Origin of the sequence: Gilliamella mensalis (assembly GCF_900103085.1) — a bacterium.
GTDB lineage: Bacteria > Pseudomonadota > Gammaproteobacteria > Enterobacterales > Orbaceae > Gilliamella > Gilliamella mensalis.
In genome coordinates this window covers 1-207,307 of sequence record NZ_FMWR01000007.1, presented here as the reverse complement: position 1 = coordinate 207,307, position 207,307 = coordinate 1, and the positions used below count along the sequence as shown (strand labels likewise).

The following is a 207,307-nucleotide window of genomic DNA, read 5'->3' as shown; positions in this document are numbered from 1 at the left end:
GGATGCGCATTATAGGGACTTTAAAAATTCATGCAAGTGTTAATTTCAATTTTTTCTCCGTTTGTCTCTTATTTGTTCAAATCTCTTTACAGAAAACTTTTTGGTATAAATAAAATAAATATCATTGGCTATCGAAAAACAATTTATTAAGTATAAAAATCACTAGCGTTTTTCACTAATTAGAGAAAATAGTGTAATAAGTATCGATAAAAATGTAACGCCTTATCAAAAGTAAAAGATCAAGCGATCTGGTGAGTATATCCTCAAGAAAAAATAACCATCAACAATTTGCCTAAATTGTTTTACGGTCATCCATCCTCCATTTATAACCGACAACATTAGCCAATGTCCTTATTACTATTGAATGCATTTATTCAAATAACGGAGGTGAAGATCAATTGGTTGAAATGTATGCTCTCTATCACATAAAACAAAATTGACCCATTCGCTCTCAAACGAATGGGTAATTAGAAAGAGTGATAGGTAACTTAATAGAGATGTGTATAATAAGCAAATATTTGGTGATTAAAAAGATAAGAAATGAAAGCTTAGGTAATGCACTAATTATATTATAATAGTTAAATCACATCCGTGATTTCAGATAAACACCTTACCAATTTTCAGAGGATTATTTTAGCCATAGAGTGTAAATAACCCAGTATTATTCTATATATTAAATTATATTTCTATACATACAACCTTGTATTTTCACTACCAATTTTGAAAATATTATTTCATTAAACAGCCATTTACTTCTCTAAATATAAAAGTCATACAGTTTCTTTTAACAAAACACACCTTAAAAAGAACTAAATTACAGCGTGAATGAGATTATTTAACGAAACCCACCAATAAGATATTTTGCTTTATTTTTAAAAACTAATTTTATTATGTTAGCAATAATGATACTTATAACTAAAGTAGAAACCCAAAAAATAACTGCGCCCAATGATGCCAGCCAACCATTGTCGGTTTTGATTATATAGCTTAACGGAGACTTATACAGCAACCGTTCAAGCTCTAATACAATAATTTCATGAATAAAATAGATAGGAAAACTTACATTAGCCATATAAGAAAAAAATTTATATAGCTTTCCTTCATTTGTTGTTTTGTAATTGAGCCAATCTAAAAAATAAAGTGCTAATATAAATAAAATAATCTTTTGTAATGTATCATAATAAATACTTTCAATACCAAAATGGCTCATATAACGATAAGCAAAAGGAACAAAAAAACATAAACAAAAAAAGGATGTGACTAAGAACAAATTATCTTTCACTGTTTTCATAATAGTTTGATAATTTTGTTTTATCATCATACCCGTTAAGTACACAGGACCATAATGCAACAAATTTAAAATAGGTTGAGTAAAATCAGGTTTAGTAAATATTACAACCCAGAACATAGAAATCAAACCAGCTACAATTAAACTCTTTTTAGACCAAAAATATAACAGTGGCGCCATTAAATAAATAATAATAATCATCGGAATAAACCACAATGGTAGTAGTTGTGTTCCAGTCAACATCATCCTAATTATTGAACTAATGACACTAGATTCAGTCGATGAATACCACGGTAAGTTAGATAAATATTGATAATGAAAAAATATAAAACAAAAAATTGATACGGAAATATAAGGGCACACAACGGTTTTAAATTTTGATAAATAATAAGTTTTTGTATCAAACTTGTAAGTTAAATGTTGAAATAAAAAGCCAGCAATCAATACAAAAAAAGTAGTAAAATTAAACGCAAATAAATTTAAAAAAGAAAACAAATAGCTATTAGAGATTAAATGACTATTTTTAAACACACCTAAACAGTGACTAAAAACAATCATAATAATTGCAACGCCACGTAATACATGAATGGAATGAATTTTTTGCGACTTTTCTGTTATCATTTTGGGGGATTATAAATAATGAAGTAAATTGGCATACATTATCACATTTTCATGCAACTAGAACCACTATTTACAAAATAAAAATTAGGAAAAAATATAATAAATATATCAATTAATTACAATATTTTACTCAATCTAATTTTCGAGCCAATTTATTAATAGCAAATGAGCAAATAGGAATAATTTCACGTTTTTCTTGCTGTAATCGTTTTACCACAAGATCTAATAAATTATCAGCGATACCTTGTCCTCGGTAAGCAGGATCTGTGTAAGTATGATTAATAGTAGCCTTATCGTTTCCCACCCTTGTAAAAGTCATTTCAGCTATTTCTTTATTGTTAGCATCACACACATAAAAACGCTCATTGTCTTCTAAAAAATGTAATGCCATAAAAGATTACCTCTATATCGTTAATTAATTGTGGAACACATCCATATTTGATAAATTCCAATATCCTATTAAGGTAAATTTAATCCTATATCAACTAATTTTAGAAAGATTAATAGACAAATAGGTGATTGTTTTAAAATTTTATTTTCAACAATTCACCTATAATAAAACAATTAGAGCTTTATTAATGCAAATTATGCTTTAGTCGCACAACAAGTAATTAAAATAAACGTTTAGCTGTATTGTAAAGGTCTATATCAAATGGACGTTTCATATTATTGATAGCTTCAATAATATTATGATGTACTAATTTACCATTTTGTACACCTACGCTTCTACCAGCATGACCTTGTAGCAACAATTCAACAGCATAAGCCCCCATACGAGAACCTAAAATACGATCATAAGGAACAGGAGAGCCACCACGTTGCACATGACCTAATACTGTTGCACGCGTTTCGTGATGAACCGCCGCTTCAATGTCTGCTGCAAGTTGGTTTACATCACACATATGCTCTGTAACAGTTACAATTGCATGTTTTTTACCTTTTGCAAAGCCTAGTTTAATTTCTTCGATTAGATCTTCTTTAGTATAAGAAACTTCGGGAATAATCATAAACTCACAGCCACCAGCAACAGAAGCATTTAAGGTTAAATCACCACAGTCTCGCCCCATAATTTCAATAACTGAAATTCGGTTATGCGAAGAACAAGTATCACGTAATCTATCAATTGCTTCAACTGCAGTACTAAGGGCAGTAAAATAGCCAATAGTATAATCAGTACCACGGATATCATTATCGATAGTACCAGGTAAGCCAATACATGGAAAACCTTCTTCAGTTAATCGCATTGCACCCATATATGAACCATCGCCACCAATAACCACTAAAGCATCAATTTGATGTTTTTTTAAATTAGCAATGGCTTTTTGTCTTACGTTTTGATCTTTAAACTCTGGAAATCTAGCCGAACCAAGAAATGTACCACCACGAGTAATAATATCTGATACACTTGAACGCTCTAATTGAACAATACGATCTTCACAAAGTCCCATATAACCATCATAAATACCAAAGACATCCAATCCTTCTGCTAATGCAGTTCTTACAACACCACGAATAGCAGCATTCATTCCTGGAGCATCGCCACCACTGGTTAAAATACCTATTTTTTTTATCATATGAAACAACTCCAAATTATTAACTTTTCGTTATTATAGAGTCTTAACAGATATCTAACAATAGACAAAAAAAGCTATTTTTGATTAATTTTTCTGCTCTTTTATTTCGGTTGGCACAACGGAAATTGGATCTTGGTGAATAATTACTGTTGCTGGAGCAAACTCTTTAGAGATATGTTTTTCAATAGCATCAGCAATAGCATGTGCTGTAATTAAAGGCATATCATCATCTAGCTCAAGATGCAATTGAATAAATTTTAAAGGACCTGCTTGCCGGGTTTTTAAATCATGAAAACCTTGTACATCTGGGTATGAAGCAACAATTTCAGCAATACGTATTTTATCGCTATCAGGCAAAGCGCGATCAAGTAAATCCTGAATGGCGCCATAAGCAATGTGATAGGCGTTATAACAAATATATAAAGCAATAAAAGATGCAAAAACTGCATCAGCATAAGTAATGCCATACCAACTTAAACAAAGTGCTATGATAACGGCAATATTCATCCACATATCGGAAGAATAATGTAGCATATCAGCCTGAATAGCATTACTGCTAGTCATTTTGACAACGTGTCTTTGATATAAAACAAGAACAGCTGTAATTACAGCAGAAACTATCGAAACAGCAATTCCTAATAAAGGAAGTTGCAACTCACTTGGGTGAATAAAAGATCGAAGACTAGAAAGTAACAAAATTATCGCAGAACCAATAACAAATGCACTTTGCGAGAGTGCAGCTAATGATTCGGCCTTACCATGACCAAAAGTATGCTCATCATCTGCAGGTTTTAGCGCATAACGGACTAAAAAAAAATTGAATCCAGAAGCAAGTAAATCGATACTTGAATCTAATAATGATGCAAATAAACTTATTGAGCCTGTTACCCAACAAGTAATCAATTTAATGAAAATTAGAAAAATTGAGATTAGAACAGCAATTAATGTTGCTCTTTTAACTAATCTTTCGTACAAATGTAAATTTGACATTTGATCCCTATTCATCGATAGGATTCTATCCCCAATGGAAGAACTAACTGCTGAGCAACCTCGGCTGCTTTTGTCCTTCCTAACAATACATCGATAATTTTTAAAGCAAAATCAATGGATGTCGCTGGACCTTGGCTGGTAATAACTTTATTTGGTTCATCAAAATAAACTCTATCAGCTTTCCAGTTTTTAAATGCATTTTTAGTGGTTGGATAACCAGTCATACTAGCATGCGGAAATAAATTATGATGCTGTAAAACCATAGCTGGCGAAGCACAGATTGCAGCGACTATACCGCCATTTTGATGTGTTTGTTTTAATTTCTCGATCAACAATGGGCAATCTCGAAAATTTTCAGCTCCTTTTAAACCACCAGGCAGAATCACAACATCAAAATCAATATTTTGAATATCAAAAATCGTTTTTTCTGCCAAGATTGTTACCCCACGGGAACATGCTATTTCACGAGTACTTGAAATGCTCACAGTAGTAACATTAATATCTGCTCGAGTTAATAAATCAATTGTTGTTACTGCTTCGGTTTCTTCACAACCATTTGATAGAAATATTAATGCTTGTTTTGCCATTATTGCGCTCCTTTGAACAAACAACTTACTAATTTTTTAGTAAAAACAAAGACTACTTTACCCTTTCAATATTGGCGCCTAGTTTTCTTAATTTTGCCTCAATATTGTCATAGCCACGATCAATATGGTAAATGCGATCTACGGTCGTTAAGCCTTCAGCAATACAACCAGCTAAAACTAAACTTGCAGATGCCCGTAAATCTGTTGCCATCACTTGTGTGCCGCTCAGTTTTTCAACACCATGAGTAATTAAGGTATTACCCTCAATTTCTGCCCTAGCCCCCATACGGATTAACTCAGGTACATGCATAAATCGATTTTCAAAAATAGTTTCTTTAATGATACCTGTACCTTCAGCAACCATATTCAATAATGAAAATTGTGCTTGCATATCGGTAGGAAACCCTGGATGTGGAGCAGTATGAATATTTACCGCTTTCGCTCTGTTTCCCTGCATATCTAAACAAATCCAATCGTCACCAACTTCAATTTTAGCACCAGCCTCCTTCAATTTAAAAAGTACAGCATCAAGCAAAGTTGGATCGGTTTTACGACAAGTGATTTTACCTTGAGATATAGCTGCTGCAACTAAAAAAGTTCCAGTTTCAATGCGATCTGAAACGATCTCATGCATGCCGCCCCCTAAGTGCTCAACGCCTTCAATTTCAATACGCATTGTACCTGCACCGGTAATTTTAGCGCCTAGCATATTCAAGAATTTGGCTGTATCAACAATTTCAGGTTCACAAGCCGCATTTTCGATTACGGTTTTACCTTCAGCTAAAGTTGCCGCTGACATAATCGTAACAGTAGCGCCAACACTCACTTTATCCATCACAATATGAGCACCTTTCAGTCTTCCATTTACCGATGCTTTAACATAACCTTCATCAAGTGTGATTTTCGCACCTAATTGTTCAAGACCATTAATATGAAGATCGACAGGTCTTGCACCAATAGCACAGCCACCTGGTAATGAAACTTGTCCTTTCCCAAAACGAGCAACAAGCGGACCTAAAGCCCAAATTGAAGCACGCATAGTTTTCACCAGCTCATAAGGTGCACAATAGTTATTAAGATGACCTGCATCAAGATGAATACAATCATTTCGTTCACATTTTACGCCTAGCTGACTTAACAATTCCAAAGTTGTGTCGATATCTTTCAACTTGGGAACATTCCGAAGTTCTACTGGTTTTTCAGCTAAAATCGCAGAAAATAAAATTGGTAGCGCGGCATTTTTTGCGCCAGAAATAACCACTTCACCATTTAGCGAAGTTGAGCCTGTTACGTGAAACTTTTCCATTGTTAACTCTTATGCGTGACAAATTGGAGAATATTATAGAAGTTATTTACTAATAGTTAAATGAATTTGATGAAAAAATTGAAATATCACCTTTTTTTAAAACACTCACAAAATAAGTAAAATCAACAAGTTTAAAAAATTTTATCTGATTTTAGAATCTAGTAACAATTACGATCAATCAATGATTGACTCAAACAAATTAGCGCCTTATATTGGAATCTATGAATTTTTAAATATAATTTGATTTATGTGATATAACCTGCAAGGTTCTCATATCTCAATACGATAATATTAAATTAAGAGAAAAGATATGTTTGATTCACTCGCAAAAGCAGGAAAATATCTGGGTCAAGCCGCTAAACTAATGGTTGGTATTCCAGATTATGATAATTATGTTCAGCATATGAAGCTCACTCATCCAGAACAAACCCCGATGACTTATGAAGAGTTTTTCAAAGAGCGCCAAGAAGCAAAATATAGTGGCAAAGGTGGATTTAAGTGCTGCTAATAATTAAGAGATTATAAATGACAAGTCTTACGCCATTGCCACTGTTACCAGTTACCTTATTAACAGGATTTCTAGGTTCCGGTAAAACAACACTTATCAATTACTTGTTAAGACATAACCATGACGAAAAAGTAATTATTATTGAAAATGAATTTGGTCCGGTCAACATTGATAGCAATTTATTAAATGTTAATACTGAAATTCAAATTGTCGAAATGACTAATGGCTGTATTTGTTGTTCGGTACAAGGGGAACTTACTGAAGCATTACATAAATTACATATAAAACGTTTAGCTGGTGAATTACAATTTGATCGGCTGATTATAGAAACAACAGGTCTTGCCGATCCAGCACCGATTATCCAAACTTTTTTTATTGATGATTTAATTCGTGAGACAATTCAGCTTGATGGAGTTATTACGCTTGTCGATGCCAAGCATATTTTAAAACATCTTAATGAACATGGTGTTGCCCTTTCACAAATTGGTTTTGCAGATCGCATTATTTTAACTAAAACCGACTGTATTAATGATGAACAAAAAGCAAAAGTAATTAATCGAATTCATAAAATCAATCATAAAGCGATCATATTTGAAGCTATAAAAGGTCAAATACCAAAATCGCAATGGCTTGATATACATGCCTTTGATCTCAGTGATGAACTCACAATAAATAAAGGCTTTTTTATTATCAAACCGACCAAAAAACTTGAAACAAACTTTCAACCTCTACCACTTCAAAAACAAGCTGCATCATGGGAAGACAATATTTGTTCTTATCTTTTTGAGGCTGGCGAGCTCGACCTGAAAAAAATTGGTACTTTTATGGAGAGCTTAGTCGAACAATATGGCAACGACATGTTACGCTACAAAGGTGTTTTAGCTATTAAAGGTAACGATCAACGATTAATTGTTCAAGGTGTACATAAAGTCGTAGGATTTGATTATGGATCTTCTTGGCAAAATTTGTCAGAAAGGATATCACGATTAGTAATAATCAGTCGTAAACTCCCATTTGATGAATTAAATCAATTGTTTTTGAAAACAGTATCAGACCAATAACAAAGATTAACACATGAAAAAATTGAAATCACATCCTTTTTTATACTTAAACGCATACATTCCTGAAACTTTTTGACAAGTCAACAGGCATGGAGAAACGCATATCTCAAATAGCCACACTTGATTTAATTTGCTAACATACACGCTTTTTAAACCTGATAAAACAAGCAACACAATAAAATGGATTACGATATCGCAATCATAGGACTTGGACCCGCAGGCAGTACGCTAGCCCGTTTACTTAGACCTTCTTTCAAAGTCATTGCATTAGATGCAAAACATCAATCAGGAGATGAAGGTTTTCAGAAGCCTTGTGGGGGACTATTAGCAGAGGATGCACAAAAGATCTTTGTTCGCCAAAATTTGAACTTACCTACTGATATTTTAACAGATCCTCAAATTTTTAGTGTCAAAACTTATGACTTACAAGCCAAACTTGTTCGCAATTATCAACGAAGTTATGTGAGTTTCGATAGGCATAAATTTGATCTATGGCTAAAATCTTTAATACCATCAAACGTAACTGTTCTTCATAATACACTTTGTAAGGAAGTAAGGCGTATCATTGATGGTTATCAAATTACCTATCAAACTGAAAATAAGACTGAGCATAATATCACAGCTCAATATGTGGTCGGCGCTGACGGTGCCAATTCCCTTGTTAGACGGATGCGATATCCTCAGCATACAATAAGACAATATGTAGCAATACAACAATGGTTTACAGAGCAACGCTCAAATCCATTTAATTCGTGTATATTCGATAATGAATCAACAAATTGCTATGCTTGGAACATTTCAAAAGATGGTTATTTTATCTTTGGTGGTGCTTTTCCCAAAAAAGTAGCAAATAAAAATTTTGAGCAATTAAAAGAAAAATTAGCTACACAAGGATTTATTTTTGATAAACCGCTCAAAACAGAAAAATGTTTAGTGATTTACCCAAATCGATTACGAGATTTTTATACGGGCAATGAAAATATCTTTCTTATTGGAGAAGCGGCAGGTTTTATTAGTGCAAGTTCTTTAGAAGGTATTAGTTATGCTTTAGATAGTGCGGAAATTCTAAGTAAAGTCTTAAATAACGGTCACTCAAAACCCAATAAATGTTATTATCAACGTACAATTCCACTACGTTTCAAGCTTTATAGCAAAATTGTGAAAGCTAAACTATTAACAACCCCTTTATGGCGTAAGTTAATAATGAAAAGTAAGATTCAGCATATTGAACAAATTTAATAATATAAAATGGTAAAAAAATAATGATGAAATATATAGGAAAATATTAGTTATGTTTGATGTAAATGATTTGATTCGTTTTAACCACGAATGGTCAGAAAAAATAGAGCAAGAAGATCCAGAATTTTTTAAACAACTTGCTGTTGAACAAAATCCGAAATTTTTATGGATTGGCTGTTCAGATAGTCGTGTGTCAGCAGAAAAACTTATCAAGCTTAAACCTGGTGAGCTATTTGTTCATAGAAATGTAGGCAATCTTGTTATTCATACCGATCTAAACTGTTTATCAGTTGTTCAATATGCTGTAGATGTACTTAAAATAGAAGATATCATTGTTTGTGGTCATTTAGGTTGTGGTGGAATTCGTGATGCGGTTGAAAATCCAGATTTAGGGTTAATTAATAACTGGCTACTACATATTCGAGATCTATGGTTTCGAAACAGTTCACTACTAGGCGAATTCCCACACGATACCCGTTTAGATATTTTATGTGAACTTAATGTGATCGAGCAAGTATATAACCTAGGTCACTCTACAATTATTCAATCTGCGTGGCAACGAGGTCAAAAAGTTAATTTACATGGTTGGGTTTATGGGATTCATAACGGTAAAATTACTGATTTGCATATCACATCATCCAGCAGTGAAAATCTTGAAATTAACTACCGAGAAGCTATTTCTTATCTATTAAATTTACATAAATCACAATAATTAACTCCGGTTTTTTATTTAAAACGATAGATAGTTTGATTACTGCTTCCTCGCCACAATAGACGAGGATCAGCAAGTTCTTGTACAAACTTTCCATCGATTAATACATCAATATAAGGAATAACCGCTTGTTGTTGAGAAGTTAACTCATCAAGTTTATACCCAGTCCAAAGCCAGATATCTTTATTATTACACTCTGATTTAACACGTTTAACCAACTTTAATATAGTTGGAACATTTTGAGGATGTAAAGGATCACCGCCAGAAAGCGATAATCCTTGGCGTTTTATCTCAGTATCTTGTAAATCTTTAATGATTTGATCTTCAAGTGACTGTGTAAATGGCAAACCTGAATTTACGCCCCATGTACTTTTGTTATAGCAACCAAGGCACTGATGAACACAACCTGCCACAAAAAGTACACAGCGAGTTCCTTCGCCATTAACGACATCAACAGGATAATAACGATGATAATTCATAAATATTGCATTTATTATTAGCCAATTTGTCCATTATTCAAATGTTTAACTCGACGTTTTACCTCTTCTTGTTTACCTGCATTAAATGGACGGGCATCAGGACTACCCAAATATCCACAAACACGGCGAGTTACAGACACTCTTGAAGAGTCATGATTACCACAACTTGGACAAACAAATCCTTTACTAGTACACGAAAATTCACCTGTGTAACCACATTCGTAACATTCATCAATTGGTGTATTAGTTCCATAATAAGGCACTCGAGTATAACTGTAATCCCAAACGTCCTCTAATGCTTTGATGTTGTTAATCATATTTGGGTATTCGCCATAGCAGATGAATCCGCCATTTGCGATAGAAGGATAAGTTTTTTCAAATTCGATTTTTTCGTACGGATTAACTTTTTTCTCAACATCAAGATGGAAGCTGTTTGTATAATAACCTTTATCAGTAACACCAGCAATTACACCAAATTCGGCGGTATCAAGTCGACAGAATCGATCGCATAAATTTTCGCTTGGTGTACTATATAAACTAAAACCATAGCCAGTTTCATCCTTCCATTGATCTACCGCTTTACGTAAATGCTTAACAATTATACGCCCTTTTTCACGTAATTTATCACTATCAAATGGGTGAGTTTGATTTCCGTAGAGTGCATTTAAGGTTTCATGAAGACCAATATAACCTAAAGAAATTGAAGCACGACCATTTTTAAAAATTTCAGAAACACTATCGTCTTCGTTCAATCTCACACCGCACGCACCTTCCATATATAAAATAGGCGCAACACGTGCTTTTACACCTTCAAGTCGAGCAATACGCGTCATTAATGCTTTTTTACATAGCACTAAACGTTTATCTAAAATTTCCCAAAAACGTGCTTCATCGCCTTTAGCTTCAATTGCTATACGAGGTAGGTTTAAACTAATCACACCTAAATTATTACGTCCATCATGAATTAATTGACCATCTTCTTCATATACACCTAAAAAGCTTCGACAACCCATTGGCGTTTTAAATGATCCAGTAACTTCAACCACTTTATCGTAGTTCAGAATATCTGGGTACATACGTTTACTTGCACACTCCAACGCAAGTTGTTTAATATCATAATTAGTATCGCCTTGTTTATGATTAATACCATCTTTAATGGCAAAAACCAGTTTTGGAAAAACAGCTGTTTTATGATTTTTACCGAGTCCTTTAATCCGAACTTTTAAAATAGATTCTTGAATTAAACGTGATTCCCAGCTAGTTCCTAGACCAAAGCCAAAAGTAACAAACGGAGTTTGACCATTAGCGGTATGTAAAGTGTTGACCTCATATTCGAGAGATTGAAACGCATCATAACACTCTTTTAGCGTTCGACTTTTCGCATAAGCCTCCGGATTTGGAATCTTCCACTCTTCAGCAACTTGTTTATGTTTGTCATAACTGATGGTAACAAATTTTGCTAGTACTTCATCAATACGATTGATAGTCGTCCCGCCATAAATATGACTGGCGACTTGCGCAATAATTTGTGCCGTTACTGCTGTGGCTGTCGCAATTGATTTTGGTGGCTCAATTTCAGCATTACCCATTTTAAATCCATTAGTTAACATACCATCTAAATCAATTAACATACAGTTAAACATTGGGAAAAATGGCGCATAATCTAAATCATGATAGTGAATTTCACCACAATCATGAGCGCGTGATATGTCTTTTGGTAATAAATATTGTTTAGCATAATGCCTTGCTACAATACCTGCGAGTAAATCACGTTGAGTTGGGATCACCTTGCTATCTTTGTTAGCATTTTCATTTAAAATAGCAACGTTACTTTGCTCAATGAGCCCACGAATATCTTGATTTAGTCGGCTACGTTCTTCACGAGCGCGATCACGATCATGGCGATACTCAATATAAGTTCTTGCTAATTTTTTATAGGGGCCTGACATCAACTGATTTTCAACCGCATTTTGAATTTCGTTGATATCAACACTTTCTCGTTCGGTCATTTGATTAGTAACCACACGAGCAACCGTTGCACAATAATCTGGATCATGAACATTAGCCGCCACCGCAGCTTTGACAATGGCATCTCTAATTCGAGTCTCATTAAATGCAGTTTGACAACCATCTCGTTTAATTACTACAGGCATATACACTCCTCATAATTAGCCCCTTGTCATCAGTGTTATATCAATATTAATATTCTTTGTTATTATTCATTTTTATCAAATTATTCGTTTTTTATGATATAACCTTAGACTTTCATACCACTTACACAATACTATATATAGTCAACATTATGCGAATTATACACTATATATAGTGTTTTTCTAGTTTTTTAATAAATGAAATGACTTTAAAATTTTAAAATCAATAATGACAAGCATTTACGAGGTACTAAGATATTGAGATAGAAACATAACAAATAAGTTTACTAAAAAAGAATAAACAAAAGTGCAAAACTTATTTGCACTTTTGTATACTAAAATAAGATTTTAAAGTGAAAACATGATTATTCTATATTTAACCAATCGGTATGGAATACACCTTCTTTATCAATACGTTCATAAGTATGAGCGCCAAAGTAATCTCGTTGTGCTTGAATTAAATTAGCGGGTAATACCGCCGAACGATAGCTATCATAATAAGCAATAGCCGCAGAAAGTGTTGGAACTGCAATACCTTGTTGTACAGCTAAAGATACTACATCACGCAACGATTGTTGGTAAGCTTCGACCGTTTGACTAAAATAAGGTGCTAATAACAAATTATCGATCTCATTATTATGAACATAAGCATCGGTAATTTTTTGAAGAAATTGTGCACGAATAATACACCCTGCTCTAAAAATTTTAGCTATTTCACCATAATTCAAATTCCATTGATATTTATGGGATGCGGCTTTTAACTGCGCAAAACCTTGTGCATAAGAGATAATTTTACCCATATATAGGGCTTTACGAATTTTTTCTATAAGTTCCTTCTTATCGCCATTATAAGACTGTTTTTGAGGACCTTTTAATATTTTTGCAGCCACCACTCGCTGCTCTTTAATTGCTGATAAATAACGAGCAAATACAGACTCAGTAATTAATGACAAAGGCTCACCCAAATCTAAAGCACTCTGACTGGTCCATTTACCTGTACCTTTATTACCTGCAGCATCTAAAATCACATCAACTAAATAATGACCTTCTTCGTCTTTATGTTTAAAAATATCGGCAGTGATTTCGATCAAATAACTGTCTAATTCACCTTTATTCCAATCGGTAAACACCTCTGCAATTTCATCATTCGTTAACCCAGCGGCATGTTTTAATACCCAGTAGCTTTCTGCTATGAGTTGCATATCGCCATACTCAATGCCGTTATGTGCCATTTTTACATAATGACCAGCCCCATTTGGACCAATATAAGCTACACACGGTTCACCGTTTGCCTTAGCGGCAATTTGCTCTAATATTGGCGCAACTAATTCATAAGCCTCTTTTTGTCCACCTGGCATAATTGATGGACCTTTTAGTGCACCCTCTTCTCCACCAGAAACACCTGCACCAATAAAGTTAAATCCTTCAGCTGATAACGTTTTATTACGACGAATTGTGTCTTCAAAATAAGCATTACCACCGTCGATAATGATATCACCTTTATCTAAAAGTGGGCGTAGTTCATCAATTACAGCATCAGTACCTTTACCCGCTTGCACCATGATTAGGATGCGACGTGGTTTTTCTAAAGAATTGACAAAATCTTCAATTGTAAAATAAGGAACCAATTGTTTATCAGAATGTTCAGCCATAACTTGCTCTGTTTTATCTTTAGAGCGATTGTAAATAGCAACAGAAAATCCGCGGCTTTCAATATTGAGCGCAAGATTTCGCCCCATAACTGCCATTCCAATAACACCGATTTGTTGTTTTGACATGAGTTGGCTCCTTTATTAAACCTTTATAACCTTAACCATAAGGCTTTTGACAACATCTAAAACTTAATTAAGTTTTATAAATTATTTTATAATTTCCATAAAAAAGCCGTATCAAAATATAATACGACTCTTTTCATAACGTTAATGATATTTACCATCAACTACACACATCATGACCGCTTCATCATTTCGAAAAACTCATCGTTAGTTTTAGTCATAGCTAGTTTATCGATCAAAAATTCCATCGCATCAGTCTCACCCATTGGGTTAAGGATTTTGCGTAAAATCCACATTTTTTGTAATTCATCTGGCGAGGTCATTAAATCTTCTTTACGTGTACCTGAACGATTAAAGTCAATGGCTGGGAACACACGACGCTCAGCAATTTTACGTGATAAATGAACTTCCATATTACCCGTACCTTTGAACTCTTCGTAGATAACTTCGTCCATTTTAGAACCAGTATCAATCAGTGCGGTTGCAATAATTGTTAAACTGCCGCCTTCTTCTACATTACGGGCTGCACCAAAAAAGCGTTTTGGGCGATGTAACGCATTGGCATCCACACCACCGGTTAATACTTTACCTGATGAAGGAACAACAGTATTGTATGCACGAGCCAAACGGGTGATTGAATCTAATAAAATAATCACGTCTTTTTTATGTTCAACTAAACGTTTTGCCCGTTCAATAACCATTTCAGCAACTTGAACATGCCTTGCTGCAGGTTCATCGAATGTTGAAGCAACCACTTCGCCTTTAACTAAACGCTGCATTTCAGTCACTTCTTCTGGACGTTCATCAATCATCAAGACGACTAACTCACATTCAGGATGATTGACCGCTAAACTTTGAGCAATATTTTGCAAAAGCATTGTTTTACCTGCTTTTGGTGGCGCAACAATCAAGCCACGTTGACCTTTACCAATTGGCGATGCCAAATCAAGTACTCTTGCTGTGATATCTTCAGTTGAACCATTACCTCGCTCCATACGTAAACGAGAATTTGGATGAAGTGGAGTTAAGTTTTCAAAAAGAATTTTGTTGCGGGCGTCTTCTGGCTTATCGTGATTGACTTCATTTACTTTTAACAAAGCAAAATAACGTTCACCTTCTTTTGGTGGACGGATCTTACCTGCAATTGTATCGCCAGTCCTTAAATTAAATCGTCGAATTTGACTTGGTGATACATAAATATCATCAGGGCCAGCTAAATAAGAACTATCGGCTGAACGTAAAAAGCCAAATCCATCTTGCAAAATTTCAAGTACACCATCACCAAAAATATCTTCACCACTTTTGGCATGCTGCTTTAAAATTGCAAAAATAATGTCTTGTTTTCTAAGGCGGGCAAGATTTTCAAGCCCCATTTTTTTTTCACCAAGCGATACAAGCTCGGAAACAGAAGTGTTTTTTAATTCAGTTAAATTCATAATTTTAAAAATTCTTGAGGATAAAATTGATATGTTTGTAATTTAATATTATTTTTGTATATTTGCTTCATGTACTTATAAAAATCTCTCTCTCTTACAACACATAAATTCAATCGATTACTAAGCTTTTGATGATAATTAAAGATCTGAATATAGAGTTTCACCACTTTACCAATAAAAACAATGAATTTTAGAAAGGAATATTTGTAAGAGGTTAGCAATGTACACTAAAAATATTGATATGTCTATATTTAATTAAATTGATTGTTCTAGATTGCTAGATCGAGCAAAACGATATAACAAAAAGCAATATAAAAAATATTGCTTTTTGTTTATGGTTTAACCTAAAAGTAACGCATCATCCGCAACTTTTTCACCGCGTGTTTTTTCAAACATATCTAATAAATCAGTTACTGTTAATTTAGCGCGTTGTTCTCCAGATACATCCAGCACTACTTGCCCTTGATGAAGCATCACAGTTCTGGTCCCATACTCTAATGCTTGTTTCATGGAATGGGTAACCATCATCGTAGTCAATTGATTTTTTAAAACAATTTCATTAGTAAGCTCTAAAACAAACTTTGCAGTTTTTGGATCAAGTGCTGCAGTATGTTCATCAAGCAATAATAGTTTAGATGGCTGTAAAGTTGACATTAACAAACTAATTGCTTGTCTTTGACCACCAGAAAGTAATCCCATCATATCTGATAACCGATTTTCAAGACCTAAATTTAAAGTAGCCAGTTTTTCTTTAAATATTGTTCTGATTTCGTGATTAAGCGCTGAAGACAGAGTAAAACGATGTCCACGGTTATAGGCGATAGCTAGATTTTCTTCGATAGTTAAGTTTTCACACGTGCCAACCATAGGATCTTGGAATACACGAGCAACCATACCGGCTCGCTTCCATGCTGGCCAGCGAGTTACATTTTGACCATTAATAACAACATGACCAGAGTCAACAAGTAAATCACCACTAATCACATTGAGTAACGAGCTTTTCCCCGCTCCATTACTACCAATAATAGTAACAAATTCCCCTTCACTAATATTGAGATTTAATCCTCGTAAGACATGATTTTCGATCGGAGTTCCTCGATTAAAGGTTAATTGCAATTTTTCTACTTTAATCATGCTTACTTCCCTCTTATTTTGGCGTGTTTTTTTAATTGCTTAGGCACTACTAGAGCTAGCACAACAAGTATTGCTGTGATTAGATTTAGATCTTCTGTTCCAACACCGATTTCTTGTAAAAACTCATTACTAAGCGCAAAAGCAATGAATAAACGATATAAAATAGAACCGAAAATAACAGCTAGCATCACAGCCCAAATACGTTTAGTGGGAAATAGGCTTTCACCAATAATAATTGAGGCAAGACCAATTACAATTGTACCAACACCAATGGTAATGTCGGCACTACCTTGCGTTTGCACAAAAAGGGAACCACCTAGCGCAATTAAACCATTTGAGATGGCCATACCCAAAATGGTTATGCTATCTGTTGGTATCCCTTGAGATTTTGCCATTCTAGGATTAGTTCCTGTTGCTCGTAAGGCAAGTCCTTTTTGAGTATTTAAAAATAGATTTAGTAACATCCAAAATACAAGCACAAAGCCTAATATCATAAGAGGCTGCACAATATATTGATTACTGTAGTCGTCAGCAATAAATGGTGAAAATATTGTTTTGGCATCAAGTAAAGAAAGATTAGGTGAACCTGCTAGTCGAGTTGTTTCATCCATAACATAAGGTCCAATACCTAATATTCTTAAATTGATAGAATAGAGCCCTATCATGACAATAATACTTGATAATAATTGAAGAATATTGAGCTTCACATACAGTATTCCGGTCATCGCACCAGCAAGACAGCCAGCAAACATACCGAATAATGTTGCTATCCAAGGATCGATGCCTACATAAATACACAATCCACATACTGCTCCACCGAGAGGGAAGCTCGCATCAGCAGTTAGGTCTGGAAAATCAAGTAAACGAAAGGAGATAAATACACCTAAACTCACTAGTGCATAAATAAGTCCAATTCCAATCGAGCCTAATAAAAATTCAAAAGACATTAAAAAAATCCATTAAAGTTAATCGCCAAAGTTGGCGATTTAGTTAGAAAAAAGTAAAATTATTTTTCGACAATTTTGGTCGCTGATTTTAATACATTTTCAGATAATATAACACCTTGGCGTTCAGCGGCTTTTTTATTTATTATCAATTGAGTAACATTCCCCACTTGCGGTGGAATATCGCCCGGTTTTTCACCATTAAGTATACGGATAACAATTTTACCAGCTTGGCGACCAAGATCATAATAACTCATACCTAAAGCGGCAATTGCGCCACGTTCTGCCGATTCAGGGTTGGAAGCAACAAGGGGGATTTTACTTTCATTAGCCACTTTAGCTAAAGCTTCATACGCAGAAACTACGTTATTATCAGTAGTAGTATAAATCATATCTACCTTACCTTTTAAACTTCTCGCTGCTGTTGATATATCAGAAGTGCGCTGGGCTGGAGCGGCAATAATTTTCATACCTCGTTTTTCTAGTTCAATCTGCAATTGCTTTAGTATAATTGTTGAATTAGTTTCACTTGGACTATAAACATAACCAATATTTTTAGCATCGGGTTTAATTTTTAACATCAGTTCGATTTGAGCAGCAAGTGATAAGGCATCTGATACACCAGTTACGTTTGTTTTTGATGCATCCCAACTTGGGGTTAATTTTGCTACTACTGGATCGGTAACAGCGGTGAAAACAATCGGAATGCGTTTTGTTGTCGCAACTAATGCTTGTGAACTTGGCGTGGCAATTCCGACGATAACATCTGGTTTACTTGCTACAAATTGTTTCGCAATTTGGGCTGCATTGGCACTACTGCCTTGTGCGCTTGAAAATTGTAATTTTAAATTTTCGCCAGCAATGTAACCATTGTCCTTTAACTCATCTTCAACACCTTTACGCACATTATCTAATGCTGGGTGCTCAACGATTGCTGTAATGGCAACAAATTTTTGTTCAGTTTTAACTTCTGCTGAAGAGTAGAACGCAGCAAACGATAAACTAAGTAGCATAAAAAGTTTAATAATAGAATTACGCATAAGGCACTCCTGTAATATTTTTTTTACAACCAAGTTAAATATTGAGTTACTATAAAGCAAAAACAGATAATTTTCTAGAGTAAAAAAAGTTATAGGTGTAAATATTTTATTACACTTATAAATAATTTGATGTCATATCGGCATACTATGTTAAGTGATACTAATCTAGTTATTGGATGACAAGGATGATAGGTTATATTAATTGGTTAAAATGGGTTATTTATACCATTTTTTTCTTTGCCCACCTAATAAAATGAGCAACGTTCTTGATTCATTCTAGTGAGATTGGACTTAATTATTACCGATGACTTTGTAAGCTGATTGAATAACTTCAGAAGGCAAAATTAGCCCTTGTTTTTTAGCAGCATCAATATTGATGACAAGGCGTAGAGCGTGTCCTATTTCTGGAGCGATACTTCCTGGTTTTTCACCCTTTAGTATACGGACAACAAGTTTACCTGATTGACGCCCCACATCATAGTAACTCATGCCATATGCAGCAACAGCTCCACGTTCAATTGCATCAGGAAACGAGGCTAAAAGAGGTATTTTATTTTCATTAGCAAATTTTACCAATGACTCATAAGCCGAAACCACATTGTTATCGGTTGTTGTATAGATTAAATCGACTTTACCTTTTAATGTATTAACAGCTGTTGAAATATCAGCGGTTCGTTGGGCTGGTACGGCAAACAAAGCAATATTTTGTTGAGATAAAAGAAGTTGCAGATTTTTTAACACAACAGTTGAGTTAATTTCGCTTGGGCTATAAATGTATCCTATTGATTTAACATTAGGCACAATTTTCTTCATAAAATCGATTTGTGGCCCTATTTCTTGATAATCAGAAACACCGGTGATATTTGTACCTGTAGGTTGCCATTTTTTAACTAATTTAGCCGCGATAGGATCGGTAATTCCAGCAAATACAACAGGGATTTGTTTGGTTGCAGCAGCAGTTGCTTGAGCGCTTGGTGTTGCTATTGCCACAATGACATCTGGTTTAGCAGCAACAAATTGTCTAGCAATTTGGGCTGCGGTAGCACTGCTTCCTTGTGCACTTTTATATTGCACCGTTAAATTCTCGTTTAACTTATAGCCATTTTCTGCCAATTCATCTTTAACACCATCACGAATTTGATCTAATGAAGGATGTTCAACAATAGCAGTAATTGCGACATTTTTTATTATAGTTGCGAAACTAAAAAAAGGTGTAAACAAAAATATTATTAATAAAATAAAGCTCTTCATAAACCGAACTCACAAACTAGTACAATGGTTCTATTCTAGCTTTATTAAGCTAAAAAGTTAAGTTGTATTTGTTAATTAATTCTTATATAAATAAATATTAGCATTACAACATTAGTTAAATAATTAATTATTTAAAAAATAATTTCATAATCAATACCCATAAAACTCAATTTTTATAGGTACCAGTATATAAGTTTTTTTATTTAGCAAATATAAAAGGATTTACACCACTTTTTGCAAAACCTTCTTCTTCTGTTTTGATATCTAATATCAATGAGGCAATATCATCAGCGACGACTTCAATATGAGGGTCTTTGTCTTGATCGAGTATTTTTAGATAACTGTGGCAAGCGTTGCAACACTCAGTTTTTGTTGCCGCAAGATCCTTTTCTAGTGCAAGATATTGTATGTCTTTCATGTTATCACAACAGGTACATTTAACTCTAGGTACATACCATTCACTTTCACATAAACTACAGTGCAAATAGCGCAAACCATTGTGACTACCTAATTGAATCACACTAGCTATAGGCATACTATTACAAACTGGACACAACCAAAGTTTATCGGTATTTTCAGCGATAGCTTTACCTTTAATTTGGCTCGCAAGTTGGCAATAATAAACCGATAATGATGACCAAATAAATATTGTTTCATTGCCATCGACTTGATCAAATTCTCCTTTAAGTAAATGCAATGCTTTATCTTGTAATTCTACAGAGCTATTGTTTTTAAGCTGTTCTATGACTAAAGTAATTTGTTGACTCACATCAGAAAATGAGTCCAATAATGAAGTTAAGTAATCTTGCCAAGTATTTTTAAGTGGCAAGTTATCTAAACTAAGTGGTGGATGCTCGCTGGTTAATAAACACGATACATCAATATCTATAGGCTTATGTTTAATTAAATTCGCTTGTTTTTCGGCGATTATTGCACAAAATTTCAAATAATAACTAATTGGGCTATTGTTTGCAAGGATTTTTAAACGCTCTGCTCGATGAATATAAAGCGTTTTAGGCGATGGATAAAAAAGTAATGGAATTTGCCTAATAACTGAGTTTGTAGCTTGCTGTTCAAGTTGCTCTTGAGGGATAATTTTGATACTCATTATAATTGCTCATTGACTGTGATTTCACTCATCACTGATTTTTACTACTAAGATAACTCCGCTGATAGTGACTATCAGCGGAAAATACAATTAGCGATATAAAAGAATGACTATGCAGGCTTGTGCTCAACAGGTTCTACTTCAGATTTTGCCTTTGCATTTAATTCATTTTGATAAATTTTTTCCATTTCTTCTTCATACCAAGCAGAATGATTTTTTCGTGCCCAAGCACGTGATACATAACCTGTTATCATCCCTTTAATTGATCCTTTAACCCAAATTGCCATATAAGCATGACCAATGGCAAGTAAAATTAAAGCAATAGCGGCAAGCGAGTGAAAGAATATCGCAATACGTACAACCTGTACTGGAAAATAATCAGAGATATATCGGCGCCACATGATTAGTCCGGTGATACATAATACAAAAATTAAACTCATAATGCACCAGAATAAAAACTTTTGACCTACATTATACTTACCAATTGGAATACCTTCTTCTTTGCCCATAATGACGCTTTTAAAGTTTTTTAACCATACAATATCTTGTTTATTAGGTATATTATGATGAGCAAGCTTTAAAAACATAAACATTAGTAAAACAAAAACAACACAACCAATAATTGGATGTAATGCTCTCACTAATTGCGGTGTACCAAGGACTAAACCAAACAGTTTCATCGACGGGAAAAACAGAGATAAACCCGAAAGTGCAGTAAGAATAAACAGACACACCATACACCAGTGGCAGAAACGAACAATAAGTGGTGTTCTTAAAATCATCCCTTTTTTATTCATGATGATTCTCCTGTTGTGATGAATTAGCGCTATTTTGGCGCCCCCAAACTGGTAAGCCTAAACGTTTTCGAGTTTGCCTATCGACTTCTTTTTCTTCTTCAATGTCATCTTCATCCACTTCAATTGCACCAACGCCCATGTAATGGAAAAGCAAACCTCCAAATGTTGCAACAAATGCAGCTGCGGATAACGGTTTCCAAATACCCTTCCAAAATTTGACGATTTCACTAATTTGCGGGTCTTTTGGTAGGCCGTGATACAGTTCTGGTTGATCAGCATGGTGTAAAACATACATAACGTGAGTACCACCAACACCTTGTGGATCATAAAGACCGGCATGCTCAAAACCACGTTTTTTTAAGTCTACAATACGATTTTCAGCATGACGAATCATATCTTGTTTAGTACCAAAGTGAATAGCACCAGTTGGGCAGGTTTTAACGCAAGCAGGCTCTTGCCCAACCGCAACGCGATCCACACATAAAGTACATTTGTACGAATGATTATCTTCTTTGCTAATTCGAGGAATATTGAACGGGCAACCAGCGACACAATAACCACAACCAATGCAGTGTTCCGATTGAAAATCAACAATACCATTGGCGTATTGAATGATAGCCCCTTCTGATGGGCAGGCTTTCAAACAGCCAGGATCAGAACAGTGCATACAGCCATCTTTACGAATCAGCCATTCAAATTTGCCGTTAACCTCAACTTCTGAATAGCGCATTACTGTCCATGCTTTGGGTTCTAAATCAGCCGGATTATCATAAACACCGACGGTATTACCCACTTCTGCACGAAGATCATTCCATTCGCTACAAGCAACTTGACAAGCCTTACAGCCAATACATGTGGTTACATCAATTAATTTAGCCACTTCTTGTTGGTAATCGCGTGCTCGTGGCGCAGGCGTTAACGAATTGGTTCCCGAGCGGCGAATAATATCTTGTGTTTGTAATGACATAATTTACCTTCCTCCTTATGCCGCACTGGTCACTTTTTCAATATTGACTAAAAATGATTTGTACTCTGGTGTTTGTGAATTGGCATCACCTAAATGTGGCGTTAATTCATTCACCAAAAATCCTTTCTTTGTCTGACCGGTGAATCCCCAAACAATAGGAATTCCAATGGTCTCGATTTCTTTACCATCAACAGTTAATGTCGGAAGACGCTTTGTCACAACAGCTTTAGCTTTGATATAACCCCGATATGAAGTCACTTTTACAGTATCGCCTAGTTTTATGCCTTTTTTATTGGCAAGGTTTTCGCTTAGCTCAATAAATTGTTCTGGTTGAGTAATAGATGCCAATCTTGCATGTTGAGTCCAAAAGTGGAAGTGCTCGGTGATACTATAAGTAGTACCAACATAAGGAAATTCACTGGCATTTCCTAAGCGAGCCAAATCCTCTTTAAATGCGCGAGCCACAGGACTACTCACTTGATTTGGATGCAATGGATTATTGGTAATTGGTGTTTCAAACGGTTCATAATGTTCAGGGAATGGACCATCAACTAATCGGTTTAAACAAAATAAGCCCCCTAAACCATCGTTATTCATGATAAAGGCACCCGCTCCAGCGCTTGGCGATAACGTTGCGGTAAAATCAGGGACATCATTACCGTCCCAGCTTGAACCATTCCATTTTACCAGTACGCGTTTGGGATCCCATGGATTGCCATTTTCATCGGCTGAAGCTCGATTATAAAGTACACGCCGATTCATCGGCCATGCCCAAGCCCAACCGGCATGAATACCTTTACCTGACGGATCGCTTGGGTCACGCCTTGCCATTTGGTTGCCTTGCTCTGTCCATGAACCACAGAATATCCATATCCCTGAGGATGTTGTTCCATCTGCTTTTAGTTGGGCAAAACCACTTAGTAACTGTCCTTTTTTAAGAATAATATTACCATTTGCATCGGTGAGATCAGCAAGGGCTCGCCCATTATAATCTTGCGCTAGCTCTTCTGCAGCCGGACCTTCAGGATTTTGATAGTCCCAAACTAAGTTATTAATTGGCTCATGATACGCACCACCTTCTTGGGCATATAGCTCTTTAATTTTCAAAAAAATGCGAGCGATGATTTCTGGATCATATAATGACTCATAAGGTGGTCTTGCCGCAGCCCAGTGCCATTGCAATAAACGCGAAGAGTTAACGATAGTACCGTTTTCTTCAGCAAAACAGTTTGAAGGTAGCCTAAAAACTTCTGTCTGGATTTGGCTGGGATCAACGTCATTCGATTCACCATGATTTTTCCAAAACTCTGCTGTTTCAGTTGGCATAGGGTCAATACTAACTAAAAACTTCAAGTTCGATAATCCATTACGGATACTATTTTTATCTGGTAAAGCTGCAAGAGGATTGAAGCCTTGACAAATAAGACCATTGGCTTGACCATCACGCATCATTTTACTGAATCTTAAAACATCATAAGTTTCATCCCATTTTGGTAACCAGTCAAATCCCCAATTGTTATCTTGAGTTGATTTATCACCATACATTGATTTCATGAAACTAACAAAGAATTTTGGGTAATTTGCCCAAAAATTAACTTCTTGAGGACCAAGAGGTTTAGGTGTTTTTTCCGCTAAATACTGTTCGAGTGAAACCTGTGAATCTTTAGGTAAATCAAGATAAGCAGGTAAACGATTAGATAATAAACCGACATCAGTTAAACCTTGAATATTGGAATGCCCACGTAGTGCATTAATTCCACCGCCCATTACACCAATATTACCTAAAATAAGCTGAATCATTGCAGCTGTACGGATAATTTGTGAACCATAAGAATGCTGAGTCCATCCTAATGCATATAAAAAGGTGGCTGCTCTATCATTAGTTTTGGTGCTTGCAAGTGAGCGACAAACATGTAAAAATCCGTCAACTGGGCTTCCAGTCACTTTATTTACCATTTCAGGTGTATAACGGCTGACATGGTTTTTAAGTAGATTCCATACACAGCGAGGATGGCTGAGTGTTTTATCTCGAAGCGCATAACCATTGTCATCTTTCTGATAAGCCCAGCTTATTTGATCATATTGTTTAGTTTCTACTTTATAGCCACTAAAGAGCCCTGTCGCTTCATCGAAATTAAAATCATCACGAACAATTAAACTCGCATTACTATGTGTCACTAAATAATCAAAGTTAACTTCATTATTAGTAATAAGATAATTGATAATACCGAGTAAAAAAGCAATATCCGAACCTGAACGAATGGGGACATATAGATCAGCTACTGAAGCTGTTCGATGAAAACGTGGATCGATAGCAATCAGTTCTGCGCCATTATTAATTTTCGCTTCTATTGCCCATTTAAAGCCAACAGGATGTGCTTCGGCCGCATTACCGCCCATCACGATAACAACATTGGCATTTTTGATATCGTTCCAATTATTAGTCATGGCTCCACGGCCAAATGTTGCCGCTAAGCTTGACACTGAAGGACCATGACAAACCCTTGCTTGAGTTTCAAGGCTTAGCATGCCTAATGCTCGGGCAACTTTAAATGCTAGCCAACCTGTTTCATTACTCGCAGCCGAGGTCACAAGCCAGCCTGTTGTTGTCCAGCGATTAACTGTTGTTCCTTGTTGGTTTTTTTCAATAAAGTTTTTATCTCGGTCAGCTTTCATTAAGCGAGCAATGCGGTCAATGGCTTCATCCCAACTAATTTGTTGCCATTTATCAGAGCCTGGTGCGCGATATTCAGGGGATTTGACACGTTGTTCACTTTTTATATAGTCAAGTACACCAGCGCCTTTAGGACAAAGTGAACCGCGACTAACTGGATGGTCTGGATCTCCTTCAATATGGAATATGGACGATTCAGCATTTTTTGCACCATCTCCACGGCTATATAACAACATTCCACATCCTACCGAGCAATAGGTACAATTATTACGAGTTTCTTTTGATTTTAATAATTTAAATTGGCGAGTTTGTGCAAGCGCCACATTCGGAGAAAATCCAAGCGTAGCTACCGTTGTTCCAGCCATACCACCAGCACAGATCTTAAAGAACTGTCTACGGTTAAATCGCATATCTACCCCTTATTGAAAGCTAATATTATATTATTTATTATTTTGGAAGCGATTAACATCCTTATAAGTTGTAATGATAATCTTTAATGAAATGGAAATAAAGGGAAAAACGAGAAGGAGTGACTAAAAATCGACATACATCAAATTTTTAGTCGAAAGGGTTATTTTTATATCAATTTATTTTCACTGTTTATGTAAAAGACCTATTTATAATTATAAAATTACTCATTTAAATAAAAGAATAAGCTGAACCCAATAATATTGTTCTGTTATTGTTTTACTAAAGGATTTATTTCATCAATCGTTTGCATTATTCTTGTGGTAATGAGCGGTTTGAGTATTTCATTTAGTTTTTCTATTTTTGGTAAGTTAGTTCCACTTTGATCATCTAAATAACCTTGTGCTCGTAATGATGCAACAAGTATTGAAAATACACCTTTATCAAAAAATTCTGGTGCATTGATGCCATGTAAAACTGATAATCGTTCAGCAATTAATCGACTTTCTTTTTCTAATGTTGCTCTCTTAATCGTTGGATCTTTTTGCAATATAGAAAAAGCAATAGCATAGCGTTGCAACGTATCTTTAGATGATGAAGCAATTAATTGTAATACTGATATTTTTAAATAGTTTAAGCTTAATTTATCAGGTGAATAACTGATTAGACCTAGCTGAGCGTAAGTTTTAATAATTTTATCAACATACTCAGTGAGCTGATCATCATTATGATAAAGAAATAACTCCGATTTAATTAAAGGAAAAAGTAGTTTTACTTGTTCTAAAACTTCGTCAGATGAAATTCGGTTATGCTTGAGTAAAATTCTCGCCACGATAGCAGGAATAATCAGCAAATGCTGAATATTATTGCGATAATAAGTCATTAACACCGCTTGTTCGGCAGTAAACGCGATAATTTCGCCAGCTTCGTCTGTTGTAATAACAAATTTCCCCATTTCTTTGGCATGCTCAAACAGTTCTTCTGGTGTTTGTTCTGGAATAGTTATCAAATCAGAATAAGGATTGTTTTTTAATAATTTTAACAGATAATCAATTAGTTCAATGAGCCTAACTTTGGTTAATGCTCGTTGATCTGCTGCCAATAATATTGAACAACATAAGTTCATTGCATTGATTGCTGCTGATGAATTGATGTGTTCCATAATTTTCTTGGCAAGTAAGTTAGTTGTTGGTGTCAACCATTGAGGGCGCTGAGTGCCCGTTGGTTCTATAGCCTCGCGCCATTCAGGAATATGTTGGTTTAAAAATTGATTTAGTGGTATAGGTTGACCAAAATTGACATAACCAAATCCCAATTTTTTAAGTTTTAAAAATGCTTTTATAGTCCGCCATAAACTCTCTTTTTCTTTTTTTGCACCTCGTAATTCATTGGCATAGGTAGCAACTTCTAGAACATGCTCATAACCAATATAAACAGGCACAACAGTAATTGGTCTTGCTTCACCACGTAATAATGTTTGAATTGTCATCATTAACATACCTGTTTTAGGATCGAGTAACCGACCTGTACGTGATCGCCCGCCTTCAACAAAATACTCAACAGCATAACCGCGGATAAAAAGTTCAGCTAAATATTCACGAAAAACAGATGTATAGAGTTTATTTCCTCGGAATGATCGGCGAATAAAAAATGCACCTAATCGTCTAAAAATAGGCCCCGCTGGCCAAAAGTTTAAGTTAATGCCTGCTGCAATATGAGGTGGAACTAACCCTTGTCGATAAAGGACATAAGATAATAACAAGTAATCCATATGACTACGGTGGCAAGGAGCATAGACAATTTCATGTCCATTTTGTGCAAGTTCTCGCACCGGATCGGCGTTAGTAACGTCAAGACCTTGATAAAGCCTATTCCAAGCCCAGGTAAGAACAAAATCTGTAATTCTTAGCATACGGTACGCAAAATTAGCCGCTATTTCATTTAGCATCGTTAATGCATTTTTTTGTGCCTTATCAAGACTAATATTTTTGCTTTTTGCTTCTTCTTGTATTGCCTTTGATAGCTCTGGATTAGTTAATAATTTATTAAGCATTTCTTGGCGAACAGGTAGTTTTGGTCCGACAGATGCTATTCTTTGTTTTACAAAATGAATCCGAGCAACGCGCGATAATTTATGAGCTAAAACAGGAAGATCTTGCTGTTTATCAACATGAATATTCTTAAATGAAACAGGTCGAGAAAATCGGGTATAACAGTCTCGTCCGGATATGATTATTTTTAAAAATTTACTGGTTGCACCAAGCACTTGTAGTGATAATTTTTTTTTCCCTTCGGTATTTGGTCGACGGCCAAACATAACCGAAACAGGTAACATTTGGATATCAAGATCATGATTTTGTTGATGAGCCAAAATATAATCTCTTAAAATTTCAATCGCTTTATTTTTTTGTTGATTGGACGCAAAAATACCGGGACCTTTATCAATATAGATATAGGCGGGAATGGTTTTATCATTGATATCAATGCCAACTAAGGGATCGGGTAAATTATATTGTAAACAAAGCGATCGAATTACCATCAAATCGATTTGAGAATTGTAAGGTAGCACGTATAAAATTGGTTTGTGGGTATCAAGGTCTAATTCCGTTATAGGATAAGTCGGAATTGGTTTACTTTTAACAAAAAGTTTCACCAATATTTGGATAAGAAAAAAATAAACTTTAGTCCACCAAGAAAACATAAAAAAATAAACCTCATACATTTGTGTTATTGATATACTTAATCGATTCTAATTGTGTAACTGCCCCACTAAAACAACAATCAGTGTTTTGCTTGTCGAGCTAAATAGTGTTGTTTATGCATGAATTTATATGCATTAAAAAGAGCCATGAATTAAATATATACTTGTTACCGTTCAATCATTATAAATTTTGCATAATCTTTAGGTTATGTGATTATAGGTAAATTAAAACCAGATTATAACGGTTTATCACTATCAATGCCATGCATCTAATCTGCTTTCACTGTAGTAACAAAGCGTCTAACCTGCCAATTCAGGTAAATTTAAATAAATTTTAACCTATTAATTTTTTTAATGATGAACTATTTAGTGTACAGGCATATGCTCATTGAAAAGCTCCTATTTATTAAGAATATTTAATAATAAACAAAAAATAATTAATACTGATACGAGCTTTATTGTGTAAATTAATTATAAATATTGTACTTTCTTATTTCAAAATATTGATAGATGTATAAATAACATTCTAAAGAGAATATAACTTAATATGATACTTACAATAGATGTTTATTACTTTGATAACCGCACAAAATAGGTCGGTGTTTTATTTAATCGTTGGACTGATTCGACGTCTGAAATTAAACACGTAATTACAGATGATCAAGATAATGTTACGCCCTATCAAACTAGTCAGTCATATCAACGACAATTACCTTGCATAATATCACTATTTAACTACCAGCATCGTGATTGATGGTTATGTACATTTAGATAAAGGTAAGATTGGTTTAAGTGGCATTTGTATAATGCTTTGAATAAAACTATTCCTATTATTGGGGTTGCTAAAAAACCTTTTTCAGGCAATAGCGAATATTTGATTGAAGTGATACTTAGTAAGAGTAGACATCCTTTATATGTGACTTCAATCGGCATATCGTTAGAAAGTGCAGCAAAAAAGGTACAAACAATGGCGGGAAAATACCGAATACCTGATTTACTAAATTATTTAGAATAATAAACAAAATTATTTACACATGAGGAATAGATCACTGAAATGCCGTCTATTGGTTGACTTAAGTCGACCAATAGACGACGTGTTAAATTATGCTTCGTTCCAACTATCTCTTAAACCAACAGTTCGGTTAAACACGAGCTTATCTTCAGTTGCAAACTTACTATCTAAACAGAAGTAGCCTTCACGTTCAAATTGGTAAGCATATTCGGCTTGTGCGTGTTGTAAACTTGGTTCAACAAAACCCTGCTTAATAAGTAATGAATTAGGATTAATGGTTGATAAAAAGTCCTCAGCTGCACCAGGGTTTGGTGTATTAAATAAACGATCATACAGGCGAATTTCAGCCGGTTTGGCAAATTTAGCCGAAACCCAATGAATAACACCTTTCACTTTACGACCATCTTCCGGATTTTTATTTAACGTGGCGGGATCGTAACTACAATAGATTGTTTGGATGTTGCCTTCGGCGTCTTTTTCAACGCGCTCAGCACGAATCACATAGGCATTACGTAAACGTACTTCTTTACCAAGTACTAAACGCTTGTAGTTCTTGTTAGCTTCTTCCCTAAAATCAGCTCGGTCGATGTAAATTTCACGCGTGAATGTCACTTCGCGAGCACCTAATTCTGGGCGATTTGGGTGATTTGGCATACTAAGCACTTCATCAATCGTATCCGAGAAGTTCTCGATCACAACTTTAACTGGATCTAACACTGCCATTGCACGAGGTGCGTTTTCATTCAGATCTTCACGAATACAAAACTCAAGGGTACCCATTTCAACAGTATTTTCTTGTTTGGTCACCCCAATTCGACGGCAAAATTCACGAATCGAAGCAGGTGTATAACCACGACGACGTAATCCTGATACCGTTGGCATGCGTGGATCATCCCAGCCGTCAACAATGCTTTCTGATACTAATAGGTTTAGCTTACGTTTAGAAGTAATAGCGTACTCTAAATTCAATCTTGAAAATTCATACTGGTGAGGATGCGCTTCGATCGTAATATTGTCTAATACCCAGTCATATAAACGGCGATTGTCTTGGAATTCAAGCGTACAAAGTGAATGGGTAATATTTTCGATCGCATCTGAAATACAATGGGTAAAATCGTACATTGGGTAAATGCACCATTTATTACCTGTTTGGTGATGCTCGGCAAATTTAATGCGGTATATCACCGGATCACGCATTACAATAAACGGCGAAGCCATGTCAATTTTGGCTCTTAGGCAAGCTTTTCCTTCAGCAAATTTACCTTCTTTCATCTGTGTAAAAAGTGCTAAGTTTTCTTCAACACTACGATCGCGATAAGGGCTATTCTTTCCTGGTTGAGTAAGTGTTCCTCGATATTCACGAATTTCATCAGCTGAAAGTTCGTCAACATAAGCAAGTCCTTTATTAATTAATTCAATTGCATATTCATAAAGTCTGTCAAAATAGTCAGATGAGTAACAAATTTCTCCATCCCACTCAAATCCTAACCAACGGACATCTTGTTTGATCGACTCAACATACTCTATATCTTCTTTAGCAGGATTGGTATCATCAAAACGCAAGTTACACTTACCATGATAATCTTGCGCAATACCAAAATTTAAACAAATTGATTTAGCATGACCAATATGTAAATAACCATTTGGCTCTGGTGGAAAGCGGGTATGCGTTGTTTTATATTTTCCTGCTGCTAAATCAGCATCAATAATTTGACGAATAAAGTTAGATGGACGATTATCAGTCTCAGTCGGTAATGCACCGCTCATAAAAAACCTCTGGTGATATATTTATTAATAACAAAGCAAGAATGTTTACTTTGTCATTGCTGATTATGTTAGTTGACGAATATAACAAATTTTTTTTATTTCTGAAACGGAAAACAGGCAATTGGCATCGACAAAATGAGCTTTTAACTAAACCTTGCTGTTTTTTAATAAAAAAACTATTTTTTACCCAAAAAAACAAAACAAAAAATCAAATAAAATCGATGGTCTATTCAACTAATCTCCTAAAGACCCGATCAATGATTATTTTCTTCACCACCTGACTTTAACGAAACCACAAATCTTGCACCACCAAGAGGACTGGTTACCACAAAGGCTTTGCCATTATGAAATTCTGCCATTAATTTCACATAAGCTAAACCAAGCCCATAACCCCCAGTTGAACGTGTACGGCTAGTATCAAGTCTGGCAAAAGGCATAAAAATCTTTTCGCGCGCATCAAAAGGAATTCCTGCACCATCATCATCTATCTCAAAGATGACACGATTTTCATATTTGGCTATATTTAAAACCGCTTTATGTGCTGCATATTTAAACGCATTAAGTAGCAGATTTTTAACAATGGTTTCAACTAAATTGGTATCAATCATAGCGTATACATTTTGGCTATTACAAGTTAGCTCAAACCCTTTCGGTTTGAATAACGCCAGCGATTGGCACACTTTTTCGCTCCACTCTTTTAGTGATACACGCGTTAAGTTTAGCTCAATGTTGCTTTGTTGCATTTTAAAATAATTCAAGCTGGCATTAATTAATGTTTCAAGCTCGTTAATATCATCACTCATGCCTTTTTGTAAAAGGCGTTTTTCTTGTTCATCGTGAGATTCTTCAAGCATACTAAGTTCAAACCGCATACGGGCAAGAGGAGTGCGTAGTTCGTGTGCCATCGCATGGGAAATCGTTTGGTTGGTACTCACTAAGTGTTCAATATGTGCACCCATATTATTTAATACATTAGCTAGCGGCTTAAACAACCAACCTTTAACATTTTCGGTTCGTGCTTTTAAATTACCTTGCCCAAGCTGTTCGGCTGTTTGCCTGATATTAACCAAATCTTTCCAAACAGCGCTAAATGCCATATAAATTAAAATAAAAAAGATGATAGCGCTAAATAAAGCCCAAATAATAAGAAAAATGGTCAATGACATGGTATTAGATGCTAAAATATCTCGCATCGCAATGGGGCCTAATTGGAGTAAATTGCCATCTTTTAAATCAACGTAAACGACCTCTTTGTCAGCATCATAAGAAAAGTCCAGTTTCTGTAACTCCTCAAGTACCTCATAGGGTAACGGTGTGTTAATTGGCAATATTTCGATAGGGTAACCAAAATAAGGTTGTAATTCACTGACCACTTCTTGAAGGGGACGATTTTTATGCTCGTGAATTTGCATACGAATCAGGTTTACTGTGCCTCGCTGAGATTCTCGAAGCACAACATGATCATCTGGCATATCGGTTACTGATGATGGTAATGAATCAAAAACTAATAAAGCGCCATAAGAAATAATACTTTGCAATAGGAGCAAAATGACCAGATAAAATATAATCCGGCGATTAAAAAATAGCGGTTTAGCTAATAATTGACTCAATGGTTTTCTCCCTCTCGCATAAATAAATAACCTTTACCACGCACGGTTTTGATACGCAATGGATTATCTGGGTCATCGAGTAATTTACGACGAAGTCTTGAAACACGAGCATCAATAGAACGATCACTGCCATCAAAATCGATCCCTCTTACCTGAGAAAAAATATCATCTCGGGATAAAATTGTCCCTGCATTATGGGCAAGTAGCCATAATAGATCAAATTCAGCAGTCGTTAAATCAATTTCTTGCTTTTGCAAGAGCACTTTTCGGTTTTCACCATCAATAATTAAATTATCAAATATTAGCGTTTTATTATTTGCTTGAGGCAAAGTCAATTCTTTATGATTATCTTTATCAGTTTCTATCTGTTTCCGGCGTAATAAGGCTCGTATTCGAGCAAGCAGTAATCTTGGCTCAACGGGCTTAGCTAAATAATCATCGGCCCCCAATTCCAACCCAACAATTTCATCGATATTATCTTCACTAGCCGTCATAATAAGGATATAGTTAGTAAACCATGTGCGTATATCACGACAAATATCAAAACCTGTTTTTTCAGGTAACATCACATCTAATATAACCAGATCTGGATTAAGTTGTTGGATCTTTTCTTCAGCACCAGCTCCACTATTATGCCATTGAACAAGATACCCTTGCCGAATTAGATAAACTTGAATTAAATTGGCTAGCCGCTGATCATCTTCGATGATTAATATACGTTCACTCATAATCTGTTCTTAATTACCACAGCTGTACTTAACGAAGTCTTATTATACAAACAATTCCCCCCACGTTACAAAATATATACAAAGAGCCAACAAATTTTTTTGTCACTTTATGCGAAAATCTGCGTAATATCTTTAAATAGACTATTTTTACATCTAAAATGAACACTTTTTCATCAATAGCAAACTCTCTTTTTCAACCATCTTATACACAAAATCACATGCCAATTGTTTTATGTGATTTTGATGGCACAATTAGCGTGAAAGATGTTACCGACACGTTGCTTAGTCATTTCGGTCAAGATGGTTGTGATGAACTCGAAACGTTATGGCTTGATGGCAAAATTGGCTCTCAAGAATGTATGAGCAAGCAAATTGCGTTAATGGATGCAAGCTTAGATGAGCTCAATGACATCTTATCACAAATCGAAATTGATCCGGATTTTAAATCCTTTATTCATTATACCGAAAAAAATAAGATTCCCGTTCACGTAGTGAGCGATGGGCTTGATTATGCCATTGAGTTTATTTTAAAACATCATGGTATTAAACATTTGCCAATTTTTGCCAATAAATTGCTCCATAATCACATGCGTAGTTGGCGCCTTGAGTTTCCCTATGCAAGCAAAAACTGCATCAAAAAAAGTGGTAATTGCAAATGTAATCATGTTAAAAAACAACAACATTTTCCACAAATACTATATGTTGGTGATGGTTCGTCAGATTTCTGCGTATCACATAATGTTGATTTTGTGTTTGCCAAAGATAAACTGGTTCACTATTGTGAAAAAAATAGGATTGAACACTGTACCATCAATAGTTTTGCTAATGTAACACAAGCCTTAAGACAGGCTCAGGATTCGCTAATTCCTGTCATGATAGAAAAAGAGTAAGGAATATAAATGAGTACAATTGAAGATTTATCGTACTTTCTACCAGGTAACAAAGATGGCGTACTATTAATCCATGGATTAACAGGAACGCCTAATGAAATGCGGATTTTAGCTAATGGCTTACATAAAGCTGGTTTTACAGTTTATGCAATCCAGTTAGCAGGACATTGCGGTACGGAAGAAGATCTGTGTAAAACAACTTGGCAAGATTGGTATAAAAGTGTGCAAGATGGCGCCGATTATTTAGCGCAGCATGTGGATAATATCTTTGTTGCTGGACTATCGATGGGGGCACTGCTTTCGCTCAAACTGGCTGTGGACAGACCGCAACAAATCAAAGGTGTTGGCGTGTTAGCACCCACATTTTTTTACGATGGTTGGAGCATACCATTTTGGGGAAAAAAAGTCTTTCGCTTACTCGCTTTCTTTAAGAAAGTAGGTATTTTTCAAAAACAGGTGTTCATTGAAAGGCCACCTTATGGGCTTAAAGATGAACGCATTCGCGCAATAGTCTCTGAAAGTATGTTAAATGGTGATGCTGCCTCAGCTGGTCTTGCTGGTAACCCATTCCCTGCGCTTGCCGAAATGCAAATATTTGCAAAATTGGTGCGAACTGAATTGCCTAAAGTCGTTTCGCCATGTCTGATAATGCATTCAGGTAACGATGATATCGCCAATATAGAAACCAATGCTAAATTGGTCGAAAAACAGGTATCAGGTCCCTCTAAATTTGTGGTATTACATAATAGCTATCATTTAATTACGATTGATCGTCAGCGCCGCGAAGTGATAAAAACATGCGCCTCTTTCTTTAAGAATATAGCAAAAGGAATAAAAGCATAATGTCGCCATTAGTTATTCTACTTTGGATTAGTAATATCTGTTTGGATACATTAGGGCAGGTCGCTTTTAAATTTGCCGCCATCGCACCCAATAACCGGGATGGTTGGTACTATTGGTTAGATTTAGCAAAAAATAAGTGGATCTGGATTGGCGTTACCTCTTATATTGCTGAATTCTTATTATGGCTAGCCTTTTTAACATTAGTGCCTCTTTCTCAAGGGGTTTTACTTGCCTCGTTTAATATTATTACTATCATGTTAGTTGGTCGTATTATTTTCAAAGAATTACTAACTAGTTACCGCTTGATCGGAATGCTATTAATCACCGCCGGTGTTGTTTTTGTAGGGATGTCTTAATATGGCTAGATTTTACTTAATTGGCTTTTCTGTATTACTCTTTTTTGACACAATTGCACAATGCAGTTTTAAATTAACGGCTATTGAAGCGCAACCACTAGAAATGAGCCTTGCATGGTTAATTCGCGTATTTACTAACCCTTGGATCTATATCTCAATAGCAGGCTATATTCTGACATTTTTTACTTGGATGACGTTATTAAAAAAAGCCCCTGTAGGACCCGCTTTTGCCGCATCACACTTTGAAGTTGTGACCGTGATGGTTGTTTCAATTTGGTTATTTCACGAACCAATTACCTTATTCAAGTTAATTGGTACAATATTAATTGTTTCAGGCATTCTCTTTTTGGCATTAGCAGAAAGTAAATTATCGGAACAAGATTCACACCATCATCAACGTTAATTTCCAATTACAATAAGGAAAAGTAGGTAAGGTTTTATACTTAAACGCCTGCTTTCCTGAAAGTTTTTTACACAAATTTATACCGCTAATGCTTTTAATAATGTTAAATTAAGTTGATGTTGCTCTTGTTGCCAATTGATAAGGTTATTTGGTGATATGCTCGGTTGTTTATCAAGAGAACTAAGCAAACGTTTAAACCAATTAGATGGCTGCCATATTGATAGTTCACCGGTAATATCACTGCCGATAATTCTAGGTTTAATTGACGATATAGTATCAAGCAGATGATACGTTTGTAGTTTGCCTTGATCCCAGTTGGTGTGAATCACCTCTTCACTTAATACATCTTTATCAATCGATAAATAGATCGGTTGTGCACTATGATATTGTTCGGATAAGAAGTTGGCAATAAGGTCATCTGGTGTGGCAAAATGCCTAAAAGCATGTCCTAAGCCAATTTTTTTTGCCCATGCGACATTGACATCTAAGCTCCAGTAAGTCAATTGTTTATGAAATAGCGGTTTCCATCTATTTTCCCAAAAATGGGCTATACCAATATCATGGGAGGTAATGCCAAGCACATGTACATGACTGACAAAAGGCAAACTTGCCACATAACTAACCCATGATCCACAATGCACGCCAAATAGATAGCGCATATTGTCTGGATGATTATCAAAAATCACAACTTGAATAGGATTACTTGCCGAATATTGCTGCGCTAGACGTTCAATAAGTAGTAATGAAATATGATGAAAATCACCACTGCCCATTAATACCGTGCCATGGCTTTCGGGTAAAGATTGCTGTAATACCTGTTTAAATTGGCTAAATTGTTTCTTAGTGCAACCAAAACGAATTGTATCTTGCCACTGCATAACATCAATTGTTTGAGCATGGCAAATATCACCCACGCTTCTATCAAAATTGAGAATAATGGGACAGGTCATGCTACTTTCTCCTTATCGCTTTCAAAATGACCAATCAATCTACGTAATATAGTTCTTAATAATGGATTGCGAATATAAACAAGATGTTTAGTAAAAGTAAATTTTGCACCGAGTGATGCTTTTACCTCAGGATCGGTCCAACCTGCAATATAATGGCTAAGCCCTCGCTGCAAAGCATATTCAAGATTTACAAACCAACTTACAAAATAGAGATTGAGCTCTCTTGCCTGTGGATAAACCATACCGATATACTTATCAATTAGCATATTGTTCACAACAAAACAAATATTGTACCCAACCAACTTATTATCATAGTGATAAGTCACAATATGTGCATTTTGGGTTTTATTTTGTAATAGCTGAGTAAAAAAGGGCTTAGTCAATAAATCAAAATGGATTTCACTTTGCTGATAAACATTAAGGTACAGTTGATAATACTCATCTAAAACCGTTTGATTATAAAAACACTCATCCCCACTATGCAACATATTAATCACTAATTTTTCTCGTGATTTTAGCTTTCGTCTAAAATTTTTACGTCGACTATAAGAAAATCGCGAAAAAACCTCATTCATATTTGCAAAATCAATCGGTAGCCAAGCTAATGCTTGCCCTTCAACTTCAATAAAACCCTGTCTTTTTAGTGAAGAAATAAGATGCATTGAATAATCATTTTCTTTTTCACTCAGTAAAGGCGATGCGACAGGTATATCTTTAACAATTAATAAAGGATATTGCTTAGCATAAGCCATTTTAAGATGCTGTACTAATTGATTCGCATCCACTTTATCATTTAGTAATGCGTATTCTGAAACAGTTGCGCCAACAAAACAAGTATTGGGTTGTAAATAGCGCTGCCATTTATGGTAAAAAGGCAGTTTTTTAATTTTATGTCTGAAATCATCATCTGCAGTAGTGAGAAGATCAAACTTGGCAGAAAAAACAGGCACACCATCTTCACTTAGCCATGCTGAAAATTCTTTTGGAGGATGAACTAAAAAATTTTCTATTAATTCATTAGGTTCTAACTGATTAATGTATTTCATAACGTCAATCTATGGTAGGTAGTAATTTGCAGTCCCGTCAATAGATATTGACGGGAAGATAAGAATGAAACAATTAAAGCTCTTTTTTCGCTCGGGTAATTAATTGGTCAAGCAATTCAATACCCTGATCAATTTCTTGACGAGAGATGTGTAACGATGGGGCAAAGGTAATCACGTTTTTATAGTAACCACCAATATCAAGCACTAAGCCCATTTTGGTACCTTTCCAATCAAGATCACCTGACATACCAATATCAACCATTTTATCTACTAAGGCTTTATTAGCTGTAAAGCCATCTTCAGTACAAATCTCTGCACGAAGTGCCAAGCCTAAGCCATCAACTTCACCAATTTCTTTGTGTTTTTTCTCAAGTGTTTTTAAACCTTCAAGGAAATAAGCACCACTGTCCATGACCATTTTTTCATAATCAGTTTCAGAAGTCATTTTTAATACTTCAAGACCAACTGCTGTACCTAATGGATTTGAGGCAAAAGTTGAGTGAGTAGACCCAACAGGGAATACTTGTGGGTTAATTAATTCTTCACGCGCCCATAAACCACCTAAAGGGTTAAGACCATTAGTTAATGCTTTGGCAAAAACAACCACATCAGGTTTGACATCAAAATGTTCAATTGACCAAAGTTTACCGGTACGGTAAAAGCCCATTTGGATTTCATCAACCACTAATAAAATACCATACTGATCTAACACTTTTTTAAGACCTTTAAAATAATTACGTGGAGGTACAATATAACCACCTGTTGCTTGTAAAGGTTCGGCATAGAATGCTGCATATTCAGCTTGGCCAACTTTTGGATCCCAAACACCGTGATATTCGGTTTCAAATAAACGGGCAAATTCAGTCACTAAATGTTCACCATATTCTTCTGCTGTCATGCCTTTTGGACGACGGAAAGGATATGGGAATGGAACAAACATGGCACGATCGCCAAAATGACCATAGCGACGACGATAACGATAACTTGATGTGATTGATGAAGCCCCTAAAGTACGACCATGGTATCCACCTTGGAAAGCAAACATTAATGATTTACCGCCAGATGCATTACGTACCAATTTTAATGAGTCTTCAATACATTGTGAACCACCAACATTGAAATGTACTCGTCCTTCATAACCAAAGCGCTTTTCCATGCCTTGGGCAATGGTTTTGGCTAGTTCAATTTTGGTTGGATGCAAATATTGGCTTGCGCACTGTGGTAAGGTATCAATTTGCTTTTTAAGGACATTGTTTAAACGTTCATTGGCATAACCAAAATTACATGCAGAATACCACATTTGTAGATCAAGGAAAGCTTTGCCTTCTTTGTCATACATATAACTACCTTCACAACCATCAAAGATTTTTGGCGGTTCAACATAGTGCACAGTATCGCCAAAAGAACAATATTTAGCTTCATCCGCTAACAATGTCGCATCATCAGGGCGACTGTTAATCATTTCTAAAGTCGGTTTACTCATAATTATCTCACTAATCCATATTCAAATACAACAAAATGTGGCATTATTATTCAGAAATTTGGTTTGTTACAATGTACAATTAATGTATAGATTGTGTGACAATAAGCGAAACAGCAAAATAAAAGATAATGATAAAATTTGTGTGACTAGCGAAAAATGTTCACTTTTTATATATGGGTATAAAAAAATGAAAAAAACAGCTAGTGCACTTTCTATTTTGTCAACAATCGTTTTAGGTGTTTCCCCAAAAGCGTTAGCTGATCCCTTTTCCATTGGTGCAGGTGTTGGTTGGGAAAATTCACCTTATAAAAGTTACAATGCGCGTTATTTTCCTATTCCTCATATTGATTATGATAATGGGCGATTTTTTATTGATGATTTATCGGCTGGAGTTTATGTTTATCATACCGATGATCAAAGTATTTCAATTGGTGCGCGCTACTTAGCTAATGAATTTAAACCACACAATTCAGATAATCACCAATTAAAACAACTTGATATCCGTCACGCAACATTACTGACAGAAATAGAATATAACCTTGTAACCAACTGGGGTGGGTTTTCTAGTAGCGTTGGAGCTGATATGCTAAATAAAAGTAAGAGTATTTTAATCAATGCTGATTATACTGTCCCATATATACAAGGCAATTTAATTGTCGCACCTACCATCGGTATAAATTGGGTCAACAGCAAACATAATGATTACTATTATGGTGTTTCTCATAAAGAATCAGCTCGATCAGGATTACCATATTTTAGTGCTGAAAACTCATTGACACCTTATGCTGAAATAGCGGCACAATACTCATTAACTAAAAACATTGCAACTTTTGGCGGTGTTCATATCGATAAATTAACCAGCAATGTGACAGATAGCCCAATGGTTGACAATAATACTGTAACTTCGATTTATATGGGAGTATCTTATAACTTTTAATGAACATAAATGATAACGGTTTATTAAGCACTATAAGTTATTACTAGTTCAAACAAGATAAAATCTTCATCACAAAAAATTCAGGAAAAAGAAAAGTATGCTCTGGTTTAAAAATGCCATCATTTATCAACTTAATAATGACACATTACTTAATAAAGATGCGATTGCAAAAGCGTTAAAATCTCATCCATTCATCCCTTGTGGTAATCTAGACACTACTAAAATGGGTTGGGTATCGCCTTATCATGATAATAATGACGATGCTTTTATTATTGATATGCAGGGGCATTTATTATTAAGAATCAAAAAAGAAACCAAAATATTACCCGCTCCCGTAATTAAACAAGCATTATTAGATAAAATCGATAAGCAAGAACAAGCACTAAGCAGAAAACTAACTAAAAACGAAAAAGCCGCTTTAAAAGACGAAGTCATGGTTGATCTAATGCCAAGAGCATTTAGTAAATATAATCACTATTGGTTATGGATAGATACACATAATAAACGTATTATTGTTGACTGCAGTAGTTTTAAACAAGCAGAAGATATCTTAGCTATTTTACGTAAAGAGCTGGGTTCACTTGCTTTAACACCCTTATCAATTGATAAACCACTTGAACAGGTCATGACAACATGGGCTAAAGAGAACTTGAAATTTCCGCCATTTTTATTAGGCGATCAAGCAGAGCTAAAAGATCCCCTTGAAGGTAATGGCATTATCAGTTGCAAAAATCAAGAAATTACCTGTGATGAAATGCGTATCCATTTCGATTCAGGAAAATGGATCAGTAAAATTAAAATCATTGATGAAAGAGGCATTAGCTTTATCGTTAATAATGACTTAACATTTAAACGCATTAAATTTGATTCAATTATTTTAGAGGAAAATGAAGATATCGGTTCAGATGAATTGGATAAAAGACGAGAAGCTGACTTTTTTATTATGGCTAATTCATTAGCTAATACCATTAATGACTTTTGCATAACAATTTACAAAATAATTTGAAAAAATTATTTAAATATTTTCTATTGTGACAGCAATAACTATAGATTTGCCTATTATCTATGATATACTAAGTAACAGATTATGGGTAAAACATAATTGTATAAAAATAAGTCATAGTTCTTTTTATTTAAAGTAAATTTTAAACAATAAAGAAACTAAACATCGTCTATAACAACATATAAGTTGAGGCAATAAAATGAAAAAAACTACTCTAGCTCTAGCAATTGCAGTTACAACTTTAACCGCTACTGCAGCTAATGCGGCATATGAAGATAACACCTTTTACACAGGTGCTAAATTAGGTTGGTCAGAACTTTATAAACTAGATGCGAATAAAGTCCGCGGCTATGAAAAAGATGAAGCTGGTATTAAAACTTCAAACCGTAGCAATGTCGCTGGTGGTGCTTTCCTTGGCTTCCAAGCAAACCCTTATTTAGCCTTTGAGTTAGGTTATGATTGGTTAGGTTCAGCTAAATATAAAAGAACTTTGAATAATGCTGACAAAACTAAAGCGGGTGATAGCAAAATCTCTGCACAAGGTGTTTCTTTAACTGGTAAATTAAGCTATCCATTATCATTCATCTCTGACGATTTAGATATCTATGGTCGTGCTGGTGGAATGGTGACTATTGCTAAGTGGAAAAATAACGGAAATGTTAAAGCAGAATACGGCCACGGCGGTACAAAAACCGACCTATCTCCTGTTTATGCATTAGGTCTTGACTATCGTTTTGACGAAGACTTTTCTACTCGTTTAGAATACCAATATGTTCAACATATTCACACTAAAACTGACGCATCTCCAGATGCAGGCATGGTAACTTTAGGAATTACTTACCGTTTAGGCTCTCCTGCTGTGGCTGCACCAGTTGAAATAAAAACGCAAGAAAACCGTTATGTGTTAAATGAAGATGTATTGTTCTCTTATGCAAAAGCTGACTTAAAAGAAGAAGGTCGCCAAGCATTAGATAACTTACTTACAAATCTTGTTAAAATCAACCCAACTGAAAGTGCAATAGTTGTAATTGGTCATACTGACCGCATCGGTTCAGATAGCTATAACCAAAAACTATCAGAACAACGTGCTAACTCAGTAATGAAATACCTAGTATCTAAAGGTGTTCCTGCTGACCTAATCAGTGCACGTGGTATGGGTAAAGCTCAACCAGTTACTGGTACTAAATGTAATGCACTTCGTGGCGCTAACTTAAAAGCATGTTTAGCACCAGATCGTCGTGTTGAAATTGAAGTTAAAGCACGTAACGTTCAAGAAGTTCAAGTAACTGATACAACAAACTAATCTTTGTTTTTTAAGTTATTCATTAAGACCCGGTTAAATACCGGGTTTTTTTTACCTAGCTGTTTTTGTTAACAACTAAATTATATATTGTCTTAGATCTACAAATTATCCACAAAAAAGATTATAATGCTTAACTGTATTGTCAGTAAGCAAAGTTAAAGGAGTTGCCGTGCCTACCGCTATTTGGCAAGATTGCCTTTCTCAATTACAAGAAGAAATCCCCACAACAGAATTCAATTTATGGATTCGCCCGTTACAAGCGGAACTGGTCGAGAATAAACTCTATATTTATGCACCAAATAGATTTGTCCTAGATTGGGTAAAAAACAAATATTTAACAACTATCTCCCAATTATTAAATAAACTATTTAATAACGATTCTCTAAAACTATTTCTTGAAGTGGGTTCAACCGTATCTAAAGATAAAAAAGTACAAAATAACCAACGCAAAACAGAAGTGGTACCAGCATGGAAAACGACAAAAGAAACAAATAATAATCTTGTCTATCATTCTGGTATTAACCATAAGCACACATTCAATAGTTTTGTTGAAGGTAAATCGAACCAACTTGCAGTTGCTGCTGCAAAACAAGTAGCTGAAAATCCAGGTAAAGCTTATAACCCATTATTTTTATATGGTTCTACTGGTTTAGGTAAAACCCATTTATTACATGCGGTTGGCAATCAAATAATGGCAGAAAAAGCCAATGCCAAAGTTGTCTACATGCATTCAGAACGCTTTGTGCAAGATATGGTAAAAGCGCTACAAAATAATGCCATTGAAGAGTTTAAGAATTACTATCGTTCAGTTGATGCCTTGCTTATTGATGACATTCAATTTTTTGCAAATAAAGAGCGATCACAAGAAGAATTTTTTCATACGTTCAATTCATTATTAGAAGGTAATCAACAAATTATTTTAACCTCAGATCGCTACCCCAAGGAAATAAATGGCGTTGAAGATCGCTTAAAATCGCGTTTTGGTTGGGGATTGACCATTGCAATTGAGCCCCCCGAATTAGAAACGCGGGTTGCAATTTTAATGAAAAAAGCCGAAGAAAATCATATTAAGCTACCTGAAGAAGTCGCTTTTTTTATTGCTAAACGATTACGTTCCAATGTTCGTGAGTTAGAAGGCGCACTTAATCGCGTTATTGCTAATGCTAATTTTACTGGCAAAGCCATTACCATTGATTTTGTTAAAGATGCCTTAAAAGATTTACTGGCTTTACAAGAAAAACTGGTTACCATTGAAAATATACAAAAAACGGTGGCTGAATACTATAAAATTAAAGTATCAGATTTACTGTCTAAACGTCGTTCTCGTTCTGTTGCAAGACCACGACAAATGGCAATGGCACTTGCCAAAGAGCTCACTAACAAAAGCCTTCCTGAAATTGGTGACGGCTTTGGAGGAAGAGATCACACAACGGTATTACATGCTTGTAGAAAGATTGCAGAATTAAAAGAAGAAAGTAATAATATAAAAGAAGATTACTCCAATTTAATTCGAACGTTATCAACTTAAAAAAGAATCAATACTATGAAATTTATTATAGATCGTGAAAAACTGATTAAACCATTGCAACTTGTCAGTGCGCCATTGAGTAGTCGCCCTACACTACCAATTTTGGGTAATTTACTATTACAAGTGAGCGATAACACGCTATCGATGACGGGAACTGATCTTGAAATAGAGATGATATCTCATTTACCATTGGTTGAACCATGTGAACCCGGCGCAACCACAGTACCGGCTAGAAAATTTCTTGATATCTGCCGAAACCTACCTAATAATGCCCAAATTTCGATAAGTGTTGACGATAATCGATTGATGATTCAATCAGGTCGTAGTAAATTTTCATTATCCACGTTACCTGCTAGCGATTTTCCAAATTTAGAAAATTGGCAAAGTGATGTTGATCTTTCCGTTCCACAAAAAACCATTAAACGCCTTATTGATGCTGTGCAATTTTCAATGGCTAACCAAGATGTCAGATATTACTTAAATGGCATGTTATTTGAAATTGAAGATGGTCTATTAAAATCAGTTGCAACAGATGGACATCGATTAGCTTTATGTGCACAACCTATTGAGCAAGATACCAAAACTTCTTGTTCGGTCATTTTACCTAGAAAAGGGGTACTTGAGCTTGCTAAGCTGGTTAGTGATAACGACCAATTAATCAATATGCAAATTGGTAATAATAATTTACGTGTTAATCTTGGTGATTTCACTTTCACATCAAAACTCATTGATGGTAGATTTCCTGACTACAAACGCGTATTACCACGCAATCCAGATAAACCACTTGAAGTATCTTGTGAAGAGCTCAGAAACGCCCTATCACGCGTTGCCATCTTGTCTAACGAAAAATTCCGTGGTATTCGCCTTCATGTCCACAACAATCAGATAAAGATCACCGCAAATAACCCAGAACAAGAAGAAGCAGAAGAAGTTATTGACGTGAAATATCAATCAGCAGAGCTTGAGATTGGCTTCAATGTAACCTATTTACTTGATATATTAAATACGTTGAAATGTGATAGTGTACAACTGTTATTAACTGATGCAACATCAAGTGTGCAAATAGAAGATCTCAATAATCAGACAGCAACTTATGTTGTTATGCCAATGCGCTTATAATCAAATCTCATTTAATTGTCCGGCTTCGGCCGGCCTCATTCAAGGCATATGACTCTTTCAAAAATCAACATTCATCATTTCCGTAATATTGATTATGCACAACTATTATTGTCGCCACATTTCAACTTCATTGTTGGCGATAATGGCAGTGGAAAAACGAGCTTACTTGAAGCCATTTATATGCTTGGCCATGGTCGCGCATTTAGACATACTCAATCTAATCGAATTATTCAGCATCAACAACCTGAACTTATATTATTTAGTGAGATAAAAAATACTAATCAACAACTCCATTCCATTGGTCTTATAAAGTCACGCACTAGCGAGAATAAAATCAAAATAGATGGGGACGAGGGTTTTCGACTCGCCGATCTAGCCAAATTATTACCCATACAGTTAATTACACCTGAAGGGTTTGATTTATTAAGTGGTGGTCCTAAATATCGTCGTGCATTTATTGATTGGGGATGCTTCCATCATTATCCAGAATTTGTTCATTTATGGAATAATCTAAAACGCTTATTTAAACAACGCAATGCATTATTAAAGCAATCTCAAAGTTATAATCACTTATTACCTTGGGATAAAGAACTTGCCCCCATTGCTGAAAAAATTAGCCACATTAGAGCAGATTACTCGCAACATATTTTTCCTGAAATAATAAAAACTTGCCATGACTTTTTACCCGAATATCAGCTTAATTGCCAATATTATCAAGGTTGGGAACATGGCACTAATTATGCTGAAATATTATGCAAACAATATGATCGAGACAAACTCCTTAACTACACATCAGTCGGTCCACATAAAGCAGATATTCGATTACGTGTCGATAATATTCCGGTTGAAGATTTGTTATCGCGCGGGCAATTAAAGCTATTAATGTGTGCTTTACGTCTATCTCAAGGTGAGTATTACTCAAAGCAAAATACCCAAGCTTGTGTTTACTTGATTGACGATTTTGCATCTGAGCTCGATAACAATAAGCGAGAACTGCTGGCAAAACGTTTAAAATTAGCTAATTCACAAGTATTTATTACTGCTGTTAACCAAGCGCAAATTACCCATATGATCGATGAAAATGATAAGATTTTTTACATAAAATCTGGTATAATTTCTTAAATATACAGAATGATATAAACAATCAATTAAGTCGAGAAACCCATGTCTAATTCTTATGATTCTTCCAGCATTAAAGTACTCAAAGGGCTTGATGCTGTCCGTAAACGTCCAGGTATGTATATTGGTGATACTGATGATGGCACAGGACTTCACCATATGGTATTTGAAGTGGTCGATAATGCCATTGATGAAGCATTAGCAGGTTACTGTCACCATATCGAAGTGACTATTCACCCCGATAACTCTGTTTCTGTACGTGACGATGGGCGTGGTATTCCAACGGGTATTCATGAAGAAGAAGGTATCTCAGCGGCTGAAGTTATTATGACCGTATTACATGCGGGTGGTAAATTTGATGATAATTCTTACAAAGTATCCGGTGGCTTGCATGGGGTTGGTGTTTCGGTGGTAAATGCCCTATCGGATAAATTAGAATTAGTGATTTATCGCGATGGCAAAATTCACCAACAAATTTATCACTTAGGTGTACCACAAGCACCGCTCAAAGTGATTGGTGAAACAACCGAATCAGGAACCTATGTTCGCTTCTGGCCAAGCCCTGAAACTTTTACTAACATTGAGTTTGTCTACGAAATTCTGGCTAAAAGACTACGTGAACTCTCGTTCTTAAACTCAGGCGTATCTATCAGATTACTTGATGAACGCACCGGAAAAAGCGAACATTATCATTACGAAGGTGGTATTCAAGCCTTTGTTGAATATTTAAATAAAAATAAAAATCCTATTCATCCTAAAATATTTTATTTCAGCACAGAAAAAGACAATATTGGCGTTGAAGTGGCACTACAGTGGAATGATGGCTACCAAGAAAATATCTATTGTTTTACTAACAACATCCCACAGCGGGATGGCGGTACACACTTAGCGGGTTTCCGTGGCGCAATGACGCGCACATTAAACAACTATATGGAAGCAGAAGGATACAGCAAAAAAGCGAAAATTAGCGCCACAGGTGATGATGCGCGTGAAGGTCTAATTGCGGTTGTATCAGTTAAAGTCCCTGATCCTAAATTCTCATCACAAACCAAAGACAAATTAGTATCATCAGAAGTTAAATCTGCAGTTGAATCGGTTATGGGAGAAAAATTAGCAGAATACCTCCTTGAAAACCCAAGCGATGCAAAAATTGTCGTCGGCAAAATCATCGACGCAGCAAGAGCTCGTGAGGCGGCGCGCAAAGCGCGAGAAATGACACGCCGTAAAGGAGCTTTAGACTTGGGTGGTTTACCGGGTAAACTCGCTGACTGCCAAGAAAAAGACCCTGCTCTATCTGAACTGTACTTAGTGGAAGGGGACTCTGCAGGTGGCTCGGCAAAACAGGGGCGCAACCGCAAAAATCAGGCAATTTTACCGCTTAAAGGTAAGATTTTAAATGTCGAAAAAGCCCGTTTTGATAAAATGCTCTCATCGCAAGAAGTCGGTACATTAATTACCGCACTGGGTTGTGGTATAGGGCGTGACGAATATAATCCAGACAAAATGCGCTACCACAGCATCATCATCATGACCGATGCCGATGTCGATGGTTCACATATTCGTACTTTACTATTAACATTCTTTTATCGTCAAATGCCAGAAATCATAGAGCGTGGCTATGTTTATATCGCACAGCCGCCTTTATACAAAGTCAAAAAAGGCAAACAAGAACAATACATCAAAGACGATGATGCCATGACGCAATTCCAAATCGCCTTAGCGCTTGAAGATGCCTCGTTACACGTTAATGATCATGCCCCAGCACTTGCTGGCGAAGCATTAGAACGACTGATTGCAGAATATCAAAAGGTTGAAAAGCTCATCACCAAAATGGAACGACGCTATCCAAAAGCGCTACTTTCTGAATTGGTTTATCATGACGTATTAAACGAAAGTATTTTACAAAATCAACAGCAGGCTGAAAATTGGGCAAAAACCATTGTTGAAAAACTATCGAATAAAGAGCAACATGGTAGCAGCTATCTTTATTCGGCTGAATATAATGAAAAAGCACAACTGTATGTGCCAATTATAAAAATAAGAACCCATGGTGTTGATACAAATTATCCATTAGATCAGGTCTTTATTCATAGCAATGAATACCGTAATATCTGCCACCTTGGTGCACAATTAAAAGATTTACTGGAAGATAGTGCCTTTATTCAACGCGGTGAACGTAAACAACCAGTTAATTCTTTTGAAGAAGCTGTTGATTGGTTAATTAAAGAGTCTCGTCGTGGCTTAACTATTCAGCGTTATAAAGGTCTGGGCGAAATGAACCCAGAACAATTATGGGAAACGACCATGGATCCAACCAGTCGCCGTATGTTACAAGTCACCATCAAAGACGCCATTGAGGCTGATCAATTGTTTACAACCCTTATGGGCGATGAAGTTGAACCTCGACGATTATTTATTGAAGAAAATGCCCTTAAAGCAGCTAATTTAGATTTCTAAATATTACTGTTATTAAGAAACAAAAAGCCAGACATAATGTCTGGTTTTTTATTGAAAAATGGTAAAAATTTCTTATATATCAGGTCACTATAATCGAAATAGTTTTTTTAAGGCACCTGTTCAAAAAAGAACTAGGAAACAATCATTGAAAAATAAAAAACAACCAGGTAGATAATTGATTTTATTAAAGTTTTTTATTTTGTTGTTTTGAGTAAAATCAAGTATCTATAAGGTGATTTAAGGAATTTTAGACTTTTTAGTGAATAGATAACTATAGATAACTTTACTGTCAATATCCGAGTTGGGGGGATTTTTACGCGCAATCCCCCCACGTATTGATTGAAAAATATGCCCTACAGCTACCATCGCAATTACTCTTATCATCCATGATACTTACCTCTTCAATGCTATCTTCACTTTATTCAGATGTTCAAATATACCCCAAAATTGGTCACTTGATCTTTATGCACCAATTATGATTTATTTCTGACAAACACAGCCTCGTTAAACATTTCTTGTTTAACGTGAAAACCTTACTCAGTTGTTGACGCATTCGACGTTAGAAAAAGAACCCCAAAAATACAAAATAACTCGTTGATTTAATTAAAAAAATAAAAAATAAATAAAATCAACATCCTACCTGAACAATTTTATAAAAACACAACACTTTTCACCACAATGAAAAGTATGACAAAAAAATTCAATAAAATAAGTTAATATTATTTTCTGTTAGTTATTGACACACAGGTCTGTTGATTTTCAAATTTGAAACTGCTTTATTCATCTGTTTAATCATATCGTTCGGACTTTGGGCAATGTAAACTTTTCCACCTGTAGCGTTAGCAATGCAGTCTATTTTATGTTCACCAGCAATATCAACAATGTTAATTTTTAATCGTGGTTTTTGTGCAGCAATATAGTTAGCTAAAGTACAAATGTTATTTCTTGTACAACTATCTTCGCCATCACTAATAATAAGAATATAATCATCACGTTTTACACCATCTAGTATTTTACTGGCTTTTTCTAGACCATTATATAAAGGTGTTCCACCCCCACCTGCTGCTGTAGGTGTTAATTGTTTAATTTTATGCTTTAGTGACACGCGATTAGTGTACTTATAAAATGGCGAAACATCAGCTGCGGGGCAATTTGTCAACGTGACGAGTGAAATATCAATGTTTGGTTGTATTTTATCAATGCTTGAAATAGCCACACTTTTACTACTTGATAAACGAGTTGGTAAGCGCGTCATACGCTTTTCGTAATTGATTCTTTCTTGCTCTGACATATGACGTGCATAACCATACGCCAGATATTGAAAGTACTGCGCAACCGTTGATGGCGATTCATTTAATGTCACCATCATCGATAATGAATTATCAAACACGATTGCCATTTTAGATGGATTAGGATCTTTATTCATTTCTGCTTTGGTGATGCAGTTAGGTGGATTTTTTACCTTTAGTGCTGGTGCTGGCACCGGCACTGGTTTCACCTCAGATGTTGCAATTGGCGTAGGTTCCTCTGGCACGGGATCTTTTGGTTCAATAACAGGCTCAGGTGTCGGTTTGGGTTCAGGTTTCTTTTCTATAACAGCCGGTGCAATGACAGCCATAGGATCGGGAATAACTGTTTTTTGTTTACCAAATGGACAAAATAAATACCACAGAATACTAAGTAAACCAACAAGTAATAAGGCTAAGATAAAAAAATGCCACCAACGCCATTTTGGCGTTGGAGTAATAACGGGGGATGCTGTAGGTAAAACCGGTTCTTCAAAGGTATTGACAATAACCGGTTCATCATTAATCACATAAATTTGGTTACCTAAACTTTTAATTCTTGGAAGCCATGCTGAAACTAAACTTCGCTCTTCATCGCTTAATGGCATTAGCCTAACAGCATTTTCAATATCATTAATACGTGTTTGTAACGTTTTGGCTACCTTATTTTTATGGGATTGATTGGTAATGCTATCAAGTAAAAGTGGTTGCCCTTGGAGATTGGTATACCAGCCTAAGTATTGATTGTTATCAATTAGCTTTGGTGATGCTAAAATTGAAAAAGTGCGATCGGTTAAATGTGATTTTAATAATAATAGTAAGGAATGATATTGTTCTAATAGAGATATCTTCTCTGGGTTATTATAATCAAAGGCTATCCGCGTTATTCGTTGCATTATTGATTTAATTCCTTACAGTTGACGATTATTCTGATACTAAAATTGCAGTTAACTTCAAACGATTGTACCAATAGAAATAATAAAAACGAGATACTCGATTATCTAGTATTGTTTGAAAATAATTATTCACATATCGGTTTACTAATATTCATATTCGAAACGGCATTATTCATTTGTTCAACTATCTGTATCGGGCTTTGAGCGATATAAACCTTACCACCAGTTTTATTTGCAACACAGTCAATTTTATGTTGTCCGGCAATATCGACTATATTTATTTTGAGACGAGGTTGTTCAGCGGCGATTTTACTGGCTAAAGCACAAATATTTGCTTTGGTACAGTTATCTTCGCCATCACTAATTACTAAGATGTAATCATCATGATTGACGCCATCAAGCATTTTACTAGCTTGTTTTATACCACTATATAAAGGCGTTGCGCTGTTGTTATCTAATGGATTTAACTGACTAATTTTATCTTTCAGCTTTCCGCGGTTTTCATAATGATAAAACGAGGTAGTTTGTGCAATAGGGCAAGCAGAAAGGGTGACTAACGCAATATTGACAGTTGGTTGAATTTTATCAATGGACGACAATGCGACTTTTTTACTACTTGATAAACGATTAGGTAAACGTGTCATGCGTTTTTCGTATGCATCAGCTTCTTGTTGGCTCATTGAATACCAATCAGTATTTAAGTATTGATTAATGGACGCTTGAGATTCCAGCAAAGTCAATGTCATTGAGGCAGAATTATCAAATATCATAACCATTTGTGGTGTGTCACTATTATTGGCAATCTCTTCACGAGTAATACAATTTTTAGATGTTGGCGCTAGTATCGATTCAGGCTCCAATTTTACAACAAGGTCTGATTTTTTTTCTTTATCGGAATGATTTACGACTGGCTCAGCATCAGTAATGACTGGTTTTTCTTTTCCATATGGGAAAAATAAATACCAAAGAATGCCAAGTAATCCAAGCAACAATAAGGCTAACAATAAAAAATACCATCCACGCCAAAATGATTTTGTCGGAATAACGGAGGCTGGTACAGGTAAAATGGGATCTTCAAAAGTATTAACAATAACAGGTTCATCATTAATCACATAAATATGGTTACCTAAACTTTTAATTCTAGGTAACCACGATGAAATAAATGCCTGCTGCTCAGCAGTGATTGACATTAACTTAACAGCCGCTTCAATATCGTTAATACGATTTTGTAACGTTTTTTCTATTTTAGCTTTATGCGATTGATCACTGACTTCACTCAATAAGATAGCTTGCCCTTCTAAAGAGCTATACCATCCAATGTATTGATTATCGTCAATCAACCGTGGTATGGCTAAGATCGAAAAAGTACGTTCAGTTAAATGCGGTTTTAGCAATGCTAACAAAGAATTATATTGATTGAATAAAAACATCTGTTCAGAATGATTATCACAGATAATTCTTGTTATGCGCTGCATTGCTAACTTATTTCCTTTTATTTAGCTTCTGTTTTATTTAAACACTGATTTAATATAATATATTTATATATTCAATGCTTTTTGCAATTGTTGCAGCTTTTTATTTAATTTTTCAAACTCAACTTGTTTTTCAAGTTCAGAACTATTTGAATTGTTCACCTTATTTAATTGCTGTTCAATATCTTTTACTTGAGCCTGCAAGTCGTCACGTCCTTTGGCTTTTTGTTTTACTTCATCGGTTAGTTTAGTTAACTCAGTTTTCAACTTTTGCTGCTGTGCCTGTTTTTGTTTAATGCTTAACGAGGTGTCATTTTTTTGTTTCTCGATGATGGCATAAATCTCTTTAAACTGTTGATTGGCTCTTACCTCATTTTCTAGAATTTGTTTTTTCTGATCAATTCGAGCTTGGTAATTGCCTGAATAATTACAGCTGATTTTATCCATAATTCCAATATTGGTATTGGTCGGATCGCACTGTTCGGGGGTTGTTGAACAGCCAGCTACAAAAATAAGCGGGCTGAGTAATAGAAGATATTTTTTTTTCATAATTAGCTCACCTTAACTGCTGAACGTTGTTTGGTAACAAGATTAATTTGATTTTCAAGTACTGAAATTTGTTTATGTAATTGACTGATTTGGTGATCGAGTTTTGTTACTCTCATCCCTGATTGTTGTTCTTGAGATGATATAGAAACCCACTCATTTTCAACTTTCTTCATGCGTCGTAATTTATCCGTTAAATAAGCAATATTTGCATCAATTTGTGCCAAATCAGTTTGTGCTTGTTTTTTATTTAATGTGTCATTTTTTATTTGATTATTTAATACGTTAAGTGTAGCTAAATTCTTATCTAATACTGCTTTAGCTGTTTGGGTCACTGCTTGTACTTCGTAGGTGTTTTGTTGAATGTCTTGGATATAAGCATCTAAACGCATCTGGTCATCAGCATATTGAGCTCGCTTACTGTCAAGATAATAGTTAGCGCCCATCAATACACCGCAACCAACCGCCGCAGACGCAAGACATACTCCTGTTTTTCCGCCAGCTAACATACAGCCAATCCCCCCTAAACCAGCACCAACAGCACAAGATTGCCAGGCTGATTTACTAAAAAATTTAGCCGTATTACTTTTTGTTAAAGCAGGATCAACATTTCTAGAACTTGTTCGCCCAGCTCCAGCTCCTTGGCATCCTGCTAAAATAAGCGATACACATAGAGTTAGTATTACTATAATTTTATTCATCAATTTTTTCCTTTTATCTCATTACATGTTTGTAGCCAAGCTGTTCGCTCGATCTTCCCCGATTCAATATATTGATTAATATGTTTGAAATAGAGTTTTAAATAATCACTCATATTCGCTTTGCCACTATTTTCGAGAATAAATTGCGTTGATTTAGCTTGATCATTAATCGTCTTTTTTTCGTAATTTGACGCCGTATTAACAATCGTATCCGAATAATATTTCAATATAAAATCACGTGCACTTTTAGACTCATCAACGACTTGTTTTAAATTATCTAGCTTCACTTTTGAGCACATATTCTCATCGGTCACAGTATCTGCTTCTTTTGGATCACAAACTTCATTGATCATTGTTTTATATAAATGATCATTATACTCAAACTTGCCATTCAAATCTGAAACATTAGCACACAAAAATGCACCTAATTGTAATGCTGATTGAATGGAACGATCTCGTTGTTCATCGCGCGCTTGATTGGCACTGCGTAAAAGTGCATTGAGTTGATTTAACTCTTTTTTTGTCTTCTCATCTTCAACTTGTTTGGTAATTTTTTCAAGCTCACTGACAACATTGCCATTGTTTGTGCTGTCTGTTTCTCGACCTAATTGACTCCATTCTTCGTCTAGTTTTTTGATTTTATCGTTCGAATTTATCACTTCTGTGGTATAAACTAAACGAAATCCAACATCTTTACTTTTATAAGCACCTTTATCATCATAGAAAGGCTTTTCAATACGAAAAGCACTAGTAGTTGAAGATTCAGGTGTTAAATAGCTGCCCCCTCGCACAATCATTCCACCTTGTTGTCCATGGTAGCGATCAAGTTTATTCATTCTGAACGAATCAAACATCATTTCGCTTGCATTACCTAAAATATCATACAGATCTAAAGGATTAGGATCTAACCTGCCAATAAGTTGCAATTTACCATTAGCTGACTTAGCGCCGGAAAACCATGCATAGTTTTCAAGATTTTTAGCCATAGGAAACCGTGATTCACGAAATTCTGATTCTGTCACTTTTGAACCACCCCGTGCGGCATATTCCCATTCCGTATTATTAGGTAAACGAACATAACCATTTGGTAAGCTCATTGATTTGATTTTTGACTGATTTTTAATTAACCAACGATTATATTTATCTGTAAAAGCGATAGCATCAAACCAGCTAATATCGGTGATAGGAAAGGAAAGACTTATTTTAGGAGTTGGACAAGTATCATTCATGACGGATTGATATTGCAATGCGGTGATCTCATATTTACCTATCAAATAATAGCGCTCTTTACCTGCATCAGAAAAGCTACCAGCAATATAATTGGGCGTGGCATACTCGGCAAAACCGAGCTCTTTTTGATTACTTCCTAAAATGACTTTGACATCATCTAACGGTTTATTGGTAGGGGTAAATACCTTTTTCATTACTAAACTACCATCACATGGCATCGGTAAAATTACATCATCTTTTGCAGGCTTAGGATTATAAAATTTACTATCCCAAGGTTCAGCAAAACTTAATGCCGGCAGTAAGCTAATTGTAGCCACCCCCCAACAAGCTAATCGGATATAATTATGCTTCACGTAAGCTTTCTGCTGGTTGAATTTGAATAGCACCTCGCCCTCCTATAACCACAATGCCCGCTGAAATAAATAAAGTCAGTAAAAATGCAATAATAAGATGATAAAATTGTAATTGACTCACAACCGATTGTGAAAGCAAATTTTTACCTAACACTAAATTAAAAGCACAATTTCCTACCGCAAATAGCCCATAAGAGATTATAAAAGCAAAACAGCTCAAAATCATTGCTTGATTAATTAAATAAAGCATAATGCCTTTCGAGCGAAATCCAAGCAATCGCATAAAAGCAATATCTTTGCGTTTACGTTCAATATTCGATAAAAATGACCCAGTAAATGATAAAACACATCCCAATACAGCTGTAATTGCAATAACGCTAAAAATAAAATTAAGGACTCGATCGATTGCTTGCATGTTTTCAATTGCATTAGCCTCGGTACGCGTTTCTATATGTTTTTCTCGCAATTTAAATGCTAATGGAGCCACATTATCCAGTGACTTTGCATAAATACGGGCTCGTGCAAACGACGTATGATGAGGAGGATTTAATTGTCCAGTAGAAGTCACAAAAACATCACTTTGATAACCATCATAATAATTTTCCATCTCAATTAGTAAATCTAAAGAGACAAAAGCCGCTGCACGGCTATAACGATTTTCGGGAATAATACCTACCACTTCTAATTGTGTCATTCCTTTTTCAAGTTTTCCATCAAGCTGCCTTGTGATCACCATTTTTACATGACTTCCCATCGTGACTTGCATTTTTTCGGCCGATAATGAACTTAATAAAATTTGCTTTTTATTATTAGGTAATGGCAAATTTTTTGTTATTGGATCATCTTTAGCCGTGGGAATAATTTCGGCATTATTAACAAAATGGCTAGCATCTTTCATTAAATCAGCTTGCGTATTTAATGAACGTGTGAGTGGAATAACAAAAGCTGTTTCAGGTTGCTGTTTTATCCACTCAAACATTTCATCTTTAAGTTGCAAATTCCCCACAATTTTTATTTCTAAATTTTGCGGATCACTGAGTAATTGCTCTCGAAGCTGCGAAACAACACCGTATTTTAAACTAAATAACAATAATAATGGCGTAATTACTGATATTACTGAGGCAATAATACAAAATGATACTTTTTTGTCATACCATAAGTCCGCTAACGATAAACGAGTAACAAGTAACCATTTTGATATTGCTTTAGTCATTTTTTACGCCTTATCTTGTAACGGTGAAAATTCTGATGATTGTGCGGAAGTTAACTTAGCTGATAACGTCAATAACCCTTTGTTAGCTATACATTGCAAGTCATGTGTGACAATCATGGCAGTAATATTATCTTGCTGAGCTTGCTCAATAATTAAATCAAACAGTAAATTCGCATTATAGGGATCTAATGCCGAAGTCGGCTCATCGGCAAGTAATAACGCGGGTTTATGAATAATCGAACGAATAAAAGAAGCTCGTTGCCTTTCACCAATGGATAACTGTTTAGGGTGTTTATTGAGCAAATGTGCGATATTGAGTTTTTTTACTAGATAATCAAACCGGCTATTATCCACTTTTTTTTGTAATAACTTTAATGATAATAAAATGTTGTCACGAATCGTCAAAAATGGCAGTAATCCACCTGTTTGCAGCATAAAGCCTAAATATTGAGCGCGAATATCAGCAAGCTCTTCGATTTTATCTTGCTTGATTAGCGTTGCGATATCAATATCATAATTATCAACAACTAAGTTATAACCATCAATGTGGTCTGGTTTTAATATCATTCCCACCATTTCAAGTAGCGTGCTTTTACCTGCACCACTATCACCTTGAATAACAACAACTTCACCTGCTTTGACAGTAAGCTTTGGCAGGCAAACGCTAAAAAAGGATTTGCCTGTTGAGCGTGAAATCGATAATTGCTTAATATTTAACATATTATGGCAACATTTCTAATGGTATAGGATACACATTTTCACGCGGATCACTGCCGTCAGCTAATGAAATCCAACGATCGACATCCGCATTACATTTTTGATAATAGCGAATCTTACCGTTTAAATTACGGATAAATTTTTCTTGCTCAAGCCCACTCATACTTTTCCATGTATCTTGATCAAGTCCAGTGACATCGCTTTTATAAGGGATATTATCTAAATATTCACCCAGCAAACCTAAGTCAGCAATTTTTGTGACAGAATCGGATTTTAATTTACTCGGATCTTGCCCCATTGCCGCTGCAACAGAACGAAGCTGAGAGAACATATCATCGGCAGAAATCAATCCATCATTAGCCGCATTAGCGATTTTGCTAACCACGTCGCTCAAATCACTCAGTTGCGATTTTGTTAATAATATACGTGGCTCTGCTGTTGGAATAGTCGGTTTGACAAAATCTTTATCGGCAATCCATGCTTTAAAAACTGACGGTGCTTGAGTGCCCTTAACATCCCCTAAATAAGCCAGTTGCATTGCCTTGCTTAGTAGCAATGCATCTTTTAACATGTCTGAGTTATCATCTTTTGCATTGATGGCATTACCAACAGAAGCTTCACCTTTATAAGCAAGTTTAACTTGCTCAGACAATGCTTTTGCTAGCAAATCAACTTTTTGACCAAACTCATTCACATCACCTGCATTCACTGGGTAATAAAGTGATTTATGAATAAAATCGTTATACGTTAAGTCCGAATATTGTTCTGCCGCAATTTGATGATCTTTTGCACCACTTGGCGTTTTTAAATGTAATGCATAAATTGCAACACCTTTATGCTGAGCTTCAAGTCTTAATTGCGCTGCATCCATGCCAGTACTAGAGAGCTTATCATCACCAGGAATCGCACTTGCATCAGTTATCAAAATCATATAACGCGCACCAAAACTATTCCAATTAATATCATTTAATGCTTGAGCAACACCCGCATAAGAATCTTCAGCAAAATACGAGGTAGAAACAGAAGCTTGTTTAAGCGAAGAGCTCAGTTGTTTAAAGTCATCTTTATCTTTAACTTTATTGGGATCGGCAAAAATTTTAGTGACAAATTCAAGCTTATCTGAGGCCTTTAAACTTGACCGAAATGAAACCAATCCAAACTTAACCTGATTTTGCAAATGTTCGTTTTCAATATGTTGATAAACTCGAGTTACGGCCTCTTTAGTTCTTGAAATATAAGGATCCATAGAGATAGTCGAATCAATAACAAACACTATGGCAGCTTTAAAAGGGGCTACTTGGTTAGCACTATCATCAGTCGTTTGGGTAGTTGTTGGTTTTGTGTTATTTTTTATCAATGATGCTTGTTTACTGACTGAGGCAACTTCTAACACTCGCTCATAAAACCCTTGCCCATTCATCACTTCTTCACCTTGTAAAATAGGTAGTAAATAGAAGTTACTTTTAAAATCAACGAACTCTTTAGGTTCTTGAGCTACCACGTCTGAAGCGGGTTTATTGGCTTTTAATGCATCACGAATAGGTTTTAATAAAGCTTCAGGCTTGTCTGCATCCACAATTGCCGTTAATGCGGCCTTATCTTTAAAAAAGAGTAAAGGATCACGATCAACTGGATTTGTGAAAACCAATGTCATTTGCATATTCCAAGCGATCGCACATGAATTATTAATCCAACCAATGGTTTTTCCATAAGAATCTGGACCAACACTAAGCCACTCTTGATTATTGTCATTTTTGCGTTCATAAACATAATAACGGGAAAATGCCGGCAAGGATTTGCCTGTAGCATCGGTAATATTGTTTTTTAATTCACACGTTGGGGTGCTTAAGACTCGTTGGTATAGGGTTGTTTTTCCAGCCTGTTTAAGTGGCTCAGTTGCAAACCCTATCAAAGGTAGGCATGTGAGACCTAGTGTACAAATGAGTTTCGAGATAGCTAGCTTATTCATTCTTGCGCCTCACTATTTTTGTAATTCGGTTAAACGATCTTGAACGAACATATTATTTGCATCGTTGGTCAAAGACGTTTCATACCAATAAATAGCCGTTTCTTTATCCGCTTTAAAGCAACTATTTGCTTTATAATATTTTTCGTCATACTCTTTTGCATATAACATCGCAATTTTAGGGTTAGTTTGAGCCTGATTTGCATATAATCGCTGAGCGATATTACATTTTTTAGCTTTTTTAGCTTCAGTAATTACTTGAATAATTTCATCCGATTTAGGTTTAGTTTGTAAACATTGTTGAATAAAGGTTAAATCATCAGTAGAGGCGTTGTTCAAATTACATTGACCACTCATTTGCACTGCTGGAGTTGATTGTGATTGATTTTTGGAAAATAAAAAATACCAGGCAGCCATGCCAAGTCCAATTAGCACTATACAACCTATAATAGTAGTCATAATTAACCCTAGGCAACTTTTCGATTTAACTGGTTCCACTGGTTTTATTTCTAGTTCTGGTTCGATAGGTTCTGCTAACGTTTCACTTTCAGGGTCAAGACTAGATTCTTCAATTAATGGTGTTTGATTTTCAATAATAGAATCACTAACAGGATCTGGCTGCGCTATAGTTTGCTCGTCATTCGGTAATGTTGTTTGCAAGTTTAATGCTGTTGATGCAAGAACCGAATCAGCAATACTCACAACGCCCCTATCAACATAATGCTCATTTTGCTTATCACGAATTTGTATAAGAAATCGAACCCTGCTTTCTTGTGATAATAAAGAGTCAACCAACCATTCGCCAATTTGGCCAGTTAATTGTTGATTATCAACAGACATATTTTCAACGGCGTGCCAGTTTTTTTCAGGGTTCCATTGATTTAAACCTGATAAATAATAACCATCTTGATTTCGTTGTATAAGCATATCAATTTCAGAACTACCACTCCATTTTTGAGCTAAAAACTTCGCAATACCGGGTTTATAACCATCTAATTCTATTCTTAATGCCATGATATCCTCTACATTTATAGTCAAATATGTAAGTAGTGTTTATTCTAACTATTGATTGGGAAAGATCTTTTCGCTCAAAAAGACTTTCCTACTATACTTTGTTATTTTTTAATTAATCTGCGATTGCTTAAAAGAAGTAAGAATTTCGCCCAATTGGCTATTTTGTTCTTGGCTAATTTCGCGTCCTGCATGATGCCCTACATTTTCTTGCGCAAGCATAGCAAAGGCAATAAACCAATCAAATATCGCATGCTGAGAATAATTTTTAGTATTATCATCTAGCTTTGGTAATAAATGCGATGATTGCACATTAAATTCGCTTAATGGTGAAGAAAATATTGGCTTACCCTGATTAACTTTGCTCATTGGTATATCACTTGCTTGCCCTTGAATAAAACCAAGCCAAGCAATAAAGTCTGCAAGTAAGGTATGAATAGTGCTGACTTGTCTAGACTCTAGATCATCACGTTTACTACCTGTGTTTTCATTATGCAAAATGCGTTCACTTAAACTTGCTTCAAGTTTCATTCGATTTGCAGCAGTAATCAGTTCTTCTATCATAAAAGAGAGTGATTTTTGACTGATACCAAAAAAATCTAAGATATGCTTATCTAGCACAATATTTCTTAAATGATCTAACCATGCCGAAAAAACTATTTTTGCAAACTTTGATTCCGTAGGTAATTGAGTGCTTTGTTTGGTGGTTGATGATGAATTAACATCAGAAAATAGTTCAAAGTCAGCCGTTAAACCAAAATCATTAGATAAATTATCTAACAAATTATCACTGCCAGCTTGCTGCGTTTCATTTTCGACAGTATTGGAGTAATAAAGTGCTCTAATGGTTTGATCTGGCAGTTCAAACGCTTTAAGTAGTTCGCCTAATAATAGTGCTTTGCTCTGTAATTCTTTAACAACATCAGCAATGATTTGTTTTTTCTTAGCTAGCTCTTCAGCATTGTCTGCTTGATACCAAGTATCAAAACGCATATTAATGATATATGCAATTTTTTCATTGAGCTGTTCAACAATTCGCTGCTGTTTAACTTCAGTAATAGCCACTTGTTCTAAGTATTGACTAATTCGCTCTATACCACCATCATTGAGTTTTAACATGGCATCCCATGTTTCTTCTGGCTGGAACACGTACTGTTTAATATCACTATTTTGCACAAATGTACTTCTTAATACATTCATTTTATCTTGATAATTTTCATTATAAGATTGCTCTTGGCAGGTGTTCGGATCGACATTTAAAAACGGTACATCAAACCCCGGTTTGCGGACAAGAAAGACATTATTAAATTGATGCTCGTTAGACCAATTGCTTAACCAATCGTAACTACCAAAGCGTTCTAAAATAGTTTGCTGAAGTAACCCACCTTTACCCCAGCTATTTTTAAGATTGTCTTCTGATAGCGTTAATGAGGTACCAATGCGTTTATCAAACATGGTAATTGCCCATAATAACCCTGTTTTTTTCGTTGCTCTTTTTTCAGCTGTTTCACCTTGGGTTTTATCGATCCAACGCTCAAGTACTGGACCAACATCATTAACATCTGATTGTTTATCTGACGGAGTGCAAACAACTAGCACATTCATTTCTTGATTATCAGTATATTTTTCAAAAAGATAAGCAACTTTACCACGCAATAAAAGCTGAGCAATAGGGTTACCTTCTTTCACATCTGAAATCGATATCAAATTTAAACGCCCACGATATCCAGGAAAATCAAGTAAATCCACATTTTCAAAAGTGGGCACTTTGGTTTTATTGACTAATGGGAAAATTAATTCGGCGGTTAAAAAAGCCAATTGTGCTAAAGATATTGATGTTGGTGCGCTATTTAATGGCGTTATGGTAATCGATGAATCTTTGTCGGTATTTAATCGCTCAAGAATATCGACATTCATAATACTGTCAATTTGCGACTTAGTTCCATTATTATCTTTTACTAATACTGAAAGCGGTGCATACACAGTTTCAGCATGGTGTAAACTTGATAATGTGGTGGCTAATTGAGTATAAATTATCGTCAGTTCAGTAATTCCACCCCATAAGACAGAAAACAGCTCACCACGCTCTGCTATTGATAAATAAGGAATAAGGTGCGTTGCTTTTTCCCAATATCCCCCTTTCAATTCTTCAAGCGAGTTACCAAAGTTTTCAGATAAATAATCGTAAAGATCAACAATATCATCCTCGCTAACACCACCAACATAATTGATTTGTTTCTGATTTTCTAAGCGTTGAACGGTCTGATTTAACGGTGCAAACTCGATTTTATTAGATACTTTTTGCTGATCAAAATCTTTAAAATAAGCATTTATCAAGATTTTGACTATTTCGATCTCTTTAAATAATTTTAATTCTAACGGATAGTTAGGTATACCCCCTTTGGCAACACGGCTAAAGCGAGTGACAAGCCCCGTCGCCTCTTTGCCGCTACCAACGGGATTAACATGGTCAATAAAATCTAACACTTCATTATCGACAACCGTTTCAAGCTTACCATTTTCACCGGCTGCCAGTGCTGAAATAAGGTAGGATTTACCAGCCTGTGATAATCCAAAAAAACCAACTGCAACAGATTTAGTTGAGACATCTCCTAATCGTTTTGCGCTGTTACGTAACCGACGCAAATCCAAAATTAAGTTATCCGCTTCGCTATTTAAACGTTTAGATGAATGCCGTGTTTGATTCACCCACTCAATGGCCTTTGCAGATGCTTGATAGACCTGATCCCAAGATTTAGGCAGTTGTTCATTTAAGTTTTTCATCGTTTTATCATTCCACTATCAAGCCAATATTGCGTACTTATTAACCCCGAGTTAACCATGGTGTTTAAACTTAGTTTAATATCCTGTTTATTACAGGCTCGCCTATCTGAGGCTTTTACGTCTTTAATATAAAAATTTTCGATCGTTTTTTGTTTATTTTTTATGCCTAAAGTAACTTCTAGCACGACGCCTTCAGCGCTTAATCGCTTAGCCACTTCACTGCTTTCAATCGTTAAAATATAGATAGGCGATGCCGGCCAACGGTCAATGTCAAGTTGCCTAAAACCAAGTCTTGTAGTACCTCGAATTTCAAATGAGAGATTAGGAAAATCATAATCAGGATTATCCAAATCAATATCTTGGTAATAGACATTTTCTTTTTTAATCATATTAAGATTATCTAAAAGTCCAATGTACTTAACGGTTGAATATAAATCTATATTAGAGGATCTAAAATAGAAATTAGGTAATCGTAGATTCTTGCTTAAAAAGCACAACATCGCCCCCACAGCTGCCGTTGTTTTAGGATCATCAATTCGCTCTTGTTTATGGAAAGGATACCAACCACCTGTATAATAACCATGCAAAGGTAAAATTCGTCCAGCAGGCATAGATAAACGTGATCGGAAATAACTTTGGATACCAGGTAAACGCGAAGGACGACCAGTTAACAAAAGAACATCACACTGATAACAACTAATAATTTCGGATAATGCATCAAACGTTTTACAAATATTGTAATAATCACCCCGAATAAACAAATAATGAATACGTTTAAGGTTAATCTCAATACTTAAGTTAAGTACTGAAAAATCAGGATTATTTAATGCGCGCTTAATCGGTTCATTAATAAAATTGAGCACGTTATCGGTCATCATATTATGTTGTAATAATTCACCGAAAGTAGAACAATAGACATGTTGCTCTGTGTGTAATGGGTCATAAAGTTCGTACGCTTTTAATATTTGTAATCCAATTGGTGTAAATAGCTGTAAGGTAAGTTGCTGGCGTAATACCGCATCTTGAATGGATAGTTGCTGAGAGCCAATAATGGTGGACAAAATTGGGTTAGGGTCTGCAATTCCAGCTTGTTTTAAACCATTGGTTAAGGCCGTTATAACGGTATCTTGGATAATATCGAGTAAAATATCATCCCCAGCCACTTTGAATCCATCACGAAAAAGCTGAGTTGGCACAATATAAGCATTACTACTGTTGACTTGCCCGTTAACGCCGTAGTCTAATTGATAATCGTTAATCACTAAATCGGTTGTGCCACCACCAATATCAACCGTTGCAATCGTTAGCTTTTGCTTATCAGCTTTCCCCGGACGGATCATTGAGGCAATAAACTCTTCACATCGCCCATTATAATTATTTTGTGTTTCATTAAAAAGATACACAACTTGGCCACAAGTCGCTTCATCCCATTGAATATAAACTTCAGGAATATTTGACCAAACACTTTTTAATTGCTCAGGGTTATTGAAATCAATATTGTCATCTGAACTATCCCACCCAAGGCTTTTCCAAACCAAACCGATGGCTTGATATACGCAACTTTTAAATATTGCTTGTTCGGGTTTTGGCATAGCTGGCGGAATCGTTAAAATAATTGAACGTAAATTACGTGGTGTTTTCGCATGCTCTAGTTTATTACGCTGAGCGACACTATTCATTTGCATTAATGCATGCATTAATACTTCACATAACATAAACGTCATCAAAGAACTGCGAGAGTATTTTGGGTGGAAAACCGGCATTTTGCGATCATACTCTTCTTGAATATCATTGCTAAGAATATGTAATGCTTCACCATATTCATTAATTAAACTCGAAAAAGGCTCTGCCGTTGCAAATGGTTCATGATCACTTTTTACATAATGAGAGTTAAAACGCCACCCTTGTTCATATTTATCTTGATCCCACAAATAACGTTTTGGGCTTGAAAGTCCCGTTGCGCCTTCATTGCCTTCACGCCGACTGGCAAGTCGGCTTGCTTCTTGACCAACACGGACAATACTTGGCCAACGAAACGTGTCACGTCGCCCACTTTGCAAAGAAAAATGTTCCTTGCCAAAAAAAGTTTGGGCAAATTCAACTCGACTTTCAAACGGTTCATTATAAATATGTTCGGGCTGAGTTAAATCGCGGATTTCAAGCTCATAACGATGATTTAAACTATCTTTATCTTGGGCATGATCTTCAATTAGAATCCCACAAGTACGTGAATTACCCACATCTAAAATCATATCGACAGGAATTGATTTCACCACATCATCTTTATTATTTGATACAATTTTAATTGTCGGTAATTGCAATGAATCGGCAAGTAAATGGATAATATTTAGGTAGTGTCCATAATAAGATTTGCTTTTAATTTCTTGATTAAGATCATCTTTATGGATCTTTAACCGCTCAGATTGTGGCGCCAGCTCTTGAAAGAGATCAATTAACCAACTGGTTATCCATTTGAGCTCTAAATACCATGAAACCTGATCAGAACGATGGGCTAAACTAAAGACTGCACCAGTCATCACATCATTTTCGGTTGGAGCAAGATAAGCCACATCTTGTAAGTTAGCAAATACTTTTGTATCAAAAGCAAACGTAATTCGATGTGTATTACCATCAGGATCTTCACCTTCAGGAATGCTAACAATTCGAACTCGACTCCAATTATGCGGTCCTTGATCAAAGCGCTCTGGCGGTATTGAACGCAAAACAGGCACAGGTAACCAAATACCATCGTATAATTTTAACGACTGATCAACACTAATTTCTTGTGTTGGTTTGACAGCAAATGTTGGATTATCAGGTGTAAAAAATTGACCACTTTCCACATCTTCAATCAACCTGATGAGTGCACCACTTTCTGATGGATCAATAAAGGCTCCATTGACTTTACTGCGCCATTGATTATCTTTCCAATCGATTTTAAGTGCAAAATCAAGAAACTGAATACCACTATTCATAATCAGTGTCACTTCTTGACCATAATTGCGTAATTCTGGAAGCATATATAACCTTTATTGTTTTTTCATCGTTATTGGGAATGCAGTCCCATTATTATAAATTCCTTGGCAATTGGCTTTATTATCTTTGCCTGGTGTACATTGAATTTTGGGTAATTGATATTTGGTGTTATCACTACAAACAGCCTCAGTATTACCCGCTATACCTAAATTAGCATTTTTAATATCGGTGCCAACATTACCTGTACATTTTACACCGTCACTACGTGTTATAGTGACTTCGCCATTGCCATCTTTAAAGTTATAACTTAATTGCAACGGTTTACCTGTGGCTTTGTCTTGAATACCCCCATTGGCAGACCATTGACCATCTAAGAATTTTGTAGATCCTTGCTTGATTGCATCTGCTGGTAAGGCTAAATTATTGGTTTGATCAACCGCAGAGTTAGAATCTGCTTTATTGTCTTTATCTGATGGCGAAGAAGTTTGGTCAGCGCTATCTTTGTCTTGTCCATTTTGAACATCTGTATTATCTTTTTTATCGGGATCGGTAGGCGTTGATTTTTCATCTTTATCATCTGTTTTACCCACATCAGGCGCAGTCACTTGATCATTTTTATTATCTTGCGCATCTGGATTTGAAGTATTATTACCCTCATTTGCATTATCTGGTGCTACAGAATGATCAACCGAATCACTTGCTACATTGGGGTTAGTTGGAGTATTAGTTGCATTGTCTAAAATTGTGTCATTTGGTATAGCACTACCCGTGACACCGAACCGATTATCAACAACCACATCTCTTGGCTCAGTTTTTAATGCTGGATCTATCGCTTTTTTATCCTGTTTGTCATCTCTTTCTGCTTGATTAATATGACTATTATCTAAAGATACATTGGGATTAATCGATAGCTCGGGTTTTAACCAACAACCGCGTAGCAAAAATAACGCTAATAAAAGCAATAATAACGATAATAACCCTACCCACCAACGCTTCCACCATGGTTTATTATCAATTGGCGTTGCAGAAGTAACGGCTGCTGCTTGTGCAACTTTTGCTACCGATTCTAAACTATAGAATGGAGAATTTCCCTGAGAGATGTGCGGATACACAAATCCCCAGAAAGTAATCACCGGTTTACCGTTAACAATATAAACAAATTGATTACTGGGAAAACGTATTGCCATCAAATTAGGTTCGGCACTATCAACATTATTTTTTGGATCATAAATAAGACGGCTAAAAAGCAGTTGATCACCTTCTAAATTAGGATTACTGGCTAGTTGTTTGCCCAAATTAATCACTTTATGTTCAAATTCTTTCAGTAAAGCCAGCGCTGACTGTTGCTCAGATTCACTAGCTGAAGTCCAAGGAACAATATCATATTGCCCATCAGGCTGATTTGAATCAAAAGGAATATACCAATCGATAATATTGCCGTGATCATTGCGTTGAGGAATAGCTAAATAATCGGCATATTGTTTACCTAATTTAACCCTAAACATTTCACGGATTTGAGCTGCAACTAAATAAGCGGCTTTACCATCATGCCCAAGCATTTTAAAATCTTTAATATCACCACTTCGAAGTAATGTATTTGTCATATATTCCTTTCTATTATTTGACTTATAAGCATTTTTACGCAATAAAAATAAGTTTAACAGAAAACGCCATTATTGTAATTGGTATCATTTTGGATATTATGAATTTTTAGCCATATTTTGTTAATTGTTCTAATACATAGCACGCTTTATATACACCCTCAATAGGCACCTTTAACAATTTGGTTTATTAAAATTTTTAAGTTAATTATTACATAATATGATGCGCGCTAAATTTATAGTAAAACATCTACTTTACTGAAGTTTTTTTATAAAATTATTTTAAAAACTCTTCATCGGTTAACACGCGTAATGGCTGCATATCGCTTTCGCCTTTGATCACTAAAGTAGGATCAGAGCGTAAACAAGTACCGCCATAATGACCACCAACTGTAAAAGTACATAACTGTAAATACCTTTCATCAACTTTAGGTAAACACCATAACTCTTGATAAATATTTTCTTGTTTAGCAAATTTGCCAAGTGTTTTATCAAGTATTTGCTCTTTACTATTGACTAATTCAATATTACTGCCCCTTCGCCCTGCAATAGGTTTTATCGCATAACCTTTTTTTATTAGGTTTTCGTTAAGCTCAAAAGTTGATTCTAATAAATAGCGATGGTTAGGAAACAATGACCACAATACTGGCAAAATCGCCTTATTACTTGGAATAACAGTCCATAACGGTTCAAAAACAGACACCTCAGGCCGTAAAAGTACATCAATTAATCTTACGGTATTATCAGGATGCCAAGTACGAATTGGTAAACCGGCAACTTGAACTTCGCTTTCTTGTCGAAGCTGTTCTAAAACGGTTTCCCAAGCCCATGTTTTCCAGACACAAGTGACTTGGCGATCCTCATCGTCCACTAGCCGACCTCGTTTATCCCATCTCAGTCCACTTAGTCCGCGTAAAATTTTGCTATCAATTCCTGCCAAAGTAAGGGCTTTTTGCATGAATAAAGCGTGATAATTTTCTTCACTGTCATCATCACGCATAATATGTACAAATGCTTGCGCATCACTATGCCTCCAGCAATTCGCTAAAGCATTAAGTAAATCCTCACTCGGGTTTGTCCCTATATTGAGTCTTGCTTGTGTCGCCCAGTTTGCTAAAATTTTCCCAGCTTCAGTATGACAAGAGGCCGAATCAGCATTATATTCATAGACTTTAAAGCCACGTTCATCCATACAAAAATCTAATCGACCTGTAATCATTTGATAACGACGCTGTTGCCACGAAAGCCTTAATCTTGGCCATAATATTTCAGGAATATTAAAATTAAGTAATAAATTGTCATCCTTTAATACCTTGTCGGTGGCATGCAAATACATTAAATGTAATTCATTCGTTGCTCGAATTAGTTCCTGCTCAGCACTTTCTGAAATAGTGAAATAACGATAATGATCATCATGGCTAATAGCATGACCTGCCGCTAAAACATACGCATGTTCTAATGGATCTGATTCATCTAACCATTTTTTATCGAATTGACCTTCATTTTTAATATGGGCACTATGAATTTGAAGTAAAGGCTGAGGAATTTTAGATTGAGGTAAACTATACTCAGTGTTATCAGTTTGAATCATCCAACCTAAAATTTTCGTATCATCAAACGTATCATGTAAATGATAACCTTCACTAGACACCGTCATTTTAAGCTCACGCGTCCATTGCTGCCCGATGGGTAAACGTGTATGTATTACATTTTGTTCAGCAATCCGGACTTTATCTTCAAATACTTCAGTGATAATAGCAACATGACCTGTTTTATCAAATACGCCACCATCATCCCATACCAATAAAGATCCTGCTACTGGCGCTTTTTTGCTACCATTAGCAAATGCTTGCAAAGGTAAAATCGCCTCGTTAACAACTTGCCTTAAAAAGCGTAGTGAAAAAATTTCGTGCGCCATCCCTACATCCGTAAAAACGATACCGTAATTTAAGAATAAAAAACGCCTTGCAAATTCAACACATTGCCATTTATATCCCATATACTCATAGCCAGAATAGCTACGAAATGCTCCATCATTTGGATATTGATTTCGATCTAATGTTTCACAATCAGAAGAATAAATGGCAACCCCGCCCGGTGCATAACCTAATAATGTGCCAAAAGGTTCTTTATTTTTGGATTTAGATGACATATTGTTTTAGCCTTATAGGTAAATAGTAAAAAACGCTTATTTCACTATGTTAGAATTTTCTTATCATAGCTCAAAATATATACTTTAAAAAGCGATGTTTACTGTTCGTTACTTGAAGAGTGATAAACAGCCTATATATAGTAATCATCCTTGATACCATACATTGAACCTATTAACAGAGAAATATAAAATTATGCAACCAACAAAATTAAATGAATTATTAGAGTTCCCATGTTCTTTCACTTACAAAGTAATGGGCGAAGCTAAACCTGAACTTGTTGACAAAGTGGTATCTGTGATTCAACGTCATGCGCCGGGTGATTATACGCCATCAATTAAACCGAGTAGTAAAGGAAATTATCATTCAGTATCAATTACCATTAATGCTACGCATATTGATCAAATCGAAAATCTTTATAAAGAGTTGGGTGAAATCGATATTGTAAGAATGGTTTTATAGCGTTTTACTTTTTCGCCTAAAATAGCGTTTTATTGTTATGGATAAGGCGCTATTTTACCCAACACAAATAAAATAAAAAATTAAATAAAATCAACAACTTTCCTGACTAATTTTTGAATGGATATTTTCACTTTTATAAAGCAAAACACATCAAAAAATCAAATAAAATCAATTGCTTTTCTGAATGTTTTTTGACAATATTAGTTATAAATTCGCTTTTTGTTTTTACTATATAAGCAACACTATTAACCAAATTGAAAGGGAAAGAGCAAGATAGCACCACTGCCTTGCTCTTTTAATTGGTAAACAAATTATCCTAAAATTTTAGCTAATTCTTTTGTTACTTCAGCAACAGGCTGGGTCCCATCAACACGGAAATACTGTGTGCGCCCTTCTTTGGCTTCATGCTGATAATAATTGATCAGTGGTTTAGTTAAATCGTGATATTCGACAAGGCGTTTACGCACAATATCTTCATTATCATCTTTGCGAATAGTCAGCGGTTCACCAGTGACATCATCAATATTTTCAACTTTAGGTGGATTATGACGAATATGATAAACACGACCTGAAGCAGCATGAATACGTCGTCCACTCATACGATCAATAATTACAGCATCAGGCACATCAAATTCAAGTACATAGTCTACATCAATACCTGCCGCTTTCATGGCATCTGCTTGAGGAACGGTACGAGGAAAACCATCTAACAAAAAGCCATTTGCGCAATCGCTTTGTGCAATACGTTCTTTAACTAATGCAATAACAAGTTCATCAGTAACCAATTTACCCGCATCCATTAATTCCTTTGCTTGCAAGCCAAGCGCTGTACCCGCTTTTACTGCTGCACGCAACATATCACCAGTTGAAATTTGGGGAATACCGTATTTTTGCATAATAAATTGTGCTTGAGTTCCCTTTCCTGCTCCTGGTGCGCCTAATAAAATAATTCGCATAAAATAACCTCTTATGGCTTTAATATAGATAATATCTTCTATTCTGATAAATAATGAAATATCACCTTACTGCTGGAGATTAAACCATCAGTTGGGCAAATATAGTTCACCGATCCGCAGCCCTTAATCATCTGCGCTTTTTGCTGACATATCGGGCAAATATATTGTTCTAAATAATGTTTCTTGCAATGAAGACAATTAAAATATTGAGGAGAAACAACACTCATTTTATGATGACACTTTGGGCAAATGCCTTCTTGCCCCTGCTTAACTGTCATTGGTTTTGACATAAACTATTTTCGCCCTCTAACATGTTTCATCAATCGGCGTCGTTTACGTTGCTGTGATGCGGTTAAACTATTTTTCCGTCCTTCAAATGGGTTAGCCCCTTCTTTAAACTGAATTCGAATTGGTGAGCCCATAATTTTTAGCGAGCGTCTAAAATAGTTCATCAAATAACGCTTATAGGAATCAGGCAAGTCTTCAACTTGATTACCATGAATAACGACAATGGGTGGATTATACCCCCCAGCATGCGCATATTTTAATTTAACACGACGCCCTCGCACCAAAGGAGGCTGATGGTCATCTTGTGCCATTTGCATAATTTTGGTTAATAATGCCGTATTAACACGACGGGTTGCACAATCATACGCTTCTTGAATTGAATCAAATAAATTTCCAACGCCACTACCATGCAACGCAGAAATAAAGTGTACTCTGGCAAAATCAATAAAGTCTAGCCTATCATCTAGTGTCGTTTTAACTTGTTCTTTGATATCTTGTGACAAGCCATCCCATTTATTAACAGCTATCACAAGTGAGCGCCCACTATTAATAATAAACCCTAGTAATGATAGGTCTTGATCGGATATACCTTCACGGGCATCTATAACTAAAATGACAACATTAGCATCTTCAATGGCTTGTAACGTTTTAATGACAGAAAACTTTTCAACAGTTTCGGTGACTTTTCCACGCTTACGAACGCCAGCGGTATCAATCAAGATATACTCACGTTCATCGCGTGTCATGGGGATATAGATACTGTCACGCGTTGTGCCTGGCATATCATATACAACTACGCGCTCTTCCCCTAAAATTCGATTAGTTAGTGTGGACTTACCCACATTTGGACGTCCCACTATAGCAACTTTTATAGGTTGGTTAATTAATGATTCTGTATCATCAAGATCGGAATCATCATAACATTGAGATAAGTCGCTAGATTGTTCCTCGTCGTCAAAATCGCTATTTTGTTCATCATCAAACTGAAAAATAGGATCTAATACGGTTTCAATTAACGAGCTTACACCTCGACCATGGCTAGCTGCAATAGGATGAATTTCACCCAATCCTAAGCCATAAAAATCAGAAATCGCAGTATCGGCATCAATACCATCAATTTTATTAGCCACTAAAAAAGTGGCTTTTTGACGAGAACGTAAGTGTTTAGCAATAGCATGATCGGCAGGCATCGCACCCGCTCTAGCATCAACCAAGAAAAGAACAATATCGGCTTCTTCTATTGCTTGCAGGGATTGTTCAGCCATAAAGCTTTCAACCCCATCTTCAGAGCCATCAATACCACCAGTATCAATCAAGATATATTCATGGCCCTTAATTTCTGCTCTGCCATACTTACGATCACGAGTTAATCCAGGAAAGTCAGCCACTAAGGCATCTCGGGTTCGCGTTAACCGATTAAATAAAGTCGACTTTCCAACATTTGGACGACCAACAAGTGCTACAACAGGTACCATGTTTATTCTCTAAATTACTTTAATTTTGTGTATTAATTTTTTGTAAAAGCATAAATATCACCATTTTTAGCTTGAACAATGACTTTATTGTCTACTATTAATGGTTTAGATATTAATCCGCTACTACTTACTTGTGTTTTTGCGACAAGTTCACCATTTTCAGCATTTAGCCAATATAGGTAACCTTCAAAATCACCAAACACAACATAATTTTGGTAGATCACTGGATCAGTTAACTGACGATGAGCAAAGTTTGATTGAGTCCAAAGTTCACCACCACCATTCTTAGCAATAGCTTGAATATTATCGTTTTGGTCTATAACAAATAATCGATTCGTATCAATAGCAAAACTGTGAGTAGATCCAAGTTTTTTACGCCACACAATTTGACCATTACTTAAATCCAGTGCAACTAAACTACCATTATAACCAACGGAATAAACTAAATTACCCTCAACTACGGGCGTTGAATCAACATCGTTTAATTTTGCAATTTCAGTAGAGCCTGATGGTTGTGAAATACGTTGTTGCCAAATTAATTGCCCATCATTAATAAAGTAAGCATTTACTCGACCAGTATCATCACCCACAATCGCTGCACCATGAGCAATCGTTGGTGTGGAGTTACCTCTTAGCGATAATGTAGGAACCTCGAAAGAAACATCCCACACATAATCACCTGTATCTCGATTAAGGCCTTGAAGAATGCCATTTGCAGTATGGATGATTAATTTGTCTTCAGCAGGCACTGGGCGGGCAAGCACCTCGCCTTTTACTGTTTTTTCCCACACCTTTTTACCACTGTTGCGATCTAACGCATACACAACTGCGCGCTCACTACCTAGGTATACATATTTATCATCAGCACTTACGCCACCTGAAAACAGTGCTGTTTTGCTGCTAAAAAGCGTGCTTTGCGATAAGTTAACATCCCATATGGTTTTGCCACTTGCTACATCAAGTGCTTTAACTTGACCACTACGACTTGCTGCATAAATAGCATTATCATAATTAATCGGACCTAATAATGAATAGATATGAGTATTGCCAGCCGTACTACTTTTCCACACTTGTTTGATAGGGAATTGATTATTTACGGTTGGTGAGGGTGAAATTTGAACAATCTCTTCTTCCCCACCGAATAAAGAGCATCCAGCAAGTGAAAAGACAAAAACCCCAGTAAAAAGATATTTTGATAACTTCATTGTATAGACCCTTATAGCAGGATAAATTAATTGTTACTTCCTTCTGTTTCAGCTTGTTTTGCTTTCGCCTCTTGCTCGGCTTTTTGTTTCGCTGCCTGAGCTTCTTGTTCTGCCTCTTCTTTGGCTGCTTGTTGGGCTTCTTGTTCAGCTTGTTGCTTTGCTTTTAGATATTCAGCTTGATTTAACTTCATTTTAATATTTTCTTCTAAATCTTTGTTTGGAGAAGAAGTTAAAGCAATATTGTAGGCATTGACTGCATCAGCATAACGCGTCATTTTAACTAATACATCACCACGAAGATCGTTAATTACCGCCCCCCAACTTTCGCCAGTTACATTATCTAGCGATGTTAAACTTTCTTGATATTGACCTTGTTGATACTGTAAACGAGCTATACGAATGTTGGTTATCGCTTTAACCGGCTCTGAATCAGTTTTCTTTAAGGCGTCAATTAATAATGCTTCAGCCCCAGAATAATCTTTTAATACTTCAACAAAAAATTTTGCCGCACGCAAATTAGCAAACACACTATAAATAGTGTCGTTGTCTTTAGCAAAAGAGACTAACCCATTAACAGAGTCTGGTTTATTATCATCTAATTGAGCAAGTAATTGTTCATACTTATCCGATGATTCAATCGCTTTTTCAGCTTTATATGATTGCCAATAACGCCAGCCAAAAAAGGCTAGTAATCCGATTACCAAAACCGCAACAATCATTTTCCACTTTTTAGCAAAAAAGCCCTTTATCTCTTCCAGTTGTTCTTCACTCGATAACTGATGACTCACATTTTTCTCCTATATCTTTTACTTAATCGACAAACAAGTTTGGACAACTTCTTTTTGTGCAACTTCAACTTGTTCGCCTGTTTGTAAATTTTTAATCATGACTGATTGATTAGCCAATTCATTTTCGCCAATAATAATAGCTATTTTAGCACCTAATTTGTCAGCTTTGGTAAATTGTTTCTTAAAATTACTACTACCATAGTTTGTCATGATTCGCCAATCAGGTAGACTATCGTGCAATTGCTCTGCAACACCTTGTGCTGCTGCAATTGTCTTTTCATCACCAGATGAAATCATATAAACATCAATCAAATTAACTTGGTTTAATGATGGATTAACGGCTTGAACTAATAATACTAATCGCTCAACACCCATTGCAAAACCGACAGCGGGTGTTGGTTGTCCACCCAGTTGACTAACTAGCCCATCATAACGACCACCACCACACACGGTACCTTGCGCACCTAAACTACTGGTTACCCATTCAAAAACAGTTCGATTATAGTAATCTAATCCACGTACTAATCTTTGATTAATATTGTAGTTTATTCCAGCGTTATCCAATAAACGACATAGCCCTTCAAAGTGCTGTTTAGATTCTTCATCTAAATAATCAAACAATTTTGGAGCGTGATTGAGTAGCTCTTGGACAACTGGATTTTTTGAATCAAGTACACGCAATGGATTAGTATACATTCTACGTAAACAGTCTTCATCCAATTTTTCTTTATGTTGTTCAAGAAAAGCAACTAAAGCATTTCGATAATTAGCTCTTGCTTCTAGTGAACCAATAGAGTTGAGTTCTAAAGAGGTGTGCTTTTCAATACCTAAAGCTTTCCAAAAACGTGCCGTTAATAAAATAAGCTCTGCATCAATATTTGGTCCTTCAAGCCCAAAGACTTCAACACCAAATTGATGAAATTGACGATAGCGCCCTTTTTGTGGTTTTTCGTAACGAAAAGCAGGCCCTAAATACCAAAGACGCTGTTCTTGATTGTAAAAAAGACCATGTTCAATGCCAGCACGAACACAACCGGCAGTAATTTCAGGGCGCAGGGTAATGCTTTCATCATTACGATCGTTGAAAGTATACATCTCTTTTTCAACAATATCGGTAACTTCACCTACTGCTCTTTTAAATAGAGCAGTATCTTCAACAATGGGCGTTCTAATTTCGTTATAGCCATAACTGTTTAATACGCCTTTAACGATTTTTTCAATCTGTTGCCAACTTGCACTATCTGTTGGAAGTAAATCGTTCATTCCTCGTATAGATTGAATCTTTTTTTCTGTCATTTATTTATTCGCTATCTAATAAGATTATAATTCAGTTGCTGTAATTCTGTTTTTTAATATTAATGCTTTAGCACGAATTTTAGCTTCTAACTCATCAATCATTTGTTCATTATCAATACGGCCAATACGTACACCATCTTCATAAAAACCACTTTTGTTATGACCGCCAGCAACCCCCATTGTTGAAGCTAACGCCTCGCCCGGACCGTTAACCACACAACCAATAATAGATACATCCATTGGCGTAATAATATCTTCTAATCGCTGCTCTAATATATTGACGGTATTAATCACATCAAACTCTTGGCGCGAACAGGTTGGACAGGCAATAAAATTAATACCACGAGCCCGTATACGCAACGATTTTAAAATATCAAATCCAACTTTCACTTCTTCAGTAGGATCAGCCGCTAAAGATACCCGGAGTGTATCGCCAATTCCTTCTGATAGCAATAATCCCAATCCAATAGCTGATTTAATTGCACCACTCCGCACGCCACCGGCCTCAGTTATACCTAAATGTAATGGCTGCTTAATTTGCTTAGCTAACAAACGATAAGCATCAACTGCAGTAAACACATCAGATGCTTTTACACTGACCTTGAATTGATCAAAATTAAGTCTATTAAGTATATCGACATGACGCATTGCTGACTCGACAATCGCTTTGGGAGTAGGCTCGCCATATTTCTCTTGGATATCTTTTTCAAGTGAACCTGAATTAACCCCAATACGTATTGGAATATTTTTATCTTTTGCACAATCGACAACCGCACGGATCCTTGATTCATTGCCTATATTACCGGGATTAATTCTTAAACAATCAACGCCATATTCTGCCACTTTTAAAGCAATACGATAATCAAAATGAATATCAGCAATCAGCGGCACTTTAGCTTGTTGTTTAATCAATTTAAACGCTTCAGCCGCATCCATTGTTGGAATAGAAACGCGCACAATATCCACCCCAACACGTTCAAGCGCTTGAATTTGAGCTACCGTTTTTTCGACATCCGTAGTACGCGTATTTGTCATCGATTGAACAGCTATTGGTGCTCCGCCACCAATAGGAACATTGCCGACATAAATTCGGGTAGATTCTCGTCTAATAATTGGTGAATCCTGATGACTCATACACACTTAACCATATTACAAAATAACTAGCCAGCAATCTTAACAAGATTTAAGGCAAATGTCTGTATGAGAATAAGAAAATTTGCTAACTATTAACACGGGTAATAGGGGATGGAGAAATATAATGACTTACTTCAATAAGATTATTTTTATCGTCCTTATTAATATAATATAAAGTTATACCAAGCGCACAAAGAACAACAAATACACCGATCAAAATAAAGGAGGGCTTTCCCTGTTTTTTTGTTATAAACCCTTGTGGTTGAATTTTCTTTTGTCGGGACTTAGATTGTTTGGCTAATTCATCGATATGAGGTTGATACTGATCAGCTGATAAGCCGACAATTTCTGCATAAGAACGAATATAACCTTTGACAAAAACAAGAGGGGCATGAGGCAATTGGTCTTTTTCGATATCGTCAATCACCGTTTTTCGCACATGAATTTTATTGGCAATATCATCCTGAGTTAATCCCATTTGTTCTCGTAAATCAGCGAGCATCACTCCTAATGAAATATCGTCCATTATCCCCTCATAAATTTAATACTAACCGTTAGCTAGTTCCATTTTTACATATTTTTATAATTAATCAATTTTTTTTGCATTAAACCATTGTGTTGGTTTGTCAATTTCATTTTGTGCTGCAACTAATTGTAATTCATATTCATCTTGTTTTAAGGTTTCAAGCATAACTGCATACACCGCTGAAGTAGTATGTTCTAGAGCTTCCACCAATGATTTTCCAAGTAAAATATTAGCTAAAAATAATCCGCTTGTCATATCACCAACACCAACCGGCTGCCTTACACCAAAATCAACGAGTGGGCGATCAATATGCCATGCTTCATCTTGAGTCACAAGCAACATTTCAAACCGATCAATTTTATATCCAGCTCGGCTTAAATGTTTAACTAAAATCGCTTTAGGTCCTTTTTTACATAACTCTCGACATGCTAAAATTGCCTGTTCAACATTATTGATACGTTGTTTACCATTTAGCTCTTCAAGCTCCAAAATATTTGGAGCCATCATATCTGCCATAGGCAGTGCAGTATTGCATAAAAACTCTGATACACCTGGAGCAACAAAACATCCTTTTTCTGGATGACCCATTACTGGATCGCAAAAATAAATAGCATTTGGATTAACCGCTTTTACTTTTTTAACAATCTCAATAATAGCATTACCTTGTTCCGGCGAGCCCATATAACCACTTAATACCGCATCACAACGTTTTAGTTCATCAATTTCATTAATTCCATCAGCAATCTCAGTTAAATGAGATGCAGCCATTACCGTTCCAGTCCATTGACGATATTGAGTATGATTAGAAAATTGTACGGTATTTAAAGGCCAAACATTTACACCTATTCGACGCATAGGGAACTCAGCTGCACTATTTCCAGCATGACCAAATACAACATGAGACTGAATCGATAAAATATTTTTCATAAAATTAGCTCCAAATCAACAAGCAGTAATATTTTTTACCACGTCGAAGCAATGTATAACGATTAAAAAGTTTATCATTATCAGAAAATTGATAATCCACTGTAGAATTACGCTCACCATTAATTGAAATAGCATTCGATTCAATCATTTTTCTCGCTTGTCCTCTTGATGGCGCAAACTGTGCATTAACGATTGCTTGCTGTAAATCTGCATCATTATCAATTGTCACCGTTGGCATGCCATCTTGGGCCAATTGTTCAAAATCAGCTTTTGATAATTCACTTAATTTGCCTGAAAATAAACTTTCCGTGATACGTTTTGCTGCCATAAGGCCTTCTTCGCCATGTACCAAACGAGTTACTTCTTCAGCTAATACATATTGCGCCCTAGGAGCAACACCACTATTCTTATCCTCTAGCTCTAATGCGTCAATATCACTTAATGGCATAAATGTGAAAAATTTAAGAAAACGATAAACATCCGCATCTGCCGTATTAATCCAGAATTGATAAAATTTATACGGACTGGTCTTTTTAGGATCAAGCCATACTGCACCACTTTCAGTTTTACCAAATTTAGTTCCATCTGATTTAGTAATTAACGGCACAGTCAAACCATAAACCTGTTTTTGATGTAAGCGACGAGTTAAATCAATACCGGCAGTAATGTTACCCCACTGATCAGAACCACCAATTTGTAAAACAACATCATGCGATTGATTCAAACAAGCAAAATCATAAGATTGTAATAAGCTATAAGAAAATTCAGTAAATGAGATACCCACTTCATCACGATCAATACGTTGCTTAACTGATTCTTTATTGATCATCGCATTAACCGAAAAATATTTACCAATATCACGTAAAAATGTCAGCACATTCATGCCACTAAACCAATCGTAGTTATTAGCCACAATTGCCGAATTTTCACCACAATTAAAATCTAAAAATGGGGAAACTTGTTGTTTGATTTTTTCGCTCCACTCAACAACTGTCTCTTCAGTATTAAGTTTTCGCTCAACAGCTTTAAAACTTGGATCACCAATTAAACCTGTTGCTCCACCTACAAGCGCAACAGGTTTATGACCAGCTAACTGAAAACGTTTTAAACAAAGTAATGGAACTAAATGACCGAGATGCAAACTATCTGCTGTTGGATCAAAACCACAATAAAGCGCAATAGGATTTTGTTCTATTTGTTCTATTAATGCTTTTTCATCGGTAAGCTGAGCAATCAGTCCACGCTCTTGTAGTTGTTTGATCACATTTTTTGTCATGATATTTTACCTATTAAATTTATTACGTTTATATTCTAGTTTAAATAAGATTTATTTTAGTTTGTATTGTTATGATAGCGTTTGTACGCTTGTTTAAAATGATCTACCACTATTTCGTTTGGCTTTTTATCAAAAAGACTAAAAATAACAATTGCGATAGACGCTAATAAAAATCCAGGAATAAGCGAATAAAGATTAAACCAATTGAAATTAATCCATAGCAACACCGTTATTGTACCTGTTACCATTCCAGCGAGTGCACCGTTACGAGTCATTCGTGACCAAAATACTGAAAAAACAATAATTGGTCCAAACGCTGCGCCAAATCCAGCCCAAGCATGGCTGACTAAATCAAGTACACTATTATTTGGATTAATGGCTAATAAAATTGCAATAACTGAAACTAATAGCACCATTATACGCCCAACCCAAACAAGTTCTTTTTGTTTTGCTTTTGGTCTAAAAAAGGCTCGGTAAAAATCTTCCGTTATAGCACTAGAACAAACTAATAGCTGGCAACTTAATGTGCTCATTACCGCAGCTAAAATAGCTGCAAGCAATACACCTGCAATCCAAGGATTAAATAATAACTTTGAAAGCTCAATAAAAATGCGTTCATGTTTGCCGTTATTAATCAAATAGACAAATTCAGGATGATTGGAGAAAAAAGCAATACCAAAAAAGCCAACCGTAATAGCTCCAGCTAAACATAACACCATCCAAGTCATACTAATTCGGCGTGCATTTTTCATGACTTGATGTGAATCAGCCGCCATAAATCTGGCTAAAATATGAGGTTGCCCAAAATAGCCAAGACCCCAGCCTAATAATGAAATAATAGCGATAAAATCCATGTGAGCAAATAAATTGGTGTAATCAGGATTAAGCGATTGAATATATGTCAATGCATCAGTAAGCCCACCTGCATTTACCATAACCATAATCGGCGTTAGAATAAGTGCAAACATCATTAAACTCGCTTGAATAGTATCAGTCCAACTGACAGCTAAAAAACCACCAATAAACGTATAGGCAATGGTTGCACCAGCACCTGCAAGCATTGCCCAACCATAGCTCATACCAAATGTACTTTCGAATAATTTTGCACCCGCAACTACACCAGAAGCACAATAAACAGTAAAAAAGATTAAAATAATAACGGCTGAAATAATACGCAGCAATGAGCTTTTATCATCAAATCGACGAGCAAAATAATCGGGTAAAGTTAATGAATTATGGTTGATTTCCGTAAAGACACGTAATCTCCCAGCAATGAGTAACCAATTCAAATAAGCACCAATAATCAACCCAATTGCAATCCAACTTTGAGAAATACCAAACAAAAAAACTGCACCAGGTAATCCCATTAATAACCAACCGCTCATATCTGATGCGCCAGCTGAAAGTGCTGTGACAACACTACCGATACGACGCCCACCTAAAATATAATCACCAAAATTCTGCGTCGATCGAAATGCAAAAAAACCTATTGCAATCATGCCTAAAATGTATACAGCAAAGGTGACAATCATTGGTAAGGACATATCTTTAAAAAACCTTATTTGATAAATTAAAAAAATAGTTGGTTAGCTTATCATAAAATCACCATGCTAAAAAGTCAGTGATTATGAATGTGAATGCTCAAATAACTAAAATGTACACAACGTGTGTAATAAATATATTTTGTAATTGGTAATAGTACTTGATGCTTTTTATTAATCTGATCTATATAAAAACTAAATGCAACCTACAGATAAACTGTAAATAAAAGTATATAATATATGCCTCACTATTTTTAATATAATTATTTTGTGAAACAATCAACCCGAATCCAAATTTTAGAAAGATTAAAGGATCATATTAAAGATCCAACAACAGAACTTATTTATCAGACACCTTTTGAACTGCTAATTGCAGTAGTACTTTCAGCACAAGCAACTGATGTGAGTGTAAATAAAGCCACCCAACCCTTGTTTGCTGTTGCAAATACTGCTGATCAAATTTTGGCTCTTGGCGTTGATAAACTAAAAAGCTATATCCGCACCATTGGGCTTTATAATAGTAAAGCACAGAACATTATTAAAACCTGTCAAATATTGGTAGATAAATATCAAGGTGAAGTGCCTGAAAATTTTGATGCGCTAATTGAATTACCTGGCGTTGGTCGTAAAACAGCCAATGTTGTGCTAAACACCGCTTTTGGTTGGCCAACCATTGCCGTCGATACACATATATTTAGGGTAAGTAACCGTACAGGTTTTGCACCCGGTAAAACTGTTGAAGCAGTTGAAGAAAAATTGCTGAAGGTCGTACCCAAAGAATATAAAATAAATTGCCACCACTGGCTAATTTTACATGGGCGTTATACCTGTATTGCCAGAAAACCTAGATGTGGTGCCTGTGTTATAGAAGATTTGTGCGAATTTAAACAAAAAGTTTACCCAGAGTGAAAATTAATGCCAAATAAATTTAACTTAGACCAAGATGACATAAACTTGTTTAAAAATAGTATTGGTAATACCAAAAAGCTAAAACAAGATACCGTTGTTCATAAACCGATAAAACGCTCCCAAAAAATAATGGAAACACAAAAACTACAACATGAAAAAATTCATGCTGAGTTTTATTTTTCTGATAATTATCAACCGCTATTACAACAAGATCCTATCCGCTATAGTCGAGAAAATGCCGACCCCTATGAAGTAAAAAAATTACGCCGTGGATTTTATGAGCCAGAATTTTTTTTGGACTTACATGGACTCACTCAGCAAGAAGCTAAAAAAGAGATTGCTGCCCTTATCGCTGCATGTTTAAAAGAGAGAGCGCATTGCGCATGCATCATGTATGGGCATGGAAAAAATATATTAAAAACACAAACACCCATGTGGCTAGCTCAGCATCCTCATGTTATCTGCTTCCATCAAGCACCCAAAGAATTTGGAGGCAACGCTGCCCTACTTATTTTATTTGACATCGACAATGAATTACCAAATAGCTAGTACTTGAAGATTAAAATAGTTGTAAGTGACACAAAAATAAAAAAGCCAGCTTAGCTGGCAAATATTGGAAGCAATGTGAGCAATGTCATACTTTGTTAGAAGCTGTTTAGGCTCTAACAAAGCACTCAATAATGATAATGATTCTCATTACTAAAAGCAAGCATTTTTTAGACTTTCCTAAATTAAATGAAAATAAATACCTGACTCACTTATCTGATAAAACTGGTTTTATATTCAACTCGATAAAAAATAAGCAGAAATTTTCTTTCTGCTTTTATTGCTTTTATAAAACGATTTTACACAATAGCTAAATCCAGATAAAAGACCGTAATACTGATTATTTTTGATAAATAAACTCTACGCCCTCTTCATCACTTTCATCCCAATCATCGAAATCATCGTCATCATCAAAAGCTTCATCCATTGCTTGTTGATGATAATCATCCCACATAAATTCAACTTTTTCGGGTGCTGATTGTTCTGATTCAGCTTCTCGTGGATGAGCATTGATATATTCCATTAAATCCCAGCATAATGCTTTTACACCTTCTTCATTAATGGAGGAAATAACATAATATTTATCCTGCCAGTCAAGCGCCTTAGCAATTTCAGCCGCACGTTTAGCACTCTCCTCGGGTCCTAATACATCCATTTTATTAAATACTAACCAACGTGGTTTATTCGCTAATTTTTCACTATATTGCTGAACTTCTTGAATTATAACTTTAGCGTTTTCTATCGGATCTGATTCATCTACTGGTGCCATATCGATTAAATGAACTAAAACACGACAGCGTTCAAGGTGTTTTAAAAACCGAATACCAAGCCCTGCGCCATCTGATGCACCTTCAATCAAACCTGGAATATCAGCAACAACAAAACTTTGCTCATTATCCATCCGAACAACACCCAAACTAGGTACTAAAGTGGTAAATGGATAATCGGCAACTTTCGGTTTAGCCGCTGAAACAGCGCGAATGAAGGTTGATTTACCAGCATTAGGCAAGCCTAACATCCCTACATCAGCAAGCAATAATAATTCTAATAGCACATCACGCTTTTCACCCGGAGTACCATCAGTTTTTTGTCTTGGCGCACGATTAACCGATGATTTAAAACGTGCATTACCCAAACCGTGAAAGCCACCTTTGGCAACTAACACTTTTTGTTGATGATGCGTTAAATCACCGATAATTTCGCCAGTATATTTGTCCGTAATACGTGTTCCTACAGGTACTTTAACAGTAATATCTCGACCACGTTTACCCGTACAATCAGAACCTTGTCCATTTTGACCTCGTTCTGCGCGATAATTTTTTTCAAACTGGAAATCAACAAGTGTATTTAAATTTTCATCAGCAATAAAAAAGACATCACCACCATCACCACCGTCGCCACCATCAGGACCACCTTTGGGTATATACTTTTCTCTGCGAAAACCGACACAACCGTTTCCACCATCTCCTGCTTCAACTCGAATTGATGCTTCATCAACAAATTTCATTATTCTTCCCCTTTATTGAGGTTAATTAGCCAGCCTTTTCTTGGATGCCAAAGATAATGCCCAATGGTGGCAAACATTGCGCCCGCAACAACAGACACTGCGCCAATATAACCTAAAATATTTAAATATTGCATAGCAAACTTTTCAGGCCAAATTAATGCAAACAAGTCTGAAAAGATAAGTGCAAATAATGGTGTTAAGGTTGTTATAGCACTCACTTGTGCGGCTTGCCACCTTTCCATTGCCATCACTAACGCCCCGTAAGCAATAATAGTATTCAAACCACAAAATATGATAGCAAACAGTTGCGTTGCATCAGCATTGGCCATTTTACTTGGTGAAGTAAAAGGCAATAAAAATACGGTGCAAATAAGGTAAATTAACCAAAGTAATTGTTCTGCACGTAATTTTCGTAATAGTACTTTTTGAGCAAGCGCATAGCAGGCCCACGATACAGATGCAAGTAAACCAAGCCAAATACCGATGCTATACGCAGACATATTAGAAAAAAGATCGACAATATTTTTATTAAAAAATAGTACAAGCCCTGTGAGTAAGACTAAAATACCAATAATCTGCGTCGGTCTTAGTCGCTCTTTAAAAATAAAAGCACTTGAAATCATAAATATCATAATGCCGGTTTGCGCAACTACCTGAGAGGCTGTGGCAGAAAGGTACTGAACTGCACTTGCAAATAATGCAAAATTCCCCAACAATCCAAACCCAGCAATCATCAATAAAATAAAGCGACGACGTTTTTTAAACATCATTAAATTAGGGAATTGCTTTTTGTAAGCCAGCCAGATGGTAATTCCAAGTGCTGAAATAGCCAATCGCGACCAAGCTAACGTCAATGGATCAACAACCACTAGCGCATATTTAATTGCAATTGGCACAATGCCCCACATCACTGCAGTTAACATGGCAAGTGCAAAACCTAATTTAACATTTTGCTGTTTTATCATATCGCCATCAATTTTATATAAATTTCAAGAAATGAAAAAAGCCCCACAATAAGTGTGGGGCTTTCATAACTTTTGAACCGTTTTTAAATTAGCTATTAGCAACTACACTAACATAACGACGGTTTTTCGGTCCTTTAACTTCAAACTTTACTTGTCCATCGATTAAGGCAAATAGAGTATGATCACGACCACAACCTACATTAGTACCTGGGTGGAATTGAGTTCCACGTTGACGAACTAAAATGTTACCAGCAAGAACTTCTTGACTACCATAACGTTTAACACCTAAACGTTTACTTTGGGAATCACGACCATTACGTGATGAACCACCAGCCTTCTTATGTGCCATTGTTCGATACTCCTATTAAGCGATTGCAGTGATCTTCACATCAGTGAACCACTGACGGTGACCTTGTTGTTTACGATAGTGTTTACGACGACGAAATTTAACAATTTTCACTTTATCGCCACGACCGTGCTCAACAATTTCTGCTTTAATTGTTGCACCTTCAACAAACGGAGCACCAACTTTGATGTCTTCACCATTTGCTACCATTAAAACTTTATCGAAAACAACTTCTGCACCTGTTTCGACTTCAATTTTTTCCAAGCGAACGACTTGTCCTTCGCTAACTCGGTGTTGTTTACCACCACTTTGGAAAACTGCGTACATACTTAACTCCGCAATAAAAAGCAGACGATGACTTGATTAAACATATATGTCTGCGTGATTAATCTTATAGGGCGTGAATTTTACGCAAAATTTATTCTTGTTGCAAGCGCTGTTTACCAAAAGATCGCAAAAAGTGATAAAAAAGATCAGCGATATACTTTTTTTCAAGCTACAATCACAATCATAAATTACAATTTATCTTCAAAATAAAATTATAAAATAATGTTGAGTGTTCATATGCCGAAAAAAAAATTTCGCTACACTACCTCAATTATTAATCGTTTAACGCTATTAATGTTTTTTTTAGGTGCTATTGCTTTAGTCGCGTTATCGTTTTCAATTCAAGTAGCCAATGATACAAAAGGTGGGGCATATATGGTCAATCAATTGGGGTTACTGAGAATGAAAAACTACCAACTACTGACCATGATTCCACTCAATGAAAGAGAGTATGGTCGTTTAAATATTTTTATGGATATTTCTTCATCACAACAACATTTAATGATTTTAAAACGCTACAACTTAATTAATGAATTTAATCAATTAGAAATTGACTGGAAAACACAACTTACTACTAAAATAAAGCAAGCACAAAAAATTGATGATATAAAAACTGATATCGAAAACTATGTTAATCGCATTAATCATTTGGTACATAAAATTGATCAAAAGACTGAAAACAAAATTTATTATATTTCACAAATACAACAATTATTTATCATTATCATCATCTGTTTTTTAATTATTCAAATTTATTACTTACGTCACCACCTTTTAGCTCCATGGAAAACACTGATTAAGATGGCTGACGCCATTTCTAATCACGATTTTAGTCAACGTTTTAGTATTGGAACGAAAAAAGATGAATTTAATCTATTAGGATTAGTTTTCAATAAAATGTCAGCGCAGATCGAATCACAATATTTATTGCTAGAAAAACAAGTTATCGAAAAAACAGCCAAATTACAACAAACCAATAAAATCGTTTCGTTTCAATATCAAGCAACCAAACAATTACATACTTCAGAACCATTGTGTGAACGTTTTTTAAAAGTGTTACGTGAATTGGAAGAATTAGTCCCATTAACTCAATTTCAAATTCGTTTTTATGAATCAGATGATCCAAAGCACTATCAACAAATCAGTTACGATAATCAACACAAACTACCTTACTGCCAGAACTCCAAATGTAGTGCTTGTTTAACCGCAACAACGTCTTATCAACAAAATAGTTTTCAGCGTTATTGGTATCTTCAAGAAAATGGGGAAAAATATGGGATATTATTTGCGTTACAACCAACAGAAGTAATATTAACTAATGAACAAGAAAGCTTAATTATGGGACTAATTGAACAAATGACCACCGCAATGAAGCTAGAAAGAAAAGTAGAACAACAAAAACAATATTTATTAATGAAAGAGCGCTCAGCCATGGCTAGAGAGCTACATGATTCGATAGCGCAATCACTATCTTGTTTAAAAATACATCTTAGCTGCTTACAAATGCAGTCAGATTTAACATCTCAAAACAGTATTGATTTATTAGCAACCATGCGCAAAGAGATCAATATTACCTACTCTCAATTACGAGAACTAATTACCTCTTTCCACTTACGCCTTAATCAAACTGGCTTTTATGCAAGCTTAGTAGAATTAATTGAAGAATTTAATCAAAAATTACAATTCAATATTCAGTTTGAATACCACTTGCCACTTAATATTATCAATAGTAAATATGCCTTTCATTTATTACAAGTAATTCGGGAAGGGCTTAATAATATATACAAACATGCTAAAGCTTCACATGTCAAAGTGAGTTTAAAAATAGATGATAATCAAATCATCTCTATTTGCATAAAAGATGACGGTATTGGTTTACAAAATGACTTAAAAAAAGATAATCATTATGGTCTAATTATTATGCGTGATAGAGTCGAAATACTAAATGGTAATTTAGCAATAGATAGTAACCCCAATCAAGGAACACAAATTGTGGTAACATTCAAAGCGAACAAAACCATTCCATTACAGATGAGTAAAAAATGGAACAAATAAATAGTTCAATACTGCTTATTGATGATCACCCAATGTTAAGAAATGGTGTGAAACAGTTAATTAACACAGTAAACCATTTTGAAGTTGTAGGCGAAACAGGCTCTGGTATAGAAGGCATTAAACTAGCAGAAAAACTCGACCCCGATATTATTTTGCTTGATATCAATATGCAAGATGTTAATGGGTTAGAAATATTACGCTACTTGAGAGAGAAAAATATCTCTAGCCGTATTATTATATTTACAGTATCAGATGCGAAAGAAGATATTATCACAGCACTAAAAAACGGTGCAGATGGTTATTTGTTAAAGGATATGGAACCTGAAGATTTTCTAAAATCGCTACAGGATATTTCGATAGGCAAGCTCATTATGGATAATGCTATTTCGCATATTATCCTCAATTATATGCGTTATAACAAAGAACCAATCACAAAGCAAATACATGATGTCAGCTTGTTAACACCAAGAGAAAATGAAATTTTTAATTTACTAGTCCAAGGATTATCAAATAAACTGATTGCGAAAGAACTTGGTATCGTAGAAAGTACCGTGAAAGTACACATCAAAAGTATATTCAAAAAACTTAATTTTAAATCCCGAATGGAAATGACCGTATGGTATTTACAAAGTAAGGAATAAAATTATCCATTGAAAAATAAAAATAGATAAATCTTCATGCTTTATCCTTAATAAGATAATTATAAAACACACAAAATCTAAAATAGGAATGTTTGAAATGCCAATATTGATCAATGCTTATTCTACAGTAACGCATCCACCAGCCATTGATTTCCCTTGTGAACGTTTATATCATCGAGGATTAGATGATTCTGAATTGATGAAACACCTTGATGGTTTTATCGGTTATGTCATGCAAGCAGGAGATGGGGAGATGAATTCACATCGTTATGCTTTGTATCGCCATATCCAACGAGTTAAACATCAATTTGCCTTTGAGATTGAAGAAGATAATTTCAGTGAGTTTACCACTTGGGGCTGGCAGGCAAATGCCATTATATTGATGCCGGATGGAACTATTCGTAATCCTGATGGAGAAGTATTGCAATATACTGATGGTGATATTGATTTAGATGCAGTTATCCCTTACCCACCAGAAGCATTAAAGCGCAAAACGAAAACGGAGCAGTATTTAGCCAAATTGGGATTGTATACGCCTGCACATTTACCACCGGTTATTGCCGAATCCGAAGTAATTCTTAGAACGCCTGATGAGGTAGCTAAACGTGCTTTAGCGATAATGTTAACAGGTATTCAAGCCGAAAGTTTTCGCGAGAATGATTCGATTAATCCAATGGAATTTAAAGAACGTTGCCCAATAGGATTTGCGGCTTTATCAAATAATGAACGTGACTTTATTTATAGCGGACAGCCAACAGAGCAAGATGTGATCGATATGTCTTGGAAATACGAAGCATTATTACCTTTACAATGGGCAATCAATTGGCAATCTGAGCTCCCTTTTGCTGATACTATTTGTAATGTTTCATCGCTAGTTGACGAAGGAATGCAACATAGTGAGCAAGATATTTCTACGGTAACCTTAAGACCCGTTAGTGAATTGTTAGATGCTTTAGATTTGCACTACCGCTTACATTGGATAACCAGAGATTTTCGAATGAAAGATAAGCAACCACCGGCATCGATTATAAGTGATGTTATTCAAGAACGCCATTATGCACTAAATTGGTTAACTTGCTTTGAAAATGCGGATTGGGATGATGTTGATACCCCAACCTGATATTTTTATCTCATCATTTGGCTAGCATCATGCCCATATTAAATTGATAGATACTTTACCCATTGGCTAATGATTCATTTCATTAGCCATTTTTTAAAGTAAATAACTGAACCTTTTATAAGTGGCGAAAAAATACAATCGTAGAATTGTGCACAACTAAAACTAACATATCTATTCCGCTTAATGTTCAGAAAACCAACTGAGCTTTTCACGTAATGCCACAACAGGTCCAATAATAATTAAACTTGGGCTACAAGCTTGCAAAGATAATTGTGTTAAATCACATAATAATCCCGATACTACTTTTTGTTTTGTCGTAGTGCCTTCTTCAACAATGGCTACCGGCGTATTTGCATTCATACCATGCTTAATTAATTGTTTTTCAATACTTTCAGCTTGCGACAATCCCATGTAAAACACTAACGTCTGTTTTTCAGCCGCTAGGCTTTGCCAATCAAGGTGACTACCGTCTTTTAAATGACCAGTGATTAAACGCACACTATGGGCATAATCTCGATGCGTTAATGGGATGCCGCTATAGGCAGAGCAACCTGAAGCGGCTGTAATTCCAGGTACGACAGAAAAAGGAATATCAGCGTTAAATAATGTTTCAAGCTCTTCACCGCCACGACCAAAAATAAAGGGATCGCCGCCTTTTAGGCGTACAACACGTTTACCTTTTTGCGCTTGCTGTAAAAGAATCTGGTTTATTTGATCTTGAGGAACACAATGAAATCCTGCTCGTTTACCAACAAATACACGCTTAGCATCTCGACGAGCAAGATTCATAATGTCATCTGAGACCAATCGATCATAGACAATAATATCCGCTTGTTGGATCTGTTGTAATCCCTTTAACGTCAATAATCCCGCATCACCAGGCCCTGCGCCAACTAAAACCACTTCGCCACGGGCATCAAGCGATGTATTAAATAACTCATTCGTGAGTTTTTCAACATCATCAGAATCACTATTAGCAAGTGCTTGCGCTAATCTATCATGCGAAAAGAGTCTTTCCCAAAAATGTCGTCGTTCCGTCATTGTTTGGTAGGTTAGTTTAACTTTATCGCGTAAATAACCAGCATATTTTGCTAATTTACCTAAATGTTGGGGTAATATAGACTCTAGTTTTTCGCGCAATAATCTGGCCAAAACAGGGGCATGTCCTTCTGAAGAGACAGCAACCATAATAGGAGAACGATCAATAATTGAAGGCATAATAAAACTTGCCGCTTTAGGAGCATCAACAACATTACAAAAAATACATCGTTTTTCAGCCTCAATACTCACTTTTTGATTAGTCTGTTGGCAATCTGTCGCAGCAATGACTAGCCACTTATTATCAAGTAATTCAGCATCAAATTCCCCTTGAGCTAGGGTAAGTTGCTTTTGCTCATGCCAACACATAAATTGTTCATTAAATGTTTGCGCATTCACTGTGATACGAGCACCCGCTTCAAGCAATAATCGCGCCTTACGTTCAGCGACTTCACCACCACCGACTAATAAACAATCACGGTTTTCTAACTTACAAAATAGGGGGAAATAATCCATAACACCTCAAAATAGAACATTCTCTGTTTAAAACTCACCAACACCTAGCCTCTAATAATAGAACTTTATTAATTAGCCTACTTTTAATCACCCCGCTATTTTGTATCATTAATAGCAATTAACACAAAATAGAAGACTAAACAATTTAGTACTTTTTGAAAGAAGGGGAATTATTCACTATACATTCCCCTCCTAGGTTGATTATGGTAATAACATCTCGTTAATTAAGTGGTTATGCTGGGCGCTCTGCTTTCGGCGTTGAATACCAGTATCCTAGCCCCATAAATAATGCGCCAGAGACAAGATTTCCTAATGAGACCCATAACAAATTATAACCAACTCCAGCTAATGTGTAAGCATCACTATGATGACCAAACCACGAAAGTGCAAATAAGGTCATATTTGCAACCGAGTGTTCATAACCACAAGCAATAAATGCTAATAAACACCACCAGATAGCAATAAATTTTGCCGAGCCTTCAACTCGATTAGCCATCCAAATCGCTAAACAAACTAGCCAGTTACATAACACGCCTCTAAAAAATAATGCAGACGCCGTAGCCGATGTTTTGGCTAATGCTGCGGTATGAACCAAGCTGGTATCTGTGGATAATAAAGGCGTTGCCGCATAACAATACAATGCAGCTACAAAAATTGATCCTAATAAATTACCTAACCATGTTTGCGGTAATACCAACCACATTTGACCATGGGTAATTTTTTTGCATTTAACACCAAGCGTTAAAAACATGGTATGCCCAGTAAATAATTCCGATCCCGCTATAACAACCAACGTTAATGCAATACCAAACGTTGCTCCCATAACTAACGGTCTGATTGCCGGATCAACGAGATTTCCTAAAGTAAAAATTAAAATAATACCAAGCCCTACATAAGCCCCAGCCATAGCAGAACTTATCCAAAAACCAAATGGATTTGTTTTTGCCAAACGAACAATGCGCGCAGCATTGGCTGCACATTTATTAATTGTTTCTGTATACATAACAACTTTGTCCTTTTAAAAATAGGTTTAGTGCGACTTTACTTGTACTATCCCATCGTCATTAACGGTTACGTCATAATGAGCGATCGAGTATTGTTCATCTTCAAAACAATAGCCATCTTTTAAACGAAACCGTTGTTTTTTTAGTGGGCTTGCCACCCATAACTGATTTTCATGTTCAGCAATAATACCTCGAGATAAAACACTGGCCTTAGCAAAAGGATCAATATTACTAATCGCATAAAGCTCAGCATTATCATAAGGACGGAAGATAGCAACATGATCATTACCGACAAGAGCACAAACACCCGTGCCTGGTAAAATATCCTCAAGTTTACAAATAGTTATCCATTGACTCATATTATTCCCCTAACATTACTTTACGTTCTTCTGCTGTAGCTGGTCGATGCTGATCGCGTTCAGGTACAATTTGCACATTCTCATCCCGTTTGCTGCTGTTAATAAAATGCGCAAATCGAATTTGGTTTGCATTATTTTCAACCGTTTCTTTCCATTCGCATACCATTAATTTACGTAAGTGTGTCATCTCACTTTCTAGCTCTGCATTAACACCTAACTTATCGTCCATAATAACGCTCCGTAAATAATCAATACCGCCTTCTAGATTTTCAAGCCAAACTGACGTTCGCTGTAATTTATCTGCAGTGCGAATATAAAACATCAAAAAACGATCGATATATTGAATTAGTGTATTTTTATCGAGATCCGCAGCAAGTAAATCGGCGTGACGAGGCTTCATTCCCCCATTACCACACACATACAGATTCCACCCCTTTTCAGTGGCAATCACCCCAATATCTTTACCTTGCGCTTCGGCACATTCACGCGTACAACCAGATACACCCAATTTAAATTTATGCGGTGCACGAATACCTTTATAGCGGTTTTCAAGTTCTACCCCTAATCCCACACTATCACCTACACCAAATCGACACCAAGTACTACCCACACAGGTTTTCGCCATTCTTAACGCTTTGGCATAAGCATAACCACTTTCAAACCCTGCTTCTATTAGATCTTTCCAAATAGCAGGCAGATCATCTTTTTGTGCACCAAATAGACCAATACGCTGTGAGCCGGTAATTTTAGAATAGAGTTGATATTTTTTAGCGATTTGACCAATGGCAATTAATCCTTCTGGTGTAATTTCGCCACCTGCACTGCGGGGAATAACAGAATAAGTACCATTTTTTTGAATATTACCTAAGAAAATATCATTACTATCTTGCAAAGGAATTAAATTATCTTTAAGAATATAATCATTCCAACATGAGGCTAATAACGATCCAACTGTAGGTTTACAAACTTCACAACCGTAGCCATTACCATGTTTTTTAATCACTTCATCAAATGACTTTAAGCCCTCAACACGAATTAAATGATATAACTGTTGGCGCGAGTATTTAAAATGTTCACATAAAGCATCGCTAACCTCGATCCCTTGTTTAGCTAATTCCAAATTAAGAATTTGCGTAACTAATGGAATACAGCCACCACATCCAGTGCCCGCTTTAGTTGCTGCCTTAATGGCTGCAACTGTATGACAACCTGCATTAATCGCATGGATAATTTTTTCTTTAGTCACATCAAAACACGAACAAATTTGTGCTGAATCGGGAAGCGCATCAACCCCCATAGCCGGCTTTGCACCTGCATGTGCTGGTAGTATCAACGTATCAGGGTGTTCGGGCAGATCCATATCATTAAGCATTAATTGTAATAAATTACTATAATCCGACGTATCGCCGACCAATACCGCACCCAAGAGTTTTTTATTATCACCCGAAACAACTAATTTTTTATAAACGGGCGTTGTCTCATCTAAGTAAACATAACTACGACTGCCCACAGTTTTCGCTTTAGCATCACCAATACTACCAACATCGACCCCCATTAGTTTTAGCTTGGCACTCATATCGGCGCCTTCAAATTTATCAGCTTGCCCCATTAAATGGGCTAAGGCAATCTGAGCCATTTTATAGCCGGGTGCAACCAAACCAAAAACCTTGCTTTGCCAACAAGCACATTCGCCAATAGCATAAATATCAGAATCCGATGTTTGACAATAATCATTAATCACAATCCCACCGCGTGGACCGATTTCTAACTCACACTCTTGAGCTAATTTATCGTTTGCTCTAATACCAGTTGAAAAAACAACAAAATCGACTTCAAGTACAGAACCATCTGCAAATTGCATGATTTTACCTTCAGGTGTGTGAATAATTTCTTGGGTATTTTTACTGGTGTGAACCCCGACTCCCATCTCCTCAATTTTACGACGTAATTGTTCTCCGCCTTGCACATCAAGCTGTTCAGCCATTAGCACTGGGGCAAACTCAACCACATGCGTTTGCATACCTAAGTTTTTCAAAGCACCCGCAGCTTCAAGCCCTAACAAGCCACCGCCCACAACAGCGCCTTTTTTACAACGCTTTGCACATTCCCGAATGGCATCAAGATCTTCTATCGTACGGTAAACAAAACAATCCGAACCATCAGCACCTTTAATCGGCGGCACCCAAGGATAAGATCCGGTCGCAATAATCAATTTATCATAAGCAACAATTCGCCCTTGTTGAGAATGCACCTCCTTACGCTGACGATTGATTAAAATAACCCGTTCATTAAGTAAAACCTTAATATTATTCTCTTCGTATAATCCTTCGCGAACCAAAGAAAGCGCTTCGGCAGTATGACCAGAAAAATAAGAAGAAAGATGCACCCGATCATAGGCAAGACGTGGCTCTTCACAGAAAATAGTAATATTGAATTGATTGGACTGCATTTTATCGATTAATTCTTCAACAAAACGATGCCCAACCATCCCATTACCAATAATAACGAGATTGGTTTTACTCATACAAAACTCCAATTTTATTTTAATTTAATGATTTAATTTTATTTTGATAACATTGTATGAAACTTTGTACAGATTATAACTACCCTCAAGGATTACCACTTTAGTAGTAAAAGTGATTGTTGAAGTCATAATTTGAAGTTAAGGCTTGTTTAAAAATAGATAAAAATCAAAAATACCTATCAAAATACCCGACTTAATTACCCAGCAAATCAATAAAAACAGCTAAAAAAGTTGCCAACCATAATTAAATGTTTATAATTAGCCGACTAAATAAATTGAGTAATGATAATTGAATTACAATTCTAGAAAGCTTCCTTCACGTGAAACCTTAGCGCGTGCACAAAGATTTAATAATGACATTGTTGAAGTTTCTGGTGTTGATCTGGTTTTAAGTTTAATCACAACCGCCGATCTCATTCGCGCAAATATCTATGCACAATTAGATAAAGATTACGGCGTTTCTGAGGGTAAATTTGCCCTACTGATGTCACTGTATTCAGAAGGTGAAACCTGTGCCAGCGATCTTGCTTTGCGCATTGGCGTAACACCGGCGACGGTATCTGTCATGGTTAAACGCATGCTGGCATCTCCAGCGCCTTTAATCTCGATGACAAAAAGTGGTGAGGATGGTCGTTCTCGCCTAATCACCTTAACAGATGCAGGTGAAAGGCTGATTCAAGAGGCATTGCCTAACCACCTTAAATCAATTCGCGCTTTTGCGCAGGTGCTAAACTCGCAAGAACAAGAGTCTTTAATCGCGATGTTGCGCAAATTATTACGAAAATAACGGACTTTAATCATTAAAGTCATTCTTTTTACTTAAATAGTTAGCTGACTAAATAAATGGAAAATAAGCTATATATGAAAAAAAATGTCAAAATTCCTGTTATCTTTTTACTTCTACTCATTTTTGGCTCATTTTTAATCTTTGTAGGTTCAAGAAATGATGCGGTATCTGTTGCCAAAAGCATTAAATCTGGCGTATTAACAGCTGACGAAATTAATATTGCCTTTCAAAATGTCGGCGGAAAAGTCACCCAGCGATTTGTGCAAGAGTCACAAATGGTAAAAAAAGGTGATCGGTTAATGCAATTAGAAGACATAGATACCAAGCTGGCTATCGATCGCTTACAAGCTTTAGTTGATAGCCAAAAAGCAGCAGTCAATCAAGAACAAGCCGCTATTGAAATTACGCAAAATGAAACTAACCTTTCAGAATTAACAAATTGGCGCAAAATTGAAGAAGTACAAGCCAATTTAGAAGCAGCAAAATCTGCTCGCAATTTAGCGACGACTGAATTTGATCGCCAAACCCAATTACGAAAAACAGGTGGCAACTCACAGTCACAACTTGATAATGCACGTAATGCATTTATTAATGCCAAAATGCAAGTTGTGCAAATTGAAAGCCAATTATCGACTTTAATGATTGGTGCAACACCAGAACAAATTAGCCAATTTGAACAAACACAAAATGCAACCGGTATGACATTAAAGTCCATCTTAATTGCACGGCAAAAGCTCCAAAATCGCCAAAATCAATTAGCACAGCTTAAGGCACAACTTGCGCAAGGTGAAGCTGAATTAAAACAGTTACAACTCAATTATGAACGACTAACGTTAACAGCACCTGAAGATGGAAAAATATTAAAACTAATGTTTGAAGATGGCGAAATGGTACCCAACGGTGCGCCAGCAGTATTGTTAGAGACTAACCGCAAATATATCGACATTTATGTGAATGAAAAAATGGTGAATGATTATCAACCTGACACAACTATCACCGCTAATGTGATTGCGCTAAATAAAGAAGTAAAAGGTAAAGTCCGCTTTGCCACCGCTGCGCCATCATTTGCCGATTTACGTATGACACGAGAACGTGGTCAAGCCGATCTAACCTCTTATCAAGTTAGAATTTACATAGAATCGATTCCAAAACTATTAACCGGAATGACACTTGAGGTGGATCAATGATGCAAAACATCATTAAATCTATGCTTGAAGAACTTGACGCCATGTTGTCAGGTCACTTTATCCCTTATTATAAAGTTTCGCTTGGCTTAGCGGCCATTGTTTCGCTGGTGTTTTCTATTGTATTAAGTCACGGAGCCGTATTTGAAGGTAAAATTGCAGTGATTGACCTTGACGGCTCAAATTATTCGACGGAATTAATTAGTAAAGTCAATACATCACCTTACATTGAAGTAACCGAGGTCATAAGATCGCCAGTAAACCCCATAACCTTAGTTTCACACGATCGTAATTTAGGTGTTTTATATATTCCTAAAGGCTTAGAAAAAAGCTTAAAAAAAGGCGAGCAAACCGTTCGCCTAGGTTATTTTGCTGATGACACCAATGATGCACAAAATGCCAAAGTACTACAAAGTCTTAATGAATATATTCCTGAATTAGGCGCCGAACTGAGTGTTGGTAAAATCGCCGCATTAGGGCTTGGTAAAGAAGGCATTGAAGCGACCTTATCACCCATGCAACTTAAAACACGCTACCTGTTTAATCCAGCGAGTTCATCGACAATTTCAACAATTATTTATTTTGTTTACTTTTTTTCATCATTAACTTACGGGTTAACCTCATTAATGATTATTGGTCGATTAAAAGTAACCGGCATGTGGCAAATGGCCATAGAAAGAGGCTTCTTATCTTTATTAGCAAGAACAATTCCTTATGCACTATTTTACACAACCGCATTAACCCTTATTACCGCTATACTGGTAATATTTGGACAACTGCGTTTTGAAGGTAACTATTTTGCTTTTGTACCAAGTGTATTTATGACAGGGCTTGCTTTTGGTTGGTTAGCCTTTTTACTTTCTTGGACAACAAATAATCCGGGCGAAGGTGCAAGCCGAATGATCTTCTTGGTTCCGCCGGGGTTTATTATGGGGGGATCAACAATGGCAGTGGGTATTATGCCAATTTGGACATACTACATTAGCCACGCATTTCCATTAGTTTGGTTATTTCGATTTTTCCGCGATTTTGCCATGCGAGGGCGTTCACTGATTGATATGTTAGCAACTTATGGGGCTTACATCATCTATTTAACGGTTATTGCTTTTGTGGTAATGATGTTTGTTGAGCGAGTCAAAAAGACAGCTAATGCATCATAATTATTGGTGGTTTTAGTTTCGAGCGTTTTAAGCATTATTAAAAATAACAATGCCTCGCTCGAAACAAAATAATCGATAAAATTATCTATATTAAAAAAAGCCTAATTTACTCATCATACTTAATTAAGCACAAAACCTATTATGTTTCTATTCTAAACGACTGTAAATTTCAACTATCTTGCTCATAAAGGGGAAAATTTGTGAGCACCATCACTTATAGCATAAAATTTCATTTCTTTTATTCTTATCAAGGATTATCTTTTTACAAAAAATAAAGAAAGCCGTTATTGGATAATCCAATTAAAACTCAAATACCGAGAATCAGTTTTTATTCTTATAAAAACATTGTGCAGACAACAATTACCATAAAAAAATTAAGCATTGCATCAATGAAATCATCATCTATATAATTCAGAGGAAAACATATGAAAAAAATAGTATTCAAAGGGATGTTAGGTTTGGCATGTATTGTATCATTTTCAACATATGCAGCAGATAACCATGATGATTACACTTTAGAGCAAGTTGTGGTTTTTAGTCGCCATGGTTTACGGGCCCCGTTAGCTAGTCCAACAAGCACTCTAGGTAAAATCACACCCTATCAATGGCCACAGTCGGATACGCCAGCCAGTTATTTAACAACGCGAGGAGGAGCGTTAGAAAGCTATTTTGGCCACTATTTTAGTCAGTGGTTAGCCGATAATAAATTATTAACTGCCGATAATTGTCCAAACGAAAAAGATGTCTATATTTATACTAATAGTCTTCAACGAACGATTGCAACAGGGCAATTTTTTATTGTTGGTGCCTACCCCGGATGTATTTTACCGATCGTTCATAAAGAAAAACTTGGTCAGATGGATCCCTTATTTTTCCCTGTAATTAGAGATGATAGTGTTGAATTTAAGCAGGCTGCTATTGCTTCAATTAACAAAAATGCGGATGTAAATGGTATTACAGGTTTAAATAAAAAACTTAACAACGCATATCAAAATATGGCTAAGATAATTGATTATCAAAAATCAACTAATTGCATCACTGACAAACAGTGCGACTTTATTGATTTACCAACAGAGTTAATAATAGAAAAAGGAAAAGAACCCGGCATTACTGGACCACTGCGTACCGGCACATCAATTGCTGACGCCTTCATTTTACAATATTATGAAGGAACACCTTTAAAAAAGATTGCTTGGGGTAAAATAAAAGATGCGCAACAGTTAAAACAACTTGTTGCTATTAAAGAGCATTATAATACCGTACTATTTGGCTCACCTACCGTGGCAAAACATGTTTCTGCAAATTTAGTGAATTATATTAATCACGCTTTTACTGACAATGGAGAGACAGCTAAATTCACTCTTTTAGTGGGGCACGATTCCAATGTTGCTTCATTATTTTCCGCTATGCAAATTCAATCCTATAACTTGCCTAATCAATTTGAAACCACACCGATCGGAGGTAAAGTCGTATTTCAAAAATGGCGCGACAATCGTAGTGGTGAGAATTTAATGAAAATAGAATACTTTTACCAATCCACTGAACAAATTCGCAATTTATCACCATTAAATCGTCATAATCCACCACAAAAAGTTACGTTAACCATGACAAACTGCCCAACTAATGTGAAGGGGTTCTGTTCTTTTTCAACGTTTAAACAGGTGATGGGAGATATCATTAAATAAACAATAAAATCATTCATGCCAAATCGCGGCAATGGTATCTTGAAAAACAATACGTTGATGAGTTAATAATCCAAGTCATGTAACGTATTGTAAGTAGCTATTTGATGTAGAATTTATTCGAAAATATCCAATACGCCATGTAAGACTAAAGGAATATCACATTTATCACCGATTTTTGCTAAACAGTTAAAATCTAGCTTTAGTTCGCCTTTATATAAACTATGAGTAAACCGATTGCCACCGCTAAAAAATCAATCTGAGTTCGTTAAATATAAATCATAATTGATAAGTAAACGCCGAGTTGTTTACACTTCATGATGAAAGAAATCCTCAAAAATGATACGGCGTTTTGTCAAAACTCGCTTAAACTTTTAGTTTTTTATCTTTTGAATCGCTCATTATTTGCCGATTGTGCGACCTCTCCATTAACGAACGTATTACGCTTTCGATGTATCCATTCGTTTAAGGGCTGACAGGTTTTGTCAATGCTTGCTTGATTGATACGATAGCTATCACTCATTTTAATAAATCAGATCCAAAGAATCCTCAATTTATCACGAAACGGTATAGGATCCTGAATATTTTTTACAAAAATAGCGCCTAAAAGTGAACATCAAAATCGCTATTAAAGTCGCTATCTCTTGCGACTTTAATAGCCGTTTGTTGGCAAGCAGATTTTGTGAATGTTTGATTGATACGATGACTATCACATATTTTAATAAATGGGAGACAGAGAAGTCTAAATTCATCACGAAACGGTATAGAATCCTGAATATTTTTTACAAAAAATAGAGTCTAAAAAGCAAACAGACAGGTAAATGCCCGATAGTGTGCACACAACTCATCTAGAAAATGACGCTATCTGTTTCCATGTTTTATATTCAATAAGGGCAGGTTATTTAATGTTTAATGAGGACTTTTGGTGCAATAAATGGCAGGGAAACTAATCATAAAGCGGTTAGCCAAATCGGTGACGGTGGTTTTTCTTTATGATATAGGCGTCGTATCACCTGTTTGGGATACTGGGTTATGTCTATCATTACAATCTTTTTTTAAATTACGGTAAACAACGCGAGTCATTCCTACAAATAATTAACTTGCTGTCACTTAACGCATTTTAACCAGCAGTGATCAACTGCTGGTAATGAATTGATTAACGTTCCAGCTAACTCAAAACAACGCCTTAATCTTTCATATTATAATTTACCTGCACTACCGCAAATGCGAATTTTATCTTCAACAATTTTTTTCATGGCGGCTTTTGCTGGCTGCATATAGTGCCTAGGATCGTTGGCGTCAGGATGGAGTTTAAAATCTTGTTTTAAAGCATCTGAAAAAGCAATTTTTAATTCGGTTGCCACATTCACTTTACAAATGCCCAAACGAATTGATTGCTTAACCATTTGTTCGGGAATACCCGATGCGCCATGTAAGACTAACGGAATATCAACTTTATTGCGGATTTTTGCTAAACGATCAAAATCCAGTTTTGGCTCACCTTTATATAGGCCATGTGCTGAACCGATTGCCACCGCTAAAGAGTCAATCCGAGTTCGTTCAACATATTCTTTAGCTGCATCGGGATCGGTAAAAGCGCTGTCTTTATCATCGACAATAAGATCATCTTCTTGCCCACCTAAGCGACCTAGTTCTGCTTCAACACTAGCATTATATTTATGACTAAAAGCAACCATTTTGCTAACTATATCGATGTTTTCTTCAAAGGGATAATGCGAAGCATCAATCATAATCGAGCGAATTCCTGCCTCTATTTTTGTTTGAATATCACTGATATTTTCATGATGATCCAAATGTAACGCAAAAGGAAAATGGTGAATGCTTGCTGCTGTTTTACAAATACTGATTAAATACTGTATTCCTGCGTAACTATAAGTTGCTGGTGTTGCTGCAAGTATCACGGGGGATTGCATCTGTTTAGCAGTATCAATAACAACTTGGATAGTTTCAAGGTTGTGTATATTAAATGCAGGCACGGCATAACATTCACGTTGAGCTTTTTTTAACATCTCTTGGCTAGAAATAAGATACATAATTTAATCCTCATTAATCTGTTATTTTGCAATGATTTTTGTCACTTTAACGTGTTGATAATACTTGTCATAATTATCCATATTGACAAAACCGGTTTGCGATTCCATTGCATTTAGCATTCCCATGGTCATCGCACGTTTAAGCATTACCTCTATAGCTTCATTTTCATGAATGCTAACAGCAAGCCCAGCTAACGTAACATCACCCGATCCAACAGGATTAACCACGTTAATTTTAGGAATTGATACTTGGTAATAGTTGTGATGACAACGAGCAAAAGCGCCATTTTTACCTAATGAGATGATGATAAAAGCAATATCATTCAGTAAAGGATGATTGACGGCTTTAACTAATGAAGCTACATCATTTGGATCGATATCCATTTGAATAATCTGCTGTAGTTCATCTTTATTGGGTTTGATTAAAAAAGGTTTATTTTTAGACACGAGTGTTTCTAATAACATTTTACCCGATGAGTCTAGCAATACTGGGATCTGATACTTATTTGCCTTTTCAATTAATTGAGTATAAAAATCAACTGGAAATCCTTGTGGCAATGACCCTGAAATAGCAATAACCTGCGCTTGGCTAAGCAAATTCTGGTAGTGTTCCAGAAAAACATTAACATCATGATTATCTAATACAGGCCCTGACTCGAGGATTTCAGTTTGGTTTCCCTCATGTAAAATGGCAATACAGTTTCTTGATTCATGTTGGGTGATATAAAAGTTGTAATTAATATTATCGTTATCTAATTGTTTTTGAATATACTCGCCCGTTGTTCCACCAATAATGCCTGATGCAAGAACGGGAATACCTGAATATTTAATGCCTCGAGTTACATTAAGCCCTTTACCTCCGGCAGTTTTTTTTACCTTTGAGACTCGATTAATATCATTAATAACCAATTTATTTAATGGATACGATATATCCACCGAAGGGTTCATCGTAATTGTTAATATCATATTCTCACCTACGCATTAATATCGTTGGGAGAAATAACAGGTTTAAATGATCAATATCATTAAATAGACTTTAATTAGGAACAAGCGCTTTTATCATTCACGGTATCCAACCTAAACAAGCAATGGTTCTTAATATTTATCACTGGTTAAAGATATTTTAAAAAAGGCACACCATTGTAAGCGCAAATATTAAACGGCTATTAGACTAATACCTTTCGCCACAAATTCTTGTTTACAGCTACTGTCAACATCAGTATCGGTAATAATGGTATCTAGTTGGCTAAGTGGTAACACAACATTAATCCCATTACGCCCAAATTTTGATGAATCGAGCACGGCAATCACATTTTTGGCGACATTAGCCATAACACTGCTGATAGTGTAACCTTCGTTAAACGTTGTTATTCCTCTCTTTGCATCAATTCCATCTGCACCAACAAACAAAATATCAGCAGAGATGCCAGTTAACGATTGCTCAGCAATTTTTCCATGAAAAGAACGGGTTTTATGTCTAAGTGTACCACCACACATAAATAGCATAATGTCACTATTGTCTGATAATATAAATGCAGAAGTAAGACTATTGGTAATTACGGTAATATGCTTCAATTTTACAAGCTCTTCAGCTATCAACATGGTGGTACTACCACTATCTAAAATAATAGTGTCATCTTCTTTAACATGTTTAACCGCTTCAATTGCAATACGTTTTTTAGCTTCTATAAATCGCTGATAACGTTCTTCTAATTGCAGCTCTTTAAATGATTTTAAGTCACCGTTATTCATGATTTTGGTTGCTCCGCCATGAAATCGTGTTAGCACTCCTTGTTTTTCTAGCAATCTCAGATCGGTTCTGGTTGTGACCTCCGAAACATTAAACTGTTCCGACAAATCAGAAACTAATACCGTCCCTTTCATATTAAGAAGTTCTACTATCTGTTGGCGTCTTTCACTTGCATTCATACTATTTCCTTTTTCGAAAATTTTTTAGCAGTGTATAACAAACAGAATCAAAAGATAAGGTTTCATTTTCAATGGCTGACTTAAATCAAAATAATTACATGCAATTTAATAAAATTTTGCCATTCATAGGGCGACCATTTAAGGCTGTAACTTGTTTAATAAATGAATCAAAGTCACCCATGCCAGCAATCAGTTCATCAAGTTTTATTTTTCCATCCATAAAATACTGACTTACTAGTTGCCACTCTTTACCTGGCCATGGCGCTGAATAGTTCATCCAACTGCCTAAAATTTGTAACTCTTTTCGTAAAATCAGTCCGAATGTTTTTTCTGGAAGTGTAATATCATGATGAAGTGTCCCAACCAAAGCTATCTTCGCTCTAGGGCCTGCAATTTCAATGGCTAAGTTGACTGTAACAGGTGAACCCGCGGTTTCTAATACAATTTGATCAAAGCGAGATGAAGATAAAGCGTGGTAGATCGCTTCGGTGCTAAGGTCTTGAGAATGATATACCGCATCAGCGCCTAATTGTTTGGCTAGATCGAGGCGCTGCCGGTTAATATCAAGCACCGCAACTGATTTGGCTCCCATTGCCTTGGCGCATTGCATTGCAAGTAATCCAATTGTACCCCCACCAACGATGACAACATTTTTACCCTCACATCCATCCGCCAATAGCAATGCATGCATCCCAACGGTCATTGGTTCAAAAAAGGCGCCCTCAAGTGGACTGATACCTTTAGGTAATTTAAATGCATTTTTCTTATCTAATACGATATACTCCGCAAAGCCACCGACTATTCTTGAACCAACAAAAGTGTAATTTTTACAGAGTGAATAGTAATGCTTTTGACATTCATCACATTTGAAGCATGGCAATAATGGTACGCAAGAGATTAAATCACCATGCTCAAACTCTGTCACGCTATATCCTCTATCCACAACAGTACCACTAAATTCATGGCCAAGTGTAATGGGGTAAAAATGAGCACCATGGTGAAATATACGCGGAATATCAGAACCACATAATCCACAATAAGCGACTTTTACTAAAATTTGGTCTGGAGATGTTATTTTGGGCATTTCTATATTCTGTATAGATAAAGCTCCCCCTTCATTGACAACAACCGCTTTCATGTTATTTTCCTTTATTGGTAAACAAATTACGTTGATGTATTGCTTTCACTAGTGACTGAGTGAAAGCACTCTGATTGATTTTGGTGGTGATTGATTATTTTGGGATTATTTTTTTACTCCATCATCTTGAGTTAACTGCAGATCTTTCGTAAATAATTGGTATTTCTGAGCACGTTTCCAGGTCAAAAATAAGCAGAAAAGATAAAACAATCCAATAAAGGCAAAGCCAATAGGTTGTTCTAAGTTGACCAACTGAACCATAAGATAAGTAATGGGTGACCCACCTTGATCCATTGCCCCAACTGAAACACCATTACTTGCAGTCATCGTGCCTGCATTAATGGCTAGTTTTGTTGTCAATGGAATCATTTGGGTGGCAATCCAAAGTGTAATGGCGATAATGATAGAGCCTGAAACAATGATTCTAAACAGATTCCCTTGATGCACCGCAACTCCCATTGCGATAAAAAAGCCAATAGTTGCCAGATCACCAAAAGGTAAAACTTCATTACCAGGTAGGATGATGGCGATAAAAATACTTAATGGAATAAAAATTAAACTCGCCGATACCACCGTTGAATGCCCTAACAACAATGCGGGATCTAAACCAATAAGAAAATCTTGCCCACCAAATTTGGATTGCAAGTGTTTACGCGCTTGCTTAGATATCGGTGTTAATCCATCCATAATAGGCTTAATCACGCGTGGCATTAATAACATTACCGCTGCAGTTTGAATCGCTAGTTGTAGCGTTTCTTTCACACCATATCCAGCTAATAAACCTAATATGATGCCCATGAATAAGCCAACAGTCACAGGCTCACCAAACGCACCAAACCGTTTTTGCATATCAACAGCATTAAAATTAATCTTATTAATGCCCGGCGTTTTTTCAATAACAGCATCAACAAAAACAGCAATTGGACCACAATATGCAGACGTACCATGAGGAACCGCAATACCGTCAAGCTCAAAAAAATCTTTGGTATCTTTGGCAAACCAATCACCGAGTTTATAAGCAATAATGGCATGAACAATAACCCCTGCAATACCAAGCCAGTAAGAGCCGGTTGCAATATAAACAAGCGCACCGGTAAAGGTCATGTGCCATATATTCCAAATGTCCACATTAACCACTCGAGTTAACCTTAAAACTAACATAACAATATTCACACCAATTGCGATAGGAATAGCAACTAAAGCAATTTGTGATGCCCAAGTCATTGGTGCAGCCCCTGGCCAACCAACATCAATAACATTTAGGCTAATATCAAATCGTTCTGCCATCGCTTGAGCTGCCGGCCCAACCGAACTGGTTAGCAAACCAACAACCAGACCGATACCAACAAACCCTATTCCTATATGAATCCCCGCTTTTAGTGCATCACCCACTTTCATTCTTAGCACTAACGAAAATAGGATAATCACAATGGGTAACATCACCGATGGACCAAGATCCAAAATGTACTGCATAATTTCAGTAAACATAGATTTATCCTTTTAAAATAGATAAAATTTTTTCTTTCAACTGGTCGATACCCACACCAGATACAAAAGGCATGCCATGAACAATTGGAATATCGCCAAAACTTTGATCCATTCTGGCTGTAGTACAAATCAAATCAACATCATCAATAAAAGTATTGATTTCATTGATACGACATTGAACCAGGTCAAGTTGAATATTATTTTCGCTACACAACTCTTTTATCTCTTCTGCAGCTAAAGTTGATGTTGCAACCGCACCGCCACAAGCAACAATAATCTTTTTTTTCATAGTGCCTCCTGAAACTTATTGGTTAAATATCTCGTTATTAAAATGCACCGCTATTTCATCCTGCGGGGCATTTAATAAAAACTGATAGAATTCTTCATTTTGTAGATTTGAAAAAAGTGCTTTTAATAGTTCAATTTGATCTTCTGGGGCAGTCACAACAAGTGAAATAATCAATGAAACATCAACGGTGCTGTCATCATCGGCTCGATGAAAAGCAACCGGTGTTTGAGTGCGAACAATAAAAATTGCTGGTGTATTAGCATGCGTTGCTTCACAATGAGGAATGGCCACCGCATATCCATCAAAAGCAATACCTGTTGGAAATAATGCCTCTCTGTCAATTAAAGCCTGCAAATGGCTTTCTTTAACAATCCCTTTTTGTTGTAATTGTTCACTAACATAAGTTAATGCCTCTAACTCATTGTCAAATTTAAGATTGTCTTCGAAAAGAAGTTGACATTTGTTCATCGCTGTTCTCCACTATTATTCTTATGTAAGTTTTTAAATTATAAATTTCGAAAACAAAAACAATATCGAAAGATTATTTTCTTTCGAATTAAAAAGCAAATAGGATTTTATTTTTTTGTGATCGAAATCTATTTTTCACTGTAAAGAGCCAAAAACAGATAACAAATTATCTATTTAAGGATTAAAAATAAAATCTGATCCAGATCACAAAAAAAATTTTTTTAGATTGCAAATAGAGATTAACATGTCAAAATGTTACCCGTAACAAACGGGATGTGCTAAGGATCAACAGTGACTAAAAAAAATAAACAAGTTTTTGTATTAATGGGTGTATCAGGTTGTGGTAAATCAGCAGTTGCTAAACAAGTGGCTTATGATCTCGATGCTGCTTTCTTAGATGGTGATTTTTTACATCCAAAGGCCAATATTTTAAAAATGCGCAGCGGTATCCCCTTAAACGATGAAGATCGAATGCCTTGGCTTAGCTTAATCAGTAATGCTGCTTTTGCTATGAGTAATGTTAACGATGTTTCAATTATTATCTGCTCGGCATTAAAGCGAAAATATCGAGATATTATTCGTGGTGAAAATGAAAACGTACATTTTATTTATTTAAAAGGAAATTACGATATCATTGCCGAACGTTTAGCAAAACGTAAAGGACACTACCAAAAAACCGGTATGCTTCAATCACAATTTGATACCCTTGAAGAACCCAATGCCGATGAGAAAGATGTTTACAACATCAATATCGAACAACCATTAAAAGCGGTTGTACACGATACAGAACAAGTAATACGCACAATATGTCATTGTTAAAAAATATAAAAAATAGAAGCGAAATAACAAGAGGTTAATGTGAATCCGACTATTCAAGCTGTAACTCAACGTATTATTGAGCGTTCTAAGGTTTCTCGTACTGCTTATTTACAAAAAATAGAACACGCTATGAGTAAACAAGTAACGCGATCTAGTTTACCATGTAGTAATTTAGCGCATGGTTTTGCTGCTTGTTGTATTGATGACAAAAAAGATCTAAAAAATATATTAAAAAGCAACATTGGTATTATTAGTTCTTACAATGACATGCTTTCAGCACACAAACCTTACGAGTTTTACCCAGAGCAAATTCGCAAAGTATTGCACAAAGTTGGCGCCGTTGGGCAAATGGCGGGAGGGGTACCTGCCATGTGCGATGGTGTGACACAAGGCGAGCCTGGGATGGAACTGTCACTAATGAGCCGCGATGTAATTGCGATGTCAGTTGCCGTTGGACTTTCACATAATATGTTTGATGGTGCACTCTATCTTGGTATATGCGATAAAATCGTACCCGGATTATTTATTGGTGCATTAACATTTGGTCACTTACCTGCTATTTTTGTGCCAGCAGGCCCGATGCCATCGGGGTTATCCAATAAAGAAAAAGTACGTATCCGCCAACTTTACTCTGAAGGTAAAGCTTCGCGAGAAGATTTACTAGAGTCAGAATCAGCCTCTTACCACACCAGCGGGACGTGTACTTTTTATGGTACAGCCAATAGTAACCAGATGGTGATTGAATTAATGGGGTTACATTTGCCTGGTGCGGCTTTTGTTCATCCTGAAACCGCATTACGTTTTGAATTAACTAATGCTGCTGCTAAACAGATTACTCGCCTGACCAACCAATCAGGAAATTATATGCCTGTTGGTAAAATGGTCGACGAAAAAGTCATTGTCAACGGTTTAGTTGCACTGCTTGCAACAGGTGGTTCAACAAATTTAACCATGCATATTGTTGCTATGGCGAAAGCTGCCGGCATTATTATCAATTGGGATGATATTTCAGACTTATCAACCGTTGTGCCTTTACTTTGTCGAATATATCCAAATGGGCCTGCTGATATTAACTACTTCCAAGCCGCTGGTGGTACATCTTTATTGGTTCGAGAATTATTAGCCGGCGGTTTATTACATGAAGATGTTGAAACTGTGGTTGGACGTGGGCTTAGCCGTTATACTCAAGAGCCTATTTTAGAAAATGGCAAACTCTCTTTCCGCGAAGGTCCAACAAAATCATTAGATGAGAGCGTCATTGCCTCAATCAAAAAACCGTTTAATTCACATGGTGGATTAAAAGTGATGTCAGGCAACCTTGGCCGTGCTATTATGAAAACCTCTGCGGTAGCACCTGAACATCAAATTATTGAGGCGCCAGCAGTGATCTTTAATAGCCAATATGATTTAGAAGCCGAATATAAAGCAGGTAAATTAGACAAAGACTGTGTGGTTGTTGTGCGTTATCAAGGACCAAAAGCAATTGGTATGCCAGAGTTACATAAACTAATAACGCCGCTGGGTGTACTACAAGATAAAGGCTATAAAGTTGCCTTGTTAACTGACGGTCGATTATCGGGAGCATCAGGTAAAGTCCCAGCAGCGATTCATATTACCCCTGAAGCTTATGATGGTGGTTTATTAAGTAAAGTCCAAAAAGGTGATATGATTCGAGTTAATGGTCAAACTGGCGAAATAACATTATTAGTTGAGGAAACAGAGCTGGCTCAACGTCAACCTTATCCTTTCGACTTGTCCGATTCGCATCTTGGCTATGGGCGTGAACTGTTCACCGTTATTCGTAAAAATTTAACTTCCGCAGAAGAAGGGGCTGTTAGCTTCTAATTCTGTTCTTCTGCCGCCTATGCGGCAGAAGCTTTTTAAAAAATACATTCTTGTTATAAAAATATTTACCAATTCTTCTATGTTATCAATGCGAACATGTGACTCGATTATTTTTTAATAAAATTATCGACCAATAAATTTACTACATCGCCTACCTTTCCATTTAATGACGCTTTGACTCCATAAAGTGCCATCCCCATGACTTGTGAAGCATGAATCTCAGGTGGCATCACTAGCTCATTCGCACTTGTTTTAACATCTAATAACGCAGCGCCAGGGTGAGCTAAAAATGATTGCATCGCCGATTCAAGCATCTGTGAATCATCAACACTTATAGAAAACAGGCCCATTGCTTGTGCAACTTTTGCAAAATTAGGATTTTGTAAATTGGTATAGTGATCCACTAATCCCTCGACTTTTTGCTCTAATTCAACAAAGTTAAGCGAACTATTATTCAGTACAATGATTTTTATTGGTAAATTTTCTTGGATTGTGGTTAATAAATCCCCCATTAACATACTTAGACCACCATCACCGGATAAAGTAATAACTTGACGATTAGGGAAGGCCTTTTGCACCCCTAACGCTTGAGGCATTGCATTTGCCATAGTGCCATGTTTTAAACTAATTATTGTTCGCCTTTTTCCATTGGTATTAAAGTGTCTACATGCCCAAACCATAGCTGAACCAACATCGGCACAGAGCACGGCATCTTCTGTTGCATATTGGTCAACAAGTTCAGTTAAATATTGGGGATGAATAGTCGAGTGAGAAGAGACCGTTTTTTTATTCAATTTACGCATTGCTTTAGCATATAAATTTTGGCACATCTCTAAAAAAGTAGCATCTTGCTTATCATCGACTAACGCCAAGAGTGCCGCTATAGTCGGCTTACTACTGCCAACCACGCCTATTTCTACTGGGTGTCGTCGACCAAGATGTGTTGCATCAATATCAACTTGGATAATTTTAGCGTTATTAGGATAAAATTGTGACCATGCAAAATCAGCCCCTAACACTAAAAGCACATCACACTCTTTTATTGCTGTTGTTCCTGACTCCATGCCAAACATCCCCGTCATACCAACATTATAAGGATTATCATATTCAACAAAATCCTTTGCTCTAGAAGTATGTACAATCGGTGATTTTAATTTATTTGCTAAGGCAATAAGTTCATCATGAGCCTCCATGACACCTTGTCCGGCAAAAATAGTCACTTTATTACTCTCGTTTAGAAGGCTGGCAATTTCGGCAAGTTCTTTATCTGATGGGCGAATAACAGGATGAGGATGATAAATTTTATGACCACTATTATCTTCAACTTTCTCTAAACTTATATTATAGGGTATCACTAAAACAGCAACACCTCGTTGATTAATTGCAGCTTGAATAGCAGCAGTAGTAATCTCTCTTACCTGAGTTGGATCATTGATTTGCCGACAAAATACAGAACAATTTTTATATAGCGTCTCAAAATCAACGTCTTGTGGAAAGTCAGTACCTTGTTGTGAAGTACTGAGCTGACTTGCTAACAAAATAACAGGAACACGATTACGTTGTGCTTCATAAATACCATTAATAAAATGTAAACTTCCTGGTCCACAAGATCCAGCACAAGCCGTAATTTGGTCTGTTAAATAAGCTTCTGCCGCTGCTGCAAAAGCCCCCACTTCTTCATGACGAACATGAACCCACTCAATATCACTTTTTTTAATAGCTGATGAAATCTGATTTAACGTATCTCCCACAATACCATAGCAATGCTTAACCCCAACCTCAGCTAAAATATCAACGATAATTTGTGCAACTGTTTTTTTTGATGACATATAATCTCCTAAAAGGTCTTTGAATGTATTCACCTATTTGCATAAATTACACCCACATTTTAATAACGCGAATAGGATTTAACATAAATAGCAATAAATGCTAAAAACACAACCGTTGTTATAATATTGCACAACAAAGTTTAAGAAAATATATTCCCTATTGTAATAAATCAAGGTATTATGTCGAAAATATTATCGAAATAATAGAGTCATATCCCGTGGAACAATCGTCATCTGGGCATAGTTTAATGTCGTCGATTACTGCTTTTTTGCCTGATTATTTAAACCAATATTTTCCTTTTATTATCGTCTGTTTATTGTTATTTACCGCCATTTTACTCTTCTCATTTAGTAAATTGAGAATGGACATTATTGCATTACTCACAATTACAGCTATCACCATTAGTGGTGTATTAACACCAGCGGAGGCATTAGCGGGCTTTAGTGATCCCAATATAATCTTAATTGCGCTATTATTTATTATTGGGGAAAGCTTAGTGAGAACGGGCGTCTCATACAAAATGAGCGAATATATTCTTAAAATAGCAGGCAAAAATGATATTCGCATTATTACCTGTATTATGTTAGGTGTTGCCTTGCTTGGCTCAGTCATGAGTTCAACAGGGGTTGTAGCCATTTTCATCCCTGTTGCCATTAGTATTGCCAATCACACGGGTATTCATGTTAAAAAATTAATGATGCCGCTTTGTATTGCGGCATTAATAAGTGGCATGATGACTTTAGTTGCAACAGCACCAAACCTTGTTGTTAACAGTGAATTAAACCGCGCAGCTTTGACTGAATTCAGTTTTTTCTCGATTACGCCAATCGGGATCGGTGTTTTAATTGTCGGAGTTATTTATTGCATATTAACACGCAATTGGTTGCTCACTGCTGAACAAATCACCCCAACTAATATTCAACCACAAAGACGAAAAATTACCGATTTAATCCGTGACTATAAATTAATTGGCCGTGCCCACCGTGCACAAATATTAGCTGGCTCGCCTTTTGTTGGGCGCACAATTGATGGCTTGCATTTGCGTAGTGAACATGGTGTAAATGTTATTGGTATTGAACGTTGGCGCAAATTCCACAAAGTATTAATTCCAGTTAATGGTTCAACTGAGTTTCGTGAAAATGATATTTTGCTACTGGATATGTCACACTCGGAAGCGGATTATCGCACCTTTTTAACCACCAATAGCCTTGAACCAAAAATTTTACGCGGTGAGTACTTTTCAGAGCAAGTTAAACAAGTCGGTATGGCAGAAGTTGCCCTACTACCAGAATCTACACTATGTGGTAAGACACTCAATGAAATCGGTTTTAGAGGAAAATATTTTCTGACTGTAATTGGTATTTGGCGCAATCATGCACCCGTTGAAACAAACAACTTATTCCAAGAACGTTTAGAAATGAGCGATACTTTATTAGTTTGTGGCGATTGGGGATCGATCCAAAAATTACAAACGCGAACCAGTGATTTTGTGGTCTTAGACTTTCCGGCTGATATCGACGATATTGCACCAGCAAGTTCACAAGCACCCGCAGCTTTAATTAATCTCGCCATCATGATTACGTTAATGGTAACTGGCATTGTACCTAATGTGGTTGCCGCCTTAATCGCTTGTTTATTAATGGGCGCGACGCGCTGTATTGATATGACTAATGCCTACAAATCCATACACTGGCCAACTTTAATTTTAATTATTGGTATGATGCCTTTTGCACTTGCTCTCAATAAAACAGGCGGTATTTCGCTTATATCTGCTTGGCTTGAAGTTCACCTACGTTCTTTCGGGCCTTACATGGTGCTGACATTTATTTTTTTATTATGTTCAACCATTGGGTTATTTATATCCAATACTGCAACCGCCATTTTAATTGCACCAATCGCCATTGATTTAGCACTAAAATTTGATTATTCGCCCTATCCATTTGCCATGACGGTTGCCATTGCCACATCGGCATCATTTATTACCCCCGTATCATCACCAATTAAAACCATGGTGGTTGCACCGGGTGGATATAGCTTTGGGGATTTTGTTAAAATTGGCGTACCGTTAACTTTTTTGGTAATGGCGGTGGATATTGCTTTAGTGCCAATATTTTTTCCGTTTTAAAAACTAACTTTTTAATTGTTTTCTTTAAAAAACAATTAAAAAGTTAAATAGATTTACTGATTTTTTATAGCTTTTGCCGGTTTTATGGACATGATTTGGTAATAGTTTGCTTCGGGCGCGTTGTCTATTGAGTGCAATAAATAGCAATAGTGATAATGTCTAAAACCTAGCTAACCCAAAATAATCTTTAAAAAATACTATTATTAATCTTTATGAAAGAGAGGTAGTTCATCATCTTCTACTTTTATAAATATTACCTTCAAATTTGATACAAATAAAAGGTATTTATAATAATTGTGATATCTTTTTGATTAAAGATTCTCTCTAAAATTTCAGGTATAATCCATATAATTTATCGATTATGGACATAATACTTATGCCTCATGCAACTAAACCATTAAATATTATTTTTGCTGGAACCCCTGATTTTGCAGCTACCCATTTAAAAGCGCTCATTGATACTAACCATAATGTAATAGCGGTTTTTACGCAGCCCGATCGCCCTGCGGGTCGTGGTAATAAATTAACCGCAAGTCCTGTTAAACAATTAGCGATTGAAAATAGTCTGCCTGTTTATCAACCCGCAACGCTTAGATCCGAAGAAAACCAAAAAATCATCGCTGAACTTAATGCTGACATTATGATTGTTGTTGCTTATGGGCTTATTTTACCGCAAGCGGTGCTTGATATGCCCAAACTGGGTTGTTTAAATGTGCATGGTTCATTATTACCACGCTGGCGTGGCGCAGCACCGATTCAGCGTGCTTGCTGGGCAGGAGATCAAGAAACGGGCATTACCATTATGCAGATGGATGCAGGACTTGATACAGGTGATATGCTTTATAAGCTTACCTGCCCAATTGAGCCAGCCGATACCAGCGCATCGCTGTATGAAAAACTAGCAAAGCTTGGTCCCCAAGGTCTGCTTGATACATTAGCGTTAATCAGTGAAGGGAAAATCCAACCAGAAAAGCAAGATGAAGCGAAAGTTACCTATGCCGAAAAGCTTTCCAAACAAGAAGCCAAACTTGATTGGAATTTATCTGCCGAGCAACTCGAGCGTTGTGTCCGCGCTTTTAACCCATGGCCGATTAGCTATTTTATCGTTAATGGCGAACCGGTTAAGGTATGGCAAGCTCAAATCGTTGAAATTGATTCAAAACAGCCTGCTGGCACGATTTTGCAAGCAGACAAAAACGGCATTTGCATCGCAACTAGCGAAGGTGCATTAAATATGACAAAGCTCCAACCAGCAGGTAAAAAACCAATGTCAGCACAAGATTTATTAAATTCTCGTCAGTCTTGGTTTGTTGTTGGCGAAAAGCTCAGTATGGATTAAGCATCCAAACTGCAATATTACAGGATATTTAATCCTGTAATATTTATCGTTTTCTCGCTAACAGTGTTGCAAATCTCAATTTTATACGATTACCATGAATATCAGTTTTATGTAATTGACCTATATCTTCATTGTATTTTAAAATTTCCCAACCTTGATAGTAGTTGAGTAATTCTTGTTCTTTAAATGTGAATGAAAATCCCACTGAACAAGGATAATCAGCCGTCGACATTGCACAGACGATAAGATTATAACCGCCACGTTTGGTGATAGCCTGCATATTATGAAGAATATCTGGGATTTTATCTGGTTGTAAAAACATCATCACAACTGTTGAGATAATAAAATCATATTCACCTTTTAAGTTGGCTTGGTTAATATCATAGTTAGATGCTGTAATATGGTTTAGATTCTCATCATTGATAATCTGTTGTAAATTATTAATACTCTGTTCCGATTTATCAACAGCGTTGACATCAAAACCTAATAATTGCAAATAAAGCGAATTACGACCAGATCCACAACCAAGATCTAATGCTCTACCCTTAGGTATAAATTGGCAAGCAGACACCACTTCAGAATGTGTTTTAGTCATTTGGTACTTTTTATGAGTATAATCCTCTGGTTGACAATAAAATGCTAACTGACATTTTAGATCATCCGATACATTGACAATACGATACCAATGCAACGGTAATATAAGTGGTGGTTGATGCAATATATCATAATGGTGTCGACTTTTGATCTCCTCTTGCGTTGTTAATATCTCGAGATCTAAGCAACCAGCAATAATGTGTAACTGTGCCCATGTACCTTCTTGGGTATGGTATTTTTCGCAAAACACTTGTGGTAAATTTTTAACATCCCAGACAGGTAACATTTTATAATTAAATAAATTTTCCAAAATAATATCATCCTTAAAACAAATCAATAGTTGACTATTATAGTCAATTATTGAGCGTCTAAACAACTCGCAGTAACACCAGTTAAAATAACAACAAGTAGCGAAACATAAATTTATTGTAGCGAAGTTGGCTTGATCAACATATAATCTTCACCATCCTAGACTATATAGTGAAAACATTAGAGGAACAATTTATGGGATTTTTAACAGGCAAACGTATACTTGTTACGGGTGTTGCAAGTAACCGTTCTATTGCTTACGGTATTGCACAATCTATGCATCGTGAGGGTGCTGAACTTGCTTTTACTTACCAAAACGATAAATTAAAAGGTCGTGTTGAGGAGTTTGCCGCTGATTTTGGTTCAAAAATCGTTCTACCTTGCGATGTTGCACATGATGAAAGCATCACAGAACTATTTACTGAACTTGCAAAAACATGGGATAAATTCGACGGTTTTGTCCACGCTATCGCTTTTGCACCGGGTGATCAATTAGATGGTGATTATGTTAATGCTGTAACTCGTGAAGGGTTTTCAATCGCTCACGATATCAGCTCTTACAGCTTTGTTGCCATGGCTAAAGCATGCCGGTCAATGTTAAATCCAGGCTCAGCACTGGTTACGCTTTCTTACCTTGGCGCTGAACGTGCAATCCCTAACTATAATGTGATGGGGCTTGCTAAAGCATCACTCGAAGCCAATGTACGTTATATGGCAAATGCGATGGGACCAGAAGGTGTACGTGTTAATGCAATTTCAGCAGGTCCAATTCGTACACTTGCCGCATCAGGCATTAAAGATTTCAAAAAGATGTTATCTCACTGCGAATCAGTAACCCCAATTCGTCGCACAGTGACTACTGAAGATGTCGGCAATTCAGCAGCATTTTTATGTTCTAATTTAGCATCAGGCATTACTGGTGAAGTAATTCACGTCGATGGTGGATTTAGCATCGCTGCAATGAATGAGTTAGAACTTAAATAAGCAATCTCATCATATATGAAAAAGGCGCTAAACCATTCATGGTTGCGCCTTTTTAATGATATTTAATATCAAATTACTATCTTACTTACTTATATTATTCTTTTTGTAAGTTTTGAACAAAAACATAAAATTTAGAATACATATACTGTTTTTTCCGTTAAAATTTATGCCAATTTGCACGGTAACAGTTTGTTGGAGAAAAAATGAAAATAGCAAAAAATACAGTAGTGAGTATGGCATATCAAGTGCGTACTACAGATGGCGTTTTAGTTGACGAAGCAACCGCTACTGCCCCCCTTGAATATCTACAAGGTGCTGGTAATCTATTACAAGATCTTGAAAACGCGCTAGAAGGTCATCAAGTTGGTGATAAATTTGAAGTTGAAATAATTAATGCCTATGGTGATTTTAATGATGCACTTGTGCAAAATGTTCCTCGTGATGTATTTGTCGGCGTTGATGAACTCGAAGTAGGCATGCGCTTTTTTGCAGATACTGATCAGGGTTCTTTACCTGTTGAAATTACCGCTATCGATGGTGATAGCGTTACTATTGACGGCAACCACATGCTAGCAGGGCAAGACCTAAAATTTAATGTTGAAGTATTAGCTATCCGTGAAGCAACTGAAGAAGAAATTGCTCATGGTCATATTCATGGTGAACATGGACATGATCACGGACATGGTGGTTGTGGCTGTGGTGGTCACTCTCATGAAGATGAAGATGATGAAAACACGGGTTGCTGTGGCGGTGGTCATGGAGGATGTGGTTGTCACTAATCCATCCCCCCCATTAAAATGAAATTATAAAAGCGCTGCATAGCGCTTTTTATTTAACATATATTTAATATTACCTAATTATTTGTGAAATAACTCCCAATATTTTACATTATCATTTTACCTGATTAATTTTTCCTTTAATAATTTGGGTTTTACAATTATTGGAATCTAACAATTATGCCTTCACAATCAGTTGCATTAATGCCACGTGAGAAGCTTTTGAAATTTGGCGTTGAAACTCTCAGTGATGCAGAATTACTGGCTCTTTTTTTACGTACAGGCACCCATAATTTACCCGTTTTAGAGTTATCTCAAAAATTATTAAATGAGTTTGGTTCTGTCTATCATCTAATAAATGCAAGCCATAATGATTTTTGCCAAAAAAAAGGATTAGGTACAGCTAAATATACACAATTAAAAGCGGTTGTCGAACTTTCACATCGATATCTAAAGGTTAAAATGAACAATGAAAACTCGCTTACTTCACCAACTATAACACATCACTATTTAGCCAGTCGATTAGTGAATAAAGATCGTGAGGTCTTTATGGTGATTTTTTTAGATAACCAAAATCATGTTATTTATTCAGAAGAGATGTTTATTGGTACTTATAATTGTGTAGAAGTACATCCTCGAGAAGTAGCAAGGCGAGCACTACAACTTAATGCAGCAGCATTAATTTTAGCTCACAATCACCCCTCTGGCATGTCAGAACCAAGCCAAGCAGATCGCATTCTCACAAAGAAAATAGAACAAGTATGTGACTTAATTGATATTCGAATCGTTGATCATATCGTGATCGGTAAAGGTGAGTATGTTTCTTTTGCTGAACGCGGATGGATTTAATCGTTATTTTTACTTACAATGTAAGCTTATTACCTACTAACTCATACATGAACCTATTTTATGAATAAACAACTAGAATTGCTAGAAACTAAAGTTGCCTTTCAAGAAGTTACCATTGAAGAATTAAACCAAATGGTGACACACCTTCAAGCAGATATAAGTAAATTAAAAGAACAATTAACGTTATTATCCCAAAAACTACAAGCTACTCAACCATCAAATATTGCTAATTTATCTGAAGAAACGCCACCACCACATTATTAATTATGCTTATCAAGTTAAATAACTGTCGTTTGGAAATTTATCTACCCAACCAATAATATCTTGATATCACTTAGTAGATAGTTATCCATAATAAGTTCAATAAGCTGTAAATTAAAGTAATTACGATCAATCTAAATTACAAAATAAAAAACCGGCATATAGCCGGTTTTAATACACAATGATTTAATAATTATTCAGCTGCTGCTTCTGCTTCTTCTACTGCAGGGCGATCAACTAATTCAATATAAGCCATTGGAGCATTATCTCCATCACGGAAACCACATTTTAAAATACGTACATAACCACCAGGGCGAGTAGCAAAACGTGGACCTAAATCTGAAAATAATTTCTTAACTGTATCTTTATCACGGATACGAGCAAAAGCCAGACGGCGATTAGCTACGCTATCGCTTTTGGCTAGCGTAATTAACGGTTCAACAACACGACGCAACTCTTTTGCTTTAGGCAATGTAGTTTTGATGATTTCATGTTCAACAAGTGAACTAGTCATGTTACGAAACATTGCTTGACGATGGCTGCTATTTCGGTTCAGTTGACGACCACTTTTACGATGGCGCATAACTTTATCCTTCTTATATAAATTTTATTTTAGTCTTCAACAATACTTGCTGGTGGCCAGTTCTCAAGACGCATGCCTAAAGATAAACCACGAGATGCGAGTACATCCTTAATTTCAGTAAGTGATTTCTTACCAAGATTAGGGGTTTTAAGTAACTCAACTTCGGTACGTTGTACTAAATCACCAATATAATGAACTGCTTCTGCTTTTAAGCAATTAGCAGACCGAACAGTTAATTCCAAATCATCTACTGGACGTAAGAGAATTGGATCAAATTCCGGTTTATCTTCTTTCACTTCTGGTTGACGTACATCGCGTAAATCAACAAAAGCTTCAAGTTGTTCAGCCAAAATAGTTGATGCACGACGAATAGATTCCTCAGGATCGATAGTCCCATTGGTTTCCATATCGATAACAAGTTTATCTAAATCCGTACGTTGTTCCACACGAGCAGCATCAACAGAATAAGCGATACGCTCTACAGGACTATAACATGCGTCAACTAACAGACGACCGATTGGTCGTTCTTCATCTTCTGACTTAACGCGAGCAGAAGCAGGGACATAACCACGTCCTCGTTGTACACGAATACGCATACTAATTGAAGCATTGGCATCAGTAAGATGACAAATTACTAAATCAGGATTAACAATTTCAACATCACCATCATGAGTGATATCAGATGCAGTTACTGCACCAATGCCTGATTTATTTAAAGTCAGCATAACATCATCTTTTGTATGTACACGTACTGCTAATTTTTTTAAATTAAGCAAAATATCAAGTACATCTTCTTGAACGCCTTCTTTAGTACTGTACTCATGCAGAACACCGTCAATTTCAACTTCGGTTACAGCATATCCCGGCATAGATGATAATAAAATGCGGCGTAGTGCATTACCTAAAGTATGACCAAAACCACGCTCAAGTGGCTCTAAAGTCACTTTGGCATGTGTTTGGCTGTATTGAACAACATCAACTAGGTGAGGTTTTAAAAACTCTGTTACAGAACCCTGCATTATGTCCTCTCTTAAGTGCTAAACTTTACTTAGAGTAAAGTTCGACGATCAAATGTTCGTTGATATCAGCAGATAAATCTGAACGTTCTGGTAAGCGTTTAAACACACCTTCCATTTTGCTAGCATCAACTTCTAACCATGTTGGTTTTTCACGTTGCTCAGCTAGCTCTAAAGCGGCTTTAATACGTGCTTGTTTTTTTGATTTTTCGCGAACACTAATCACATCTTCTGGTGAAACTTGATAAGATGCAATATTCACAACACGACCATTAACAAGAACAGCTTTATGACTAACTAATTGACGAGCTTCAGCGCGAGTTGCACCAAATCCCATGCGATAAACAACGTTGTCTAAGCGACGTTCTAAAAGACCAAGTAGGTTTTCACCAGTATTGCCTTTAATACGCGCAGCGCTTTTATAATAATTACGGAATTGACGTTCTAAAATTCCATAAATACGTCTAACTTTTTGTTTTTCACGTAACTGAACACCATAATCGGATAAACGCGGTTTACGCGCACCATGTTGTCCAGGAGCTTGTTCTAATTTACATTTACTATCAACCGCTCGGACACCAGATTTAAGGAATAAATCTGTACCTTCACGACGACTTAATTTGAGTTTTGGTCCCAAATATCTTGCCATTTTATTTCTCCAATAATCCTAAACATTCAATGTTTAAAAAATTAAACACGACGTTTCTTTGGTGGACGACAACCGTTATGAGGAATCGGAGTAACATCAGTAATGTTAGTGATGCGATAACCCGCTGCATTTAATGCACGAATTGTTGACTCACGACCAGGACCAGGTCCTTTAACCATAACTTCTAGATTCTTAATTCCGTAATCTTTCACGGCTTCAGCACAACGTTCTGCGGCCACTTGAGCTGCAAACGGAGTTGACTTACGAGAGCCACGGAAACCAGAACCACCAGCGGTTGCCCAACCCAACGCATTACCTTGACGATCGGTAATAGTTACGATTGTATTGTTGAATGATGCATGAATATGAGCTATACCATCAGAAACTTGCTTTTTTACACGTTTACGTGTACGAACAGGTGTCTTTGCCATTTAATTATACCTCAATTATTTCTTGATTGGCTTACGCGGTCCCTTGCGGGTACGAGCGTTAGTCTTTGTGCGTTGACCACGGACTGGTAGTCCACGACGATGACGCATGCCACGATAACAACCAAGGTCTAATAAACGCTTGATACTCATAGTTACTTCACGACGTAAATCACCTTCAACTGTGAATTTAGCGACTTGTTCACGTAACGTTTCAATCTGATCTTCAGATAGTTCTCTGATCTTCACATGTTCAGCAATACCCGCTTCAGCACAAATTGTCTTAGCGCGAGTACTTCCAATTCCATAAATTGCTTGTAACGCAATTACAGCATGTTGTTGATCAGGAATGTTAATGCCTGCTATACGGGCCACTATGCACTCCTTTATTATTAATAATCTAATGAATTCACCATACTGAAAAGCCCGTTTTCAGGATACTCAAACAGTGAATTCACAACTAAATGTAGGCTGGCTATTCTAGCCAGCTTTACTATACTTTGGCAAGTAAAATATGCAGAAGCTCAACTTTTGGGTTAAATAAATTAACCTTGACGTTGTTTGTGCTTACCTTCAACGCAAATAACACGAACAATGCCATTACGTTTAATGATTTTACAATTTCTGCATAATTTCTTGACTGAAGCACGAACTTTCATTTTTCTCTCCGTAACTTCTGGCTAACTTATCGGCCGTAGCCTTTAAGGTTCGCTTTCTTTAACACTGACTCATAACGATTTGGCATCATTAAAGTCTGTACTTGTGCCATAAAATCCATGATTACAACAACGACAATTAATAAAGATGTCCCGCCAAACTGAACAGGAACTTTCATCGCACTTGTCATAAACATTGGAACCAAACATACAAAAGTAATGTAGATTGCGCCAATTAGCGTTAAACGAGTCATTACTTTGTCAATATACTTAGATGTTTGTTCACCTGGACGAATACCTGGAATAAATGCACCAGATTTTTTAAGCTGATCTGCTGTTTCTCTAGGATTGAAAACCAATGCTGTATAGAAGAAACAAAAGAAAATAATCGCTGCCGCAAAAAAGATTATGTATAAAGGTTGATCATGAGAAAAATATTGACCGATAAGCACAATAAAATATCTCCATCCTTCACCATCTCCTTGGAACCAAGAAGCCATCATTGACGGTAACATAGCAATTGTCGAGGCAAATATTGCCGGAATAACGCCTGCCATATTAATCTTTAATGGTAAATGTGTACTTTGCGCAGCATAAACACGGCGACCTTGCTGGCGTTGCGCATAATTAACAACAATTCTTCGTTGACCACGCTCAACAAACACAACAAAATAAGTAACACCAATAACTAATGCAGCAACAACTAATAATAAAATCGGATGCAATGAACCAGAACGAGCTTGTTCAATTGTTTCATAAATAGCATGTGGAAGACTCGCCACGATACCCGCAAAGATAATGATAGAAATACCATTACCTACACCTCGCTCAGTGATCTGCTCCCCCAACCACATAAGAAACATAGTGCCAGTAACTAAGCTAACCGATGCGATAAAATAGAAAGAAAATCCTGGATTAATCACAACATGACCATAACCAGGAATGTTAGGTAAACCGGTTGCTATACCTATAGCCTGTACTATTGCTAAAGCTAATGTGCCATAACGAGTGTACTGACTAATTTTTTTACGACCGGATTCACCTTCTTTCTTCAATTCTGCAAGTTTAGGGCTAATTGCCGTTAATAACTGCACAATAATTGATGCAGAAATATACGGCATTATCCCTAAAGCAAAAATTGAAGCACGGCTTAAAGCACCACCAGAGAACATATTGAACATACCCACAATACCATTTGAAGATGCTTGTGTTAGTAAGTCCGATAACGCTTTAGTATCAATACCAGGAACAGGAATGTAAGAACCAAGACGAAAAACAATAAGCGCTAAAAGCACAAACATCAAACGCCTTTTGAGTTCACCACTACCACCTCGTGCACTTTGAAAATCTAATCCTGGTTGCTTTGCCATCTTTCTAATTATTCCTCAATTTTTCCGCCAGCAGCTTCAATTGCAACTTTGGCACCTTTCGTTACTCGAATACCACGAACCGTTACTGGTTTAGTTACTTCACCAGATAACATGATTTTTGCATATTCGATATGTGAATTAATCACATTTGCAACTTTCAAGCTATTCAAGTCAACAATATCACCTTCCACTTTCATTAAATCTGAAAGGCGAACCTGAGCTGTAACTTGAGCTTTACGTGAGGTAAAACCAAATTTTGGTAAACGACGATATAAAGGCATTTGACCACCTTCAAAGCCGCGACGAACGCCACCACCTGAACGAGATTTTTGACCTTTAACACCACGAGTACCGGTTTTACCTAGCCCAGAACCGATTCCTCGGCCTAGACGTTTTGGTGCATGCTTTGAACCTTCAGCAGGAGATAAAGTATTTAAACGCATTACTATTACTCCTCAACTTTAACCATGTAATAAACTTGGTTTACCATACCGCGAATAGCAGGTGTATCTTCACGTTCAACAGTATGACCAATACGACGTAATCCTAGACCAACTAACGTCGCTTTGTGCTTCGGTAGACGACCAATAGAACTACGGGTTTGTGTAATTTTAATTGTTTTTGCCATGGCTAATTACCCCAAAATTTCTTCGACGGTTTTACCACGCTTAGCAGCAACCATTTCAGGTGATTTCATATTACCTAAGCCATCAATTGTTGCACGAACCACGTTAATTGGGTTAGTAGAACCATATGCTTTAGCTAGAACGTTACGAACACCTGCAACTTCTAAAACAGCACGCATTGCACCACCGGCGATAATACCAGTACCTTCTGATGCTGGTTGCATATAAACACGAGATCCTGTATGAGCACCTTTAACTGGATGCTGTAAAGTATCGTTATTTAAAGCAACATTGATCATATTGCGACGTGCTTTTTCCATTGCTTTTTGAATTGCTGCTGGCACTTCACGTGCTTTACCATATCCAAAACCTACGCGGCCATTACCGTCACCAACAACTGTTAGTGCAGAAAAACTAAAAATACGACCACCTTTTACGGTTTTAGAAACTCGGTTAACTGCGATTAGTTTTTCCTGCAGTTCACCAGCTTGTTTTTCGATGTTTGACATCTTTAACTCCTACCTTAGAACTGTAGGCCAGCTTCGCGAGCAGCATCTGCTAGCGCCTGAACTCGACCATGATATTGGAAACCTGAACGATCAAATGAAACTTCTTTGATATCTTTCGCTAACGCACGTTCAGCAATTGCTTTACCAACCGCTGCAGCTGCATCTTTGTTTCCAGTGTATTTTAAACTTTCACTGATAGCTTTTTCTAATGTAGAAGCAGCTGCCAGCACTTCTGATCCGTTTGGTGCGATAATCTGCGCATAAATATGTCGCGGAGTGCGATGAACCACCAAGCGAGTTGCAAGTAGTTCATGCATCTTGCGACGCGCTTTTGTTGCACGACGGATACGAGCTGATTTCTTATCCATAGTGTTACCTTACTTTTTCTTAGCTTCTTTAGTACGCACAACTTCATCTGCGTAACGAACACCTTTACCTTTATAAGGCTCAGGACGACGATAAGCACGGATATCAGCAGCTACTTGTCCAATTAACTGTTTATCAGCACTTTTTAGTACGATTTCAGTTTGAGAAGGACATTCAGCTGTTACACCTGCAGGTAATTGATGTTCAATTGGATGTGAATATCCAAGAGATAAACCAATTGCATTACCTTTAACTTGTGCACGATAACCGACACCGACTAGCTGAAGTTTTTTAACAAAACCTTCAGTAACACCAATGACCATTGCATTAATCAATGCACGAGCAGTACCAGCTTGAGCCCAAGCATCTGAAAAACCATCACGAGGAGCAAATTTAATTTGACCCTCTTCTTGATTAATCACAACAGCATTATTTATAGTGCGAGTTAACTCGCCATTTTTACCTTTAATCGTAATTACCTGACCATCGAGTTTTACCTCTACGCCAGCAGGAACAACGACAGGTGCTTTTGCAACACGAGACATTTTTTTCTCCCTTACGCTACGTAGCAGATAATTTCACCACCAAGACCTGCTTGGCGTGCTGCACGATCAGTCATAACACCTTTAGAAGTAGAAACAACTGCGATACCTAGTCCAGCCATAACTTTTGGCAATTCATCTTTACGTTTATAAATACGTAAACCTGGACGGCTAACACGTTTGATACTTTCTACAACAGCTTTGCCTTGGAAATATTTCAAAGTAATTTCCAATTCTGGCTTAGTGTCACCAACCACTTTATAGTCCCCGATGTAACCTTCTTCTTTTAGCACATTGGCAATTGCCACTTTTAGCTTAGAGGAAGGCATGGTGACTGCAACTTTATTCGCAGATTGACCGTTACGAATACGGGTCAACATATCTGCTATAGGATCTTGCATGCTCATCTATAACACTCCCCTGATTACCAACTTGCCTTTTTAAGACCAGGAATCTCACCACGCATGGCTGACTCACGAACCTTAATACGGCTTAAACCAAACTTACGAAGGACGCCATGAGGACGACCAGTTTGACGACAACGACGACGTTGACGTGATGGACTAGAATCACGAGGAAGCGTTTGCAATTTAAGCACTGCATTCCAACGATCTTCATCTGATGCATTAAGATCAGAGATAATCGCTTTTAATTCTTGACGCTTTGCAAAATATTTTTCTGCTAGCTTTACGCGCTTTTTATCGCGTTCAATCATTGATTGTTTAGCCATTATGCCCTACCTTACTTACGAAATGGGAAGTTAAAGGCAGATAATAAAGCTCGGCCTTCTTCATCTGATTGTGCAGTAGTAGTAATAGTAATATCTAAACCACGAACACGATCAACTTTGTCATAATCGATTTCAGGGAAAACGATTTGCTCACGAACACCCATGCTATAGTTACCACGACCATCGAACGATTTTGCGCTTAAACCACGAAAATCTCGAGTACGAGGAAGAGCAATATAAACTAGACGTTCAAAAAATTCCCACATACGTTCGCCACGTAAAGTGACTTTACAACCAATAGGATACCCTTGACGGATTTTAAAACCAGCAACTGATTTGCGTGCTTTTGTGACAAGTGGTTTTTGACCACTGATTGCAGCTAAATCTGCAACCGCATTATCTAATAATTTCTTATCAGTAATTGCTTCACCCACACCCATATTCAAGGTGATCTTTTCGATCCGAGGGACTTGCATGACAGATTTGTAGCCAAACTGTTCTTGCAGTTTATTTACTACCTGTGCTTTGTAGTAATCATGCAGTTTCGCCATCGTACACTCCAAATTACTTAATTGATTAATTCATTAGTAGACTTATAAAAACGGACTTTTTTACCGTCTTCAATACGAAAGCCTACACGATCTGCTTTGCCTGTAGCTGGGTTGAAAATTGCCACATTAGAAACATTGATAGCTGCTTCTTTTTCAACAATTCCACCTTCTTGATTTAATGCTGGTACTGGTTTTTGATGTTTTTTCACCAAATTAATACCTTCAATAATCACTTTGCCTGTAGACAAAACGCTTTTTACTTTACCGCGTTTACCTTTATCTTTACCGGTTAACACGATAACTTCATCTTCTCGACGGATTTTCGCTGCCATTACCCGCTCCTTACAGTACTTCTGGTGCTAATGAAATGATCTTCATAAACTTCTCAGAACGAAGTTCACGAGTGACCGGTCCAAAAATACGCGTACCAATCGGTTGCTCACTATTATTATTTAAAATAACACAAGCATTGCGATCGAAACGAATGACAGATCCATCAGGGCGACGAACACCTTTTCTGGTGCGCACAACAACAGCTTTAAGCACATCACCTTTCTTAACTTTACCACGTGGAATCGCTTCTTTAATGGTAACTTTGATGATATCCCCTACCGCTGCATAACGACGGTGCGATCCACCGAGAACCTTGATACACATTACGCTACGTGCGCCAGAGTTATCGGCAACATCTAGCCTAGTCTGTTCTTGGATCATTTTAATGCTCCGTATAAATAAATTATTGTCTAATCTACCTTCATCCACCTCAACTACCATGGATAAGAATAGACAACCAAAAACCCACTTACGTGAGGGCGCATAGTATAACACCACTCAAATAAAATGGATAGCATAAAATAAACGGCCGCTGAGCCGTTTATTATATTATGTACAGTTTTTAATCAAAAAAGATTAGATAACTGCTTTTTCAACGATTCGAACAAGAGTCCAAGATTTGGTTTTTGATAATGGACGACACTCTTTAATTTCTACAGTATCACCAATACCACACTCGTTGTTTTCATCATGTACATGCAATTTAGTCGTACGTTTAATGAACTTACCATATAACGGATGCTTCACTTTACGTTCAATAGCTACAGTAATAGATTTATCCATTTTGTCGCTAATAACACGACCTTGCTGAGTACGAATTTTTACTTCAGTAGTCATATTACGCACCCGCCTTCTCAGTTAATAATGTTTTAACACGTGCAATATTACGACGCACTTGTTTTAACATATGAGTCTGTGTTAACTGACCTCCAGCTAATTGCATACGTAAGTTAAATTGCTCACGTAATAAATTAAGAAGTTCAGTATTTAACTCTTCAACGCTTTTTTCGCGTAGCTCTTTTGCTTTCATTTACATCACCGTCTTAATCACAAAGGTGGTTTTAATTGGCAGTTTTGCAGCTGCCAACGCAAATGCTTCACGAGCAACTTCTTCCGGTATACCGTCCATTTCATAAAGGACTTTACCTGGTTGAATCTGTGCAACCCAGTATTCAACGTTACCCTTACCTTTACCCATACGCACTGCAAGTGGTTTTTCGGTAATTGGTTTATCAGGGAAAACTCGAATCCAGATTTTACCTTGACGCTTAACTGCACGAGTCATTGCACGACGTGCCGCTTCGATCTGGCGCGCGGTCAAACGACCACGACCTACAGCCTTAAGACCGAATGTACCGAAACTAACATCAGTACTTACAGCAAGACCACGATTGCGGCCCTTGTGCACTTTACGGAATTTTGTACGCTTTGGTTGTAACATCAGCGACGCTCCTTATTGTTTTCGGCCTTTTCGCTGCTTTTTCGGTTGAGCAGCAGGTTGTTTTTCTGCTTGTTCAACGGCAGCCATACCACCAAGGATCTCACCTTTGAAGATCCACACTTTAACACCAATAATACCATAGGTAGTTAGTGCTTCAGACAAACCATAGTCGATGTCCGCTCGTAATGTATGTAAAGGTACACGACCTTCACGATACCATTCACTACGAGCAATTTCAGCGCCGCCTAAACGACCACTTACTTCAACTTTGATACCTTTAGCACCCGCCTTCATTGCATTTTGAACCGCACGTTTCATAGCACGACGGAACATAACACGGCGTTCTAACTGAGAAGTAATGCTATCAGCCACTAATTTAGCATCAAGTTCTGGTTTACGAACTTCAGCAATATTAATTTGTACTGCAACATCACGTTTTTCTCTTTTGTCTTTATATTTATTGACAATAGAAGCTACGGCATTACGTAATTTTTCAACGTCCTCGCCTTTTTTACCAATCACAATACCTGGACGAGCAGTGTGAATAGTAATACGAACGTTAGTTTCTGCTGAACGGTCGATCACAATCTTAGAGATTGACGCTTGCGCTAATTCTTTGTTCAAGAATTGACGTACTCTAAAATCACTTTCTAAATTATCAGCGAATGTCTTTGTACCCGAATACCATGTAGATGTCCAAGGCTTGACAATGCCTAAACGGATACCATTTGGATTTACTTTTTGACCCATTGCTATTCTCCAGCCTAGCGATCTGAAACGATCACGGTGATGTGACACGTACGCTTCAAAATTCGATCTGCACGACCTTTCGCACGAGGCATAATACGCTTCATGGTTGGGCCTTCATCTACGAAAATTTTCGCAACTTTTAGATCATCAATATCAGCACCATCGTTATGCTCTGCATTAGCAATAGCAGACTCTAATACTTTTTTAACAAGTACAGCCGCTTTTTTGTTGGTGTACGTTAAAATATCTAGTGCCTGAGACACATTCTTACCGCGAACAAGATCTGCAACTAAGCGAACTTTTTGTGCAGAAGAACGAGCGTGGCGGTACTTTGCAATTGTTTCCATCTCTTTCTCCTACTTATTTCTTCTTAGCTTTCTTATCAGCCGCGTGGCCGCGATAAGTACGAGTCGGCGCGAATTCACCCAATTTATGACCAACCATTTCGTCGGAAACATAAACTGGAACGTGCTGACGACCATTATGGACAGCGATGGTCAAACCGATCATGTTAGGAAAGATCGTTGAACGACGGGACCAAGTACGAATAGGCTTCTTGTCCCCGCTTTCCACCGCTTTCTCTACCTTCTTCAGCAAGTGTAGGTCAATAAAAGGACCCTTCTTGAGAGAACGTGGCATAGCTAATCCTCTATATTAATTATTTCTTATTGCGACGGCGAACAATATACTTATCAGTACGTTTGTTGCTACGCGTTTTCAATCCTTTGGCTTTTTGACCCCATGGAGACACAGGATGTTTACCAAAGTTACGACCTTCACCACCACCATGTGGATGGTCTACCGGGTTCATTGCTGTACCACGAACAGTAGGACGAATACCACGCCAACGCGCTGCACCCGCTTTACCTAATACGCGAAGCATATGCTCTGAATTACCCACTTCACCAACAGTGGCACGGCAATCAGATAATACTTTACGCATTTCACCTGAACGTAGACGTAATGTTACATAAGCACCATCACGCGCAACGATTTGAACATAACTACCAGCAGAGCGAGCAAGTTGTCCGCCTTTACCTGGTTTCATTTCAATATTATGCACGGTAGAACCGACTGGAATATTGCGCATTGGTAAACAGTTACCTGTTTTAATTGATGCATCAACACCAGATTGGATCTGATCACCTGCTTTTAAGCCTTTAGGCGCTAAAATATAACGACGTTCACCGTCTTTATATAAAACCAATGCAATATTTGCACTACGGTTTGGATCATATTCCAAACGTTCAACAACTGCTGGAATACCATCTTTATTACGCTTAAAGTCGACAATACGATAATGTTGTTTATGACCACCACCAATATGACGGGTAGTGATTCGACCATTATTATTGCGACCACCAGTTTTGCTTTTTGAATCAAGCAACGGTGCATAAGGCTTACCTTTATGCAACTCTGGGTTAACCACTTTAACAACGTGGCGACGACCCGGAGATGTAGGTTTACACTTAACAACTGCCATTGTTCTTACTCCTCCGAATTACTCAGCGACGCCAGCAAGGTCTAAATTTTGACCTTCTGCTAAAGTAACGTAAGCTTTTTTCCAGTCGCTACGGCGACCGATTTGTTGACCACGACGTTTAACTTTGCCTTTAACAACAAGAGTATTAACGTCATCTACTTTAACTTCAAATAGTTGTTCAACTGCGGCTTTAATCTCTCTCTTAGTAGCATCTTTAGCAACTTTCAATACTAATGTATTTGTTTTTTCCATTGAAATAGATGCTTTTTCAGAAACATGTGGTGCTCGCAGGACTTTAAGCAGACGCTCTTCACGAATCATGCTAACATCTCCTCTACTTGTTTAACGGCATCAACAGTGATAACCACTTTGTCAAATGCAATCAAACTAACTGGATCAATACCTGCCACATCACGCACATCAACTTTATGCAAGTTACGTGCTGCTAAGAAAAGATTTTCATCAACTTCAGATGCGATAATAAGAACATCATTCAGGTTCATATCATTTAATTTCTGAGTTAATAATTTAGTCTTAGGTGCTTCAACAGTAAATGTTTCAACCACAACTAAACGTTCTTGACGCACTAATTCAGAGAAAATACTCTTTAATGCACCACGATACATTTTACGGTTAACTTTTTGGCTATGATCTTGTGGTTTTGCTGCAAATGTTACACCACCACTACGCCAAATTGGGCTCTTAACAGAACCTGCACGAGCACGACCTGTGCCTTTTTGACGCCATGGTTTTTTGCCTGAACCAGCGATTTCTGCACGAGTTTTTTGTGCGCGAGAACCTTGACGAGCAGCAGATGCATAAGCAACAACTACTTGATGAACTAACGCTTCATTAAACTCACGTCCGAAGGTAGTTTCGGAAACAGAAAGCGCTTGCGCGTCTTTTACTACTAATTCCATCTCTATCTCCTCGACGTTAAGCCTTGATTGCCGGTTTAACAATTACGTCACTATTGATTGCGCCAGGAACTGCACCTTTAATTAATAAAAGATTACGTTCTGCATCAACACGTACAATATCTAAGTTCTGAACAGTTACACGTTCATTACCTAAGTGACCTGCCATTTTACGACCTTTAAACACTTTACCCGGAGTTTGGTTTTGACCGATAGAGCCATGACCACGGTGTGCCAAAGAGTTACCATGAGTTGCATCTTGAGTACGGAAATTCCAACGCTTAGTTACGCCAGCAAAACCTTTACCTTTAGATGTTCCAGTAACATCAACTTTTTTAACGTCAGTGAAAATATCAACGTTAATACTTTGACCTACAGTAAATTCGCCTTCTTCAAAACGGAATTCCCATAGACCACGACCAGCTTCAACGCCAGCCTTAGCGAAATGACCTGCTTCAGGTTTGTTTACGCGGCTTGCTTTTTTACTGCCTGTAGTAACCTGAATAGCTTGATAACCATCATTCTCAAGTGTTTTAACTTGAGTAACACGGTTGCTTTGAACTTCTACTACGGTGACAGGAATAGAAACACCTTCTTCGGTGAAGATACGTGTCATTCCTACTTTACGACCGATTAAACCAATCATTGTTTCGACCTCTCAATCATTCAGCTTAGGATTAACCTAAACTGATCTGCACATCAACACCGGCAGCAAGATCTAGACGCATTAAAGCATCAACTGTTTTTTCAGTTGGCTCAACGATATCAACTAGACGTTTATGAGTGCGAATTTCGTATTGATCACGTGCATCTTTATTAACGTGCGGAGAAATCAATACAGTAAAACGCTCTTTGCGTGTCGGTAATGGAATAGGACCACGAACTTGCGCACCAGTGCGCTTCGCGGTTTCTACAATTTCAGCAGTTGATTGATCAATCAAACGATGATCAAACGCTTTTAACCGGATACGGATTCTTTGGTTCGACATGAGACCAGAGCTCCATTATTTAAAAGTTATAACAAAAGACTACTCCTCTTGCCCTGTTTCGATTGACAGGAGAGTGTAATCCGTTCTTTTTCGTAACCCCCAAATCGGGAGTATTGTTGATATAATTAGTTATTTTTTATATAACGATTATATCTTTTTCTCATTTGCTTATATAAAGGCAATAAACAAAGTGGGCTGATTATACTCTGTTAGTTAACTAACAGCAAGAAATAAATACAGATATTTGGGTTTAAAGATAAGGATATTTTTCTGGTTACTGATTTATAATTATCAAATTTCAATCAAATAACCAGATTGAATATTATTTTTAGCTCAAACTATAATGGATAATCATTTGCCATTGTGATGGCTAGTTAATGATCTTCTTTGGCGTGATTAAGACTATATCTTGGAATCTCGACAACTAGATCTTGATTTGTGACGCGAGCTTGACAACTTAAACGGCTATGAGGTTCAACCCCCCACGCTTTGTCTAACATGTCATCTTCTTGCTCATCACTTTCGTCTAGAGAATCGAACCCTTTGCGAACAATGCAGTGACATGTAGAACAAGCACATGACATTTCGCATGCATGCTCAATTTCAATATCATTGCGCAATGCCACATCTAAGATAGATTCGCCTTCTTGTGCCTCAACAGTTTTTCCATCTGGGCAAAGATCGGCATTCGGTAAAAAAGTAATTTTTGGCATAATAATCTCGTTAGTTAAATCTCATCAACTCTATGACCAGTTAAAGCATGACGTATTGACCTATCCATTCGCTTGCCTGCAAAATCTTGTGTCACGTTATCAACAATTTTAATTTGTTTTTCAATTGCGTAACTATCATCTGATTCACTTGCTACTTGTAATTGATGCTTAGCTGTTAAAATTTGGCTAAGCTCATTTTCATTTAATAAGTCAGCATCTTTATCTAAGGCGCTTTGTAAGCTTTCAAGCACTCTAGCTGCCTCAACTTTTTGTTCAGCAAGCATTCGAATCTGTTTATCTTGCTCTGCATAACTGATTGAATCTTGAATCATATTAGCAATTTCATTATCAGTTAATCCATATGAAGGTTTTACTTGGATAGTCGCTTCAATACCTGTTGATTTTTCCATTGCTGTAACATTTAATAAACCATCGGCATCAACTTGAAAAGTCACCCTAATGTGCGCTCCACCCGCCGGCATCGGAGGGATACCTTGCAGTATAAAACGAGCCAAAGATCGACAGTCAGCGACACTATCACGTTCTCCTTGTAAAACATGAATCATCATTGCTGTTTGACCATCTTTAAAAGTGGTAAATTCTTGAGCCCTTGCACACGGGATCGTGCTATTACGTGGAATGATTTTTTCAACCAATTCCCCCATGATTTCAATGCCTAACGACAATGGGATCACATCAAGTAATAGCATCTCTGAGTCAGGCTTATTTCCAACCAAAATATCAGCTTGAATAGCTGCACCAATGGCAACTACTTTATCCGGATCAATAGAGGTTAACGGATTCGTTTTGAAATAATGTCCCACTGATTCTCTTACTAATGGCACTCGAGTAGAGCCACCAACCATAACAACTTCAACCACTTCATCTACACTAATCTCGGCATCTTTTAACGCTCGGCGACAAACAGCTAAAGTACGTTTAACCAATGGCTCAATTAATTGTTGAAATTGCTGGCGGGTAATAGTTAGTGACTGATTATCAATCGACAATACAGCCGAATCTTGACGACTCAGTAAAATTTTTATTTCGGTCGCTTGGTTACTGATTTTTTGATTAATATAAGGGTCAATATTATTAACTAATCCTAATTCCTTCTTTATATAGTCAGCCAGTAACCGATCAAAATCATCACCACCAAGTGCAGAATCACCACTGGTTGCTAGGACTTCAAAAACACCTTTATTTAACCGCAAAATAGAAATATCAAAAGTACCACCACCTAAATCATAAACAGCGATAACCCCTTCCTTTCCAGAATCTAAACCATAGGCAATCGCAGCTGCTGTAGGCTCATTGAGTAAACGCAGTACATGCAAGCCAGCTAATTTTGCAGCATCTTTTGTTGCTTGCCGTTGTGCATCATCAAAATAGGCCGGCACGGTAATAACTACCCCATCAATTTCACCTTGCAAACTCTCTTTTGCCCGCTCAGCTAAAGCGGTGAGAATTTCTGATGAAACTTGTATCGGATTGACTTGAACATTAGACAAGTTTAATAAAGGAACACCATTTTCAGTTTGTGAAAAAGTATAAGGAAAATGCGATAAATCTATATCAGATAAACTTCGCCCCATTAATCGCTTAATAGAGCTGACTGTATTTTGCGGATCATTAACGGCGTTGTCTTTGGCATTTTTACCGATCGTGATAATAGGGTTATCATCATGATCAACACCATAATGTACAACAGATGGTAACAGTGAATTACCTTTTAAATCAGGCAATACCTCTGCTTGTCCGCTTCGAACTGTTGCTACTAATGAATTTGTTGTACCAAGATCAATCCCTACCGCAAGACGACGCTGATGTGGTAGTGGAGTTTGCCCTGGTTCACTGATCTGTAATAATACCATTTAATCTATCTCTATCGATACGTTACTTATTTTAAATTATAAATCAAATTGCTTTTCTTGTAACTTTTCGATTTGTTCAATCAACCTGGCAAGATAGCGGATTTTATAGATCTGGTTAAGTGCAGTTGACCAATCTTGATTAGCAATAAATTGTAATAATTCATTATAAACGGTATTTTGACGCGCAATAATTTCAGCATGAAAATCATCTAATAATTCAAAATTACCTTTGCTTTCGATATCATCAAGTCTTTCACGTAAAACGAATTGCTCCATTAAAAAATCGGCATCATGAATAATATTTTGTTCAGTTGCTACATCAAAACCTTGTAGAGATAAAAAATACTCGGCAGCTTTGATTGGATTTTTTAACGTATGATAACCATCATTAATGGTTGCTGATTTTTGAACAATTGCCACTTTATCACTATCGGTTGCAACGGCAAAATTATCTGGGTGATATTGCCTTTGCAATTGCTGATAATGAGTGGTTAGCTCAGTAGTATTTACCGGTAATTGCACCGGCAAATTAAATAGCTTAAAGTAATTAACCATAATTATTGTGTCCAATTACACATTAAAGCTTTCACCACAACCACATTCATGTTGCACATTGGGATTATTAAACTTGAAACCTTCGTTTAATCCATCTTTAACAAAATCAAGTTCCGTACCATCAATATACACTAAGCTCTTTTTATCGACGATAACTTTGACTTGTTTGTCTTCAAAGACGTTATCATCATCATTAATCACATCGGCAAATTCTAAAACATACGCCATACCAGAACAACCGGATGTTTTAACCCCTAATCGTAATCCAATACCTTTTCCACGATTGGCAAGGAAAGCTTGGACACGATCAGCTGCGCTATGAGTCAATGTGATCGCCATTAGCGTTGTCCTTTTTTGGTTTTATAGTCTTCAATAGCTGCTTTAATTGCATCTTCCGCTAGAATCGAACAGTGAATTTTAACTGGAGGTAAAGCAAGTTCTTTAGCAATATCCGTATTTTTGATTGCTTCTGCTTCATCTAATGATTTACCTTTTATCCATTCTGTAACCAAAGAACTTGATGCAATTGCACTACCACAACCATAAGTTTTAAACTTAGCATCTTCAATAATGCCGTTATCATTCACTTTTATTTGTAGACGCATCACGTCCCCACACGCTGGCGCGCCAACCATACCGCTACCAACATTAGGATCATTTTGATCAAATGAACCAACATTACGTGGATTTTCATAATGATCAACGACTTTTTCACTATATGCCATAATTTACTCCTAATTTTAATGTGCTGACCATTTAATTTTTGTCAAATCAATGCCATCTTTAAACATTTCCCAAAGCGGCGATAAATCTCTTAACTTACCAATAGATTCTTTAATTAATTTAATAACATAATCTATTTCTTCTTCTTTGGTGAAACGACCAATAGAAAAACGAATTGAACTGTGCGCAAGCTCATCATTCAGACCTAATGCTCTAAGTACATAAGAGGGTTCCAAACTTGCAGATGTACAAGCTGAGCCAGATGAAACAGCTAAATCTTTTAAAGCCATCATCAATGATTCACCTTCAATATAAGCAAAGCTCACATTTAAAATGTTTGGCACACTGTGCTCTAAAGATCCATTAAGATAGACTTCTTCGATATCTTTTAAACCATTCCATAAACGATTTTTTAAGGTTAATAAGCGTGGCATTTCGGTTGCCATCTCTTCTTTAGCGATACGGTATGCTTCTCCCATACCCACAATTTGGTGTACAGGTAAAGTGCCTGAGCGCATCCCACGTTCATGACCACCACCATGCATTTGTGCTTCAATGCGCACACGCGGTTTGCGTCTTACATAAAGCCCACCAATACCTTTTGGACCATAAATCTTATGACCCGAAAATGACATTAAATCAACTTTTAAGTTAGTCACATCAATGGGTAATTTACCAACCGATTGTGTTGCATCAACATGAAAAACAATGCCTCGCTCACGACACATCTCACCAATTTTTTCGATGTCTTGTATTACACCTGTTTCATTATTGACGTGCATAATTGATACAACGGTTGTATCACTACGCATTGCCTCTGCAAGTTTATCTAGATTGATTATGCCATTAGATTCTGGTGCTAAATAAGTCACTTCATAACCTTCTCGCTCAAGTTGGCGACAAGTATCAAGTACAGCCTTATGTTCGGTTTTACAAGTAATAATGTGCTTACCTTTTGTTTGATTAAAATGAGCAGCACCTTTGATTGCTAAATTATCCGCTTCAGTTGCACCTGACGTAAAAACGATTTCGCGCGAATCGGCTCCGATAAGATCAGCTATTTGATTACGTGCAATATCAACAGCTTCTTCAGCTTGCCAACCAAATTTGTGGGAACGAGATGCCGGATTACCAAATATACCGTCTGGCGTTAAATATTGCATCATTTTTTCAGCAACTCTAGGATCTACAGGCGCTGTTGCTGCATAATCCATATAAATAGGTAGTTTCATTAATTACTCCCAATGACAAATTCTGTATTATATATTGTATTTTATTAATTAATTTGAACGTGTTGTATATTACTTTGTCGGCTAGCTACGGCTTTAACTTCTTTATTATTGACCAGTTCACTCAATGTAATGCTTGTTAAAAAGTCCTCAATTCGTTCACTTAAATCATTCCATAGTGTATGAGTTAAACATCTAACACCGCCTTGGCATCCATCTTGTCCATGACATTTTGTCGCATGCACTGTCTCATCGACAGCTTTAACAATTGAGCTAATCGCAATTTGATCCATAGAACGGCTCAGTATATAACCGCCACCTGGACCTCTAACACTTTGAACTAAACCATTTTTTCGTAATCTAGCAAACAATTGTTCCAGATAAGAAAGTGAAATTTCTTGACGTTCTGAAATATCAGCAAGTGATACCGGTCCTGAATCAGCGTGTAGAGCAACATCAAGCATTGCCGTCACCGCATATCGTCCTTTTGATGTCAGTTTCATTGATTATTCCCCTATATTTATTGATACTTATTGTATATATCCGCTTGATTTAGTCAAGTATTTAGTTGAGTGTTTTAGTAGGAATTAATCAATAGTTCATCATCGACGAATCATAGCTTAATATGCTAATCTAATAAACTTAATTTTCATGGGGGGTTAAACGATGAAATTAGTTTTACGTTATTTTTTGATAATAGGATTACTGTTCACCGGTAACTCTGACGCCGCTAATGCTCAAAAGGTGCTGCGAGAACATTATCAAAAATGGCTTAATTCTTATCAATCACTGAATTTTGAACAACAGCAAACATTGCTCGCTGCCATAAAAGATTATCCATTGTACCCTTATGCTGCCATACAGTTTTTTCAGAATAATATTAAAGTAGTGTCACCGCAAATGGTAAGTGATTTTGTCAAAAAATACAGTGACTTTCCGCTAACAGCTTTATTAATACAATCTTATCTAACAGAATTAAGCAATCGTCAAGATTGGAATGCAATCGTTTCATTCCCCAAAGATAATTCCACTCTCTCTAATTGTCGCTATCAATATGCATTACTGCAGCAAGGGAATTATAAGGCGGTGTTTAACGCTATTGAATCAATTTGGATGACTGGCAAACAACTTCCTTCAGCATGCGATCCTTTACTCGATGCATGGGCTCAGGCAGGTAAACGCACAGCTAATTTAATACTATTACGTATTGAACTGGCTATTGAAGCAAATAATTTAAAATTAGCCAAACATCTAGCTAACTTACTTGATGACAACTACAAAACACTTAAAAGTAATTTACTTGCTGTACTTGAGAATCCTAAAAAATTAGAAGATTTTTCAAATAATATTAAAGCTAGCTCTTTGACTAAAAAAATTGTCTTCGCATCATTTCCTCGCTTAGTAAAAGCAGATAGCAACTTAGCTGCATCGTTATTGCCAAAACTGGTTAAACAGCAGGCTTTAAGTGAAGCTGAGCAAGTTGCATTACAAAAGAGTTTGGCTTACAGCTACTTTAAAGATTCCGCAACTGATGCACAAATTAAATGGCGTGATAACTATATTGCTAAATATCATGATACAACATTAGTCGAAAAACGTATCCGCCTTGCTATCGATGACTATAACTTCACTGATATTGCCTATTGGATAGCGCAATTACCACCAGACGATCAATTAAAAGAAGAGTGGCAATATTGGCAAGCTCGAGTATTAATCAATAATAAGCAAAAGAATAAAGCTAACCATATTTTACAAACGCTGACAGCCAAACGTGGATTTTATGGCATGATAAGTGCTCAGACACTTAATCAACCTTATTTACTTAATAACCAATCCCAAAAGATTACGCCATCTGAAATATCAACGTTAAAGTCTAAATATGATAATCAGCCCTATGTAAAAAGGATTAACGAATTATATTATTTGGGCATGGTATCAGAATCAAGCAACGAATGGCGATATATGTTAAATAAGCAAACAGATAAAAATGAATATTTAGCATTAGCTCAATATGCCTTACAAAAAGGGTGGGGTGATCTTAGTATTCAAGCCACCATTATTGGCAAGCTTTGGAATAACTGGACAGAACGTTTACCAATTATGTACAAAGACTTATATAACAACGCATTAAAAGATAAAGCAATTAGGTTATCCTATGCTTTAGCTATTTCTCGTCAAGAAAGTGCGCTGGATACCACTGCCAAGTCCCCTGCCGGTGCTCGCGGACTTATGCAATTAATGCCAGCGACAGCCAAAGAAACCGCTAAAAAAATCAATTCAATATCTTATGCTTCATCGGCACAATTGTTTGATCCTAAAACCAATATACAGCTAGGCACTTTTTATCTAAACACTGCTTATCTACAAAATGATAATAATCGTATATTATCTTCAGCCGCTTATAATGCTGGTCCAAATAATGTTAAGCGATGGCTAAAAAAGAGTAACGGAAAACTTGATGCTGTCGCGTTTATTGATAGCATACCGTTTACTGAAACGCGTAATTATGTCAAAAATGTATTGGTATATGATTATATTTATCAAAAAATCTTAGGACAAAAAAATGTCAATATTCTTAATTCAAATGAATTTAATAAACAATATTAATGGTGATTATAATGAAAACTAACGAATGGCAACACACAGTTGAAATATTACACCAAGCATTTAACGATGGTTATTCACTTGATATATTAAAATTATTAATGACTGCTGATGAGCGCGACGCTTTAATTACTCGCGTCAAAATTGTACATTCATTACTTGACGGTTCAATCAATCAACGCCAACTAAAAGACCAGCTTGGAATAGGCATTGCTACTGTAACACGTGGGTCGAACAGTCTAAAAGAAGTAACTCCAGAATTCAAAAAATGGTTAGAAAATATTTTATTAAATTCAAACAATTAAACACATTTGTCAATATCTATTAACCGATTTTTATATTACATAATAACTATAAACTGGATTGGATATTGACATCACTTTCAGTAACAACCGGCACACAATAATCACACTCCATACGTGTGATATCCTTAACCGATTCTACCGAGCCATCATGGTGATTATGATGAATTTCAATTACACAACTAGAGCTACGCAAACGTATCTTTAATGCTGGCATGGCGGCTAAATGCACTTGTGAAATAAAATCACTAAACTCATCAGGAGAGCCAATATATTTAAAACAAAGATACAAGCCCCCTTCACTCACAACCTGTTCAATACTATCAAGATTATTATTATGATCTAAAGCGATAGTATAAAGAAGCTCTTGTTCATTGGTATTATCTTTGCTTTTTAATATCCGGCTAAAAGCATAAATTTTGTCTGGTAGGGTTTCACATGTATGACCACAACGAGATATATAATTATAAAAAAATTGCGATCTTAGTTTATTTTCTTCATCCAATAATTGACTCAAATTGCAGTTATTCTTAAAGGTAATACCCCAAAAAGTTTTTTGAGGCATATTCACAAACTTTGGCTCGGGCAATGAAAGCCGGTTTTTATTAAGTTCAATAGCCGGTGTTAATCCTGTAGGATCCCAAAACTCTCCGCGACGGTAACTGGCAGGGGTTTCATTAAATTGTTTTTTAAAAGATCGAGTAAATGTTTGCTGGGAATCAAAACGATATTGCATCGCAATATCTAAAATAGGTTTACTTGTCATACGTAAAGCAAGTGCGGCATAAGTTAAACGACGATGGCGAATATAAGTCCCAAGAACTTGACCGGTTACATCTTTAAACATACGTTGTAAATGCCACTTTGAATAACCAGATTTTTGTGCAACATGATCAATAGATAATGGTTGTTCCAAATTTTTTTCAATCCAAACGATAAGATCTGAAATAATACTCACTTGATTCATAAAACCCCATCAGAATGTCGAATGGCAAACATTATCCGATTATGACTTAATCCCAGCAATAAGCAAGATTAAAATAAAAATTATTTTATTCATTTTTAGCAAAAAGAGTGAGCACCTGCTTGATGTTCAGTAATGTCTTTTACACCAGCGAGTTCAGGAAACTCTGCCATTAATTGTTTCTCAATACCTTCTTTCAAAGTATAATCGACCATTGAACAACCATTACATCCACCGCCAAATTGCAGTATAACGTAATTATCTTCAGTCAACTCGACCAAACTCACATGCCCGCCATGACTGGCTAATTGAGGATTAATCTGCACTTGAATTGCATAATTAATACGTTCAATAAGTGGTGCATCATCAGCCACTTTCTTCATTTTTGAATTTGGCGCTTTTAATGTTAACTGCGAACCTAATTCATCAGTCACATAATCAATAACCGTTTCTTCTAAAAATGGCGCACTCATTTCATCGATATAAACTGAAAAACCAGTATACTTTTCTTCTATGTCGCTATCTTCTACGGTATCAGCAGGACAATACGAAACACCGCATTCTGCGCTTGGTGTACCTGGCTTAATAACAAATACCCGAATTTGTGTACCATTGGGTTGATTAGCAAGCAATTTTTTAAAGTGCTTTTGCGCTGATTCAGAAATAGTGATAATAGACATAACTCCTCACGTTAATGTAATTAGGTAATAAACAGACCTAATATCATTGATAATAATAGTTGACTAACTTTGTTGGTTATTATAGGGATTGTTTAGTATTTTACAATACTGTACGACACAAACAAACAATATGGACACTAGTTGCACCACACTTTTTTAGTTGCTGGCTAATAGCATTAATCGTATTACCGGTTGTGACGATATCATCAATAAGCATCACCGATTTATGAGAAAGATCTTGGCGACACATAAAAAGCGTTTCAACATTAGCGATTCGTTCGGTAAGCGATAGATTTTTTTGATCTTGCACAGTTGGCTTTCGAGATAATAGATAAGGATAAAAATCACGCTTTAACCATCTCGCAATTGGTTTTGCTAATAACTCTGCTTGATTAAAGCCTCGAGACCAATAACGAATATGATGCAATGGCACACAAGTGACCAAATCGGGTTTACATAAAGCATCGACTTCTCGCCGTTGATACCAAGCCAAAAACATCAATCTTGCCAATGCAGTATTTAGTTCAATTTTACGATAGAACTTTAACTGATGAATCAACTTTTTTAGCGGATTAATGTACTCTGAAACAGCAATGAGCTCATCCCAATACGGTTGTTTTGCACGACACCGATAACAGATATCAGTCGATAAAGAGTGTGGTAAACAGCATTGATGACAGACCTTATTAAATTTAGGTAGATTTTTAACACATTGGCTACAAATACCATGATGAGATAAAAATAAAGGCATATCACATAAAATACATCGCATAAAATTTAATAGACTTACTTGTAAAAAAGTTTCAGGTAACATCACGTTTCAATATAAAAGCCGAAGTCATAAAAACCACAATCACAAAAAACCATTTTTTATAAATCTTTGGCTTTTACCTTTCTTACTTACCAAGAAAGAACTGTACGATAAACCAACTAACCTGCTCGCTGCATACAATTAAACATTTCTACGATCGACAACACAAAAAATTATCCTATTTTTCAGAATTACTATTTAAATTAACTTAATATTCGGTATAATCAGCCAATCTAAATGGAGAAAGGATTTATTATATGAAAAAAATCAAACTATTAATTTTAACATTATTGTTAACAATTTTTTCAACTGTCGCTTTAGCTGCCCCTAAAGTATTATTACAAACCAGCATGGGTGATATTGAAATTGAACTAGATAGCGAACATGCTCCAATTACTACTAAAAATTTTCTTGATTATGTAAACAGTGGATTCTATGAAAATTTGACCTTTCATCGCGTCATTCCAGGCTTTATGATTCAAGGTGGTGGTGCTGATGATCAACTAGAATTTAAAGATAATAATCCGCCTATTAAAAATGAAGCAGATAACGGCTTAAAAAATGATCGCGGTACCATTGCAATGGCAAGAACCAGCGATGTTAATAGTGCAACCAGTCAATTTTTTATCAATGTAGCTAATAATAGTTTTCTTAATTACCAATCTCCAGCAAAGTACGGCTATGCGGTGTTTGGTAAAGTGATTAAAGGCATGGAGGTCGTTGACAAGATTGTTAATGTACCAACTAAACGTGTAGGTCCTCATCAAAATGTACCCGTTGAGCCGATTTACATTAAAAAAGCGACTGTTATTGAAAATAATTAAATAATTGATACTATCAAAGAAATAAAAAAACCACTTTTTCAAGTGGTTTTTTTTCGGTTTTATTTTAGTTGACTAAGTAAATTAGCAATTGACCTAACCCCAATACCTGTTGCGCCTGTTGCCCATAAAGCGGTCGCACTTTTACGGAATGTTGCAGAGCAATCAATATGTAACCATTTTTGTTGATAGTTTTTTATAAAATGTGATAAGAAAGCCGCAGCGGTACTGGCACCAGCGGTATTAGGTAAACCTGAATTTGCCATATCAGCAAATGATGATGGAAACTGAGCGCGATGAAATTCAGCCAATGGTAATCGCCAAAAAGCTTCATGTTCCAAATCGCTACTCGCTAATAGTTGATTAGCAAAGTTATCATCGAACGAGAGCAAGGATTGGTAATCGTTCCCCACTGCAATTTTAGCCGCACCAGTGAGCGTTGCGCAGTCAATAATATAATGGGGGTTGTCATTATCGGCACAAATTAAACCATCAGCTAAAACAAGGCGCCCTTCGGCATCGGTGTTATCAACTTCAACTGTTTTACCATTACGATAATGAATAATATCACCAAGCTTAAAGGCATTGCCACTGACTAAATTATCTGCGCAACATAAATAGAGTTTAATACGATGAGTTATCCCCCGTGCAATAGCTAATGCTAAAGCACCTGTAACTAGTGCAGCCCCACCCATATCTGAACGCATAGATTCCATAAAGCTACTTGGTTTTAAACTGTAACCGCCCGAATCAAACGTAATCCCCTTGCCAACTAAACAAGCAGTAATCGGTGCGTTAGCATCTTTAGTGGGATTATAATCTAGCTCAAGTAACGTAGCTGGTCTATCTGACCCCTTACCTACTGTATAAATTCCCATATAATTGTGCTCTTTTAAAGCTTCGCCTGAAATAATTTTATAACTCACATCAGATGAATAAGTGCTAATTAACTTAGCGGCTTGTGTTGCTAACTCGGTAGGACTTAATGTTTCGGCTTGCTCGTTAACGATATCTCGACACCAATCAATAATTGCCAAACGATGTTCTAATTCTTGTTTATCTTTGGTATTGAGTTTTGGCCAATTGACTTTCGTACTTTTTTTGGCATTACGATAACCTAACCAAAAATGCCAACACGCTTCAAGATCCCAATTTTCACCACTTAGTTTCAGCAAATTTATTCCTTGGCTATCAAGTTTTCTTCCCGCTCGTTGGATCGCACCAAGACGGTGATCCGATTTATAGTGAATAGTAATTGTATTGTCCGAAAAGCTTAGTAGTGCATCTTTGCCCCATTGAATTGGTGCGGCTTTATCAGAAAGTAAAACAGATAACATCGACATAAAATAAGTACCCTAAATCATTCATAATAGTAGAAACAGTGGCTTAATTCTAATCAGAAACATGTTAATATAGCAAGTAAAGTTATAAATAAAGGGGGGTAGTCATGACGTGTGTTGTACCAATAAAAAATGGAGTTAATTTTCGTGATTTAGGTGGAATCAAAACAACCGATGGACGTCAAATTCGATCTGGTCTGCTATATCGCTCAGGTGCATTCTCACTGATCACGCCAGAAGAGCAATCTTTTTTATCTGATGAGTTAAATCTACACTATATTTTAGACTATCGTGATCACGATGAAATTACCCGACACCCAGATAGATTATGGCAAAACACTCATTATATTAACGTACCTGCTAACCCTTTAAGCGATACGGTCACCGCAAGTTTAACAAGTGACTTAAGCAATCATACTCAAACACTGAAAAAAAATGCACCATTTGATTTTATGGTTAAGCTATACCAGCTTCTACCATTTAAAAACCCAGCATACCAAAAACTTTCGTCAATCTTACTGAACTCTCAAGGTAAACCATTAGTGCAACATTGTGCGGTTGGTAAAGATCGTACGGGTGTTGGTGTCGCATTAACACTGTTTGCTTTAGGTGTGAGTGAAGAAGCTATCATGCAAGATTATTTACTCACTGAACAGCTATTGGCAGATTATCGTGAAAATCTATTACGCCAATACCAACATAAAGTGACTGCTGATGAGTTTGAAAACCGCAAATTAATTTTTGCCGCCAAAAAAGAGTATTTAACAGCCGCATTTGACGCAATTAAAATGCGTTATGATTCTATTGACGATTGGTTATCACAGGAATATCAATTAAATGAAAACAATAGAAAAAAAATCCAAGATATCTATTTAGTTTAATAAATAGCAATGATTTATTTTACCCTAATAGATAATAGCAAAACGCTATATTAAGATAACAAAATCAATTTAGAAATTGGTTGATTACTATTTACAGACAGATGAACATCGCCTACTTGACGATATTGATAATAAAAGTCTTGCCCAAAAGGGGCTATAATCATCTGCTGGTTTAAGTCAACTTTAACCGATTTTATTTGCCAAACCCCTTTGGCATACAGTTTTAATGCCGACTCTTTCAATGTCCATAATTGCCAAAAAGCCCTTAATGTATCATCTTGCATAAGCATCCATTGAAACTCATCATCCGCAAAAAAGTTTTTAGCCACATTTAGATAATTTTTACGTGGGCGCGCCACTTCAATATCTAAACCAACCTTATCTGTTAACGAAATTGCGACTGCCACCCAATTTTGGCTATGGCTAATATTAAAATCGGGTAGCGATTGCTGTAAAAAACAAGGACGTCCATTATCACCAACTTTAATAGCGGGTAACACTGAAATATCACAATGCTGTTGAAGTAAGCTCGCCAATATTGAACGACAAACTAAAAACTGTTTTTTGCGTTGACCATGTAATTTATTGGCTTCATCAAGAAGCTGGGGTGACAACAATGAAACATCAATGTTGGCATCATTAAGATTAGCAAGTTTAACTATAAGCATAATTGCAAAGAAAATATTAATAAAATTTATTTTTTACTATTTTAACAGCATGCTATGCTAACTGTTATCAAAATTAATCAAAATACCAATATTCATAAATAACAGCAAAGGTGTCTTATCATGTCATTACCAACAAAATTAGTTCATGCAGGACGTAAAAAGCGTTATACACAAGGTGCGGTTAATTCAGTTATTCAACGTGCATCATCACTGGTTTTTGATTCTATTGAAGCCAAAAAAGAGGCCACAAAAAATCGTGCTAGTGGTGCATTATTCTATGGACGACGTGGTACATTAACCCATTTTGCACTACAAGAAGCGCTGGTTGAAATTGAAGGAGGAGCGGGTTGTTACCTTTATCCATGTGGTGCAGCGGCTATTACTAATGCCATTTTAGCTTTTGTGAAAACCGGCGATCATATTTTAGTGTCAGAAGCCGTTTACGAACCCACTCAAGATTTTTGCCAGCACATTTTAAAAGATTTTGGTGTTCAAACTGATTACTTCTCGCCATTAATTGGTCGCTATATCACAAATCATATTAAGCCAAATACTAAAGTCGTGTTTCTTGAATCGCCAAGTTCAATAACCATGGAAGTTCAAGACATACCTGCCATTGTTAAAGCCATTCGCAGTGTTAATCCTGAAATCATCATTATGATAGATAATACATGGGGCGCGGGTATTTTATTTAAAGCGTTAGAGCATGATATTGATATTTCAATACAAGCCGGTACCAAATACCTGATCGGTCATTCGGATGCCATGATAGGCACCGCGGTGGCTAACGAGCGCTGTTGGGAAACATTGCGCGAACGTTCTTACTTAATGGGACAAATGTGTGATGCGGACACCGCCTATATGGCTGCGCGTGGTTTACGCACATTAGCAATAAGATTAAAACAACATCACGAAAGCGGTTTAAAAGTAGCAAAATGGCTAGCAAGTCATCCAAAAGTGGCAACCGTCAATCACCCAGCATTAGAAAGTTGTAAAGGACACGAATTTTTTAAACGTGACTTTTCAGGCGCAAGTGGCTTATTTTCATTTATACTCAAAGATCGATTAACCGACGTGCAATTGTCTGATTTTCTTGATAACTTAACTTATTTCTCAATGGCTTATTCATGGGGTGGATTTGAGTCATTAATTTTAGCCAATCAACCTGAAGAACTAGCAAATATTAGACCTGTATCTGGCATAGACTTTGAAGGAACACTTATTCGACTACATATTGGTCTTGAAGATCCTGATGATTTAATTGCTGATCTTGCTGCTGGTTTAGATAGAATCAAACAACATAAAAATAAAGCCAATGCATTACAAAGCTTGGTGTAATTAAATAGAAGATGAATAACCCACACCAAACAATGTTTGATGAAAGCATCAAACAAACAATTATGCATAAAATAACACACCACAAAGCACTACTGGTTGCTTATAGTGGTGGTGTTGATTCAACCGTATTAATGGATGCACTAGTTGCACTCAAACAGCAATTATTACCTGATTTAAAGCTAAGAGCGATCTATATTCACCATGGTTTAAGCAACAATGCTGACAACTGGGCAATGCATTGTCAAAAACAATGCCAAGCATGGCAAGTGCCGCTGATTATTGAAAAAGTCAAACTCGACCCTAATGCAGGAAATATCGAAGAACAAGCCAGAAATGCACGTTACCAAGCTATCTATCGTCACTTAACAGATGATGAAACGTTATGCACTGCACAACACCTTGATGATCAATGCGAAACATTCCTTTTAGCATTAAAACGCGGGAGTGGTCCTGCGGGATTGGCCGCCATGCCACAGGAACATAAACAGCATCTTCGCCCTTTATTAACCATTTCACGCGCACAAATTGAAACTTATGCTAATCAGCATCAACTCAACTGGATAGAAGATGAAAGCAACCAAGATGATCGTTACGACCGCAACTTTTTACGCTTAAAGGTCTTACCGACGCTTAATCAACGCTGGCCACATTTTTCGCAAATGGTGGCACGCAGTGCTGAGTTATGTCAGCAGCAAGAAGCGTTAATTAATGAATTATTATTAGCTGATTTTCAACAAATGGTTAGCCAACAAGGACAGCTAAATCTAGCCCCTTTAATGGCGTGTTCAGAATATAAACGCAATGCCATAATGCGCATGTGGCTACGATCCCAACAAATGACTATGCCAAACCAAAAGCAATTATCGCTCATTTGGCAAACGGTTGTGCTAGCAAAAGAAGATGCCAATCCTAAATTTATACTACATGACAGGCAAATGCGTCGCTATCAAAATCAACTCTATTTATTACCGTTATATCAAGATATTGAACAACAAATTTTTAATTGGGATTTGGCTTTGTCCTTAATTCTTCCTGATAGTATTGGTAAATTACAGGCTAATTATCAAACTGATTTATCTTGCCGTTTACCCAATGCAGATGAACAAGTCACTGTGCGATTTCATGCTCAAGGACAATTTCAAATTATCAATCGCCATGGCTCGCGATCAATAAAAAAGCTATGGCAAGAACATAACATTCCACCGTGGATGCGTACCCGAATCCCGTTGATTTACTATAATGAACAACTGATCTGCGCGGTTGGCGTGTTTGTTACCGAACAAGGGAAAGGCACACAAATCGATTTTAGCCTAAATTAATTATCTATACAGTCAAACGCACAAATAACTAAGGCGGTAATTAGCCGCCTTAGTGTAAAAATTAAAATCCTAACGATTACCCTACAAGATTAGGCTCTTGCTTTCCAACGTTTAAGTAACAACGCATTAGTAACCACACTCACGCTACTTAATGCCATGGCAGCACCAGCTATCATTGGATTTAAAAACCCGAATGCCGCTAGCGGAATACCAATCAAATTATAGAAAAATGCCCAAAATAGATTTTGTTTGATTTTATTATAGGTTCGGCGCGAAATATCGATTGCATCAGCAATTAAAAACAGATTACCACGCATAAGGGTAATACTTGCTGCATGCATAGCCACATCGGTGCCCGTGCCCATGGCTATACCAATATCCGCAGCCGCCAATGCTGGCGCATCATTAATCCCATCCCCCACCATTGCCACTCGATGATGGGTATCAACATGACTTTCTTTTTGTAACTGATAAATATAATTGGCTTTATCTTGCGGTAACACTTCAGCAATGACTTTATCCAAGCCTAACTGCTGTCCAACGTAATTCGCCGCTTTCTGGTTATCCCCAGTTAACATAACGTTTTTTACGTTTAACTGATGCAACGCTTCAATGGCGGTTTTCGCTTCTGGCTTGATTACATCAGCAAAACCAAATAGCGCTAATATCACCACATTACCTTCTAATTGCTGCTTAGCTAAAAATGAAATGGTGTAACCTTTGCTGGCTAACTCATTAATCTTATCGTCCATACCAACAAAATAGGCATTTAATGATTTCATCCATCGCAAGCTACCTAAATAATACTGCGTATTATCAACAGTTGCCATCACCCCCGATCCTGCTACCGAGGTAATATTTTGAGCATAACCATACTCTTTAGCCTTACTTAAAATGGCTTTGGCAAGTGGATGCTCACTACCGGCTTGTAATGATGCTGCGAGCGATAAAATTTGATCGGGCGTCTCACTGCCTATAATATCCATTTCAACCAATTCAGGCTTACCAATGGTGAGTGTACCGGTTTTATCAAATGCGACAATATTAACATTGTGCAACGTTTCTAACGCTTCGGCGTCTTTAATTAAAATACCATGGTGAGCAGCCACCCCAGTCCCCACCATAATCGCGGTTGGTGTTGCCAAGCCTAACGCACATGGGCAAGCAATCACTAACACCGCAACGGCATAAAGTAATGCTTGCTGCCAATCATGCAATATCATTCCCCAAGCCAATAGCGTAACTAATGCAATCAATAAAATCACCGGCACAAAAATCGCACTAATGCGATCAACAATTCGTTGAATCGGCGCTTTTTTGGCCTGAGCTGATTCAACCATTGCAATGATTTTGGATAACGTAGAATCGGCCTGAATAGCTGTGGTTTTAACAAGCAGTAAGCCTTCACCATTAATCGTGCCACCAGTCACCACATCGTTAATGGATTTATTTACAGGAAAGCTCTCACCGGTTAACATCGACTCATCGCTACTTGATGCGCCTTCAATCACAACACCATCAACAGCAATGCGCTCGCCGGGCTTAACAATAACAATATCACCCACATTAACTTGGCTAATGGGTACACTTACTTCTTGATCACCTTGCTTGACTAATGCAACATCAGGCCGTAGCGAAGAAAGCGCTGCAATTGCTTGGGTGGTTTGATGTTTAGCGCTTGATTCTAGCCATTTACCGATCAAGATTAAGGTAATAATAATAACTGACGATTCAAAATAAAGATGTTCACCATTGCCAGTCATTAGCTGATAAACCGATAATCCATACGCAGCACTTGTGCCGATGGCAACCAATAAATCCATATTACCAGCCCCTGCTTTAACCGCACTAAAGCCACTTCGATAAAATTTAGCCCCCAAGCCAAATTGTACAACCGATGCAATCCCCCATTGCAACCAAGCAGGCATCATCCAATTTATCCCAAACGGCGCTAATAACATAGGCAACACAAAAGGCATAGCCAATATTACAGCAGTGACAACAGTCCAGTTAGGTAATTGTTTGTTCGATTTTTGTTGATCACCTGCTGACTCAGTGATTTTAACCGCATGATAACCCGCTTTATCAACCGCAGACATCAATGTTGCGAGCTTTACATGTGCATCAGCATCAACGGTTGCTTTTTCAGTCGCCAGATTAACGCTAACATCAATCACACCATCGACTTTTTTGAGTGCTTTTTCAACGCGCCCAACACAAGATGCGCAGCTCATATCTTCAACAATAAAATGATATTGGACCGTTTTCATGATATATACCTTATATGGTTTATCGAGTTTAAAGTTAGTATATACTGAATATTAAAGGTTATGCACAAAAATAAAGCGGTGATCACAGGGCTTATATAACCCTGTGAAAAAAGAAAGGAAATTAGTTACGTAATTTTTCTGGCCAATCGTTTTGGGTAGAAACCAATAAATCTTTTACAATTCTAGGATTACCAGCCACAACATTGCCCGAAACCAGATAATTATTACCACCAGCAAAATCGGTAATAACGCCGCCAGCCTCCCGCAAAATCAGCTCACCAGCAGCGATATCCCATGGTTTTAAGCCAATTTCAAAAAAGCCATCTAAACGACCTGCGGCAACATAAGCCAAATCTAAAGCGGCCGAGCCTGCGCGACGAAAATCACCACACTTAACAAACAACTTTTGCAAAACGGCAAAATAACTGTCGCTGTACTGTTTAGCTTTAAATGGAAAAGCTGTTGCAAGTACGCTGCCGTCTAAATCTTTAGCATTACTCACACGAATACGGTAACCATTAAGTTGAGCACCTTTACCACGAGCAGCTGTAAACAGCTCATTACTCATTGGATTATAAACCACAGCAATTTCGGTTTTACCTTTAACTCGCGCCGCGATTGACACAGCAAAATGAGGGATATTTTTGATAAAATTGGTCGTACCATCAATTGGGTCGATTATCCATTGTGTATCCGCATCATTACCTTTAACAAGGCCACTTTCTTCGGCAATAATAGTGTGGTCAGGATGAGCTTTTTTGATTGTTTCCACAATTAAAGCCTCGGCCGCACGGTCCACATTAGTGGCAAAATCATTAGCGCCTTTGGCTTCGATCTCGATTGAACTAGGGTTTTCATAAGCCTTAATGGCCACATTGCCTGCTTTACGAGCAGCGCGAATAGCAATATTCAGCATCGGATGCATAATTTTCTTCCAATTGATGATGTTAAAGAACGGATTGATTTAGTAAAACGAACACAGTCATACTAAAAATTAAGGCATAGTATATAAGTTTTGTAACTTTATTGCCAGACTATGCGGGGGTTGATTCGTAAAATATCTTATAAATAACATATCAATAAAATTAAACATCACATTAATTAAGGTTTGAGAAAAAATTTTGTCAAAAAAACATCAAATATAAATTAATTTTATTTAGGTGATTTTACAAAAGCTATATGAGCTATATGGTAATTTATGTCTTTTAGTGCAGTGAGAGGGGAAATGTTCTGTTATAAACAACCACCAGCAAAATTAAAATATAAAAAATTGAGAACGTGATCTCCATCTTTTTACAATGATTCTCTTTCTAAATAAGGTGATGCTACCTGTATTATCTCTTTTTGTTTTTTGCTATTAATAATATGTAATGCTGCTTGTTCACCAATCTCATAATGGGGCAACTGGACGGTTGTTAATGGAGGATAAAATAGTTCACCAGTACCCACCATATTATCATAACCTAACACAGCAATATCATTTGGGATATTAAATCCTTGACCGAGTAAAAATTGATAAGCAACAAAAGCGATTCGATCATTCCCACAAATCAGTACATCAAAATCTGGTGTTTTATGACAATGTTGTTTCAATATATCAACCGTCATCATATATTCTTGTGCAAGGTCATCTGATAATATTGAAGTGTGATAACTGGTAATAGCATTTAAATGATAACCCGCATCGAGCCAAGCTTGCTCAACGGCTTTACGTCTGGTTTTGCCTGCTAATGTGTTTTCTGATAAATAGATACATAGCGGCTTTTTATAGCCTTTATTTATGACCTGTTGCATGGCTTGATATTGACCTAAATAGTCATCTGGAATGTAGCAAGCGAGTTGCTTTGAATCACTTATGCAGTTAGCTAATACAACATTTTTATCTAATAACTTTTCAGGTAGTTCAACTTTTCTTAATCCCATTGTGGTATAGATAATACCGTTAGGGCGATATGACAACAGAGTATTAATGGCATGATCGGCATCTTTATCATCAAATAAATTAACAATAAAGGTATTCCAACCATAATTTTGGGCTGTTTTTTCTATGGCTTGAAGTAATTCTACTGAAAACGGTGTCATGGCGGTTTCTAATGCTAAAACACCAATAGCACAAGGTCCCGAGTTATCACCACGAATCTTTCTTGCCGATAAATCAGGCACATAATTAAGTTGCTCAATAGCTTGTTTAACACGTTTATAAGTCTCTTTATTTAATTTTTCAGGATTATTTATTGCACGTGAAACCGTCATCAATGAAACAGATGCTAATTTTGCAACATCCTTAAGTGAAGCCATAGTTAATCCTTTTGCTTAACAAGATAAAAATTATTATCAGTCATTACTTATGGGTGATGATACCACAAATATAAATGATAAAAAGTGTGAGGAAATTAACATTTATGATAATCGGTTCTATCTATTTAGTGTTAAATATGACCATAATGTTAACATTAACATGTTAACGTTAAAATTCATCAAACTTCAACAATATAAGAGTAATAAACATGAATATGATAAAAAATAGAAACTATTGGTTCTCATCTGGTTATCTTATTACGTTTTATGCTGCATGGTCGCTTTGGTGGTCTTTTTACGCTATTTGGTTAAAAAGTAAAATTGGCTTATCAGGCGAGCAGTTAGGTATTGTTTATGCCGCGAATTCTGCTGCAGCCATGTTTTTTATGATCTTCTATGGCATTATCCAAGATAAATTACAAATAGGAAAAGCCGTAGTAACCTTTCAAAGTATCATTATGGTGCTTATTGGTCCGTTCTTAATTTATGTGTATGAGCCTTTATTGCAACATGATTTTATTGTGGGTGTATGTATCGGTGCACCCGTTCTAAGTGCTAGTTTTATTTCAGGTAGTGCTTTGATTGACTCATTTATTGAACGTATTAGTCGTTTATTTGGTTTTGAATTTGGTCCTGCTCGCTTTTGGGGATCATTTGGTTATGCGATTGCCACCTTTGTTGCCGGTATTTTATTTGGTATTGATCCGCATATTAACTTTTGGATGGCATCGGTAGTTGCTGCTATCTTTTTTACGATTAATATAATATTTAAGCCAACCAACTATCAAGTATCACAATTCGAAAATAACAATACAGCTTTAACAGAAAAAACATCGACCATACCAACGATGGGTGAAATTTTATCTCTGTTTAGATTGCAAAAATTTTGGTTGTTTGTCTTGTTTGTTATTGGTACTTATAGCTTTTATACCATCTATGATCAGCAATTATTTCCTAATTTTTATACTAGCTTTTTCGAAAAGCCAGAAGATGGTTATCAAGTTTATGGTTATTTAAACTCTTTCCAAGTTTTTTTAGAAGCAACTTGTATGATTATTGCACCTTATTTTATTAACAAAATGGGGGCTAAAAAGTCATTGTTAGTTGCAGCGCTAGTTATGATTTGCCGAATTGCATTATCAGCAACATTGGATAATGTTTATTTTATTTCATTAGTAAAACTATTTCATGCAATAGAAATTCCACTATTTATTTTGGCGATGTTTAAGTATATCGTTGGTAATTTTGATGCAAGACTATCGGCTACGCTTTATTTAGTTGGTTTTAATATTTCCTCTAATCTTGGTGTTATTGTGTTGTCATGGCTAGTTGGTAAATTATTTGATAATACCGGATATGCAACAACATTTTATATACTTGCCGGTGTTGTTTTACTCACTTCGGTGATAGCAATATTTACTTTAAGCGATGAGAAAAAAGCAAAGCAATAATAATCTTAAATTCGTGCTAACAGTGATAAAAAAATGGAAACATATTGTTTCCATTTGCTTTTTAACGTGATAATAAATGAATACAAAACTTGCTTCTAGGTTAAGTTTGCGAAACAATATTAACAATTTTGGTTATTGTATACAGGAACGTGTCGTGAACGATGCAAAAGTAGTTGTTAAACCCGATATGTTATGGCAAGCCATTCGCCAAGAAGCCGCTGCGCTAGTTGAAAGCGAACCGATGTTAGCTAGCTATTTCCATGCAACTTTACTCAATCATAAAGATCTGGGGAGTGCTTTAAGCTATATTTTAGCTAATAAGCTTGTCTCTCAGGTTATGCCGGCTATTGAAATTCGCGAAATTGCTCGGCAAGCGTATAAAGCTGATGAAAATATTATTCAGTCCGCCATAAACGATATTTTAGCTGTTTATATTCGCGATCCAGCAACTCACTATTACTCAACACCACTGCTTTATTATAAAGGGTTTTTATCACTACAAGCTTATCGAATTGCACATTGGCTTTGGCAGCAAAACCGTAAATCATTGGCGATTTTTTTACAAAGTCAGATTGCAATAGTGTTTGGGGTAGATATTCACCCTGCGGCAAAAATTGGCTGCGGGGTGATGTTTGATCATGCAACCGGCATTGTAATTGGTGAAACGGTGGTAATTGAAAACGATGTTTCTATTTTGCAATCCGTCACCTTAGGTGGTACCGGTAAACAAAATGGTGATCGTCATCCAAAAATTCGTGAGGGAGTAATGATTGGTGCGCATTCCACGATTTTAGGTAATATTGAAATAGGCCAAGGTGCTAAAATTGGTGCGGGTTCTGTTGTGTTAGATCCTGTGCCACCACATACAACCGTTGCCGGAGTCCCAGCAAAAGTGGTGGGTTGCCCTGATTGCGACAAGCCAGCTTTAAATATGGATCAAGATCTTTAATCACTAGCAAATGATAAATAAAACTCCATTGAAAGGGAACAATGGAGTTTTTATAAATGGCTACTTAGTATTAAGATTTACATCCATAGTTGGATATGGAATATTGATATTATTTTCAGTTAACCTATTTTTGATATTTTCAAGCAGCTCGCCTTTCACTACGCCATAATTTTCATTTAATGTCCAAACTAATACATTAAAATTCATTGAGGAAGCATCTAACACATCTAATCGAATAGTAGATTCTTTGGATGTTAATATATTATTCGTTTTATCTACCGCTTGTTTTAACACTTGATAAACTTTTTGAATATCTGAATTATATCCCACATTAATCACTAAATCTAAACGTCTTTCAGGTAAACGTGTATAGTTAATAATGTTGGCACTCACTACCTGACTATTAGGGATCACAACAAGTTCATTAGTTGGGGTAACAATAGAGGTTGAAAAAATTTGTATTGAATCAATAACCCCTTGCTGGCTATTGATGACAACAGTTTCACCAACTTTAAATGGGCGAAAAATAATTAAAATAACCCCAGCGGCAAAATTAGACAGTGAACCTTGCAATGCCAAACCGATAGCTAAGCCAGCGGCACCAATAACAGCAACAATCGAGGCTGTTTGTACGCCTAATTGCCCTAAAACTGCCACCAATGTCATGACAATGATGGCATAGTACGACAAAGCACTGACAAATTTAACAACGGTCGGATCAACGTGCCGGTTAAATAGTATACGTTTTAATTGATTACTAATAAATCTAGCAATCGTTCTACCAATAACAAAAATAATAATAGCAAAGCAGAAATGAGCGATATAGCTAAATACAACCCCATCGTATCTTTTAATAATTGAAAAGGTATAATTTAAAAAATCTTCAATATTCATATTATTATCCTCAGTAATAGGTAATAGAAATTTTTGTCAACGTGTTTTAGAGCAAAAATTGGCTAAACCAGCTGTTTGGCTAATAAAGACCAACGTGTATCAAAATTAGTAGTTGGTAGATATTTAAAACCTGAACGAGAATAACGTGCCATCATGCCTTCACAAAAAGCTAATAGCTGGCTAGATAAAATGCGTTCGTCTGTTATGAAAGCAACTCCCTCACGAATTTTTCGTTCACGTAAAACTTGTTTGATTTGAGTTTCAATTCGTTCAAATAGTTGGCTAATACGTTCTTGTAACTGTTCTTGCTCAAACATTAATGCATGCCCTGTCATGATTCTGGTTAATCCTGGGTTTTTTTCAGAAAAACCTAATATCAACGCAAGAATAAGTTGTAAACGCGTAAATGTATTGGGTTCATCTTGAATAATCACATTAATGCGAGACAACAAGATATCTTCAATATAGACAATTAAACTTTCAAACATTTTTGTTTTGCTTGGAAAATGTCGATATAACGCCGCTTCAGAAACGCCTACTGTTGCGGCCAATTTAGCTGTCGTAATTCGTTGAGTACCTTCATTAGATTCAAGCATTTTTGCTAATGCTTGTAAGATATCTTCTTTGCGATTTCTATTTTTGTTACTCACAATCATTTCTTACCCGAATGCCCAAATCCACCTTCCCCACGCGCTGATTCAACAAATTCATCAACAATGTTAAACTCTGCTTGTACAACCGGAACAATAATTAATTGGGCAATTCGATCGCCAGCTTCAATAACAAAAGGGGTTTGGCTACGATTCCAAACAGGAACAAATAATTGGCCTTGATAATCAGAATCGATTAAACCAACCAAATTACCAAGCACAATCCCATTTTTTGAACCCAGCCCTGAACGAGGTAAGACTAAAGCAGCTAAACTAGGATCGGCAATGTGCATTGATAAACCAGTCGGCGTTAAGATGGTTTCGCCGGGTTTGATTTCAGTGGCTTCATCAAACATCGCGCGTAAATCAATGCCGGCAGATCCTTCGGTTGCATAGGTAGGGAGTGGAAATTCATTACCCAAACGTTGGTCTAATACTTTTATATCAATTTTTCTTTTCATCATGACTCACTTTATATCGTGTTATAACAGCTTGAAGTAACTGCGTTGCTAATTGTTGTTTATTGCTTAATGGTAACGTTTGCTCACCATTTTGCCAATATAGCGTTAATGTATTTTGATCTGAATTAAAGCCAATGGTTTTGTCTGAAACATCATTAGCACAAATTAAATCTAAGTTTTTTGTCGTTAATTTTTTTAGTGCATAAGCTTTAACATCATTGGTTTCAGCTGCAAATCCTACTACAAATGGGCGATGCGTTTTTAGTGCTGCGACACTTGCGACAATGTCGGGATTTTTTACTAATTCAATAGTAAGTTCATCGTTATCATTGGTTTTTTTGATCTTCTGTGACGCAATTGTTTTGGCATGATAATCAGCAACCGCCGCGCACGAAATAAAAATAGTTGATTTTTGCGCACAATTTAATGCTTCATCATACATCTGTTTAGCGCTTTTAACGTCAATTCGGTTGACACCATTTGGCGTATCTAAATGGACTGGTCCACTAATTAATGTAACGGTAGCCCCCATTTGCGCTGCCGCGCTTGCAATTGCAAAGCCCATTTTTCCTGAACTGTAATTACTAATATAACGAACCGGATCGATTTCTTCGATCGTTGGACCTGCTGTAATTGTAATGGAAATACCTGAAAGTACGGAAGTTGCTTTAAAGTAGCGTGCAATTTGATCAACAATAGTATGAGGTTCGAGCATTCGCCCAGGTCCAATATCACCACAGGCTTGAAACCCGTTATCTGGTCCTAAAATTAAAGTATTTCTTGAGGCTAATACTGATAAATTATGTTGAGTTGCCACTGCTTTATACATTTGTTGATTCATTGCTGGAGCAATGGCTATTGGTGCTGGCGTGGCTAAGCAAATGGTTGATAACAGATCATCGGCAATACCATTGGCCATTTTGGCAATAATATTGGCGGTTGCGGGTGCAATTAAGACTAAATCAGCCCATTTAGCAAGTTCAATATGACTCATAGAAAGCTCGGCTGATGGATCAAAAAGATCACTTGATACCTGATTACCAGAAACAGCTTGCAGAGTCATCTTAGTCACAAAATGGCTAGCTGAATCAGTCAGAACAACATGCACTTGCGCACCGGCTTTTTTTAAATGGCGAACAAGATCAGGGCATTTATAAGCTGCAATACCACCTGTAATGCCTAACAAAATACGTTTTCCAGATAGACTCATGATCAAGCCTCCTTCTCACCTAAAATGAAAGCGCTATATTATCACAATTCAGTTAGATAATAAGTAGCTCTTTCGCATTGGCTAATGTTGCATCTGTAATTTTATCACCCCCTAACAATCTGGCTAACTCATTTAACCGACCATTTTTATCCAATTTTTGCATATCGGTTGAGGTTTGTTTGCTATCTGTTTGTTTACTCACAAAGTAGTGTTGGTTTGCTTGCCCTGCAACTTGTGGTAAGTGAGTGACGGTAATTACTTGGGTTGATTGTCCAAGCTGTCTTAATAGCTGCCCCACTTTAGCGGCAGTTGGACCACTAATACCGACATCAATTTCATCAAAAATTAAAGCAGGAGTATCCATTTTTTGCGCTGTTAAAACTTGAATGGCTAAGGCAATACGTGATAATTCACCACCAGATGCCACTTTAGCAAGCGGTTGTGGATTTTGACCAGCATTCGTGCTGACTAAAAAGATGACTTGATCGGCGCCATCTTCATTCAATCGATTTTCGTCAAAAGCGATATCGATACTAAATTGCCCATTTGGCATAGATAGTTCATGCATAATGGTGGTCACTTTTTTGGCTAAGGTTTTACTTATTGAGACCCTTTTTTGATGCAATTTAGCCGCAATGTCGATCGCAATTTGATGGTATTTACTAATATCAGTTTTAAGTTGTTCGCTTTGTTCATCTTGCTGATTGATCTGTTTAAATTCAGCTAACAAGGTCTGATGCAAATCGGGTAATGCTTCGGGAGCGACATGGTGCTTTCGCGCTAAAGCAATTTGTTTAGATAAACGCTGTTCAAGCTGCATAACGCGCGCCGGATCAATCTCTAAACGTTCGCTATAGTGACTTAGTTCATAGCTTGCTTCTTTAATCTGGATGGAAGCCTCTTCAAGCATGTTACACACATTATGTAAAGTGGGATCAAGTTCAACCAATTCTTGAACACTATTTTTAACGCTACTGAGCAAATTACTGACGTTATATTCATCCGCTTCATCTAACAACATCACCGATTGTTGGCTCAAATTGATTAATTGTTCACTGTTGGATAATCGTTTGTATTCTTCGTCAATTTGTTGATATTCACCCAAAATTGGCGAAAATTCGTTTAACTCTTTTAGCTGATATTGTAAAAGCTGCATATGCGCATCACGTTCTTGCCGTGTGGTTTGGTATTGCTGATAAGCAATGCGAGCTGCTTTCCACTGTTTATAGGCTTGTTGCATTTGGGCAAGCAATACTGGCTCATTCATATAATGATTTAGTAACAGCTGTTGATAGTCACTGCGTAACAGGCGCTGATGTTCATGTTGCCCATGAATTTGAATCAACATTTGCCCCAAATCTTTTAATTGCGAAATAGGTACCGCACGACCATTAATAAATGCTTTAGAACGCCCGTCTTGATTAATCACTCGACGTAAAATGCATTCATTTCCTTCATCAAGTTGGTTTTCACTTAGCCACGCAAATGCAGCCGGCGTATCATCCAGCACAAAGCTTGCAGAAATATCAACACGATCAGCCCCATGCCGAATAGAAGAGGCATCAGAACGATTACCCAGACATAATCCCAATGCATCAATAGCAATTGATTTCCCTGCTCCTGTTTCACCCGTAATTGCGGTCATCCCCGTAGTAAAATCGACAAGAAGCTGATCCACAATAGCAAAATTATTAATGGTTAATTGCGTTATCATAATAAATTAATACATAAGGCTAGTTATAATATTGGCAGTATAGCAGCAAAAATACTGTAAATAAATACAGGTGATTGTTTTTTATTTTTTTGATATATTTTGGGGAAAGTATACGGGCGATAAAGTGATTCTATCGTATCAATATTGGCAATAATGATTAGATGCAATCTACAGCAAAATTTACGTACAGTCTTAGTCAATATAACCCACTTTGTGTGTATAAAGAAAACCAAACTTGAGGTATTTCGGTTTTTATCAATATGCAGCTACCCATTGCATTAAGTCATCGCTATTTATCTGCAATAGAACTCCATCTATGATGGTATGAAATATTTTGTGTGATTAACGGTTAGTTTATCAAAATAATTTTTATTTATTGAAATTTGATTTAACCAGTTAAGTTTAGAGATGAATTAAAAAAAGATATTAAAAATTTGTAATAAGAGTTTTATTATTAGTTGCTAGATATTATTTGAGTATAATATCTTATTTTATTTGAGGGATTATTCGAATGAGAACCAATTTAATAAAGGCAATTTTGTACTTGGTAAAATCGCCAACATCTCACATACTGCAAATGAATGATGGAAGGAATAGAGTTAATAATCAGGGTAAAGGGCTTGAAGAATTTATTATTGATCTTTTTTGTGGAACTGTTGGCGATACAGATGAACAATTACGTCTTGAAAGACGAAATGAATTATTTAGTTATCTAGGAAACCAAAATAATCCCCCTGACGCCATGATACATGCAGGTGATGCGATCGAAATAAAAAAAATCGAAACTATAAATGCAGCTATTGCCTTAAATTCGTCTTACCCAAAATCAAAATTATTTTCCAACAGCCCTATGCTAGTGAAATCTTGTGTATCTTGTGAAGATTGGATTGAGAAAGACATGATTTATGCAATAGGTCAAATTAATAAACAAAATTTGCTTAATTCTTTATGTTTTGTTTATGGTATTGATTATGCTGCCAGTTTGGATATTTACGAAAAAATTAAATTAAAAATTAAACAAGGAATTTTAACCATAGATGAAGTTGAATTTTCTGAGACAAAAGAATTAGGTAGAGTAAATAAAGTTGATCCTTTAGGAATTACAAATTTAAGAATCCGTGGAATGTGGCACATAGAGAATCCTATCAAAGTATTTAATTATATTTATCAACCTCAAAAAAGTGCTTCATTCAACATGATGGCTTTAATTAATATTGATAAATATTTAACATTTAGTAATGAAGATCGCAATGAATTAGAAAAAGCTGAAAAAGAGTTAGCAAATTTAGTGATAAAAGACGTAAAAATTAAATGTCCAGATAATCCGGCTAAACTAAAAGATGCTAAACTGATCACCTTTTTCTTGTAGCAAAAAGAGTTGGATATATGAATATTATTTCATTATTTTCGGGAGCTGGTGGTCTTGACTTAGGATTTAAAAATGCAGGATTTGAAATAGTTGCTGCAAATGAATACGATAAATCCATTTGGGAAACTTATGAGAAAAACCATTCTACTCCTTTGATTAAGGGTGACATTCGAAATATAAAATCAGACATATTTTTAAAATATTCTAAAAAAATTGATGGAATTATTGGGGGACCTCCATGTCAAAGTTGGTCAGAGGCAGGTGCATTAAGGGGGATTAGTGATGATAGAGGCAAATTATTTTTTGAATTTATTCGTCTGTTGGAAGATGTACAGCCTAACTTTTTTGTTGCAGAAAATGTATCGGGAATGATGTCAAAGCGACATTTAGAAGCAGTTCAAAATATAATTCATTTATTTGGTAATGCAGGATTAGGATATGATGTTTTTATTCAAACTTTGAATTCCTCTGATTATGGTGTACCTCAAGATCGAAAACGTGTGTTTTATGTCGGTTTTAGAAAAGATCTTCAAGTTAAATTTGAATTTCCAGTACCATTAAAAACAAAGGTGTCATTGAAAGACTCCATTTTTGATTTGCGAAATACCGCAATGCCAGCGTTGGAAAAAAATAAATCACATGGAGATAAATTAGCTGTACTAAATCATGAATATTTTACTGGTGATTTTTCGACAATTTTTATGTCCCGCAACAGAGTCAGATCATGGGAGCAGCAGAGTTTCACTATTCAAGCTGGTGCTAGACATGCTCCTATTCACCCGCAAGCTCCAACCATGATTAATGTTGGTAAAGATAAGTTTCAATTTGTTAATGGTAAGGAAAAATTGTATCGAAGATTGTCGGTAAGAGAATGTGCAAGGATTCAAACTTTTCCTGATGATTTTAAATTTTATTACAACTCTTTAGCTGATGCTTACAAAATGATTGGAAATGCTGTACCTGTGAAGTTAGCAGAAGCTGTTGCTAATCAAATTAAGCTTTTTTTAAGTTAAATAGTAATATTCGAAATATTCTGAGTTATTTGATTAGCAATGTCAAATAACTCAGAAAATATAAAACATTTGTTTTTTTACAAGAAAAAATTAATTTTTTCACAAACTCTTACCCGTCTTCGTCTTATTCCTCTTAACCGCCAACTTTCCTTTAGCAATTTACCGATGCTTTCAATAGTTTAACAAGTCGGCACAACATTCAAGGCTTTTTTCAAATTTGCCCGTCAGTTTGATACTACGGAAGCTGATATCGTTTTTTAGTGTAATAACACACTCGCATAAGACTCTACATACTGTCCGCGCTTTTGATATAACGTTTATAATGCTTGCTCAGCCTAGCATTTAACCTATCACATTGTAAAAAACATTCAGGATTCTATACCGTTTTAATAATAAATAATTATACTAAATGATTTATTTTAAGTTAGATTTACATGACAACTGTTCAACTATATATCCACAACGCTAACAAATAGCCCTTAAAATTACCTTTTACTCAAAAGGAGTGTAAAACACGTTATAAAGAATGAAAGAATTAGTTTAAGAAAAATATAGATAACCAGACTGTTTTGTAATAAATAATGACTATCAATTTATTACAATAACTTTTACAATCAACCAATCTTATTTTTTCTACTTTTATATCAAATGGCTGTGCAGTATAATTCGAATACCAATTTATTTTAACATGGAAAACCAATTATGTTTGGAAATAAAACAAATCGCCAAGTAATTATTTGGACAACTATCATTGGTGGTTTTATTAGTGCTTTAGTCAAATGGGGGTCCGAAGTTAATATGCCTCCTCGTGTTCCGGGGGAAATTTCGCCACCGGCAGCCCACATTGATGCTTGGCTTGGTTGGTTAGGGATTGATTCTCATTCTCTTGATTATATTTATCAAACAGCAACTGTTTCTGGTGCTGTGACATTTTATCACTGGTTATTTAGTTTTGCCTTTGCTTTTGTATATGTTTACATTTCCTATTTTTGTAATAATATCCGATTATGGTATGGAGCATTTTATGGGATTATTGTTACTATCGTTATGCATGGTTTTTTAATTCCATTACTTGGTTTTCGTTACCCTATTTATGATCTTGACGGCAAAGCGGGTTGGTTATGGAATTTAAATAGCTATGAACTTTGGAGTGAAATTTTAGGTCATATCTATTGGGGCGTATCGATTGAAATTTGTATGATTGCCGTACTTGCCCATTTTTCAAGACCTATCCGTGGAAAATGGCGTCAATAATTGATTTAAATTTATATTTAATATAAATCCTACTATATTAACCATAGTGGGATTTTTTATTTTAGCTGTTATAGTTAAAAACTATAGCAATCCATAAAAAACTAGAATTATTCAATATCATTTTTTTTTGTTATCTTTTTTGTCACTAAAGAAAATGGATAAAAAGGAAATAAAAATGAATACTGCTGTTATTGGATATCCTCGTGTTGGTAAGCTTCGTGAACTTAAATTTGCAACAGAAGCTTATTTTAAAGGTAATAAAACCCAAGCTGAACTATTAAACGAAGCCAAAGCGTTACGAGCTGAGCATTTAAAACAGCAAGCCGCGCAAAAAATTGCTTTTATTTCATCGAATGATTTTTCATTCTATGATGCGGTGTTAGATACAGCGTGTTTACTTAATGTTATTCCAAAACGTTACCAAGATTTAGGTTTACCTGAACTTGACCGTTATTTTGCCATGGCACGTGGTTATCAGGGCGAAAAAGGTGATGTGCGTGCACTGGCTATGAAAAAATGGTTCAATACCAATTACCACTATTTAGTACCTGAAATAGAAGATTCAGTGCAAATTAAGTTAACAGGTACCAAACCTTTTGACGAATATCAAGAAGCTAAAGCGCTAGGCGTGCAAACCAAGCCAGTTGTGATTGGTGCATTAACCTTTTTTAAATTAGCGCAGTATTTAGGTAAAAAACAGCTTGGTGATTTTAAAGCGGATATCATTAAAGCTTATCAAGCGATCATCCAAAAATTCACAACGCTTGGCGCTGAATGGATCCAAATTGATGAGCCAATTTTAGTGACCGATCTAAATAAAGATGATATCGCTTTATTTACCGAACTTTATCAAGCGATTTTATCGGTTAAAGGTAACACCAAAATTGTTCTGCAAACCTATTTTGGTGATGTGCGTGATTGTTATAAAGAATTAGTGGCACTGCCTTTTGATGGTATTGGGCTTGATTTTGTCGAAGGTAAGCAATCATTAGCTTTACTTGAAAATAATGGCTTCCCTGCTGATAAAGTATTATTTGCCGGTGTTGTTAATGGCAAAAATATCTGGAAAAACAATTACCAAAAAACTTTAGCTTTACTTGGTAAAATCAAACAAAAAGCCACAAATATTGTCATTAATACGTCTTGTTCATTACTGCATGTTCCTTATACATTGCAAAATGAAACAAAATTAACCATTCAACAACGTGCTTATTTTGCTTTTGCTCAAGAAAAGTTACAAGAGCTTGCTGAACTTGGTCTGTTATTTAAAGAAGCAAATCCTGAAAATAATGCGGCTTATAAAGCCAATCAAACACTATTTACCCGTGAACGTGAAGGTGCAAACCACGCAGTTCGCCAAAAAGTGGCGGCATTAAATGCGTCTGATTTTACCCGTTTACCAGAGTTTTCAGTGCGTGAAGCGGCGCAGAAAAAGGCCTTTAATTTACCACTATTACCAACTACAACCATTGGATCATTCCCGCAAACACCTGATGTGCGTTTAAATCGTGCTAAATTCAAAAAAGGCGAAATTTGTTTGAATCAATACACTGAATTTAATCAACAAAAAATAGCTGAGTGTATTAAATTGCAAGAAGAAATTGGCATTGACGTGTTAGTTCATGGTGAATTTGAACGTAATGACATGGTCGAATATTTTGGTGAAAGCTTAAATGGCTTTGTGTTTACCGAAAAAGCTTGGGTACAATCTTACGGTACACGTTGCGTTAAGCCACCGATTGTTTGGGGTGATATTTCACGATCTAAACCGATTACGGTTGAATATTCAAAATATGCACAAAGTCTGACAGATAAACCTGTTAAAGGAATGTTAACAGGACCGGTAACGATTCTTAACTGGTCATTCCCACGTGAAGATATTTCGCAAAAAGAATCAGTATTCCAAATTGGATTGGCCATTGGTGATGAAGTATTAGATCTTGAAGCTGCTGGCATTAAGATTATCCAAATTGACGAAGCTGCGTTAAAGGAAAAATTACCACTGCGTAAAGCGGATTGGAACAGCGAATATCTTGATTGGGCGATTCCGGCATTTAGATTAGTACACAGCAAAGTCCAAGCCGATACTCAAATTCATACACATATGTGTTATAGCGAATTTGCTGACATCATTAAAGATATTGATGCAATGGATGCCGATGTGATTTCATTTGAAGCCTCTCGCTCTAATCTACAATTAATTGATGTGCTCAATGCCAATAATTTTAAAACCGAAGTTGGACCAGGTGTTTACGATATCCATTCGCCACGTGTTCCGCCTGTTGCTGAAATTAAAGCAACGATCGAAAAGTTACTGGCGAAGATTGATAAACAAAAATTATGGATTAATCCAGACTGTGGTTTAAAAACGCGCGGTGAAAAAGAAGTGGTTGAAAGCTTACAGCATCTTGTTGAGGCTACATTAGCAGTAAGGAAAACACTAAATTAAGCACTATTTTTACAAAGAACTGAGTTTATTTACTAAGACATCGTACTTTACGAGCATGACAATTCCGCTGCCTATTTTGGCGGCGGAAATGTCAATAAGGAAAATAAGTGATATAACGAATGGATGATAAAAATGAAAACAAATCTATTATTTAATAAAAAAACGGTGTTCTCTTTTGAAGTTTTTCCCCCTAAAAAAACATCACCTTTAGAAACAATTTATAGCACACTACGAGAGCTTGGTTATTTTAAACCTGATTTTATTAGTGTCACTTATGGTGCTGGTGGTAGCTTAAATGGGCAAACTACCATTGATATTGCCCATTCAGTCAAACATACTTATGGCATCGAAAGTGTTGCTCACTTACCGGGCATTAATTTTGACAAAGCTGAGATGCAAAAAATCCTTCACGATCTTAAATGTGCAGGGATTGATAATGTGCTTGCTTTGCGTGGTGACATCAGCCCGAATATACCGCCCAAAGATGATTTTCGATACGCCAGCGAACTGGTAACATTTATTAAAGAAAACGGTGATTTTAACGTGATTGGTGCATGTTATCCAGAATGTCATCTTGAAGCATCAACCCTAAAACAAGATCTGATCCACTTAAAAGAAAAGGTCAATGCGGGTACTGATCAACTTATTTCACAGTTATTTTTTGATAATGACTATTTTTATGCATTTTTAGATAAAGCACACGATATGGGCATTAATGTGCCGATCGAAGCTGGCATTATGCCAGTGACTAATAAAAACCAAATTGAGCGCATGGTATCGATGTGTGGAGTGAATCTACCGAAAAAATTCAAACAAATGATGGAAAAATATGAACATCATCCTGATGCATTTCGTGATGCGGGCATTGCTTATGCCATCGATCAGATTGTTGATTTAGTTTCACAAAATGTGGATGGCATTCATTTGTACACCATGAACAATAGCTACATAGCTAGACGCATTAGCGAAGCTGTTGCAACATTATTAGCTGTACCAAAAACAAAATAGTGATTTAGAAAAAAGGACATATCAAGGATTGATAGGAATTGGTTGCGGGGGCTGGATTTGAACCAACGACCTTCGGGTTATGAGCCCGACGAGCTACCAAGCTGCTCCACCCCGCGTCAGAGAGGAGACCATATTATAGTAATTAAATAATAAAGCAATACCTATTTAACACAATCGCGCCATTTTTAAACACTATTGAGTAAATATATACTATTTTTTTACATAAACACAAAGTGACATAAAAATTTTTAACAATAACTTTAGTCTTTCATTAAAGCTAAAAGGTATATAAAACCTAGCGGTTTAAAAATAGAAACTTTCCAATAGCTATTATGATCTTACATAAAAACATTAATTTTTATTATATAAATCTAAATATTTCTTGTACAAATTAATAAAAATATTATCTATAAGAGATAGTATGGCAAACCATATAAAATAATTTTCATATTTATAATCATTATCAACAAGTGTTTTTAATGAGGGCAAGTGTTGTTGAACACACAATATATTATGAGCACATCTATTTCTATGACGATATAAATGTTTTTCATATATTTTTTCTTTTAAAAAGTTATTTTTATTTTCAGCTAAAAATAAAGTACCTTTAGCAAAATGATCTATTGTAATAGTCTTCCAAAAATCTTCAAATTCATAATATTTTTTTGTGCTCCAGTAAAACAAATTAGTATTTTTGAAAATATTATGTATTTCGAGTGTTGTATCTTTTAATATTTTTTCTCTTTCCTCGTCAGAAAAATGCTCAAAGCTTGGATCATATTTTTTAATTTGTTCAACAAGTTCTGTATATATATTATTTTTGTCTTTATATTGAGAACATTCTCCTAAACCATTTCTAAATTTCTGATATCGATAATCGTAATCCTCTGTTGCTAAATCCCAACAAATACACTTCATTTTTTGTTCTTGAAATCCAGTCATTTTGAGGAAAATTGATTGCATTATGTAGTCACATAGGGGAAAAGTTTCAATACCATTACCGATACCTGAGCAGGAAGTCACTGCAATTTCTAAATTGCTTGTAATAGGAGTTAAAATAAAATTTTTATGCTTTTTCATTATCTATAATTTTTTCATATAATTTTATTGATTGTTCCATACGTTTTCTTAAATGTTGTAGGTTGCTAGGTGATTTTTTATGAGCACCTCTTTTAAAAGTATTAATCTTCTCATCTAGTTTTGTTTTAAATTCATCAATTTCAATATATTTTATTGAATCGCCATCTTTAAATTTTATTTTAGTATTATCTATGATAGGTATTTCATTTTTATTAAAGATGATTTGATATATTAGACCAAAAAAATATACATCTAGATCAATAATCGAACTATATTCATTAGGGATTTTGAGATTATTTATTGTTTGTTTTAATAGTTCAAAACGTGAACTATATTCTTTATTAGGAAAAATTTCTGAAAATTTGCCGAATAATTTTGATTCTTCATCATTAACTACACAATAGATATATTGTTCATAATATTGCTCCATTTTAGATTTATAGCTACGTGCAACTATGTTTCTATTTTGACTTTTAAAATAATGCGAAAGAAGAGATAAATATCTAACAAAATCGAATTTAGCCTTATTACCAAAGTTTTTTACCGTTATTTTTTGACAAAAATCTGGTGTAAAAAAATTTGTTAATTCTTTATCCAAAAAATATAATGAGGCTCGGCTTTCTTGAGGTAACAGAGTTTGACCTTGAATATTGATATTTCTAAAAACGGAAGAATAGTATTTTTGTTGGATTTTAGCATCATACGATATATCAGGAACTAAATAAGAAAAACCCAAAAAATTTTTTTCAAAAAATTCATCGTCCAGATTGAAATCTAGCGATTTATATTCTGCATTTTCTGCATTATTTATATTTATCTTCTTAATTAAATCATCTCTATTGCTGCCTTTTTTTGTAAGCTCTCTAAAAGTCCATTCACATATACATGGATCTTCATCATCATCTTCATCATCATTTTCACTAACATATGATTCTAACGGCTTAGAATATTTGTCTTTATTTGGATATAGACCTAAATAAGCTAATAAAATACTTGTTAAGCGTTGTTGTCCATCAAGAATTAAATTATCATTTTTACCATCGATTTTAAAAGCGCCAATTGTTACAGGAGGTATAAATTGTTTATCTGAAAAAGTTTGTATTAATGTTTTTACTTTTTCATCACTCCAAACAAAATGTCGTTGATAATCAGGTAAGACAATATTTTTATTCAAGATTAATTCAATCCAATGTTTTAAAGTATACTCTCCATAATAAACCCTATTTTCCATAAAATTACCTGCCATAAATTTTTCATGATTAACAATACGAAAACAACTATCGCGGTTTTAATTAACAAATCTGCTATATTTTGATTAGATTAATTATATATAAAGTATCATTGGTTTATTTTTTATTTAACCGATTGCCAGCAAAATTTGCTCGGTATTTTAGCGGTAATTAGTTGCAAATCCTAGCTAAATAAAAAGATTAAGTATTGATGACGAAATGAGATTTAATATGACTAAATGGCGCGGCAAAAATCTACTTGGTGAAGTTTTGATGCAAGTGAGAGAGGCTCTAAAAACGTAATCTAAATTTATTCATTAAAAAAGATGATAAATATTTGTTTTTTTAGGTCTATTTTTTGCCTAAAAAATAGTTTTTATACTTAAACGTATAGTTACCTGAAACTTTTTGACAAAATTTTTGACTTTGGCTATTCACCACTCTTGGTTAATACGTTGCCGTTAAATACATTTTTTCACTAAAATTCAAAAATATCCCAAGTCAGATCCAACTCGTTCCTAAAATAATAAGCCTTGAAGCGTGTTGAAAAATGTGTCGGGATATTGTGTTCGTTATTATGGAAAATCGGTGCTTATTCTGTCCAAACAAGTTTGGTTACAAAACTTTAGCAACCTTATTCAGTTGCAACGGTAAAACGTTGCTTAATATGCTTGGCTTTTTCTGCTTCATCAATCATGGCAATGGCATAATCGGCATAACTGATTTGGCTTTTTCCTTGGCTGTTAAATAACACCTCTTCACCGCCCAAGATATAATGCCCAGTTCTTTCCCCGTCAGCGTTAAACTCAATGGCTGGGCTTAAATAAGTCCATTGCACATCATCGCATGTTCTAAGCGCATCAAGTGCTTTGGCCATATTGGTGGCTAATGGTTTAAATGCCTCAGGAAAATCAGGTGAATCAACCAAACGTAGTGAATGCTGTGGATTAACATATAAACTGCCTGCTCCCCCCACCACTAATAGGCGATTTGTTTTACCGCTTAATATATCCGTTAAATGTTTTAAACTGGTTTGATGCAATGGCAGTGATTCCAGTGCCCAAGTACCAAATGCATCGATAATCACATCAAAGGGTTTTAAATCAGTATAGGTTAATTCGAATAGATCTTTAATCATCACGGTTGCTTTGGGATCGAGCTGTTGACTTGCTTTACGCACTATTGCGGTAACGTCATGTCCTCGTGAAATCGCCTCTTTTACTAAAAGTTGCCCTGTTTTACCACTCGCACCAATGACTGCAATTTTCATACTTTGCTCCTTTTAATTGTTTAAGGATTAACATGATATAAAGATGGTTTTAGATTAGTCTTTAACGTTTCTACTGTAAAGTAGGTACCAAATAGTGCTATAGTAACTTTTTTGAAACTATTGTTGAATTTTAAGCATTAATGATTAAATTAAATAATGATTTGCCTATTTGCCCTGTTGAAATAACATTAATGTTAATAGGTGATAAGTGGAAAGTCTTAATTGTGCGAGACCTGCTTACAGGAACCAAGCGCTTTGGTGAACTAAAAAAATCGCTGACTGGCATATCACAAAAAGTCTTAACTCAGCACCTGCGTGCTATGGAAAAAAATGGGTTATTAACTCGCAAAGTGTATGCCGAGGTTCCGCCAAGAGTTGAATATACGTTAACCGAGGTTGGACAAAGTCTAAAACAGGTGCATGATGCCATGTTAGCGTGGGGAAAGGCTTACAAATTAAAAGCGGATGAGTCACCTTTTCCTCATCCGTCAATCAATCATAATTAGCCATCAAATGCTTCGCAGCCAAAATAAAACTCATCTGAGTTGGCATTTTTGTCACGACCGATAAGCATGATACTCGGAATCAATATTACCGTTTAAATTATTTACTATTGTTATGAAAAATGGCTGAAAACAGCTTTATATCCATATAACGATAATCAGCAAATAATTAACAATATTCTATTTTTGGTTAACAATAAATTAGTTTAAAATATACATAAAAATAAATAACATGATTAGAAAGGAAAGCAATTGGACGGAATAAAAACATATTGGTTTTTAGGTGCAAAATTTAAAGGTAGTAAAGACCAAACAGAGCATTTTATTAGTTCAGGTATCTGGCAAAATGGTTATGATAATAAGCTTTTGGATATCGTAAAATCTATTTCTGTTGGCGATAAAGTTGCCATCAAATCAACCTATAATCAGAAAAATAATTTACCCTTTGATAATAAAGGTCTACCTGTTTCGGTAATGGAAATAAAGGCTATCGGCACCGTAACTAAAAATCATGGTGATGGAAAATTGTTAGAAGTCGATTGGTACCAAACTAATTTGAATAAGAAATGGTACTTTTATACCTATATAGCCGCTATCTGGGGTGTTAAAGAGGATTTTTGGTTATCGAAACAATTAATTAATTTTGCATTTTATGATCAGCCACAAGATATTGATGCCTTTCGCAATGCTCCATATTGGAAATCTCGTTATGGGGATAATAATTTAAGTAACAATAGTAGTACTAATGCCAACGAGATTAACGAACCGATTAATGATTCTTGGCTAGATATTGTATTAAAACGCATTAAACAATTATGTTATCAGAAAAATAGTAATATATTTACTCGGTCAGAATTTCTTGAGCATTATAAAGAGAATCTTCAACTATTATTTCCTAACAATAATACTATTGAATCAACTATTGATAATAGATTTCAAGAGTTAAGAAATAATAATATTTTATTATTTTTGGGTGGTGGAAAATATAAATTACTGGATATTGACACCCTAAATGAAGAAGAAAATTATGATAACCAAGATATGACTGAACCCGTAATCATAAAACAATCTTATACCCAAGATGACCTAATCAATGAAGGTTGTTTTATTGATAAACAACAGTTGCAAGCCATATTAAAGAGCTTAAGGTTGAAAAAAAATATTATTTTACAAGGTCCGCCAGGGACAGGTAAAACTTGGTTAGCTAAACGTTTAGCTAATATTATTGTTGGTTATAAAGATTCAAAAAATATCAAAGCCATTCAGTTTCATCCTAATATGTCTTACGAGGATTTTATCCGCGGCTATCGACCAACCAGTGATGGTAAATTAGCGCTGATTGATGGACCTTTTTTAGAGATAATTAATCAAGCACGGAATGATGCTCAATCAAATTATGTAATTGTGATTGAAGAAATTAATCGTGGCAATCCAGCACAAATTTTTGGTGAAATGTTAACGCTACTTGAAGCTGATAAACGAAATCCAAATGAAGCCTTAGAATTAACATACCAACATCAAAATGAAAAAGGCGTATTTATTCCTGCCAATCTTTATGTTATCGGTACTATGAATATTGCCGATCGTTCGTTAGCGATGCTCGATTTTGCTTTACGTCGTCGTTTTGCCTTTTATCATTTAAGTCCTCATTTTGGCGAAAATTGGCTCAACTATATGCAAGAAAAAAACGACTTTTCACCGCAACAATTACAAGATATAAAGCACCGTATAGAGGCATTAAATCAATATATCAGTAATGATAGTACACTCGGCAATGCATTTACCATTGGGCATAGCTATTTTACTTGTCTTAACCAAGAAATGGCTGCGCAAGATTGGTTTGAGCATATTGTTCGTTCAGAAATCGAGCCTCTATTAGAAGAGTATTGGTTTGGCGAGCCTGAAAAATTGAGTAATGCGATGAATATATTATTAGATGATGCACAATAATGACCACGATAAATTATCATCCGCTATTAACCAATACTACCGTTGCCAAAATACCAATTAGAAACATATGGCTACTTTTGCTCTATGCTTCTGATTATTATAAAACTGTAGGGAAAAAACAGAGAATAGAACTAGAAAATAACCCTGAGGAATTAATAACGCTCGCTGCCAAACTATATTGTCAGGCAGCAAATAAATGGTTAATACATCACCTTGCTGCAGATTATCAGCTCACAACAAAAGCACTTAATCGTGTCAGAGGAAAAATAGATATTTTAACTACTCAGCGTAAGCAATTATTGGCAAAGGGTAAAATTCAATGTCGATATGATGATTTAACGATTGATACCCCTAAAAATCGCTATATTCATGCTGCGGCTCATCTATTAATAAAACAATTGAAAGATGCGAGCTTAATTGAACAATGTAGAAAAATCATTCATCAATTTACTGCGTTGAAAATTGGTCAAACAACACATTATTGCTATGAAAAGGAGCGTTTTAACCATGCAAATCTTAAAGATAATACTTTAATTTCATTAGCAAAACTGATTTTTAGTTTGTCAATGCCCACTCAATTTCAAGGATTACATACTATTGAACAACTAAAAAAAACCGATCATTGGTTACGAGAGTTATTTGAAAAGGCAATAGTTGGCTTTTACCGTGTAAATTTAGATCCTGAGCAATGGACTATTTATGCGGGTAAAAAATTAAATTGGCAATATAGCAATGCGACCGATAATATCACCGCCTATTTACCCACCATGAAAACCGATTTAATCCTTGAAAATCGCAGTCATACACAACGTTTAATCATTGATACTAAATGTACCTCAATTTTAAAAAAATCACGGTTTAGACTTAACTCGTTTAGTAGTCATCACCTTTATCAATTGTATGCTTATTTAAGAAGTCAGGAAAAAAATAGCGATCCTTTATCCGTTTGCGCCTCTGGCATGTTACTATACCCGACTGTCGGTGTGACGGTTAATGAAAATATGACTATCCAAGGACATAAATTATCATTTTGCACTATTGATTTAACGCAAGATAATAACGCTATTAAAAACAGTTTATTGGCGTTAATAAATAGTTTTGACTCGTGCTAATTCAAATTTTATCATTTTCTACCTGATTTTAATTCTAACTACTGTTTAGTGTTTAGCAAAAAAAATTTACCAAACCAACATAAACAATCTGAAATCGCTATTTTTTCTAAAATAGCTTAGTATGATTTTATTGATTTTTGTTGGCTAATTTATGATGAGCAGATCTTCAAATCACTTAACTATTAAAGATATTGCCAAGCTTTGTGGGGTGAGTAAATCGACAGTTTCACGGGTGATTAATCATGATCCGATGGTAAAAGCAAGTACCCGTGCCAATGTAATGGCAATTATTGAACAGTATCAATTTACCCCGTCGAAATCAGCTAGAGCCATGCGTGGCTATGGGAATAAAGTCATTGGTATTATTATCACTCGGCTTGATTCCCTGTCTGAAAACCAAGCGGTGCAAAGCATGTTGCCTATTTTTTACCAGCATGGTTATGATCCGATCATTATGGAGAGTCAATTTAGTACCACCAAAGTTAACGAACATCTATCCATGCTCAAAGACAAGCAAGCTGATGGCGTTATTATCTTTGCCTTTACTGGGCTTGAGCAGTCGTTATTATCCGTCTGGCGGGATAAAAGCGTGGTGATCGCAAGAAAACTCCCCTCACACAGTTGTATTTGTTATGATGATGTGGGCGCGGTAAACATGTTACTTGCCCATTTATATCAATCGCAGCAACATCAAAAAATTGGCTATATCGGTGTTGAGCAACAAGACCAAACCACTGGCGCACTGCGTTATCAAGCCTATGTGGATTTTTGCAAACAATATCAACTTACCCCGAATGCAGCTTTAGGGCAATTAAGTTATCGTTCCGGCTATGAGCTTGCCGAGTTGGTGTTAGTGAAAAATCCATCAGCGATTGTTTGCGCAACCGATAGCATCGCCTTAGGATTAAATAAATATTTACACGAAAAACAGCTTGATGATATTACAGTAGCCAGTATTGGCAATAGTGAGCTGCTGAGTTTTCTTTTCCCAAAGACATGTGCGGTTGAGCTCGGTTTTGATCAAGCAGGTCGCTATGCAGCGCAAACGTTACTGAATCTGTTACAAAATCCTTTTGAGCTTAACTGCATCACTGTTCCTTGCCGCTTAATAAGCTAGTTTCAGCCATAACTATTTAATTTGTGCTTATTTCACCCCAATATGTGATATTAATCACAAAAAAGGGAACGTTCCCATTTATTAATTTAGCAATTCAATCTATGCTTAATTTCAATTAAAAAATAGCCAGATTATTGATAAAAATAAAATGATGTCGGCTGAGTTTTTACCGGAAAAAGGGGATGTTATTATGGCTACAGATTTAAACATAACCACAGAATCAATCGAGCAACTAATCGATTTTGTTGGTGGCAGTAAAAATATTGCCAGTGTCACCCACTGTTTGACAAGGTTAAGGTTTGCGCTGGTTGATCCCAAGGTAGCCAAGATTGACGCTATTGAAGCATTACCCTTTGTCAAAGGGTGTTTTATAAATGCTGGGCAGTTTCAGGTGATTATTGGTACCAATGTTGATCGTTATTATAAAGTACTCATCCAACAATTAAATCTTAATGAGGCAAGCAAAGAGCAGACCAAAGCCGCAGCCAAACAGAATATGTCGATTTTTGAAAGGTTGATTTCTAATTTAGCCGAAATCTTCATCCCCCTATTACCCGCTTTGATTGCCGGTGGATTATTGCTGGGATTACGTAATGTGATTGGCGATATGCCATTTATTGATAACAAACCACTTACCGAAAGCTACTCTTGGTTAGTGCCGATCTACAGCCTGCTTTGGCTACCTTGCGAGGCGATTTTTCACTTTTTACCCGTTGCCATTTGTTGGTCAACCACGAAAAAAATGGGTGGTTCGCCGGTGCTTGGTATTGTGCTTGGCATTACGTTAGTTTCTCCCCAGTTAATGAACGCCTATGATCTTGGTAGCAAAATACCCGAAGTGTGGGATTTTGGCTGGTTTACGATTGCTAAAGTGGGCTATCAAGCACAAGTGATTCCGTCGATTTTTGCAGGACTGGCTCTTGGCTGGATCGAAACCCATTTACGAAAAATCGTCCCTGATTATTTAAATTTGGTAATTGTGCCTATTGTTGCGTTACTCACTTCGGTCTTTTTAGCCCATTTTATTTTAGGTCCAGCGGGGCGAATGTTAGGCAATGGCATGGCTGATATTGTTAAATATTTAATGACGGGAAATTATGCTTTTATCGGTGCAGCCATTTTTGGTTTTATCTATTCACCACTGGTGATTACCGGTATTCATCATACGACGCTCGCAATTGATTTACAGATGACCAATAGCATGGGTGGAACACCAATCTGGCCTATTATCGCCCTATCCAATATTGCGCAAGCCTCAGCGGTAGTTGGTATTATTTGGGTTAGTCGAAAACAAAATGAACGTGAAGTGTCAGTACCCGCGGCAATATCGGCCTATTTAGGGGTGACCGAGCCGGCCATGTATGGCATTAATTTACGTTATAAGTTCCCGATGTTATGCGCAATGATTGGCTCGGCATTAGCTGGATTAATTTGTGGTTTAGCAGGCGTGTTGTCTAATGGTATTGGCGTTGGGGGATTACCGGGCATATTAACGATTAAGCCGATATATTGGTCGATTTATGCCGTTGCTATGTTGGTGGCAATTGTGGTGCCAATCGCTTTAACCTCAGTGGTTTATAAGATAAAACTGAAAAAAGGCACATTAAATATTCGCTAAGCAATATTCAATAAATGGTGACAATTCGCTGTTGTATTAAAAAACAGCAGGCGATTAACAGATTAACAAAAGAGTACACAATGAACAAAATCAATATCCCTTGGTGGCAAAATGGCACTATCTATCAAATTTATGTCAAAAGCTTTCAAGCCAGTGGCACCAATTCAACCGGTGATTTGCAAGGTATTATTCAGCGCTTAGATTATTTACAGACTCTGGGGATCAGTGCAATTTGGTTAACGCCAATCTATCCATCCCCACAAATCGATAACGGTTACGATGTGTCGGATTATTATGCTATCGATCCAAGCTATGGCTCAATGGCTGACTTTGAATTACTGGTAAAACAAGCACACAAGCGAGGGATGCGAGTAATGATGGATATGGTGTTTAATCACACGTCAACCGAACATCCTTGGTTCAAAGCTGCTTTAGATAAAAATAGCCCTTATCGCTCTTTTTATATTTGGAAAGATGCCAATGCAGACGGGCACGAGCCTAATAATTGGGTATCGAAATTTGGTGGTAAAGCTTGGCAATGGCATCAACCATCAGGGCAGTACTATTTGCATTTATTTGCTAAAGAGCAAGCTGATCTCAACTGGGAAAACCCAACCGTTCGCAACGAAATAAAAAAAGTATGTCAATTTTGGGCCGATAAAGGGGTAGATGCACTCAGACTGGATGTGATTAATTTAGTCTCAAAACAGCAAGATTTTCCTGATGATGATAAGGGCGATGGTCGTCGATTTTATACCGATGGACCCCGCATCCATGAGTTTTTACAAGAGATCAGCCGTGAGGTATTTCAACCCAATCAACTCAAAACAGTCGGTGAAATGTCATCCACCACATTAGAAAACTGCCAAAAATATGCCAATTTAGACAGCAAAGAGTTGACCATGACCTTTAATTTTCATCATCTCAAAGTTGATTATCCTAATGGGAATAAGTGGTGTTTAGCCAAACCAGATTTAATCGAACTTAAAAAAATTATCGGTTACTGGCAAACGGGTATGCAGGGTAAGGCGTGGAATGCAATTTTTTGGTGTAATCATGATCAACCGCGCATCGTCTCGCGCCTTGGCAATGAAAGCCAATATCACACACAATCCGCTAAAATGCTTGCCATGCTACTGTATGGTTTACAAGGCACACCTTATCTTTATCAAGGTGAAGAAATCGGGATGACCAACCCCCATTTTACCGATATCACCCAATATCGCGATGTAGAAAGCCTTAATATCTATCACGAAAAACTTGCGCAAGGCATGGAAAAACAGGAAATCTTAGCCATTTTAGCCAGCAAATCCAGAGACAATAGCCGAACGCCCATGCACTGGGATACATCAGCCAATGCCGGCTTTACTCAAGGAAAACCATGGATTGAGGTTGCTAACAATTATCCGCAAATCAATGTCACAGCGGCACAAAATGATCCTGATTCGGTATTTTATTGCTATCAAACCTTAATTAAATTACGCAAACAGTATGCCATTTTTATTTTTGGTGATTATCAGGATCTAACGCCGGATATTGCCGATTATTGGTGCTATCATCGCCATTGGAATAACCAACAATTACTGGTGATAACCAATTTAACCGATAAAACACAAACTTGGTCATTACCAAAATCGTTACAACATCAAAATTGGCAGCAGTTATTAAGTAATTACCAAGATAACTCACCGTTAGGTACTGAAATAAGGTTAAGACCTTATGAAGCTATATATTGGTTACAACAAGCGGATTAAGCAAGTGACACGGGCAATCAATACCTGATTGCCTATTTTTTATAAAATTATAAAGAGCGTGTTATAAAAACTTGCACATATTAACCAAATGTTCAGCTCAATAAATATAAGATTTCAGGATCGACCTTCATTGATAGGCATTAACTCAACCATAATTGCGTTTAACGTAATAAAAAATAGGGATATTGAGTTATTCTACTTGTTATTTTTTGTTTTATGCGGTTTTGCATTGCAACTATTCCTTTAGGTTATTTATTTTACTTTATATCTAAATTTTTAACGCTTTTAAAGCCTTTTGTCTATTACCTTTAACAAATCATTGAGTATGATGATTTATAATTTAAACGGTATAGAATCCTGAATATTTTTTACAAGCTCATTAATTATTACTATCACTTAGATCTAAAATGTGACTTACCAGTCGGTAAAAATGTGGTACCTGCTTGAACGTCTAACCATATTTGACGGCAACGTTGACGTCGCTTTATTTGGCAATAGTTGGCCAATACCAAAAATCCTTGTAGTTCCATTATTCCCAAAAAATAACGCTGCCACTTAGCGGCGGTATCGGTATTAATCCCCAATTGCCGATTAATGGTTTTAAATGTCTCACCTTGTAGCAATAAATCAACAAAAGGCAACCACAGTTCACAATGAGATAACTTATCAAGATAATACTTTTTCAGTGGATTGAACGTCCGTCGACAGGTTCGGCAACGAAAATTAAGACGGTACCCAATGCGAACTGTGCTCAGCGATCCACAATAATGGCAAGGCATAACTGACGTACCAAGTAGCTCGGTCAGCCATAACTTAAATGCCTGAGCTTGCCGAGACACTTCTGCTGGCGTTGTTTGTGCAAGGTTAAGTACCACTTGATAAAGATCAGGCTCATACTGCGCTAGCCACTGACGAATAACGTTATCTCGCCTTTGAGCAGCTCGCGGTGAAAGCTGAAATTTATTGGCAATCAAGCTATGTGGCAGAGCAATTAACGTCATGGGCGCAATATCAATCAGTAATGCGACAGGTTTAAGGCGTCGACATAATGAACTTGCTGCGATTAACGCTGGCACTTGTTGCAAAAATCGCTCAGCAGCAGAATGCTGCTCGTTGGGTAAAATAGAGTGATACATTGTTGATCCCCTTTGAAACGGTATAGACTCCTGAATATTTTTTACAAAAAATATAACCTAAAAACTGAACGGATGGAATTATTTGATTAACAACTGCCCAGCATAAACAGAATATGCTATATTATTTTTCGTGTGATTTTACAAGGCGATAAGATGGATATTAAACTAACCAAACATGACAAACGTTATATCGAAGGCACTGATGACGTGTACGGAATTATGCAGCGTGTGTTATTGCGTGAAAACAAAATCGACCAAGAAAAGGAACATCTTTGGATCATTGGTATGAATCAAGCCGGTTATATCCTGTATATTGAACTAATTGCGCTTGGATCGTATAAATCGGTCAACATTGAACCAATGAACGTGTTTCGTGTGGCGGTGATGAAAAACGCCTCTCGCGTGATTTTGGTGCATAATCACCCGTCCGGATCGCTGATCCCCTCAGCGGCCGATAAAGACATCACCGATCGCTTAATTCAAGTTGCCCATATTTTAAATATCGAGCTTACCGACCACTTAATTATCACCCCAAAAACCTATATCAGCTTTCGCAGCATCAAACTTATGGAAGAACTCGAACAAAGCCTGAAATATGTTCCGACTTACCAAGTGGTTGAACGCATCCGTAAACAAGAAAAGCAAATTGCGAAAGAAAAGTTAGCGGTTGAGAGAGACAGCTCAGCAGAAAGCAAAAGCAGAGAAAGCTCGTCGAGAAAAAGCCGAAACTGAAAAGAAAATACTGATTAATGCGTTACTGGAAAAGGGCGTATCGATTGAAAATATTGCGAAGATTTTGGGCATTACGGTGAGGGCGGTTAAGGGGATTATTAATTTAAAATAATAGTACATTTTATAAACAAACTGATTGCTTTTAAAAATAAAAAATCATAATAAGGAATATAGAATGGCAAATAACCAAAGTGGAGCACAATCATCTAGTCAAGAATCCCAAAAGAAACTTACCTTTGAAAAACTGACACCGACACACCTTTCTGATGATGAAATGCACGGTTATACCCAAGCCCTTGATTTTGTATTCCAAGAAGATGATTTGCTTAACATTGCTATTACTGGACCATATGCCGCAGGAAAAAGCAGTGTGATTAAAACATATGAAGAAAATCACAAAAAGCTTAATGGCATCCACATTTCACTTTCCTACTTTTCGCCCACATTAGAATCAAAAATTAAAGGTAAAAAGAAAGATCATGAATTAGCCTTTGAAGATGAATTAATGTTAGAAAGGAAAATTATCAACCAACTTATTCATCAAATCGAGCCAGACAAAATTCCTGCAACCGAATTTAAAGTAAAAAGTGAATCAACAATTTTAACTAAAGCAATTTGGGCGGGAGCTATTACGTTTATTCTCTCTTTTTTAATTTTTATCGATAAAACTTGGCTAACTAATTGGCAAAGTGAACACAATAATATTGTTTTACTATTGATAATATTTTCTTTTTTTTTAATTGTATATTTCATTTTTTATAAAATACTTGACCTGCAAAGCCGTAACAACCTAATTAGAAAACTGAAAATTTTTGAGAATGAAATTGATATTTCATCATCGGAATGTGATGTTTCTTATTTTGATAAGTATTTAAATGAAATTATTTATATTTTAGATAAATCAAAATTAGATTATATCGTTTTTGAAGATATTGACCGTTATGATGATAATTTGATTCTTAATAAATTAAGGGAACTCAATTACACTTATAATAAAAAACAGAGTAAAAACAAACCAAAACCGATTAAATTCTTCTATTTAATCAAAGATGAGATATTTGAATCAAAAGAGCGAACAAAATTTTTTGATTATATCTTACCGATTGTGCCGGTTATGGATAACTCAAATTCATTAGGCAAAATGGATGAACTGTTTAAAAGCCAGAATATTTATAGTGATTTTACTAATACTTTCTTGGATATCCTTTCTGACTACTTAGATGATATACGACTGATAAAAAATATTTGTAACGAGTATATCATTTATAAAACTAAATTAGCCCACAGTGCTGGTTGGTTTAAAAATGAAAACTTATTAGCCATTATCATTTATAAAAATATTTTTCCAGCAGATTACGCTTTAACGCGATTGGGGTTAGGGCAAGGTGTGGTTCATCGAATTATTGAATCATTAAAGCAGAAAAAAAATGAAGTTTATCAAGAACAAATAAAAAAGATTAATAATGAAATTCAGTTGAGAAAAGAAAAGATTAATACAATAGAAACCTATCATCTAAAAAACCTTGATGAGCTAGACGCTTTATTTATCAATATCCCACAGGATATTAAAAATGAATATCATTATATAAATCGTGACGATATTTTCACATTAAACTCAAAAGAGTTTATTTATGCCTTAAAGAAAAATAATTTGCTAATCAATAATCGTTATTCAAAAGATCATTATTATTATCATGAACATGACTGCAAACAATATTTTAATAAGCTTGAGCAAAATTCGGAATACCAAGAAAGGAAGAAACAAATTAAAATTATTACCACAAATAACAAATTAACACTTAAAGCTGAAATTAAAAAATTAGAACAAGAAAAATCACAATTAAAATTACTTAAAAAAATCGCTGAAATTATTAAGATTAAGCAAAATAATGGTGTTGCGGTAGATACATTATTTAAAGAACATATTGGCAAGGAAACAGAAGATATAACAGAAAATAAAAAATATGAACAGTATAAAGCTGAGTATGAAAAACTATCATCTTCATGTTATTTTCCTCTTTTACGTGTACTGATTATTCAAGGTTATATTGATGAATATTATAGTGACTATACCAGCTTGTTTGACGAGCAAGGATTGTCCAAAAATGACACGTTATTTTTGCGTAATATTAATGAGTATATCAATACTGAATGGGAGCTTGAATTAAAAAAACCGGAGATAGTTCTACAAAGATTGAATGCAGATAATGCAAATAGGTTTACTGGGATTTCTGTTTTAAATTACTCTTTATTAGATTATATCTTAGAAAAAAGTAAGACAGACGATTTATCTCGATTTATTACTATATTAAAGTCATATTTTAAAACTGATTTTGTGAATGAATATTTAGCTAGATACTATGCTTTCTTATTAAATCAAGATACTAGTTATGCACCAAATTCTCTATATTTATTTATAGAAAAATTCAACGAACAATTTCCCCAACTATGGAAATATATTAATCTTTTCGACCAAAAACTTTATGTTTATCTTTCGTTTATCCATAATCAACCAAAAGAGATAAATAAAATAAATGAAGACGGTGATTTAAAAAAACACATTGAAAATTCAACTGATTTTTTATTTATTGATGATGAGTGGAGTACGATTTTTGGACTACTTAATCAGAAGAATTTGAGAATAATAGATATTGTTTTTTCGGAATTAGACATTAAATTCAAACAAATTGATATGTCAACACCAAAACTATTAGAATTAGTTGAAGAAAACAATCACTATCAACTAAATTATATTAACGCCAAATATATATTAGAAAATCAATATAATCTGGCTCATTTTGATGGTCACATTATTCAAACTATACTGGCATTAAATGATGATGCCCCAATTAAATTATATTTTCAGAATCAGCCTGAAGCGTTAGTTTTATCTATCGCTCAATCCGATATCCCAACGATCGATGATAGTGAACAGACTGCATTATTTATATTGAATCATAATGATATCTCTTTGGCGGTTAAAACCGCCTATATCGATAAACTTGCCACCATTATGACTAATTTAAATGAAATAACCGATAAGGACGTTTGGGATAAGCTACTTGAAAAGCAAAAAATAGCCTATTCAGCAAAAAATATTGTCCACTATTTCTTCAATTATAAACTAGAAGATGAGGAAGAAGATGAAGCTGATGGTAAAAGCGAAACAAGAGTAATCAATGAGCAGCTCGTCCATTTTATCAATCAAAATACTAAAAATATCTCATCAAGCGAGGCGGATCTAACAAGTCTAATTCCTAAAGACGATGAACGAAGTCTATTTTTTAGAAGAATAACTATAAATTTAAGTTTAGATGATACTAAGTACCGCATGTTAATATCATGGTTTAATGGTAGATATTATATAGATTTTAATTATCAACATATTGAAAAAACAAAAATATCAATTCTAATTAAGCATAAAGCGATTAGGCTGGGAGTAGAACAAGATCTGAACTTTATAAGAGAAAACTATCCAGACAATATTTTAGAACTTATTACCCATAATTTTGAGGAATATATAAATAAACTCAGGGAGGATGATTCTTTAATTAATCATGATGAGATAATAAATCTATTATCAACAGATTTAAGTGTAGCGCAAAAAACGTTATTGTTAGGTTTAACAAATGATCCTATTTCCATTAATTATGCAAAGGATTCAGTAGAGCTTCAAAAGCACATTTTAGAAAATAATTTTAATACTGATGATTTAGCCATTATCACGAATAATCAATACTATAATTCCACAACTAATGTCATAAAAAATAAAGTAAAACAATTATGCATAGAATATACAAAACAAACTAAACAAATTAAGTCTATTTGTTACAACTTATTAATTGAGTTATTCACATGTGAAGCGTTTTCATTAGATGATAAGTACACCCTATTATGTAACCATATACCGCATCTAGATGCCAAAAAAACATATAAGGCACTGAAAACAATAGAGCAAGATGCTACAAATCAAAGTTTTTTTTCAAACCTATTTATCGCTAAAAGACCAACTTTTGAAAATACAGCTTTGAACCAAAAAATAATCGAAGAACTGAATAAGAAATGGCAATTTAAATACAAAGTAGAAAATAACAAAATTAATGCTTATGGGCAAAAATTAGTTAGAAACTAAATTGATTTATTGGCGTTTTTATTTTTTTAAGCTGTAACAGGGTTACAGCTGTTACGTTATTTTGCCCCCACTTTGCAAAAATCGCTATTTATTGAGCGTGATTCGATCATTACATCGATAATCGCATGTTAAAACCTGATACGCGTTTACTCTGTATAACGTAGGGCTTTACGCATATATTTAAGGCGTGCTTTGCCGTCAGATATAAAATAAGTTCCATATTTAACAAGTCCGCCCTCTTTGAAATGACAAACTAGTTCATAAGCTAATACCATTGTGTCAGTATTTTTTTCATCAATATTAACCTTAATTGATGCAAGTCTGGGTTCGTATTTTAATAACGTTTGCTCAATGGCTCTCATTAAAATATAGGCAGATGAGGGTAAAGCTTGAAAGATAGTAGACATATCAGGTAAACCATAGTCTGGCAGGTGTTTTATCGCACCTGCTCGGCTATTTAAAATACGTTCAATGTTATCCATCACGCTAATAATTGTCTGTTCATTTTCAGGCACATCATCAACTGCGATGCCTGACTCAAAATAACCGTAAAGTTGGTCGTATAGTGACGCGCTCATTTACTTTCATCCATCAGTGTGATTTTATACTGAATTGCGTTTATTTGGCGGGATTTATTGATATTTAAATCGTCTCGTTTTAAAACAATCCGCCAGTTATTCTCTTTTATATTCGGCTCTTTATAAAGTGCAGCGATACCTACTACCTTAGCCTTTTTATCAAATGGTGCATCGATAGAAATAGCGCTATTGGGTTTTAGTACTATTTCTTTACTTGCCAGCAATGACTCTTTTAGTACATCACTATCTTGATCAACTAGCTCTTGATAAGAAATAGAGTTAAATGTGTCAGCCTCTTTTAATTGATATATACGGATAACCACAGGCGAGGATTTGCCATCATCATCCATATTTAATTCAGATCTTGCTGTAATATCTAAATGCAATGTTCTTACATCCCATGTAAAAATAGAGTTACTTAAATCGACCGCTTTTTCCGAGGCACTTTGTGCAATGCCACATCCCGTTAGCCATAGAGTTAATAAGATCGGATTAAGTACAGTAATTATTCTCATATTTATTTTCCTTTTTTAGATTATGCTGCATAACTAATCCCACAGTAGCATCCTAAATTTACAGCAATTTCATCTTGAATTGACTCACCATTTACAGTTTTAGTAAATGATGCTGTTTGTCCTAGTCGACTATTTTTAGGTATAAGTTGGCTACGAGGTAAAAATTGGCGTTGGATATAAAGTGTCATTTTGGCATCAACTTGATAACCTAAGTAAGCTCGCAATAACGCCAATAAATCACCATATAATTGTCCACCTGGTAGTAAATCTGCAATCTGGCTTTCATGTTGTGGTGTAATTGCAATATGGACTGTTTGATTGCACTCTCTAAAACGAGATCCCAATATGGCGCCTCCATCTAAAGTAGCTCGTTGCTGTCCTTTTCCGCCCAACTGCACAGGATTATCAATCGATTGCCAAACTGGATAAAATTCACTTACCACAACTTTGGCATCGTTGACTAATACTCTAATTAATCCGATTATCCCTTCCGATGTCCGTGTTTTTTGTGTAATTAAACCTAATAATGCTAAAAAACGAGACAGTGGTGAGCCAATTTGTTTGCTCGTTCCTTCTATACCAAATCCAGTTAATCCAAGTAAACATAGCGATATCGGATCTTTTCCACCGTTTAAAAAGCTTGATGGATAATGATATTTTAGCCAAATCCGATAAAACTGGGTGATGACTCGATGATTAAAGATATCTAAAAAGTCTGTCATCACTTGATAGTTTTCTTCTCGACGAATAATATTATCAAGCAAGCCTAATGGTAATACAGAATCAACACCATACAATCCTAAAAATCGAGTTCTAACTGTAGTTGGACGATTAATATAAGGCGCCCTCTCTATGCATTTTAGCTCACTGGCAGGAAATGACATATCGATAGATGGCGCAAAGCGCAGAGGATCAGCTGTAGGTGTTTCGTACTTACCTAATACCGGTTCATCTGCATACATTTGCTCTAGTAACTGGCAAAAACGATAAAAATTTATTTTTGGTAGTTTTTTTTCAAGAGCCAGCATTAAAGGGCTGTTTTCGATGCTTTGCTGTGGTTCCATACAATTTTATTTCCTGTTGGTAAAACTATAACCGCTAATTGTGTAAATAAGTTAACATCGGCATATAATGCAAAAAATTGATGTAACAACTCCCCAAAAAGCATCACATCACCTTCACCAGTAAATTGGTAACTATTAATTGTTACCTCAATTTCTATACCGCGCTGTAACATTCCTTTTTCGGTACGTTTAATCATTCGATGAGATACATCAACTATGCCTTCTAATCGCCGACGATTTAATTCGTTATCTGTCCAATCATATAAAGCAAGTGTTCCACGTAAGACTTCTGCATTCATTAATGACAGATAATTAGGCGCTAAATGAGATAGTACTCGCCAATAAAAGCGATCTTCTGTAGGTGGATAGCAAGGTAACGTTGGAGAACATAAATTTTTCACTTTAGCAATACTATTTTGAGCGCTACACAGCTCATTAATTCGGGCATTACGTAATGCTTTTCGTGGTAACATACCATTAGTACCGGTTATTCGTAATGATAAAGTTTCGGTCTCAACCACCTCATGCTTATCCCAAATCTTTCCGCCCAAAATTAACCAAGTATCATGTAAACCTGAAGCGCCTTTGCGGACTCGGGTATGATAGTACCTTTCTGGGGCATCATGTCTTAGCATACCGCCACGATGTTTAAAGCTGGTAAAAGGCACATAGCGATAACGTCCATTACGCGTGATGGCTTCCACATGCTCAACCGAATAAACCTCTACATGACCATCTTGACGAAGTAATGGACGAAGCAAGTATTCGCTCTCTAACTGATTGACAACAATAGGATCAGCTTCCATATCAAATAAATTAATGACAGGCACACAATGCAAGCGAATATTATTATGATCAAAAGGCATATCACTTGGCCAAGTTTGGTTCAGCAATAGTTCAATATCAATATACTGGCATAGTGCCGGCACATCACGCATATTTAATCCATGTAAATCAACAAACATAAATTTTTCACGAAATGCAAAATACTCTAATAAAAGTTGATATCCTGCAAAAGCATTATCTGGCTTTAACCATAAACGTTCATCTTCAGTAAAACCAACTGGGGTTATTTTACCTTGTAAATTTATACGTTCTTCAGGTTGCGTTGCATAACGCACATACATTGATGCAACCTGCTGCGTTAACATATAATGTAATGTCGAGGCAATCGGCCCATCTGCATTCAAGTATAATCGTAGTTTAGACAAGTCAAGTTGTTCAAAATCAGCTAATTCACCAAAACTTAGACGAAGCGTAATCATACTTCGACCATCATGATTAAGACCTAGTTTCGCCTGACTAATTTTAATCGGCTGCAGCGTTACCGTTTGTGTCGTGCGATATGGACATCTTGTGCCTACCTGTCCCAATGGCTCAGTCTGTACTTGTAATCCCTTGGGAATGACTTCTGGACGAGATAATACACCATAATTTGGCGTTAACTCGATAATAGATAATGACGGAATTAATCGCAAATAGTGAGGCCAAAGTAAACTCACTAGGCTTTCGGTAAGTTCAGGTAAATCATCATCAATTTTTTGGCGTAAGCGCCCAGTTAAGAAGGCAAACCCTTCAAATAACCGCTCCACATAAGGATCACGATCCCCTACACGATCTAAATTAAGTTGACTTGCTCTATCAGGATGAATTTTCGCAAATTCTTTGCCAGCTTCTCGCAAATAGCGCATTTCTGATTCGTAATAACGTAAAATTAAATCATCCATTTTTTATCTCTTTATTTTTCATATTAGTTTGATTATTTTTATCATTGATAAAATTACATCACACTTAATGCCCTAGCAGGATCTAACTGGATTAACTCTTGCTGTAATAACTCAACTAACTCTAGTAGATGTGGCGTTAACATCTCTTTAGATTTACTTTTCTGCTTTATTAATCGTAATAAACATCGCTTAACATCAAATAGCAACTCTTGTTCCCACTGTATTAAAGTCAAGGATTGCTGTTGATTATTTAGACCAATTAATAAGTTTAATGCGATATCTTGCTTACCAAATTGTTCAGCAACTCTTGCTTGTGTATATTGCAACAAATAGCGCTGCTTAGGCGACCGCAATAGTGGCAAATTTTGTAACCATTGAAACGCTGTTTCTAAATTTTCAGCATGAGCAAGCTCTAAAGCTTGTTTTTCAATTTCATTCCAATCATCATCAGCAGATACGGCAATAGGTTGCATACTGTCGCCATCATCTAAATGATGAATACGTGCATTATTTGCAATCCAATTTAATGTGTCATCATCAGCAAATGGCATACCATTTTCAAAACAGAGACGTTCAACACCATTTAACCGTTCTAACATTAACCCAATATCAGCCAAATAAATATCCGCCCATGATTGATAAGGCTGTCCCATTTTTTGTAGCGACATCACCGTTGCTCGTTGCAAATCTAACCAAAAATGATTAGCATTTTCCATAAAAGCAGTTTCAACACGTTCAAAAAGTTCTGACCATTGCTGTTGAATAACTAAACGGCTAATATGCTGTTTAAGTTCATTTCTTGGCGCTGGTAGCCGTGTTCTTCCTCGATGATCGGCTGGGGGTAAATCAATAATTGTATCCCACCTAAGCACTCGCAAAAATCGACCAGCAGCAAGATAACCTTCTGGTTTTTCACGTAAAAAAGTGGCCATTTTACGAGCATGATCGAGCAAATCACGTTGAGAACCAATTTTTATTTCTGTTATATTTCTATTAGATTGTAATTGCGGAGAGCTCGACGCTGTGATTGAAGGAGTCTGCTCTACATTAGTTGCCTCAACAGAAAGATTTCTATCACTCTTTTTTATACCATTATTAAAAAAATGGACTAACGCTGATAAATCAGGAGGGGAAATAGGTTGATTTGGATCACTACTTACAAACAACTTTTGGCTACAGCTGTCAATCTGGTTCAATGCAATAATAATGCGTGTCAAGCAAGATTCAGGTAGAGGTTGCAATTGAGTGAGTGGCTCAACAAATCTTGCATTGGCAAGCCACTCCACAGCATTTTTACGAATATTATGCCGTGAAGGGTAAATTGATGAACCAAATTTATCTAATAATCCAGCTAATAGCTCAACACCATCAGCAAATCCTTCTGCTCCATCTATATGTAATCGTGCCAAACAATAATAGGTTGCAACCCGAATATCTTTACTATGTTGTTTTAATATGATTTCACTTTCAGTAACAATCAGCGAATAATCAATTCCAGATAATTTTGTAATCTCTTCTTTAATTTCCTGAAATGTATCGTGATAGGTTAAATCATCACCCGCTGGTTTGTCAGCTGTAACTGGTTGCAACCAATCATCCCAACGTTGATTTAACTCAGCTGTGACTGATTCACTAGAGGTTTGCTGCCCCAAAAAACGATTCAATAATTGGCTAAACATGATAATAATCCATTATTTTAATTAATTGTTATTCAAATACCTTTTTAGGTAAAGTAAAATTACGTAACTTCAATAATGTCAATGGTCCCCTCCCTAGCTGAGTACGTAAAATAAATCTCAACTTACGTTCATCAGGTGCTTTCCAAATGAGCTCATAACGGCTCGAATCTAACGGTTTGACCGATGCTGATTCAAGTAAGCGGATCCACGCCCAATCGCCACTATAATATTGGTAGAGACGTAATCCCGAGGTATCACTACTCCAACTTAATTGAGAATAAGGTGAATATCCATCTCCCGGCCAATTGAAACGTTGCCATGTCGGAGATTGGTTAAAATATTCCATCTTTTGTTTATTAATCAATAATTCAGTCCGTACAATTTTACCACCACTACGAGGCATCAGATCAAACGACACAGAAACATCACCCGTTGCAAGTAACTCTGCCGATAATTCATTAAATAAATTTAATGCATTAAGAAATTGTGGTGCGAAATTAAGACCTTGAGCATTAACCGAATTAACAACCCAACGTCCCCCTTTTTTTTCTAATACACCATTTAGCTCACTGGTGATAAAATTATCAACAATTCCAGTATCAGCACGTAAAAAGCGTGCAAGTTCAGCCAACGATGCCTCGTTATCACTATTTTTAAAAGGGTAACGGCCTGCAAAAGATTTTTCCCATTGATTGACAATATAATTTTGCCAAACATCATTAAAACTATTGGCCGCTGGTGCTAACACTACTTGCCATGATTGTTCTAGCGGTTGTTTAAATAAGCTATAACCAAACCCTGACCACTCCTCACCTAAATTAGCGGCAATTAGGTTTCCATAATCCCGTGTTTCGGTTAAATCAACAGATGTTCCTTTAAACACACTTTTTGCCAGCTCTTGCATCATCGCTTGGGGATCTGCACTATTGGCTATATTTTGCAATTTTAAGCGAACTTGTGTAATGCGCGATAAATAGGTTTGTAAAGAAAGCCCATTTGTATTGTCATTATCAAGCAAGCTAGTGATAGGTAAAAAGGTTGCGGTTAAAGGTCCTGTTGCTTCGTTGTTTGTTGGCAAAGCAATTTTTGATTTATTATCAACCATTTTTTTTGCGGAACGAATTAAATTATCTGAAAAACCATTCCCCGTGAAAGCAACATTCGATTGGTATTTCACCACATTTATTAATGCAATCAAAGGCGACTGGCGGGTATCAGCCAGTAGTGTAAGTTGTTCAATAACATCTGAAACATTATTATATGAATGCCACTGAATCGTATTTAAAAAGTATAACCACGCCGCGCTATACTCACTAAAATATCGGTCGGTAAGTTGTTTTTTTAATGCATCAGGAGAAATGGATGCAGTCAAATCACTTTCTCCATCACTTAAAACCCAGTCAATTTGTTCTTTGCGATATTTTGCCGCATCAGCAATTTCATCTTCAATAGTATCATCCCAAGCTTTTCGCGTATACACGCCGGGGATCTCAGCATCAGTAAAAAACAGCATTTTGCTGTCTAAACCTTCAAGCAATTGATTCAAGTTTTGATTTGCATAATGTTGGCTTGCTCGTTGAATCATCTCTTGATAAAGCGTATTAACAGCATTTTGTACACCAATTTTATTAATTAACATTTGTCTAATGTTTTTTATTAAACGTGCATCATTATGTTGTGCCCAATCAGGGTGTAGATTAAGCATTTGCCCCCAAAAACGAACTAAATCGGGCATTAACCTTTGCCAATCACCATCGCTCATGCCTTCTGGCGTTCGCCATTGTTTTGAAGCAAATTGACTTAAATAAATCCCATCACTTTTATCTGGCTGTCCCAGCATTAAATAGACTTTTAACACATCATATGCCGAATCAACTAATTTTATCCGTTTTGGATCATCCGGTGGTAATTCGGTTAACAAAGTCAAATAATCAGTCATAATATTGTAAAATGGTGTAGCAATATTACGCGAATTGGTTGCTCGATAAGTAAGCCACATTCTTTTGAGCACTTCGTCATTATGATTTAAGCCAAAGCGATAAAGTAAAGGTGCGCCTTGTTGTTGACGATAGAGTAACTGTTCTAAATGCTGTTGTAACTGATGTTGTATTTGTAATCGTGAAAAATAATCTTGTTTAACAGAATCATCGGCCTGTTTGACAAGTTCAACACTCTCATCAATAAGTGATGCATTGCGAAAATATGAAGTACATAATGCCACACACATTACCCCCATAAATGCAAGTAGTGCATAACAAGACCAAATTCCCCATTGAATCCCCATGCGTCGCCCGAATTGTGAATTAGCATCATCACTAATTGATTGCCATGTAGGGGTCATAGCCAAAGAGTGATCAAAGATCGGCATATTTTCACTATTTGGTTTTGATTGATCTGGTACAAAAAATAACCCTCTAACATAAGGAGAATAAGGGAAAGCAACCAGCGATGTTAAATAACGTTTAATATGGGTGATGTCACGCTTAACTAAATTTTGACTTAATTTAAGTAAGAACGAATAATGAGGATTATCTTTAATTTGCCTTACACCACGTTGGCTACACTCTTTTGCTAATTGATTAAGAGATATAACAACAGCATCCATTGCATCTTGTTTTAATCCATTAAAAAGTACGCCAATACTCTGTTCTATGCGTTCTGTTTGTGACCACTCACACCGCTGCCCTGCAACTAAATAAAGGGGAGCTGACCATTTTAAAATTTTATTACGTGCTTGTAACTTTAATACTGCTTTTTCAATCAATAACTGTTGGTGGCGGTTATCATCAAGATAATGCTTAGGTGCAACCCAAATAACAGCATTAAGCGGTTTACTAAAAAACGGCAAAATACGTGAAAAGTTTCTTTTTAAGGCTTGTAACCACAATGCATTTGGCTCATCTTGAATATCACCGCCATATACCATTAATGTATTATCAGACAATTGCCATTGATCTTTTGGCAAATTAGGCAACAAAAGCTCAATGTCAGAGTGATGCCCCAAAACTAAGCATTTACAAACTTTATAACGCCAAAAAAAACCTAAACGATATCGACACTGTTTTTTAATATCCAGAAATTCAGCAAATGGCGGTGGCTCTTTTGGCTTTTCATTTTGAATTGGATTGAGTGATTCACGTTTAGTTTTATCTTTTGCCCACAATCGATAACTGTTAGTAACAAGAATAGGGGTTAATAATAAACAAAATAATAGTAACATTCCTTGTAACCATATTTGAACTTTTTCCCCTTTTGAAGTATAGTTGAGCCAATCACCCCAAAAAAATAATCCTAACGCTAATAATATTGCGCCTAATAATATAATAAAAATTAATCCGGCCCATTTCCATTTATTCATTTACGACTCCCTACTCAACTTTGCCACAACTGAAAATAACCATTGATTTTGGTTCATTGCTGCAATTAAATTATTTTTTTGTGTTTTAGCTACCATTTCGCACGCTAAAGCTAATGAAAGCCAGTACGACAATTCAGTTTGATTACCTACAATACTTTCTAATTGATGTATCTGTTCAGCGGAAATACTCCATTGCGCCAACTGTTTAGTAATATCTACTTGTTGTTTATTGTCTAAATTTGCAAACCAAAGTGGCTTTATCTGGTGAATTGCCAATTGCATTTCGGCCATCTGTTGAATACCCGTTGGCATATTGTGGGTTATCATTGGTCGTAAAATTTGGTTTTGTCCAATATCAATAGCTAAATGTTGATAGTATGTTTTATCCGTCAATAAAAAAGCACATAAAAAAGCAGATCCTGACGAGATAGTGTTATTAATAATAACTAACTTTAAAGCTGATTGAGGACTATCAATCCATTCCATTAATTTAACAGTATCAACATGATTTATAATATGATTGGTCACCGTATAAGGTTGTGCAATGCCTGCATTTTTATAAGCATCATTAATATTATTTTCAACAAGACCATATGAGTCAGGTGACGAGTAAACCATAATATTGATCGGTTCTTTAACGGGTAATTGAGATAACACATCTCGCATTGACACAAATAAATCTTCAATATTTTCATTTAAATCAAATTTTTCATCAAATGCTAATGATTTATTCATTTTAGAAGACACATTTGGATTGTTTTTCAACAGGTCGTCTAAATTGAGTTTATTTGGTAAAAAATAGAAGCTATCAAGAACAACTAATGATTGCATTGCCCAATCTTGCCAATTTTGGTCAATATTTTTTTGTTCATGTTGCCATATTTCATATTCTTCTTGCGCAAGACCATAAAGATAAAGCCGAACACTAATAGCAATACTCCCTATCACTATTGAAATAAATACACCACTTAACCAAAATTGCCATTGCATAAAATAGTTATTATCAGGCCACATTAAAGCAAGTACGATACTTGTAATTAAAAACAATATGATAAAAAAGAATAGCCATCTTCCACGATGTAATGCCTTAGGTGCATTTAATGTATTACTAATGATAGGTTTAGACCAAGACATAATATTATTCCATTATCGCTGAGCTAATTGTCGCAAGCACTTTACAGCCACATTCACATAAACACTGATCAATGACCACAGCCTTACCATCAGAAAGACACGTTTTAGCCCCTTCAATAATTTTATTTATACCATGACCTTTTTTAGGACAACTAACAAGATCGCCAATCAAAGCGACAGGTTTACCTTCAATTATTGTCGTTGATGATGCAGATATTACAGAACCACCATGTGTTGTTGGATCGCCTAACCGGACCACACTTTTTCCCATTATTTTATTCCTTAATTTTTTATGTTTATTATTAATATGATTATTAACGAATTCTTTACTTTTTATCTTCCAATCGATTTTAATTTTCTATAAAACACATAAGTGTACAGTATCGCTAACCATTTTTACATAATATAAAAAATACAGAGGCAAAACTTACCCCTGTTCCGATATAAACGAGAATAATATCATTCAACGAAAATTTACTAAATAAAAACAAAACAATTACCATAAAAAAAGCATAAAATAAAAACTAATCTTTAAATCTTTTAAAAATTGCTTGAAGTACAATGCCTATTTGCTAGCCCGATCTAAATCAATAATTATATTCATCATCATCCCCAGAAAAATTTGCTCATTTATTTCAACCATGTGACGAAAAAATAGTAAGATCCCCCCCTTTTACACATATTACCGCCGTCATTTTTTCTCTAGCTTTCTTTTTTTATTTTTAACCCATAAGGATGGCTTGCCTTTTTTGCATAATACTTCTGGGTCGTAGTAAAAAAAACTCCATCCTACTCCCGACATAGATGGTCTAATATATTGATCAGTCTTATTATTATACTTTTCTACATATTTCCCTTGCGCAATTAATTTAGCAATATATTGCTTACTTATTTTGGCTAAATTAATATTGGTGACATCTTGCCAACCCAATACAGTAAAAATGCGCTCAGCCAGCGTAACATGTGTGGCAAGCGAATTTTTGTAAACTATAAAAAAAGCTGCCCCCAATATTACCCCTAATGAACTAAAACCAATCGTCAGATTTTCTAAGCTAAAATCGAGAAAAAAGTAGTTCATTAATAGCACGCAAATAACATAAAAGAGAAACATAGGCAAACGATAGTGTTTAAATGCTTGGTTACGTCCCGCAAAACAAAATGGGATCAGCGAGATAATTTGTTCACTGGGTTTGAGCATGGCATACACTTCGTAATGGTCAGCGTGCTTTTCGGCTACCACCTCGACTTGATCGCCATCATTAAATTTATAAAAACCGAGCCAACCTTTTAACGTGATGGTATCATTTAATTTGGCAGTAATATACTGGGCATCTATCTCATTACTGCGGTCATTGCCATTGGCATGACCTAAGCCAGCCAGCGCAGCAATGCTATTACCATTTAAAGTAGCGAGTAGTGCGCCCTTTCTAAGTTGATTGTTGTGTTTTTGTTTTTGCTCGTCACTTAAATAAGCCCCATCAGCAAAGGGTGCATAGCAAAACAGACCTTTAAACTCGGATAGGGTGCCAGTTAATTTAACCAAATTTTTGGGCGGTAGGATTGGATCAGTAATACTAATACCGGTTTTTTTTAATAGCTGCTCTTTGTCTTTATAGATAGGGTCGTTACCATCATATTTTGCGTAAGGCATAATAATATTCTCTAACGTATTATTTTATTTGTTTCTGTTTTTATTATTAACGCGTAAGGGTGTTTTGCCTTTTTTGCATAATACCTCAGGATCGTAATAAAAAAAGAACCAGCCATCACCTGATTTAGGCGGTCTAATATATTGATCGGTCTTATTATTATACTTTTCTATATATTTCCCTTGCGCAATTAATTTAACAATATATTGCTTACTTATTTTGGCTAAATTAATATTGGTGACATCTTGCCAGCCCAACACGGTAAAAATGCGCTCAGCCAGCGTGACATGAGAGGCAAGCGAATTTTTATAAACTATTAAATTAGCTGCCCCCAAGATTACCCCTAATGTACTAAAACCAATGGTCAGATTTTCCAACGAAAAATCAAGAAAAAAGTAGTTCATTAATAGTACACAAATAACGTAAAAGATAAACATAGGCAAACGATATAGTTTGAAGGCTTGGTTACGTCCGGCAAAACATAAAGGGATCAGCGAGATAATTTGTTCACAGGGTTTGAGCATAGCGTACACTTCGTAATGGTCGTCGTGCTTTTCGGCGACCACCTCGACCTGATCGCCATCATTAAATTTATAAAAACCGATCCAACCTTTTAACGTGATGGTGTCATTTAATTTGGCAGTGATATATTGTGCAGAAAATAGATTACTACGGTCATTACCATTGGCATGGCCTAAGCCAGCCAGCGCAGCAATGCTATTACCATTTAAAGTAGCAAGTAGTGCACCCTTTCTAAGCTGGTTGTTGTGTTTTTGTTTTTGCTCGTCACTTAAATAAGCACCATCAGCAAGTGGGGCATAGCAAAATAGACCTTTAAATTCGGATAGGGTGCCGGTTAGTTTAACCAAATTTTTGGGCGGTAGGATTGGCTCGGTAATACTAATACCCGTTTTTTTTAATAACTGCTCTTTGTCTTTATAGATAGGGTCGTTACCATCATATTTTGCGTAAGGCATAATAATATTCTCTAACGTATTATTTTATTTGTTTCTGTTTTTATTATTAACGCGTAAGGGTGTTTTGCCTTTTTTGCATAATACCTCAGGATCGTAATAAAAAAAGAACCAGCCAGCACCTGATTTAGGCGGTCTAATATATTGATCAGTCTTATTATTATATCTTTCTATATATTTCCCTTGCGCAATTAATTTAGCAATATATTGCTTACTTATTTTTACTAAATTGATATTTTTGACATCTTGCCAGCCCAACACGGTAAAAATGCGCTCAGCAAGTTTGATATGTGTGGTTGTTGAAGTTTTATTTACCATTAAATTAGCTATTCCGAACATTATCCCTAATGTACTAAAACCAATGGTCAGATTTTCCAATGAAAAATCGAGAAAAAAGTAGTTCATTAATAGCACGCAAATAACGTAAAAGATAAACATAGGCAAACGATATAGTTTGAAGGCTTGGTTACGCCCCGCAAAACATAAAGGGATCAGCGAGATAATTTGTTCACTGGGTTTGAGCATGGCGTACACTTCGTAATGGTCAGCGTGCTTTTCGGCCACCACCTCGACCTGATCGCCATCATTAAATTTATAAAAACCGATCCAGCCTTTTAACGTGATGGTGTCATTTAATTTGGCAGTAATATACTGAGCATCTACCTCATTACTACGGTCATTACCATTAGCATGCCCCAAGCCGGCTAATGCGGCAATGCTATTACCGTTTAAGGTGGCAAGTAGTGCGCCCTTTCTAAGTTGATTGTTGTGTTTTTGTTTTTGTTCTTCACTTAAATAAGCGCCATCAGCAAGTGGCGCATAACAAAATAGACCTTTAAATTCGGATAGGGTGCCGGTTAGTTTAACCAAATTTTTGGGCGGTAGGATTGGATCGGTAATACTAATACCGGTTTTTTTTAATAGCTGCTCTTTGTCTTTATAGATAGGGTCGTTACCATCATATTTTGCGTAAGGCATAATAATATTCTCTAACTTATTATTTTATTTTTTTCTGTTTTTATTATTAACGCGTAAGGGTGGCTTGCCTTTTTTGCATAATACCTCAGGATCGTAGTAAAAAAAATACCAGCCACCTCCTGATTTAGGCGGTCTAATATGTGGATCTGTTTTATTATTGTATTCTTTTGCATATTTCCCTTGGGCAATTAATTTAGCAATATATTGCCTACTTATTTTAACTAAATTAATATTAGTGACATCTTGCCAGCCCAACACGGTAAAAATTCGCTCCGCCAGCGTAACATGTGTGGCAAGCGAATTTTTATAAACCATAAAAACAGCTGCCCCAAAAATTATCCCTAATGTACCAAAACCAATAGTCAGATTTTCTAAACTAAAATCGAAAAAAAAGTAGTTCATTAATAGCACACAAATAACATAAAAAATAAACATGGGTAAATGATAGTATTTTAAGGCCTGATTACGGCCGGCAAAACATAAAGGGGTCAGCGAGATAATTTGTTCACTGGGTTTGAGCATGGCGTACACTTCGTAATGGTCAGCGTGCTTTTCGGCGACCACCTCGACCTGATCGCCATCATTAAATTTATAAAAACCGATCCAGCCTTTTAAAATGATAGTGCTATTTAATTTAGCGGTAATATATTGTGCATCCGCATAATTACTACGGTCATTGCCATTGGCATGACCTAAGCCAGCCAGCGCAGCAATGCTATTACCATTTAAAGTAGCGAGTAGTGCGCCCTTTCTAAGTTGATTGTTGTGTTTTTGTTTTTGCTCGTCACTTAAATAAGCACCATCAGCAAAGGGTGCATAGCAAAACAGACCTTTAAACTCGGATAGGGTGCCAGTTAATTTAACCAAATTTTTGGGCGGTAGGATTGGATCAGTAATACTAATACCGGTTTTTTTTAATAGCTGCTCTTTATCTTTATAGATAGGGTCGTTACCATCATATTTTGCGTAAGGCATAATCGAATTCCTTATATAATTATTGAGGGATAGGCCAATTATAAATAATTTGCCAATCACTCGATGAGAATACTGGCGTATTTTCTTTGATACGTTTTTGTTCTTGTTCGGCGTAATATTCGGCTAGCTGATCTTCATATTTTTTAAAGATCGCTTGCAGTGCTGCAATTTCTTCCTTAGACGAGTTAAAGCGATAGTCAAAGTCATAATCTGCTATATTTTGCCCTCTACCAAAACGGCAACGCCTTAACCATTTTTCGATATCATCGTCTTCAGCTAATTCAAAATATAGTTGAAGTAAAAATATCCCTAGACTAATCCATGGGTTTAACGCCAGTGCAATGATTGATATAAGGGCTCTTCCTACTGTTATAATGGAAGCTCTAACTAAAAAAAACTCTGCTAATAAAGAAGCTAATGATAGAACCCCGCGCTCCATTATTGTAATTAAATTGGTTTTACCCATTTGTAAAAATAAATCGGTGGTAGATACAATCAAGGTAAATAGAGATGCATAATATAATGTTTTTTGAGTCTGATCTTTCTCTGAAGTGTCCTCGTTCCAATTTAAACCAATATCAATTAACCCCGCTATCACCCCAAAAAAGTTGCCTAAAAAGTTCATATTGGACAGTAATTTGGCATTGATTTGTCCTTTATTGGCATATACGGTAACTAGCCTAAAACTTGCTGCCATGGATGCCGATACCGCCATAGTTAATTGGTAATCGGCTTGGTTTTGTTGGGCTTGGGTTTTTAACGAGTTATCGGTCACTATATAATAGATCTTCATGATATGCACCCCCAATATTGCCGCGGTAAAGCTTGCTCCAACCTTTTCATTGGTGATATGTTGCTTAATCAGGTTGGTGGCTTTTTGTGAGGCGTTTGCCAGCTTTTCGCCGACATTTTTGATATCAGAATACAAGGCACTTTTTAAAGTGTCGGTCCATTTATGGTATGACACCATTCTCATTTTTAGCGCAGTTTTAGATAGTCTTGTTGGCGATATGGCTACTAAAAAAGCTTCGGCAAATTCTGAGGATAAATCACCGCCCATTTTTTGTATATAGTTTAATAAAGAAATAAGTACAGCACAGCTTCCCTCTTTAATTGGGCGCAAATAGGCAGCTGTGACTTGGTTATCTATCGAATCACCATCAATTAACGAGTTTCGTTTGCTTTCAAATAACGAAAAGAACTCTTTAACAAGATCTAATTCTTTATGTTCATCTTGTGAGTTGCTGATGTTGGCAATGCTATTAGCGATACCTATCATGGCATTGCTTTCTGCTGATTCGGCTTGATAAAATTCTAATACTGTTTCTAATTTATCTAAGAATTCGCCATAAGATTGTGGTTTTAATTGGGTTGTTTTATTTAATGATAATAAAAAGTTGACACATTTTTTTTGTTGTTCTTTATCTAATTTGCGATTAGCAAACGCCGCTGACCACACAATATTATGACCCGCTAAGTTTTCGTCCTCAATTAACTGGGTGAATAACTGGGTAACTTTGCTACTTTGGGCTTGCATGCCTAAGGTCATTAAAATATCGTTGGCAAACGCCAAATAATTATCATCATCTTGTGCAAAATCATCGGCCGATAATGAAATTGGATGCCTTTCTTTTTGCTTGCTGCAATCTACCCATAAAATTAAATCATTTAATAATCCTGCAATATAGTTTTCGGCCTCTTGCAAAAAAGCGGCATATTGTTCTTTATAGAGTTTATAATCTTTGTTTAAATGATATTCATATTTGCGCCAACGCTTTTCGGCCGATTGTTCAGTTTTATTTTTGTCATGCCATGCTGCTTTATACGCCTTAGCTTTAGCTTCAAATTCAATTCTTATTGCTGCTAATTTAATATCTAAGCGTTTAATGTTTACCATCTCTGCTTGTTTATTTAATTTAAATGCCTGTTCAAAAACTTGTGCGTGCCTTTCTTCACCCATTTCTTCAATCAGGTAGTTTTCTTGTACAAATTGGACTAATAGTGCGGCTCTATATTTTGTACCTTCTACTTTTTTTTCTATATCGGTTAAATAGGGATTGGCATATGGGGAAACAAAATTATAGTTTTTAGATTCACTCACAATATTAATAACACGTTGGCCTTGGGCTTTTTGTTCTTCGCTCCAAGGGACAATTCGGGTTGTATCGGTTCCTAAAATACCACTATCATAAGGTTTTACTTTTTTATTAAAATATTTTGCATCAGCAAGGTATTTTCTATTGGTGTTTTTTATATGTTTTTTAAAATCTTCTTCACTTTCCGCAAGATCTCTGTTTTTTATTGCTTCTTCAAGCATTGCAATACCACTACAAGTGGCATTTTCACGCTGTCTTTCTGTCATTATTTTTCTAAACGAATTTAATGCACTGTTACCCCAATGGCTTAATTCGGCAGCAATACCAATACTGTCGTTTAATACTACCATCATCGGTGAACTATCCGTACTGTTACGTTCGGCTGACATCATTTTTTTATGTAGATAGACTGAATACGGCTCTTTTGGGGTGATTTGGTCATAAACTGGCTTGGTTAGTAATTGCCAAGGTGCTAATGTACTTCGTTTTTTGAATAGCTGTTTATCATATGTAAATGGTTGGCTAAGTATAGCACTTTGCGAAAGCGTACTTTTGTCTAATGGTTTATTATTATACAAATACGGAAAGCAAAATGAGTAGTTAATGCTTTTAAATTTTGGTAAGGATGTTGTGATTCTTTCTTTAAAATCATTAAGGTTTTGGATATCCAAGGTTGAGGCGATAGCTTCTTGATTAGCGGTAGTTATACCAATGCCGTTGGTTTGCGAATTTAACCATCGTTTAGGTTTGATAAGTTGCATTCGCAAGTTACGTTTATCTTCATCAATCAGGTATTTTTTTAGCGTGTTAGTACTCCATTTATGTTCACTAAAAGCAAGCCAAGCTTTTTCACATTTTTCGGGGTTTGAAAGTGTAATAAAGGCGATATTGCTTGATAAATGGGCACTATTGCCGCAAGTTGTTTGTATATCATTGAAAGGTATAGAAAGGTTTTCTTCAATTATGGGATCATCAAATCTTAATAGATCTTGCTCTTTGCTAATATCTTGTTGCCAAAACCCACCTTGTTCATCAACCCTATAAATGGAGATATCTAAATCTGTCATGTTGTCTTCATACTGACATAACACATAAAGATAGCCTGCTCGCATGGTTCTTAGCACATATTTGCTATCTCCTTTTAAGATAGGCAGCATATCGTTTTTTGCCCATGAGGGTAAATCTGCCGTGATATATTTAGGTGCAACAGCATAACGAACGGGATAAATTGGTAGACCTTTAGATTGGCATTTTTCACATAAACCCATTATTTATTTCCTTTGTATTAATGATACATTCATCCGCTACCATATCCCATTGTGCTGGGGTTATAGTCTGTAATTGTTTTATTAGTGATTGGTGCCGATGTTGATTTATTGCTCCAATAACAATCGGATGTTCAATAAATTCGGGATGTATAACTAAACTGCGATAAGCATATTCGGCTAGATCTCGTTTATCATGATATCCTTTGAGGGTAGCATTTTGAAAAGATTGCATAATAATGTAATCAGCTTCACTTTCAGGTAAGCTATATTCTGGGTGAAAAAAATGATAACGAGCAAGCGTTTGATTACGGCTTTCTATCCAGTTTATTTGTTGCCATTGTTGCTTGATGATCCCCAAATTACCAATAAGATTGTTACGCTCATCTCTATGATTTTTTTCAATAATCAAATGACCATCACTGTTAAGATATAACCATGAATGAATAGGATTAAGTAATATTTTTTTTTGAGCCAAAATTAAAATATTTAATAGTGGTGGTAACACCGATGGGTCAAAATAACGCAATAATTGTTTACCATCACTTGAGGATTGGATAGCAACTGTTCCTAGCTCTTGTGCTAATACTTCAGCATTAAATGAGGAATAAATCCAGCCATATACAGAACGTGGTTTTGCAAGTAACACTGTTTTAGGATCGAGGGCTGAATAAAATTCTTGAATGCTTTGTTTTAAAATGGTTTGATCTGCTTCATTTTTTAAATCAAGCTCAATTAGTCCCGGTGTGTGTTTAATTTGATAGCTGATATATCGAAATAATGTTAATTTTTTTTCTGAAATCAAATCAGTTAAACTTGTTTTTTGATCATGTGATTGATAGATAAGATAAAAGTTCGCATCATTTTTTAATGACAGCGCAATAATCTGTTGAAAGATAGTCTCAATATCTTGCCTTTGTATTGATTTTTTAATCTTAACCATAACTTATCCAAGTTTTACATTTGCTTTTTGTAGTTTATCCGCTTCTTGTATCGCCGCTTCACAACCAGCAGGTAATAAAGCATCTACTTCCATATTTGCCGGTCCCATCTTCTGCTGAACATTACATTTAAAATAGACATTATCTGGTGTGCCAAGTTCAATACCTTCGCTGCTGATTTTGATATAAGAGCCTCCGCAGATGAGTGTTATCTCTTTTGCTGCTGTTATCTGCGTTTTACTTTCCACACTATCCACTTTGATATCTTGCTTGGCAGCTATATTGAGATTGGCATTTTGGGCTTGCACTTCAATATCACCTTGGTTGGCACATAGTTTCATGCCCGATTTTTGCGCAAATAAGCCAATCGCTTCAGCCGATGAAAGGGTAATGTTTTGTAACGCATTAATGTCGGTTTGATGTTCGCTGGTTAAGGTGAGGCTGCTCGCTGTTGTCAGTTGAATATTTTCAGGGCTGGTTAAAGCAATGCCTTCTTGCGCATAGGCTAAAATGCCACTTTGGGTTAGCTGAGTTAAGTTGGCTTTAAGTTGCGCTTGGCTGTCGGTATCAGCGCTGTGCGCCTCGGACTGAGTAGCCGCATTTTGTAGCGCTTTGGCAATGGATAAGGCATTTTCAAGTTCGGTAATCGCCGCTTGCATATCGAGCTGTTTGCCTTGCGCTTTCGGCTCGGTTTGCGTGGTTAAGTATAAGCCTTTATTAGCGGCAATCGCCCCCCATTCGTCGGTGCGCAGTTCAAAGCCCTCACCACGGGGTTGTTTTTTTTCGTTAACTAAGTGACCTAGGTTAAGCTGAGTTTTGCCGTATTCGGTGGCAATTTTGATATGCTCTTTCCCGCGTTTATCATCCATGCGCAGTTTGTTATTAGCCGGCGTGCGAATCACATTGCGGTGTTTGTTAATGGTAGTAACAAGGTCAGGGTGAGCACTATCATGCATTGCATGGGCAATATACGGCCTATCGGGATTACCCTGCATAAAGGCAATGGCCACTTCGGTGCCTTCAATTAACGGAAAGTGAAAGCCATAGGTGTTACCCGCATAAGGTTTAGCTAAACGTACCCATAAGCTTTCACTGCCATTTTTCCATTCTTTCAGGTCAACATTAAATTTAACTCGGTAACGC

189 protein-coding genes, 1 tRNA gene and 1 pseudogene are annotated in these 207,307 nt (G+C 36.1%); 55 read left to right on the top strand and 136 right to left on the bottom strand.

Annotated elements, in window-relative coordinates; genetic code table 11:
- Nucleotides 1–835 precede the first annotated feature (835 nt).
- From BQ5209_RS03945 to murA, 6 genes are all read right to left on the bottom strand, one after another.
- Nucleotides 836–1,909, bottom strand: coding sequence for an acyltransferase family protein (locus tag BQ5209_RS03945; RefSeq protein ID WP_085247246.1), 1,074 nt, complete (start codon nucleotides 1,907–1,909; stop codon nucleotides 836–838).
- A 130-nt stretch (nucleotides 1,910–2,039) separates the two neighbouring features.
- On the bottom strand, nucleotides 2,040–2,300 hold the full coding sequence (locus BQ5209_RS03940; RefSeq protein WP_085247245.1) for a GNAT family N-acetyltransferase: 261 nt from the start codon (nucleotides 2,298–2,300) through the stop codon (nucleotides 2,040–2,042).
- A gap of 220 nt (nucleotides 2,301–2,520) precedes the next feature.
- The gene (pfkA, locus tag BQ5209_RS03935) at nucleotides 2,521–3,483 is read right to left on the bottom strand and encodes a 6-phosphofructokinase (RefSeq protein WP_085247244.1); all 963 of its coding nucleotides are present in this window, start codon (nucleotides 3,481–3,483) and stop codon (nucleotides 2,521–2,523) included.
- Nucleotides 3,484–3,567: 84 nt separating this feature from the next.
- A complete protein-coding gene (locus BQ5209_RS03930; RefSeq protein ID WP_143421840.1) occupies nucleotides 3,568–4,473 on the bottom strand; it encodes a cation diffusion facilitator family transporter in 906 nt (301 codons plus the stop codon).
- 11 nt (nucleotides 4,474–4,484) lie between these two features.
- A complete protein-coding gene (locus BQ5209_RS03925; protein ID WP_085247242.1) occupies nucleotides 4,485–5,060 on the bottom strand; it encodes a DJ-1 family glyoxalase III in 576 nt (191 codons plus the stop codon).
- 52 nt (nucleotides 5,061–5,112) lie between these two features.
- Entirely contained in the window at nucleotides 5,113–6,366 is a 1,254-nt protein-coding gene (murA, locus tag BQ5209_RS03920) for a UDP-N-acetylglucosamine 1-carboxyvinyltransferase (protein WP_085247241.1), read from the bottom strand.
- A 310-nt stretch (nucleotides 6,367–6,676) separates the two neighbouring features.
- Here murA and BQ5209_RS03915 point away from each other — a divergent pair, with 310 nt between their 5' ends.
- The 4 genes from BQ5209_RS03915 to can all read left to right on the top strand — a co-directional run bounded on the left by BQ5209_RS03915 (nucleotide 6,677) and on the right by can (nucleotide 9,886).
- A complete protein-coding gene (locus BQ5209_RS03915) occupies nucleotides 6,677–6,874 on the top strand; it encodes a YbdD/YjiX family protein (protein WP_065607622.1) in 198 nt (65 codons plus the stop codon).
- A gap of 17 nt (nucleotides 6,875–6,891) precedes the next feature.
- Nucleotides 6,892–7,935: a CobW family GTP-binding protein gene (locus tag BQ5209_RS03910; protein WP_085247240.1), complete on the top strand. Its 1,044-nt coding sequence runs from the start codon at nucleotides 6,892–6,894 to the stop codon at nucleotides 7,933–7,935.
- A 180-nt stretch (nucleotides 7,936–8,115) separates the two neighbouring features.
- Entirely contained in the window at nucleotides 8,116–9,174 is a 1,059-nt protein-coding gene (locus BQ5209_RS03905) for an FAD-binding protein (RefSeq protein WP_085247239.1), read from the top strand.
- Between the two features lie 52 nt (nucleotides 9,175–9,226).
- The gene (can, locus tag BQ5209_RS03900; protein WP_085247238.1) at nucleotides 9,227–9,886 is read left to right on the top strand and encodes a carbonate dehydratase; all 660 of its coding nucleotides are present in this window, start codon (nucleotides 9,227–9,229) and stop codon (nucleotides 9,884–9,886) included.
- A 14-nt stretch (nucleotides 9,887–9,900) separates the two neighbouring features.
- Here the strand turns inward: can and nrdG are convergent, their stop codons facing one another.
- The 13 genes from nrdG to plsB form a co-directional block, all read right to left on the bottom strand.
- Nucleotides 9,901–10,365 (bottom strand): anaerobic ribonucleoside-triphosphate reductase-activating protein, encoded by a 465-nt coding sequence (gene nrdG / locus BQ5209_RS03895; RefSeq protein WP_085247237.1) that lies wholly within the window; start codon nucleotides 10,363–10,365, stop codon nucleotides 9,901–9,903.
- A gap of 17 nt (nucleotides 10,366–10,382) precedes the next feature.
- On the bottom strand, nucleotides 10,383–12,518 hold the full coding sequence (nrdD, locus tag BQ5209_RS03890; protein ID WP_085247236.1) for an anaerobic ribonucleoside-triphosphate reductase: 2,136 nt from the start codon (nucleotides 12,516–12,518) through the stop codon (nucleotides 10,383–10,385).
- A 362-nt stretch (nucleotides 12,519–12,880) separates the two neighbouring features.
- Nucleotides 12,881–14,293, bottom strand: a complete 1,413-nt coding sequence (gene gnd, locus BQ5209_RS03885; protein ID WP_085247235.1) for an NADP-dependent phosphogluconate dehydrogenase — start codon at nucleotides 14,291–14,293, stop codon at nucleotides 12,881–12,883.
- Between the two features lie 170 nt (nucleotides 14,294–14,463).
- Nucleotides 14,464–15,726 (bottom strand): transcription termination factor Rho, encoded by a 1,263-nt coding sequence (gene rho, locus BQ5209_RS03880; RefSeq protein WP_085247234.1) that lies wholly within the window; start codon nucleotides 15,724–15,726, stop codon nucleotides 14,464–14,466.
- 339 nt (nucleotides 15,727–16,065) lie between these two features.
- Entirely contained in the window at nucleotides 16,066–16,860 is a 795-nt protein-coding gene (locus BQ5209_RS03875; RefSeq protein WP_085247233.1) for an ABC transporter ATP-binding protein, read from the bottom strand.
- 2 nt (nucleotides 16,861–16,862) lie between these two features.
- Nucleotides 16,863–17,807 (bottom strand): ABC transporter permease, encoded by a 945-nt coding sequence (locus BQ5209_RS03870; protein WP_085247232.1) that lies wholly within the window; start codon nucleotides 17,805–17,807, stop codon nucleotides 16,863–16,865.
- A gap of 59 nt (nucleotides 17,808–17,866) precedes the next feature.
- Complete coding sequence (locus BQ5209_RS03865) at nucleotides 17,867–18,844, bottom strand: ABC transporter substrate-binding protein (RefSeq protein ID WP_085247231.1); 978 nt, start codon at nucleotides 18,842–18,844, stop codon at nucleotides 17,867–17,869.
- A gap of 291 nt (nucleotides 18,845–19,135) precedes the next feature.
- The gene (locus BQ5209_RS03860; protein ID WP_085247230.1) at nucleotides 19,136–20,095 is read right to left on the bottom strand and encodes an ABC transporter substrate-binding protein; all 960 of its coding nucleotides are present in this window, start codon (nucleotides 20,093–20,095) and stop codon (nucleotides 19,136–19,138) included.
- Nucleotides 20,096–20,294: 199 nt separating this feature from the next.
- Nucleotides 20,295–21,203: a formate dehydrogenase accessory protein FdhE gene (fdhE, locus tag BQ5209_RS03855; RefSeq protein ID WP_085247229.1), complete on the bottom strand. Its 909-nt coding sequence runs from the start codon at nucleotides 21,201–21,203 to the stop codon at nucleotides 20,295–20,297.
- A gap of 110 nt (nucleotides 21,204–21,313) precedes the next feature.
- Nucleotides 21,314–22,000: a formate dehydrogenase subunit gamma gene (locus BQ5209_RS03850; protein WP_085247228.1), complete on the bottom strand. Its 687-nt coding sequence runs from the start codon at nucleotides 21,998–22,000 to the stop codon at nucleotides 21,314–21,316.
- On the bottom strand, nucleotides 21,993–22,967 hold the full coding sequence (fdxH, locus tag BQ5209_RS03845; RefSeq protein ID WP_085247227.1) for a formate dehydrogenase subunit beta: 975 nt from the start codon (nucleotides 22,965–22,967) through the stop codon (nucleotides 21,993–21,995). Before fdxH ends, BQ5209_RS03850 begins: the two co-directional genes overlap by 8 nt.
- A gap of 15 nt (nucleotides 22,968–22,982) precedes the next feature.
- Complete coding sequence (gene fdnG, locus BQ5209_RS03840; protein WP_085247226.1) at nucleotides 22,983–26,051, bottom strand: formate dehydrogenase-N subunit alpha; 3,069 nt, start codon at nucleotides 26,049–26,051, stop codon at nucleotides 22,983–22,985.
- 269 nt (nucleotides 26,052–26,320) lie between these two features.
- A complete protein-coding gene (gene plsB / locus BQ5209_RS03835; RefSeq protein WP_085247225.1) occupies nucleotides 26,321–28,750 on the bottom strand; it encodes a glycerol-3-phosphate 1-O-acyltransferase PlsB in 2,430 nt (809 codons plus the stop codon).
- A 799-nt stretch (nucleotides 28,751–29,549) separates the two neighbouring features.
- Between plsB and BQ5209_RS03830 the strand changes: the two genes are divergently transcribed.
- On the top strand, nucleotides 29,550–29,765 hold the full coding sequence (locus BQ5209_RS03830; protein ID WP_085247224.1) for an endonuclease V: 216 nt from the start codon (nucleotides 29,550–29,552) through the stop codon (nucleotides 29,763–29,765).
- 87 nt (nucleotides 29,766–29,852) lie between these two features.
- On the opposite strand, the gene glnS is transcribed toward BQ5209_RS03830, so the two are convergent.
- The 3 genes from glnS to BQ5209_RS03815 all read right to left on the bottom strand — a co-directional run bounded on the left by glnS (nucleotide 29,853) and on the right by BQ5209_RS03815 (nucleotide 33,867).
- On the bottom strand, nucleotides 29,853–31,529 hold the full coding sequence (gene glnS / locus BQ5209_RS03825; RefSeq protein WP_085247223.1) for a glutamine--tRNA ligase: 1,677 nt from the start codon (nucleotides 31,527–31,529) through the stop codon (nucleotides 29,853–29,855).
- 254 nt (nucleotides 31,530–31,783) lie between these two features.
- Nucleotides 31,784–33,139 carry an ATP-binding protein gene (locus BQ5209_RS03820; protein WP_085247222.1) on the bottom strand — a complete coding sequence of 452 codons (1,356 nt, stop codon included), beginning with the start codon at nucleotides 33,137–33,139 and terminating at the stop codon, nucleotides 31,784–31,786.
- Entirely contained in the window at nucleotides 33,136–33,867 is a 732-nt protein-coding gene (locus tag BQ5209_RS03815) for a winged helix-turn-helix domain-containing protein (protein WP_085247221.1), read from the bottom strand. The genes BQ5209_RS03820 and BQ5209_RS03815 overlap by 4 nt, the downstream gene beginning before the upstream one ends.
- 218 nt (nucleotides 33,868–34,085) lie before the next feature.
- On the opposite strand from BQ5209_RS03815, the gene BQ5209_RS03810 reads away from it, so the two are divergent.
- Genes BQ5209_RS03810 through BQ5209_RS03795 form a run of 4 tightly spaced genes read left to right on the top strand, consistent with a single transcriptional unit; the run spans nucleotide 34,086 to nucleotide 36,359 of the window.
- Complete coding sequence (locus BQ5209_RS03810; RefSeq protein WP_085247220.1) at nucleotides 34,086–34,757, top strand: MtnX-like HAD-IB family phosphatase; 672 nt, start codon at nucleotides 34,086–34,088, stop codon at nucleotides 34,755–34,757.
- Nucleotides 34,758–34,766: 9 nt separating this feature from the next.
- Nucleotides 34,767–35,600, top strand: coding sequence for an alpha/beta hydrolase (locus BQ5209_RS03805; RefSeq protein WP_085247219.1), 834 nt, complete (start codon nucleotides 34,767–34,769; stop codon nucleotides 35,598–35,600).
- Nucleotides 35,600–35,956 (top strand): EamA family transporter, encoded by a 357-nt coding sequence (locus tag BQ5209_RS03800; RefSeq protein ID WP_085247218.1) that lies wholly within the window; start codon nucleotides 35,600–35,602, stop codon nucleotides 35,954–35,956. The genes BQ5209_RS03805 and BQ5209_RS03800 overlap by 1 nt, the downstream gene beginning before the upstream one ends.
- Before the next feature lies 1 nt (nucleotide 35,957).
- The gene (locus BQ5209_RS03795; protein WP_085247217.1) at nucleotides 35,958–36,359 is read left to right on the top strand and encodes a DMT family transporter; all 402 of its coding nucleotides are present in this window, start codon (nucleotides 35,958–35,960) and stop codon (nucleotides 36,357–36,359) included.
- Between the two features lie 77 nt (nucleotides 36,360–36,436).
- Here the strand turns inward: BQ5209_RS03795 and BQ5209_RS03790 are convergent, their stop codons facing one another.
- The 3 genes from BQ5209_RS03790 to BQ5209_RS03780 form a co-directional block, all read right to left on the bottom strand.
- Nucleotides 36,437–37,309, bottom strand: coding sequence for an arginase family protein (locus tag BQ5209_RS03790; protein ID WP_085247216.1), 873 nt, complete (start codon nucleotides 37,307–37,309; stop codon nucleotides 36,437–36,439).
- On the bottom strand, nucleotides 37,306–38,355 hold the full coding sequence (locus tag BQ5209_RS03785) for a GNAT family N-acetyltransferase (protein ID WP_085247215.1): 1,050 nt from the start codon (nucleotides 38,353–38,355) through the stop codon (nucleotides 37,306–37,308). The genes BQ5209_RS03790 and BQ5209_RS03785 overlap by 4 nt, the downstream gene beginning before the upstream one ends.
- Nucleotides 38,356–38,428: 73 nt before the next feature.
- A complete protein-coding gene (locus BQ5209_RS03780; protein ID WP_143421839.1) occupies nucleotides 38,429–39,838 on the bottom strand; it encodes an aspartate aminotransferase family protein in 1,410 nt (469 codons plus the stop codon).
- Between the two features lie 187 nt (nucleotides 39,839–40,025).
- Between BQ5209_RS03780 and BQ5209_RS03775 the strand changes: the two genes are divergently transcribed.
- The 7 genes from BQ5209_RS03775 to gyrB all read left to right on the top strand — a co-directional run bounded on the left by BQ5209_RS03775 (nucleotide 40,026) and on the right by gyrB (nucleotide 49,304).
- Entirely contained in the window at nucleotides 40,026–40,775 is a 750-nt protein-coding gene (locus tag BQ5209_RS03775; RefSeq protein WP_167370306.1) for a MipA/OmpV family protein, read from the top strand.
- 97 nt (nucleotides 40,776–40,872) lie between these two features.
- Complete coding sequence (locus tag BQ5209_RS03770) at nucleotides 40,873–41,781, top strand: recombination-associated protein RdgC (protein ID WP_085247213.1); 909 nt, start codon at nucleotides 40,873–40,875, stop codon at nucleotides 41,779–41,781.
- A 196-nt stretch (nucleotides 41,782–41,977) separates the two neighbouring features.
- Nucleotides 41,978–43,081 carry a porin OmpA gene (ompA, locus tag BQ5209_RS03765; RefSeq protein WP_085247212.1) on the top strand — a complete coding sequence of 368 codons (1,104 nt, stop codon included), beginning with the start codon at nucleotides 41,978–41,980 and terminating at the stop codon, nucleotides 43,079–43,081.
- A gap of 169 nt (nucleotides 43,082–43,250) precedes the next feature.
- Nucleotides 43,251–44,609: a chromosomal replication initiator protein DnaA gene (gene dnaA / locus BQ5209_RS03760; RefSeq protein ID WP_085247211.1), complete on the top strand. Its 1,359-nt coding sequence runs from the start codon at nucleotides 43,251–43,253 to the stop codon at nucleotides 44,607–44,609.
- 15 nt (nucleotides 44,610–44,624) lie between these two features.
- A complete protein-coding gene (dnaN, locus tag BQ5209_RS03755; protein ID WP_085247210.1) occupies nucleotides 44,625–45,728 on the top strand; it encodes a DNA polymerase III subunit beta in 1,104 nt (367 codons plus the stop codon).
- A 48-nt stretch (nucleotides 45,729–45,776) separates the two neighbouring features.
- Nucleotides 45,777–46,850, top strand: a complete 1,074-nt coding sequence (gene recF / locus BQ5209_RS03750) for a DNA replication/repair protein RecF (protein ID WP_085247209.1) — start codon at nucleotides 45,777–45,779, stop codon at nucleotides 46,848–46,850.
- Nucleotides 46,851–46,892: 42 nt separating this feature from the next.
- On the top strand, nucleotides 46,893–49,304 hold the full coding sequence (gene gyrB / locus BQ5209_RS03745) for a DNA topoisomerase (ATP-hydrolyzing) subunit B (RefSeq protein WP_085247208.1): 2,412 nt from the start codon (nucleotides 46,893–46,895) through the stop codon (nucleotides 49,302–49,304).
- A 237-nt stretch (nucleotides 49,305–49,541) separates the two neighbouring features.
- On the opposite strand, the gene BQ5209_RS10695 is transcribed toward gyrB, so the two are convergent.
- The 14 genes from BQ5209_RS10695 to gss all read right to left on the bottom strand — a co-directional run bounded on the left by BQ5209_RS10695 (nucleotide 49,542) and on the right by gss (nucleotide 70,208).
- On the bottom strand, nucleotides 49,542–49,688 hold the full coding sequence (locus tag BQ5209_RS10695; RefSeq protein ID WP_167370305.1) for a hypothetical protein: 147 nt from the start codon (nucleotides 49,686–49,688) through the stop codon (nucleotides 49,542–49,544).
- A 349-nt stretch (nucleotides 49,689–50,037) separates the two neighbouring features.
- Nucleotides 50,038–51,486 (bottom strand): vWA domain-containing protein, encoded by a 1,449-nt coding sequence (locus BQ5209_RS03740; RefSeq protein ID WP_085247207.1) that lies wholly within the window; start codon nucleotides 51,484–51,486, stop codon nucleotides 50,038–50,040.
- 125 nt (nucleotides 51,487–51,611) lie between these two features.
- Nucleotides 51,612–52,961: a vWA domain-containing protein gene (locus tag BQ5209_RS03735; protein WP_085247206.1), complete on the bottom strand. Its 1,350-nt coding sequence runs from the start codon at nucleotides 52,959–52,961 to the stop codon at nucleotides 51,612–51,614.
- Between the two features lie 63 nt (nucleotides 52,962–53,024).
- Nucleotides 53,025–53,507 (bottom strand): hypothetical protein, encoded by a 483-nt coding sequence (locus tag BQ5209_RS03730; protein WP_085247205.1) that lies wholly within the window; start codon nucleotides 53,505–53,507, stop codon nucleotides 53,025–53,027.
- Nucleotides 53,508–53,509: 2 nt separating this feature from the next.
- Nucleotides 53,510–54,205 (bottom strand): kinetochore Spc7 family protein, encoded by a 696-nt coding sequence (locus BQ5209_RS03725; protein ID WP_085247204.1) that lies wholly within the window; start codon nucleotides 54,203–54,205, stop codon nucleotides 53,510–53,512.
- On the bottom strand, nucleotides 54,205–55,788 hold the full coding sequence (locus BQ5209_RS03720; RefSeq protein ID WP_208609943.1) for an SUMF1/EgtB/PvdO family nonheme iron enzyme: 1,584 nt from the start codon (nucleotides 55,786–55,788) through the stop codon (nucleotides 54,205–54,207). Before BQ5209_RS03720 ends, BQ5209_RS03725 begins: the two co-directional genes overlap by 1 nt.
- Complete coding sequence (locus BQ5209_RS03715) at nucleotides 55,778–57,001, bottom strand: ABC transporter permease (RefSeq protein WP_085247203.1); 1,224 nt, start codon at nucleotides 56,999–57,001, stop codon at nucleotides 55,778–55,780. Before BQ5209_RS03715 ends, BQ5209_RS03720 begins: the two co-directional genes overlap by 11 nt.
- 3 nt (nucleotides 57,002–57,004) lie before the next feature.
- On the bottom strand, nucleotides 57,005–57,721 hold the full coding sequence (locus BQ5209_RS03710) for an ABC transporter ATP-binding protein (protein ID WP_085247202.1): 717 nt from the start codon (nucleotides 57,719–57,721) through the stop codon (nucleotides 57,005–57,007).
- Nucleotide 57,722: 1 nt separating this feature from the next.
- Nucleotides 57,723–59,687: a vWA domain-containing protein gene (locus BQ5209_RS03705; RefSeq protein WP_085247201.1), complete on the bottom strand. Its 1,965-nt coding sequence runs from the start codon at nucleotides 59,685–59,687 to the stop codon at nucleotides 57,723–57,725.
- A 12-nt stretch (nucleotides 59,688–59,699) separates the two neighbouring features.
- The gene (locus BQ5209_RS03700) at nucleotides 59,700–60,698 is read right to left on the bottom strand and encodes a flagellar basal body-associated FliL family protein (RefSeq protein ID WP_085247200.1); all 999 of its coding nucleotides are present in this window, start codon (nucleotides 60,696–60,698) and stop codon (nucleotides 59,700–59,702) included.
- 108 nt (nucleotides 60,699–60,806) lie between these two features.
- Nucleotides 60,807–63,479, bottom strand: a complete 2,673-nt coding sequence (locus BQ5209_RS03695; protein ID WP_085247199.1) for a putative virulence factor — start codon at nucleotides 63,477–63,479, stop codon at nucleotides 60,807–60,809.
- The gene (locus tag BQ5209_RS03690; protein WP_085247198.1) at nucleotides 63,476–66,499 is read right to left on the bottom strand and encodes a virulence factor SrfB; all 3,024 of its coding nucleotides are present in this window, start codon (nucleotides 66,497–66,499) and stop codon (nucleotides 63,476–63,478) included. The genes BQ5209_RS03695 and BQ5209_RS03690 overlap by 4 nt, the downstream gene beginning before the upstream one ends.
- 9 nt (nucleotides 66,500–66,508) lie before the next feature.
- On the bottom strand, nucleotides 66,509–68,059 hold the full coding sequence (locus BQ5209_RS03685) for an SrfA family protein (RefSeq protein WP_085247197.1): 1,551 nt from the start codon (nucleotides 68,057–68,059) through the stop codon (nucleotides 66,509–66,511).
- 274 nt (nucleotides 68,060–68,333) lie between these two features.
- Complete coding sequence (gene gss, locus BQ5209_RS03680; RefSeq protein ID WP_085247196.1) at nucleotides 68,334–70,208, bottom strand: bifunctional glutathionylspermidine amidase/synthase; 1,875 nt, start codon at nucleotides 70,206–70,208, stop codon at nucleotides 68,334–68,336.
- 193 nt (nucleotides 70,209–70,401) lie between these two features.
- Between gss and ybeD the strand changes: the two genes are divergently transcribed.
- Nucleotides 70,402–70,668: a DUF493 family protein YbeD gene (gene ybeD / locus BQ5209_RS03675; RefSeq protein ID WP_085247195.1), complete on the top strand. Its 267-nt coding sequence runs from the start codon at nucleotides 70,402–70,404 to the stop codon at nucleotides 70,666–70,668.
- 311 nt (nucleotides 70,669–70,979) lie between these two features.
- On the opposite strand, the gene adk is transcribed toward ybeD, so the two are convergent.
- The 11 genes from adk to putP all read right to left on the bottom strand — a co-directional run bounded on the left by adk (nucleotide 70,980) and on the right by putP (nucleotide 82,083).
- The gene (gene adk / locus BQ5209_RS03670) at nucleotides 70,980–71,624 is read right to left on the bottom strand and encodes an adenylate kinase (RefSeq protein ID WP_085247194.1); all 645 of its coding nucleotides are present in this window, start codon (nucleotides 71,622–71,624) and stop codon (nucleotides 70,980–70,982) included.
- 38 nt (nucleotides 71,625–71,662) lie between these two features.
- On the bottom strand, nucleotides 71,663–71,914 hold the full coding sequence (locus BQ5209_RS03665; protein ID WP_085247193.1) for a YfgJ family double zinc ribbon protein: 252 nt from the start codon (nucleotides 71,912–71,914) through the stop codon (nucleotides 71,663–71,665).
- 3 nt (nucleotides 71,915–71,917) lie between these two features.
- Complete coding sequence (der, locus tag BQ5209_RS03660; protein WP_085247192.1) at nucleotides 71,918–73,387, bottom strand: ribosome biogenesis GTPase Der; 1,470 nt, start codon at nucleotides 73,385–73,387, stop codon at nucleotides 71,918–71,920.
- A 32-nt stretch (nucleotides 73,388–73,419) separates the two neighbouring features.
- Nucleotides 73,420–74,592, bottom strand: coding sequence for an outer membrane protein assembly factor BamB (gene bamB / locus BQ5209_RS03655; protein WP_085247191.1), 1,173 nt, complete (start codon nucleotides 74,590–74,592; stop codon nucleotides 73,420–73,422).
- Between the two features lie 26 nt (nucleotides 74,593–74,618).
- A complete protein-coding gene (locus tag BQ5209_RS03650) occupies nucleotides 74,619–75,380 on the bottom strand; it encodes a YfgM family protein (RefSeq protein WP_085247190.1) in 762 nt (253 codons plus the stop codon).
- An 18-nt stretch (nucleotides 75,381–75,398) separates the two neighbouring features.
- Complete coding sequence (hisS, locus tag BQ5209_RS03645) at nucleotides 75,399–76,676, bottom strand: histidine--tRNA ligase (RefSeq protein WP_085247189.1); 1,278 nt, start codon at nucleotides 76,674–76,676, stop codon at nucleotides 75,399–75,401.
- Between the two features lie 24 nt (nucleotides 76,677–76,700).
- Entirely contained in the window at nucleotides 76,701–77,810 is a 1,110-nt protein-coding gene (gene ispG, locus BQ5209_RS03640; protein ID WP_085247188.1) for a flavodoxin-dependent (E)-4-hydroxy-3-methylbut-2-enyl-diphosphate synthase, read from the bottom strand.
- A gap of 85 nt (nucleotides 77,811–77,895) precedes the next feature.
- On the bottom strand, nucleotides 77,896–78,336 hold the full coding sequence (locus tag BQ5209_RS03635; RefSeq protein ID WP_085247187.1) for a helix-turn-helix domain-containing protein: 441 nt from the start codon (nucleotides 78,334–78,336) through the stop codon (nucleotides 77,896–77,898).
- 60 nt (nucleotides 78,337–78,396) lie between these two features.
- The gene (gene pdxY / locus BQ5209_RS03630) at nucleotides 78,397–79,263 is read right to left on the bottom strand and encodes a pyridoxal kinase PdxY (RefSeq protein ID WP_085247186.1); all 867 of its coding nucleotides are present in this window, start codon (nucleotides 79,261–79,263) and stop codon (nucleotides 78,397–78,399) included.
- Nucleotides 79,264–79,267: 4 nt separating this feature from the next.
- Nucleotides 79,268–80,539, bottom strand: coding sequence for a tyrosine--tRNA ligase (tyrS, locus tag BQ5209_RS03625; RefSeq protein WP_208609942.1), 1,272 nt, complete (start codon nucleotides 80,537–80,539; stop codon nucleotides 79,268–79,270).
- Between the two features lie 56 nt (nucleotides 80,540–80,595).
- Nucleotides 80,596–82,083, bottom strand: a complete 1,488-nt coding sequence (gene putP, locus BQ5209_RS03620; protein WP_167370304.1) for a sodium/proline symporter PutP — start codon at nucleotides 82,081–82,083, stop codon at nucleotides 80,596–80,598.
- A 267-nt stretch (nucleotides 82,084–82,350) separates the two neighbouring features.
- Between putP and nth the strand changes: the two genes are divergently transcribed.
- Together nth and smrB are read left to right on the top strand one after the other, a co-directional pair.
- Complete coding sequence (gene nth, locus BQ5209_RS03615) at nucleotides 82,351–82,989, top strand: endonuclease III (RefSeq protein WP_085247184.1); 639 nt, start codon at nucleotides 82,351–82,353, stop codon at nucleotides 82,987–82,989.
- Between the two features lie 6 nt (nucleotides 82,990–82,995).
- Nucleotides 82,996–83,538, top strand: a complete 543-nt coding sequence (gene smrB / locus BQ5209_RS03610; protein WP_085247183.1) for an endonuclease SmrB — start codon at nucleotides 82,996–82,998, stop codon at nucleotides 83,536–83,538.
- A gap of 337 nt (nucleotides 83,539–83,875) precedes the next feature.
- Here the strand turns inward: smrB and cgtA are convergent, their stop codons facing one another.
- The 4 genes from cgtA to rplU form a co-directional block, all read right to left on the bottom strand.
- A complete protein-coding gene (gene cgtA / locus BQ5209_RS03605) occupies nucleotides 83,876–85,042 on the bottom strand; it encodes an Obg family GTPase CgtA (protein ID WP_085247182.1) in 1,167 nt (388 codons plus the stop codon).
- Nucleotides 85,042–86,007 carry a DMT family transporter gene (locus BQ5209_RS03600; protein WP_085247181.1) on the bottom strand — a complete coding sequence of 322 codons (966 nt, stop codon included), beginning with the start codon at nucleotides 86,005–86,007 and terminating at the stop codon, nucleotides 85,042–85,044. Before BQ5209_RS03600 ends, cgtA begins: the two co-directional genes overlap by 1 nt.
- Before the next feature lie 88 nt (nucleotides 86,008–86,095).
- Entirely contained in the window at nucleotides 86,096–86,356 is a 261-nt protein-coding gene (rpmA, locus tag BQ5209_RS03595) for a 50S ribosomal protein L27 (RefSeq protein ID WP_034915250.1), read from the bottom strand.
- 15 nt (nucleotides 86,357–86,371) lie between these two features.
- Nucleotides 86,372–86,680 carry a 50S ribosomal protein L21 gene (gene rplU, locus BQ5209_RS03590; protein ID WP_025314436.1) on the bottom strand — a complete coding sequence of 103 codons (309 nt, stop codon included), beginning with the start codon at nucleotides 86,678–86,680 and terminating at the stop codon, nucleotides 86,372–86,374.
- A gap of 237 nt (nucleotides 86,681–86,917) precedes the next feature.
- Between rplU and narX the strand changes: the two genes are divergently transcribed.
- The 3 genes from narX (at nucleotide 86,918) to BQ5209_RS03575 (ending at nucleotide 90,496) form a co-directional block, all read left to right on the top strand.
- Nucleotides 86,918–88,735: a nitrate/nitrite two-component system sensor histidine kinase NarX gene (gene narX / locus BQ5209_RS03585; protein WP_167370303.1), complete on the top strand. Its 1,818-nt coding sequence runs from the start codon at nucleotides 86,918–86,920 to the stop codon at nucleotides 88,733–88,735.
- Nucleotides 88,723–89,376 carry a two-component system response regulator NarL gene (gene narL / locus BQ5209_RS03580; RefSeq protein ID WP_085247179.1) on the top strand — a complete coding sequence of 218 codons (654 nt, stop codon included), beginning with the start codon at nucleotides 88,723–88,725 and terminating at the stop codon, nucleotides 89,374–89,376. The genes narX and narL overlap by 13 nt, the downstream gene beginning before the upstream one ends.
- Nucleotides 89,377–89,473: 97 nt before the next feature.
- Nucleotides 89,474–90,496: a DUF4272 domain-containing protein gene (locus BQ5209_RS03575; protein ID WP_167370302.1), complete on the top strand. Its 1,023-nt coding sequence runs from the start codon at nucleotides 89,474–89,476 to the stop codon at nucleotides 90,494–90,496.
- Between the two features lie 180 nt (nucleotides 90,497–90,676).
- On the opposite strand, the gene cysG is transcribed toward BQ5209_RS03575, so the two are convergent.
- The 4 genes from cysG to nirB form a co-directional block, all read right to left on the bottom strand.
- Nucleotides 90,677–92,050 carry a siroheme synthase CysG gene (gene cysG, locus BQ5209_RS03570; RefSeq protein ID WP_085247177.1) on the bottom strand — a complete coding sequence of 458 codons (1,374 nt, stop codon included), beginning with the start codon at nucleotides 92,048–92,050 and terminating at the stop codon, nucleotides 90,677–90,679.
- Nucleotides 92,051–92,282: 232 nt separating this feature from the next.
- Complete coding sequence (gene nirC / locus BQ5209_RS03565; RefSeq protein ID WP_085247176.1) at nucleotides 92,283–93,053, bottom strand: nitrite transporter NirC; 771 nt, start codon at nucleotides 93,051–93,053, stop codon at nucleotides 92,283–92,285.
- A 27-nt stretch (nucleotides 93,054–93,080) separates the two neighbouring features.
- Nucleotides 93,081–93,413 carry a nitrite reductase small subunit NirD gene (gene nirD, locus BQ5209_RS03560; protein ID WP_085247175.1) on the bottom strand — a complete coding sequence of 111 codons (333 nt, stop codon included), beginning with the start codon at nucleotides 93,411–93,413 and terminating at the stop codon, nucleotides 93,081–93,083.
- Nucleotide 93,414: 1 nt separating this feature from the next.
- Nucleotides 93,415–95,937, bottom strand: a complete 2,523-nt coding sequence (gene nirB, locus BQ5209_RS03555) for a nitrite reductase large subunit NirB (RefSeq protein WP_085247174.1) — start codon at nucleotides 95,935–95,937, stop codon at nucleotides 93,415–93,417.
- A 289-nt stretch (nucleotides 95,938–96,226) separates the two neighbouring features.
- Here nirB and BQ5209_RS03550 point away from each other — a divergent pair, with 289 nt between their 5' ends.
- The 4 genes from BQ5209_RS03550 (at nucleotide 96,227) to agp (ending at nucleotide 100,753) form a co-directional block, all read left to right on the top strand.
- Complete coding sequence (locus BQ5209_RS03550) at nucleotides 96,227–96,724, top strand: MarR family winged helix-turn-helix transcriptional regulator (RefSeq protein WP_085247173.1); 498 nt, start codon at nucleotides 96,227–96,229, stop codon at nucleotides 96,722–96,724.
- Nucleotides 96,725–96,798: 74 nt separating this feature from the next.
- A complete protein-coding gene (locus tag BQ5209_RS03545; RefSeq protein WP_085247172.1) occupies nucleotides 96,799–97,911 on the top strand; it encodes an HlyD family secretion protein in 1,113 nt (370 codons plus the stop codon).
- The gene (locus BQ5209_RS03540) at nucleotides 97,908–99,068 is read left to right on the top strand and encodes an ABC transporter permease (protein ID WP_208609941.1); all 1,161 of its coding nucleotides are present in this window, start codon (nucleotides 97,908–97,910) and stop codon (nucleotides 99,066–99,068) included. Before BQ5209_RS03545 ends, BQ5209_RS03540 begins: the two co-directional genes overlap by 4 nt.
- Nucleotides 99,069–99,493: 425 nt before the next feature.
- On the top strand, nucleotides 99,494–100,753 hold the full coding sequence (agp, locus tag BQ5209_RS03535) for a bifunctional glucose-1-phosphatase/inositol phosphatase (RefSeq protein WP_085247171.1): 1,260 nt from the start codon (nucleotides 99,494–99,496) through the stop codon (nucleotides 100,751–100,753).
- A gap of 122 nt (nucleotides 100,754–100,875) precedes the next feature.
- Here agp and BQ5209_RS10990 read toward each other — a convergent pair.
- The 8 genes and pseudogenes from BQ5209_RS10990 to gatA all read right to left on the bottom strand — a co-directional run.
- Nucleotides 100,876–101,018: pseudogene (locus tag BQ5209_RS10990) on the bottom strand (class II fructose-bisphosphate aldolase); the annotation flags it as partial.
- Between the two features lie 931 nt (nucleotides 101,019–101,949).
- A complete protein-coding gene (locus tag BQ5209_RS03530; protein ID WP_085247170.1) occupies nucleotides 101,950–102,804 on the bottom strand; it encodes a tagatose bisphosphate family class II aldolase in 855 nt (284 codons plus the stop codon).
- 21 nt (nucleotides 102,805–102,825) lie between these two features.
- Entirely contained in the window at nucleotides 102,826–103,770 is a 945-nt protein-coding gene (locus BQ5209_RS03525) for a hexose kinase (protein WP_085247169.1), read from the bottom strand.
- A 189-nt stretch (nucleotides 103,771–103,959) separates the two neighbouring features.
- Nucleotides 103,960–104,733 carry a DeoR/GlpR family DNA-binding transcription regulator gene (locus BQ5209_RS03520; protein WP_085247168.1) on the bottom strand — a complete coding sequence of 258 codons (774 nt, stop codon included), beginning with the start codon at nucleotides 104,731–104,733 and terminating at the stop codon, nucleotides 103,960–103,962.
- Between the two features lie 94 nt (nucleotides 104,734–104,827).
- Nucleotides 104,828–105,871 carry an alcohol dehydrogenase catalytic domain-containing protein gene (locus tag BQ5209_RS03515; RefSeq protein WP_085247167.1) on the bottom strand — a complete coding sequence of 348 codons (1,044 nt, stop codon included), beginning with the start codon at nucleotides 105,869–105,871 and terminating at the stop codon, nucleotides 104,828–104,830.
- A 105-nt stretch (nucleotides 105,872–105,976) separates the two neighbouring features.
- A complete protein-coding gene (locus BQ5209_RS03510) occupies nucleotides 105,977–107,359 on the bottom strand; it encodes a PTS galactitol transporter subunit IIC (RefSeq protein ID WP_085247166.1) in 1,383 nt (460 codons plus the stop codon).
- Nucleotides 107,360–107,363: 4 nt separating this feature from the next.
- Entirely contained in the window at nucleotides 107,364–107,648 is a 285-nt protein-coding gene (gatB, locus tag BQ5209_RS03505) for a PTS galactitol transporter subunit IIB (RefSeq protein ID WP_085247165.1), read from the bottom strand.
- Nucleotides 107,649–107,663: 15 nt separating this feature from the next.
- Nucleotides 107,664–108,116 (bottom strand): PTS galactitol transporter subunit IIA, encoded by a 453-nt coding sequence (gene gatA, locus BQ5209_RS03500; protein ID WP_085247164.1) that lies wholly within the window; start codon nucleotides 108,114–108,116, stop codon nucleotides 107,664–107,666.
- Nucleotides 108,117–108,440: 324 nt separating this feature from the next.
- On the opposite strand from gatA, the gene BQ5209_RS03495 reads away from it, so the two are divergent.
- Nucleotides 108,441–108,935 (top strand): gluconokinase, GntK/IdnK-type, encoded by a 495-nt coding sequence (locus tag BQ5209_RS03495; RefSeq protein ID WP_085247252.1) that lies wholly within the window; start codon nucleotides 108,441–108,443, stop codon nucleotides 108,933–108,935.
- A 39-nt stretch (nucleotides 108,936–108,974) separates the two neighbouring features.
- Nucleotides 108,975–110,780, top strand: coding sequence for a phosphogluconate dehydratase (gene edd / locus BQ5209_RS03490; RefSeq protein WP_085247163.1), 1,806 nt, complete (start codon nucleotides 108,975–108,977; stop codon nucleotides 110,778–110,780).
- 107 nt (nucleotides 110,781–110,887) lie between these two features.
- Here edd and BQ5209_RS03485 read toward each other — a convergent pair whose 3' ends face one another.
- The gene (locus BQ5209_RS03485; RefSeq protein ID WP_085247162.1) at nucleotides 110,888–112,609 is read right to left on the bottom strand and encodes a thiamine pyrophosphate-dependent enzyme; all 1,722 of its coding nucleotides are present in this window, start codon (nucleotides 112,607–112,609) and stop codon (nucleotides 110,888–110,890) included.
- 248 nt (nucleotides 112,610–112,857) lie between these two features.
- On the opposite strand from BQ5209_RS03485, the gene BQ5209_RS03480 reads away from it, so the two are divergent.
- Together BQ5209_RS03480 and fmt are read left to right on the top strand one after the other, a co-directional pair.
- The gene (locus tag BQ5209_RS03480) at nucleotides 112,858–114,735 is read left to right on the top strand and encodes an SLC13 family permease (protein ID WP_085247251.1); all 1,878 of its coding nucleotides are present in this window, start codon (nucleotides 112,858–112,860) and stop codon (nucleotides 114,733–114,735) included.
- Between the two features lie 376 nt (nucleotides 114,736–115,111).
- Nucleotides 115,112–116,074, top strand: a complete 963-nt coding sequence (fmt, locus tag BQ5209_RS03475) for a methionyl-tRNA formyltransferase (RefSeq protein ID WP_085247161.1) — start codon at nucleotides 115,112–115,114, stop codon at nucleotides 116,072–116,074.
- A gap of 43 nt (nucleotides 116,075–116,117) precedes the next feature.
- Here the strand turns inward: fmt and tehB are convergent, their stop codons facing one another.
- A complete protein-coding gene (gene tehB / locus BQ5209_RS03470) occupies nucleotides 116,118–116,978 on the bottom strand; it encodes an SAM-dependent methyltransferase TehB (RefSeq protein WP_085247160.1) in 861 nt (286 codons plus the stop codon).
- 194 nt (nucleotides 116,979–117,172) lie between these two features.
- Here tehB and fabI point away from each other — a divergent pair, with 194 nt between their 5' ends.
- The 4 genes from fabI to BQ5209_RS03450 all read left to right on the top strand — a co-directional run bounded on the left by fabI (nucleotide 117,173) and on the right by BQ5209_RS03450 (nucleotide 119,850).
- Nucleotides 117,173–117,961: an enoyl-ACP reductase FabI gene (gene fabI, locus BQ5209_RS03465; RefSeq protein WP_085247159.1), complete on the top strand. Its 789-nt coding sequence runs from the start codon at nucleotides 117,173–117,175 to the stop codon at nucleotides 117,959–117,961.
- 203 nt (nucleotides 117,962–118,164) lie between these two features.
- The gene (gene slyD / locus BQ5209_RS03460) at nucleotides 118,165–118,740 is read left to right on the top strand and encodes a peptidylprolyl isomerase (RefSeq protein ID WP_085247158.1); all 576 of its coding nucleotides are present in this window, start codon (nucleotides 118,165–118,167) and stop codon (nucleotides 118,738–118,740) included.
- A gap of 177 nt (nucleotides 118,741–118,917) precedes the next feature.
- Nucleotides 118,918–119,586 (top strand): RadC family protein, encoded by a 669-nt coding sequence (radC, locus tag BQ5209_RS03455; protein ID WP_085247157.1) that lies wholly within the window; start codon nucleotides 118,918–118,920, stop codon nucleotides 119,584–119,586.
- Nucleotides 119,587–119,646: 60 nt separating this feature from the next.
- Complete coding sequence (locus BQ5209_RS03450) at nucleotides 119,647–119,850, top strand: SlyX family protein (protein ID WP_085247156.1); 204 nt, start codon at nucleotides 119,647–119,649, stop codon at nucleotides 119,848–119,850.
- 190 nt (nucleotides 119,851–120,040) lie between these two features.
- Here the strand turns inward: BQ5209_RS03450 and rplQ are convergent, their stop codons facing one another.
- The 35 genes from rplQ to iscR all read right to left on the bottom strand — a co-directional run bounded on the left by rplQ (nucleotide 120,041) and on the right by iscR (nucleotide 139,383).
- Nucleotides 120,041–120,430, bottom strand: a complete 390-nt coding sequence (gene rplQ, locus BQ5209_RS03445) for a 50S ribosomal protein L17 (RefSeq protein WP_025314408.1) — start codon at nucleotides 120,428–120,430, stop codon at nucleotides 120,041–120,043.
- A 29-nt stretch (nucleotides 120,431–120,459) separates the two neighbouring features.
- Nucleotides 120,460–121,449: a DNA-directed RNA polymerase subunit alpha gene (locus BQ5209_RS03440; RefSeq protein ID WP_034911133.1), complete on the bottom strand. Its 990-nt coding sequence runs from the start codon at nucleotides 121,447–121,449 to the stop codon at nucleotides 120,460–120,462.
- A 25-nt stretch (nucleotides 121,450–121,474) separates the two neighbouring features.
- On the bottom strand, nucleotides 121,475–122,095 hold the full coding sequence (rpsD, locus tag BQ5209_RS03435) for a 30S ribosomal protein S4 (RefSeq protein ID WP_065567150.1): 621 nt from the start codon (nucleotides 122,093–122,095) through the stop codon (nucleotides 121,475–121,477).
- Nucleotides 122,096–122,136: 41 nt separating this feature from the next.
- Entirely contained in the window at nucleotides 122,137–122,526 is a 390-nt protein-coding gene (rpsK, locus tag BQ5209_RS03430) for a 30S ribosomal protein S11 (RefSeq protein WP_025314405.1), read from the bottom strand.
- 15 nt (nucleotides 122,527–122,541) lie between these two features.
- Entirely contained in the window at nucleotides 122,542–122,898 is a 357-nt protein-coding gene (gene rpsM / locus BQ5209_RS03425; RefSeq protein ID WP_085247155.1) for a 30S ribosomal protein S13, read from the bottom strand.
- Nucleotides 122,899–123,068: 170 nt separating this feature from the next.
- Nucleotides 123,069–123,182 (bottom strand): 50S ribosomal protein L36, encoded by a 114-nt coding sequence (gene rpmJ / locus BQ5209_RS03420; protein WP_025314403.1) that lies wholly within the window; start codon nucleotides 123,180–123,182, stop codon nucleotides 123,069–123,071.
- 26 nt (nucleotides 123,183–123,208) lie between these two features.
- Nucleotides 123,209–124,549, bottom strand: coding sequence for a preprotein translocase subunit SecY (gene secY / locus BQ5209_RS03415; RefSeq protein ID WP_085247154.1), 1,341 nt, complete (start codon nucleotides 124,547–124,549; stop codon nucleotides 123,209–123,211).
- Between the two features lie 8 nt (nucleotides 124,550–124,557).
- Nucleotides 124,558–124,992, bottom strand: a complete 435-nt coding sequence (gene rplO, locus BQ5209_RS03410; protein ID WP_085247153.1) for a 50S ribosomal protein L15 — start codon at nucleotides 124,990–124,992, stop codon at nucleotides 124,558–124,560.
- Nucleotides 124,993–124,997: 5 nt separating this feature from the next.
- The gene (gene rpmD / locus BQ5209_RS03405; protein WP_025314400.1) at nucleotides 124,998–125,177 is read right to left on the bottom strand and encodes a 50S ribosomal protein L30; all 180 of its coding nucleotides are present in this window, start codon (nucleotides 125,175–125,177) and stop codon (nucleotides 124,998–125,000) included.
- A gap of 6 nt (nucleotides 125,178–125,183) precedes the next feature.
- Complete coding sequence (gene rpsE / locus BQ5209_RS03400) at nucleotides 125,184–125,684, bottom strand: 30S ribosomal protein S5 (RefSeq protein ID WP_065586689.1); 501 nt, start codon at nucleotides 125,682–125,684, stop codon at nucleotides 125,184–125,186.
- 14 nt (nucleotides 125,685–125,698) lie between these two features.
- Complete coding sequence (rplR, locus tag BQ5209_RS03395; RefSeq protein ID WP_025314398.1) at nucleotides 125,699–126,052, bottom strand: 50S ribosomal protein L18; 354 nt, start codon at nucleotides 126,050–126,052, stop codon at nucleotides 125,699–125,701.
- 9 nt (nucleotides 126,053–126,061) lie between these two features.
- Nucleotides 126,062–126,595, bottom strand: a complete 534-nt coding sequence (gene rplF, locus BQ5209_RS03390) for a 50S ribosomal protein L6 (protein ID WP_085247152.1) — start codon at nucleotides 126,593–126,595, stop codon at nucleotides 126,062–126,064.
- An 11-nt stretch (nucleotides 126,596–126,606) separates the two neighbouring features.
- A complete protein-coding gene (gene rpsH, locus BQ5209_RS03385; protein ID WP_065567155.1) occupies nucleotides 126,607–126,999 on the bottom strand; it encodes a 30S ribosomal protein S8 in 393 nt (130 codons plus the stop codon).
- A gap of 17 nt (nucleotides 127,000–127,016) precedes the next feature.
- A complete protein-coding gene (gene rpsN, locus BQ5209_RS03380) occupies nucleotides 127,017–127,322 on the bottom strand; it encodes a 30S ribosomal protein S14 (protein ID WP_025314395.1) in 306 nt (101 codons plus the stop codon).
- Nucleotides 127,323–127,333: 11 nt separating this feature from the next.
- The gene (gene rplE / locus BQ5209_RS03375) at nucleotides 127,334–127,873 is read right to left on the bottom strand and encodes a 50S ribosomal protein L5 (protein WP_025314394.1); all 540 of its coding nucleotides are present in this window, start codon (nucleotides 127,871–127,873) and stop codon (nucleotides 127,334–127,336) included.
- A gap of 17 nt (nucleotides 127,874–127,890) precedes the next feature.
- Complete coding sequence (rplX, locus tag BQ5209_RS03370; protein ID WP_065586692.1) at nucleotides 127,891–128,205, bottom strand: 50S ribosomal protein L24; 315 nt, start codon at nucleotides 128,203–128,205, stop codon at nucleotides 127,891–127,893.
- Between the two features lie 10 nt (nucleotides 128,206–128,215).
- Nucleotides 128,216–128,587 carry a 50S ribosomal protein L14 gene (gene rplN / locus BQ5209_RS03365; protein ID WP_025314392.1) on the bottom strand — a complete coding sequence of 124 codons (372 nt, stop codon included), beginning with the start codon at nucleotides 128,585–128,587 and terminating at the stop codon, nucleotides 128,216–128,218.
- A gap of 195 nt (nucleotides 128,588–128,782) precedes the next feature.
- A complete protein-coding gene (gene rpsQ, locus BQ5209_RS03360; protein WP_034911151.1) occupies nucleotides 128,783–129,043 on the bottom strand; it encodes a 30S ribosomal protein S17 in 261 nt (86 codons plus the stop codon).
- 1 nt (nucleotide 129,044) lies between these two features.
- Entirely contained in the window at nucleotides 129,045–129,236 is a 192-nt protein-coding gene (rpmC, locus tag BQ5209_RS03355; RefSeq protein ID WP_034902373.1) for a 50S ribosomal protein L29, read from the bottom strand.
- The gene (rplP, locus tag BQ5209_RS03350) at nucleotides 129,237–129,647 is read right to left on the bottom strand and encodes a 50S ribosomal protein L16 (RefSeq protein WP_085247151.1); all 411 of its coding nucleotides are present in this window, start codon (nucleotides 129,645–129,647) and stop codon (nucleotides 129,237–129,239) included. It lies immediately after the preceding gene.
- Between the two features lie 12 nt (nucleotides 129,648–129,659).
- Entirely contained in the window at nucleotides 129,660–130,397 is a 738-nt protein-coding gene (rpsC, locus tag BQ5209_RS03345) for a 30S ribosomal protein S3 (RefSeq protein ID WP_065557248.1), read from the bottom strand.
- A gap of 14 nt (nucleotides 130,398–130,411) precedes the next feature.
- The gene (rplV, locus tag BQ5209_RS03340; protein ID WP_085247150.1) at nucleotides 130,412–130,744 is read right to left on the bottom strand and encodes a 50S ribosomal protein L22; all 333 of its coding nucleotides are present in this window, start codon (nucleotides 130,742–130,744) and stop codon (nucleotides 130,412–130,414) included.
- Between the two features lie 13 nt (nucleotides 130,745–130,757).
- A complete protein-coding gene (rpsS, locus tag BQ5209_RS03335; protein WP_024496505.1) occupies nucleotides 130,758–131,036 on the bottom strand; it encodes a 30S ribosomal protein S19 in 279 nt (92 codons plus the stop codon).
- A 19-nt stretch (nucleotides 131,037–131,055) separates the two neighbouring features.
- On the bottom strand, nucleotides 131,056–131,880 hold the full coding sequence (gene rplB, locus BQ5209_RS03330) for a 50S ribosomal protein L2 (RefSeq protein WP_085247149.1): 825 nt from the start codon (nucleotides 131,878–131,880) through the stop codon (nucleotides 131,056–131,058).
- Between the two features lie 18 nt (nucleotides 131,881–131,898).
- Complete coding sequence (gene rplW, locus BQ5209_RS03325) at nucleotides 131,899–132,201, bottom strand: 50S ribosomal protein L23 (RefSeq protein WP_034885052.1); 303 nt, start codon at nucleotides 132,199–132,201, stop codon at nucleotides 131,899–131,901.
- Nucleotides 132,198–132,800 carry a 50S ribosomal protein L4 gene (gene rplD, locus BQ5209_RS03320; protein ID WP_065586696.1) on the bottom strand — a complete coding sequence of 201 codons (603 nt, stop codon included), beginning with the start codon at nucleotides 132,798–132,800 and terminating at the stop codon, nucleotides 132,198–132,200. Before rplD ends, rplW begins: the two co-directional genes overlap by 4 nt.
- Nucleotides 132,801–132,816: 16 nt before the next feature.
- Nucleotides 132,817–133,443: a 50S ribosomal protein L3 gene (gene rplC, locus BQ5209_RS03315; protein WP_065558577.1), complete on the bottom strand. Its 627-nt coding sequence runs from the start codon at nucleotides 133,441–133,443 to the stop codon at nucleotides 132,817–132,819.
- A 31-nt stretch (nucleotides 133,444–133,474) separates the two neighbouring features.
- On the bottom strand, nucleotides 133,475–133,786 hold the full coding sequence (rpsJ, locus tag BQ5209_RS03310; RefSeq protein WP_006120582.1) for a 30S ribosomal protein S10: 312 nt from the start codon (nucleotides 133,784–133,786) through the stop codon (nucleotides 133,475–133,477).
- 374 nt (nucleotides 133,787–134,160) lie between these two features.
- On the bottom strand, nucleotides 134,161–134,499 hold the full coding sequence (fdx, locus tag BQ5209_RS03305; RefSeq protein WP_085247148.1) for an ISC system 2Fe-2S type ferredoxin: 339 nt from the start codon (nucleotides 134,497–134,499) through the stop codon (nucleotides 134,161–134,163).
- Nucleotides 134,500–134,513: 14 nt separating this feature from the next.
- A complete protein-coding gene (gene hscA, locus BQ5209_RS03300) occupies nucleotides 134,514–136,373 on the bottom strand; it encodes a Fe-S protein assembly chaperone HscA (protein ID WP_085247147.1) in 1,860 nt (619 codons plus the stop codon).
- Between the two features lie 36 nt (nucleotides 136,374–136,409).
- A complete protein-coding gene (hscB, locus tag BQ5209_RS03295) occupies nucleotides 136,410–136,928 on the bottom strand; it encodes a Fe-S protein assembly co-chaperone HscB (protein ID WP_085247146.1) in 519 nt (172 codons plus the stop codon).
- A 15-nt stretch (nucleotides 136,929–136,943) separates the two neighbouring features.
- The gene (gene iscA / locus BQ5209_RS03290; protein ID WP_085247145.1) at nucleotides 136,944–137,267 is read right to left on the bottom strand and encodes an iron-sulfur cluster assembly protein IscA; all 324 of its coding nucleotides are present in this window, start codon (nucleotides 137,265–137,267) and stop codon (nucleotides 136,944–136,946) included.
- Nucleotides 137,267–137,653 carry a Fe-S cluster assembly scaffold IscU gene (gene iscU / locus BQ5209_RS03285; RefSeq protein ID WP_085247144.1) on the bottom strand — a complete coding sequence of 129 codons (387 nt, stop codon included), beginning with the start codon at nucleotides 137,651–137,653 and terminating at the stop codon, nucleotides 137,267–137,269. The genes iscA and iscU overlap by 1 nt, the downstream gene beginning before the upstream one ends.
- 15 nt (nucleotides 137,654–137,668) lie before the next feature.
- Nucleotides 137,669–138,883, bottom strand: coding sequence for an IscS subfamily cysteine desulfurase (locus BQ5209_RS03280; protein ID WP_085247143.1), 1,215 nt, complete (start codon nucleotides 138,881–138,883; stop codon nucleotides 137,669–137,671).
- 44 nt (nucleotides 138,884–138,927) lie between these two features.
- On the bottom strand, nucleotides 138,928–139,383 hold the full coding sequence (iscR, locus tag BQ5209_RS03275; protein ID WP_065638303.1) for a Fe-S cluster assembly transcriptional regulator IscR: 456 nt from the start codon (nucleotides 139,381–139,383) through the stop codon (nucleotides 138,928–138,930).
- A gap of 163 nt (nucleotides 139,384–139,546) precedes the next feature.
- Between iscR and sltY the strand changes: the two genes are divergently transcribed.
- Nucleotides 139,547–141,487 (top strand): murein transglycosylase, encoded by a 1,941-nt coding sequence (sltY, locus tag BQ5209_RS03270; RefSeq protein ID WP_085247142.1) that lies wholly within the window; start codon nucleotides 139,547–139,549, stop codon nucleotides 141,485–141,487.
- Nucleotides 141,488–141,498: 11 nt separating this feature from the next.
- Nucleotides 141,499–141,789 (top strand): trp operon repressor, encoded by a 291-nt coding sequence (trpR, locus tag BQ5209_RS03265; protein ID WP_208609939.1) that lies wholly within the window; start codon nucleotides 141,499–141,501, stop codon nucleotides 141,787–141,789.
- A gap of 46 nt (nucleotides 141,790–141,835) precedes the next feature.
- Here trpR and robA read toward each other — a convergent pair whose 3' ends face one another.
- The 3 genes from robA to BQ5209_RS03250 all read right to left on the bottom strand — a co-directional run bounded on the left by robA (nucleotide 141,836) and on the right by BQ5209_RS03250 (nucleotide 144,244).
- The gene (gene robA / locus BQ5209_RS03260) at nucleotides 141,836–142,753 is read right to left on the bottom strand and encodes an MDR efflux pump AcrAB transcriptional activator RobA (protein ID WP_085247140.1); all 918 of its coding nucleotides are present in this window, start codon (nucleotides 142,751–142,753) and stop codon (nucleotides 141,836–141,838) included.
- A gap of 95 nt (nucleotides 142,754–142,848) precedes the next feature.
- A complete protein-coding gene (nfuA, locus tag BQ5209_RS03255) occupies nucleotides 142,849–143,424 on the bottom strand; it encodes a Fe-S biogenesis protein NfuA (RefSeq protein ID WP_085247250.1) in 576 nt (191 codons plus the stop codon).
- Nucleotides 143,425–143,530: 106 nt separating this feature from the next.
- Nucleotides 143,531–144,244, bottom strand: coding sequence for a phosphoribosyltransferase family protein (locus tag BQ5209_RS03250; RefSeq protein ID WP_085247139.1), 714 nt, complete (start codon nucleotides 144,242–144,244; stop codon nucleotides 143,531–143,533).
- A 254-nt stretch (nucleotides 144,245–144,498) separates the two neighbouring features.
- Between BQ5209_RS03250 and BQ5209_RS03245 the strand changes: the two genes are divergently transcribed.
- The gene (locus BQ5209_RS03245; protein WP_085247138.1) at nucleotides 144,499–145,065 is read left to right on the top strand and encodes a peptidylprolyl isomerase; all 567 of its coding nucleotides are present in this window, start codon (nucleotides 144,499–144,501) and stop codon (nucleotides 145,063–145,065) included.
- A 59-nt stretch (nucleotides 145,066–145,124) separates the two neighbouring features.
- Here the strand turns inward: BQ5209_RS03245 and pepB are convergent, their stop codons facing one another.
- The gene (gene pepB, locus BQ5209_RS03240; RefSeq protein WP_085247137.1) at nucleotides 145,125–146,405 is read right to left on the bottom strand and encodes an aminopeptidase PepB; all 1,281 of its coding nucleotides are present in this window, start codon (nucleotides 146,403–146,405) and stop codon (nucleotides 145,125–145,127) included.
- 104 nt (nucleotides 146,406–146,509) lie between these two features.
- Between pepB and BQ5209_RS03235 the strand changes: the two genes are divergently transcribed.
- Nucleotides 146,510–147,283 carry a tyrosine-protein phosphatase gene (locus BQ5209_RS03235; protein ID WP_085247136.1) on the top strand — a complete coding sequence of 258 codons (774 nt, stop codon included), beginning with the start codon at nucleotides 146,510–146,512 and terminating at the stop codon, nucleotides 147,281–147,283.
- Nucleotides 147,284–147,333: 50 nt separating this feature from the next.
- On the opposite strand, the gene BQ5209_RS03230 is transcribed toward BQ5209_RS03235, so the two are convergent.
- Entirely contained in the window at nucleotides 147,334–147,951 is a 618-nt protein-coding gene (locus BQ5209_RS03230) for a 4'-phosphopantetheinyl transferase family protein (RefSeq protein WP_085247135.1), read from the bottom strand.
- 120 nt (nucleotides 147,952–148,071) lie between these two features.
- Between BQ5209_RS03230 and metC the strand changes: the two genes are divergently transcribed.
- Both metC and tilS read left to right on the top strand, forming a co-directional pair.
- Nucleotides 148,072–149,289, top strand: a complete 1,218-nt coding sequence (gene metC, locus BQ5209_RS03225; RefSeq protein ID WP_085247134.1) for a cystathionine beta-lyase — start codon at nucleotides 148,072–148,074, stop codon at nucleotides 149,287–149,289.
- Nucleotides 149,290–149,321: 32 nt separating this feature from the next.
- Nucleotides 149,322–150,608, top strand: a complete 1,287-nt coding sequence (gene tilS, locus BQ5209_RS03220) for a tRNA lysidine(34) synthetase TilS (RefSeq protein ID WP_085247249.1) — start codon at nucleotides 149,322–149,324, stop codon at nucleotides 150,606–150,608.
- Between the two features lie 89 nt (nucleotides 150,609–150,697).
- On the opposite strand, the gene BQ5209_RS03215 is transcribed toward tilS, so the two are convergent.
- The 3 genes from BQ5209_RS03215 to BQ5209_RS03205 all read right to left on the bottom strand — a co-directional run bounded on the left by BQ5209_RS03215 (nucleotide 150,698) and on the right by BQ5209_RS03205 (nucleotide 155,176).
- Complete coding sequence (locus tag BQ5209_RS03215; RefSeq protein WP_085247133.1) at nucleotides 150,698–152,878, bottom strand: heavy metal translocating P-type ATPase; 2,181 nt, start codon at nucleotides 152,876–152,878, stop codon at nucleotides 150,698–150,700.
- A 121-nt stretch (nucleotides 152,879–152,999) separates the two neighbouring features.
- Complete coding sequence (gene suhB, locus BQ5209_RS03210; RefSeq protein WP_085247132.1) at nucleotides 153,000–153,803, bottom strand: inositol-1-monophosphatase; 804 nt, start codon at nucleotides 153,801–153,803, stop codon at nucleotides 153,000–153,002.
- Nucleotides 153,804–154,171: 368 nt separating this feature from the next.
- Nucleotides 154,172–155,176 (bottom strand): LacI family DNA-binding transcriptional regulator, encoded by a 1,005-nt coding sequence (locus BQ5209_RS03205; RefSeq protein WP_085247131.1) that lies wholly within the window; start codon nucleotides 155,174–155,176, stop codon nucleotides 154,172–154,174.
- 209 nt (nucleotides 155,177–155,385) lie between these two features.
- Between BQ5209_RS03205 and BQ5209_RS03195 the strand changes: the two genes are divergently transcribed.
- Nucleotides 155,386–156,627, top strand: coding sequence for an oligosaccharide MFS transporter (locus tag BQ5209_RS03195; RefSeq protein WP_085247129.1), 1,242 nt, complete (start codon nucleotides 155,386–155,388; stop codon nucleotides 156,625–156,627).
- A gap of 187 nt (nucleotides 156,628–156,814) precedes the next feature.
- Nucleotides 156,815–157,576 carry a serine O-acetyltransferase gene (gene cysE, locus BQ5209_RS03190; protein WP_370737820.1) on the top strand — a complete coding sequence of 254 codons (762 nt, stop codon included), beginning with the start codon at nucleotides 156,815–156,817 and terminating at the stop codon, nucleotides 157,574–157,576.
- 60 nt (nucleotides 157,577–157,636) lie between these two features.
- Here cysE and BQ5209_RS03185 read toward each other — a convergent pair whose 3' ends face one another.
- From BQ5209_RS03185 to recN, 5 genes are all read right to left on the bottom strand, one after another.
- Entirely contained in the window at nucleotides 157,637–158,470 is an 834-nt protein-coding gene (locus tag BQ5209_RS03185) for a mechanosensitive ion channel domain-containing protein (RefSeq protein WP_085247127.1), read from the bottom strand.
- Between the two features lie 62 nt (nucleotides 158,471–158,532).
- Nucleotides 158,533–159,120, bottom strand: a complete 588-nt coding sequence (slmA, locus tag BQ5209_RS03180) for a nucleoid occlusion factor SlmA (RefSeq protein ID WP_244168435.1) — start codon at nucleotides 159,118–159,120, stop codon at nucleotides 158,533–158,535.
- Nucleotides 159,121–159,122: 2 nt separating this feature from the next.
- The gene (gene dut, locus BQ5209_RS03175) at nucleotides 159,123–159,581 is read right to left on the bottom strand and encodes a dUTP diphosphatase (protein WP_085247125.1); all 459 of its coding nucleotides are present in this window, start codon (nucleotides 159,579–159,581) and stop codon (nucleotides 159,123–159,125) included.
- A complete protein-coding gene (gene coaBC / locus BQ5209_RS03170) occupies nucleotides 159,565–160,791 on the bottom strand; it encodes a bifunctional phosphopantothenoylcysteine decarboxylase/phosphopantothenate--cysteine ligase CoaBC (RefSeq protein ID WP_085247124.1) in 1,227 nt (408 codons plus the stop codon). The genes dut and coaBC overlap by 17 nt, the downstream gene beginning before the upstream one ends.
- 52 nt (nucleotides 160,792–160,843) lie before the next feature.
- The gene (recN, locus tag BQ5209_RS03165) at nucleotides 160,844–162,505 is read right to left on the bottom strand and encodes a DNA repair protein RecN (RefSeq protein ID WP_085247123.1); all 1,662 of its coding nucleotides are present in this window, start codon (nucleotides 162,503–162,505) and stop codon (nucleotides 160,844–160,846) included.
- Nucleotides 162,506–163,016: 511 nt separating this feature from the next.
- Here recN and BQ5209_RS03160 point away from each other — a divergent pair.
- The 5 genes from BQ5209_RS03160 to metF all read left to right on the top strand — a co-directional run bounded on the left by BQ5209_RS03160 (nucleotide 163,017) and on the right by metF (nucleotide 169,598).
- Nucleotides 163,017–163,874 carry an NgoPII family restriction endonuclease gene (locus BQ5209_RS03160; RefSeq protein WP_085247122.1) on the top strand — a complete coding sequence of 286 codons (858 nt, stop codon included), beginning with the start codon at nucleotides 163,017–163,019 and terminating at the stop codon, nucleotides 163,872–163,874.
- 17 nt (nucleotides 163,875–163,891) lie between these two features.
- Nucleotides 163,892–164,887, top strand: coding sequence for a DNA cytosine methyltransferase (locus BQ5209_RS03155; RefSeq protein WP_085247121.1), 996 nt, complete (start codon nucleotides 163,892–163,894; stop codon nucleotides 164,885–164,887).
- A 702-nt stretch (nucleotides 164,888–165,589) separates the two neighbouring features.
- The gene (locus BQ5209_RS03150) at nucleotides 165,590–166,141 is read left to right on the top strand and encodes a YagU family protein (protein WP_085247120.1); all 552 of its coding nucleotides are present in this window, start codon (nucleotides 165,590–165,592) and stop codon (nucleotides 166,139–166,141) included.
- A gap of 175 nt (nucleotides 166,142–166,316) precedes the next feature.
- Complete coding sequence (metE, locus tag BQ5209_RS03145; protein ID WP_085247119.1) at nucleotides 166,317–168,590, top strand: 5-methyltetrahydropteroyltriglutamate--homocysteine S-methyltransferase; 2,274 nt, start codon at nucleotides 166,317–166,319, stop codon at nucleotides 168,588–168,590.
- A 132-nt stretch (nucleotides 168,591–168,722) separates the two neighbouring features.
- Entirely contained in the window at nucleotides 168,723–169,598 is an 876-nt protein-coding gene (gene metF, locus BQ5209_RS03140; RefSeq protein ID WP_085247118.1) for a methylenetetrahydrofolate reductase [NAD(P)H], read from the top strand.
- Nucleotides 169,599–169,637: 39 nt separating this feature from the next.
- On the opposite strand, the gene BQ5209_RS03135 is transcribed toward metF, so the two are convergent.
- From BQ5209_RS03135 to BQ5209_RS03120, 4 genes are all read right to left on the bottom strand, one after another.
- Nucleotides 169,638–169,714, bottom strand: a tRNA-Met gene (locus BQ5209_RS03135).
- A gap of 235 nt (nucleotides 169,715–169,949) precedes the next feature.
- Nucleotides 169,950–170,678, bottom strand: a complete 729-nt coding sequence (locus BQ5209_RS03130) for a hypothetical protein (RefSeq protein WP_085247117.1) — start codon at nucleotides 170,676–170,678, stop codon at nucleotides 169,950–169,952.
- Nucleotides 170,665–171,924 carry a DUF262 domain-containing protein gene (locus tag BQ5209_RS03125; protein WP_208609937.1) on the bottom strand — a complete coding sequence of 420 codons (1,260 nt, stop codon included), beginning with the start codon at nucleotides 171,922–171,924 and terminating at the stop codon, nucleotides 170,665–170,667. The genes BQ5209_RS03130 and BQ5209_RS03125 overlap by 14 nt, the downstream gene beginning before the upstream one ends.
- 617 nt (nucleotides 171,925–172,541) lie before the next feature.
- Entirely contained in the window at nucleotides 172,542–173,177 is a 636-nt protein-coding gene (locus BQ5209_RS03120; protein ID WP_085247116.1) for an NAD(P)-dependent oxidoreductase, read from the bottom strand.
- 140 nt (nucleotides 173,178–173,317) lie between these two features.
- Between BQ5209_RS03120 and BQ5209_RS03115 the strand changes: the two genes are divergently transcribed.
- The 6 genes from BQ5209_RS03115 (at nucleotide 173,318) to treC (ending at nucleotide 181,231) form a co-directional block, all read left to right on the top strand.
- Complete coding sequence (locus BQ5209_RS03115; RefSeq protein WP_085247115.1) at nucleotides 173,318–173,683, top strand: winged helix-turn-helix transcriptional regulator; 366 nt, start codon at nucleotides 173,318–173,320, stop codon at nucleotides 173,681–173,683.
- 249 nt (nucleotides 173,684–173,932) lie between these two features.
- Nucleotides 173,933–175,630, top strand: coding sequence for an AAA family ATPase (locus BQ5209_RS03110; RefSeq protein ID WP_085247114.1), 1,698 nt, complete (start codon nucleotides 173,933–173,935; stop codon nucleotides 175,628–175,630).
- Nucleotides 175,630–176,742: a 5-methylcytosine restriction system specificity protein McrC gene (locus BQ5209_RS03105; protein ID WP_085247113.1), complete on the top strand. Its 1,113-nt coding sequence runs from the start codon at nucleotides 175,630–175,632 to the stop codon at nucleotides 176,740–176,742. Before BQ5209_RS03110 ends, BQ5209_RS03105 begins: the two co-directional genes overlap by 1 nt.
- A gap of 151 nt (nucleotides 176,743–176,893) precedes the next feature.
- Nucleotides 176,894–177,859, top strand: a complete 966-nt coding sequence (gene treR / locus BQ5209_RS03100) for a trehalose operon repressor TreR (protein ID WP_085247112.1) — start codon at nucleotides 176,894–176,896, stop codon at nucleotides 177,857–177,859.
- A gap of 190 nt (nucleotides 177,860–178,049) precedes the next feature.
- A complete protein-coding gene (treB, locus tag BQ5209_RS03095; protein ID WP_085247247.1) occupies nucleotides 178,050–179,477 on the top strand; it encodes a PTS trehalose transporter subunit IIBC in 1,428 nt (475 codons plus the stop codon).
- Between the two features lie 80 nt (nucleotides 179,478–179,557).
- The gene (gene treC, locus BQ5209_RS03090; protein ID WP_085247111.1) at nucleotides 179,558–181,231 is read left to right on the top strand and encodes an alpha,alpha-phosphotrehalase; all 1,674 of its coding nucleotides are present in this window, start codon (nucleotides 179,558–179,560) and stop codon (nucleotides 181,229–181,231) included.
- 392 nt (nucleotides 181,232–181,623) lie between these two features.
- Here treC and BQ5209_RS03085 read toward each other — a convergent pair whose 3' ends face one another.
- Nucleotides 181,624–182,367 (bottom strand): hypothetical protein, encoded by a 744-nt coding sequence (locus BQ5209_RS03085; protein WP_085247110.1) that lies wholly within the window; start codon nucleotides 182,365–182,367, stop codon nucleotides 181,624–181,626.
- 153 nt (nucleotides 182,368–182,520) lie between these two features.
- Between BQ5209_RS03085 and BQ5209_RS03080 the strand changes: the two genes are divergently transcribed.
- The gene (locus BQ5209_RS03080) at nucleotides 182,521–183,099 is read left to right on the top strand and encodes a JAB domain-containing protein (RefSeq protein ID WP_085247109.1); all 579 of its coding nucleotides are present in this window, start codon (nucleotides 182,521–182,523) and stop codon (nucleotides 183,097–183,099) included.
- Between the two features lie 175 nt (nucleotides 183,100–183,274).
- Nucleotides 183,275–187,231, top strand: a complete 3,957-nt coding sequence (locus BQ5209_RS03075; RefSeq protein WP_085247108.1) for a YobI family P-loop NTPase — start codon at nucleotides 183,275–183,277, stop codon at nucleotides 187,229–187,231.
- Between the two features lie 146 nt (nucleotides 187,232–187,377).
- Here the strand turns inward: BQ5209_RS03075 and tssE are convergent, their stop codons facing one another.
- The 15 genes from tssE to BQ5209_RS03000 all read right to left on the bottom strand — a co-directional run.
- Nucleotides 187,378–187,809, bottom strand: coding sequence for a type VI secretion system baseplate subunit TssE (gene tssE / locus BQ5209_RS03070; RefSeq protein WP_085247107.1), 432 nt, complete (start codon nucleotides 187,807–187,809; stop codon nucleotides 187,378–187,380).
- Complete coding sequence (tssJ, locus tag BQ5209_RS03065) at nucleotides 187,806–188,324, bottom strand: type VI secretion system lipoprotein TssJ (protein WP_085247106.1); 519 nt, start codon at nucleotides 188,322–188,324, stop codon at nucleotides 187,806–187,808. Before tssJ ends, tssE begins: the two co-directional genes overlap by 4 nt.
- A 20-nt stretch (nucleotides 188,325–188,344) precedes the next feature.
- Nucleotides 188,345–189,388: a type VI secretion system baseplate subunit TssG gene (tssG, locus tag BQ5209_RS03060; RefSeq protein ID WP_085247105.1), complete on the bottom strand. Its 1,044-nt coding sequence runs from the start codon at nucleotides 189,386–189,388 to the stop codon at nucleotides 188,345–188,347.
- On the bottom strand, nucleotides 189,352–191,115 hold the full coding sequence (gene tssF, locus BQ5209_RS03055) for a type VI secretion system baseplate subunit TssF (protein WP_085247104.1): 1,764 nt from the start codon (nucleotides 191,113–191,115) through the stop codon (nucleotides 189,352–189,354). Before tssF ends, tssG begins: the two co-directional genes overlap by 37 nt.
- Nucleotides 191,116–191,168: 53 nt before the next feature.
- Nucleotides 191,169–192,794 (bottom strand): type VI secretion system protein TssA, encoded by a 1,626-nt coding sequence (tssA, locus tag BQ5209_RS03050; protein ID WP_085247103.1) that lies wholly within the window; start codon nucleotides 192,792–192,794, stop codon nucleotides 191,169–191,171.
- Between the two features lie 28 nt (nucleotides 192,795–192,822).
- On the bottom strand, nucleotides 192,823–196,152 hold the full coding sequence (locus tag BQ5209_RS03045) for an ImcF-related family protein (protein ID WP_085247102.1): 3,330 nt from the start codon (nucleotides 196,150–196,152) through the stop codon (nucleotides 192,823–192,825).
- Complete coding sequence (locus tag BQ5209_RS03040; protein ID WP_085247101.1) at nucleotides 196,153–197,286, bottom strand: KPHS_23130 family T6SS system protein; 1,134 nt, start codon at nucleotides 197,284–197,286, stop codon at nucleotides 196,153–196,155.
- Between the two features lie 4 nt (nucleotides 197,287–197,290).
- Nucleotides 197,291–197,557, bottom strand: coding sequence for a PAAR domain-containing protein (locus tag BQ5209_RS03035; RefSeq protein WP_085247100.1), 267 nt, complete (start codon nucleotides 197,555–197,557; stop codon nucleotides 197,291–197,293).
- Nucleotides 197,558–197,977: 420 nt separating this feature from the next.
- On the bottom strand, nucleotides 197,978–198,937 hold the full coding sequence (locus BQ5209_RS03030) for a putative type VI secretion system effector (RefSeq protein ID WP_085247099.1): 960 nt from the start codon (nucleotides 198,935–198,937) through the stop codon (nucleotides 197,978–197,980).
- A gap of 24 nt (nucleotides 198,938–198,961) precedes the next feature.
- Nucleotides 198,962–199,912 (bottom strand): putative type VI secretion system effector, encoded by a 951-nt coding sequence (locus BQ5209_RS03025; protein ID WP_085247098.1) that lies wholly within the window; start codon nucleotides 199,910–199,912, stop codon nucleotides 198,962–198,964.
- A 24-nt stretch (nucleotides 199,913–199,936) separates the two neighbouring features.
- The gene (locus BQ5209_RS03020) at nucleotides 199,937–200,887 is read right to left on the bottom strand and encodes a putative type VI secretion system effector (RefSeq protein WP_085247097.1); all 951 of its coding nucleotides are present in this window, start codon (nucleotides 200,885–200,887) and stop codon (nucleotides 199,937–199,939) included.
- Nucleotides 200,888–200,911: 24 nt separating this feature from the next.
- Nucleotides 200,912–201,862, bottom strand: a complete 951-nt coding sequence (locus tag BQ5209_RS03015; RefSeq protein ID WP_085247096.1) for a putative type VI secretion system effector — start codon at nucleotides 201,860–201,862, stop codon at nucleotides 200,912–200,914.
- Nucleotides 201,863–201,881: 19 nt separating this feature from the next.
- The gene (locus BQ5209_RS03010) at nucleotides 201,882–205,226 is read right to left on the bottom strand and encodes a T6SS effector BTH_I2691 family protein (protein WP_085247095.1); all 3,345 of its coding nucleotides are present in this window, start codon (nucleotides 205,224–205,226) and stop codon (nucleotides 201,882–201,884) included.
- Nucleotides 205,213–206,166 carry a DUF4123 domain-containing protein gene (locus BQ5209_RS03005; protein ID WP_085247094.1) on the bottom strand — a complete coding sequence of 318 codons (954 nt, stop codon included), beginning with the start codon at nucleotides 206,164–206,166 and terminating at the stop codon, nucleotides 205,213–205,215. The genes BQ5209_RS03010 and BQ5209_RS03005 overlap by 14 nt, the downstream gene beginning before the upstream one ends.
- Nucleotides 206,167–206,169: 3 nt before the next feature.
- The coding region (locus BQ5209_RS03000; protein ID WP_143421838.1) for a DUF2345 domain-containing protein at nucleotides 206,170–207,307 on the bottom strand (1,138 nt) is incomplete at its 5' end.

Coding starts and splice junctions, on each gene's coding strand:
- pfkA (WP_085247244.1), bottom strand. CDS start 3,483: ATGATAAAAAAAATAGGTATTTTAACCAGTGGTGGCGATGCTCCAGGA.
- rplD (WP_065586696.1), bottom strand. CDS start 132,800: ATGGAATTAGTAGTAAAAGACGCGCAAGCGCTTTCTGTTTCCGAAACT.
- gyrB (WP_085247208.1), top strand. CDS start 46,893: ATGTCTAATTCTTATGATTCTTCCAGCATTAAAGTACTCAAAGGGCTT.
- agp (WP_085247171.1), top strand. CDS start 99,494: ATGAAAAAAATAGTATTCAAAGGGATGTTAGGTTTGGCATGTATTGTA.
- BQ5209_RS03480 (WP_085247251.1), top strand. CDS start 112,858: ATGTCGTCGATTACTGCTTTTTTGCCTGATTATTTAAACCAATATTTT.
- ybeD (WP_085247195.1), top strand. CDS start 70,402: ATGCAACCAACAAAATTAAATGAATTATTAGAGTTCCCATGTTCTTTC.
- rpsK (WP_025314405.1), bottom strand. CDS start 122,526: ATGGCAAAGACACCTGTTCGTACACGTAAACGTGTAAAAAAGCAAGTT.
- glnS (WP_085247223.1), bottom strand. CDS start 31,529: ATGAGCGGTGCATTACCGACTGAGACTGATAATCGTCCATCTAACTTT.
- BQ5209_RS03730 (WP_085247205.1), bottom strand. CDS start 53,507: ATGAAAAAAAAATATCTTCTATTACTCAGCCCGCTTATTTTTGTAGCT.
- BQ5209_RS03525 (WP_085247169.1), bottom strand. CDS start 103,770: ATGATATTAACAATTACGATGAACCCTTCGGTGGATATATCGTATCCA.
- nrdD (WP_085247236.1), bottom strand. CDS start 12,518: ATGCCTGTAGTAATTAAACGAGATGGTTGTCAAACTGCATTTAATGAG.
- rpsJ (WP_006120582.1), bottom strand. CDS start 133,786: ATGTCGAACCAAAGAATCCGTATCCGGTTAAAAGCGTTTGATCATCGT.
- BQ5209_RS03010 (WP_085247095.1), bottom strand. CDS start 205,226: ATGGGTTTATGTGAAAAATGCCAATCTAAAGGTCTACCAATTTATCCC.
- BQ5209_RS03930 (WP_143421840.1), bottom strand. CDS start 4,473: ATGTCAAATTTACATTTGTACGAAAGATTAGTTAAAAGAGCAACATTA.
- treR (WP_085247112.1), top strand. CDS start 176,894: ATGATGAGCAGATCTTCAAATCACTTAACTATTAAAGATATTGCCAAG.
- rpsC (WP_065557248.1), bottom strand. CDS start 130,397: ATGGGTCAAAAAGTAAATCCAAATGGTATCCGTTTAGGCATTGTCAAG.
- BQ5209_RS03925 (WP_085247242.1), bottom strand. CDS start 5,060: ATGGCAAAACAAGCATTAATATTTCTATCAAATGGTTGTGAAGAAACC.
- robA (WP_085247140.1), bottom strand. CDS start 142,753: ATGAATCAAGTGAGTATTATTTCAGATCTTATCGTTTGGATTGAAAAA.
- BQ5209_RS03805 (WP_085247219.1), top strand. CDS start 34,767: ATGAGTACAATTGAAGATTTATCGTACTTTCTACCAGGTAACAAAGAT.
- BQ5209_RS03815 (WP_085247221.1), bottom strand. CDS start 33,867: ATGAGTGAACGTATATTAATCATCGAAGATGATCAGCGGCTAGCCAAT.
- can (WP_085247238.1), top strand. CDS start 9,227: ATGTTTGATGTAAATGATTTGATTCGTTTTAACCACGAATGGTCAGAA.
- rplQ (WP_025314408.1), bottom strand. CDS start 120,430: ATGCGCCATCGTAAAAGTGGTCGTCAACTGAACCGAAATAGCAGCCAT.
- BQ5209_RS03710 (WP_085247202.1), bottom strand. CDS start 57,721: ATGTTAAATATTAAGCAATTATCGATTTCACGCTCAACAGGCAAATCC.
- BQ5209_RS03875 (WP_085247233.1), bottom strand. CDS start 16,860: ATGATTAAAGTAGAAAAATTGCAATTAACCTTTAATCGAGGAACTCCG.
- BQ5209_RS03020 (WP_085247097.1), bottom strand. CDS start 200,887: ATGCCTTACGCAAAATATGATGGTAACGACCCTATCTATAAAGACAAA.
- BQ5209_RS03085 (WP_085247110.1), bottom strand. CDS start 182,367: ATGTATCACTCTATTTTACCCAACGAGCAGCATTCTGCTGCTGAGCGA.
- murA (WP_085247241.1), bottom strand. CDS start 6,366: ATGGAAAAGTTTCACGTAACAGGCTCAACTTCGCTAAATGGTGAAGTG.
- tssG (WP_085247105.1), bottom strand. CDS start 189,388: ATGGAACCACAGCAAAGCATCGAAAACAGCCCTTTAATGCTGGCTCTT.
- BQ5209_RS03235 (WP_085247136.1), top strand. CDS start 146,510: ATGACGTGTGTTGTACCAATAAAAAATGGAGTTAATTTTCGTGATTTA.
- fdnG (WP_085247226.1), bottom strand. CDS start 26,051: ATGCGATTTAACCGTAGACAGTTCTTTAAGATCTGTGCTGGTGGTATG.
- rplX (WP_065586692.1), bottom strand. CDS start 128,205: ATGGCAGCGAAAATCCGTCGAGAAGATGAAGTTATCGTGTTAACCGGT.
- rpmA (WP_034915250.1), bottom strand. CDS start 86,356: ATGGCACATAAGAAGGCTGGTGGTTCATCACGTAATGGTCGTGATTCC.
- rpsQ (WP_034911151.1), bottom strand. CDS start 129,043: ATGACTACTGAAGTAAAAATTCGTACTCAGCAAGGTCGTGTTATTAGC.
- rplN (WP_025314392.1), bottom strand. CDS start 128,587: ATGATCCAAGAACAGACTAGGCTAGATGTTGCCGATAACTCTGGCGCA.
- rpmD (WP_025314400.1), bottom strand. CDS start 125,177: ATGGCAAAAACAATTAAAATTACACAAACCCGTAGTTCTATTGGTCGT.
- BQ5209_RS03040 (WP_085247101.1), bottom strand. CDS start 197,286: ATGTCTTGGTCTAAACCTATCATTAGTAATACATTAAATGCACCTAAG.
- ispG (WP_085247188.1), bottom strand. CDS start 77,810: ATGAGTCATCAGGATTCACCAATTATTAGACGAGAATCTACCCGAATT.
- BQ5209_RS03120 (WP_085247116.1), bottom strand. CDS start 173,177: ATGAAAATTGCAGTCATTGGTGCGAGTGGTAAAACAGGGCAACTTTTA.
- dut (WP_085247125.1), bottom strand. CDS start 159,581: ATGAAAAGAAAAATTGATATAAAAGTATTAGACCAACGTTTGGGTAAT.
- BQ5209_RS03540 (WP_208609941.1), top strand. CDS start 97,908: ATGATGCAAAACATCATTAAATCTATGCTTGAAGAACTTGACGCCATG.
- BQ5209_RS03035 (WP_085247100.1), bottom strand. CDS start 197,557: ATGGGAAAAAGTGTGGTCCGGTTAGGCGATCCAACAACACATGGTGGT.
- tssE (WP_085247107.1), bottom strand. CDS start 187,809: ATGAGCGCGTCACTATACGACCAACTTTACGGTTATTTTGAGTCAGGC.
- narL (WP_085247179.1), top strand. CDS start 88,723: ATGGAACAAATAAATAGTTCAATACTGCTTATTGATGATCACCCAATG.
- rpsH (WP_065567155.1), bottom strand. CDS start 126,999: ATGAGCATGCAAGATCCTATAGCAGATATGTTGACCCGTATTCGTAAC.
- fmt (WP_085247161.1), top strand. CDS start 115,112: ATGCCTCATGCAACTAAACCATTAAATATTATTTTTGCTGGAACCCCT.
- BQ5209_RS03860 (WP_085247230.1), bottom strand. CDS start 20,095: ATGAAGAGCTTTATTTTATTAATAATATTTTTGTTTACACCTTTTTTT.
- BQ5209_RS03245 (WP_085247138.1), top strand. CDS start 144,499: ATGAAAAAAATCAAACTATTAATTTTAACATTATTGTTAACAATTTTT.
- trpR (WP_208609939.1), top strand. CDS start 141,499: ATGAAAACTAACGAATGGCAACACACAGTTGAAATATTACACCAAGCA.
- BQ5209_RS03785 (WP_085247215.1), bottom strand. CDS start 38,355: ATGAAATACATTAATCAGTTAGAACCTAATGAATTAATAGAAAATTTT.
- BQ5209_RS03105 (WP_085247113.1), top strand. CDS start 175,630: ATGACCACGATAAATTATCATCCGCTATTAACCAATACTACCGTTGCC.
- cgtA (WP_085247182.1), bottom strand. CDS start 85,042: ATGAAATTTGTTGATGAAGCATCAATTCGAGTTGAAGCAGGAGATGGT.
- rplB (WP_085247149.1), bottom strand. CDS start 131,880: ATGGCAGTTGTTAAGTGTAAACCTACATCTCCGGGTCGTCGCCACGTT.
- pdxY (WP_085247186.1), bottom strand. CDS start 79,263: ATGAAAAATATTTTATCGATTCAGTCTCATGTTGTATTTGGTCATGCT.
- rplU (WP_025314436.1), bottom strand. CDS start 86,680: ATGTACGCAGTTTTCCAAAGTGGTGGTAAACAACACCGAGTTAGCGAA.
- BQ5209_RS03250 (WP_085247139.1), bottom strand. CDS start 144,244: ATGTTACCTGAAACTTTTTTACAAGTAAGTCTATTAAATTTTATGCGA.
- BQ5209_RS03045 (WP_085247102.1), bottom strand. CDS start 196,152: ATGAATAAATGGAAATGGGCCGGATTAATTTTTATTATATTATTAGGC.
- BQ5209_RS03005 (WP_085247094.1), bottom strand. CDS start 206,166: ATGGTTAAGATTAAAAAATCAATACAAAGGCAAGATATTGAGACTATC.
- cysE (WP_370737820.1), top strand. CDS start 156,815: ATGTTATGGCAAGCCATTCGCCAAGAAGCCGCTGCGCTAGTTGAAAGC.
- hscB (WP_085247146.1), bottom strand. CDS start 136,928: ATGGTTAATTACTTTAAGCTATTTAATTTGCCGGTGCAATTACCGGTA.
- nirD (WP_085247175.1), bottom strand. CDS start 93,413: ATGAGTCAATGGATAACTATTTGTAAACTTGAGGATATTTTACCAGGC.
- BQ5209_RS03545 (WP_085247172.1), top strand. CDS start 96,799: ATGAAAAAAAATGTCAAAATTCCTGTTATCTTTTTACTTCTACTCATT.
- BQ5209_RS03635 (WP_085247187.1), bottom strand. CDS start 78,336: ATGGACGATATTTCATTAGGAGTGATGCTCGCTGATTTACGAGAACAA.
- nrdG (WP_085247237.1), bottom strand. CDS start 10,365: ATGAATTATCATCGTTATTATCCTGTTGATGTCGTTAATGGCGAAGGA.
- pepB (WP_085247137.1), bottom strand. CDS start 146,405: ATGTCGATGTTATCTGTTTTACTTTCTGATAAAGCCGCACCAATTCAA.
- BQ5209_RS03795 (WP_085247217.1), top strand. CDS start 35,958: ATGGCTAGATTTTACTTAATTGGCTTTTCTGTATTACTCTTTTTTGAC.
- BQ5209_RS03160 (WP_085247122.1), top strand. CDS start 163,017: ATGAGAACCAATTTAATAAAGGCAATTTTGTACTTGGTAAAATCGCCA.
- BQ5209_RS03195 (WP_085247129.1), top strand. CDS start 155,386: ATGAATATGATAAAAAATAGAAACTATTGGTTCTCATCTGGTTATCTT.
- rplF (WP_085247152.1), bottom strand. CDS start 126,595: ATGTCTCGTGTTGCAAAAGCACCTGTCGTTGTTCCTGCTGGCGTAGAG.
- BQ5209_RS03030 (WP_085247099.1), bottom strand. CDS start 198,937: ATGCCTTACGCAAAATATGATGGTAACGACCCTATCTATAAAGACAAA.
- BQ5209_RS03905 (WP_085247239.1), top strand. CDS start 8,116: ATGGATTACGATATCGCAATCATAGGACTTGGACCCGCAGGCAGTACG.
- BQ5209_RS03695 (WP_085247199.1), bottom strand. CDS start 63,479: ATGAAAAACTTAAATGAACAACTGCCTAAATCTTGGGATCAGGTCTAT.
- rplP (WP_085247151.1), bottom strand. CDS start 129,647: ATGTTACAACCAAAGCGTACAAAATTCCGTAAAGTGCACAAGGGCCGC.
- BQ5209_RS03185 (WP_085247127.1), bottom strand. CDS start 158,470: ATGAATATTGAAGATTTTTTAAATTATACCTTTTCAATTATTAAAAGA.
- BQ5209_RS03775 (WP_167370306.1), top strand. CDS start 40,026: ATGAAAAAAACAGCTAGTGCACTTTCTATTTTGTCAACAATCGTTTTA.
- narX (WP_167370303.1), top strand. CDS start 86,918: ATGCCGAAAAAAAAATTTCGCTACACTACCTCAATTATTAATCGTTTA.
- BQ5209_RS03015 (WP_085247096.1), bottom strand. CDS start 201,862: ATGCCTTACGCAAAATATGATGGTAACGACCCTATCTATAAAGATAAA.
- BQ5209_RS03690 (WP_085247198.1), bottom strand. CDS start 66,499: ATGCTTCCAGAATTACGCAATTATGGTCAAGAAGTGACACTGATTATG.
- gnd (WP_085247235.1), bottom strand. CDS start 14,293: ATGTCAAAACAACAAATCGGTGTTATTGGAATGGCAGTTATGGGGCGA.
- BQ5209_RS03575 (WP_167370302.1), top strand. CDS start 89,474: ATGCCAATATTGATCAATGCTTATTCTACAGTAACGCATCCACCAGCC.
- rplW (WP_034885052.1), bottom strand. CDS start 132,201: ATGATTCGTGAAGAGCGTCTGCTTAAAGTCCTGCGAGCACCACATGTT.
- BQ5209_RS03705 (WP_085247201.1), bottom strand. CDS start 59,687: ATGAATAAGCTAGCTATCTCGAAACTCATTTGTACACTAGGTCTCACA.
- BQ5209_RS03280 (WP_085247143.1), bottom strand. CDS start 138,883: ATGAAACTACCTATTTATATGGATTATGCAGCAACAGCGCCTGTAGAT.
- tssF (WP_085247104.1), bottom strand. CDS start 191,115: ATGGATGATTTAATTTTACGTTATTACGAATCAGAAATGCGCTATTTG.
- fdxH (WP_085247227.1), bottom strand. CDS start 22,967: ATGTCATTACAAACACAAGATATTATTCGCCGCTCGGGAACCAATTCG.
- nirC (WP_085247176.1), bottom strand. CDS start 93,053: ATGTATACAGAAACAATTAATAAATGTGCAGCCAATGCTGCGCGCATT.
- radC (WP_085247157.1), top strand. CDS start 118,918: ATGCCTTCACAATCAGTTGCATTAATGCCACGTGAGAAGCTTTTGAAA.
- putP (WP_167370304.1), bottom strand. CDS start 82,083: ATGTCCTTACCAATGATTGTCACCTTTGCTGTATACATTTTAGGCATG.
- BQ5209_RS03685 (WP_085247197.1), bottom strand. CDS start 68,059: ATGACAAATACATTACTTCGAAGTGGTGATATTAAAGATTTTAAAATG.
- coaBC (WP_085247124.1), bottom strand. CDS start 160,791: ATGAGTCTATCTGGAAAACGTATTTTGTTAGGCATTACAGGTGGTATT.
- rplC (WP_065558577.1), bottom strand. CDS start 133,443: ATGATTGGTTTAATCGGTCGTAAAGTAGGAATGACACGTATCTTCACC.
- BQ5209_RS03510 (WP_085247166.1), bottom strand. CDS start 107,359: ATGTTTACTGAAATTATGCAGTACATTTTGGATCTTGGTCCATCGGTG.
- sltY (WP_085247142.1), top strand. CDS start 139,547: ATGAAATTAGTTTTACGTTATTTTTTGATAATAGGATTACTGTTCACC.
- BQ5209_RS03515 (WP_085247167.1), bottom strand. CDS start 105,871: ATGAAAGCGGTTGTTGTCAATGAAGGGGGAGCTTTATCTATACAGAAT.
- slyD (WP_085247158.1), top strand. CDS start 118,165: ATGAAAATAGCAAAAAATACAGTAGTGAGTATGGCATATCAAGTGCGT.
- recN (WP_085247123.1), bottom strand. CDS start 162,505: ATGATAACGCAATTAACCATTAATAATTTTGCTATTGTGGATCAGCTT.
- rpmJ (WP_025314403.1), bottom strand. CDS start 123,182: ATGAAAGTTCGTGCTTCAGTCAAGAAATTATGCAGAAATTGTAAAATC.
- BQ5209_RS03115 (WP_085247115.1), top strand. CDS start 173,318: ATGATTAAATTAAATAATGATTTGCCTATTTGCCCTGTTGAAATAACA.
- suhB (WP_085247132.1), bottom strand. CDS start 153,803: ATGCATCCGATGCTGAATATTGCTATTCGCGCTGCTCGTAAAGCAGGC.
- BQ5209_RS03780 (WP_143421839.1), bottom strand. CDS start 39,838: ATGAGTAAACCGACTTTAGAAATGATTAACAGTCGCCCTGATGATGCG.
- BQ5209_RS03770 (WP_085247213.1), top strand. CDS start 40,873: ATGCTCTGGTTTAAAAATGCCATCATTTATCAACTTAATAATGACACA.
- rpmC (WP_034902373.1), bottom strand. CDS start 129,236: ATGAAAGCAAAAGAGCTACGCGAAAAAAGCGTTGAAGAGTTAAATACT.
- iscA (WP_085247145.1), bottom strand. CDS start 137,267: ATGGCGATCACATTGACTCATAGCGCAGCTGATCGTGTCCAAGCTTTC.
- adk (WP_085247194.1), bottom strand. CDS start 71,624: ATGCGAATTATTTTATTAGGCGCACCAGGAGCAGGAAAGGGAACTCAA.
- hscA (WP_085247147.1), bottom strand. CDS start 136,373: ATGGTATTATTACAGATCAGTGAACCAGGGCAAACTCCACTACCACAT.
- BQ5209_RS03865 (WP_085247231.1), bottom strand. CDS start 18,844: ATGCGTAATTCTATTATTAAACTTTTTATGCTACTTAGTTTATCGTTT.
- BQ5209_RS03230 (WP_085247135.1), bottom strand. CDS start 147,951: ATGCTTATAGTTAAACTTGCTAATCTTAATGATGCCAACATTGATGTT.
- BQ5209_RS03025 (WP_085247098.1), bottom strand. CDS start 199,912: ATGCCTTACGCAAAATATGATGGTAACGACCCTATCTATAAAGACAAA.
- metF (WP_085247118.1), top strand. CDS start 168,723: ATGAAAACAAATCTATTATTTAATAAAAAAACGGTGTTCTCTTTTGAA.
- BQ5209_RS03205 (WP_085247131.1), bottom strand. CDS start 155,176: ATGGCTTCACTTAAGGATGTTGCAAAATTAGCATCTGTTTCATTGATG.
- rpsD (WP_065567150.1), bottom strand. CDS start 122,095: ATGGCAAGATATTTGGGACCAAAACTCAAATTAAGTCGTCGTGAAGGT.
- BQ5209_RS03125 (WP_208609937.1), bottom strand. CDS start 171,924: ATGGCAGGTAATTTTATGGAAAATAGGGTTTATTATGGAGAGTATACT.
- BQ5209_RS03735 (WP_085247206.1), bottom strand. CDS start 52,961: ATGCAGCGCATAACAAGAATTATCTGTGATAATCATTCTGAACAGATG.
- fdhE (WP_085247229.1), bottom strand. CDS start 21,203: ATGAGTATCAAAATTATCCCTCAAGAGCAACTTGAACAGCAAGCTACA.
- nirB (WP_085247174.1), bottom strand. CDS start 95,937: ATGAGTAAAACCAATCTCGTTATTATTGGTAATGGGATGGTTGGGCAT.
- tssA (WP_085247103.1), bottom strand. CDS start 192,794: ATGTTTAGCCAATTATTGAATCGTTTTTTGGGGCAGCAAACCTCTAGT.
- rplO (WP_085247153.1), bottom strand. CDS start 124,992: ATGCGTTTAAATACTTTATCTCCTGCTGAAGGTTCAAAGCATGCACCA.
- fabI (WP_085247159.1), top strand. CDS start 117,173: ATGGGATTTTTAACAGGCAAACGTATACTTGTTACGGGTGTTGCAAGT.
- BQ5209_RS03665 (WP_085247193.1), bottom strand. CDS start 71,914: ATGTCAAAACCAATGACAGTTAAGCAGGGGCAAGAAGGCATTTGCCCA.
- ompA (WP_085247212.1), top strand. CDS start 41,978: ATGAAAAAAACTACTCTAGCTCTAGCAATTGCAGTTACAACTTTAACC.
- BQ5209_RS03530 (WP_085247170.1), bottom strand. CDS start 102,804: ATGTATCTTATTTCTAGCCAAGAGATGTTAAAAAAAGCTCAACGTGAA.
- der (WP_085247192.1), bottom strand. CDS start 73,387: ATGGTACCTGTTGTAGCACTTGTTGGTCGTCCAAATGTTGGAAAGTCG.
- rplV (WP_085247150.1), bottom strand. CDS start 130,744: ATGGAAACAATTGCAAAGTACCGCCACGCTCGTTCTTCTGCACAAAAA.
- smrB (WP_085247183.1), top strand. CDS start 82,996: ATGCCAAATAAATTTAACTTAGACCAAGATGACATAAACTTGTTTAAA.
- BQ5209_RS03725 (WP_085247204.1), bottom strand. CDS start 54,205: ATGAATAAAATTATAGTAATACTAACTCTATGTGTATCGCTTATTTTA.
- rplR (WP_025314398.1), bottom strand. CDS start 126,052: ATGGATAAGAAATCAGCTCGTATCCGTCGTGCAACAAAAGCGCGTCGC.
- BQ5209_RS03810 (WP_085247220.1), top strand. CDS start 34,086: ATGCCAATTGTTTTATGTGATTTTGATGGCACAATTAGCGTGAAAGAT.
- plsB (WP_085247225.1), bottom strand. CDS start 28,750: ATGTTTTCTTGGTGGACTAAAGTTTATTTTTTTCTTATCCAAATATTG.
- BQ5209_RS03870 (WP_085247232.1), bottom strand. CDS start 17,807: ATGTCTTTTGAATTTTTATTAGGCTCGATTGGAATTGGACTTATTTAT.
- metE (WP_085247119.1), top strand. CDS start 166,317: ATGAATACTGCTGTTATTGGATATCCTCGTGTTGGTAAGCTTCGTGAA.
- rpsS (WP_024496505.1), bottom strand. CDS start 131,036: ATGCCACGTTCTCTCAAGAAGGGTCCTTTTATTGACCTACACTTGCTG.
- hisS (WP_085247189.1), bottom strand. CDS start 76,676: ATGACAGAAAAAAAGATTCAATCTATACGAGGAATGAACGATTTACTT.
- iscR (WP_065638303.1), bottom strand. CDS start 139,383: ATGAAACTGACATCAAAAGGACGATATGCGGTGACGGCAATGCTTGAT.
- BQ5209_RS03080 (WP_085247109.1), top strand. CDS start 182,521: ATGGATATTAAACTAACCAAACATGACAAACGTTATATCGAAGGCACT.
- treB (WP_085247247.1), top strand. CDS start 178,050: ATGGCTACAGATTTAAACATAACCACAGAATCAATCGAGCAACTAATC.
- BQ5209_RS03715 (WP_085247203.1), bottom strand. CDS start 57,001: ATGACTAAAGCAATATCAAAATGGTTACTTGTTACTCGTTTATCGTTA.
- BQ5209_RS03740 (WP_085247207.1), bottom strand. CDS start 51,486: ATGCAACGAATAACGCGGATAGCCTTTGATTATAATAACCCAGAGAAG.
- BQ5209_RS03215 (WP_085247133.1), bottom strand. CDS start 152,878: ATGAAAACGGTCCAATATCATTTTATTGTTGAAGATATGAGCTGCGCA.
- BQ5209_RS03700 (WP_085247200.1), bottom strand. CDS start 60,698: ATGGCATTAAGAATAGAATTAGATGGTTATAAACCCGGTATTGCGAAG.
- metC (WP_085247134.1), top strand. CDS start 148,072: ATGTCATTACCAACAAAATTAGTTCATGCAGGACGTAAAAAGCGTTAT.
- BQ5209_RS03945 (WP_085247246.1), bottom strand. CDS start 1,909: ATGATAACAGAAAAGTCGCAAAAAATTCATTCCATTCATGTATTACGT.
- BQ5209_RS03800 (WP_085247218.1), top strand. CDS start 35,600: ATGTCGCCATTAGTTATTCTACTTTGGATTAGTAATATCTGTTTGGAT.
- BQ5209_RS03850 (WP_085247228.1), bottom strand. CDS start 22,000: ATGAATAAAAAAGGGATGATTTTAAGAACACCACTTATTGTTCGTTTC.
- BQ5209_RS03495 (WP_085247252.1), top strand. CDS start 108,441: ATGGGTGTATCAGGTTGTGGTAAATCAGCAGTTGCTAAACAAGTGGCT.
- dnaN (WP_085247210.1), top strand. CDS start 44,625: ATGAAATTTATTATAGATCGTGAAAAACTGATTAAACCATTGCAACTT.
- BQ5209_RS10695 (WP_167370305.1), bottom strand. CDS start 49,688: ATGATAAGAGTAATTGCGATGGTAGCTGTAGGGCATATTTTTCAATCA.
- rpsE (WP_065586689.1), bottom strand. CDS start 125,684: ATGTCAAACATCGAAAAACAAGCTGGTGAACTGCAGGAAAAACTAATC.
- BQ5209_RS03440 (WP_034911133.1), bottom strand. CDS start 121,449: ATGCAGGGTTCTGTAACAGAGTTTTTAAAACCTCACCTAGTTGATGTT.
- recF (WP_085247209.1), top strand. CDS start 45,777: ATGACTCTTTCAAAAATCAACATTCATCATTTCCGTAATATTGATTAT.
- secY (WP_085247154.1), bottom strand. CDS start 124,549: ATGGCAAAGCAACCAGGATTAGATTTTCAAAGTGCACGAGGTGGTAGT.
- iscU (WP_085247144.1), bottom strand. CDS start 137,653: ATGGCATATAGTGAAAAAGTCGTTGATCATTATGAAAATCCACGTAAT.
- rplE (WP_025314394.1), bottom strand. CDS start 127,873: ATGGCGAAACTGCATGATTACTACAAAGCACAGGTAGTAAATAAACTG.
- BQ5209_RS03915 (WP_065607622.1), top strand. CDS start 6,677: ATGTTTGATTCACTCGCAAAAGCAGGAAAATATCTGGGTCAAGCCGCT.
- BQ5209_RS03520 (WP_085247168.1), bottom strand. CDS start 104,733: ATGAATGCAAGTGAAAGACGCCAACAGATAGTAGAACTTCTTAATATG.
- BQ5209_RS03485 (WP_085247162.1), bottom strand. CDS start 112,609: ATGTCATCAAAAAAAACAGTTGCACAAATTATCGTTGATATTTTAGCT.
- BQ5209_RS03910 (WP_085247240.1), top strand. CDS start 6,892: ATGACAAGTCTTACGCCATTGCCACTGTTACCAGTTACCTTATTAACA.
- gss (WP_085247196.1), bottom strand. CDS start 70,208: ATGTCATCTAAATCCAAAAATAAAGAACCTTTTGGCACATTATTAGGT.
- cysG (WP_085247177.1), bottom strand. CDS start 92,050: ATGGATTATTTCCCCCTATTTTGTAAGTTAGAAAACCGTGATTGTTTA.
- BQ5209_RS03130 (WP_085247117.1), bottom strand. CDS start 170,678: ATGAAAAAGCATAAAAATTTTATTTTAACTCCTATTACAAGCAATTTA.
- bamB (WP_085247191.1), bottom strand. CDS start 74,592: ATGAAGTTATCAAAATATCTTTTTACTGGGGTTTTTGTCTTTTCACTT.
- tyrS (WP_208609942.1), bottom strand. CDS start 80,539: ATGACAAAAAATGTGATCAAACAACTACAAGAGCGTGGACTGATTGCT.
- BQ5209_RS03940 (WP_085247245.1), bottom strand. CDS start 2,300: ATGGCATTACATTTTTTAGAAGACAATGAGCGTTTTTATGTGTGTGAT.
- rho (WP_085247234.1), bottom strand. CDS start 15,726: ATGAATTTAACTGAATTAAAAAACACTTCTGTTTCCGAGCTTGTATCG.
- BQ5209_RS03790 (WP_085247216.1), bottom strand. CDS start 37,309: ATGACCTGTCCCATTATTCTCAATTTTGATAGAAGCGTGGGTGATATT.
- BQ5209_RS03600 (WP_085247181.1), bottom strand. CDS start 86,007: ATGATAAAACAGCAAAATGTTAAATTAGGTTTTGCACTTGCCATGTTA.
- BQ5209_RS03075 (WP_085247108.1), top strand. CDS start 183,275: ATGGCAAATAACCAAAGTGGAGCACAATCATCTAGTCAAGAATCCCAA.
- BQ5209_RS03150 (WP_085247120.1), top strand. CDS start 165,590: ATGTTTGGAAATAAAACAAATCGCCAAGTAATTATTTGGACAACTATC.
- treC (WP_085247111.1), top strand. CDS start 179,558: ATGAACAAAATCAATATCCCTTGGTGGCAAAATGGCACTATCTATCAA.
- tssJ (WP_085247106.1), bottom strand. CDS start 188,324: ATGAGAATAATTACTGTACTTAATCCGATCTTATTAACTCTATGGCTA.
- gatA (WP_085247164.1), bottom strand. CDS start 108,116: ATGAACAAATGTCAACTTCTTTTCGAAGACAATCTTAAATTTGACAAT.
- BQ5209_RS03450 (WP_085247156.1), top strand. CDS start 119,647: ATGAATAAACAACTAGAATTGCTAGAAACTAAAGTTGCCTTTCAAGAA.
- gatB (WP_085247165.1), bottom strand. CDS start 107,648: ATGAAAAAAAAGATTATTGTTGCTTGTGGCGGTGCGGTTGCAACATCA.
- rpsN (WP_025314395.1), bottom strand. CDS start 127,322: ATGGCTAAACAATCAATGATTGAACGCGATAAAAAGCGCGTAAAGCTA.
- BQ5209_RS03155 (WP_085247121.1), top strand. CDS start 163,892: ATGAATATTATTTCATTATTTTCGGGAGCTGGTGGTCTTGACTTAGGA.
- tilS (WP_085247249.1), top strand. CDS start 149,322: ATGTTTGATGAAAGCATCAAACAAACAATTATGCATAAAATAACACAC.
- fdx (WP_085247148.1), bottom strand. CDS start 134,499: ATGCCAAAAATTACTTTTTTACCGAATGCCGATCTTTGCCCAGATGGA.